The organism is Hylemonella sp. GW821-FHT10B10, assembly GCF_059415585.1.
Genome location: NZ_JBWKNN010000001.1, coordinates 942710 through 1168934 on the forward strand (window position 1 = coordinate 942710; position 226225 = coordinate 1168934).

The 226225-nt window shown below is 64.5% G+C and carries 214 protein-coding genes, 4 tRNA genes and 1 pseudogene (1 of these 219 only partly in view); 129 read left to right on the plus strand and 90 right to left on the minus strand.

Translation table 11 applies throughout. From position 1 onward, the window contains the following. Positions 1–22: the 3' portion of an HD-GYP domain-containing protein gene (locus AC07NT_RS04640; RefSeq protein ID WP_498597600.1), read on the plus strand. The gene continues 1217 nt to the left of window position 1, outside the view; only the last 22 of its 1239 coding nucleotides appear in the window; the start codon falls outside the window, past its left edge; the stop codon is at positions 20–22. A 7-nt stretch (positions 23–29) separates the two neighbouring features. Here the strand turns inward: AC07NT_RS04640 and AC07NT_RS04645 are convergent, their stop codons facing one another. The 6 genes from AC07NT_RS04645 to AC07NT_RS04670 form a co-directional block, all read right to left on the minus strand. Continuing rightward, on the minus strand, positions 30–722 hold the full coding sequence (locus tag AC07NT_RS04645) for a glutathione binding-like protein (RefSeq protein ID WP_498597599.1): 693 nt from the start codon (positions 720–722) through the stop codon (positions 30–32). Between the two features lie 57 nt (positions 723–779). Continuing rightward, positions 780–2054 (minus strand): acyl-CoA dehydrogenase family protein, encoded by a 1275-nt coding sequence (locus tag AC07NT_RS04650; protein WP_498597598.1) that lies wholly within the window; start codon positions 2052–2054, stop codon positions 780–782. A gap of 32 nt (positions 2055–2086) precedes the next feature. Then, a complete protein-coding gene (locus tag AC07NT_RS04655; RefSeq protein WP_498597597.1) occupies positions 2087–3193 on the minus strand; it encodes a phosphotransferase in 1107 nt (368 codons plus the stop codon). Positions 3194–3215: 22 nt separating this feature from the next. Next, positions 3216–3935 carry a Crp/Fnr family transcriptional regulator gene (locus AC07NT_RS04660; RefSeq protein WP_498597596.1) on the minus strand — a complete coding sequence of 240 codons (720 nt, stop codon included), beginning with the start codon at positions 3933–3935 and terminating at the stop codon, positions 3216–3218. A gap of 113 nt (positions 3936–4048) precedes the next feature. Beyond that, positions 4049–4828, minus strand: coding sequence for an oxepin-CoA hydrolase, alternative type (locus AC07NT_RS04665; protein ID WP_498597595.1), 780 nt, complete (start codon positions 4826–4828; stop codon positions 4049–4051). An 82-nt stretch (positions 4829–4910) separates the two neighbouring features. Then, on the minus strand, positions 4911–6431 hold the full coding sequence (locus AC07NT_RS04670; protein WP_498597594.1) for a 3-hydroxyacyl-CoA dehydrogenase: 1521 nt from the start codon (positions 6429–6431) through the stop codon (positions 4911–4913). A gap of 118 nt (positions 6432–6549) precedes the next feature. Here AC07NT_RS04670 and AC07NT_RS04675 point away from each other — a divergent pair, with 118 nt between their 5' ends. After that, positions 6550–7215, plus strand: coding sequence for a glutathione S-transferase (locus tag AC07NT_RS04675; RefSeq protein WP_498597593.1), 666 nt, complete (start codon positions 6550–6552; stop codon positions 7213–7215). A gap of 22 nt (positions 7216–7237) precedes the next feature. Here AC07NT_RS04675 and AC07NT_RS04680 read toward each other — a convergent pair whose 3' ends face one another. The 3 genes from AC07NT_RS04680 to lexA form a co-directional block, all read right to left on the minus strand. After that, positions 7238–8245 carry a D-2-hydroxyacid dehydrogenase family protein gene (locus AC07NT_RS04680; RefSeq protein ID WP_498597592.1) on the minus strand — a complete coding sequence of 336 codons (1008 nt, stop codon included), beginning with the start codon at positions 8243–8245 and terminating at the stop codon, positions 7238–7240. 70 nt (positions 8246–8315) lie between these two features. Further along, positions 8316–8603 carry a hypothetical protein gene (locus AC07NT_RS04685; RefSeq protein WP_498597591.1) on the minus strand — a complete coding sequence of 96 codons (288 nt, stop codon included), beginning with the start codon at positions 8601–8603 and terminating at the stop codon, positions 8316–8318. Between the two features lie 31 nt (positions 8604–8634). Next, positions 8635–9318, minus strand: a complete 684-nt coding sequence (lexA, locus tag AC07NT_RS04690) for a transcriptional repressor LexA (RefSeq protein ID WP_498597590.1) — start codon at positions 9316–9318, stop codon at positions 8635–8637. 106 nt (positions 9319–9424) lie between these two features. Between lexA and AC07NT_RS04695 the strand changes: the two genes are divergently transcribed. Then, positions 9425–10381, plus strand: coding sequence for an asparaginase (locus AC07NT_RS04695; RefSeq protein ID WP_498597589.1), 957 nt, complete (start codon positions 9425–9427; stop codon positions 10379–10381). A gap of 71 nt (positions 10382–10452) precedes the next feature. Here the strand turns inward: AC07NT_RS04695 and adk are convergent, their stop codons facing one another. The 6 genes from adk to AC07NT_RS04725 form a co-directional block, all read right to left on the minus strand. Next, positions 10453–11109 carry an adenylate kinase gene (adk, locus tag AC07NT_RS04700; protein WP_498597588.1) on the minus strand — a complete coding sequence of 219 codons (657 nt, stop codon included), beginning with the start codon at positions 11107–11109 and terminating at the stop codon, positions 10453–10455. Between the two features lie 149 nt (positions 11110–11258). Next, positions 11259–12020, minus strand: coding sequence for a 3-deoxy-manno-octulosonate cytidylyltransferase (gene kdsB, locus AC07NT_RS04705; RefSeq protein ID WP_498597587.1), 762 nt, complete (start codon positions 12018–12020; stop codon positions 11259–11261). Positions 12021–12024: 4 nt separating this feature from the next. Next, positions 12025–12207: a Trm112 family protein gene (locus tag AC07NT_RS04710; protein WP_498597586.1), complete on the minus strand. Its 183-nt coding sequence runs from the start codon at positions 12205–12207 to the stop codon at positions 12025–12027. Next, on the minus strand, positions 12188–13219 hold the full coding sequence (gene lpxK / locus AC07NT_RS04715) for a tetraacyldisaccharide 4'-kinase (protein ID WP_498597585.1): 1032 nt from the start codon (positions 13217–13219) through the stop codon (positions 12188–12190). Before lpxK ends, AC07NT_RS04710 begins: the two co-directional genes overlap by 20 nt. 5 nt (positions 13220–13224) lie before the next feature. Continuing rightward, positions 13225–13659: an ExbD/TolR family protein gene (locus AC07NT_RS04720; protein ID WP_498597584.1), complete on the minus strand. Its 435-nt coding sequence runs from the start codon at positions 13657–13659 to the stop codon at positions 13225–13227. Further along, positions 13656–14291: a MotA/TolQ/ExbB proton channel family protein gene (locus tag AC07NT_RS04725; protein WP_498597583.1), complete on the minus strand. Its 636-nt coding sequence runs from the start codon at positions 14289–14291 to the stop codon at positions 13656–13658. Before AC07NT_RS04725 ends, AC07NT_RS04720 begins: the two co-directional genes overlap by 4 nt. A gap of 350 nt (positions 14292–14641) precedes the next feature. On the opposite strand from AC07NT_RS04725, the gene xseA reads away from it, so the two are divergent. Continuing rightward, on the plus strand, positions 14642–15937 hold the full coding sequence (xseA, locus tag AC07NT_RS04730) for an exodeoxyribonuclease VII large subunit (RefSeq protein WP_498597582.1): 1296 nt from the start codon (positions 14642–14644) through the stop codon (positions 15935–15937). A gap of 63 nt (positions 15938–16000) precedes the next feature. On the opposite strand, the gene AC07NT_RS04735 is transcribed toward xseA, so the two are convergent. Together AC07NT_RS04735 and AC07NT_RS04740 are read right to left on the minus strand one after the other, a co-directional pair. Then, entirely contained in the window at positions 16001–16582 is a 582-nt protein-coding gene (locus AC07NT_RS04735) for a urate hydroxylase PuuD (protein WP_498597581.1), read from the minus strand. A 26-nt stretch (positions 16583–16608) separates the two neighbouring features. Beyond that, entirely contained in the window at positions 16609–16773 is a 165-nt protein-coding gene (locus AC07NT_RS04740; protein ID WP_498597580.1) for a hypothetical protein, read from the minus strand. Between AC07NT_RS04740 and AC07NT_RS04745 the strand changes: the two are divergent. Next, positions 16772–17352, plus strand: a pseudogene (locus AC07NT_RS04745) (superoxide dismutase). The gene AC07NT_RS04740 and the pseudogene AC07NT_RS04745 overlap by 2 nt on opposite strands. Positions 17353–17667: 315 nt before the next feature. Continuing rightward, complete coding sequence (locus AC07NT_RS04750) at positions 17668–19905, plus strand: NADP-dependent isocitrate dehydrogenase (protein WP_498597579.1); 2238 nt, start codon at positions 17668–17670, stop codon at positions 19903–19905. A 100-nt stretch (positions 19906–20005) separates the two neighbouring features. Here the strand turns inward: AC07NT_RS04750 and AC07NT_RS04755 are convergent, their stop codons facing one another. Further along, complete coding sequence (locus AC07NT_RS04755; protein ID WP_498597578.1) at positions 20006–20461, minus strand: DUF192 domain-containing protein; 456 nt, start codon at positions 20459–20461, stop codon at positions 20006–20008. A gap of 176 nt (positions 20462–20637) precedes the next feature. Here AC07NT_RS04755 and icd point away from each other — a divergent pair, with 176 nt between their 5' ends. From icd to clpA, 3 genes are all read left to right on the plus strand, one after another. Next, entirely contained in the window at positions 20638–21891 is a 1254-nt protein-coding gene (gene icd, locus AC07NT_RS04760; RefSeq protein ID WP_498597577.1) for an NADP-dependent isocitrate dehydrogenase, read from the plus strand. 175 nt (positions 21892–22066) lie between these two features. Further along, on the plus strand, positions 22067–22426 hold the full coding sequence (gene clpS, locus AC07NT_RS04765; protein ID WP_498597576.1) for an ATP-dependent Clp protease adapter ClpS: 360 nt from the start codon (positions 22067–22069) through the stop codon (positions 22424–22426). 117 nt (positions 22427–22543) lie between these two features. Next, the gene (gene clpA / locus AC07NT_RS04770) at positions 22544–24871 is read left to right on the plus strand and encodes an ATP-dependent Clp protease ATP-binding subunit ClpA (RefSeq protein WP_498597575.1); all 2328 of its coding nucleotides are present in this window, start codon (positions 22544–22546) and stop codon (positions 24869–24871) included. Between the two features lie 69 nt (positions 24872–24940). Here the strand turns inward: clpA and AC07NT_RS04775 are convergent, their stop codons facing one another. Further along, a complete protein-coding gene (locus AC07NT_RS04775) occupies positions 24941–25984 on the minus strand; it encodes an extracellular solute-binding protein (RefSeq protein ID WP_498597574.1) in 1044 nt (347 codons plus the stop codon). A gap of 40 nt (positions 25985–26024) precedes the next feature. On the opposite strand from AC07NT_RS04775, the gene AC07NT_RS04780 reads away from it, so the two are divergent. After that, positions 26025–26978, plus strand: coding sequence for a patatin-like phospholipase family protein (locus AC07NT_RS04780; RefSeq protein ID WP_498597573.1), 954 nt, complete (start codon positions 26025–26027; stop codon positions 26976–26978). A 199-nt stretch (positions 26979–27177) separates the two neighbouring features. On the opposite strand, the gene AC07NT_RS04785 is transcribed toward AC07NT_RS04780, so the two are convergent. Continuing rightward, positions 27178–27720: a phasin family protein gene (locus tag AC07NT_RS04785; RefSeq protein ID WP_498597572.1), complete on the minus strand. Its 543-nt coding sequence runs from the start codon at positions 27718–27720 to the stop codon at positions 27178–27180. Between the two features lie 228 nt (positions 27721–27948). Between AC07NT_RS04785 and AC07NT_RS04790 the strand changes: the two genes are divergently transcribed. The 4 genes from AC07NT_RS04790 to AC07NT_RS04805 are packed head-to-tail and all read left to right on the plus strand — an operon-like array spanning position 27949 to position 31404. Continuing rightward, on the plus strand, positions 27949–28392 hold the full coding sequence (locus tag AC07NT_RS04790; protein ID WP_498597571.1) for an acyl-CoA thioesterase: 444 nt from the start codon (positions 27949–27951) through the stop codon (positions 28390–28392). A 5-nt stretch (positions 28393–28397) separates the two neighbouring features. Continuing rightward, on the plus strand, positions 28398–29084 hold the full coding sequence (locus AC07NT_RS04795; RefSeq protein ID WP_498597570.1) for a nitroreductase: 687 nt from the start codon (positions 28398–28400) through the stop codon (positions 29082–29084). 10 nt (positions 29085–29094) lie between these two features. Further along, on the plus strand, positions 29095–30378 hold the full coding sequence (gene nhaD / locus AC07NT_RS04800) for a sodium:proton antiporter NhaD (RefSeq protein WP_498597569.1): 1284 nt from the start codon (positions 29095–29097) through the stop codon (positions 30376–30378). A 45-nt stretch (positions 30379–30423) separates the two neighbouring features. Continuing rightward, a complete protein-coding gene (locus AC07NT_RS04805; RefSeq protein ID WP_498597568.1) occupies positions 30424–31404 on the plus strand; it encodes a 2-hydroxyacid dehydrogenase in 981 nt (326 codons plus the stop codon). Here the strand turns inward: AC07NT_RS04805 and AC07NT_RS04810 are convergent. Genes AC07NT_RS04810 through AC07NT_RS04820 form a run of 3 tightly spaced genes read right to left on the minus strand, consistent with a single transcriptional unit; the run spans position 31394 to position 34384 of the window. Further along, positions 31394–32539: a YbdK family carboxylate-amine ligase gene (locus AC07NT_RS04810; RefSeq protein WP_498597567.1), complete on the minus strand. Its 1146-nt coding sequence runs from the start codon at positions 32537–32539 to the stop codon at positions 31394–31396. The genes AC07NT_RS04805 and AC07NT_RS04810 overlap by 11 nt on opposite strands. Next, the gene (locus tag AC07NT_RS04815; RefSeq protein WP_498597566.1) at positions 32529–33791 is read right to left on the minus strand and encodes a cation:proton antiporter domain-containing protein; all 1263 of its coding nucleotides are present in this window, start codon (positions 33789–33791) and stop codon (positions 32529–32531) included. The genes AC07NT_RS04810 and AC07NT_RS04815 overlap by 11 nt, the downstream gene beginning before the upstream one ends. Before the next feature lie 56 nt (positions 33792–33847). Further along, positions 33848–34384 carry a MarR family winged helix-turn-helix transcriptional regulator gene (locus AC07NT_RS04820; RefSeq protein ID WP_498597565.1) on the minus strand — a complete coding sequence of 179 codons (537 nt, stop codon included), beginning with the start codon at positions 34382–34384 and terminating at the stop codon, positions 33848–33850. A 108-nt stretch (positions 34385–34492) separates the two neighbouring features. On the opposite strand from AC07NT_RS04820, the gene AC07NT_RS04825 reads away from it, so the two are divergent. Together AC07NT_RS04825 and AC07NT_RS04830 are read left to right on the plus strand one after the other, a co-directional pair. After that, positions 34493–35815, plus strand: coding sequence for a DNA recombination protein RmuC (locus tag AC07NT_RS04825; RefSeq protein ID WP_498597564.1), 1323 nt, complete (start codon positions 34493–34495; stop codon positions 35813–35815). Continuing rightward, positions 35812–37026, plus strand: coding sequence for an MFS transporter (locus tag AC07NT_RS04830; protein WP_498597563.1), 1215 nt, complete (start codon positions 35812–35814; stop codon positions 37024–37026). The genes AC07NT_RS04825 and AC07NT_RS04830 overlap by 4 nt, the downstream gene beginning before the upstream one ends. Before the next feature lie 51 nt (positions 37027–37077). On the opposite strand, the gene AC07NT_RS04835 is transcribed toward AC07NT_RS04830, so the two are convergent. From AC07NT_RS04835 to earP, 5 genes are all read right to left on the minus strand, one after another. Beyond that, positions 37078–37959, minus strand: coding sequence for an LOG family protein (locus tag AC07NT_RS04835; protein ID WP_498597562.1), 882 nt, complete (start codon positions 37957–37959; stop codon positions 37078–37080). Between the two features lie 12 nt (positions 37960–37971). Continuing rightward, positions 37972–38847 (minus strand): ribose-phosphate diphosphokinase, encoded by an 876-nt coding sequence (locus AC07NT_RS04840; RefSeq protein WP_498597561.1) that lies wholly within the window; start codon positions 38845–38847, stop codon positions 37972–37974. Between the two features lie 2 nt (positions 38848–38849). Next, on the minus strand, positions 38850–40445 hold the full coding sequence (locus tag AC07NT_RS04845) for a thymidine phosphorylase family protein (RefSeq protein WP_498597560.1): 1596 nt from the start codon (positions 40443–40445) through the stop codon (positions 38850–38852). A gap of 77 nt (positions 40446–40522) precedes the next feature. Further along, positions 40523–41077: an elongation factor P gene (gene efp / locus AC07NT_RS04850; protein ID WP_460488742.1), complete on the minus strand. Its 555-nt coding sequence runs from the start codon at positions 41075–41077 to the stop codon at positions 40523–40525. Between the two features lie 147 nt (positions 41078–41224). Then, on the minus strand, positions 41225–42292 hold the full coding sequence (gene earP / locus AC07NT_RS04855) for an elongation factor P maturation arginine rhamnosyltransferase EarP (RefSeq protein ID WP_498597559.1): 1068 nt from the start codon (positions 42290–42292) through the stop codon (positions 41225–41227). A gap of 25 nt (positions 42293–42317) precedes the next feature. Here earP and uvrC point away from each other — a divergent pair, with 25 nt between their 5' ends. The 7 genes from uvrC to AC07NT_RS04890 all read left to right on the plus strand — a co-directional run bounded on the left by uvrC (position 42318) and on the right by AC07NT_RS04890 (position 48598). After that, a complete protein-coding gene (uvrC, locus tag AC07NT_RS04860) occupies positions 42318–44288 on the plus strand; it encodes an excinuclease ABC subunit UvrC (RefSeq protein ID WP_498597558.1) in 1971 nt (656 codons plus the stop codon). A gap of 50 nt (positions 44289–44338) precedes the next feature. Then, positions 44339–44905, plus strand: coding sequence for a CDP-diacylglycerol--glycerol-3-phosphate 3-phosphatidyltransferase (gene pgsA / locus AC07NT_RS04865; protein ID WP_498597557.1), 567 nt, complete (start codon positions 44339–44341; stop codon positions 44903–44905). Between the two features lie 13 nt (positions 44906–44918). Next, positions 44919–45821 (plus strand): DMT family transporter, encoded by a 903-nt coding sequence (locus AC07NT_RS04870; protein ID WP_498597556.1) that lies wholly within the window; start codon positions 44919–44921, stop codon positions 45819–45821. Positions 45822–46146: 325 nt separating this feature from the next. Beyond that, positions 46147–46419: an HU family DNA-binding protein gene (locus AC07NT_RS04875; RefSeq protein ID WP_057675617.1), complete on the plus strand. Its 273-nt coding sequence runs from the start codon at positions 46147–46149 to the stop codon at positions 46417–46419. Between the two features lie 16 nt (positions 46420–46435). Then, positions 46436–46511 (plus strand) — tRNA-Val (locus AC07NT_RS04880). A 59-nt stretch (positions 46512–46570) separates the two neighbouring features. Further along, positions 46571–48493: a SurA N-terminal domain-containing protein gene (locus AC07NT_RS04885; RefSeq protein WP_498597555.1), complete on the plus strand. Its 1923-nt coding sequence runs from the start codon at positions 46571–46573 to the stop codon at positions 48491–48493. Between the two features lie 29 nt (positions 48494–48522). Next, positions 48523–48598, plus strand: a tRNA-His gene (locus tag AC07NT_RS04890). Between the two features lie 43 nt (positions 48599–48641). Here AC07NT_RS04890 and AC07NT_RS04895 read toward each other — a convergent pair. Together AC07NT_RS04895 and AC07NT_RS04900 are read right to left on the minus strand one after the other, a co-directional pair. Further along, positions 48642–50171 (minus strand): MFS transporter, encoded by a 1530-nt coding sequence (locus AC07NT_RS04895; RefSeq protein ID WP_498597554.1) that lies wholly within the window; start codon positions 50169–50171, stop codon positions 48642–48644. 117 nt (positions 50172–50288) lie between these two features. Further along, on the minus strand, positions 50289–51263 hold the full coding sequence (locus tag AC07NT_RS04900; RefSeq protein WP_498597553.1) for an NADPH:quinone oxidoreductase family protein: 975 nt from the start codon (positions 51261–51263) through the stop codon (positions 50289–50291). Between the two features lie 134 nt (positions 51264–51397). On the opposite strand from AC07NT_RS04900, the gene surE reads away from it, so the two are divergent. From surE to AC07NT_RS04925, 5 genes are read left to right on the plus strand one after another with little or no spacing between them, the layout of a single operon-like run. Further along, positions 51398–52168, plus strand: coding sequence for a 5'/3'-nucleotidase SurE (gene surE / locus AC07NT_RS04905; protein ID WP_498597552.1), 771 nt, complete (start codon positions 51398–51400; stop codon positions 52166–52168). Beyond that, a complete protein-coding gene (locus AC07NT_RS04910; RefSeq protein ID WP_498597551.1) occupies positions 52165–52947 on the plus strand; it encodes a protein-L-isoaspartate(D-aspartate) O-methyltransferase in 783 nt (260 codons plus the stop codon). Before surE ends, AC07NT_RS04910 begins: the two co-directional genes overlap by 4 nt. An 11-nt stretch (positions 52948–52958) precedes the next feature. Continuing rightward, complete coding sequence (locus AC07NT_RS04915; protein WP_498597550.1) at positions 52959–53825, plus strand: peptidoglycan DD-metalloendopeptidase family protein; 867 nt, start codon at positions 52959–52961, stop codon at positions 53823–53825. Between the two features lie 27 nt (positions 53826–53852). Beyond that, positions 53853–54833, plus strand: coding sequence for a sigma-70 family RNA polymerase sigma factor (locus AC07NT_RS04920; RefSeq protein ID WP_498597549.1), 981 nt, complete (start codon positions 53853–53855; stop codon positions 54831–54833). Positions 54834–54859: 26 nt separating this feature from the next. After that, entirely contained in the window at positions 54860–55642 is a 783-nt protein-coding gene (locus AC07NT_RS04925; RefSeq protein ID WP_498598502.1) for a 3'-5' exonuclease, read from the plus strand. An 18-nt stretch (positions 55643–55660) separates the two neighbouring features. Here the strand turns inward: AC07NT_RS04925 and AC07NT_RS04930 are convergent, their stop codons facing one another. From AC07NT_RS04930 to AC07NT_RS04960, 7 genes are all read right to left on the minus strand, one after another. Continuing rightward, on the minus strand, positions 55661–56956 hold the full coding sequence (locus AC07NT_RS04930) for an HD-GYP domain-containing protein (protein ID WP_498597548.1): 1296 nt from the start codon (positions 56954–56956) through the stop codon (positions 55661–55663). 131 nt (positions 56957–57087) lie between these two features. Then, on the minus strand, positions 57088–58863 hold the full coding sequence (locus tag AC07NT_RS04935; RefSeq protein WP_498597547.1) for a methyl-accepting chemotaxis protein: 1776 nt from the start codon (positions 58861–58863) through the stop codon (positions 57088–57090). Next, on the minus strand, positions 58860–61409 hold the full coding sequence (locus AC07NT_RS04940) for a bifunctional diguanylate cyclase/phosphodiesterase (protein ID WP_498597546.1): 2550 nt from the start codon (positions 61407–61409) through the stop codon (positions 58860–58862). The genes AC07NT_RS04935 and AC07NT_RS04940 overlap by 4 nt, the downstream gene beginning before the upstream one ends. Positions 61410–61431: 22 nt before the next feature. Then, complete coding sequence (locus AC07NT_RS04945; RefSeq protein ID WP_498597545.1) at positions 61432–61626, minus strand: hypothetical protein; 195 nt, start codon at positions 61624–61626, stop codon at positions 61432–61434. 10 nt (positions 61627–61636) lie between these two features. Then, positions 61637–63169, minus strand: a complete 1533-nt coding sequence (locus AC07NT_RS04950) for a methyl-accepting chemotaxis protein (protein WP_498597544.1) — start codon at positions 63167–63169, stop codon at positions 61637–61639. A 192-nt stretch (positions 63170–63361) separates the two neighbouring features. Beyond that, entirely contained in the window at positions 63362–63910 is a 549-nt protein-coding gene (locus AC07NT_RS04955) for an ANTAR domain-containing response regulator (RefSeq protein ID WP_498597543.1), read from the minus strand. Next, positions 63900–66473, minus strand: coding sequence for a PAS domain S-box protein (locus AC07NT_RS04960; RefSeq protein WP_498597542.1), 2574 nt, complete (start codon positions 66471–66473; stop codon positions 63900–63902). Before AC07NT_RS04960 ends, AC07NT_RS04955 begins: the two co-directional genes overlap by 11 nt. A 202-nt stretch (positions 66474–66675) precedes the next feature. Between AC07NT_RS04960 and rlmD the strand changes: the two genes are divergently transcribed. Beyond that, positions 66676–68088 (plus strand): 23S rRNA (uracil(1939)-C(5))-methyltransferase RlmD, encoded by a 1413-nt coding sequence (gene rlmD / locus AC07NT_RS04965; RefSeq protein WP_498597541.1) that lies wholly within the window; start codon positions 66676–66678, stop codon positions 68086–68088. Between the two features lie 10 nt (positions 68089–68098). Here rlmD and AC07NT_RS04970 read toward each other — a convergent pair whose 3' ends face one another. Then, positions 68099–68476 (minus strand): hypothetical protein, encoded by a 378-nt coding sequence (locus AC07NT_RS04970; RefSeq protein ID WP_498597540.1) that lies wholly within the window; start codon positions 68474–68476, stop codon positions 68099–68101. A 115-nt stretch (positions 68477–68591) separates the two neighbouring features. Then, positions 68592–69290 (minus strand): Bax inhibitor-1/YccA family protein, encoded by a 699-nt coding sequence (locus AC07NT_RS04975; protein ID WP_498597539.1) that lies wholly within the window; start codon positions 69288–69290, stop codon positions 68592–68594. Between the two features lie 191 nt (positions 69291–69481). Between AC07NT_RS04975 and AC07NT_RS04980 the strand changes: the two genes are divergently transcribed. After that, on the plus strand, positions 69482–69889 hold the full coding sequence (locus tag AC07NT_RS04980; protein WP_498597538.1) for a GlcG/HbpS family heme-binding protein: 408 nt from the start codon (positions 69482–69484) through the stop codon (positions 69887–69889). A gap of 45 nt (positions 69890–69934) precedes the next feature. Here AC07NT_RS04980 and hemP read toward each other — a convergent pair whose 3' ends face one another. The 8 genes from hemP to ppsR form a co-directional block, all read right to left on the minus strand. After that, positions 69935–70150 (minus strand): hemin uptake protein HemP, encoded by a 216-nt coding sequence (gene hemP / locus AC07NT_RS04985; protein ID WP_498597537.1) that lies wholly within the window; start codon positions 70148–70150, stop codon positions 69935–69937. Between the two features lie 14 nt (positions 70151–70164). Continuing rightward, complete coding sequence (locus AC07NT_RS04990; protein ID WP_498597536.1) at positions 70165–70575, minus strand: ExbD/TolR family protein; 411 nt, start codon at positions 70573–70575, stop codon at positions 70165–70167. 4 nt (positions 70576–70579) lie between these two features. Continuing rightward, entirely contained in the window at positions 70580–71293 is a 714-nt protein-coding gene (locus AC07NT_RS04995; protein ID WP_498597535.1) for a MotA/TolQ/ExbB proton channel family protein, read from the minus strand. Between the two features lie 20 nt (positions 71294–71313). Next, the gene (locus AC07NT_RS05000) at positions 71314–71955 is read right to left on the minus strand and encodes an energy transducer TonB (protein ID WP_498597534.1); all 642 of its coding nucleotides are present in this window, start codon (positions 71953–71955) and stop codon (positions 71314–71316) included. 233 nt (positions 71956–72188) lie between these two features. Then, a complete protein-coding gene (locus tag AC07NT_RS05005; protein ID WP_498597533.1) occupies positions 72189–73325 on the minus strand; it encodes an alpha-hydroxy acid oxidase in 1137 nt (378 codons plus the stop codon). Further along, the gene (locus tag AC07NT_RS05010) at positions 73322–74005 is read right to left on the minus strand and encodes a Fe2+-dependent dioxygenase (protein WP_498598501.1); all 684 of its coding nucleotides are present in this window, start codon (positions 74003–74005) and stop codon (positions 73322–73324) included. The genes AC07NT_RS05005 and AC07NT_RS05010 overlap by 4 nt, the downstream gene beginning before the upstream one ends. Before the next feature lie 43 nt (positions 74006–74048). Then, the gene (locus tag AC07NT_RS05015; RefSeq protein WP_498597532.1) at positions 74049–76214 is read right to left on the minus strand and encodes a TonB-dependent receptor; all 2166 of its coding nucleotides are present in this window, start codon (positions 76212–76214) and stop codon (positions 74049–74051) included. Between the two features lie 319 nt (positions 76215–76533). Further along, positions 76534–77355 carry a posphoenolpyruvate synthetase regulatory kinase/phosphorylase PpsR gene (gene ppsR, locus AC07NT_RS05020; protein ID WP_498597531.1) on the minus strand — a complete coding sequence of 274 codons (822 nt, stop codon included), beginning with the start codon at positions 77353–77355 and terminating at the stop codon, positions 76534–76536. A 214-nt stretch (positions 77356–77569) separates the two neighbouring features. Here ppsR and ppsA point away from each other — a divergent pair, with 214 nt between their 5' ends. The 7 genes from ppsA (at position 77570) to dnaB (ending at position 85440) form a co-directional block, all read left to right on the plus strand. Continuing rightward, positions 77570–79963 (plus strand): phosphoenolpyruvate synthase, encoded by a 2394-nt coding sequence (gene ppsA / locus AC07NT_RS05025; protein ID WP_498597530.1) that lies wholly within the window; start codon positions 77570–77572, stop codon positions 79961–79963. Between the two features lie 43 nt (positions 79964–80006). Beyond that, the gene (locus AC07NT_RS05030) at positions 80007–82343 is read left to right on the plus strand and encodes a VC_2705 family sodium/solute symporter (RefSeq protein ID WP_498597529.1); all 2337 of its coding nucleotides are present in this window, start codon (positions 80007–80009) and stop codon (positions 82341–82343) included. Between the two features lie 67 nt (positions 82344–82410). Further along, complete coding sequence (gene rpsF, locus AC07NT_RS05035) at positions 82411–82776, plus strand: 30S ribosomal protein S6 (RefSeq protein ID WP_057675696.1); 366 nt, start codon at positions 82411–82413, stop codon at positions 82774–82776. 13 nt (positions 82777–82789) lie between these two features. After that, positions 82790–83089, plus strand: coding sequence for a primosomal replication protein N (gene priB / locus AC07NT_RS05040; RefSeq protein ID WP_498597528.1), 300 nt, complete (start codon positions 82790–82792; stop codon positions 83087–83089). Between the two features lie 12 nt (positions 83090–83101). Next, the gene (gene rpsR, locus AC07NT_RS05045; RefSeq protein ID WP_298420805.1) at positions 83102–83383 is read left to right on the plus strand and encodes a 30S ribosomal protein S18; all 282 of its coding nucleotides are present in this window, start codon (positions 83102–83104) and stop codon (positions 83381–83383) included. 11 nt (positions 83384–83394) lie between these two features. After that, positions 83395–83847, plus strand: coding sequence for a 50S ribosomal protein L9 (gene rplI, locus AC07NT_RS05050; protein ID WP_498597527.1), 453 nt, complete (start codon positions 83395–83397; stop codon positions 83845–83847). 180 nt (positions 83848–84027) lie between these two features. Beyond that, the gene (gene dnaB / locus AC07NT_RS05055; protein ID WP_498597526.1) at positions 84028–85440 is read left to right on the plus strand and encodes a replicative DNA helicase; all 1413 of its coding nucleotides are present in this window, start codon (positions 84028–84030) and stop codon (positions 85438–85440) included. 66 nt (positions 85441–85506) lie between these two features. On the opposite strand, the gene AC07NT_RS05060 is transcribed toward dnaB, so the two are convergent. The 3 genes from AC07NT_RS05060 to AC07NT_RS05070 all read right to left on the minus strand — a co-directional run bounded on the left by AC07NT_RS05060 (position 85507) and on the right by AC07NT_RS05070 (position 88367). After that, positions 85507–87189 carry a PhoH family protein gene (locus AC07NT_RS05060; protein ID WP_498597525.1) on the minus strand — a complete coding sequence of 561 codons (1683 nt, stop codon included), beginning with the start codon at positions 87187–87189 and terminating at the stop codon, positions 85507–85509. Positions 87190–87371: 182 nt separating this feature from the next. Beyond that, positions 87372–87863 (minus strand): peroxiredoxin, encoded by a 492-nt coding sequence (locus tag AC07NT_RS05065; RefSeq protein ID WP_498597524.1) that lies wholly within the window; start codon positions 87861–87863, stop codon positions 87372–87374. A 129-nt stretch (positions 87864–87992) separates the two neighbouring features. Continuing rightward, positions 87993–88367 carry an Mth938-like domain-containing protein gene (locus AC07NT_RS05070; RefSeq protein ID WP_498597523.1) on the minus strand — a complete coding sequence of 125 codons (375 nt, stop codon included), beginning with the start codon at positions 88365–88367 and terminating at the stop codon, positions 87993–87995. Between the two features lie 91 nt (positions 88368–88458). On the opposite strand from AC07NT_RS05070, the gene AC07NT_RS05075 reads away from it, so the two are divergent. The 10 genes from AC07NT_RS05075 to AC07NT_RS05120 all read left to right on the plus strand — a co-directional run bounded on the left by AC07NT_RS05075 (position 88459) and on the right by AC07NT_RS05120 (position 98501). Next, positions 88459–89688, plus strand: coding sequence for a pyridoxal phosphate-dependent aminotransferase (locus AC07NT_RS05075; RefSeq protein ID WP_498597522.1), 1230 nt, complete (start codon positions 88459–88461; stop codon positions 89686–89688). 43 nt (positions 89689–89731) lie between these two features. Then, positions 89732–91057, plus strand: coding sequence for a homoserine dehydrogenase (locus tag AC07NT_RS05080; protein ID WP_498597521.1), 1326 nt, complete (start codon positions 89732–89734; stop codon positions 91055–91057). Further along, complete coding sequence (gene thrC / locus AC07NT_RS05085) at positions 91054–92469, plus strand: threonine synthase (protein ID WP_498597520.1); 1416 nt, start codon at positions 91054–91056, stop codon at positions 92467–92469. Before AC07NT_RS05080 ends, thrC begins: the two co-directional genes overlap by 4 nt. 65 nt (positions 92470–92534) lie before the next feature. Further along, positions 92535–93071, plus strand: coding sequence for a molybdopterin-guanine dinucleotide biosynthesis protein B (gene mobB, locus AC07NT_RS05090; protein WP_498597519.1), 537 nt, complete (start codon positions 92535–92537; stop codon positions 93069–93071). Then, entirely contained in the window at positions 93068–94330 is a 1263-nt protein-coding gene (locus tag AC07NT_RS05095; protein ID WP_498597518.1) for a molybdopterin molybdotransferase MoeA, read from the plus strand. The genes mobB and AC07NT_RS05095 overlap by 4 nt, the downstream gene beginning before the upstream one ends. Continuing rightward, the gene (locus AC07NT_RS05100) at positions 94327–94578 is read left to right on the plus strand and encodes a MoaD/ThiS family protein (protein WP_498597517.1); all 252 of its coding nucleotides are present in this window, start codon (positions 94327–94329) and stop codon (positions 94576–94578) included. Before AC07NT_RS05095 ends, AC07NT_RS05100 begins: the two co-directional genes overlap by 4 nt. Before the next feature lies 1 nt (position 94579). Then, the gene (moaE, locus tag AC07NT_RS05105; protein ID WP_498597516.1) at positions 94580–95059 is read left to right on the plus strand and encodes a molybdopterin synthase catalytic subunit MoaE; all 480 of its coding nucleotides are present in this window, start codon (positions 94580–94582) and stop codon (positions 95057–95059) included. Between the two features lie 114 nt (positions 95060–95173). Continuing rightward, entirely contained in the window at positions 95174–96247 is a 1074-nt protein-coding gene (locus AC07NT_RS05110; RefSeq protein WP_498597515.1) for an amidohydrolase family protein, read from the plus strand. A gap of 33 nt (positions 96248–96280) precedes the next feature. Beyond that, positions 96281–97240, plus strand: coding sequence for a tripartite tricarboxylate transporter substrate binding protein (locus tag AC07NT_RS05115; protein ID WP_498597514.1), 960 nt, complete (start codon positions 96281–96283; stop codon positions 97238–97240). A gap of 4 nt (positions 97241–97244) precedes the next feature. Further along, a complete protein-coding gene (locus AC07NT_RS05120) occupies positions 97245–98501 on the plus strand; it encodes a flavin-dependent oxidoreductase (RefSeq protein ID WP_498597513.1) in 1257 nt (418 codons plus the stop codon). Positions 98502–98507: 6 nt separating this feature from the next. Here the strand turns inward: AC07NT_RS05120 and AC07NT_RS05125 are convergent, their stop codons facing one another. After that, the gene (locus tag AC07NT_RS05125; protein ID WP_498597512.1) at positions 98508–100886 is read right to left on the minus strand and encodes a putative bifunctional diguanylate cyclase/phosphodiesterase; all 2379 of its coding nucleotides are present in this window, start codon (positions 100884–100886) and stop codon (positions 98508–98510) included. Positions 100887–101066: 180 nt separating this feature from the next. On the opposite strand from AC07NT_RS05125, the gene clpB reads away from it, so the two are divergent. From clpB to AC07NT_RS05140, 3 genes are all read left to right on the plus strand, one after another. Further along, complete coding sequence (gene clpB, locus AC07NT_RS05130) at positions 101067–103661, plus strand: ATP-dependent chaperone ClpB (protein WP_498597511.1); 2595 nt, start codon at positions 101067–101069, stop codon at positions 103659–103661. A 184-nt stretch (positions 103662–103845) separates the two neighbouring features. Next, positions 103846–104202, plus strand: a complete 357-nt coding sequence (locus AC07NT_RS05135) for a hypothetical protein (protein WP_498597510.1) — start codon at positions 103846–103848, stop codon at positions 104200–104202. Positions 104203–104205: 3 nt separating this feature from the next. After that, positions 104206–105276 (plus strand): flavodoxin family protein, encoded by a 1071-nt coding sequence (locus AC07NT_RS05140; RefSeq protein ID WP_498597509.1) that lies wholly within the window; start codon positions 104206–104208, stop codon positions 105274–105276. Positions 105277–105321: 45 nt separating this feature from the next. Here the strand turns inward: AC07NT_RS05140 and AC07NT_RS05145 are convergent, their stop codons facing one another. The 3 genes from AC07NT_RS05145 to AC07NT_RS05155 are packed head-to-tail and all read right to left on the minus strand — an operon-like array spanning position 105322 to position 107850. Further along, entirely contained in the window at positions 105322–106143 is an 822-nt protein-coding gene (locus AC07NT_RS05145) for a response regulator (RefSeq protein WP_498597508.1), read from the minus strand. Next, a complete protein-coding gene (locus AC07NT_RS05150; RefSeq protein WP_498597507.1) occupies positions 106140–107087 on the minus strand; it encodes a sensor histidine kinase in 948 nt (315 codons plus the stop codon). The genes AC07NT_RS05145 and AC07NT_RS05150 overlap by 4 nt, the downstream gene beginning before the upstream one ends. 40 nt (positions 107088–107127) lie before the next feature. Continuing rightward, complete coding sequence (locus AC07NT_RS05155; RefSeq protein ID WP_498597506.1) at positions 107128–107850, minus strand: PAS domain S-box protein; 723 nt, start codon at positions 107848–107850, stop codon at positions 107128–107130. A gap of 259 nt (positions 107851–108109) precedes the next feature. Here AC07NT_RS05155 and AC07NT_RS05160 point away from each other — a divergent pair, with 259 nt between their 5' ends. The 6 genes from AC07NT_RS05160 to AC07NT_RS05185 all read left to right on the plus strand — a co-directional run bounded on the left by AC07NT_RS05160 (position 108110) and on the right by AC07NT_RS05185 (position 113983). Next, positions 108110–108628, plus strand: coding sequence for a MarR family winged helix-turn-helix transcriptional regulator (locus tag AC07NT_RS05160; RefSeq protein WP_498597505.1), 519 nt, complete (start codon positions 108110–108112; stop codon positions 108626–108628). Next, positions 108618–110075: an efflux transporter outer membrane subunit gene (locus AC07NT_RS05165; protein WP_498597504.1), complete on the plus strand. Its 1458-nt coding sequence runs from the start codon at positions 108618–108620 to the stop codon at positions 110073–110075. The genes AC07NT_RS05160 and AC07NT_RS05165 overlap by 11 nt, the downstream gene beginning before the upstream one ends. Before the next feature lie 50 nt (positions 110076–110125). Next, entirely contained in the window at positions 110126–111337 is a 1212-nt protein-coding gene (locus AC07NT_RS05170; protein ID WP_498597503.1) for an HlyD family secretion protein, read from the plus strand. A 25-nt stretch (positions 111338–111362) separates the two neighbouring features. After that, positions 111363–112907, plus strand: coding sequence for a DHA2 family efflux MFS transporter permease subunit (locus AC07NT_RS05175; protein WP_498598500.1), 1545 nt, complete (start codon positions 111363–111365; stop codon positions 112905–112907). A gap of 242 nt (positions 112908–113149) precedes the next feature. Beyond that, positions 113150–113509: a hypothetical protein gene (locus tag AC07NT_RS05180; RefSeq protein ID WP_498597502.1), complete on the plus strand. Its 360-nt coding sequence runs from the start codon at positions 113150–113152 to the stop codon at positions 113507–113509. Positions 113510–113758: 249 nt separating this feature from the next. Beyond that, complete coding sequence (locus tag AC07NT_RS05185) at positions 113759–113983, plus strand: hypothetical protein (protein WP_498597501.1); 225 nt, start codon at positions 113759–113761, stop codon at positions 113981–113983. A gap of 27 nt (positions 113984–114010) precedes the next feature. Here the strand turns inward: AC07NT_RS05185 and AC07NT_RS05190 are convergent, their stop codons facing one another. Next, a complete protein-coding gene (locus AC07NT_RS05190; RefSeq protein WP_498597500.1) occupies positions 114011–114841 on the minus strand; it encodes a hypothetical protein in 831 nt (276 codons plus the stop codon). A 215-nt stretch (positions 114842–115056) separates the two neighbouring features. On the opposite strand from AC07NT_RS05190, the gene AC07NT_RS05195 reads away from it, so the two are divergent. Continuing rightward, entirely contained in the window at positions 115057–115989 is a 933-nt protein-coding gene (locus AC07NT_RS05195) for a histone deacetylase family protein (protein ID WP_498597499.1), read from the plus strand. Between the two features lie 57 nt (positions 115990–116046). Then, entirely contained in the window at positions 116047–117168 is a 1122-nt protein-coding gene (locus AC07NT_RS05200) for an SMP-30/gluconolactonase/LRE family protein (protein ID WP_498597498.1), read from the plus strand. Positions 117169–117201: 33 nt separating this feature from the next. On the opposite strand, the gene AC07NT_RS05205 is transcribed toward AC07NT_RS05200, so the two are convergent. The 4 genes from AC07NT_RS05205 to AC07NT_RS05220 all read right to left on the minus strand — a co-directional run bounded on the left by AC07NT_RS05205 (position 117202) and on the right by AC07NT_RS05220 (position 119901). Next, the gene (locus AC07NT_RS05205) at positions 117202–117672 is read right to left on the minus strand and encodes a RidA family protein (RefSeq protein WP_498597497.1); all 471 of its coding nucleotides are present in this window, start codon (positions 117670–117672) and stop codon (positions 117202–117204) included. A gap of 13 nt (positions 117673–117685) precedes the next feature. Next, positions 117686–118390, minus strand: a complete 705-nt coding sequence (locus tag AC07NT_RS05210; RefSeq protein ID WP_498597496.1) for a glutathione S-transferase N-terminal domain-containing protein — start codon at positions 118388–118390, stop codon at positions 117686–117688. 79 nt (positions 118391–118469) lie between these two features. Continuing rightward, entirely contained in the window at positions 118470–119414 is a 945-nt protein-coding gene (locus AC07NT_RS05215; RefSeq protein WP_498597495.1) for a cation diffusion facilitator family transporter, read from the minus strand. A 49-nt stretch (positions 119415–119463) separates the two neighbouring features. Beyond that, positions 119464–119901 carry a hypothetical protein gene (locus AC07NT_RS05220; protein ID WP_498597494.1) on the minus strand — a complete coding sequence of 146 codons (438 nt, stop codon included), beginning with the start codon at positions 119899–119901 and terminating at the stop codon, positions 119464–119466. 193 nt (positions 119902–120094) lie between these two features. Here AC07NT_RS05220 and AC07NT_RS05225 point away from each other — a divergent pair, with 193 nt between their 5' ends. After that, positions 120095–121327, plus strand: a complete 1233-nt coding sequence (locus tag AC07NT_RS05225) for an MFS transporter (protein ID WP_498597493.1) — start codon at positions 120095–120097, stop codon at positions 121325–121327. Here AC07NT_RS05225 and AC07NT_RS05230 read toward each other — a convergent pair. From AC07NT_RS05230 to AC07NT_RS05275, 10 genes are all read right to left on the minus strand, one after another. After that, on the minus strand, positions 121324–122202 hold the full coding sequence (locus AC07NT_RS05230; RefSeq protein ID WP_498597492.1) for a sugar phosphate isomerase/epimerase family protein: 879 nt from the start codon (positions 122200–122202) through the stop codon (positions 121324–121326). The two genes, AC07NT_RS05225 and AC07NT_RS05230, sit on opposite strands and share 4 nt — an antisense overlap. Before the next feature lie 38 nt (positions 122203–122240). Beyond that, the gene (locus AC07NT_RS05235; RefSeq protein ID WP_498597491.1) at positions 122241–123122 is read right to left on the minus strand and encodes an NAD(P)-dependent oxidoreductase; all 882 of its coding nucleotides are present in this window, start codon (positions 123120–123122) and stop codon (positions 122241–122243) included. Between the two features lie 5 nt (positions 123123–123127). Then, complete coding sequence (locus tag AC07NT_RS05240; RefSeq protein ID WP_498597490.1) at positions 123128–123829, minus strand: SDR family NAD(P)-dependent oxidoreductase; 702 nt, start codon at positions 123827–123829, stop codon at positions 123128–123130. Positions 123830–123840: 11 nt separating this feature from the next. Beyond that, the gene (locus AC07NT_RS05245) at positions 123841–124800 is read right to left on the minus strand and encodes a Bug family tripartite tricarboxylate transporter substrate binding protein (RefSeq protein WP_498597489.1); all 960 of its coding nucleotides are present in this window, start codon (positions 124798–124800) and stop codon (positions 123841–123843) included. A gap of 24 nt (positions 124801–124824) precedes the next feature. Continuing rightward, positions 124825–125790: a Bug family tripartite tricarboxylate transporter substrate binding protein gene (locus tag AC07NT_RS05250; RefSeq protein WP_498597488.1), complete on the minus strand. Its 966-nt coding sequence runs from the start codon at positions 125788–125790 to the stop codon at positions 124825–124827. Positions 125791–125814: 24 nt separating this feature from the next. Further along, the gene (locus tag AC07NT_RS05255) at positions 125815–126831 is read right to left on the minus strand and encodes an amidohydrolase family protein (RefSeq protein ID WP_498597487.1); all 1017 of its coding nucleotides are present in this window, start codon (positions 126829–126831) and stop codon (positions 125815–125817) included. Between the two features lie 4 nt (positions 126832–126835). Beyond that, the gene (locus AC07NT_RS05260; protein ID WP_498597486.1) at positions 126836–128020 is read right to left on the minus strand and encodes a dihydrodipicolinate synthase family protein; all 1185 of its coding nucleotides are present in this window, start codon (positions 128018–128020) and stop codon (positions 126836–126838) included. Positions 128021–128079: 59 nt separating this feature from the next. Then, positions 128080–129243 (minus strand): Gfo/Idh/MocA family protein, encoded by a 1164-nt coding sequence (locus tag AC07NT_RS05265; protein ID WP_498597485.1) that lies wholly within the window; start codon positions 129241–129243, stop codon positions 128080–128082. A 21-nt stretch (positions 129244–129264) separates the two neighbouring features. Further along, positions 129265–130242, minus strand: coding sequence for a tripartite tricarboxylate transporter substrate binding protein (locus tag AC07NT_RS05270; RefSeq protein WP_498597484.1), 978 nt, complete (start codon positions 130240–130242; stop codon positions 129265–129267). A gap of 149 nt (positions 130243–130391) precedes the next feature. Further along, the gene (locus AC07NT_RS05275; protein ID WP_498597483.1) at positions 130392–131042 is read right to left on the minus strand and encodes a TetR family transcriptional regulator; all 651 of its coding nucleotides are present in this window, start codon (positions 131040–131042) and stop codon (positions 130392–130394) included. Between the two features lie 149 nt (positions 131043–131191). Here AC07NT_RS05275 and AC07NT_RS05280 point away from each other — a divergent pair, with 149 nt between their 5' ends. Beyond that, entirely contained in the window at positions 131192–132889 is a 1698-nt protein-coding gene (locus tag AC07NT_RS05280) for a thiamine pyrophosphate-binding protein (RefSeq protein WP_498597482.1), read from the plus strand. An 89-nt stretch (positions 132890–132978) separates the two neighbouring features. Here the strand turns inward: AC07NT_RS05280 and AC07NT_RS05285 are convergent, their stop codons facing one another. Continuing rightward, positions 132979–133458: an SWIB/MDM2 domain-containing protein gene (locus AC07NT_RS05285; RefSeq protein ID WP_460487985.1), complete on the minus strand. Its 480-nt coding sequence runs from the start codon at positions 133456–133458 to the stop codon at positions 132979–132981. A 452-nt stretch (positions 133459–133910) separates the two neighbouring features. On the opposite strand from AC07NT_RS05285, the gene AC07NT_RS05290 reads away from it, so the two are divergent. The 21 genes from AC07NT_RS05290 (at position 133911) to AC07NT_RS05390 (ending at position 158218) form a co-directional block, all read left to right on the plus strand. Continuing rightward, positions 133911–134300, plus strand: coding sequence for a gamma-glutamylcyclotransferase family protein (locus AC07NT_RS05290; RefSeq protein WP_498597481.1), 390 nt, complete (start codon positions 133911–133913; stop codon positions 134298–134300). 335 nt (positions 134301–134635) lie between these two features. Beyond that, a complete protein-coding gene (gene aceA, locus AC07NT_RS05295; RefSeq protein WP_498597480.1) occupies positions 134636–135955 on the plus strand; it encodes an isocitrate lyase in 1320 nt (439 codons plus the stop codon). A gap of 261 nt (positions 135956–136216) precedes the next feature. After that, complete coding sequence (locus AC07NT_RS05300; protein ID WP_498597479.1) at positions 136217–137314, plus strand: Rossmann-fold NAD(P)-binding domain-containing protein; 1098 nt, start codon at positions 136217–136219, stop codon at positions 137312–137314. Positions 137315–137364: 50 nt separating this feature from the next. Beyond that, complete coding sequence (locus AC07NT_RS05305; protein WP_498597478.1) at positions 137365–137634, plus strand: MoaD/ThiS family protein; 270 nt, start codon at positions 137365–137367, stop codon at positions 137632–137634. A gap of 24 nt (positions 137635–137658) precedes the next feature. Further along, positions 137659–138777 (plus strand): WD40/YVTN/BNR-like repeat-containing protein, encoded by a 1119-nt coding sequence (locus tag AC07NT_RS05310; protein WP_498597477.1) that lies wholly within the window; start codon positions 137659–137661, stop codon positions 138775–138777. A gap of 21 nt (positions 138778–138798) precedes the next feature. After that, on the plus strand, positions 138799–139413 hold the full coding sequence (locus AC07NT_RS05315) for a 2'-5' RNA ligase family protein (protein WP_498597476.1): 615 nt from the start codon (positions 138799–138801) through the stop codon (positions 139411–139413). 192 nt (positions 139414–139605) lie between these two features. Continuing rightward, complete coding sequence (gene thrS, locus AC07NT_RS05320; RefSeq protein WP_498597475.1) at positions 139606–141540, plus strand: threonine--tRNA ligase; 1935 nt, start codon at positions 139606–139608, stop codon at positions 141538–141540. An 80-nt stretch (positions 141541–141620) separates the two neighbouring features. Continuing rightward, positions 141621–142217, plus strand: a complete 597-nt coding sequence (gene infC, locus AC07NT_RS05325; RefSeq protein ID WP_498598499.1) for a translation initiation factor IF-3 — start codon at positions 141621–141623, stop codon at positions 142215–142217. Between the two features lie 218 nt (positions 142218–142435). Continuing rightward, entirely contained in the window at positions 142436–142639 is a 204-nt protein-coding gene (rpmI, locus tag AC07NT_RS05330) for a 50S ribosomal protein L35 (protein WP_057675808.1), read from the plus strand. 25 nt (positions 142640–142664) lie between these two features. Continuing rightward, positions 142665–143024 carry a 50S ribosomal protein L20 gene (gene rplT, locus AC07NT_RS05335; RefSeq protein ID WP_174252392.1) on the plus strand — a complete coding sequence of 120 codons (360 nt, stop codon included), beginning with the start codon at positions 142665–142667 and terminating at the stop codon, positions 143022–143024. Positions 143025–143188: 164 nt separating this feature from the next. Further along, positions 143189–144241, plus strand: a complete 1053-nt coding sequence (gene pheS, locus AC07NT_RS05340; protein WP_498597474.1) for a phenylalanine--tRNA ligase subunit alpha — start codon at positions 143189–143191, stop codon at positions 144239–144241. Between the two features lie 32 nt (positions 144242–144273). Beyond that, positions 144274–146706: a phenylalanine--tRNA ligase subunit beta gene (pheT, locus tag AC07NT_RS05345; RefSeq protein ID WP_498597473.1), complete on the plus strand. Its 2433-nt coding sequence runs from the start codon at positions 144274–144276 to the stop codon at positions 146704–146706. A gap of 47 nt (positions 146707–146753) precedes the next feature. Beyond that, a complete protein-coding gene (locus AC07NT_RS05350) occupies positions 146754–147098 on the plus strand; it encodes an integration host factor subunit alpha (protein ID WP_460487978.1) in 345 nt (114 codons plus the stop codon). A gap of 214 nt (positions 147099–147312) precedes the next feature. Next, positions 147313–147768, plus strand: coding sequence for a MerR family transcriptional regulator (locus AC07NT_RS05355; protein ID WP_498597472.1), 456 nt, complete (start codon positions 147313–147315; stop codon positions 147766–147768). Positions 147769–147819: 51 nt separating this feature from the next. Then, positions 147820–147896: transfer RNA gene (locus AC07NT_RS05360), tRNA-Pro, on the plus strand. Positions 147897–147997: 101 nt separating this feature from the next. Further along, positions 147998–151075: a type I restriction endonuclease subunit R gene (locus AC07NT_RS05365; protein ID WP_498597471.1), complete on the plus strand. Its 3078-nt coding sequence runs from the start codon at positions 147998–148000 to the stop codon at positions 151073–151075. After that, positions 151065–152387, plus strand: coding sequence for a restriction endonuclease subunit S (locus AC07NT_RS05370; RefSeq protein WP_498597470.1), 1323 nt, complete (start codon positions 151065–151067; stop codon positions 152385–152387). The genes AC07NT_RS05365 and AC07NT_RS05370 overlap by 11 nt, the downstream gene beginning before the upstream one ends. Then, positions 152384–153487 carry an AAA family ATPase gene (locus AC07NT_RS05375; protein WP_498597469.1) on the plus strand — a complete coding sequence of 368 codons (1104 nt, stop codon included), beginning with the start codon at positions 152384–152386 and terminating at the stop codon, positions 153485–153487. The genes AC07NT_RS05370 and AC07NT_RS05375 overlap by 4 nt, the downstream gene beginning before the upstream one ends. Next, positions 153484–155097: a type I restriction-modification system subunit M gene (locus AC07NT_RS05380; RefSeq protein WP_498597468.1), complete on the plus strand. Its 1614-nt coding sequence runs from the start codon at positions 153484–153486 to the stop codon at positions 155095–155097. The genes AC07NT_RS05375 and AC07NT_RS05380 overlap by 4 nt, the downstream gene beginning before the upstream one ends. Before the next feature lie 58 nt (positions 155098–155155). Further along, positions 155156–156070, plus strand: coding sequence for a restriction endonuclease (locus tag AC07NT_RS05385; protein ID WP_498597467.1), 915 nt, complete (start codon positions 155156–155158; stop codon positions 156068–156070). Positions 156071–156301: 231 nt separating this feature from the next. Further along, positions 156302–158218 (plus strand): FAD-dependent monooxygenase, encoded by a 1917-nt coding sequence (locus AC07NT_RS05390; RefSeq protein WP_498597466.1) that lies wholly within the window; start codon positions 156302–156304, stop codon positions 158216–158218. Between the two features lie 25 nt (positions 158219–158243). On the opposite strand, the gene AC07NT_RS05395 is transcribed toward AC07NT_RS05390, so the two are convergent. Next, positions 158244–158882: an ATPase gene (locus AC07NT_RS05395; protein WP_498597465.1), complete on the minus strand. Its 639-nt coding sequence runs from the start codon at positions 158880–158882 to the stop codon at positions 158244–158246. A 1-nt stretch (position 158883) separates the two neighbouring features. Further along, positions 158884–159264, minus strand: coding sequence for a TA system antitoxin ParD family protein (locus AC07NT_RS05400; RefSeq protein ID WP_498597464.1), 381 nt, complete (start codon positions 159262–159264; stop codon positions 158884–158886). A 203-nt stretch (positions 159265–159467) separates the two neighbouring features. On the opposite strand from AC07NT_RS05400, the gene AC07NT_RS05405 reads away from it, so the two are divergent. After that, the gene (locus AC07NT_RS05405) at positions 159468–160289 is read left to right on the plus strand and encodes an HDOD domain-containing protein (protein ID WP_498597463.1); all 822 of its coding nucleotides are present in this window, start codon (positions 159468–159470) and stop codon (positions 160287–160289) included. 65 nt (positions 160290–160354) lie between these two features. Beyond that, positions 160355–160431: transfer RNA gene (locus AC07NT_RS05410), tRNA-Arg, on the plus strand. 34 nt (positions 160432–160465) lie between these two features. Here AC07NT_RS05410 and AC07NT_RS05415 read toward each other — a convergent pair. The 3 genes from AC07NT_RS05415 to AC07NT_RS05425 form a co-directional block, all read right to left on the minus strand. Beyond that, the gene (locus tag AC07NT_RS05415; protein WP_498597462.1) at positions 160466–162199 is read right to left on the minus strand and encodes a methyl-accepting chemotaxis protein; all 1734 of its coding nucleotides are present in this window, start codon (positions 162197–162199) and stop codon (positions 160466–160468) included. Positions 162200–162446: 247 nt separating this feature from the next. Next, a complete protein-coding gene (locus AC07NT_RS05420) occupies positions 162447–162686 on the minus strand; it encodes a hypothetical protein (protein ID WP_498597461.1) in 240 nt (79 codons plus the stop codon). 389 nt (positions 162687–163075) lie between these two features. Beyond that, positions 163076–163648: an NUDIX hydrolase gene (locus AC07NT_RS05425; protein ID WP_498597460.1), complete on the minus strand. Its 573-nt coding sequence runs from the start codon at positions 163646–163648 to the stop codon at positions 163076–163078. Here AC07NT_RS05425 and AC07NT_RS05430 point away from each other — a divergent pair. From AC07NT_RS05430 to AC07NT_RS05465, 8 genes are all read left to right on the plus strand, one after another. Next, the gene (locus AC07NT_RS05430) at positions 163647–164108 is read left to right on the plus strand and encodes a DUF2784 domain-containing protein (protein ID WP_498597459.1); all 462 of its coding nucleotides are present in this window, start codon (positions 163647–163649) and stop codon (positions 164106–164108) included. The genes AC07NT_RS05425 and AC07NT_RS05430 overlap by 2 nt on opposite strands. 107 nt (positions 164109–164215) lie before the next feature. Continuing rightward, positions 164216–166123 (plus strand): propionate--CoA ligase, encoded by a 1908-nt coding sequence (locus AC07NT_RS05435; protein WP_498597458.1) that lies wholly within the window; start codon positions 164216–164218, stop codon positions 166121–166123. A 176-nt stretch (positions 166124–166299) separates the two neighbouring features. Next, positions 166300–169194, plus strand: coding sequence for a 2-oxoglutarate dehydrogenase E1 component (locus AC07NT_RS05440; protein WP_498597457.1), 2895 nt, complete (start codon positions 166300–166302; stop codon positions 169192–169194). A 75-nt stretch (positions 169195–169269) separates the two neighbouring features. Continuing rightward, on the plus strand, positions 169270–170529 hold the full coding sequence (gene odhB / locus AC07NT_RS05445) for a 2-oxoglutarate dehydrogenase complex dihydrolipoyllysine-residue succinyltransferase (RefSeq protein ID WP_498597456.1): 1260 nt from the start codon (positions 169270–169272) through the stop codon (positions 170527–170529). Between the two features lie 7 nt (positions 170530–170536). Continuing rightward, positions 170537–170854 carry a DMT family transporter gene (locus tag AC07NT_RS05450; protein ID WP_498597455.1) on the plus strand — a complete coding sequence of 106 codons (318 nt, stop codon included), beginning with the start codon at positions 170537–170539 and terminating at the stop codon, positions 170852–170854. A gap of 25 nt (positions 170855–170879) precedes the next feature. Then, on the plus strand, positions 170880–172307 hold the full coding sequence (gene lpdA / locus AC07NT_RS05455) for a dihydrolipoyl dehydrogenase (protein WP_498597454.1): 1428 nt from the start codon (positions 170880–170882) through the stop codon (positions 172305–172307). Positions 172308–172326: 19 nt separating this feature from the next. Continuing rightward, entirely contained in the window at positions 172327–173427 is a 1101-nt protein-coding gene (zapE, locus tag AC07NT_RS05460; RefSeq protein ID WP_498597453.1) for a cell division protein ZapE, read from the plus strand. Further along, positions 173424–174050: a hypothetical protein gene (locus AC07NT_RS05465; RefSeq protein ID WP_498597452.1), complete on the plus strand. Its 627-nt coding sequence runs from the start codon at positions 173424–173426 to the stop codon at positions 174048–174050. The genes zapE and AC07NT_RS05465 overlap by 4 nt, the downstream gene beginning before the upstream one ends. Positions 174051–174080: 30 nt before the next feature. Here AC07NT_RS05465 and AC07NT_RS05470 read toward each other — a convergent pair whose 3' ends face one another. Continuing rightward, positions 174081–174848 (minus strand): PP2C family protein-serine/threonine phosphatase, encoded by a 768-nt coding sequence (locus AC07NT_RS05470; RefSeq protein WP_498597451.1) that lies wholly within the window; start codon positions 174846–174848, stop codon positions 174081–174083. 125 nt (positions 174849–174973) lie between these two features. On the opposite strand from AC07NT_RS05470, the gene AC07NT_RS05475 reads away from it, so the two are divergent. After that, the gene (locus AC07NT_RS05475; RefSeq protein ID WP_498597450.1) at positions 174974–175177 is read left to right on the plus strand and encodes a YdcH family protein; all 204 of its coding nucleotides are present in this window, start codon (positions 174974–174976) and stop codon (positions 175175–175177) included. Further along, the gene (gene yoaA / locus AC07NT_RS05480) at positions 175164–177173 is read left to right on the plus strand and encodes a DNA repair helicase YoaA (protein WP_498597449.1); all 2010 of its coding nucleotides are present in this window, start codon (positions 175164–175166) and stop codon (positions 177171–177173) included. Before AC07NT_RS05475 ends, yoaA begins: the two co-directional genes overlap by 14 nt. Here yoaA and AC07NT_RS05485 read toward each other — a convergent pair. Then, the gene (locus AC07NT_RS05485) at positions 177142–177957 is read right to left on the minus strand and encodes an outer membrane protein assembly factor BamD (RefSeq protein ID WP_498597448.1); all 816 of its coding nucleotides are present in this window, start codon (positions 177955–177957) and stop codon (positions 177142–177144) included. The two genes, yoaA and AC07NT_RS05485, sit on opposite strands and share 32 nt — an antisense overlap. 14 nt (positions 177958–177971) lie before the next feature. Between AC07NT_RS05485 and AC07NT_RS05490 the strand changes: the two genes are divergently transcribed. The 27 genes from AC07NT_RS05490 (at position 177972) to AC07NT_RS05620 (ending at position 202892) form a co-directional block, all read left to right on the plus strand. Beyond that, the gene (locus tag AC07NT_RS05490; RefSeq protein WP_498597447.1) at positions 177972–178994 is read left to right on the plus strand and encodes an RluA family pseudouridine synthase; all 1023 of its coding nucleotides are present in this window, start codon (positions 177972–177974) and stop codon (positions 178992–178994) included. 130 nt (positions 178995–179124) lie between these two features. Continuing rightward, a complete protein-coding gene (gene scpB / locus AC07NT_RS05495) occupies positions 179125–179775 on the plus strand; it encodes an SMC-Scp complex subunit ScpB (protein ID WP_498597446.1) in 651 nt (216 codons plus the stop codon). Next, positions 179772–181139, plus strand: coding sequence for a pseudouridine synthase (locus AC07NT_RS05500; RefSeq protein ID WP_498597445.1), 1368 nt, complete (start codon positions 179772–179774; stop codon positions 181137–181139). The genes scpB and AC07NT_RS05500 overlap by 4 nt, the downstream gene beginning before the upstream one ends. A 135-nt stretch (positions 181140–181274) precedes the next feature. After that, entirely contained in the window at positions 181275–181700 is a 426-nt protein-coding gene (ndk, locus tag AC07NT_RS05505; protein ID WP_498597444.1) for a nucleoside-diphosphate kinase, read from the plus strand. 20 nt (positions 181701–181720) lie between these two features. Continuing rightward, the gene (gene rlmN / locus AC07NT_RS05510; protein WP_498597443.1) at positions 181721–182866 is read left to right on the plus strand and encodes a dual-specificity RNA methyltransferase RlmN; all 1146 of its coding nucleotides are present in this window, start codon (positions 181721–181723) and stop codon (positions 182864–182866) included. Between the two features lie 3 nt (positions 182867–182869). Continuing rightward, positions 182870–183688: a type IV pilus biogenesis/stability protein PilW gene (pilW, locus tag AC07NT_RS05515; RefSeq protein WP_498597442.1), complete on the plus strand. Its 819-nt coding sequence runs from the start codon at positions 182870–182872 to the stop codon at positions 183686–183688. Beyond that, positions 183681–184694: a helix-turn-helix domain-containing protein gene (locus tag AC07NT_RS05520; RefSeq protein ID WP_498597441.1), complete on the plus strand. Its 1014-nt coding sequence runs from the start codon at positions 183681–183683 to the stop codon at positions 184692–184694. Before pilW ends, AC07NT_RS05520 begins: the two co-directional genes overlap by 8 nt. Continuing rightward, a complete protein-coding gene (gene ispG, locus AC07NT_RS05525; RefSeq protein WP_498597440.1) occupies positions 184694–185974 on the plus strand; it encodes a flavodoxin-dependent (E)-4-hydroxy-3-methylbut-2-enyl-diphosphate synthase in 1281 nt (426 codons plus the stop codon). The genes AC07NT_RS05520 and ispG overlap by 1 nt, the downstream gene beginning before the upstream one ends. 23 nt (positions 185975–185997) lie before the next feature. Then, complete coding sequence (gene hisS / locus AC07NT_RS05530; RefSeq protein WP_498597439.1) at positions 185998–187296, plus strand: histidine--tRNA ligase; 1299 nt, start codon at positions 185998–186000, stop codon at positions 187294–187296. A 14-nt stretch (positions 187297–187310) separates the two neighbouring features. Then, positions 187311–187973 (plus strand): YfgM family protein, encoded by a 663-nt coding sequence (locus AC07NT_RS05535; RefSeq protein ID WP_498597438.1) that lies wholly within the window; start codon positions 187311–187313, stop codon positions 187971–187973. Beyond that, positions 187970–189112: an outer membrane protein assembly factor BamB gene (gene bamB / locus AC07NT_RS05540; protein ID WP_498597437.1), complete on the plus strand. Its 1143-nt coding sequence runs from the start codon at positions 187970–187972 to the stop codon at positions 189110–189112. Before AC07NT_RS05535 ends, bamB begins: the two co-directional genes overlap by 4 nt. Before the next feature lie 18 nt (positions 189113–189130). After that, on the plus strand, positions 189131–190474 hold the full coding sequence (gene der / locus AC07NT_RS05545; RefSeq protein ID WP_498597436.1) for a ribosome biogenesis GTPase Der: 1344 nt from the start codon (positions 189131–189133) through the stop codon (positions 190472–190474). 105 nt (positions 190475–190579) lie between these two features. After that, positions 190580–190831, plus strand: a complete 252-nt coding sequence (hfq, locus tag AC07NT_RS05550; protein WP_498597435.1) for an RNA chaperone Hfq — start codon at positions 190580–190582, stop codon at positions 190829–190831. A 73-nt stretch (positions 190832–190904) separates the two neighbouring features. Beyond that, positions 190905–192089, plus strand: coding sequence for a GTPase HflX (hflX, locus tag AC07NT_RS05555; RefSeq protein WP_498597434.1), 1185 nt, complete (start codon positions 190905–190907; stop codon positions 192087–192089). A gap of 56 nt (positions 192090–192145) precedes the next feature. Continuing rightward, on the plus strand, positions 192146–193501 hold the full coding sequence (gene hflK, locus AC07NT_RS05560) for an FtsH protease activity modulator HflK (RefSeq protein WP_498597433.1): 1356 nt from the start codon (positions 192146–192148) through the stop codon (positions 193499–193501). A gap of 12 nt (positions 193502–193513) precedes the next feature. Beyond that, positions 193514–194407, plus strand: coding sequence for a protease modulator HflC (gene hflC / locus AC07NT_RS05565; protein ID WP_498597432.1), 894 nt, complete (start codon positions 193514–193516; stop codon positions 194405–194407). Positions 194408–194471: 64 nt separating this feature from the next. Continuing rightward, complete coding sequence (locus AC07NT_RS05570) at positions 194472–194663, plus strand: DUF2065 domain-containing protein (RefSeq protein ID WP_498597431.1); 192 nt, start codon at positions 194472–194474, stop codon at positions 194661–194663. A gap of 74 nt (positions 194664–194737) precedes the next feature. Continuing rightward, positions 194738–195886 carry an ATP phosphoribosyltransferase regulatory subunit gene (locus AC07NT_RS05575; protein ID WP_498597430.1) on the plus strand — a complete coding sequence of 383 codons (1149 nt, stop codon included), beginning with the start codon at positions 194738–194740 and terminating at the stop codon, positions 195884–195886. Between the two features lie 37 nt (positions 195887–195923). Next, the gene (locus tag AC07NT_RS05580; RefSeq protein ID WP_498597429.1) at positions 195924–197297 is read left to right on the plus strand and encodes an adenylosuccinate synthase; all 1374 of its coding nucleotides are present in this window, start codon (positions 195924–195926) and stop codon (positions 197295–197297) included. Positions 197298–197334: 37 nt separating this feature from the next. Beyond that, the gene (locus AC07NT_RS05585) at positions 197335–197859 is read left to right on the plus strand and encodes a phosphoribosyltransferase (RefSeq protein WP_498597428.1); all 525 of its coding nucleotides are present in this window, start codon (positions 197335–197337) and stop codon (positions 197857–197859) included. Positions 197860–197886: 27 nt separating this feature from the next. Next, positions 197887–199080, plus strand: a complete 1194-nt coding sequence (locus tag AC07NT_RS05590; protein ID WP_498597427.1) for a PLP-dependent transferase — start codon at positions 197887–197889, stop codon at positions 199078–199080. Between the two features lie 65 nt (positions 199081–199145). After that, a complete protein-coding gene (locus tag AC07NT_RS05595) occupies positions 199146–199970 on the plus strand; it encodes a DUF2189 domain-containing protein (RefSeq protein WP_498597426.1) in 825 nt (274 codons plus the stop codon). Between the two features lie 47 nt (positions 199971–200017). Continuing rightward, positions 200018–200941, plus strand: coding sequence for an ATP-binding cassette domain-containing protein (locus tag AC07NT_RS05600; RefSeq protein WP_498597425.1), 924 nt, complete (start codon positions 200018–200020; stop codon positions 200939–200941). Beyond that, positions 200941–201714: an ABC transporter permease gene (locus AC07NT_RS05605; RefSeq protein ID WP_498597424.1), complete on the plus strand. Its 774-nt coding sequence runs from the start codon at positions 200941–200943 to the stop codon at positions 201712–201714. The genes AC07NT_RS05600 and AC07NT_RS05605 overlap by 1 nt, the downstream gene beginning before the upstream one ends. Positions 201715–201816: 102 nt before the next feature. Further along, entirely contained in the window at positions 201817–202008 is a 192-nt protein-coding gene (locus AC07NT_RS05610) for a hypothetical protein (RefSeq protein WP_498597423.1), read from the plus strand. Next, positions 202005–202628, plus strand: a complete 624-nt coding sequence (locus tag AC07NT_RS05615) for a hypothetical protein (protein WP_498597422.1) — start codon at positions 202005–202007, stop codon at positions 202626–202628. The genes AC07NT_RS05610 and AC07NT_RS05615 overlap by 4 nt, the downstream gene beginning before the upstream one ends. 6 nt (positions 202629–202634) lie before the next feature. After that, positions 202635–202892 (plus strand): YdeI/OmpD-associated family protein, encoded by a 258-nt coding sequence (locus AC07NT_RS05620; protein WP_498597421.1) that lies wholly within the window; start codon positions 202635–202637, stop codon positions 202890–202892. Positions 202893–202899: 7 nt separating this feature from the next. On the opposite strand, the gene mnmH is transcribed toward AC07NT_RS05620, so the two are convergent. Continuing rightward, complete coding sequence (gene mnmH / locus AC07NT_RS05625) at positions 202900–203961, minus strand: tRNA 2-selenouridine(34) synthase MnmH (RefSeq protein ID WP_498597420.1); 1062 nt, start codon at positions 203959–203961, stop codon at positions 202900–202902. Further along, positions 203961–204599 (minus strand): arylesterase, encoded by a 639-nt coding sequence (locus tag AC07NT_RS05630; protein WP_498597419.1) that lies wholly within the window; start codon positions 204597–204599, stop codon positions 203961–203963. The genes mnmH and AC07NT_RS05630 overlap by 1 nt, the downstream gene beginning before the upstream one ends. On the opposite strand from AC07NT_RS05630, the gene AC07NT_RS05635 reads away from it, so the two are divergent. Then, on the plus strand, positions 204598–205269 hold the full coding sequence (locus AC07NT_RS05635; RefSeq protein ID WP_498597418.1) for an ABC transporter ATP-binding protein: 672 nt from the start codon (positions 204598–204600) through the stop codon (positions 205267–205269). The two genes, AC07NT_RS05630 and AC07NT_RS05635, sit on opposite strands and share 2 nt — an antisense overlap. Positions 205270–205289: 20 nt before the next feature. On the opposite strand, the gene AC07NT_RS05640 is transcribed toward AC07NT_RS05635, so the two are convergent. Further along, positions 205290–205793 carry a DUF6623 family protein gene (locus AC07NT_RS05640; protein ID WP_498597417.1) on the minus strand — a complete coding sequence of 168 codons (504 nt, stop codon included), beginning with the start codon at positions 205791–205793 and terminating at the stop codon, positions 205290–205292. A 239-nt stretch (positions 205794–206032) separates the two neighbouring features. Between AC07NT_RS05640 and rlmB the strand changes: the two genes are divergently transcribed. Continuing rightward, complete coding sequence (rlmB, locus tag AC07NT_RS05645) at positions 206033–206767, plus strand: 23S rRNA (guanosine(2251)-2'-O)-methyltransferase RlmB (protein ID WP_498597416.1); 735 nt, start codon at positions 206033–206035, stop codon at positions 206765–206767. Between the two features lie 64 nt (positions 206768–206831). Here rlmB and AC07NT_RS05650 read toward each other — a convergent pair whose 3' ends face one another. Both AC07NT_RS05650 and AC07NT_RS05655 read right to left on the minus strand, forming a co-directional pair. Beyond that, positions 206832–207137 carry a hypothetical protein gene (locus AC07NT_RS05650; protein ID WP_498597415.1) on the minus strand — a complete coding sequence of 102 codons (306 nt, stop codon included), beginning with the start codon at positions 207135–207137 and terminating at the stop codon, positions 206832–206834. A gap of 10 nt (positions 207138–207147) precedes the next feature. Further along, positions 207148–207354, minus strand: coding sequence for a hypothetical protein (locus tag AC07NT_RS05655; RefSeq protein ID WP_498597414.1), 207 nt, complete (start codon positions 207352–207354; stop codon positions 207148–207150). Between the two features lie 134 nt (positions 207355–207488). Here AC07NT_RS05655 and AC07NT_RS05660 point away from each other — a divergent pair, with 134 nt between their 5' ends. Continuing rightward, on the plus strand, positions 207489–209072 hold the full coding sequence (locus AC07NT_RS05660; protein WP_498597413.1) for an alkaline phosphatase D family protein: 1584 nt from the start codon (positions 207489–207491) through the stop codon (positions 209070–209072). 12 nt (positions 209073–209084) lie between these two features. On the opposite strand, the gene serB is transcribed toward AC07NT_RS05660, so the two are convergent. The 4 genes from serB to mfd form a co-directional block, all read right to left on the minus strand. Further along, a complete protein-coding gene (gene serB / locus AC07NT_RS05665) occupies positions 209085–209795 on the minus strand; it encodes a phosphoserine phosphatase SerB (protein ID WP_498597412.1) in 711 nt (236 codons plus the stop codon). 40 nt (positions 209796–209835) lie between these two features. Next, the gene (locus AC07NT_RS05670) at positions 209836–210345 is read right to left on the minus strand and encodes a DUF4405 domain-containing protein (protein WP_498597411.1); all 510 of its coding nucleotides are present in this window, start codon (positions 210343–210345) and stop codon (positions 209836–209838) included. 108 nt (positions 210346–210453) lie between these two features. Beyond that, positions 210454–211068, minus strand: coding sequence for a hypothetical protein (locus tag AC07NT_RS05675; RefSeq protein ID WP_498597410.1), 615 nt, complete (start codon positions 211066–211068; stop codon positions 210454–210456). Between the two features lie 6 nt (positions 211069–211074). After that, a complete protein-coding gene (gene mfd, locus AC07NT_RS05680) occupies positions 211075–214584 on the minus strand; it encodes a transcription-repair coupling factor (RefSeq protein ID WP_498597409.1) in 3510 nt (1169 codons plus the stop codon). A gap of 102 nt (positions 214585–214686) precedes the next feature. On the opposite strand from mfd, the gene ispD reads away from it, so the two are divergent. Next, positions 214687–215397: a 2-C-methyl-D-erythritol 4-phosphate cytidylyltransferase gene (ispD, locus tag AC07NT_RS05685; RefSeq protein ID WP_498597408.1), complete on the plus strand. Its 711-nt coding sequence runs from the start codon at positions 214687–214689 to the stop codon at positions 215395–215397. Then, the gene (ispF, locus tag AC07NT_RS05690; protein WP_498597407.1) at positions 215394–215870 is read left to right on the plus strand and encodes a 2-C-methyl-D-erythritol 2,4-cyclodiphosphate synthase; all 477 of its coding nucleotides are present in this window, start codon (positions 215394–215396) and stop codon (positions 215868–215870) included. Before ispD ends, ispF begins: the two co-directional genes overlap by 4 nt. Before the next feature lie 15 nt (positions 215871–215885). Here the strand turns inward: ispF and AC07NT_RS05695 are convergent, their stop codons facing one another. Both AC07NT_RS05695 and ompR read right to left on the minus strand, forming a co-directional pair. Further along, on the minus strand, positions 215886–217217 hold the full coding sequence (locus AC07NT_RS05695; RefSeq protein WP_498598498.1) for a sensor histidine kinase: 1332 nt from the start codon (positions 217215–217217) through the stop codon (positions 215886–215888). Between the two features lie 134 nt (positions 217218–217351). Further along, positions 217352–218083 carry an osmolarity response regulator transcription factor OmpR gene (gene ompR, locus AC07NT_RS05700; protein ID WP_498597406.1) on the minus strand — a complete coding sequence of 244 codons (732 nt, stop codon included), beginning with the start codon at positions 218081–218083 and terminating at the stop codon, positions 217352–217354. Positions 218084–218245: 162 nt separating this feature from the next. On the opposite strand from ompR, the gene AC07NT_RS05705 reads away from it, so the two are divergent. Together AC07NT_RS05705 and AC07NT_RS05710 are read left to right on the plus strand one after the other, a co-directional pair. Then, positions 218246–218968 (plus strand): SIMPL domain-containing protein, encoded by a 723-nt coding sequence (locus AC07NT_RS05705; RefSeq protein WP_498597405.1) that lies wholly within the window; start codon positions 218246–218248, stop codon positions 218966–218968. 113 nt (positions 218969–219081) lie between these two features. Next, positions 219082–221574 carry a protein kinase domain-containing protein gene (locus AC07NT_RS05710; RefSeq protein ID WP_498597404.1) on the plus strand — a complete coding sequence of 831 codons (2493 nt, stop codon included), beginning with the start codon at positions 219082–219084 and terminating at the stop codon, positions 221572–221574. Positions 221575–221579: 5 nt separating this feature from the next. Here the strand turns inward: AC07NT_RS05710 and AC07NT_RS05715 are convergent, their stop codons facing one another. Then, positions 221580–222356, minus strand: coding sequence for a 3-hydroxybutyrate dehydrogenase (locus AC07NT_RS05715; protein ID WP_498597403.1), 777 nt, complete (start codon positions 222354–222356; stop codon positions 221580–221582). A gap of 86 nt (positions 222357–222442) precedes the next feature. Here AC07NT_RS05715 and AC07NT_RS05720 point away from each other — a divergent pair, with 86 nt between their 5' ends. Together AC07NT_RS05720 and AC07NT_RS05725 are read left to right on the plus strand one after the other, a co-directional pair. After that, positions 222443–223342, plus strand: a complete 900-nt coding sequence (locus AC07NT_RS05720; protein WP_498597402.1) for an alpha/beta fold hydrolase — start codon at positions 222443–222445, stop codon at positions 223340–223342. A gap of 7 nt (positions 223343–223349) precedes the next feature. Then, entirely contained in the window at positions 223350–225578 is a 2229-nt protein-coding gene (locus AC07NT_RS05725) for a RelA/SpoT family protein (RefSeq protein ID WP_498597401.1), read from the plus strand. Positions 225579–225628: 50 nt separating this feature from the next. Here the strand turns inward: AC07NT_RS05725 and AC07NT_RS05730 are convergent, their stop codons facing one another. After that, a complete protein-coding gene (locus AC07NT_RS05730; RefSeq protein ID WP_498642662.1) occupies positions 225629–226153 on the minus strand; it encodes a hypothetical protein in 525 nt (174 codons plus the stop codon). Positions 226154–226225: the final 72 nt, after the last annotated feature.

A 226225-nucleotide genomic window follows, 5' to 3' on the forward strand; every position in this document is an offset into this window, starting at 1 on the left:
CCTGACCGACAAGCCCTGGTAGTCTGGTTTCAACGGCGCTGGTATTGCGTGGCACCGAACATCATCTCGCGCGCCTTGTCGTCCACCAGGGGCTTGCGCTGGTCGGCCAGCACCTGCACGCCGCGGACCACGGCCGGGCGATCCGCGATGGCGTCGAACCACTGCTTCAAATGTGGATAGTCGGCCCAGTCTATGCCCTGGTTTTTCCAGCTGCGCAGCCAGGGAAAGATGGCGATGTCGGCAACACTGTATTCGTCCCCAGCGATGTAACGGTGCGAGGCAAGCTGCTTGTCCATCACGCCGTAGAGGCGCTTGGCCTCGTTGGTGTAACGGTTCACCGCGTAGTCGATCTTTTCTGGCGCGTAGATGCGAAAGTGATGGGTCTGACCGAGCATGGGGCCGACGCCGCCCATCTGGAACATCAGCCACTGCAGCACTTCGTACTTCTGCCGATCTGTCTTCGGGAGGAATTTGCCGGTCTTGGCCGCCAGGTAGAGCAGGATGGCACCCGACTCGAACAGCGAGATTGGCTGGCCATCCGGTCCCTCGGAGTCAACCAGGGCCGGGATCTTGTTGTTGGGACTGATCTTCAGGAACTCGGGTTTGAACTGGTCACCGGCACCGATATTGATGGGGTGTACGCGATAGGGCAGGCCGCATTCCTCCAGCATGATGTGGACTTTGTGGCCGTTGGGCGTTGCCCAGGAGTAGACGTCGATCATCTCTTGCTCCAATGAAAAGGGGCCGGCAAATGCCGGCCCCGCGATTGTCCGTGGTTTTCAGCAACCGCGTGTGATCGGCATCTCTACCGGCTTCGGGTTGACCGCGTACTTGCCGAGTTCCAGCTTGGCGATGGCGTTGCGGTGTACCTCGTCCGGGCCGTCGGCAAAACGCAGCGTGCGGGCGTGGGCGTAGGAGTAGGCCAGGGGAAAGTCCTGGCACATGCCGCCGCCACCGTGCACCTGCATGGCCCAGTCGATCACCTGGCAAGCCATGCTTGGCGCGACCACCTTGATCATGGCGATCTCGTTCTTGGCGAATTTGTTGCCGGCCACGTCCATCATCCAGGCGGCCTTGAGCGTGAGCAGGCGCGCCATGTCGATCTTGCAGCGGGCCTCGGCGATGCGCTCCTGCGTCACGGTCTGGGCGGCCACCGGTTTGCCGAAGGCCACGCGTGAGGAGGCGCGTTTGCACATGTACTCCAGCGCGCGTTCTGCCTGGCCGATCAGGCGCATGCAGTGATGGATGCGCCCCGGGCCCAGGCGACCCTGGGCGATCTCGAAGCCGCGGCCTTCGCCGAGCAGGATGTTGGAGGCCGGCACCCGGACGTTCTTGAAGTCCACTTCCATATGGCCGTGCGGCGCGTCGTCGTAACCCAGGACACTTAAAGGGCGCATGATCTTGACCCCCGGCGTATTGGCCGGCACCAGGATCATGCTTTGTTGTGAGTGGCGCGGCGCCTCCGGGTCGGTCTTGCCCATGAGGATGTAGATGGCGCAGCGCGGGTCGCCGGCGCCCGAGGTCCACCACTTGCGGCCGTTGATCACGTAGTCGTCGCCCTGGCGCTCGATGCGAGTGGCGATGTTGGTGGCGTCGCTGGACGCCACGTCGGGTTCGGTCATGGCAAAGGCCGAGCGGATCTTGCCGGCGAGCAGGGGCTGCAGCCATTCCTTGCGGTGCTGGTCGTTGCCGTAGCGCGCGATGGTCTCCATATTGCCGGTGTCGGGGGCCGAGCAGTTGAAGACCTCTGAAGCCCAGTACACGCGCCCCATGATCTCGGCCAGGGGCGCGTACTCCTGGTTGGTCAGGCCGGCCGCCTGGACCCCAGCAATCTCGGCGCTGTCTTTCGGCAGGAAAAGGTTCCACAGGCCCTGTTTTTGGGCTTCGATCTTGAGCTTCTCGATCAGCTGCAGCGGCGTCCAGCGCTTGCCGGCAGCTGTGTTGGCCTCCAGTTCATCGTGCATGGCCTGCTCATTGGGGTAGATGTGATCGTCCATGAACTTGAGCAGGCGGGCCTGGAAGTCCTTGGTTTTGGGCGAGTAGTCGAAGTCCATGCTGTGCTCCTGGGGTGATGCGTTGTGAGGGTTCAGGCCTGCAGAGCGAACTGCCAGGCCATGGCGGCCATGGGGCGTGCGCCTGCGGCGGATTTCTGCGCCTGGGCGCTGGAAGCGGTGCCGTTCTCGACCCGCTTGGCGATGCCTTGCAGGATGGCGGCAATGCGGAACATGTTGTAGGCCATGTAGAAGTTCCAGTCGGCTTTGAGCGTCTCGGGCGTGGCCAGGCCGGTGCGCTCGCAGTAGAGGCGGATGTACTCGTCTTCAGCAGGGATGCCGAGCGCAGCCAGGTCCAGGCCACCGATGCCGCGGAAGGCCCCGGGCGGGATGTGCCAGGCCATGCAGTGGTAGGCGAAGTCGGCCAGGGGGTGGCCCAGGGTGGAGAGCTCCCAGTCCAGCACGGCGATCACGCGCGGTTCACTGGCGTGGAACATCAGGTTGTCGAGTCGGTAGTCGCCATGCACGATGCTGACCAGGCTTTCGTCGCGCGCGCTGGCGGGCAGGTGGGCGGGCAGCCAGTCGAGCAGCTTTTCCATTTCCGCGATGGGTTGAGAGAGGGTACCGGCGCCGTCGGCCGAGGCCCGGTACTGCTTGCCCCAGCGGCCGATCTGACGTTCGACGTAGTTGCCAGGCTTGCCATAGTCGGCGAGGCCTTGCGCTGCGAAATTCACCTTGTGCAGGGCGGCGATGACCCGGTTCATCTCCAGGTACATGGCACGCCGTCCTGCCGGGTCGAAGTCCGGCAGGGACTGGTCCCACAGGATGCGCCCCGGCATAAACTCCATGATGTAGAAGGCGCGGCCGATCACGGATTCGTCCTCGCACAGGCTGTGCATCTGCGGCACAGGCACTGCCGTGCCGTGCAGGCCGTGCATCACGGCGTACTCGCGTTCGATGGCGTGGGCCGAGGGCAGCAGCTTGGCTACCGGCCCGGGCTTGGCGCGCATCACGTAGCTGCGCGTAGGCGTGATGAGCTTGTAGGTCGGATTGGACTGGCCGCCCTTGAATGCTTCCACACTCAACGGACCGGCAAAGCCGGGCAGGTTCTTCAGCAACCAGGTTTCAAGGGCAGCCACGTCGAAGGCGTGGGCGGCGGAGACGGGGCGGGTGCCCACGTATTGCTGTTCGAGTTCGCTCATGTTGTTGGGCTGGATGCCTTGTTCAATGGTCGGATTCGATGATGTGCATCAGTGCATCGCGGTTGCGCACCACCAGGCCACCCGGTTCGATGCGGATGACGTCCTCGCGCTCCATGGCCTTGAGCTCCTGGTTGACGCGCTGGCGCGAGGCGCCCAGCAGTTGGGCCAGTTCTTCCTGGGCCAGTTGCAAGCCGATGCGCACCTCGCGTCCATCGCTCAGCGAGGGCACGCCATAACTGCGCAAGAGGTGCAGCAGCTGCTTGGCCAGGCGCGCGCGCAGCGGCAGGGTGTTGAGGTCTTCCACCAGACCGTAGAGCTGGCGGATGCGACGCGCGTGCAGGCGCAGCAATGCCTCGTAGAGTTCGACGTGGCTGGCGAGGATCTTCTTGAAATCGGCCTTGGCCACGCACAGCGTGGTGGTGTCGCCATGGGCGTAGGCGTCGTGCGTGCGCCGGTCGCCGTCGAAGATGGCCACATCGCCGATCCAGACCCCGGGCTCCACATAGGTCAGCGTGACCTGCTTGCCCGAAATCGAGGTTGAGCTCACGCGGATCGCGCCCTTGGCGCAGGCGATCCACTCCTCGGGCGGCTCGCCGCGGGCCGCTAGGAGATCGCCGTCCTTGTATCGTCGTACGTAGGCACATCGCAGGATGTCGTGTCGCAGTGAGGGTGACAGGGTGGAAAACCAGCGCCCGGCGTTGATGGCCGTGCGTTCCTCGATGGTAAGAATGGGATCGTCCATGGGCTGTCTTGTGGGTGACGTGATCGTGTCTGATTGTCACCCCAGGGACGGACTGAACGCCAGGGGGTTGTCACCTGGGCGTCTGCCTGAAAGGGGCGGGGTGCCCCCACGGCTTATTCGTAGCGCGGCTTCTGCTTCGCCAGGAAGGCGGCGATACCGCTGCCGGCGTTCGGATGGTGCAGATTGTTCACGAAATGCTTGCGCTCCTGCGCCAGCTGCTGGGACAGGCTGGCCTGGGGGGCCTCGTTGAGCAGCTCCTTGATGCTGGCCAGCACATTGGGGGCGCGTGCATTCAGGTTCTCGGCCATGGCCAGGGCCTCGTTCATGGCCTGGCCCGGGTCGCAGACCCGGTTCACCAGGCCCAGCGCGTGCAGGCGTGCGGCTGTCGTGCGCTCGCCGCACATGAGCAGTTCGCTGACCAGCTGGCGTGGCAGGGCCTGGGCCAGGCTCCAGCTGGCGCCGCCGTCAGGTGAGAGGGCCACATTGCTGTAGGCCATCACGAACACGGCGTCGCTTGCAGCCACGATGAAATCACAGGCCAGCGCCAGCGAGAAACCGGCGCCGGCCGCCGCGCCTTCCACGGCGGCGATCACCGGCTTGGGGAAAGTGCGGATGGCCTCGATCCAGTTGTGCAGACCTTCGATGCTCTCGGCTTGCACGGCTGGATCGAGCTGGCGGCTGGCCTGCAGGCGGTGCAGGTCGCCACCGGCGCAGAAGAGCTCGCCTTCCCCGGTGATGAGCACGCTGCGCACTTCAGGATTGCTCTCGGCGACGCTCAAGGCCTCCACGCCGGCGGCATACATCTCGGGCCCCAGGGCGTTGTGGCGGCCCGGGTTGGAAAGGGTCAGCACCATGGTGCGGCCCTGGCTGGTGCTCAGCAGTTGTGCGCTCATATGAATTCGAAAGCCTCCGCGCCACGCGCTACGGTCATCGCCTTGGGAATGGCCCGGCGACGATGGAGTGTCTCACGAAGTTTCAATCTTCCTCGTGCAGCAGCGACAGGCCGATGGCACCGCGTCGGCGCAGCCAGGGGCTGGGGCGGTAGCGCGGGTCGCCGTAGACGGTCTGCAGATTGAACAGCACCTCCAGCACATTGGTCGGGCCATAGCGGTTGCCCATGGCCAGCGGACCCATGGGGTAGCCCAGGCCCAGGGTCACGGCGGTCTCCAGGTCGGCGGGCGAGCAGATGCGCTGCTGGCAGATGTCGGCTGCGATATTGACGATGTTGGCCACCACGCGCTGCGTGACAAAACCACCGCTGTCGCGGATCACGCTCACGGCCTTGCCATCGCGCGCGAACAGGGCGTGGGCGGCATCGCGCATGTCGGTGCGCGTGGCCGGGTTGGTGGCCAGCACACGACGTTTCGTCGCGACATCCTCGATCAGCAGGTCGATGCCCACCGTGCGCGCTGGGTCCAGGCGCTCTACCACGGCTACCGTGGTAACGTCAAAGCCCAACGGGGCCACGACGGTGAGTGCAGTGCCCGAGGGAGATTGTCCGGTTTCGATCTTCGCGCCCAGATCCTTGAGCAGTTGCAGCAGTTCGGCGCGACGTGCTGCGCGCGGCGAAACCCAGACCGGTGGGATATCGGTCACCTGTGGTGCCGGCAACTCGGGGGCGACCTGGGCCACGTTCTTCTCGTAGCGGTAAAAGCCTTCACCCGTCTTGCGACCCAGCACGCCACCGGCCAGGCGCTGCGCGGTGATGACGCTGGGGCGGTAACGCGGCTCTTCGAAGTACTGGTGGTAGATGGACTCCATCACAGGGTGCGAGACGTCCAGTGCGGTCAGGTCCATCAGTTCGAAGGGGCCGAGCTTGAAACCGGCCTGGTCACGCAGGATGCGGTCGATGGTGGCGTAGTCGGCCACGCCCTCGCTGACGATGCGCAACGCCTCGGTGCCATAACCGCGGCCGGCATGGTTGACGATGAAACCCGGTGTGTCCTGCGCGGTCACGGGGGTGTGGCCCATCTGGCGCGCGTATTCCGAGAGGGCGGCGCAGACCGTCGGATCGGTCTTCAGGCCGGCGATCACTTCGACCACCTTCATCACCGGCACCGGGTTGAAGAAGTGGTAACCGGCCACACGCTGCGGTGATTTCAGCTTGGCGGCAATGGCCGTGATCGAGAGCGAAGACGTGTTGCTGGCCAGAACGGCGTTGGCGCCGACGATGCCTTCGAGTTCGGCAAAGAGCGTGGCCTTCACGTCCAGGCGTTCCACGACGGCTTCCACCACCAGGTCACAACTGGCCAGGTCTTTGAGGTTGCTGGCGGCTTGCAGCCTGGTCTTGCAAGCGGAGGCGGCTGTTGCTTCCAGGCGGCCCTTTTCCACCATCTTGTCCCACTGTTCGCCCAGGGCCTGTTGCGCTGCGGCGATGGCAGCAGGTTGGCTGTCGTAAAGGGTGACGGTGCTGCCGGCCTGGGCGGCGATCTGGGCGATGCCGCGGCCCATGGCGCCGGTGCCGACGACGGCGATGTGTGCGTAAACGGGTTTCATGGCCGGAATTATGGCCCGGGCGTTTGGCCTTCCAGAGTCACCTGCCGGACTGCCTTTGTCCTTGTCCTCTGAGAGACTCCAAGTTCCGGATTCCCCAATCAAAACCCGAGGTGACACGATGACATTGAAGCTCTGCGGATTTGCCGCCAGCAATTATTTCAACAAGGTGAAGTTGCAGCTGCTTGAAAAGGATGTGCCCTATACGGAGGAGCGGGTCTGGACGGGCAATACCCATCCCCTGCTGATGGACCGGTCCCCCATGGGCAAGGTGCCCTTTCTGGACACACCGTCCGGTCCGATTTCCGAATCCAGTGCCTGTGCGGAATACATCGAGACGGTCTATCCGCAGCGTCCCCTGCTTCCCGCAGATCCCTATGCCGCGGCCAAGGTACGGGAGCTGATCATTTACATGGAATTGCATCTGGAACTGGTGGCGCGCGACCTCTACGCCGAAGCCTTTTTTGGGGGCAAGGTCAGCGATGGTCTCAAGGAGCGCACCCGCAAGTTGCTGCTCAAGGGCGTTCACGGATTTTCCAAGCTGGTGAAGTTTTCGCCCTACGTGGCGGGCGCGGAGTTCACGCTGGCGGATTGTGCGGCGGTGGCCCATCTGCCCCTGGTGACCAGCGCCAGCAAGATCATCTATGGCGAGGATGTGCTGGCGGGCCTGCCCGTGCGCGACTACCTCAAGGTCATGGGCGCGCGGCCCCATGTGCAGACGGTCAACGCGGACCGCAAGACCAGCACCGAGCAGATGCTGGCCAAACTCGGCGCGAAGCCGGCCTAAGAGACTGTGAACAGGCGCTCAGTCAGCGCGAGACCTTCAGTGCTTCCGGATTCGCGATATTGCTGGGCTGGCCTTTGATGAAATTCACCACGTTGTCGAAGGCCGTACCGAAGTAGAGCTCGTAGCTTTCCTGCTCAACGTAGCCGATGTGCGGTGTGCAGATGCAATTTTCCAGGCGCAGCAGGGCATGGCCCTGCAGGATGGGTTCGGATTCGAACACATCGATCGCCGCCATGCCGGGGCGGCCGTGGTTGAGCGCGAGGATCAGAGCCTCGGGTTCCAGTAGTTCTGCGCGCGAGGTGTTGACCAGCAGCGCGGTGGGTTTCATTTGTGCCAGATCGGTGGCCGTGACGATGCCGCGCGTGGTCTCGTTCAGGCGCAGGTGCAGGCTGAGCACATCGCTTTGCTGAAAGAATTCCTCACGGCTGGCTGCAGCCTCGTAACCGTCCTGCACGGCCTTTTCACGGGAGGGCTCACGGCCCCAGACCAGTACGCGCATGCCGAACACCCGGCCGTAGCCGGCCAGCAGCTGCCCGATCTTGCCGTAGCCCCAGATGCCCAAGGTCTTGCCGCGCAGCACCGTGCCCAGGCCGAAGTTGGGCGGCATGGCGGCCGACTTCAGGCCGGATTGCTGCCAGGCGCCGTGCTTGAGATTGCCGATGTACTGCGGCAGGCGGCGCATGGCAGCCATGATGAGGGCCCAGGTCAGTTCGGCCGGTGCCACCGGTGAGCCGGTGCCTTCGGCCACGGCTATGCCACGTTCGGTACAGGCAGCCAGGTCGATATGGCTGCCGATGCGGCCGGTCTGGGCAATCAGCTTGAGGCGCGGCAGCTTTTCGACCAGCTGGCGGGTGATGGGGGTGCGTTCCCGGATCAGCACCAGCACGTCGGCATCACGCAGGCGGACCGAGAGCTGGCCCAGGCCTTTGACGGTGTTGGTGAAGATCTTGGGGGGATAGTCGGCCAGTTTGGCCGCGCAGTCCAGCTTGCGTACGACGTCCTGATAGTCGTCCAGAATCACGATGTTCATGCCGCTATTGTGCCTCGGCCTTCCGTGCGGGCTAACCCGCATGGTGGCAGGGTGCGGCGACGGAAAGGGCTCAGTGGCGTGCGGCTTCGCAGGCGGCCAGACGGTCGAGTTCGGCGCAGACGTCGGCCATACGGCCGGAGATCACCATGCGACCGACCTGCGAGCGGGGTTGGCCGGCTTCCATGACGCGCACCACGCGCAGCGGGCGTTGCATGGGGCGGCTGCGTACGGCGGCCAGGGCCGGGTTGCGTACGGATGGCAGCGCAGGAGCCATCATGGCGGGCCGACCGGGCGTAGCGGGTGCCAGCCAGCGCAGCAGGCCTTGCAGGGGAGTCCAGAGGGCGTAGGCGGTGTTCATCGTTGACCTTTCGGGGCGGGACGCAGCGCGTTCACATGAGCATGGTGTTGCGGATCAGGCCGACGGCCAGACCCTCAATCTCAAAGGGGTCACCCGGCTCGACCACGATGGTCTGGTAGTCGGGATTTTCGGGCAGCAGTTCGATCAGGTGCTTGTTGCGGCGAAAGCGCTTGACCGTGACCTCGTCACCCAGGCGCGCCACGACGATCTGGCCATTCTTGGCGTCCTTGGTGGACTGCACGGCCAGCAGGTCGCCGTCCATGATGCCGGCGTCGCGCATGGACATGCCGCGCACCTTGAGCAGGTAGTCGGGCTTGCGCTGGAACAGCGAGCTCTCGACGTAATAGGTCTGGTCTACATGTTCCTGCGCGAGAATGGGCGAACCGGCAGCCACACGCCCGATCAGGGGCAGGGCCAGTTGGGACAGGTCCGGCATGGGCAGGGAGAATTGCTTGATGCGCGATTCATTGATGGAACGCAGCGCCTCGCCTTGCAGGCGGATGCCACGCGAGGTGCCGCTGACCAGTTCGATCACGCCCTTGCGCGCCAAGGCCTGCAGATGCTCTTCGGCGGCGTTGGCCGACTTGAAGCCCAGTTCGGTGGCGATTTCGGCGCGCGTGGGCGGGGCGCCGGTGCGCGCAATGGCGCTCTGGATCAGGTCCAGAATCTGCTGCTGGCGGGCGGTCAGCTTGATCGGGTACTGCGGCAGGTCCATCGTGGCGACTCCTGTGGGTTGGATGGCAAGACGGCACTGTCTCGATATCCAGTAACTGTATTTTTAACCAGTTTCTAGGGAATTGCAAGTGGGGCAAGGAAAAATCGTGGTTTTGGGCACGGGAGGCACCATCGCCGGCCTGGCCGCCAGCGCGGCCGACAGCCGTGACTACGTGGCTGCGCAGAAGCCGGTAGGAGAGCTGTTGGCCGGTTTTGCGGCACCCGGCGGTAGCGAGCTGCTGAGCGAGCAGGTGGCCCAGATCGACAGCAAAGACATGGACCTGGTCGTATGGCAGAAGTTGTTACAACGCTGTGTTCACTGGCTGGCCCAGGCCGACGTGCAGGGGCTGGTCATCACCCATGGCACCGACACGCTGGAGGAGACTGCCTTTCTGTTGCAGACCCTTCTGGCGCCGCGCAAGCCCGTGGTGCTGACCTGTGCCATGCGCCCGGCCAATGCCCCGGATACCGACGGCCCGCAGAACCTGCGGGATGCTCTGGCGGTGGCCGCCTGCGCTGGGGCCCAGGGCGTGCTGGTCGTCTGTGCAGGTCGCATCCTCGGCGCGCAGGATGTGCAGAAGGTGCACAGTTCTAGGCTTGATGCCTTCAGCGCGGGCGAGGCGGGTGACGTCGGGCGAGTGCATCAGGGGCGCGTCGAGCGCGTACGTGACTGGCCCCTGTCGCAGCTACCCCAGGAGACTTTGCTGGAAGCCGTTCTGGGAGCCCCGGCCATGCCGCGCGTCGAGATCCTGCTCAGCCATGCCGCGGCCTGTGGTGCCACGGTCGATGCCCTGGCTGATCCGACGGTTGCTGCCCGGTACGGCGCCCCCCCCCTGCACGGTCTGGTGCTGGCCGGCACAGGTGGCGGCACGGTGCATCGAGAACTGGAGGCCGCTCTGCGACGGGCGCAGGTGGCGGGAGTCCGGGTGCGGCGCAGCACGCGCTGCGCTGATGGTTTTCTGCAGCCCAGGCCTGCCGACGAGTTTCCCGTGGCGGTGGGCCTGAGCCCGGTCAAGGCGCGGCTGGCCCTGATGCTGGAGCTGTTGGCTGAAGGCGAAACTTAAAGTTAAAGGGGCGGCACAAAAAACAAACGCCCCGCGGCAGGTGCGGGGCGTAGGCTGGAAGCGGGAGTCTCCTATTTGGCCAGTGCCTGCAGCGCGCGTGCCGTGATGTCTTCCACACTGCCCATGCCGCTGATGGCGCGGTACTGGGGCGCGGCGGCCGGATCCTTCTTGGCCCAGCTGCTGTAGTAGTCCACCAGGGGGCGGGTCTGGGCGCTGTAGACGTCCAGACGCTTCTTGACGGTCTCTTCCTTGTCGTCCTCGCGCTGCACCAGCGGTTCGCCGGTCACGTCGTCCTTGCCAGCGACCTTGGGCGGGTTGAACTTCACATGATAGGTGCGGCCCGAAGCAGGGTGTGAACGGCGACCGCTCATGCGTTCGATGATGGCCTCGAAGGGCACGTCGATTTCCAGCACGTAGTCCAGCTTCACGCCGGCCGCCTTCATGGCATCGGCTTGCGGGATGGTCCGCGGGAAACCGTCGAACAGGAAGCCCTTGGCGCAATCGGGCTGGGCGATGCGTTCCTTGACCAGGTTGATGATCAGGTCGTCACTGACCAGCGCACCCGATTCCATGACCGCCTTGGCCTGCAGGCCCAAGGGGGTTCCGGCCTTCACGGCGGCGCGCAGCATGTCGCCGGTGGAGATTTGCGGGATGCCGTATTTCTGGCAGATATAGGCGGCTTGCGTGCCCTTGCCGGCGCCGGGTGCGCCCAACAGGATCAGTCTCATGGATACCTCGGATGTTTTGGTGTTTTTTGCCAGCGAAAGCACCATGGCGGTGCAGATCGGCTGCATGACTGCGTTGAGGATAGCATGCCGTAACCTGAATGAAACTTACAGCCGCCAGGGCTGTTTTCCCCGCAACCTGCGGGGGCGTTTCAGGCGGCAAACAGCCGGCGTACGCGAGCCAGGTCTTCGGGGGTGTCCACACCCGCGCCTGGGGCCTGCTGCGTCACGTGCACGGCGATGCGGTGGCCGTGCCACATGGCACGCAACTGCTCCAGCGCCTCGGTGACCTCGATGGGAGCCTGCGGCAGCCTGGGGAATTGGCGCAGAAAGCCGGCGCGGTAGCCATAGATGCCGATGTGGCGCAGGGGCGCCGGATCGGGCAGGGTCTTCACACCCTGGGCAAACCCGTCGCGCCACCAGGCGATGGGCGCACGGCTGAAATACAGCGCCAGATCGCGCGCATCGAGCACCACCTTGACCACGTTGGGGTTCACAAAATCGGCCACATCGTGGATGGGGTGGGCGGCCGTGCTCATGCTGGCCTCGGGGCGTAGGCGTAACAGCTCGGCCACGGCCGAGACCAGCGCGGGATCGATCAGCGGCTCGTCGCCCTGCACATTGACGACCAGGGCCTCGTCGGGCAGGCCCAGCAGATCACAGGCCTCGGCCAGGCGGTCGCTGCCGCTGGGATGGTCGACGCGTGTGAGCACGGCCTCAACGCCCTGCTGCTCGCAGGCCCGCAGGATGTCGGGGCTGTCGCCCGCGACCACCACCCGCGTGCCTGCCGGCATGCCGCTGCTGACGCGCTGGGCCACGCGCACGATCATGGGTAGGCCGGCGATATCGGCCAGCGGTTTGTTGGGCAGGCGGGTCGAGGCCAGCCGCGCCGGGATCAGGACGGTGAAGGACATGGCTTCAGAGTCCGAGTTCTTCGTCGCTCAGGGTGCGTGCCTCGTTTTCCAGCAGCACAGGGATGCCGTCGCGGATCGGGTAGGCCAGGCGGGCGCTGCGCGAGGTCAGTTCCTGCTTCTCACGGTTGTATTCGAGCGGGCCCTTGGTCACGGGGCAGACCAGCAGTTCAAGGAGTCGGGTGTCCATGTGGGGATGATAGCCGCGTCGCTTCGAGCAGGCGGTCCAGTGCGGCGTAAAAAGCGGGCTCGGGCGCGAAGTTCAGCGGCACTGCCAGCGCGTCGGGGTGGTGGGCCCAGAGCTTGAGGGCGTCCTTCTCGGTGCACAGCAGGGTGTAATCCCGGTCGAGCGGGCGTTGCCATCCGGCGTAGTCGTCGTGGTCGGGCCGGGCCGCGGTAAGCGACAGCGGCAGGCCCAGTGCCTGGAGCATGTCGAAGAAGGCCTGGGGCCGTGCTGTGCCGGCGACGGCGAGCAGGGGGCGCCCATCCCGTGCCAGGGCCACCAGGTCCACGCGGCTGCCGTCACTGCGCACCGCCTGCATGGCCAGCGCACGTTGTGCGGTGTAGCCGGTGAAGGCCGGCCTGCTGCCGGTGTGCAACACCAGGTCCACATAACGCGGCCAGGGCTCGCGCAGGGGGCCGGCCGGTAGCAGGAGGCCATTGCCAACGCCGCGGTCGTCGAAGACGCAGATCTCGATATCGCGCGCCAGCGCGTAGTGCTGCAGGCCATCGTCGCTGACCAGCACGTCGGTTTGCGGATAGGCCTGCAGCAGGGCGTGCGCGGCTTCGATGCGGCGTGTCGCCACAAAGACCGGTACGCCGGTGTTGCGGTGAATCAGGGCTGGCTCGTCGCCCACGTCGTGCACAGGACTGTCGGCGCGTACTTCGCGGCAGTCCAGGGTGCGACGACCATAACCACGCGAGACCACGCCAGGGTGCAGGCCGCGTGACTGCAGGTGTTTGACCAGGGCCATCACCACAGGTGTCTTGCCGGCGCCGCCGACCACGACATTGCCAACCACGATGACGGGCACCGGCAGCACGTGCCGGCGCAGGAAACCGCTGAGGTAGAGGCCTTGCCTCAGGCGCACCAGCAGGCCCATGAGCAGGGACAGCGGCCACAGGGCCCAGGCCAGCGGGCCACGCCGCTGCCAGCTGGCTATAAGGGTGCGTTGCCAGGCCGGCTGCGAGGGGCTGGCCATGACCTTCAGCGGCCGCCCGCCTGCGCCGAGGACTGGGTGGCGAAGGTGATCTGCGTCAGGCCGGCGCGCCGCGCCGCTTCCATCACGGTGATCACGGACTGGTGGCGGGCGCTGGCATCGGCGCTGATGATGACCACCGTGTCCTTGCCAGCCTTGGCGGCCTGAAGCAGGGCAGCGACAACGGACTCCACGCTGCGGCCTTCGACGGCCGCGCGGTTGACGACGTAGTTGCCCTCGCTGCTGACCGCCACGATGACTTCCTTGGGGTAGTCGCGCTGGGCATCGGTATCGGCCACCGGCAGGCGCAACTGCATCTCGGTGAACTTGCTGTAGGTGGTCGACAGCATCAGGAAGATCAGGATCACCAGCAGCACGTCGATGAAGGGGATCAGGTTGATCTCCGGTTCCTCGCGGCTGGGGCGGCGGAAATGCAGCTTCATGAGGGCGTGCGCAGCGTCGCCAGGTGCTGCAGCAGGCGCTCGCCGGCCTGCTCCAGCGTCAGCAGGTATTCGTCGACGCGGGCGCGGAAATAGCGCCAGAAGATCAGGGCCGGAATCGCGATGATCAGGCCGAAGGCGGTGTTGTACAGGGCGATCGAGATGCCGTGCGCCAACTGGGCCGGGTTGCCACCGGTGGCGCCACCCGCAGGGGCCTGCGAGCCGAAGATGTCGATCATGCCGATCACGGTGCCGAACAGGCCCATGAGCGGGGCCACGGAAGCAATGGTGGCCAGGGCGCTGAGGTAGCGCTCCAGGCGGTGGGTCACCACACGGCCGCTGCTTTCCAGCGCATTGCGCAATTCCTCGTCGCTGCTGGTCGGTTTGGTATGCAAGGCCTGCAGGCCGCTGGCCAGGATCTCCCCCAGGGCCGAGTTCTTCTCAAGCTGGGCGATGACTTCGGGTGTGGGCAGCGCGGTGCTGGAGGCCTTGAGTACCTCGTCCAGCAGTTGCGGGGGGGCGACCTTGGCGGTCTTGAGGCTCAGGAAGCGTTCGATGATCAGGGCCAATCCGAGGATGGAGCAAATGATCAGGGGCCAGATCGGCCAACCAGCGGCTTGTATGATGGAAAACAAAGGGATCCTCCACGCGAATGTGCGGTGCGATTATGACCGAGGCCGATGCACGCACCTCTGTCGGTGCATCGCGCATCCCGGTTCGGGCGTGCATGGGGCCAAAGCCGCCAGGTAGCCCACAGTTCATGTGGATAACTTTGTGTAGAACTGTTGGGTAGCTGCTCCGATGCACCTGTTCATGCGCGTTTGCGACAAAACGATGACAAAAAAGGCAGATAAAAAACCAATGAAATCAATGACTTGCACGGAAAAATCAGGCCCTGAGGTGGATATGGTCCGGTCCGGGCAGTTGCTGGGCCGTTGTGGAGTAGTCCCTGGTGGCCGCCCTCGCGCAAGCCGCATGGTTGCTTATGTCCGAGCCTGAAAACCCAATTGGCACGCCGCGTATCTGGCAGGTTGGCGCGCTGTGCCGCGCCATTGCTGATGCCTTGGAGTCGCGCTTCAATCCTGTCGCGGTGCGCGGCGAGATTTCAGGCTTCAATCGCGCGCCCAGCGGGCATTGTTACTTTGCGCTGAAGGACGAAAGCGGACAGATCCGCTGCGCCATGTTCCGCCGCGCGGCCGGTCTGCTGGACTTCACGCCGCGCGACGGTGAACTGGTAGAAGTGCGTGGCCGCCTGGGTGTCTATGAGCCGCGGGGTGATTTGCAGCTCATCGTCGAATCCATGTCCCGCGCCGGCCAGGGAGCCCTGTTCGAGCAGTTCCTGCGCCTCAAGGCCAAGCTGGAGGCCGACGGCCTGTTCGATGCCTCCCGCAAGCGCGAATTGCCTGCCATGCCCCGCGGCATCGGCCTGGTGACCTCGCTGGGGGCCGCTGCCCTGCACGACGTGGTCACGGCCCTGCAGCGGCGTGTGCCGCACATCCCGGTGTTCCTGGCGCCCGCTTCGGTGCAGGGGGCGGCGGCGCCGGCCGAGCTGGTGGCGGCCCTGCAGCAGCTGTATGTGCAGGCGCAGCAGGGCAGGGTGGATGTCATCCTGCTGGTGCGTGGTGGTGGCTCCATGGAAGACCTCTGGGCTTTCAACGACGAGCGGCTGGCCCGTACCCTGGTGCAAAGCCCGGTGCCGGTGGTCAGTGGCGTGGGCCACGAAACCGACTTCACGATCGCCGACTTCGTGGCCGATCTGCGGGCACCCACACCCACGGCGGCAGCCGAACTGGTGGCGGAGGCACGCAGTGTCGCGTTGGGGGCGCTGGAGCAGTTGCAGGAACGCCTGCAGGAGGCGCTGCAATGGCAGCTGGATCGCCAGAATCAGCGCTTGGACCTGGCCGTTGGCCGACTGGGTCGGCCTTCGGTCCTGGTGGCCCGACAGCAACTGGCACTCTCGGCTCAGGCCCAGCGTCTGCGTCACGCCGCCACCCACGTACTGAGTCAGCGTTCGCGCGACCTGCAGCAATGGCGCAAGGCATGGCCGCAGTCCGTGCAACGCGGGCTGCAGTCTCAACAGCAGAGGGTGGAACGCGCAGGCCTGCGCCTGCAATTGCTGGACCCCACACTGGTGTTACAGCGCGGATATGCATGGGTCAGCAATGAACGCCATGAGGCGGTGACCCGCGCGCGCGGGCTGCTGCCGGGGCAGGCCCTGCATTTGCATTTCGCCCAGGGTCAGGCGGATGTGAGCGTCACGGCCGTGCAGGACAAGGACTAGGCCGATCTCCCAATAAAAAAAGGGCCGCAGCTCGCGGCCCTTTTTGTCTGAGCGATCTGTGGATTACAGGCCGCCGTTTTGCTGGGCCACCATGCAGAACAGCATGGGGATAGAGAACATGGTGTTGAAGCGCGAGGTCAGCATGGCCAGACGGGCTGCCTTGGCCTTTTCAGCGGCTTCCACCGTGACGATGCCCAGCGCCTTCTTCTGGTTCGGCCAGATGATGAACCAGACGTTGAAGGCCATCACCAAGGCCAGCCACATGCCAATGCCGATGGCCGTGAAGGGCTTCTGCAGCATCAGCGCGGCGCCGATGTAGCCACTCATGGTGGCCAGCAGCAGGCCGGTGACCACGGTGGCCAGGGCGGACCAGCGGAACCAGAACAGGGCGGTCGGCGCGATCACCTTGCTCACGGCCGGCTTCTGCTCGTCCGGAATCTTGGGCATCGAGGGGATCTGCACGAAGTTGAAGTACCAGAGCAGGCCGATCCACATGACACCGCACAGGACGTGCAGCCAGCGCATCACGAAAGTGGCCCAGGCATGGCTGGGGCTGACGTTGCCGCCGGCCACCAGTACCAAGACCACCAGCAGTACCACACCGGCCAGCACGGTCCGGCCCAGCGATTGGAAAATAGCACCCATCTGTTGACTCCTTTTGTTGATTCAGGTCAAAAGGAATTATGGCTGAAGGATTGCCAGCGCGGATGGCCGCTGTGGCTTTCAGACCACCTTGTCATCGGCAAGGTTGCTTCGTCGGTCCTGCGCGGGCCGACGCGCTGCTTCTTACAATCGGCGCCTTCGGCCTTTTCATAACAACCCATCGAGGATTTCATGGAACACACCCTGCCCCCCTGCCTTATGCCATCGACGCCCTGGCCCCGCATTACTCCAAGGAGACGCTGGAGTTCCACCATGGCAAGCACCACAACGCCTATGTGGTGAACCTGAACAACCTGCAAAAGGGCACCGAATTCGAGAGCATGGACCTGGAGTCCATCGTCAAGAAGTCCAGCGGTGGTGTTTACAACAACTCTGCCCAGATCTGGAACCACACCTTCTTCTGGAACTGCATGAAGCCCAATGGCGGCGGTGAGCCCGCCGGCGCCCTGGCCAAGGCCATCATGGCCAAGTGGGGCAGCTATGCAGCCTTCAAGGAAGCTTTCGTGAAGTCCGCCGTGGGCAACTTCGGTTCCGGGTGGACCTGGTTGGTGAAGAAGGCTGACGGCTCGGTCGACATCGTCAACATGGGCGCTGCCGGCACCCCCCTGACCACGGCCGACAAGGCCCTGCTGACGGTGGACGTGTGGGAGCACGCCTACTACATCGACTATCGCAACCTGCGCCAGAAGTTCGTCGAGACCTTCCTCGACAAGCTGGTCAACTGGTCCTTCGCCGAAAAGAACTTCGGCTGATCGTCACGAGGTTCAGGCGGGGCTCGGAGGGCAACCTCCGGGCCCTTTTTGTTTGCGCTGGAGGCCGGGAACTGTCATGCTGGAAGTTGGTCCGGCGGCCGATCCGGAGGTGTTTGGTCTTCTATAAGACCTCTTCTATAAGACCTATGACAAATTATTTTGAGTTTTCTTGATACAAATTTCGTATTGTGAGATTTTGATTCAAAAAATGGGGTGTGGGTCAGCACACAGAAAGCAAAATCTCCCACCATCCGAAGCTAGTTTGTCGGCACATTCGGCCGATGCCTCGCCGGTACCGTTATCTGGAGATACGCAATGAGCAACCAGCAACCCACCATCATCTACACGCTGACCGACGAAGCCCCGCTGTTGGCGACCAGTTCCTTTCTGCCCATCATCCGCACCTTCACCGCGCCGGCGGGTGTGCATGTAGAGACCAGCGACATCTCGGTGGCCGGCCGCATCCTGGGCCAGTTCCCTGAATACCTGACCGAGGCCCAGCGCGTGCCCGATTCGCTGACCGAACTGGGCAAGCTCACGCTCAAGCCCGAGGCCAACATCATCAAGCTTCCCAACATCAGCGCCTCTGTGTCCCAGCTGATGGCCGCCATCAAGGAACTGCAGGCCCAGGGCTACAAGATCCCGGACTACCCGGAAAACCCCAAGACCGAAGAAGAGAAGTCGATCAAGGCGCGCTACTCCAAGTGCACGGGCAGTGCCGTGAACCCGGTGCTGCGCGAGGGCAATTCCGACCGCCGTGCCCCGGCTGCCGTGAAGAACTACGCTCGCAAGAATCCGCATTCGATGGCCGAGTGGAGCCAGGCTTCGCGCACCCATGTCTCGCACATGCACCACGGCGACTTCTATCACGGTGAGAAGTCGATGACGCTGGACAAGGCGCGCGACGTCAAGATGGAGCTGATCACCAAGAGCGGCAAGACCATCGTGCTCAAGCCCAAGGTGGCCCTGCTGGAGCGCGAGGTGATCGACAGCATGTTCATGAGCAAGAAGGCGCTGCTCGAGTTCTATGAAAAGGAGATCGAGGACGCGCACAAGACGGGTGTCATGTTCTCGCTGCACGTCAAGGCCACGATGATGAAGGTGTCGCACCCCATCGTGTTCGGCCACTGCGTCAAGATCTTCTACAAGGATGCCTTTGCCAAGCACGGCAAGCTGTTCGATGAACTGGGCGTGAACGTCAACAACGGCATGGTCGATCTCTACAACAAGATCGCCACACTGCCGCAGTCCAAGCAGGAAGAGATCAAGCGCGATCTGCACGCCTGCCATGAGCACCGCCCCGAGTTGGCCATGGTGGATTCCGCCAAGGGCATCACCAATTTCCACTCACCCAACGACGTGATCGTGGATGCCTCCATGCCGGCCATGATCCGCGCTGGCGGCAAGATGTACGGTGCCGACGGTCGCCTCAAGGATGCCAAGGCCGTGATGCCCGAGAGCACCTTTGCCCGCATCTACCAGGAGATCATCAACTTCTGCAAGTGGCATGGCAACTTCGATCCGCGCACCATGGGCACGGTGCCTAACGTAGGCCTGATGGCCCAGCAGGCCGAGGAATACGGCTCGCACGACAAGACCTTCGAGATTCCCGAGGACGGCATGGCCAACATCACCGATCTGGCTACCGGCGAGGTGCTGATGAGCCAGAATGTGGAGCAGGGCGATATCTGGCGCATGTGCCAGGTCAAGGACGCCGCGATCCGTGACTGGGTCAAGCTGGCTGTCACGCGCGCGCGCAACTCGGGCATGCCGGTGGTGTTCTGGCTCGACCAGTACCGCCCGCACGAGGCTCAGCTCATTACCAAGGTCAAGATGTACCTGCACGAGCACGATACCGCAGGTCTGGATATCCAGATCATGTCGCAGGTGCGTGCCATGCGCTATACCCTCGAGCGCGTGATCCGCGGCCTGGACACCATCTCGGCCACCGGCAACATTCTGCGCGACTACCTGACCGACCTGTTCCCCATCATGGAGCTGGGTACCAGCGCCAAGATGCTGTCCATTGTGCCGCTGATGGCAGGTGGGGGCATGTACGAAACGGGTGCGGGCGGTTCCGCCCCCAAACACGTGCAGCAGCTGGTGGAAGAAAACCACCTGCGTTGGGATTCGCTGGGCGAATTCCTGGCGTTGGCCGTGTCGCTGGAAGAGCTGGGCATCAAGACCGGCAACAACAAGGCCAAGATCCTGGCCAAGACCTTGGACGCGGCCACCGGTAAGCTGCTGGACAACAACAAGAACCCCTCGCCCAAGACGGGGCAGCTGGACAACCGCGGCAGCCAGTTCTACCTGGCCATGTACTGGGCCCAGGAACTGGCGGCGCAGAAGGAAGACGCGGCCCTGGCGGCCAAATTCGGCCCGCTGGCCAAGCAGCTGACCGACGGCGAGCAGACCATCGTGGCCGAACTGGCCGCGGTGCAAGGCAAACCGGCCGATATTGGCGGCTATTACAAGCCCGATTTCGCCAAGCTCGATACCGTGATGCGCCCGAGCAAGACGCTGAACGCCGCGCTGGCGTCGGTCAAGGCTTAAGTCAAGCCGGCCAATGGGCAAGCCGGAGGGTCGGCTGCGAAGAAGCGACCAGGAAGGCCATGCCGTCCTGGTCGCTTTTGTTTTGTAGCGTGGCCGTTGATCAGGGGCGGCGTTCGAAGGGCTGGCCGCCCAGCTTGCTCCCGGCCTTGATCCCGCGTTTGGCGAACCAGCCCTGGTTCATCTCCAGCACATACCGCACCGGTTGGGTGGAGCAGTGGGAGTTCGTGGTTTGCGGCTTCATGTCGGCGAGATTGACGATGGTGCCATCGTCAGCCACGAAGGCGGCGGTCAGCGGCAGCAGGGTATTTTTCATCCAGAAGCACTGGGGGGACGGCTGTTCAAAGATGAAGAGCATGCCTTCGCTGGTGGGCATCTCCTTGCGAAACATGAGACCGGTGGCGCGCTGCTCATTCGTAGCGGCCACCTGGACGTGGATCAGGTGCATGCCTGCCGAAAGCGTGACGCGCGGCAGATGGAGTTGAGGGCTCTCCTGCGGCCAGACCAGCCCCGGCAAGGCGAAGAACAGGAAGGACAGGCGTAGGACGAAACGGTTCATGGAGGGGCGTGAAAACTGTAGGCCAGGACATTGTCTGTCATTCTCCGGACGGAGATGCAGGTCAACGGCATGGAAATAGAGACTAGAATTTATTCACAAGTTCAATCCGACGTGCGCCTGCGTCAAGCCCGGGTCGGCACCGTCTGTCTATGCACCCCTCACGGAGTTCCGCTTCCATGTACCAGCACATCCAGGTGCCCAGCCTAGGCCAGAAAATCACCGTCAACGCCGACAAGTCGCTCCATGTGCCGGATGAGCCCATCATCCCGTATATCGAGGGGGACGGCACTGGGCTGGATATCACGCCGGTGATGCTGCGGGTGGTCAATGCTGCCGTCGAGAAAGCCTACGGCGGCCGGCGCAAGATCCACTGGATGGAGATGTACGCCGGCGAGAAGGCGACGCGGATCTACGGCCCCGATGTCTGGCTGCCCCAGGAGACCCTGGACGTGGCGCGCGAGTACGTGGTGTCCATCAAGGGCCCGCTGACCACCCCCGTGGGTGGCGGCATCCGCTCGCTCAACGTGGCCCTGCGCCAGGAGCTCGACCTCTACGTCTGCCTGCGTCCGGTGCAGTATTTCAAGGGCGTGCCTTCGCCTCTGAAGGAGCCTGAGAAGACGAATATGGTGATCTTCCGCGAGAACTCGGAAGACATCTACGCCGGCATCGAGTACGAGGCCGAGTCCGACCAGGCCAGGAAGCTGATCAAGTTCCTGGTGAACGAGATGGGCGTCAAGAAGATCCGTTTCCCCGATACTTCCGCAATCGGCGTCAAGCCCGTGTCCATCGAGGGCACCGAGCGCCTCATGCGCAAGGCCATCCAGTACGCCATCGACAACCACAAGCCCAATGTGACCATCGTGCACAAGGGCAACATCATGAAGTTCACCGAAGGGGGCTTCCGCGACTGGGCCTATGCCCTGGCCCAGAAGGAGTTCGGTGCGGAGCTGATCGACGGCGGGCCGTGGTGCAGGGTCCGGAACCCGAAATCCGGCAAGGACATTGTCATCAAGGATGTCATTGCCGATGCCTTCCTGCAGCAGATCCTGCTGCGCCCGGCGGAATACAGTGTGGTGGCCACGCTGAACCTCAATGGTGACTACGTTTCCGACGCCCTGGCGGCTCAGGTGGGCGGCATCGGCATTGCGCCCGGTGCCAACCTGTCCGATACCGTGGCCATGTTCGAAGCCACCCACGGGACGGCGCCGAAGTATGCCGGCAAGGACTACGTGAACCCGGGTTCAGAGATCCTGTCGGCCGAGATGATGCTGCGCCACATGGGTTGGAAGGAAGCCGCCGACCTGATCATCAGTTCCCTTGAAAAATCCATCCTGAGCAAGAAGGTCACCTACGACTTCGCTCGCCTCATGGAAGGTGCGACCCAGGTCAGCTGCTCCGGTTTTGGGCAGGTCATGATCGACCATATGTGATCTGCACTGTGATGGGGCGGCCGGCCCTGCCTGGGCGTAGTGACCGTCCACGGTTTGCAGGCTGCGGGCGGTTTTTTTCATGACGGACCGTCCAGCGGGCTTGAAGACCACAGGGATCGCCTCCAATTCAACCCCATGCAGGGCATGCCTGTGGTGTGCTCGATAGAATCAATCCATGGCAACGAAACCTCCAGCCAAAGCGCCGGTCCCACCCGTTCAGCAACCCAGCCGGGACGATGGAGGATCGGTGGTGCTCGAGCGACGCACCCAGAAAGTCAAGCCACCGCAGATGTACCAGGTGGTCATGCTCAACGATGATTACACCCCCATGGAATTCGTGGTGGTCGTGATCCAGGAGTTTTTCAGCAAGGATCTGGAGACTGCAACCCAGATCATGCTCAAGATCCATCTGGATGGCAAAGCCGTCTGCGGTGTCTATACCAAGGACGTGGCGGCGACCAAGGTGGACCAGGTGCTGGAGGCAGCGCATCGTGCAGGGCATCCCCTGCAGTGTCTGAGCGAGCCAGTCGAGTAAAAAAAGTAAAGATGTCAAGTAAGCAGGGAAAAGTTACTTTTCTTTGAAGCTGGAACTGTTGGACAGTCAGGCGAATCGGATTAAAGTAGATTTGTAAGCAAGGCAAAAGGAAGTCACATGATTGCCCAGGAATTGGAAGTCAGCCTCCACATGGCGTTTGTCGAGGCGCGTCAGCAACGCCATGAGTTCATCACCGTGGAGCATCTGCTGCTGGCCTTGCTCGACAACCCCAGTGCCGCCGAGGTCCTGCGCGCCTGCGCAGCCAACATCGACGACCTGCGCAAGTCGCTGGCCAACTTCATCAAGGACAACACCCCCCAGGTGGCCGGTAGCGACGATGTCGATACCCAGCCCACCCTGGGTTTCCAGCGCGTGATCCAGCGCGCCATCATGCACGTGCAGTCCACGGGCAGCGGCAAGAAGGAAGTCACCGGTGCCAACGTGCTGGTGGCCATCTTCGGCGAAAAGGATTCGCATGCGGTCTACTACCTGCACCAGCAGGGCGTGACGCGTCTTGACGTGGTCAACTTCATTGCCCACGGCATTAAGAAGAGCGACCCGCCCGAGACCGGCAAGGCCAGCGAAAGCTCGGGTGAAGCTGAAGAGGGCGCTGCCGCCGAAAAGGGCGACAGCAAGGCCTCGCCGCTCGAGCAGTACACCCAGAACCTGAACCAGGCCGCCAAGGATGGCAAGATCGACCCGCTGATCGGGCGCGAGTACGAGGTCGAGCGCGTGATCCAGATCCTGTGCCGCCGCCGCAAGAACAACCCCCTGCTGGTTGGGGAAGCCGGCGTGGGCAAGACCGCGATTGCAGAAGGCCTGGCCTGGCGCATCGTGCAGGGTGACGTGCCCGAGATCCTGGCCGAAGGCAATGTCTACTCGCTGGACATGGGCGCGTTGCTGGCCGGTACCAAATACCGTGGTGACTTCGAGCAACGCCTGAAAGGCGTGCTCAAGTCCCTCAAGGACAAGCCCAACGCCATCCTCTTCATCGACGAGATCCACACCCTGATCGGCGCTGGCGCCGCCTCGGGCGGTACGCTGGACGCGTCCAACCTGCTCAAGCCGGCGCTCTCCAGCGGCCAGCTCAAGTGCATCGGCGCGACCACTTTCACCGAGTACCGCGGCATCTTCGAGAAGGACGCGGCGCTGTCGCGCCGTTTCCAGAAGGTCGATGTGGTCGAGCCCAGCGTGCAGGAAACCATCGACATCCTCAAGGGCCTGAAGTCCCGTTTCGAGGAACACCACAACGTCAAGTACGCCACCGCGGCGCTGCAGGCGGCGGCTGAACTGTCGGCCAAGTACATCAACGACCGTCATCTGCCCGACAAGGCCATCGACGTCATTGACGAGGCCGGTGCTGCGCAGCGCATCCTCACGCCCTCCAAGCGCAAGAAGACCATCGGCAAGGCCGAGGTCGAGGAGATCGTGGCCAAGATCGCCCGCATCCCCCCGGCCAATGTGTCCAACGATGACCGCAGCAAGCTGCAGACCATCGAGCGCGACCTCAAGAGCGTGGTGTTCGGCCAGGACAAGGCCCTGGAAGTGCTGGCGGCCGCCGTGAAGATGGCGCGTTCCGGTCTGGGCCGGGCCGACAAGCCGATCGGCTCCTTCCTGTTCAGCGGCCCCACGGGCGTGGGCAAGACCGAGGCTGCCAAGCAGCTGGCCTACATCATGGGCATCGAGTTGATCCGTTTCGACATGTCGGAGTACATGGAGCGTCATGCGGTGAGCCGCCTGATCGGCGCGCCTCCGGGTTACGTCGGGTTCGACCAGGGCGGTCTGCTGACCGAGGCGGTTACCAAGAAGCCCCACGCGGTGCTGCTGCTGGACGAGATCGAGAAGGCGCATCCGGACATCTTCAACGTGCTGTTGCAGGTCATGGACCACGGCACACTGACCGACAACAACGGACGCAAGGCCGACTTCCGCAACGTCATCATCATCATGACGACGAATGCGGGCGCCGAGACCATGAACAAGTCGACCATCGGCTTCACGAATCCGCGCCAGGCCGGCGACGAGATGGGCGACATCAAGCGCCTGTTCACGCCGGAGTTCCGCAACCGCCTGGACGCCATGGTCAGCTTCAAGGCGCTGGACGAGAACATCATCCTGCGCGTGGTCGACAAGTTCCTGCTGCAGCTCGAGACCCAGCTGGCCGAGAAGAAGGTCGAAGTCACCTTCACCGACAAGCTGCGCAAGCACCTGGCCAAGAAGGGTTTCGATCCGCTCATGGGCGCGCGTCCCATGCAGCGGCTCATCCAGGACACGATCCGTCGCGCCTTGGCCGACGAGCTGCTCTTCGGTCGCCTGACCGAGGGTGGCCGCCTGACGGTGGACCTGGACGACAAGGACGAGAGCAAGACCGAGGTCACGCTCGACATCCAGCCTCTGCCCAAGAAGGAAGGCAAGGCCAAGCCTGAGGAAGCCACGGCCGATTGAGCGGTTTCTGGCTTCAAGGAAAAAGCCGGCCCATGGGCCGGCTTTTTCATGTGCGGGATACGCTGTTGATCAGCGGAAGCCTACGCGATCCAGTATCTGCTGCACCTTGACGGAGTTCTGTCCCACGACGCTGATCGGGATGGTCTCGCTCTTGAAGCTGTTGCCGCCCATGGCCTTGAGCGCGGGATTGTCCAGTTTCACACCGCGGGCGACCGGCCATTCGTTGTTGCCATTGGCGAAATGTTCCTGCGCCTGCGGGCTGGCCAGGTACTCCAGGAATTTCACGGCGTTGGCCTGGTTCTTGGCGTGCTTGGCCACCGCGCCGCCGGCGATGTTGACGTGGGTGCCCCAGCTGGACTGATTGGGGAAGACCACGCCGATGCGTTCCACCGCCGCCTGGTCCTCGGGCTTGTTCGAGCGCATCAGGCGCGCCAGATAGTAGGTGTTGGTCACGGCAATGGCGCACTCGCCCGAAGCCACGGCGCGAATCTGGTCGGTATCGCCGCCATTGGGCGCGCGCGCCATGTTGTCGACCATGCCCTTGAGCCAGGCTTCGGTCTTTTGCTCGCCCAGATGTTCGAACACCGAACCGAAGAGGGAGAGGTTGTAGGGGTGCGAACCGGAGCGTATGCACAAGCGGCCCTTGTTCTTGGCGTCGCCCAGTTCTTCATAGGTGTCGACGTCGTCGCGCTTGACCTTGATCTTGTCGTAGACGATGACGCGTGCGCGCGTAGAGAAGCCGTACCAGGAGGAAGCGCCGTCGGTACCTGCGGCACCACGCAGTTGCGAGGGAATGGCGGCGTCCAGGGCGGCAGACTTCACGGGCTGGAACAGGCCTTCGGCCTCGCCGCGCCACAGGCGGGCGGCGTCCACCAGCAGAATCACGTCGGCAGGGGAAGCCGCGCCCTCGGCGCGCAGTCGGGCCAGAATGCCGGCATCATCGGCGTCGACGCGATTGATCCGGATGCCGGTGTTGCGGGTGAACTGGCTGTAGAGGGCCTCGTCGCTCGGGTAGTGGCGGGCCGAATAGATGTTGACGACCTGATCCTGGGCCATGGTCTGGCCGGTGGTCAGCAGAGTAAAGAGGGAGAGGGTGAAAATTCGCTTGAGCATGGTCTCGCTGGCTTGAATTGGACATCAGATGATATACAAAATGAAAATCATTCTCAATAAAGCCCCCAATTTATGGGGCTGGTGGGGCCTGCTGGTCATGCTTTTGCTCACGCTGTCAGCCTGTTCGGTGAGTCCGCCCGCACAGGAGGCAGCGCCGCCGGGCGAGCCTCCAGCAGCGCTGACGCGCGTCCCGCGCATCGGATTGGCGCTGGGCGGCGGCGCGGCTAGGGGTTTTGCTCATGTGGGCGTGATCCAGGTGTTGGAGGAGGCCGGCATCAAGCCGGATCTGGTGACGGGCACCTCCGCTGGCAGCCTGGTGGCTGCGCTGCATGCCAGTGGGCGCACCGGTGCGCAGTTGCAGCGCATCGCCGAAACCATGGACGAGGCGACCTTTACCGACTGGACGCTACCGCTGTTCAGTCGTGGCATGCTGCGCGGTGACGCTCTGGCGCGATATATCCACCAGCAGGTCGGGGGCCGCCGCATCGAAGACCTGGCCATGCCCCTGGGCATCCTCGCCACGGATTTGCAAAGCGGACAGGGTGTGCTGTTCGAGCGTGGTGACATTGCTACGGCGGTACGGGCTTCAAGCGCCGTGCCGGGCCTGTTCCAGCCCGTGCTCATCAGCGGGCGTGAGTACGTGGACGGCGGCCTGGTAGCGCCGGTGCCGGTGCGCCAGGCACGGCAGATGGGGGCGGAGCTGGTCATTGCCGTCGACATCTCGCAGCAGCCCGAGGCCAATGCGCCGGGGGATGTCTTCCAGATCCTGTTGCAGACCTTTGCCATCATGGGCAAGAGCATCAACACCCTGGAGCTGAAAGGCCCCGATCTGGTTGTCGTGCGCCCTGCCCTGGGGCGCATCTCGGGGGCGGACTTTGCCGCGCGCAACCGCGCCATCCAGGCCGGGCGTGCTGCCATGCTGCAGGCCCTGCCGCAACTGCGGCAGGCGATCGAGTCGGGCATGCGCCCCCTGCCAGCAGCGGTAGCGAAATAGGCAAAAAAAAGCCCCATCCGAGGATGAGGCTTTGAAGGGATCCCTGAACCTGATGGTTACGAAAGGACCCGAGGAGACAACCAGTGGAAAAACAAAAACTGTTTTGTCTTTCGATGAGTGAATTATGTCAGGGTTTTCCCGGGGTGTAAAGGCCTTTTGAAAAAGGCCTTCAAGACCAAGGGCTCTCCTGACCGTGGCATCAGCGCTTCTTGGCGGCCGTCTTGCCGGCTTCGACGGTGCTGACGGTGGCAGCCTTGAAATTCGACTCGGCCAGGGCCGCAGCCTGCTTGGCCGACTTCTGGGCCGTTTCCAGCACATTGTTGGCGGCAGCGACGGCGCTCTTCATCAGGGCAACAGCGGTTTCGGAACCGGCCGGGGCGTTCTGAGCCGTGCTGTCGACGACGTCCAGGAATTTCTTCTGGGCTTCGGCGATCTGGGCTTCGAAAGTCTTGCCGAATTCGGCACCGGTCACGGTGGCGATGTCATAGACCTCGCGGCTGTAGCTGGCGGCTTTTTCGCTCAGCGGTTGCAGCAGGCCGGATTGCAGGGCCAGCAGTTCCTGAGCGTCCTTGACGCTCAGCACGGTCTGCACCTGGCTGGCGGATTCGGCCAGCAGGGCCTTGGAAGCGGCCAGATTCAGTTCAACCAGCTTTTCCACGCCTTCGAAGGCTTTGCCGGTCAGACCAAAGAGGGTTTCAACATTGGCTTTGTTGGTAGCCAGGACTTGTTCGACGGTCAGCATAGGGAACTCCTTGAAGGAAGGGTTGGGGAACCATGTTTGCTGCATTGCAGCATGAGGCGAATTTTAGGCCTCCCGTTTCCGATTGCAAGGGGTTTTTGTTGCATTGCAGCAATTTAGGGGCGACGCCCTAGAAAGCCGTTGCCGCCGGCACCGAGTCACCTGGGCGTACTGGCCGCGCCGGTACGGGCCAGAACCCGTGCAGACGGGCTGGCAGAATCAGGCTTGAGCATGAATACCAAGACCGACAAACCGGGACCCGAGCGGCGCAGTGCCTACAAGGCCTTTCGCACGATCAGTACGCGCTGGATGGACAACGACGCCTATGGGCACGTCAACAACGTCGTCTATTACAGCTGGTTCGACACCGCCGTCAACGCCTGGCTGATCGAGCAAGGCCTGCTGGATATCCATGGGGGCGACACCATCGGACTGGTGATCGAGACCCAGTGCAACTACTTCGTTTCCCTGTCCTTCCCGCAAACCATCGAGGCGGGCATCCGTGTTGCCCGCTTGGGGACGTCCAGCGTCCGTTACGAGGTGGGTTTGTACGCCCAGGGCGAGGAGCTGGCCGCTGCCCAGGGGCATTTTGTGCACGTCTATGTGGACCGCCAGACCCGCCGTCCGGTGCCGCTTCCCACGGCCCTGCGCACCGCTCTTGCAACTCTGAGTTGAAACCCATGACCGTCGACGAAGCCATCCAGACGCGCATGTCCGTGCGCGCCTTCACGCCGCAGGCCGTGGCAACCGAACACATCCAGGACATCCTGGCCCTTTCCAGCCGGGCGCCCTCGGGCACCAACACCCAGCCCTGGAAGGTCTATGTGCTGCGAGGCGCCAGCCGTGACAGCCTGGTGGAGAAGGTGTGTGCCGCGCACGAGGCGTTGCGCGCCGATCCGGCGCTGGTCGCCGAGTACCGCGAGGAATACGACTACTACCCGGAGAAATGGGTCAGCCCCTACATCGACCGCCGGCGCGAAAACGGTTGGGGCCTGTACGGCCTGCTTGGCATCACCAAGGGCGACAAGGACAAGATGCACGCCCAGCACCAGCGCAACTTCCGTTTCTTCGATGCGCCGGTCGGCCTGATGTTCACGCTGGATCGCGTCATGGGACGTGGTTCCCTGGTGGACTACGGCATGTTCCTCGAAAACATCATGCTGGCGGCGCGCGAACGCGGCCTGCACACCTGTCCACAGGCGGCATGGAACGGTTTTGCCAGGATCATCCTGCCGCACATCGGGGCTGGCACGGACGAGATGCTGGTGTGTGGCATGGCGCTGGGGTATGCCGACAGCTCTGCCCTCGTGAACACCTTCCACACACCGCGCGAACCGGCATCGGCCTTCACGCACTGGCTGGACTGAGCGCATCGGTATGCACACCCTGCTGGTCCTCGTTTTTGTGCTGGCCTATGCGGCCATCGCCCTGGAACATCCCATCAAGATCAACAAGTCGGCCTCGGCCCTGCTGGGGGCCGGCCTCTTGTGGACGATCTACGCCGTGACCACGGGCGATCCCGGCAAGGTGGGCGGAGAACTGGGCGAATCGCTCATGGGCACGGCCCAGATCGTGTTTTTCCTGATGGGTGCCATGACCATCGTCGAGGTGGTCGATGCGCACAACGGCTTCGAGGTCATCACCCGGCGCATCCAGACCCGCAAGCTTTCCACCCTGATGTGGATGGTTGGTTTTGTCAGTTTCTTCCTGAGTTCCATCCTGGACAATCTGACCACCACCATCGTCATGGTCTCGCTGATGAAGAAGTTGCTGGACCAGCGCGAGGATCGCCTGTTCTTCGCCGGCGTCATCATCATCGCCGCCAATGCCGGTGGCGCCTGGACGCCGATCGGTGACGTGACCACCACCATGCTGTGGATCGGCGGTCAGATCACGGCGCTGGAGATCATGAAGGGTCTGTTCATCCCCTCGATGGTCAATCTGCTGGTGCCCCTGGCTGTCACCAGCTTCGCACTCGGCGCGCGACCGGTGATTGCGCCACAAGCCGCCGATGCCGAGGGCGTCGAAACCACGGCTTTCGAACGCAACCTGATGTTCTTCTTGGGCCTGGGCATCCTGGTTGCGGTCCCGGTGTTCAAGACCCTGACGCAGCTGCCGCCGTTCATGGGCATCCTGTTTGGCCTGGGGCTCTTGTGGTTGGTCGGTGACCTGGTACACCGGGGCAAGGAAGACGACCTGGCCAGGCAGCGCCTGACCCTGGCGCGCGCGCTGACCCGCATCGACATGAGTTCCATCGTCTTCTTCATCGGCATCCTGCTGGCCGTGGCCGTGCTGGAGCACGCCCACATCCTGTCGTCCATCGCGCGGTGGCTGGACCACAGCGTGGGGCGTCAGGACGTCATCGTCATGCTGATCGGCCTGGTCAGCGCCGTGGTGGACAACGTGCCCCTCGTCGCCGCGTCCATGGGCATGTACAGCCTGCAGCAGTACCCGGCCGACAGCTTCCTCTGGGAGTTCCTGGCCTACTGCGCCGGCACCGGCGGTTCCATCCTCATCATCGGCTCGGCGGCCGGCGTGGCCGCCATGGGCCTGGAGAAGATCGACTTCTTCTGGTACGTGCGCAAGATCAGCGGCCTGGCCCTGGTCGGCTACTTTGCCGGCGCCCTGTTTTATGTTGCCCAGTACCACCTGTTGCGCTGAGCTGCGATCATTCCGTCCGTCTGCCTACTTACCGAGACCTGAAACATGAAACCGAAGATCCTTGTGACACGCGCCGTCTTCCCGGAAACCATCGCTTACCTGGCCCAGCATTTCGACGTTGAATCCAACCAGGCCGATGAGGCTTGGAGCAACGCCCAGTTGATCGAGCACCTGCGCGACAAGGATGGTGCCTTCACCACCGGCAGCGTGCGCATCGATGCCGAGGTGCTGGCCGCCTGTCCCAAACTCAAGATCTGCGCCAACATGGCTGTGGGCTACAACAATTTCGACATGGAGGCTCTGACGGCACGCGGTGTGCTGGGCACCAACACGCCCGACGTGCTGACCGAGACCACGGCCGATTTCGGTTTTGCCTTGATGATGGCCACGGCCCGTCGCATGACCGAGAGCGAACACTACCTGCGTGCCGGCAAGTGGACCAAGTGGAGCTACGACATGTTTGCCGGCTCCGACATCCATGGCGCCACGCTCGGTATCCTGGGCATGGGCCGCATCGGCCAGGGTATTGCCCGGCGCGGGGCGCTGGGTTTCGGCATGAACGTGATCTATCACAACCGTTCGCGCCTGGATGCCGCAACTGAGGCCGAATGCAAGGCCCGTTACGTCAGCAAGGAAGAGCTGCTGAAGAGCGCCGATCACCTGGTGCTGGTGTTGCCCTATTCGGCCGCTTCACACCATGCCATCGGCGCGGCCGAACTGGCCCAGATGAAACCCACGGCCACGCTGGTCAACATTGCGCGCGGCGGCATCGTCGACGACGCGGCCCTGGCGAAGGCGTTGCGTGACAAACGCATCGCCGCTGCCGGCCTGGATGTGTTCGAGGGCGAGCCCAAGGTGCATGCCGATCTGCTGACGGTGCCCAACGTGGTGCTCACGCCCCACATTGCCAGCTCGAGCGTGCCCACACGCAAGGCCATGGCCAAGCTCGCGGCTGACAACCTGATCGAGTTCTTCAGCAAGGGCAGGGGCCTGACACCCCTGAACCCCCAGGTGCTCAAGGCCTGATGGCGGTTTCGTACGTCCCGGTCTTGCGGAACTGCAGGCCGGCCTGGCGCGTGACCTCACCCAGCAGCTGCTCATTGGCCTGGGTTTCGCGCAACCAGCGCGCATCGTTCCATCCCCGTTCCGTGCTGCTACGCAGCAGCTCCAGCGCGGTGCCAGAGCCTGGTGTCGTGGCGTGGGGCTGCACGCGGTCCAGCGTGGCCAGGATGTGCTCTTTGAGCGGCAGGTGTGTGCCGCTGGCCGGGTCTACGTAGACTGCGTCGAGCCCGAAACGGCAGGCCTGGAAGCGGTTGTAGGTGTAGACGAGGTAGTCGTCCTCCACCGGTTCAAACGGTTGCTCCTTGAGAAACCAGTCGGCCAGAGCCTGCACATAACCCGCCAGCGCGGCGGCGCGTTCGATGCTGAGCGGCGTGTCGAACACCCGGATCTCGATGGTCCCGTACTCGGGCTTGGGGCGGATGTCCCAGTAGAAGTCCTTCATGCTCCTGACCACGCCGGTGCGTGTCATCTTGTCGAAGTAGGCGTTGAAGTCAGACCAGTTCAGCACAAAGGGGGCTCGCCCTGAGAGCGGAAAGGCGAACACCGAATTCAGCCGCGCCGAATCGAAGGCCGTGTCGTGTCCTTGCACGTAGGGGGATGAGGCTGAGAGTGCGATGAAGTGCGGGATGTAGCGCGACATGCGGTGCAGCATCAGCAGGGCACTGTCGGCGTCCGGACAGCCCACATGCACGTGCTGGCCAAAGATGGTGAACTGCTTGGACAGGTAGCCGTAGAGTTCGGACAGCTGCCGGAAACGTGGCTTGTCGTAGATGCGCCGCTCATGCCATTGCTGGAAGGGGTGGGTGCCGCCGCCGACCACAGCGATATTGAGCTTATCGGCGCACTGCACAAGTGCGTCCCGGATCTGGCCCAGCTCCTCCTGCACGTGTGACGGGGATCGGCATATGCCAGTGGAAATCTCGATCATGCTGGAGGTCATCTCCGGTACCACATTGCCGGGCAGCTTGCGCTTGGCCATCAGGCGCAGCATGTCGTCGGCGTAGGGAGCGAGGTCGTAGTCGTGCGTGTTCACGAGCTGGAGCTCGAGTTCCACGCCCAGGGTCAAGGCCTCGGAGCGATTGAAGGACTCAAGCGGCATCGGTGCTGTCTCCCTCGGTTTTGATGCGCCGGATGGCCGGCGGGCGACCGGCTTCGCCGGCACGCTGCAGGGCCAGCACGGCCATCAACGCGCCCAGCACTTCCATGAACAGGATCAGGGGCAGGGCAATCATGGCCACGGGCTGGCCGATGGCAGGTGCGAACTCGGCAAACTGCGAAACCAGCAGCAGGGCCACGGCCGACATGGGCCACAAGGCGTTGGCGGTCCATACCGCCTGCTTCAGGCTGGCACCGCTGCCCCAACCCGTCAGGGCGATGGCCCCCAGCTTGGCCAGCGCGCGTGCCAGTATCAAGGCGGCGATCAGGCTCCAGGCTTGCCAGTCCCACGCGGCCTGCGCGGCGGCCATGGAGACCAGCACGAACATCAAGATGGTCAGGATGGCGGCGGCCGTGCCGAACTGGCGAGGCCAGGTCCAGGGCCGCGGGTGCAGGGTCTTGAGCAGAATGCCGGCCAGCAGGGCGGCCAGGGGCGCCGAGCCGCCAAAGTGGGCCGCCAGGGCCGTGCCTGCGGCGATCAGCGAAAGCTGCAGCACGGCGGTGTTCTCGCTGGTCGGGCTCATGATCTCCAGAGCCTTGCGCAGGGCCAGGGCCAGCAGGGCGCCGACCAGGACCGAAGCCACCACCAGCAGGATCACCGGGTAGATGATGGCGTCCGTCAGGGCCGCGGGGGAACGTCCCAGCAGGCGTGCCATGACACCGCCCAGGGCCAGCACGTAGAACGTGTTGAGCGCCGCCAACGCGAGCACGCGGTCGGTCACTGGGCCGCTGGCGCGCAAGTCGCTGGCCACGCGCATCAACACGGCTGGGGACGTGGTCACCAGCAGCAGCGCCAGCGGCACCTGCAGGGCTTCGTCCACGCCGAAGAGCTGCAGCACCCACCAGGCGACAAGGTAGGTGACGACGGCCTCGCCCAGGCTTTGTGCGAGCAGCATGGGGTTGTGACGGAACCAGCGCAGCGAGATCCGCCCACCGGCTTCGAACAGCACAATCGACAGGCCCAGTTCCACCATGAAGCGGGCGATGCCGTCCAGCGGCCAGCTGGCCGTCGTGTAGCCGGAGAAGCCGGCCAACGCACCCACGGCCGTGTATCCCAGCACCTTGGGCAGGCCCAGGTAACGCTGCAACAGGTGCCCGGCTGCGGCAGCCAGGGCCAGCAGCAGAGCCCACTGCACGGTGGGCAGACCGGCCGAGGGTTTGATCCATTCGGACCAGTGCAGCATCAGATCGATCATCTACTCTCCTGGAGGGGGCCGGCTTGCGCGTGCAAACGCAAGACCGTGACCCGGAATCAGAGTGAGGCCAAGGGTGATTTGGCCGCCGCAGCGTCAGCCTGCATGGCGGCCAGCAGCAGGTCCAGATCGGCGTTCAGGCGCTTGAGCACCCGCGGGGGCAGGGTTTGCAGGGCCTGGGGCAGCACACCTTGGTAGTGCTGTCCCTGCAGGCGTTGCAGCACCTTTTCGCCAGCGGGCAAGAGACTCAGGTGCAGCACGCGGGCATCGGCGCCGTTGCGTGCGCTGCTGAGCAGCTTGCGCTCAACCAGTGTTTTGACCAGGTTGCTGGCCGTGGACTGGTGGACGTCCATGGCCTGCGCCAGCTCACTGATGCGCATGCCCGGATGCACACGCAACAGGCTCAAGGCGCGCAGCTGCGCGGCACCGGTGCCGGTGATCTGCTCCACCTGACGGAAATGCGTGCGTACGGCCGCAAAGACCTGCCGAAAGCGCCGCAGGGATTCAACGGCCGGATCCTGGCTGTCTTGCAGCAGTGGCCTGATGCGGGCGGCATTCGCGGCACGCGCAGGCGCGAGGGGGCGTACTGCCTTCATGCGGACAATTATATTTGTACAAATGTAATTAGCTGCTTGCCCCCTCCGCCGTCGGGGGATCAGGGCGCGCGCGCATCAATCACAATAGCGGGTCTGGAGGAGAATGGTTTGAACTCAGTCGTGTTCTGGGCCCTGCTGGTGCTGGGCGTCTTGAATCTGGTGCTGCTGCTGGCGCTCGTGTTGCGCCGCGAGGAAGGCAAGTCGGCGCTGGCCGCCGAGCAGCTGTCGCGCGGTTTGCGCCAGGAGATCAGCGAATCGGCCCGCGCTTCGCGCCAGGAGCTGACGCAGAACCTGGCGACCTTCCAGCAGACCCTGGTGCAGCAGGGGGCCGAGGCCACCCGCACGCAGAACACCCAGATCGATGCCTTCGGCCAGCAGCTGGCCCTGCTGCAGAAGACGCTGTCCGATACGCTGACGCTGCAGCTCTCCAACCTGAGCGAATCCAATGCCCGACGCATGTCCGAGGTACGTGCCACGCTGGAGGCCCAACTGGCCCAGCTGCAGCAGACCAATATCGCCAAGCTCGACGAGATGCGCGCCACCGTGGACGAGAAGCTGCAGACCACGTTGCACGCTCGTCTGGGCGAGAGCTTCAAACAGGTGGCTGAGCGCCTGGAACAGGTGCACAAGGGCCTGGGCGAGATGCAGACCCTGGCCGCCGGTGTCGGTGACCTCAAGCACCTGCTCACCAATGTGAAGACCCGTGGCATGTTCGGCGAGGCGCAACTGGCCTCCTTGCTGGAACAGGTTTTTGTGCCCGACCAGTACGCAGCCCAGATCGCCACACGCCCAGGCAGCAAGAACGTGGTGGATTTCGCCATCAAGCTGCCGGGCAAGTCGGACGACGGCTCGCCGCTGTGGCTGCCCATTGACGCCAAGTTCCCGAACGAGGATTACGAACGCCTGCTCGACGCACAGCAGCGTGCCGACGCCTTGGCGGCCGAGGCGGCGGCCAAGGCGCTGGAGGCGCGCATCAGGCTGGAAGCCAAGTCCATCGCCGAGAAGTATGTGGAGCCGCCGTACACGACGGACTTCGCCATCCTGTTCCTGCCGACCGAAGGCCTGTACGCCGAGGTGTTGCGTCGCCCGGGACTGATGGAGTCTCTGCAGCGCGAGCACCGCATCACCCTGGCCGGGCCCACCACCTTGCTGGCCATGCTCAGTTCCCTGCAGATGGGCTTTCGCACGCTGGCGCTGGAAAAGCGCTCCAGCGAGGTCTGGCAGGTGCTGGGCGCGGTCAAGACCGAGTTCGGTAAGTTTGGCGACGTGCTGGCCAAGGTCAAGTCGCAGACCGAGACCGTGCTCAACACCCTGCAGCAGGCCGAAACCCGCAGCAATGTCATGAAACGTGCGCTACGCCAGGTCGAGGCCCTGCCCGAGACGCAGGCGCAGGTTCTGCTGCCCGTGGACAAAGAGGCTGACGAGGGGTGAACAGCACGACGGCGACTCCGCGTTTCCAGCTGGCGCGCCTCATCGGCGGACACATCTGCCTGCACGCCTGCATGGCCGGCCTGCGCATGGCCGCTCCCTTGCTGGCGCTCAAGCAGGGCTACAGTGCCTGGGCCGTGGGCGTGCTGATGGCCCTGTTCGCGCTCACCCAAGTCTTCCTCGCTCTGCCGGCCGGCAGGTATGCCGACCGCCATGGCCTGCGCCGTCCGATTGCCTATGCCGTGGTCGCCGCCACAGCCGGTACCGCGCTGGCGGCCCTGTTCCCTGTCTTTCCGCTGCTGTGCCTGGCCGCCCTGCTCAGCGGTGGCGCCACGGGCGCCGCCTCCATATCCTTGCAGCGTCACGTGGGCCGGGCGGCGCGTGACGCCACCGAACTCAAGCAGGTGTTCAGCTGGCTGTCGATCGGGCCGGCCACCTCCAATTTCCTGGGGCCGCTGCTGGCTGGCCTGCTGATCGACCACGCCGGGGTGTGGCTGGGCGGCGAGGCGGCGGATCTCACCGGCTACCGCGTGGCTTTTCTGTTCCTGGCCTTGCTGCCTCTGCTGACCTGGTGGTGGGTGCGCGGCACGCCAGACCTGCCTTCGGCCGCCACAGCCGCCGAGCAGGGTAAACGCCGGGCCTGGGACCTGCTGCGCGATCCCATGATGCGCCGTCTGCTCCTGGTGAACTGGTTTCTCTCGTCCTGCTGGGATGTGCACACCTTCGTGTTGCCGGTGCTGGGTCATGAGCGCGGCTACAGCGCCTCGACCATCGGCGTGTTGCTCGGCTCCTTTGCGCTTGCAGCCACCCTGGTGCGTCTGCTCATGCCCTGGCTGGCCGAACACCTGCGCGAACGGGTGGTGATCAGCGGCGCCATGCTGGCCACGGCGGTGCTGTTTGGCATATACCCCCTCATGCCCAGTGCCCTGGGCATGGGCCTGTGTTCGGTGCTGCTGGGACTGGTGCTGGGCTCGGTGCAGCCCATGATCATGAGCACCTTGCACCAGATCACGCCAGCCGACCGTCATGGGGAGGCCCTGGGTCTGCGCCTGATGTCGCTGAACGGCTCCAGCGTGGCAATGCCGCTGCTCTTTGGCAGCATCGGTGCCGCGGTGGGGGTGTCCCTGGTGTTCTGGGTGGTCGGGGCGGTGGTGGGGCTGGGCAGCCCTGTCGCGTGGAAGCTCAGGGCCCCCACGCTTCCTCACGCTCTGTAGCCGCGGCCCTCCACGGGCGCTATGGCCTTGGGGTGGCCCGGCGGCGGTAATTCAGGGCCGCGCCGTGTCTTCCAGCCGATAAAACGATTGGATGGCTTCCCAGGCATCTTCAGGTGTGTCGACGACACTGAAGAGGCCGACATCCTGGGGCGAGATCACGCCTTCCTCGATCAGGAATTCGAAGTTGATCAGCTTTTTCCAGAAACTGCTGCCATAGAGCACCACGGGCACCGGCTCGGACTTGCCGGTCTGCACCAAGGTCAGGATCTCGAACAGCTCGTCCAGCGTACCGAAGCCCCCGGGGAAGGCTACGAGCGCCTTGGCACGCATCATGAAGTGCATCTTGCGCAGCGCGAAGTAGTGGAACTTGAAACACAGGCTGGGGGAGATGTAGGGGTTGCCCGACTGCTCGTGTGGCAGGGCGATGTTCAGGCCCACGTTGAGGGCGCCGGCTTCATGCGCGCCGCGGTTGGCGGCTTCCATGATGCCGGGGCCACCACCTGTGCAGATGTAGAGCCGCTCGTTTTGGGGCAGCTGCGCGCTGTGCTCGGCCACCAGGCGGCCGAAGCGTCGGGCCTGGTCGTAGTGCTGGGCGTTGCGCATGTCGCGCTCGGCAAGTTTCAGTGCGGCGGCATCGCCGCCGCGCCGCGCCGCATCCAGCCGGGCTTGCGCTGTCTCGGGCGAGGCGAAGCGGGCACTGCCGAACACCACGACGGTGTTGGTCACGCCCTGTTCCTGCTGCTCCAGGTCGGGCTTGAGCATTTCGAGCTGGAAACGGATGCCCCGTGTTTCCCGGCGCAGCAGGAATTCTGGGTCGGCAAACGCGAGGCGGTAGGCATCGGCCTGCAGGGGAATGCCGGCGTCGGCATGGGCTTTGAGATCGGCCCAGGCGTCGGCCAGGGTCCGGGTGCTGAGGTCGTGTGGTGTCTTCATGGCAGGTGTCTTTCAGTTCAGATGAGCCGCGATGGCCGGGGCCATGCTCACGGCGTTGCTTGGGTGGGCGATGCAGTCGGTGCTCCAGACATGGCGGATGCCGGCCTTCCAGAGCAGCTGACCGGCATCGCCGGCAAAAAGTGCGTGGGTCACGGCCACGTCGACCGAAGCCGCGCCGGCGGCCAGCAGGCCGCGCGCGGCCTGGGCCAGGGTGTGGCCGCTGCTGGCCACGTCGTCGAGCAGCACCACGGCACGGCCGCGCACGGTGGTTTCGGGCAGGGCGATCTCCACATGCTGGTCGCCGTGGCGCACCTTGCGGCAGACGGCGTGGTCGAAACCGTGGCGTGCGGCCGCCTGGGCGACCCACTGCAAGGCTTCCTCGTCGGGGCCGATCAGCAAAGCATCCGGACGGTGTCGTGCGATCAGGTCGGCCAGCAGGGGGGCACCGCTGAGCACCACGGTGCGCGGGACGGGGACGGCTTCTTCCAGCGTGGCGATGCGGTGCAGGTGGGGGTCCACGGTGACGACCGCATCGAACAGGCCAGCCAGAAAACGGCCCACGATGCGCTGGCTCACGGCCTCTCCTGGACTGAAAGCGATGTCCTGTCGCATATAGGCCAGGTAGGGCGCGACCAATGTGATCTGCGAGGCGCCCAGCGTTCGCGCGGTCTGTGCGGCCAGCAGCAGTTCGACCAGTTTTTCGTTGGGTTGTGCCAGCGAGCGCAGCAGCACGACGTGTGCGGGCAGCGCGGCCGGCAGGCGTAGCTTGAGCTCGCCATCGGGGAAACGGTGACGCGAGATGCAGGCCGCAGCGATGCCAGCGGCGGCGGCGATGCGCACGGCGCTGTCGGCCTCATCCTCGAAATGCAATAACAGGGAGGCGCGCATGTTCAGAATTCCACAAAGACGTGTGGCACGTCCTCGACACGGCCGAGGCGATAGCCGCTGGAGCGTGCGCAGGCCTGGCGCGCGAACTCCAGGTCGGCCGGGTAACTGGCGTGTACGCGATAGAGCACATCGCCGTCCTGCACTTCGTCTCCCAGTTTGCGCAGCAGGTCCACGCCGGCCTCCTTGACTTTGGGCGCCCCGGCAAAACGGGCGATGCGTGCCAGCTGCAGGTTGTCTATGCCGCTGACCACGCCCGCGCCGTGCGCACGGATCTCGAAGCTGAGCCGGCCCAGCCGGGGGTGGTTGGCGTCGAAGTGCCGGCTGCCCTGGGCTTCGATGATGTCGTTCATTTTCTTCAGGGCACGGCCCGAATCGAGGATGTCGCGGGCGATGGCAAAACCGTCACCACCGCGCACGTCGGCGTTGGCCTCCAGCATGCGCCCGGCCAGGCGCAGGGCCTTCTGGCGCAGGTCCATGGGGGCCCGCGGGTCGTTTTCCAGGACACGCATGACATCGCGCGCCTCCAGGACCGGGCCGATGCCGTAGCCGATGGGCTGGCGACCGTCGGTGATCACCACGTCGAGCGAGAGCTTCATGTGCCGTGCCACGTACTCGAACAGGCGACGCAGGCGTTGCGCCTCGGGCATGGAGCGCACCTTGGCCGTGGGGCCGATGGGGATGTCCAGTGTCAAATGGCTGGACCCTGCGGCGATCTTCTTGGACAGGATGGAGGCCACCATCTGGCCCGGTGAATCAAGCGCCAGGGGGCGTTCCACCGAAATCAGCACGTCGTCGGCCGGCGAAAGGTTGGCCGTGCCGCCCCAGGCCAGGCAACCACGGTGCTGACGCACGATGTCCTGCAGCTTTTCGATGGGCAGCTCCACATCGGCCAGTACCTCCATGGTGTCGGCCGTGCCGGCGGGCGAGGTGATGGCACGTGAGGATGTCTTGGGGCAGAGCATGCCGTGCGCGGCAACGATGGGTACCACGAGCATGGAGGTGCGGTTGCCCGGGATGCCGCCGATGCAGTGCTTGTCCACAACCAGCGGCTCCCGCCAGTCGAGCCGGCGGCCGACCTCGACCATGGCCTCGGTCAGGAAAAGTACCTCTTCGCGATCGAGCTCGTCACGGTTGGCGGCGACGACAAAGGCCGTGAGTTCGATCTTGGAGTAATGGTGCTCGCTGATGTCGCGCACGATGGCGCGGAAGTCGTCCAGCGACAGGCGCTCACCGGCAAGCTTGCGGTGCAGCGCGCCGATGGACTCAGGGGGCTCGGCCTGCGCCACCGTGACGGTATGGCCGTTTTCCACATTGAGCTGGTTGAAGGCTGATTTGGACAGGCCCAGTTCGCCACAGGCGACGATGGAAGCGTCGTCCACCACGTTCAGTGTGGCCAGGATGCTGCGGCCGTTGCTGCGGACTTCGATCTTGGACAGGGCCTTGAAGCCTTCGGCCCGGTAGACCTCGCAGTCGCGGTGCAGATAGGCCACGTTCTCGTGGTAGGTGTCGATCAGCACGCGGCGCAGGGCCAGACGCGATGGTCCGTTGTCATGACCCGCCGCTAACGGGGCAGGTGCGATGAGGCCTTTTTCACTCATGCAGGTAGCCTACACCGAATCGGCGGCCAAAAACAAAAGGCCCCCGCAGGGGCCTTTTAGCGACGTGCCTGAAACGCTCAGACGCGCTTGCGGTATTCGCCGGTGCGAGTGTCGATTTCGACCTTGTCGCCCTGGCTCACGAACAGCGGCACGGGCACTTCGAACCCGGTAGCGATCTTGGCGGGCTTGAGCACCTTGCCCGAAGTGTCGCCCTTGACGGCGGGTTCGGTCCAGGTGATCTCGCGTTCGACGCTGGTGGGCAGTTCCACCGAGATGGCCTTGCCGTCATAGAAGACCACTTCGACCGGCATGCCGTCTTCGAGGTAGTTCAGGGCGTCGCCCATGTTCTCGGCTTCGACTTCGTACTGGTTGTAGTCGGCGTCCATGCAGACGTACATGGGGTCGGCGAAATAGGAGTAGGTGCAGTCCTTCTTGTCCAGAATGACCTGGTCCATCTTGTCGTCGGCCTTGAACACCACTTCGGTACCGAAGTTGGCGATCAGACTCTTGAGCTTCATGCGCACGGTGGCCGAGTTGCGGCCGCCGCGGCTGTATTCGGTCTTGAGCACGACCATCGGGTCCTTGCCGTGCATGATCACGTTGCCGGCGCGAATTTCCTGAGCGATCTTCATAGTGTTTCCGTAATGCTGATTCGGTTGGCCGCTTTATGCCCCGAGTAAACCGGTGTTCGTGCGGCAGGTAAGGGGGAATTCCACAGGCCGGGCCGGTTGGGATTCCGCAAAGCCTTGAATTTTAACGTTTTTTGGGAGACAGGGGCATCAGTTGGGTGGGACGGCGACAAATTCAAGCAGGCGGCTGCCCAAATCGGTCTGCGCCAGCAGGCGCGCGCGGGCCAGCGCGATGGCGGTCGACCAGGCTGGCAAGTCCAGCGCTGGCAGGGGATGGGTGTCCAGGCCGTTCCAGGTCCGGGACAGGCTGCGCAGCGTTGCCGGGGCTTCGATCTGCGACAGAAAGGCCTCCAGCTTGGCGTGGTGGGCGTCATCGTGCTGGGGGTAGATCTGCCATACGAAGGGCCGTCCGGCCCAGAGGGCGCGCACCAGCGAGTCCTCGCCGCGCACGAAGTTCAGGTCGCAACTCCACAACAGATGGTCATAGCCGTCCTGCGTGAGGTGGGGCAGGTAGTGCAGCGCGAGCCCGGGCGGCTGGGGGCAGGCGCGTACCGCAGCTGCGGCGCGACCGGCGGTGACCAGCAGCAGGACCGGGCGGTCCTGCTGCGCCAGTTTTTGCAGCAGGGCGGGCAGCGCGGCGGGTTCGTAGCAGAACAAGGAGACGAGTTGCGTCTCGGGGTCGGGTGTGAGGCCCTGATGGCCCAGCCAGACCGTCCGGTCAAAGCCGGACTGGCGCTGCAGCAGATCAGGTTCGCGCAGAAGGCCGCCCGTGCAAGGGCTGAAGCCCGGGTAGAAAAAACGCTTGACCAGGCCGCGCCCGGGGCCTTGCATGAGGGGCGAGGGCAGGCCATGGCTGCGCTCCACATAGGGCTCGGCCGACAGATATTCAAGGTTGATCCAGGCCGGCGCCAGGCCATCGGCCTGGCGCCAGGCGACGTAGCGGGCCACGAACTCGCCAGGAATCTCGCAACCGAAGGCCTCGACCAGCACCTCCCCTGGGCGCAGGTTCTCCAGCGCGAGTGGCTGCGTCCACGGGAGCACCTCCACATCTGGACAACCCTGGGGCGCCATCCAGCGCAGGGCGCTGGCGTCGTCCACCCACAGCCGCACGGCCTGCCCACGGCCGGCGAGCTGGCGCGCCAGACGCCAGCACACGCCGATGTCGCCGTAGTTGTCGATGACCTTGCAGAAAATGTCCCAAAGACGCGGAGAACCCATGCCGGGATTGTCCACAATACAGGGCATGGCAAACGAGACGATCAAGGAAGAGGTCAACCCGGGCAGTGCACACAGTGCGGAGTTGCTGGCGCAGGTGGCGGCTTTGCCGTCGCTGCCCGGCGTCTACCGCTACTTCGATGCCGAAGGCGGCCTGCTCTATGTGGGCAAGGCGCGCAATCTGAAGAAGCGCGTGGCCAACTACTTCCAGAAGAGCCATGATGGCACCCGCATCGGCCACATGGTGGGCAAGATCGTGCGCCTGGAGACCACGGTGGTGCGCTCCGAGGCCGAGGCCCTGCTGCTGGAAAACAACCTGATCAAGACCCAGCACCCGCGCTACAACATCCTGTTCCGGGACGACAAAAGCTATCCCTATCTGAAGATCACCGTCGCCCAGCCAGCCGACAGCAAGGCTGCCACGGCCTGGCCGCGTGTAGCCTATTACCGTGGCGCGGTGGAGAAAAAGCACCACTACTTCGGCCCCTACCCGAGTGCCTGGGCTGTGAAGGAAGGCATCCTGCTGCTGCAGAAGGTGTTCCGTCTGCGCACCTGCGAGGACACGGTGTTTGCCAACCGCACGCGGCCCTGTCTGCTGTACCAGATCAAGCGTTGTTCCGGCCCCTGCGTGGGCCTGGTGACGCCCGAGGCCTATGCGCAGGATGTGGCGCATGCGGAAGGTTTTCTGCGTGGTGAGACGCAGCAGGTGCTGCAACAGCTCGAGGGGCGCATGCAGGTGCATTCGGAACAACTGGAGTTCGAGCAGGCCGCCGAGCTGCGTGACCAGATGGCCGCGCTGTCCAACGTATTGCACCAGCAGTCCATGGACAACGTGGACGACCGTGACGTGGACATCCTGGCTGTCAAGGTACAGGGCGGACGCGCCTGCGTGAACCTGGCCATGGTACGTGGCGGTCGTCATCTGGGTGATCGCGCCTATTTCCCGGTGCACGTGGAGGATGCCGCGGCCCTGCTGGGAGGCGAGGACGAATCCACCGCCGTACCAGTCGAGGTGCAGGTGCTGGAGGCCTTCATCGCCCAGCACTATGTGGAGGTGCCGGCCGTGCCCACGCTGATCACCAGCGAGCCGGTAGGCAAGTCGCTCATCGATGCCCTGTCCGAGCAGACCGGCATCAAGATCCGTGCCGTGCACCAGCCGCGCGAACTGCGCCGCAGCTGGCTGGAGATGGCGCAGACCAATGCGGCCCTGCAACTGGCCCGGTTGTTGGCCGAGGAAGGCTCGCAGCAGGCGCGTACGCGCGCGCTGGCCGAGGCCCTGGCCCTGCCGCAGGACCGGCTGGACGAATTGCGTATCGAGTGCTTCGACATCTCGCACACGGCGGGCGAGTCCACGCAGGCCTCCTGCGTCGTCTTTCACCACCACAAGATGCAGAACAGCGAGTACCGCCGTTACAAGATCGACGGCATCACGCCGGGTGACGACTACGCTGCCATGCGCCAGGTGCTGACGCGCCGTTACGCACGCCTGGCCCAGGCCTTGCGGGAAGGGGGCGAAGGCGAGGGGGGCATGGCCACCGAGGGGACGGACCGCCTGCCCGATCTGGTGCTGGTCGATGGCGGCAAGGGCCAGGTGGCGATGGCGCGCGAAGTCTTCGAGCAGCTGGGCCTGGACCTGGCGCTCATCGTCGGGGTGGAGAAGGGTGAAGGCCGCAAGGTCGGTCTGGAGGAACTGGTGTTCGCCGACGGGCGCGAGAAGGTCTACCTGGGCAAGGACTCGGCGGCCCTGATGCTGGTGGCACAGATCCGCGACGAGGCGCACCGTTTCGCCATCACCGGCATGCGCGCGGCCCGCGCCAAGGTGCGCACGGGGGGCAGCCGGATCGAGGAGATCCCCGGCGTGGGCCCCAAGCGGCGCGCCCGGCTATTGCAGCGTTTTGGCGGTGTGCGTGGAGTGGAGGCGGCCAGTGTCGAAGACCTGACCTCGGTGGACGGCATTTCGCACGAACTTGCCGAGGCCATCTACCGCGCGCTGCACTGAGCGCGCGGCCCGCGGCAGGCCGGTCCTGCGGACATGCCACAATCATGCAAATGTTCTTCACCATCCCCACCCTCATGACCTGGACGCGCATCGTCGCGATCCCTCTGATCGTTGGGGTGTTCTATCTGCCGCTGGAGCCCGTCACGCGCAACCTGATCGCCACCGTGATGTTCGTGGTGTTCGCCCTGACCGACTGGCTTGACGGTTATCTGGCACGCAAGCTCAACCAGATTTCCTCCTTCGGCGCCTTCCTCGATCCGGTGGCCGACAAGTTCCTGGTCTGTGCGAGCCTGCTGGTGCTGGTGCATCTGCAACGCGCTGATGTCTTCGTGGGGCTCATCATCATCGGCCGTGAGATCGCGATCTCGGCCCTGCGCGAATGGATGGCGCAGATCGGCGCCTCGCGCAGCGTGGCCGTGCACATGCTGGGCAAGGTCAAGACCACGGTGCAGATGGTGGCCATTCCTTTTCTGCTCTTCGACGGCATGCTGTTCGGCCTGATCGACACGCATCTATGGGGCACCGGCCTGATCTGGCTCGCAGCGGTGCTGACAGTGTGGTCCATGGTGTACTACCTGCAGAAGGCCCTGCCAGAAATCCGCGCCCGTGTGAAATGAAGTCGGCTGCGCGATGAGTCACCGTCGTGACAGTGAGGCCCTGTTGCGGGCCATGCCGCTGGTCTTCGTGCTGATCTGGAGCACAGGTTTCATCGTGGCGCGTTATGGCATGCCCCACGCGCCCCCGCTGGGTTTCCTGGCCTGGCGCTACGTGTTCTCCATCCTCTGTTTCCTGCCCTGGATCCTGGTGGCCCGTGTGGCCTGGCCGGCCACGCGCACACAATGGTTGCATCTATCGGTCACGGGTGTACTCATGCACGCGGGCTATCTCGGCGGCGTGTGGGCCGCAGTGAAAGCCGGCATGGGTTCGGGCCTGGTGGCCCTGATCGTCGGCCTGCAACCCGTGCTCACCGCCATCTGGCTGTCGGCGCGCGGCTCGGCCGTGACAAGACGGCAGTGGGTCGGCCTGTCCCTGGGCTTTGCCGGGTTGGCGCTGGTGGTGGCACGCAAGTTCGGCCAGGGCGGCGAAGCCGACCCGCTCAACCTGGCCCTCGCCCTGCTGGCTTTGCTGAGCATCACCATAGGCACGCTGTACCAGAAACACTTTGTTGCGCCTTGCGACGTACGCAGCGCCAATGCGGTGCAGCTCATCGCGGCGCTGGTGGTCACCCTGCCACTGGCCTTGTTTGAAAATGAAACCATGGGCTGGACGGCGCAGACGGGCGGCGTGAATTGGGAGCTGGTGGCGGCCATGGCCTGGTCGGTGCTGGGGCTCACGCTGGGGGGCAGTTCCCTGCTGTACCTGCTGATCCAGCGGGGCGCGGCCACCAGCGTGACCAGCCTGCTTTACATGGTGCCTCCCACCACGGCGCTGATGGCCTGGTTGCTGTTCTCCGAACCGATCACGCTGCTGACCATCACCGGTACGGTGCTGACGGCGGTGGGCGTGAGTCTGGTCGTGCGTTCTGCGCGCTGATGTGGTGCGCTGCGAGCGCCGGCACGAATGACGTCCGGTGCTAAACCATTTTCACAGCGGCGCCTAGTCGTGAATGACCGGGTCAGGAAGATTTATTTGTGAGCGGGTGATAACAGCCGCAGGAAAAATGCGTCTAGAATTCGCCCCCGCGCTGTTGTAATGCCGCATGCCATGTTGACACGGGTATCATCCGTGGCTCTAATCGCATGCAGCAGCACAAACTGCATGGCCCAGCCATCCGCGACCGGTTTGCCCAACCGGAGCGGCAAGCCAAATTTCTGACAAGACCAACTGACTAACGCAGTTTCCATACAAGGGGATCTTTGTGAACAAAACCGAACTGATCGAGCACATCGCCAAGCATGCCGACATTTCCAAGGCCGCCGCTACCCGCGCGCTGGAGTCCACCATCGGTGCCGTCAAGACCACGCTGAAAAAGGGTGGCTCTGTTTCCCTCGTGGGTTTCGGCACCTTTGCCGTGGGCAAACGTGCCGCCCGCACCGGTCGCAATCCCCGCACCGGCGCTGCGATTAAAATCAAGGCAGCCAAGGTGCCGAAGTTCCGTCCGGGCAAGGCTCTGAAGGACGCGCTGAACTGATGATCCTGTTTCGGTGGGGTGCTTAGCTCAGTTGGCAGAGCGGCTCCTTTACACGGAGTAGGTCGGCGGTTCGACCCCGTCAGCACCCACCACCCAGGCAAAGGCGAACGATGTGTTCGCCTTTTTTCTTTTTTTGCTGGAGAGCGTTCCCATGTTTGATTACGTACGCAAGCACAACAAGATCATGATGATCGTTCTGTTCCTGATCATCATCCCGTCTTTCGTGCTGGTCGGCATCGATGGCTACAACCGTTTCCTCGAGAAGGACCGGACGGTGGCCCGTGTCGGCAGCGCCGAGATCACGCGCGGTGAATGGGATGCGGCGCACCGTGAGGAAGTCGAGCGTGTGCGTCAGCTCATGCCTACGATCGATGCCAAGCTGCTCGATTCTGATCAGGCCCGCTACGCCACGCTCGAGCGCCTGGTGCGCGAGCGCGTGCTGGTGCAGGCCGCTCAGGCCGCGCACCTGGGCGCCAGCGATGCACGCCTGGCCCGCGAGTTGCAGTCCATCCCGGCCATCGCCGAACTGCGCCGGCCTGACGGCACGCTGGACATGGAGCGCTATCGCCAGCTGCTGGGTCGCCAGGGCATGAGCCCGGAGATGTTCGAGGCCCGCATGCGCAACGACCTGGCCGCACGTCAGGTGCAGGCCGGCGTGGCCCAGACCGCTTTCATCCCGGCCGTGCCGGCCGACCTGGCGCTGAACGCCTACTTCGAACGACGTGAAGTGCAGCTGGCGCGTTTTGCCACGGCGGAGTACGCGGCACGCGTCAAGCCCGAAGACAGCGAACTGGAAGCCTTCTACCAGGCCAACCAGGCCCTGTTCCAGGCCCCCGAGCAGGCCAGCATCGAGTACATCGTGCTGGACATCGATGCCGTGCGCAAGACGATCAAGCTCAACGAGCAGGACCTGCGCAGCTACTACGAGCAGAATGCCGCACGCCTGAGTGGCCCCGAGGAGCGCCGTGCCAGCCACATCCTGATCTCTGCGGCCAAGGACGCACCGGCTGCCGATCGCCAGAAAGCGCGTGAGCGCGCGCAGGAGCTGCTGGCCCAGGTGCGCAAGGCCCCCGACAGTTTTGCTCAGCTGGCACGCAAGCACTCGCAGGACCCCGGCTCGGCCCCCAATGGCGGCGATCTTGACTTCTTCCCGCGCGGCGCCATGGTCAAACCTTTCGAGGACGCTGCCTTTGCCCTGAAGAAGGGGGAAATCAGCGAGGTGGTCGAATCTGATTTCGGCTTCCACATCATCCGTGTGACCGACATCAAGGCTTCCAAGCAGAAGAGCTTTGCCGAACTGCGTGCCAGCCTGGAAGAAGACCTGCGCAACCAGCAGGCACGTGCGCGGTATGCCGAGGCCGCCGAACTCTTTACCAATGGTGTCTATGAGCAGTCTGACAGCCTCAAGCCCGTGGCCGACAAGCTCAAGCTCGAGATTCAGACGGCCAGTGGCCTGGGTCGCCAGCCATCACCGGCGGCCAAGGGCGTGCTGGCCAGCCAGAAACTGCTTGAAGCGGTTTTCTCTGCCGACAGCGTAAGCAACAAGCGCAATACCGAAGCGGTGGAGATTGCTCCCAGCCAACTGGCCGCAGCGCGCATCACGGCCTACACACCGGCGCGTACCCTGCCGCTGGCCGAAGTACGCGCCACGGTGCGCGAGCGTGTGGTGCTGGCGCGCGCCGCCGAATTGGCGCGCCAGGACGGCCAGCAGAAGCTTGCAGCCTGGAAGGCCAACCCGGCGGGCGCCGCCACGGGCGTCACGCAAGTGGTGTCGCGCGACCAGACGCAGAACCTACCGGCCGCCGTGGTCGACGCCGTGTTGCGCGCCGATACCGCCCAGCTGCCGCATTGGGTGGGTGTGGACCTCGGTGCCCAGGGTTATGTCGTGGCCCGTGTCATCAAGCGCGTGGAACGCGCAGCCCCTGCGGCCGATGCCCAGCGCCAGGAACGTGCCCAGTACGCCCAATGGTGGATGCAGGCCGAGGGCCAGGCCTATTACCAGTTGCTGCAAGAGCGGCTCAAGGTGCAGATCAAGGTGCCGCGCCCGGCGAATGCCCCGCGCAGCGCCTCGTGAACGACTGAGGTTATAATTTCGGCCTTACGGTGGCTGTAGCTCAGTTGGTAGAGTCCAGGATTGTGATTCCTGTCGTCGTGGGTTCGAGTCCCATCAGCCACCCCAACGCATCACATTGAATCAAGGCCCTTCGGGGCCTTGATTCGTTTCAGGGTGCCGTTCGCGGCGTCAGCATGCGCCGCACCAGCAGGGCGGCGATGATCAGCAAGGCGGCGCCGACGATGGCCGCGGCGTGCAGGGCATCGGTGAAGGCGAGGCGTGCGGCATCGCGCAGCAAGATGCCCAGTGGATCAGGCAGGGCCGAAGCAGCGGCCAACGCCCCGCCCAGGGTGGCGCCAGCGGCTGCTGCACTGTCGGCCGGCACATCGGCCGATACCATTGCCACCAGACGTTCGCGGTACAGCAAGGTGCCCAGGCTGCCAAAGATGGCGATACCGCAAGCCCCACTGAATTCAGACGCAGTTTCCGCCATGGCGGAGGCCGCGCCAGCGCGTTCGGGCGGTGCCGAGGTCACGACGATTTCCGTGCCGACGGTGAAGACCGGCGCCATGCCCAGGCTCATGACCACGGTGGCCGCGATCAGCACCGGGAGGGTGGCCAGGTCATGGGTGGCCAGCAGCAGAACAAAACCGAAGGCCGCCACCAGCAGCGCCGCTGCCAGCAACTGGTGCGGGGGCCAGCGCCGCGTCAGTCGGGGCGCCAGCATCGAACCCACGACGAAACCCAGGGCCCAGGGCACCGTGGCCAGGCCGGCGGCCAGCGGACTCAGCCCCAGCACGCCCTGCAGGTACTGCGTGATGAAGATGTAGACGCCGAACATGGCCAGGCAGGACAGGGCGTAGATGGTCAGCGCCGCGGCAAAGGCCGGGCGACGGAACAGGCCCAGGTCCAGCAGCGGGTAAGCCAGCCGGGACTGGCGCCGAACGAACACCAGTCCCATGGCTGCGCCGCAGGCCAGCGCCGCGAAGGCAGCCCGGTGCGGGCCGCTCTCGGCCCATTGCTTCAGGCCCCAGATCAGCGGCAGCACCGTGGCCAGTGAGAGGGCTACGCTGGGCAGGTCCAGCCGGCCGGCCTGCCGGTCACGGTACTCAGGCAGCAGGGACGGGCCCAGCAGCAGGAGCAGGAGCATCACCGGTACAGCGGCCAGGAAGACCGAGCCCCAGGGGAACCACTGCAGCAGCAGGCCCCCTGCCAGCGGCCCGATGGCGCTGCCGACCGAGAAGGCGGTGATCCAGATGCCGATGGCGAACTGGCGCTGCCGCTCGTCGTGGAACATGTTGCGGATCAGCGAGAGCGTGGAAGGTGCCAGCGTCGCACCGGCCACACCCAGCAGGGCGCGCAGGGCGATCAGGGCTTCGGCACTGTGCGCGAAGGCGGCCAGGGTGCTGGCCCCTGCAAACGCTGCGGCACCGATCAGCAACAACCGGCGGCGCCCGATGCGGTCACCCAGCGTGCCCATGGTGATGAGGAAGCCTGCTACCAGGAAGCCGTAGATGTCGACCATCCATAGCAGCTGCGAGGGGGTGGGGCGCAGGTCGGCGCTGATGGCGGGCAGGGCCAGGTTGAGCACCGTGAGGTCCATGGCGTAGACGGCACAGGGCAGTGTGATCAGCGCCAGGCCGATCCATTCGCGCCGGCCGGCCAGCGGTGGTGCCGCTTCAAGGGTGGGGGTTGTCATGTCCGTGGTCATGCGAGGATGGTTTGCATCAGAGTTCATGATGCACGACGAACCAAGCCCGTGATTCTCGACAAGGTATCCGGACGGCCGGGCCGCCCGATGGCTGCACTGGTGCGCTCAGTTGACGAGGACCAGCTTGCCCTTCACATCGCGCGCACCCATGCGCGCGTAGGCGGCCTTGAGCCCGGCCATGGGCAGGGTGCTGTCGATCACGGGCTTGATCTTGCCTTGGCCGTACCACTGGGCCAGCGCCATCATCATGGCGGCGTTGGCCTGGGGTTCACGGCGGGCGAACTCGCCCCAGAATACGCCGACGATGGACGCGCCCTTGAGCAACGGCAGGTTCAGGGGCAGCGCGGGGATGGGGCCGGCGGCAAAACCTACCACCAGGTAACGACCGCGCCAGGCGATGGAGCGCAGGGCCGGTTCGGCCAGGTCGCCACCCACGGGGTCATAGATCACGTCCGGGCCTTTGCCGCCGGTGAGGGCCTTGAGCTGCTCGCGCAGGTCCTGCGTGCTGTAGTTGATGGTGTCGTCGGCGCCGATGGTCTTGCACAGCGCACACTTGTCATCGCTGGAGGCTGCGGCGATCACCCGCGCGCCCAGGGCCTTGGCGATCTGGATGGCCGCCGTGCCCACCCCACCGGCCGCGCCCAGCACCAGCAGGGTCTCACCAGCCTTGAGCTGGGCCCGGTCCACCAGGGCGTGGTGCGAGGTAGCGTAGGTCATGATGAAGGCGGCTGCATCGGCAAAGGGGAAACCTGCCGGCAGGGGCAGGCACAGGGCGGCCGGTGCCAGGGTGTGGGTGCCGAAACCGCCGGTGCCCGAGAGGCAGGCCACGTGCTGGCCGAGTTTCAGATTCGTGACACCTTCGCCCAGGGCCTCGATCACCCCGGCGTACTCGGCGCCTGGCACAAAGGGCAGGGGCGGCTTGATCTGGTACTTGTTCTGCACGATCAGCAGGTCGGGGAAGTTCAGGCTGGCCGCCTTGATCGCCACCAGCACCTGGCCGGGACCGGGCTGCGGGGTAGGCTGTTCCGTCCATACCAGAGCGTCCACTCCCGTGGGATCCGTGCATAACCATGCGTGCATTCTGAGTCTCCTGTATCTGTGCCGTGGTGTGTCGGGCATGATACGTGCAACGCTGTTTGTTCTCTTGTCCCTCGCGTGACGCAGATCAAGACGGACGGGCCAGCCACCTACAATGAGCGCGTGACATCGTTACCATGAAAATCCTGATCTCCAACGACGACGGCTACCAGGCTCCCGGCATCGTGGCGCTGTATGAAGCCTTGCAGGATGTGGCCGAGGTCGAGGTGGTGGCGCCGGAGCACAACAACAGTGCCAAGTCCAATGCGCTCACCCTGCATTCCCCGCTGTACGTGCACCGCGCCGCCAACGGCTTTCGCTACGTCAACGGCACGCCGGCCGACTGCGTGCACATTGCGCTGACCGGTCTGCTGGGCTACCGGCCAGATCTGGTGGTCTCGGGCATCAACAACGGCGCCAACATGGGTGACGACACCATCTATTCCGGCACAGTCGGGGCGGCCATGGAGGGTTATCTCTTTGGCATACCCGCCATCGCCTTCTCTCAGACGGAGAAAGGTTGGAAGCACCTGGATGCTGCAGCGGCGCGTGCGCGTGAACTGGTGGTGCAGATGATGGCGCACCGCATGGTGGGTGCGCAGCCCTGGCTGCTCAACGTCAACATCCCCTGCCTGCCCCTGGAGCAGCTCAAACCCGCCAAGGTCTGTCGCCTGGGACGCCGCCACGCGGCCGAACCGGTCATCACCCAGACCAGCCCGCGCGGCGAGACCATGTACTGGATCGGCGCGGCCGGCCCGGCGATGGACGAGAGCGAAGGCACCGACTTCCATGCCACCTTGCAGGGCCATGTCTCGGTGACGCCGCTCAAGGTTGATCTTTCGGACCACGAACGCCTGGGTTACTGGGCGCAGTCCATGGCTCAGCTGGGTCGCAAGGAGCCCGCATGAGCGCAAGGCCGCGCCCCGGTTTCCCGGCGCGCCTGGACAGCCGGCCTGCCCGTGCTGCCGAACCAGCACGTCCCGGCGCGCCGGTTTCGCTTTCGCGTCCCGTGCAGGCGACGGCCACGCCGCAGGGCCTGGGGCTGGATTCCCAAGCGGTGCGCCTGGCCATGGTGAATAAGCTGGGGGCGCAGGGCATCAAGGATGCGCGCGTGCTCGAGGCCATGGGCCGCGTCGAGCGGCACCGTTTCGTCGACACAGCCTTGGCCACGCAGGCCTATGAAGACACCAGCCTGCCCATCGGCCTGGGACAGACCATTTCCAAGCCCAATGTGGTGGCGCGCATGATAGAGCTGCTGCTGGCCGGACGCACCGAGCCCATGGGGCGCGTGCTGGAGATTGGCACGGGTTGTGGCTACCAGGCGGCCGTACTGAGCCTGCTGGTGAAAGAAGTCTACAGCATCGAGCGTCTGCGCGGCCTGCACGACAAGGCGCGCGAGAACCTGCGCCCGCTGCGCCTGCCCAACGTGCATTTGCTGTTTGGCGACGGCATGGCGGGTTTTGCCCAAGGCGCACCCTACGCCGGTATCATCGCGGCCGCGGGGGGCGAGGCCGTGCCGCCGGCCTGGGTCGAGCAGCTCGCCGTCGGTGGGCGTCTGGTGGCGCCGGTGGCGCGGGCAGTCGGCGGCGCCCAGGCGCTGCTGGTGGTCGACAGGACCCCCGCAGGCCTGCAACACACCCTGCTTGAGGCGGTGCACTTTGTCCCTCTAAAATCGGGCATCGCATGAAGGAAACAGCTATGACGGTTTATTCGCGACGGGCAGGAATCTCGGGTTTGCTGCTGGTGGCCACGATGGTGCTGGCGGCCTGCGGCACGGGCCTGAGCAGCGCCCCGGTGGAAGACAGGCGCACCAGCGTCTCCCGTCCGGTCATGGACCCGAACACTACGCCCGTGAAGCAGCCCCCGGGCTTCGAGAACGCCGGCAAGGTCGGTTACTACACTGTCAAGCCCGGTGAGACGCTGATACGCATCGGGTTGGAGACTGGACAGAACTGGAAAGACATTGCGGTCTGGAACAACCTCGAGCAACCCAACCAGATCAGCGTGGGCCAGGTGCTGCGCGTGGCCCCGCCCGTCGCGGCGACGGCCGCCGATAGCAACGGTGTCGTGACCCGGCCCATTGGCTCCGGCAGCATCGCTTCCACCCAGGTGCAGCCAGGGCAGAACTCCAGCGCGGCGGCACGGCCAGCGGCCACGACGACGACCGAGCCAGCCGCAGCGGCCGCGGCAGCCGAATCCGGTCTGAGCTGGATCTGGCCGGTGCCCGGCCCCGTGCTGGCAGGTTTTGACGAGGTGAAGAACAAGGGCCTGGATCTGGGCGGCAACGCCGGCGAGCCGGTGCTGGCGGCGGCCGAGGGCAAGGTGGTGTATGTCGGGGCTGGCCTGCGGGGGTACGGCAACCTCATCATCCTCAAGCACGACAACACCTACCTGACAGCCTATGCGCACAACAAGACCCTGCTGGTCAAGGAAGATCAGGCAGTGCGCAAGGGCCAGAAGATTGCCGAGATGGGCAACAGCGACGCCGACCGTGTGAAGCTGCATTTCGAGGTGCGACGCCAGGGCAAACCGGTCGACCCGATCAAATACCTGCCGCCGCGCTAGCCTGCAGGACGACCGTGAGGAAACGCCATGCCCCGACGCTCCCCTCACGGCAAAAACGATACGCGTGCCGCACCCGCAGGCCCTGATGAAGGGGTGCCGCTGCCCGGTGTCATCGAGGCCGATATAGCGCCGACGGCGGTGGCCGAGCTGGTGTCGGATTCCGGCGACGCGCTGACCTCCTATCTGCGCCATATACGGCGCACCGAGCTTTTCACCCCTGCACAGGAGTACGAGACGGCCCTGCGCGCGCGCGCAGGCGACTTTGCCGCGCGCCAGAGCATGATCGAGCACAACCTGCGCCTGGTGGTCAGCATCGCCAAGCTCTACCTCGGGCGTGGAGTGCCATTGTCCGACCTGATCGAGGAGGGCAACCTCGGCCTGATGCACGCCATCGAGAAGTTCGAGCCCGAGCGGGGTTTCCGCTTCTCCACCTACGCGACCTGGTGGATACGCCAGGCGGTGGAACGGGCGCTGATGCAGCAGGGTCGGGTGATACGTCTGCCGGTGAATGTGGTGCGCGAGCTGCAGCAGGTGCTGCGTGCACGCCGCGAGCTTGAGAACGACGCGGTCTTCGTGGCGAGCCGGCCCGACGGCGTACGCGTCGAGGACGTGGCCCATTTCCTGGGCCGCGACATCCACGAGGTGGCCGAGTTGCTGGCGCTTGCCGAGACACCCAGGTCGCTTGACGCCACGCTGGATCGCACGGATGGTGAGCAGACCCTGGGTGAGACCGTGGTGGATGAACTGGCCGTCGATCCCAGCGGCATCACGCAGACGCACGAGGTGGAACGCCTGCTGGAAGACTGGCTGCAGAGCCTTTCGGAGCGGGAGCGCGAGGTATTGGAAGGGCGTTTCGGCCTGCATGACCGTGAACCCGAAACCCTGGACGTGCTGAGCCAGCGTCTGGGCCTGACGCGGGAGCGGGTGCGCCAGGTGCAGAACGAGGCCCTGTTCAAGCTCAAGCGCAACCTGGCCCGCCGCGGCATCACGCGCGAAGCCCTGCTGTGAATCTGCTCGGGTAACATCCCCGCATGATTTCTCCCGTTCTTGTCTTCGACATCGAATCCATACCCGACATCGCCGGCCTGCGCGCCTTGCGCGACATGCCCGCCGACAGCACGGACGAGCAGGTTTACGCCGCCTGGCTGGCCGAGCGCAAGGAGAAGGGGCAGAGCGATTTCATGCCCCTGCACCTGCAGCGCATCCTGGTCATCAGCGCCGTGTTCCGCAACGCCGAGGGCCTGCGCATCCACTCCTTCGTGGACCGCGATGGCAAAAGCGAGGGCAAAGTCATCCAGACCTTCTTCAACACGCTGGAAAAGCATGTGCCGCAACTGGTCAGCTGGAACGGCGGCGGCTTCGACCTGCCCGTGCTGCACTACCGTGGCCTGCAGCACGGCGTGGTGGCCGACAAGTACTGGGATCAGGGCGAGGACGACCGCGACTTCAAGTGGAACAACTACATCAGCCGTTACCACATGCGCCACCTGGACCTGATGGACCTGCTGGCCCTGTACCAACCCAAGAACAACGCGCCGCTGGACGCCATGGCCAAGCTCTGCGGCTTCCCCGGCAAGCTGGGCATGGACGGCTCCGCGGTCTACCCGGCCTATCTGGACGGCAAGCTGGAAGACATTCGCCGTTACTGCGAGACGGACGTAATGAACACCTACCTGCTGTACTGCCGTTTCCAGAAAATGCGCGGCGGCATGTTGGAGGCCGAGTACGACCGGGAAATCACGCTGGTCAAGGAGACGCTGGGCAATCTGGCGCCGGCCGAATCGCACTGGGACGAGTACCTCAAGGCCTGGGCCTAGCCGGGCCTGAGCGCTGGCTCAGGCATCGTCGGAGCTGTATTCCCGCGTCGTGAGCGCGATGGCTGTGTCCACGCTTGTCAGCCACTCGTAGAGTCTTTGCTCTGCGACATCGTCGGCCTCGGTGCGCCACTGCCGCCGGACACGGCGTGCTATGGCGCGGAGTTGCCAGGCGGCTTCGCTGGCCAGCAAGGTCAGTTCGGCCTGCAGATGTGGGTCCAGCGCATCCTTACCCAGTTGCTCCAGCTGTTCCTTTGTGGCCCCAACCCCCGCCAGGGTGCGATGGAGTTGCGCGGCCTGTGCGGCAATTGGCAGCAGAACTTTTTTCTGCTCGGCAGGCAGGTTGGACTCCGCAATCTTCTCTTCAGGCCAGGTGGTCAACACCTTTTCCATTTCCAGCAGACAGCTGATCGGGTCCCTCAGCAACGTGATGGAGGCCACCGATTCTTCTTGCGGTTTGAGCAGGCCGATGATCATTTCTGACAGCACGCTGTCGTAACGGTGCGTGTTCATGCGCAGAAGAATCGAAAGGCGCAATTCGGGGACTTCGCGTCCGGGCGCGAAAGCACCGGTCACCAGTTCGGTCAGGGCCATGAGCTTGCCGCAGGGACTGATCTGCGCACCCGGCAGATTGCGGGGATAACCCGAGCCGTCCAGGAATTCGTGATGTTCCATCACGGCCTGAACGACTTCCCGGGGGTATTCCTTGTGCCGCTCGATCAAGGTACTGGATACCAGGGGGTGGGAAACAAGCTGCCGGTGCTGATTGCGATCGATGCCGCTCCTGTATTCCAGCAGTAGCGGGTCGAGGTGCAGCATGCCCAGGTCGTGCAGCAGCCCGGCCGTGGCTGCCACCCTGAGGTGCAGGCGGGACATGTTGCTGACGATCGCAAGCCAGGCGGCCGTCAGCGTGGTGCTCAGCAGATGCTGGTACAGGCTGGGGCGTATCTCGTGGGCCATCGTCAGTTGGAAGGCGATGGGATCCGGCAGATGGAGGCGTTCGACGACGTCCAGCAGGACGTCGCGTATCTCCCGATCCTCCAGCATCCGTCCGAAGAAAGGTGTCTGGGCCGCCAGGTCTTCGATGCCCTTGCGCAGTGTGTGACCATTGACCGAAGGAAGACTCGAAACCGAGTCTTCGAGAGGCGCGGACAGCGTATGCGCCATCAGCCTTTCGTACAGGCCTGGGTTGATGGCCACGCCCCGCTCGATGATCTTGATGCCCTTGGCATTGAAGATGGGCTCTGTGGTCACGACAGGCCGAACGTTGCCAAATTCGGTGACGGCCTTGGTGAAATGTTGTGGATCGGTCTGCACGGCTTATTTCCGGAGTACGCACACATGGTAACGCCAGAACCAGAGAGCGGGCAGCAGGTCCGCAAGCCGTGCCCATTCGACTCAGAAAACGAGAAAATGGCAGACCTCGATGTGGGCCGCGTGTCAGTGTTTCAGAAGGACTCCCAGCTGTCCTGGCTTGGATGGGCGGACTTTTGAGTGAGCGCCCTGGTGGGGACGGCGGTCTCGCTTTTCATCGACCCGATCTTGGGCAAGATGATGGGGGAACTGACGGATGGCCGGGGTGTGTGCCGGCTGCTCGTTGCCCCGGCGTTGCCCAGTGCGGGTCTGGAGGTGGGGGCCGCCGGAGCTTGGGGTAGCAGGGCACTCTGGAGTGCCGCCGGCCCCTGTGCCAGCTTGAACACAGCGACGGTCTGCACCAGTTCCTGCGCTTGCCCCTTGAGGCTGCTGGCCGCTGCGGCCATCTCCTCTACCAGGGCCGCGTTCTGCTGCGTGGCCTGGTCCATCTGCATCACCGCTTCGCCGACCTGCGATACGCCAGCGCTCTGCTCCACACTGGCTGAGCTGATCTCGCCCATGATGTCGTTCACGCGACGGATGCTGTTGACCACTTCGGCCATGGTGGCGCCGGCTTCGTCCACCAGGGCGGTGCCCTGTTCCACCCGTTCTACGCTGTCGGTGATCAGGATGTTGATTTCCTTGGCCGCAGCGGCGGAGCGTCCGGCCAGACTGCGCACCTCGCTCGCCACTACGGCAAACCCCCGGCCCTGCTCGCCGGCACGGGCGGCTTCCACAGCAGCATTGAGGGCCAGGATGTTGGTCTGGAAAGCGATCCCGTCGATCACGCTGATGATGTCGGCGATCTTCTTGCTCGAATCGTTGATGCCTTTCATGGTGTTGACCACCTGGGCCACCACTTCGCCTCCCTTGACAGCCACAGTCGAGGCGCTCTGGGCCAGCTGGTTGGCCTGACGGGCGTTCTCCGCATTCTGTTTGACGGTGGAACCCAACTCCTCCATGGAGGCCGCCGTCTCTTCCAATGCACTGGCTTGGCCTTCGGTGCGCGCGCTCAGGTCCTGATTGCCCTGGGCGATCTGGGTGCTGGCCGAGGCAACAGACTCGCTACCCTGGCGTACCGTGCTAACAACCTTGACCAGACTGTCCTGCATGGCTGAGAGTGCCCGCAGCAACTTCGCCACTTCGTCCTTGCCTCGCACCTGGAAACGGTGGCTCAGGTCACCTTGCGCAACGGCATCGGCCGCCGTGATGGCCTCGTCCAGTGCGCGCGAGATGCCGCGCACGAGCGCCATGCCGAACAGCACGGAGAACAGGAGGCCGGCTGCGATGGCGGCAATCGACACCATGAGTATGGTGCTGAAACGAGCTTCGGCCGCTTCGTATTCCGCCTTGGCGGCGTCAAGCTGCTGCTTTTTCAAAGCCGCGATACCGGTTCCGACCGGCTCGTACAGGGGGCGAATCTTTTCGGTCACGATCCGCTTGACGCCTTCGATGTCGTTCGTACGCAGCGCGGCCACGGCCGGCCGTAGGCCTTCCTGCACGAATCGGCTGCGATCGCTGGCGAACTGTCTGGCGACTTTTTCTTCTTCGGCCGTCAGGGCTGTTGCCATATAGTCATCCCAGATCCTGGTGATGGTCGTGATATTGGCTTCGATTTCGGCCGTGTTTGGCTGGATGGTTTCGGGTGTCGGGGTCACGATCGAGACCGCAATGGCCAGCCGGTTGCGCAACAGCAGGCGCTCGATGTCAGCCACCTGCCCCAGCGGGATGGTGCGGTCTTCATACACCGTTTTGATGGCACGGTCTGCCTGCTTGATGCCGAACAGGCCCAGCAGTCCGATGCCAATCAATACGAGCGACATCAGGCCGATCAGCATGGTCAGTCGCGTCGATATCTTGAACTGGTTCATATCTTGGTCTCCTGTTGATTTGATGGTTCCGACGCCTGAAAACGCTGTTGCAGCAGAGCGTCGAACGCCTGCAACGGCATGGGACGGTGAAAGAGATAGCCCTGGCAAATGGCGCATCCGTAGAGGGACAGGCGGTCCCGCTGTGCTTCTGTTTCCACGCCTTCGGCTATCACGTCCAGGCCCAGGTTGCGCGCCATCCCGATGATGGTTTGCACGATGATGTCGTCGTTCGGGTCGTCGGTGATGTCCTGCACAAAGCCCTGGTCGATCTTGATTGCGCTGACAGGCAATGTCTTGAGATGAGCCAGCGACGAGTAGCCGGTGCCGAAGTCGTCCAGCGAGACACTGCAGCCCAGCGCGACAAGCGCGTTGAGTTGCTCCAGCGCCTGGCGCGGCTGCGTCATGGCCATGGATTCGGTGATCTCAAGTTCGAGCCAGCCCGCCCGCGCGCCGGTGCGCGTCAGCATCTGGTGCACTTTCTCTGCCAGTAGTCCCTGGTGCAACTGCTGGGCCGAGATATTGATGGCCAGGCGCATCGGTGTGCCTGCCTCCTGCCAGACGGCTATTTGCCTGCACGCGGTTTCCAGTACCCAGTCGGCCAGGGGCAGGATGAGCCCCGTGGCCTCTGCGATCGGAATGAAGCGGTCCGGCCTGACCTGACCCAGTACCGGATCGTGCCAGCGCAGCAGGGCTTCGGCACCGACGATGTGGCCGCTGTGCAACTCGACCTGGGGCTGGAAGTACAGTTCGAGCAGATGGTTGTCCAGGGCTGCTTTCAGACGGGAATGCAGCAGCATGTCCTCATGCGTCTGTCGGTCCAGTTCGGGGGAGTAACAGGCATACCGGCCCCGGCCTCCCTGCTTGGCCTGGTACATGGCCATGTCGGCATAACGCAGCAGGCTGTCGCTGTCGCGCGCGTCATCCGGGAAGTAGGCCAGGCCGATGCTTGCGCCGCTGTAGACCTGCTGGTGCGTCAGCTCAAAGGGTTCCTGCAGGCAGGCCAGGATCTTGATGGCGACGCTGACGGCCTCGTCGGCGTGGTTGAGATCCGGCAGCAGGATCGCGAACTCGTCCCCGCCCATGCGTGCCAATGTGTCGCTGCCTCGCAGCTGGCTGTGGATGCGCCGGCTGGCCTGGATCAGCAGGGCGTCCCCGGCGGCGTGGCCAAAAGTGTCATTGACCGTCTTGAAGTAGTCGAGGTCCAGGAAAAGCACGGTCACCCGCTGCCGGGTGCGTTCGGCTCGCAGCAACGCCTGCTTGAGCTGCAGCTGGAAAAGCCAGCGGTTGGGCAGACCGGTGAGTTCGTCGTGCGTGGCCTGGTGGCGCAGGGATTCTTCCAGTTTCTTGCGCTCGGTCAGGTCGCGCAGGTAGGCGATGGCGTGCGGCTCACCATCGACTTCCCAGTAGCCCAGGGAGATGTCCACGGGCTGCAGGCTGCCATCGCTGCGGTAGAGCTTCAGGTCCATCATGCCCATGGCGCGCTCCTCCGGCGAACGGAAGAAGTTGCGTATCGAGTCGGCATGGCGCTCGCGCAGATGCGGTGGCAGAAAGATGGAAACGTTCTGGCCCACTAGCTCGCCGGGGCTGTAACCGGTCAGGGTCTGCATGGCCGGGTTGGCCAGCGCAATGCTGCCTTGCTGGTTCACCCAGATCACGCCATCAGGCGCTGCGCTCAGCGTCGCTTTCTCGCGCTGATGCAACATCTCCAGTCGTTCCAGGGGGCGACGCAGGGCCTCGTTGAAGGTGGCATGGAAGAGAAAGAGATAGGACCCGACCTGGTAGACGTGAGCCACGGCGTGAGGAATGCTTTCCTGCACGCCCAGCGAGAAGCTGAAGAAGACACCTCCGACGGCGGACAAGGCCGCCGCGAAGATCAGGGCCATCAGGCACTCCTGCTCGAGCGCCTGACGACGCTGCCAGTAGATGACCAGAGTGACCAGAGTGACCAGATTTAATACGGGGATGCTGGCCTGCAAGACCCAGAACAGGGCCGTAGGACTGCCTTCCTCGCCGAGCAGCGTGGGCAGAAGTGCGGGGTAGGTCAGCACCAGATAGCCGGGGATGAGAACCCACGCCAGCATGACCCCTATGGCCAGTCGCTTGCGGAACCTAGGCACGTCCGGAACGGCGGGCATGGCCGCGTACATCATCAGGGCAACGGCTGCCAGCAGACGGGCACCCAGATTAAATCCGAGCGAAATCTGTTCGCCAGGCGGCTTCATGCCACCGCGTAGTTCTCCGTGAGTGACTAGGTGCAGGAAGCCCAGGACCCCGACGCCCAGGAAGGCGATGCCCAGCCAGACCACCGTCCCCTTGCGTGGTGAGAGGATAGCGCGGTAGCCGGTGATGAAGATCAGCATGGCCACCACCACCTTGACCAGATCGGCCCCGACCCGCCAATATGGCAGCCACATCCCGGCTGTTGCGTGCGAAAGATCACGCTGAAGCAAGGCCAGCATCAGTGGGATGGAAAGCAGCAGCAGCCCCACACCGATGCCGAACTGGTAGGGGTGACGGTGGGGGTGCAGGGCGTGGGATGTTGGCATCGCGGTATGCGCTGGCGACGGTTCAGTCGGGCTTGCAATGCCGGATCAGTGTCTCGGCGGCCCGGCGTGCCTGTTCGCGACTCGTGACGTCGGTCTCGTACAGGTGGTCGCGCAGCAGTAGCGAGACTTTCAGCAGGTCATCGCGTGCCGCTTCCATGGCACGCACGAACTCTTCCAGCGATTTGGGGGGGATTGATGGAGGCTGCGGTGTGTTCATGGCGGTCGGTTCAGACAGAAAAGACGCGTATGGCGTCCATCAGGCGCTGGGTCTGCTCGCGCATGCTGCCGGCCGCTGCGCTGCTTTGTTCCACCATCGCGGCGTTCTGCTGAGTCATCTCGTCGAGCTGGGACACCGCCTGGCCCACTTGCGCGATGCCGATGGCCTGCTCCTTCGAAGCGGCGGTGATCTCCGTGATCAGGTCGTTGACGCGCCGCACTTGGCCGACCACTTCGTTGATGGTCTGCCCGGCCTGGCTGACCAGCCGCGAACCGGCATCGACTTTGCCGACGGAGTCGGCGATCAGCGCCTTGATTTCCTTGGCCGCCTCGGCGCTTCGTTGTGCCAGCAAACGAACTTCGCCGGCGACCACGGCAAACCCCCGGCCCTGTTCGCCGGCCCGGGCGGCTTCCACGGCGGCGTTGAGCGCGAGGATATTGGTCTGGAAGGCAATGCCATCGATGGCACCAATGATGTCGGCGATGCGGCGGCTCGCGTCCGAGATCAGTTCCATGGTGGAGACCACGTTGGCTACGGCTTGTCCGCCACGGCTGGCGGCCTCGCTGGTGGCGCCGGCGAGCTGGCTGGCTTGCTGGGCGGTGTCGGAGTTCTGTCGCACGGTTGCGGTCTGCCGCTCCATGGCCGAAGCGGTCTGCTCCAGGCTGGAGGCGGTCTGCTCGGTACGGCTGGACAGGTTGTTGTTGGCGGTGGCGATTTCCTGGCTGGCCACATGCAGTCCGGAAACCTGCTCGCTGACGTCCGAGACCAGCGATTGCAGGTTCAGCCCCGCCTGGGTGATGGCGCGCGCTAGCAGACCGATGTCGTCGCAGCGGTTCAGGCTCAGGTCTTTGGCCGGCTCGCCGCTGGCGACCTGTTGTGCCGTGCCGCACACACGCGCCAGCGGTTGGGTCACCTGAATCTCGATAAACAGGTCCGCCAGCAGCAGGCCGATTGCCAGTCCGGCGCCCTGGGCGGCTTGCCCGGCTGTTACCAGCAGGGGCAGCAGGAGTGCGGCCAGTGTCAGCAGCGGCAGGCGCACACGCCAGGCTGTGGGCAGCAGTTGCAAGGCGCTGGTCCAGCGGAGCCAGCCGGTGTGCACCACCAGGCCGCGATGAAAGGCCCAGCCCGCGGCCTTGCCTTCGCGAAAGCGCCTGTACAACTCTTCCGCGCCCTGTATCTCTTCACGCCCCGGCTTGGTGCGCACGGAGAGGTAGCCCACGACCTCGCCGTTGCGGCGCATGGGCGCGGCATTTGCGCGTACCCAATAGTGGTCGCCGTTCTGGCGGCGGTTCTTGACCAAGGCTGTCCAAGATTGCCCTTCCTTGAGGGTGCGCCACATGTCGGCAAACGCCTCCACCGGCATGTCGGGGTGGCGTACCAGGTTGTGGGGCTGGCCGATCAGTTCATCGACGCGGTAGCCACTGGTGCGGATGAAAGCCGCATTGGCGTACTGTATGTGACTGGAAGTGTCGGTGGCTGACAGCAGTGTTTCACCGCTGGGGAATTCGTATTCCCGCTGGGTGATCGGCAGGTTCGTGCGCATGAGGCCCTCGAGCTGGTTCCTGGGAGTTGAAAACCCATCCCGCACAGAGCGCGGGATGCTGGTTCAACAAGGCAGGTTCAGGGCCTCATGAGTGGACTGCCGTCCACACGGACAGTCCTAGCAGCTTTTTATAGCACGATACCTTGATCGGTATCAATCGGAAACGGTGCTGGGAACCCCATTCCGTGCTTATTAACCACGGATGATCCCTGCCGCGAGTTCGGCGAGTTTGCGGCGCTGGCTGCGTGCGGTCTTGCGCAACAGCTCGAAGGCCTGCTGGCGCGTCAGCTGCTGCTGCACCATGGTGATGCCCACAGCCACGCTGATGTCGCGGTCGGCATCCAGTGCGGCCTGGAGCTGGCTGCGCATTTCCCGCAAACCCTGGAGCTCATTGGCACGGGACAGTGCCGCTTCAATGGCCGGCACGAGCTGAGGCGTGTCCAACGGCTTGACCAAGTAGCCCAGGGCACCGAATTCGCTGGCCTGTTCGATCATTCCGGGCTCGCTGTAGGCGCTCAGCATGAGGAAGGGGATATGGTCCAGTTCGCGCAGGCGGCGGGCCAAGTACAGGCCATCCTGTCCCGACATCCGAATGTCCACGATGGCCAGGTCCGGGCGCATGCCGCCGGAGAGCAGCATTTCGGCTTCTTCGACCGATTCGACGGTACTGATGTCGTAGCCCGCCTCCTGCAGACCACTGCCCAGCGTGGTCAGGACCAGGCGATCATCGTCAACCAGCAACAGTCTTGTCTTCTGTGTCACGGATGGATTCATCGGATGTATTCGTTGATTCCAGATGGATGACGGGGGGGTCAATGGTGAGCCAGACACGGATCATGCCGCGATCCTGTTCGCTCCGCCACTGGACACCCGAGCGGGGCAGCATGGCTTCGACCAGCTGCAGCCCGCTACGTATTGGCCCTGAGGTGGGGCCGAAATCAGGCACCTGCCAGACCCCGGTGTTGCTGATGCATATCAGGATCTGATCGTCCCGTTCTCCCTTGCGCAGGCGAACGTCGACACCGGGCGCCCGCCCATCCCCGTGTTTGACCGCATTGATGATGAGCTCGTTGAGCACCAGCGCCAGTGGAACAGCTTCCGCCTCTGTTACGACGCAGGGCGTCCATGGGCTGGGGATGTCGACACGCACCGGTGTCTGCCAGAGCGTCGTGATGTCCAAGGCGATTGCGCCCGTGAGCTCGCACAGGCGGACCATACGCTCGGAGCGGCGGCCCTGCAGGCCGTGGATGACAGCGATGCTGCGCACCTGGCTGATAGCCTGGTTGATGGGGTCGGAGATTTCCGGATGGGTCTGGGCGAACTGACGCAGCAGGCCGGTGATGCCTTGGAGATTGTTCTTGATGCGATGGTGCACTTCGCGCACCAGTGCGTCGCGTTGGGCCAGTTGGGCAGCCTGTCGCTCAGCCTCCTGCTGCTTGCGGTAGGAGATGTCGGTATGGGTGATCACGTAGTTCGTTATGTTGCCAGATTCGTTTTTGACCGCAGTGCACGTGACCCACTGGAGGAAGACCTTGCCATCCTTGTGCCTTGTCCAGACTTCGTCGCTCCAGATGCCCTGTTCTTGCGCAGCTTGCCAGGCGCTGGCATAGAAACCGAGAGGGTGGCGTTCGGAGTAGAGGAAATCGGTCGACTGGCCGGTTGATTCTTCGTTGCTATAGCCCATGATCCGGGAAAAACTCCGGTTGGTGCGCAGGATGCGTCGATGGGCGTCGGTGATGATCATCCCTTCCTGGCATTCGAAGGCGACCGCGGCGATGCGCTGCTCATCTTCGGCCTGTTTGATGGCGCTGATATCGGTGTGCGTGATGACTACCCCTTCTTGCTTCTCCTGGCCCAGTGGCATCACGTTCATCGTGAACCAGCGCTTCTGGCCTTGCGCATGACAGAAATATTCGGTGGAATAAGAGGGTTGCTTGCCGTCCAGAACGGCCTGGATGCCCTGGCAGGTCTCTTCGGCATGCTCAGCGGGAATGTTGCCGATGGCGCCTCGAGTCATGGCCAGGTAATCGACGCCGATCTGGTTATGGGATGCGGGTTGTCCCGATTCGCTTCCGTGTTCCAGCGCAAAGCGACGCCAAGGTTCGTTGACCGCCTGGATCACGCCCCTCTGATCCAGCACCGCGATGTGCGCCGCCATGGAGTTCAGGATGACGTCCTTGAAGCGTTCGCTTTTCTTGAGCGCTTCCTTGCGTTCCGTGAGCGCCACCAGCAGGCGGTTGAAACTGCCCAACAGCTGGCCGATTTCATCCTGTCGCGAAATGGGCAGGGCCTGTGGAGGATTGCCCGCTGCGACCGTGTAGGACGCCAGGGTCCTGGCCGCTGCCAGCATCGGTGCGAGCTGGCGCCGGATCATCCACCAGGTGAGGCCGCACGCCAGCAAAGTCAGAACGATGGTTGCCAGCAACATGCGCTGGTGCATGTCATGGATGGGGGCGTAGGCTTCCGCCGTCGGCAAGGCGGAAGCCAAATACCAGCCGGCCATGGGGATGGCTTTTGCAGAGGCCAGGACGTCCTGTCCCTGCGGGTTGCGCGCGACGCCCGAGCCTTCGTAACCCTGGATGAATCGGTCGACCAGAGTAATGCTGCCTGCGGGGGGCAGCTTTTCCATGATGCGCTGCCGGTTGGTCGCAGTGACAACCAGCCGGTATTTTGCGGCGACCAGCATGTAGCCGCCGGTTTTGGCATAGGTGTTTTTTGACACGTCGTCAAGGAAATTGGGTAATGCCAGATTGGTCAGGCCTGACACCGCCCCGATGATCTCGCCTTGCGCGTCGCGGATCGGCACGGTCATGCCGATGACCGGTGCCCGCAACACCTTGCCCATGATGGGCTCGCTGATGCTGGCCTCGCCTTTGCGGAGCGCGTTTACGACGCTCCCGATGTCCATGTAATTGACTCCGATCCGACCGGTCAAGTTCGGCGCCTCGGCGACGGCCGTCCCATCGAGCCGATGGACAAGCACGCCGCCGTTGAAGAGGGTCGGCAGCAGCAGGAGTTGATCCAGGCGTGCCTGAGTCGCTGCCGGTCCCTTGCGCATGGTTTGCGCCACCGTGCTGGCGACGCTTTCAAGAGACCTGAACCGGTTGTCCACGGCACTGTTGATCTGGGCCGCAACCACGGAGACTGCTGAAAACTGCTGTTCGCCCAGCAGGCGCTCCATGTCCTTGCGCAGCACCCCGCTGGCGAAATAGGACAGCGACCAAAGACTGGCCAGGGAAATGGCCAGCACTGAGAGCGTGACCCGCGCCTTGACCGAGCGCCACAACGGAACGGTTAGGGACATGCGGCTCCTTGTTGGCTGAATTGGGTTCCAAACTGGATCACGATTTTCGGGGCGGCTTGGGCCGGCCTCGGGACAGGGTCAAGTATAGGGAGCCACTGTGTCCGTGAGACGGGCTGTCCCGGCCAGATTTCATGGGGCTCTATGAAGTCCCGGGCGTTTCCTCGGGGACAATTGGGGGATGACAGAAGAAATTCGGAAAAACATGGATCTGCCAGCCGATAGGCTTGAGATCGAATCCCTCGACATCGAGGCCCAGGGCATCGCTCATCGGCCGGACGGCAAAGTTGTGTTCGTTGAAGGCGCACTGCCATTCGAGGTGGTCAGCGCCAAGGTCAACCGCAGCAAGAACAATTGGGAGCAGGCCACGGTCACGGCGATCCACCAGGAGTCGTCCCAGCGTGTGCGGCCAGGCTGCCCGCACTTTGGCCTGCACGCCGGAGCCTGTGGCGGCTGCAAGATGCAGCACCTCCACCCGGGCGCGCAGGTAGCGGTCAAACAGCGCGTGCTGGAGGACAACCTCTGGCACCTGGGCAAGGTGAAGGCGGAAACGGTTTTACGCCCGATTGAAGGCCCGGCCTGGGGTTATCGCTACCGTGCCCGCCTTTCGGTGAGGAACGTGCGCAAGAAGGGGACGGTGCTGGTGGGTTTCCACGAGCGCAAGAGTCGTTACGTGGCCGACATGGAGGTCTGCCCGGTGCTGCCGCCGCATGTGAGCGCCATGCTCATGCCCTTGCGCGCACTGATCGGTTCACTCGAGGCGATTGAAACCTGCCCGCAGATCGAATTGGCCTGCGGTGATGAGGTGACGGCGCTGGTGCTGCGGCACCTGGAGCCGCTGAGTGCCGGCGATATAACCAAGCTGCGTGCCTTTGCCACGGAACATCCCGATGTGCAGTGGTGGTTGCAGCCCAAGGGGCCGGACACCGTGCACCTGTTGGACGAGACCCCGGGCACGCCGCCGCTGAGCTACGCGCTGCCCGAGTTTGGCATCACCATGCCTTTCAAGCCGACTGACTTCACCCAGGTCAACCCGCACATCAACCGCGTGCTGGTGTCGCGTGCGCTGCGCCTGCTCGATGCGCAGAGGGATGAGCGCGTGATCGACTGGTTCTGCGGCCTGGGCAACTTCACCCTGCCCATTGCCACGCAGGCGCGTGAGGTGCTGGGCATCGAGGGCAGCGAGACCTTGGTGGCGCGCTCGCGCGAGAACCTGCGGCTCAACCAGGGTACGCGCGCCGATGGGCAGGCCCTGGCGCCGACGGACTTCGTGGCACGCAACCTGTTCGAGATGACCCCCGAACTGCTGGTCCAGGATGGCGCCTCAGACAAATGGCTGGTTGATCCGCCCCGTGAGGGGGCCTTCGCTCTGGCCAAGACCCTGGCCGACTTGCACCAGCAGAATGTGGACCCGGCCAACCATCCGGCCACGCCGGGAGCCCAGGGCTGGACGCCGCCGCAGCGCATTGTCTACGTGAGCTGCAACCCGGCCACGCTGGCGCGCGATGCCGGTCTCCTGGTGCACCAGGCGGGTTACCGCTGCACGGCGGCGGGGGTGGTGAACATGTTTCCGCACACCGCGCACGTCGAGAGCATGGCAGTGTTCGAACTGGCCTGATCGGCCGAAATCAGGAGGGTTTCTTGTCCGCCACGGCGGGCTTGACGGCCGTGGCCGGCTTTTCGGGCTTCTTCTCGGCCGAGGCGGCGGGCTTCTTCTCTTCAGCCATTTCCTTGCCTTCGGGTGAGGGCGTGGGCTGGCCTTCGATCTTGTTGTCCCGCATGTACTGGTCCATCTCGCGCCAGCCCTCGAAGACAGCGGTTTTCAGGGCCTTGGGATTGAGCTGGTAGCACTCTTCGATGCCGCGCAGGGCATACCGGCAGGCACCGCCTATGGCTTTGGCCTCGGCCTCGCGCTGGGCAATGCGCGGATCCGGGCCCATCCCGGGGATGTCGCAGGCAGCCAGCAGCAGGGCGAGGGCAGGGATAAGCAGAAGGCGCGGCGTCATGGCTTGTTCAGGAGGGCGTTACTGACCTTATCGGCAGTTGAGGCCGTGAGTTGAGTGTGGCATACCCTGGGGCATGAAAAAAGGCCCCGCAGGGCCTTTTTTTGGGGAGTGAACTTTATTCGCGCTCGCCGCCGAAGATGCCCAGCAGGGCCAGCAGGCTCTGGAACACGTTGACGATGTCCAAGTACAGGGCCAGGGTAGCGCTGATGTAGTTGGTCTCGCCGCCATCGATGATCTGCTTGATGTCGTAGAGCATGTAGGCACTGAAGATGCCGATGGCCAGCATGGAGATCACGATCATGCCGGTGCTGGAGCCAAGGAAGACGTTGATGATGCTGCCAACCATCAGCACGATGGCACCGACGAACAGCCACTTGCCCATGCCCGATAGGTCGCGCTTGATCACCGTGGCCAGGCTGGCCATGACGAAGAACACGCCTGCGGTGCCCGCAAAGGCGGTCATCACCAGATCGGCACCGTTCTTGAAACCCAGCACCATGGCGATCATGCGCGAGAGCATCAGGCCCATGAAGAAGGTGAAACCCAGCAGCACCGGCACACCGGCGGCAGAGTTCTTGGTCTTCTCGATGGCGTAGATGAAGCCGAAGGCCCCGCCCAGGAAGACGATCAGGCCCAGGAAACCGGTCAGGGAGGCGGTGATGCCGGTGGCGACGCCCAGCCATGCGCCGGCCACGGTGGGCAGCAGGCTCAGGGCCAGCAGCCAGTAGGTATTGCGCAGCACCTTGTTGCGCTCGGTGGCGGAGAGCACCTGGCCGTAACCGGCCTGCTCGTAGGTTTGAACTTGTTCGCTCATGTCTTCATCTCCTGGTCATACTGACAACAGCTGTTGCACAGTTGCGGCCATTCTAGGCGGATTCAAGATGCCCACTGCAATCCACCACACACCCTGTGTATTTGTCATGGCAGTTTTGCGACAGGGTGCGGCCGAAACCCCGGGTTCTGGGGCTATGCTTGCGGCTGTCATTCTTTTGCCACTTTTTCGCCATGCAAACCAAAGCCACCCTCCAGCTCTCCGATATCAAGAAGATCGCCGCCGCCGCCGAGGCCGAGGCGCTGAAGAACAACTGGGCCGTCAGCATCTCCATCGTCGACGATGGTGGTCACCTGCTGTGGCTGCAGCGCCTCGATGGTGCCGCCCCCATCTCCGCCCAGATTTCCCCGGCCAAGGCACACACCGCCGCCATGGGGCGCCGTGAAAGCCGCATTTACGAAGAGATGATCAACGGCGGCCGCGTGTCCTTCCTCAGCGCCCCGGGCCTGGACGGCCTGCTCGAGGGCGGCGTGCCCATCATGAAAGACGGACAGTGCCTGGGTGCCGTGGGCGTCAGCGGTGTGAAATCGACGGAAGACGCGCAGATCGCGCGCGCCGGTATCGCCGCCATCGGCCTCTGAGCCGCTCCCTTCCCCACGAAACTAGGGGCCCTGACGGGCCCCTAGTCATTTGGTCAGGATCAGCTTGCCCTGGCGCGTGGCCTGCAGGCGGTAGACCTCGCCGTTGTGGCGTATCGCGACCGCCTTGCCGCCTTGCAGGAGACTCGCGCTGTCCAGCGCCGTATCCGTTGACATCTGCGCAACGCCGCCGTGCCCCGTCCTGTCCGGTGCCGGGGTGGCGGGTGTTGGTGCAGGCAAGGTGCCGTTCGCTGCTGTTGTCATGCCGTGACCGGGGTTCAGCGCGTCGGCTCGGAAACGAAGCCGATCTTGCGCAGGCCCGCCTGGTGCGCCATGGCCATGGCCTGGGCCACGCGCTCGTAGCGCACGGCCTTGTCGCCGCTGATGTGCAGGTCGGGCTGGGGCGTGCGCGCACCTTCGGCCTGCAGCATGCCCGGCAGGTCGGTATCGCTGACCTGGTTGCCGTTGAGGTAGTAGGTGCCGCTGGCGTCGACCGAGAGGCGCAGCGTCTCGGGCTTGATCTCCTCGCGCTGGCTTGAGGCCTGGGGCAGGTCTACGTTGACGGCGTGCTTCATCACCGGCACGGTGATGATGAAGATGATGAGCAGCACCAGCATGACGTCGACCAGCGGCGTCATGTTGATCTCGTTCATCACCTCGTCGGTCTCGTCCTGGGTTCCGAAGGCCATGGCATCAGGCTTTCTTCATGGGCACGACCTTGGCATCGCCACCGCCGCCCACGCGGGCACCGGTGACGAAGTAGGCGTGCAGGTCATGGGCAAAGCTGTTGAGCTTGCCCAGGATGGATTTGTTTCCGCGCACCAGGGCGTTGTAGCCCAGCACGGCGGGAATGGCCACGGCCAGGCCCAGGGCCGTCATGATCAGCGCCTCACCGATCGGGCCGGCCACCTTGTCGATGGTGGCCTGACCGGCCACGCCGATGCTCAGCAGCGCGTGGTAGATGCCCCAGACGGTGCCGAACAGGCCGACGAAGGGGGCGGTGGAACCGACCGAGGCCAGCACCGCCAGGCCGGCCTGCAGGCGGGCCGTAGAGTTGTCGATGCTGTTGCGCAGGCAGCGCGTGACCCAGTCGCTGATGTCCAGGCTGTCGTGCAGGTGCGCCTTGGTGTTGCGGTGGTGCGCCGCGGCCTCACGGCCTTCTTCGGCGAGGTTGCGGAAAGGGTTGTCCTGCTGCGGGCCGAGTTTGGCCAGGCCTTCGGCGAAATCGGCGCTGTGCCAGAAGCCCTCGGCTTCCTGCGCCAGCTTCTTGTAGCGCACGATGTCCATGGCCTTGAAAAGGATCACCATCCACGAAGCCAGAGACATGCCCAGCAGCAGCAGGGCGACGCCGCGCGTGACCCAGTCACCCTGGGCCCAGACGTTGAACAGACCGAATTGCGATTCCATAAAAACTCCGGATAAGAAAATTATTCGAGCACGTAGACGATGGGCACCTCGAACCACATGGCTTCGGGGATGCCGTTGCGTTTGCCCGGCACGTAGCGCCAGCTGCGCACGGTGGCCAGGGCCGATTGGTCCAACCGCTCGTAACCGCTGGAGCGGCGGATTTCAACTTGCTCGGCCTTGCCGTCCACGCCGATCAGCACGCGTACCAGCACCTTGCCCTGCTCGCCCAGGCGGCGGCTCAGGGCCGGATAGGCCGGCTTGGGGTTGTTCAGATAGGCCGCGTCGCTGGAGGGGAGCTCGATGCGCGCCGGCGCAGGGGGCGCGGCCGGGGTGGCGGCCACGGTGCTGGCTTCGATGGCTGCGGGCGCAGCGGCAGCCGGCACAGCTTGCGCCACGATGGGCGAGGGCTCCGGCGCGAGGGTCTGCTGGGGCTGCACCGGCTGTGCCTGCGGCTTGGGTGGCTGCGGTTCGGGCTTGCGTGGTGGGGTCGGCGTCTGAGACTGCTGGGCTCGTTGTGGCGCCGGGGGGCTGATGATGTCGCTGAGGATTTCGCCCGGGATGATGACCTCGACAGCGCGGCGCATCAGACCCGATTGGAGTGCCCACAGCACGAAGACGTGCAGCACGACCACGCTGGTGGCAATGAGCAGGCGGCGGTTCATCACAGTAGCTTGGGCTGAAGGCAGGGTGGAATTCATATTGTCAGGTGTCGGCCGGGGCGGCCGCATGTCGCTACTTTCTGAAGATCCAGCAGGAGGCCAACGCCACAAGCGCCAGGCTACCGAGGAGGATCAAAGTCGGCATGATGAAGAAATTATAAATGAGAATTATTACTATTCAATGAGGCGAGTCAAACAGGGTCTCAAATTTTTACGCTTCACCTGGCCCGCGGTGATCAACTCACCGAGCCGCGTCGCTCTGTATCGAGCAGCGCCGGCGTGACGTCCTGCAGGGTACGGCAGCCGCACAGGGCCATGGCGATCTCGAGCTCATCGCGCAGCAGGCGCAGCACATGCGCCACGCCCACCGCGCCGGCATTGGCCAGGCCGTAGACATAGGGCCGGCCCAGCAGGACGGCGCTTGCACCGAGGGCCATGGCCTTGAGCACATCGGTGCCGCGGCGGATGCCGCCATCGACCAGCAGGGGCAGGGCGCCACCCAACGCGTCGGCGATGCGCGGCAGCACGGCGGCCGTGGCCGGCGTGGTGTCCAGTGTGCGTCCGCCATGGTTGGAGACCACCAGGCCGGCGATCTTCAGGCTCGCGGCCTGGTGCGCATCGTCGGGATGCAGCACGCCCTTGAGCAACACGGGCAGACGGGTCTGGGCTTGCAACCAGGCCACATCGTCCCAGGTGGGGGCATGACGCAGCAGGCCGTCGAAGAGCGAACTCCGGCCGGCATCGAGCCGGGGCGGAGGCGGCAAGGGCATGCCGTCCAGGTTGACCGCCCGGATGCCAGAAGGAAGGTGAAAGCCGGCGCGGCGCTCGCGGTCACGGGCGCCGCTGGTGGGCGCGTCGACCGTCAGCACCAGGGCTTCATACCCGGCGGCTTCGGCGCGCTGCACCAGTTCCCGGGTGAAACCCCGGTCCGGTTGCAGGTAGAGCTGGAACCACAGGGGGCCGCGATCGGCCTCGTTCAGTACGGCGCGGGCCACTTCTTCCAATGGCACGCTGGCCTGCGTGCTCAGCACCAGGCCAGCGCCCAGTGCGGCGGCGGCATGGGCCGTGGCCAGTTCGCCGTCGGGGTGGGCCAGCTTCTGATGGGCCACGGGGGCCAGCAGGATGGGGTGGGCCAGCGTTCGGCCCAGCAGTTCAACGCGGGTGTGACCACCCGCCAGCGGCCGCAGCACGCGTGGCAGCAAAACAAGCTGGTCCCAGGCGTTGCGGTTGGCACGCAGGGTCAGCTCGTCGGCGGCACCACCGCTGAAGTAGGCCCAGGCGTTTGCGTCCAGCCGCGTCCTCGCCTGGCTTTCATGGTCGGCCAGTGTGACCACACCCTCGGGTAGGCGCTCCAGCGCGGGGGGCTGTTTCATGTGTCGGCCCACATGCGCAGCAGGTTGTGGTACGTGCCGGTAAGCGCCGTGGTCTCGGCAGTTTCGCCGTGCTGCTGGCGCAGGCGAAGCAGGTTCATGTCGAGTTCGTAGAGCAGGCGGCGCTGCTCGTCGCTGCGGACCATGCTCTCGATCCAGAAAAAGCAGGCCAGGCGGTGGCCACGCGTAACGGGGCGCACCTGGTGCAGGCTGGTGCCGGGGTAGAGCACCATGTGGCCGGCCGGGAGCCTGATGGATTGCTCGCCATAGGTGTCGGCGATGCACAGCTCTCCGCCCTCGTATTCGTTGGGATCCGACAGGAACACTGTGCAGGAGATGTCGGTGCGCACGCGCTGGCCGCCATCGGGCAGCGCGCGGATGGCATTGTCGATATGGTTGCCGTAGGCGTTGTGGTCGCCGCCGTAACGGTTGATGCGCGGAGTGAACACCTTTTTGGGGAGGGCGGCAGAGAAGAATGGCGGGCAACGGTCCAGCCCGCGCAACACCATGGCGCGGATCTGGCGCGCCGCCTCGCAGTCGTGCGGCAGCTGTTCGTTGTTCTTGACCTGCGCCGCCTGCACTCCGGCGCTCTGTTTTCCGTCCGTCCAGGGCGCTTGCTTGAGAAGCTGCCGGGCGCGCTCGAGTTCGTCGGGATTCAGGATGTCGGGGATGCGCAGCAGCATGGAGGAAGGGGCCGAGCCGGTGAGGCTCGGCAATTTCAGGGGACTAGAGTTTGGCCGATAGCGTGACCTGGATCAGGCGACCGGCGCCGGGGATGTAGTGGCCATCATAGAGCTGGTCGGCATAGAGCGTGTTTGCGACGTTGCTGACATTGCCCTTGACCGTGTAGCGCTCGTTGATCTTGTATTCGGCCATCAAGTCCAACGTGGCAAAGGCGGGCACTTTCCAGCCGGGGTTGCGCAGGGGGGTCTGCTCGCCGCGGAAGTTGATGCCAGCGCCGATGCGGGTCGGCTGGGCGACCTGGTAGGTGTTCCAGATCGTGCCGGAATAGATGGGTGTGAGTGAGGGGCGCTGACCTTGGCCCTCGGCGCCCTGGGCTCCGACGTCGATCATGGCGTCGGGCAGCCACATGAAGGAGCCGAAGACCTCCCATTTCGGCACGGGGCGGCCGCTTACGTCGGCCTCGAAACCCGAGACATGGCGCCGGCCCGAGAGCACGGCGATGTTGAGCAGCGGGTCGGTATTGCGCTCGTTGAACTTGACCGACTGGAAGACGCCCAGGCGGGTGGTGTAACGCTTGTCGGCCGAGTCCAGCTTGGCGCCCAATTCGAGGTTGTAGCTTTGTTCGGGAGGCGTATCGACGTTTTGTGCACTCAAAGAGTAGGCGTCACCAGAGGTGTTGAACGAAGAGCCGGCCGAGAAGTGGTATGAGTCCAGCGCATTGGGCTGGAACAACGCACCGATGCGCTGGCTCCAGCCGGCTACAGTCATCTGGTAGCTGGTGTAGGTTTCGGGGCCAGGCGCGGCATTGGGGATGGCGATCAGGTCATAGTTGCCGACCATATGGTCGTAGCGCATGCCGCCCAGCAGTTTCCACTGGGGTGCCACCTGGACTAGATCCTGCACATAAGCGCCCCAGCCGGCCGAGTCGAACTGGTTGGTCTTGCGCAGCACGCGCAGGCTTTCATTGACGGCGGCCCCCTCGTCCGGCGTGCCTACGGTGGTCGTGGTCTTGGTCAGGTCTACGCCGCCCTGGGCCGCGCTGCGCGCGCCATAGACACTGCGGTTTTCCAGGGCGAGGTCCACGCCGGTGACCAGTTCGTGCTTGAAGCCCAGGGCCTTGAACTTGGTGCTGTAGTCGCTCTGCGCGTGCAGATTGTTCATGTCCTGGATCTTGTTTTGTGTGCCACGGGTCAGTACCGTGTTGTCACTCAGCGTGTCCAGGCTGGCAGCCACGCCACCGGGTTGCGCCGCCGCCGCGGCGAAGCGCACCGTGCTGGCGCGCTGATCGCGAGTGTAGGCCCCCTTGCGTACCTGGCTCTTGAGTTCGGCGCCGTCATCGAAACGGTGCAGGTGCGAGAGCGTGAGGTGGCTGGCCTGCCCCTTGTTGTAGTCGCTGGCCATGCCGTAGTAGGTGCTTGGGTCAACCGGCATGGTTGTGGTGGCAGGTGAGTTGTTGGCAGCGCCGGCCGGCCGGATCCACGGCATGCCGTAGTTGATGCCGTTGTTGTTGGTCAGTTGATAGAGAGCGACCGAGTACTCGTCACGCTCGCCTATGCCCCAGCGGTAGGTGCCCGCGATGCCGTACTTGTCGATGCTGCTGCCAGCACCGTTGTTGTCGGCCTTGGTGTCCATGACGTTCAGGCGCAGGGCCGCACTGTCACCTGTCTTGATATTGAAATCTCCCACCGTGCGGCGGTAGTTGTAGCTGCCCACGGTGACGTCGACCTGGTTCTCGTCAATCAGCCGGGGGGCTTTGCTGACCTGATTGACGGCGCCGCCGGTGGAGCCACGGCCGAAGAGCATGGAGGCCGAGCCGCGCAGCACTTCAAGCCGGTCGTAGTTGAAGGTGTCGCGATCGTAGAAGGCCGGATCGCGCAAGCCGTCGAGGAAGATGTCGCCGGTCGTCGCCAGCGAGAAGCCGCGCAGGCGGATGTCTTCCTCACCGCCCTCGGCCGCCTGGAAGCTGATTCCGGCGGTGTTCTTCAGGGCCTCCTTCAGGGTGTCGAGGTTGCGGTCATCGATCAGTTTCTCCGTCACCACCGTCACCGACTGCGGGATGTCGCGCAGTTTCTGCCGGCCTTTGCCGATGCCGGTTTCGGTAGCGCGGTAGGCGTCCTTGCCCTCGGGGGCTTCGGCCTGTTCCTTGACAACCACGGTGCCCAGGGTCTTGCTGCCCTCGGCTTCGGTGGTCTGTGCCAGTGCGCTCATCGACCCGGCCAGCAGCATGGCGCCCAGGGGCAGCAATGCAGTGGATGTGCGGGGCTGGGCGAGGGGGGGGTGTTTAAGGCCAGATGGGGGAGCGTTCTTCTTGCTATGTTGCCGTTTGGACATGGTGGTAGCGCCTTGATTTGAAATTGACGATGGCTGGCTACTACCGTCTCGAACCTGAGGGCTCAGCGGCGTGGCTTGCTGTGAAGATTTACAAAATTATACACAAATACAAATCATTCGCATTAAGTTTATACAAAGGGGCGCAAAAAAACCGGCCAGTTCGTACGCTGGCCGGTGAGCGGAGGGGGGGGCTGGCTTAGTAGCTCAGGCGCTCGGGCCGGATCTCCTGCAGGATGGTGGTGGCTATCTCCTCGATGGACTTGGTCGTGGTGGACAGCCAGCGTATGCCGGCGCGCCGCATCATGGCCTCCGCCGCGGCCACCTCCATGCGGCAGTTTTCCAGTGCGGCGTACTTGGAATTGGGGCGGCGTTCGTTACGGATCTCGCTCAGGCGATCCGGGTTGATGGTCAGGCCGAAGATCTTGGCCTTGTGCGGTACCAGCGCTGGCGGCAGCTGCTGACGTTCGAAATCCTCGGGGATCAAGGGGTAGTTGGAGGCTTTCAAGCCGTACTGCATGGCCAGGTAGAGCGAGGTGGGTGTCTTGCCGCTGCGGCTCACGCCGACCAGGATCACGTCCGAACTTTCCAGATCCTTGTTGGACTGGCCGTCGTCATGTGCCAGCGAAAAGTTGATGGCCTCGATGCGGTCGTGATAAGCCTGGCTCTTGCTCACGTCGCTGAAGCGGCCGATGCGGTGGTTGGACTTGATGCCCAACTCGTCCTCCAGCGGGTTCACGAAGGTGCCGAACATGTCCAGCATCATGCCCTGGCAGCCCTCGTTGATGATCTGGTGCACTTCCTCGTTGGCCAGGGTGGTGAAGACGATGGGCTTTTTGCCCTCCACCTCGGCTGTGTGGTTGATCTGGCGCACTGCCTGGTGTGCCTTGTCCATGGTGTCAATGAAGGGCAGGCGCACATGGCGGAACTGGACTTCGAACTGGGCCAGGATGGCGTTGCCGAAAGTTTCGGCTGTGATGCCGGTGCCATCGGAAATGAAGAAAACAGTGCGGTTGGGCATGGTGGACAGGCTCTCGTCAGGAAATTGTTATCGAGTTACATGCAAAAACAGCATGGTTTCCGCTGGAGGGGAATAAAATCGCTGATTAACCCATAGATTCTTCCATGCCCCGCACCGCCCCACCAGAAAAAGAGCAAAGGCTGGCCGTTGGCATGGGCGCAAGCGGCATCGCGCCGACTTGTGCACCCCGGTTTTTAAACTCTGGAGCTCTCCCATGTCTGCACTTTTCAGCCCGACCGCCTTGGTCGTACCGTTTGAAAACCTGAGGATGACCGATGTCGAGGCGGTAGGCGGCAAGAACGCCAGCCTCGGCGAAATGATCTCGCAGCTGCCCCAGGGTGTGCGCGTGCCCACGGGCTTCGCGACCACGGCCCATGCCTTCCGCGAATTTCTGAAACACGGCGGCCTGGCCGACCGTATCAACGCCAAGCTCGAAGCCCTGGACACCGAGGACGTGCGTGCACTGGCCACGGTGGGTGCCGAAATCCGCGCCATGGTCGAGGCCCAGCCTTTCCCGGCCGATCTGGAAAAGGCCATTCGCGAGGACTACGCCAAGCTGTCTGCCGGCAATGCCCAGGCCACCTTTGCGGTGCGCTCCTCCGCCACCGCCGAAGATCTGCCTGACGCCTCCTTTGCCGGTCAGCAGGAGACCTTCCTCAACGTGCACGGCATCGAGGAAGTGCTGCACAAGATGAAGGAGGTCTTCGCCTCCCTCTACAACGACCGCGCCATCAGCTACCGCGTGCACAAGGGGTTTGCCCATGCCGACGTGGCGCTTTCCGCCGGCGTGCAGCGCATGGTGCGCTCCGACCTGGGTGCGGCTGGCGTGATGTTCACCATCGACACCGAATCCGGCTTTGAGGACGTGGTCTTCATCACCTCCAGCTACGGCCTGGGCGAGACGGTGGTGCAGGGCGCGGTGAACCCTGACGAGTTCTATGTGCACAAGCCCATGCTCAAGGCCGGCAAGCGCGCCGTGGTGCGCCGCAACCTGGGCTCCAAGCTGATCCAGATGGTCTTCTCCACGCCCGAGGAGAAAAAAGCCGGCGGCAAGCTGGTCAAGACCGTTGATGTGCCCACCGAGCAGCGCAATCGCTATTCGCTCAGCGACGCCGATGTCGAGCAGCTCGCCAAATATGCGCTCGTGATCGAGCAGCACTACGGTCGCCCCATGGACATCGAATGGGGCAAGGACGGCACCGACGGCCTGCTCTACATCCTGCAGGCCCGCCCCGAGACCGTGAAGAGTCAGGCCGCCGGCGCCGCCGAGATGCGCTACAAGCTCAAGGGCCAGAGCGCCGTGCTGGCCGAAGGCCGTGCCATCGGCCAGAAGATCGGTACCGGCCCCGTGCGCCTGGTGCACAACATCAGCGAGATGGACAAGGTCCAGCCTGGCGACGTGCTGGTCACCGACATGACCGATCCGAACTGGGAGCCGGTGATGAAGCGCGCCAGCGCCATCGTGACCAACCGCGGTGGTCGTACCTGCCACGCGGCCATCATCGCGCGCGAACTGGGCATCCCGGCCGTGGTGGGTTGCGGTGATGCCACCGAGAAGCTCAAGGACGGCACCTTGGTGACGGTCAGCTGCGCCGAAGGCGACACCGGCCACATCTACGACGGCCTGCTCGAGATGGAGGTGACCGAGGTCCAGCGCGGCACCATGCCCAAGATCGACGTCAAGATCACGATGAACATCGGCAACCCGCAGCTGGCCTTCGACTTCGCCCAGCTGCCCAACGAGGGCGTGGGCCTGGCGCGCCTGGAGTTCATCATCAACAACAACATCGGCGTGCACCCGAAGGCCATCCTGGAGTACCCGAACATCGACGCCGACCTGAAGAAGGCGGTGGAGTCCGTGGCGCGTGGCCACGCCTCGCCGCGCGCCTTCTATGTGGACAAGGTCGCCGAAGGCGTGGCCACCATCGCCGCGGCCTTCTGGCCCAAGCCAGTGATCGTGCGGCTGTCCGACTTCAAGAGCAACGAGTACCGCAAGCTGATCGGTGGCAGCCGCTACGAGCCCGAGGAAGAGAACCCCATGCTGGGTTTCCGCGGCGCAGCGCGCTACCTGAGCGTCGACTTTGCTGGCGCCTTCGCCATGGAGTGCGAGGCGATGAAGCGCGTGCGCGAAGAGATGGGCCTGACCAACGTCGAGCTCATGGTGCCCTTCGTGCGTACCTTGGGCCAGGCCAAGAAGGTCATCGACCTGCTGGGCAAGCACGGCCTCAAGCGCGGCGAAAACGGTCTGAAGATCGTGATGATGTGTGAGGTGCCGAGCAACGCCATCCTGGCCGACGAGTTCCTTGAGTACTTCGATGGTTTCTCCATCGGCTCCAACGACCTGACCCAGCTCACCCTGGGCCTGGACCGCGACTCCGGCATGGAGCTGCTGGCCGCCGATTTCGACGAACGCGACCCCGCCGTGGAGGCCATGGTGGCGCGCGCCATCGCGGCCTGCCGCAAGCAGGGCAAGTACGTGGGCATCTGCGGCCAGGGTCCCAGCGACCACCCTGACTTCGCCAAGTGGCTGGTGGAGCAGGGCATCACCTCGCTCTCGCTGAACCCGGACTCGGTGGTTGAGACCTGGCAGAAACTGGCCGGCAAGTGAGATTCGGCATGGTGACCGGCATCAATGAGCTGATGACTGCACCATGCTGAACAGGATGCCGAACGAGGCGGGAACGCGGCGGCCGTGGTGGCCATCCCTGCGCAGCACGCTGTTGCTGCTCTGGTTCCTGACTTCCTTCGGCATCCTTTTTTTTGCGCGCGACCTGCAGCAGGTCGTGTTCGGCTGGCCCCTGAGCTACTGGTTTGCAGCCCAGGGTGCGGTGATGGTTTTTGTCGTGATCACCGCCGTCTTTGCAAAGCTGACAAACCGGCGTGACAGCCCTGGCCTGCCGTCCATGGATGCGCAAGCCTACGCAGCCTACAAAAAGCGCCTGCATCGCCTCTTCGCGATCTATGTGCTGGGCCTGCTGGTGTTCCTGGGCCTGCTGTCCCTCGCCGAATTCTGGGGCTTGTCCCGCAGCTGGGTTGGCGCGGTCTTCCTGTTCGTGACGGTGGCCTTGTACGCCGGTATCGGCATCTACAGCCGCACCACAGTGGCTTCAGAGTACTACGTGGCCGGGCGCAGGATCCCGGCGGTCTACAACGGCATGGCCACGGCAGCCGACTGGATGAGCGCGGCCTCTTTCATCAGTCTGGCCGGCGGTCTGTACCTGCAGGGTTTTTCGGGGACCGAAACGCAGCCGGGTGGCCTGGCCTATGTGCTGGGCTGGACCGGTGGCTTCTGTTTAGTGGCCCTGCTGGTCGCTCCCTATTTGCGGGAGCGTGGACTTTATACGATCCCGGACTTTTTCGAGCAGCGTTTTGGCGGGGCCTGGCCGCGGCGCATCGCTGCACTGGCTGCTGTGCTGTGCTCCTTCACCTATGTCGTGGCACAGATCTACGGCGTGGGTCTGATCACCTCGCGCCTGACCGGGGTGCACTTCGAGATCGGCATCATGCTGGGGCTGGGCGGGGTGCTTGTGTGTTCCTTTCTGGGAGGCATGCGGGCCGTGACCTGGACCCAGGTGACCCAGTATGTGGTCCTCATCCTGGCCTTTCTGATCCCGGTGTCCTGGCTGGCCTACAAGCAGCTAGGCAATCCCCTGGCCCCTCTGGTGTACCAGCAGCAGCTGGAGAAGATTTCTGCCATGGAGCAGGAGCTGATCGATTCGCCGGCCGAGCAGGAGGTTATCCAGGAATACCTGCGCCGGGCGCAGGAATACGAGCGCAAATTGCGCAATGTCGATGCCGCATTGCAGGCCGATCGAGCCCTGCTCAAGGAACAGTTGCAGCTTCTGATCGACTCGCGTGCCGACCACGATTCCATCACGGCCGTACGGCGCGAACTGGCCCTGCTGCCCAAAGATGCGCAGGTTGCCCGTGATGTGTGGACCCGTGCCATGCAGGACAACCTGGGCCGGGCCAAACCACTGGCGGGTATGCCGCCGCATGCGCGTCCCTTTGCCGGCGATCCTGAAGGCACGGCCCAGGAGCGTGAGGTCTTTGACAGCTCGCGTCTCAACTTCCTGGCGCTGATGTTCTGCCTCATGGTGGGAACCGCCGGCATGCCGCACCTGCTGACCCGTTACTACACCACACCATCGGTGGCTGAGACCCGCAGCTCCGTGGGCTGGTCCCTGTTCTTCATTTCGCTGCTGTACGTGGCAGCGCCGGCCCTGGCCGTGCTGGTCAAGTTCGAGGTCATGAGCGAGCTGGTAGGGCAGAACTTCGACGCCCTGCCAGCCTGGATCGTCCAGTGGGCCCGGGTTGACAGCTCTCTGCTGTCGATCAACGACATCAATCACGACAACCGGCTGCAGTTCTCCGAACTCAAGCTGGGCGCGGATATCGTGATGCTGGCGACACCGGAGATCGGTGGTCTGCCCTATGTGATTTCGGGCCTGGTGGCGGCCGGTGGCCTGGCTGCAGCCTTGTCCACGGCCGACGGATTGTTGCTGACCATAGGCAATGCCCTTTCGCATGACCTGTACCGTAACAAGGCGGGCAAGGACGCCAAGGTCAGCGAAATGCGCCGCGTGATGATGTCCAAGTTCACCCTGCTGGTCGTGGCCCTGGTGGCGGCTTATGTCGCCGCACTCAAGCCGGGCGACATTCTTTTCCTGGTGTCGGCTTCTTTCTCGCTGGCAGGCAGCGCCTTTGTACCCGTCATGGTGCTGGGCATCTTCTGGCGCCGGACCTCACGTCTGGCGGCCGTGGCCGGCATGCTGTCCGGGGTGGGGGTCACGGGTTACTACATGCTGATCAATTCGCCGCCCGTCCAGGCGGCTTTCGGGTTGGGCGGCAACAGCCTGTGGTTTGGCATCCAGCCCATCTCCGCTGGAGTTTTTGGCATTGCGGCGGGGGTCCTGATCACCGTCCTGCTCAGTCTGCTGTTCCGGTCCGGCCAGCTGACTACCGATCCGGGTGCAAATCAGCTATAATGCTCGGTTCCCACCTTGCTGCACCCCAGTCGACGCCGGGGGCGGCTTCCATCCACAAGGAGTATCAATGCGTCATTACGAAATCATCCTCATGATCCACCCGGATCAGAGCGAGCAGGTTCCCGCCATGCTCGAGCGCTACAAGGGCATGATCACCACCGGCGGTGGCAAGATCCACCGCGTTGAAGACTGGGGCCGTCGTCAGATGGTCTACATGATCAACAAGCTGGCCAAGGCCCACTACCTGTGCCTGAACATCGAGGCCGACCAGGCTGTGATGGCTGAACTGGAGCATGCCTTCAAGTTCAACGATGCCGTGCTGCGTCACCTGACGGTTCTGAAGAAGAAGGCCGATACCGGCCCGTCTTCCATGATGAAGACCGTCGAGCGTGAAGACGCCCGCAAGGCCCAGCAGGCTGAATTCCAGGCCTGATCGTTAGCGAGGAGTGAACCCCGGCGCCAACCAGCTGGACCTGAATGCTTCGATCGCAGAGCTGAGTGCCATGCGATACACCCCGGCCGGCGTGCCGGCCCTGGATCTGAGACTCGAACACGAGTCGGTGCGCCAGGAAGCAGGACAGGAACGGCAGGTGAAGGCCAGCGCCAAGGCAGTTGCCTTTGGTGCTCTGGCCGAGCGGCTTGCGAAGCAGGCTGTAGGCAGCAGCTGGAGGTTCCAAGGCTTTGTCGCCACTCCCCGCAACGGCAAGAACCTGGTATTTCACATCCAAGATTTCAGTCAAGATTAAACAGGAGGCCCCATGGCCACGTTCAAGAAATTCAACAAAGACAAGCGCCCGAAGCGCAACACCCAGTCGCTGCTGTTCAAGCGCAAGCGCTTCTGCCGCTTCACCGTCGCCGGCGTCGAGGAAATCGACTACAAGGACATCGACACGCTGCGTGACTTTGTCGCTGAAAACGGCAAGATCATCCCGGCTCGCCTGACCGGCACCCGCGCGATCTACCAGCGCCAGCTCAACACCGCTATCAAGCGCGCGCGTTTCCTCGCGCTGCTGCCTTACAGCGACCAGCACAAGATCTAAGGAGCCCGACCATGCAAATCATTCTGCTCGACAAGGTCGTGAACCTCGGCAACCTCGGTGAGATCGTCAAGGTCAAGGACGGCTACGCCCGTAACTTCCTGATCCCCTCGGGCCGCGCCCGCCGCGCCACCGAAGCCGCCAAGAAGGACTTCGAAGCCCGCCGCGCCGAACTGGAGAAGGCCGCTGCTGCCAAGCTGGCCGAATCCCAGGCTCTGGGCGAGAAGCTGGCCGGTACCACCATCAAGCTGACCCAGAAGGCCGGCGTGGACGGTCGCCTGTTCGGTTCTGTCACCAACTTCGATATCGCCGAAGAGCTGGTCAAGACCGGTTACCAGGTGAGCAAGGCCCAGGTGCGCATGCCCAACGGCCCGATCAAGATGGTGGGCGACAGCGCGGTCAGCGTGGCCCTGCACACCGACGTGGTCGTCGAGATCAACGTCTCGGTGTACGGCGAAACCGCCTGATCCAGCTGATCTCCTGAAAGCCGCCGGGCCCTGGCCCAGGCGGCTTTTTCTTTGGGTCAGCGACTTATCCTTGCAAGTGCACAGCCTGCCCACAGTTATTCAGTAGGTTGTCCACAGCATTTCACTCGACGCTGGGCGCGCCCCGTCGTAGGATAGAAAACCACAAGGAACACATACCGAATGTCAGCTGTTTTGACCGCCGTAGATGAGGGCTACAGCCCCGATCGCCAGATCGCGCAGCTGCGCGTCCCCCCGCACTCCATCGAGGCAGAATCCAGCGTGCTGGGCGGCCTGTTGCTCGACAACGCCGCCTGGGACCGTGTCAACGACCTGCTGGGCGACGGCGACTTCTACCGCTACGAACACCGCCTGATCTACGGCGCCATGGCTGCACTGATCAATGCCACCCGCCCGGCTGACGTGATCACTGTTTTCGAGCACCTGCAAAGCCAGGGCAAGGCCGAAGAAACCGGTGGCCTGGCCTATCTGAACGCGCTGGCTCAGTACGTGCCCAGCGCCGGCAATATCCGTCGTTACGCCGAGATCGTGCGTGAGCGCGCCATCCTGCGCAAACTGGTGGCCGCCAGCGACGAGATCGCCACCAACGCCTTCAATCCGCAGGGCCGGCCAGTGGCGCAGATCCTGGACGAGTCCGAGCAGAAGATCTTCAATATCGGCGAAGAAGGCTCGCGCATGAAGCGCGGTTTCCAGGCCATGGACACCCTGGTGGTGGACCTGCTGGACCGCGTGCAGGAGATGGCGGACAACCCGAATGACATCACGGGTGTGCCCACCGGCTTCTACGACCTGGACCGCATGACCTCCGGCCTGCAGCCGGGTGACATGATCGTGCTGGCCGCACGCCCTTCCATGGGCAAGACGGCTTTTGCCATCAACATCGCCGAGCACGTGGCGCTCAATGAACAGCTGCCCGTGGCGGTGTTCTCCATGGAAATGGGCGCGGCCCAGCTGGCGGTGCGTATCGTCGGTTCCATCGGCCGCATCGACCAGGGCCATTTGCGTACCGGCAAGTTGACGGACGAGGAGTGGCCGCGCCTGACCGAGGCCATCGAGAAGCTGCGCAATATTTCTTTGCACATCGACGAGACCGCCGGTCTGACGGCCAGCGAACTGCGCGCCAACGCGCGCCGCCTGGCCCGCCAGTGCGGTGGCAAGCTCGGCCTCATCGTGGTGGACTACCTTCAGCTCATGAGTGGCTCGTCCGGCAACGACGAAAACCGCGCCACCGAACTGGGCGAAATCTCGCGCGGCATGAAGATGCTGGCCAAGGAACTGGGCTGCCCCCTGATCGCACTTTCGCAGCTCAACCGCAGCGTGGAAACCCGCCCCGACAAGCGCCCCATGATGAGCGACCTGCGCGAATCCGGCGCGATCGAGCAGGACGCGGACATCATCATGTTCATCTACCGCGACGAGTACTACACCAAGGACGCCTGCAAGGAACCGGGCGTGGCCGAGATCATCATCGCCAAGCAGCGTAACGGCCCGACGGGCGTGGTCAAACTGGCCTTCCTCAAGAACCTGACACGTTTCGAAAGCCTGGCTGGGGGCTACGGCAACGGCGATTTCTGAGCCGTCGCGACAATGAAAAAAGGGGCCCGAGGGCCCCTTTTTCAATGGGTCATTGACCCGTGAGCTTCAGAGCACCTCGCTGGCGAAGTCTGCCAAGCGCGAGCGTTCGCCGCGCGCCAGCGTGATGTGGCCGCCGTGCGGCCAACCCTTGAATTTGTCAACCGCGAAGGTCAGGCCTGAGGAACCCTCGGTCAGGTAGGGCGTGTCGATCTGCGCCAGGTTGCCCATACAGATGATCTTGGTGCCGGGGCCGGCCCGTGTGATCAGTGTCTTCATCTGCTTGGGCGTCAGGTTTTGCGCCTCGTCGATGATCACGTACTTGCTCATGAAGGTGCGCCCGCGCATGAAGTTCATGCTCTTGATCTTGATGCGGCTGCGGATCAGTTCGCTGGTGGCCGCACGGCCCCATTCGCCGGCACCGGTGTCGGTCTTGGAGAGCACTTCCAGGTTGTCGTCGAGTGCGCCCATCCAGGGGCCCATCTTCTCCTCTTCGGTGCCGGGTAGGAAACCGATATCCTCGCCCACACTCACCGTGGCGCGGGTCACGATGATCTCGGTGTAGCGCCGGTCGTCCAGCACCTGGGTCAGGCCCGCAGCCAAGGCCATCAGGGTCTTGCCGGTGCCAGCCGTACCGGTCAGGGTGACGAAGTCCACCTCCGGGTCCATCAGCAGGTTCATGGCGAAATTCTGCTCACGGTTGCGGGTGGCGATGCCCCAGACGGCGTGCTTGAGGTGGGTGTAGTCCTTGAGGGTCTTGAGCACGGCACTCTTGCCGCGGATCTCGGTGACACGCGCGTAGAAGTTGGGTTCGCCCGGCGCTTCGAAGTAGACGAACTGGTTGATCATCAGGCTGGGTACCACGGGCCCGGTGATGCGGTAGAAGGTGTGCGGGCCCTGCTGCCAGCTCTCCACGCTCTGGCCCTCGGTGGTCCAGAAGTCGCTGGGTAGCGCCAGCGAACCGGAATAGAGCAGGTCGCCATCTTCCAGCGTCTTGTCGTTCTGGTAGTCGTCGGTGGCCAGGCTCAGTGCGCGGGCCTTGACGCGCATATTGATGTCCTTGGACACCAGCACCACCTCGCGCGGGGCGTACTGCACGCGCAGTGCCTCCACCACACCCAGGATCTGGTTGTCGGCCTTGCCCTGGGGCAGGCTGGTGGGTAGCTTGTAGTCCAGCGGCTGGGTCTGGAAGAAGAGCTTGCCACCGGCCTCACGGTGGCCCGTGGTGTCGAGCTTGAGCCCCGTGGCGATATCGGCGCCCTGGGCCCCTGCCAGCGCGTCCAGCGTGCGACTGGTCTGGCGGGCATTGCGTGCCACTTCGGTCATGCCCTTCTTGTGGCCGTCGAGCTCCTCCAGCACGATCATCGGCAGGAAGATGTCGTGTTCCTCGAAACGGAACAGGCACATGGGATCGTGCAGCAGCACATTGGTGTCGAGCACAAAGAGCTTGCTCGGGCCTGTGGGCGTGGTCCGTTTGGGTCGGGCCTTGGTCTGTGGCCGGTCGGACACCGCTGCCGGGCGGGCCGGCTGGCGCAGGCTGACCACGGGTGCGACCGGCGGGGCCAGGGCTTCCACCCCCAGGCCACCACCGTGTTCGAACATATCGCGGGCTTGTGCTTTGTCTGCAGGTTCCGGGCCATCGAAGGAGGCCGATGTCTTGCGACCGCTGCGTGGTTTGCCACGGGCCGGAGCTTCGAAGGCTTCAGGAGAGAGGAGGGCAGCGCGTTTGGTGGGGGCGGGGGGCAGGGGCATGTGGGTAGGTGCTGGAGGGGAGTGGGACAAATGCCGTGCGGAAAACAAAAAAGCCGCCCGGTAAACCTGGGCGGCTTTGTGTGGCGGAAGCGGTTGCAAACCTCAACGGCATGAATTCATTATGCATGAGCCGTCTGAAAGTAAACCCTGCTGTTGCTCAAAAGCATCAGCAGGACCGGAGCTCAGGCGGTTGCTGCTGCCGCGGCCTTTTTCAGTGCCTTGACGGCCTTGAGGACTTCGTCCACATGGCCGGGAACCTTGAGGCCGCGCCATTCCTGTTTGAGGATGCCATCAGCGCCGATCAGGAAGGTGCTGCGCTCGATGCCCTTGACCTTCTTGCCGTACATGATCTTGTTCTTGACCACGCCGAACATGTGGCACATCTTCTCTTCGGTGTCGGCAATCAGTTCGAAAGGCAGCTCCAGCTTGGACTTGAACTCGTCATGCGACTTCATGTTGTCGCGCGAGACGCCGAAGACGAGGGCGCCGGCCTTCACGAAATCCTTGTACTTGTCACGGAACTGCATGGCTTCCGTGGTGCAGCCAGGCGTGTTGTCCTTGGGGTAGAAGTACAGGACCAGCGTCTGTCCGAGATGGGTGGTGTTGGAAACCTTGATGCCACTGGTGGCATTGGCTTCGAATTCCGGAATGGGTTTGTTGACAACAATCGCCATATGACTCAAATCTTGTGTGACAGCAGCTGTCGTGTAGGGGTCGGGATGCTGGCCGTGACAGCGGGGCGTCGAGCCCGACTCAAGCTGGCAATTTTACCCTGAAAACCATGCCCTTGGAACTGTGACGGGCTAAGGAGTTTCCAGCAGTAGTGCCGCCACCACATGCCGGCCTTCGCCGGCCAGGATGTTGTAGGTGCGGCAGGCGGCTGCGGTGTCCATGGTTTCCAGGCCGATGCCCAGCGCTACCAGGGCCTGCAGCCATTCGGGGCGGGGGAAACGCAGGCGCGTGCCGCTACCGAAGAGCACCAGCTCCGGGCGCAGCTCGGCCAGGGGGGCGAAGTGCATGGGGGCGAGATCTTCGTAGCGGGCGCAGTCCCAGACCTGGCGTTCGCCACGCGAACCCAGCACAAGGCTGGTGCTGAATTTTTCAGCATCGACGGCGATCCAGCCGGGGCCGTAGCCGTTGATGGTCTGGACTGTGGGTCTATCAGGCTGGAGTTTCATGAAAGGACTTGGTTCTGTGGTCAAATTATAGGTTTCGCCTCGCAACAAGGATGGCCTTTTGCACGCCATCCTGCCGTACCCCGGAGGGATTTTGAAAACCATACGCAAATCGGACAAGCTGGCCAACGTCTGCTACGACATCCGCGGCCCCATCATGGAGCGCGCCAAGCAGATGGAGGAGGAGGGCCACAGCATCATCAAGCTCAACATCGGCAATCTGGCCGTGTTCGGCTTCGATTCGCCCGAAGAGATCCGTCAGGACATGATCCGCAACCTGCCGAATGCGGCAGCGTATTCCGACAGCAAGGGCATCTTTGTCGCGCGCAAGGCGGTGATGCAGTACACCCAGGAGCAGGGCATCAAAGGCGTGTCGCTGGACGACATCTACCTGGGCAATGGCGCCAGCGAACTGATTGTCATGGCCACCAATGGCCTGCTCAATGACGGCGACGAGATGCTGCTGCCGGCACCCGACTATCCCCTGTGGACGGCTGCGGTCAGCCTGTCGGGCGGTACGCCCGTGCACTATCTGTGCGACGAGGCCAACGGCTGGATGCCCAATCTCGCCGACATTCGCGCCAAGATCACGCCGCGCACCAAGGGCATCGTGGTCATCAACCCGAACAACCCGACCGGGGCGCTGTACTCCGACGAACTGCTCAAGGGCATCATCGAGATCGCCCGCGAGCACAACCTGGTCATCATGGCCGACGAGGTCTACGACAAGGTGCTGTACGACGGCGTCAAGCACACTGCGCTGGGCAGCCTGTCGGACGATGTGCTCACGCTGACCTTCAACTCCCTGTCCAAGAGCTACCGCTCCTGCGGCTACCGTGCGGGCTGGCTGGTGGTGTCTGGCGACAAGAAGTCTGCCAAAGACTACATCGAGGGGCTCAATATGCTGTCCTCGATGCGCCTGTGTGCCAACGTGCCGGGGCAGTCCGCCATCCAGACCGCGCTGGGCGGTTACCAGACCATCAACGACCTGGTGCACGAAGGCGGCCGCCTGCGCCGCCAGCGCGACATCGCCTACGAGCTGATCACCGCCATTCCCGGCGTCTCCTGCGTCAAACCGCAGGCCGCCTTGTACATGTTTCCCAGGCTCGACCCCAAGGTCTACCCGATCGAGGACGACAAGCAGTTCATCCTGGAACTGCTGGAGGAGACGCGCGTGTTGCTGGTGCAGGGTTCGGGCTTCAATTACCCGGACAACCAGCATTTCCGCATCGTCTTCCTGCCGCACGAGGACGATCTGCGCGAGGCCATAGCCCGTGTTGCCAGGTTCCTTGAAAGTTACCGCAAGCGCCTCGCGCACGCCTGAAGTTATGAATGAGAGGCCCATCCGGCCTCCGGACAGAGAAAAGATGAAAGCTATACAAGTAGGCCTGCTGGGCATCGGCACCGTCGGTTCGGGCACGTACAACGTGCTCAAACGCAACCAGGAAGAGATCAAGCGTCGCGCCGGCCGCGGCATCGAGATCACCATGGTGGCAGACCTGGACGTGGCGCGGGCGCAGTCCGTTGTGGGCCCGGACGTCAAGGTGGTGAACGACGCGCGCGCGGTGATTGCCAATCCAGAGATCGATATCGTCATCGAACTCATCGGTGGTTATGGCATTGCCAAACAGCTCGTGCTGGAGGCCATTGCCGCGGGCAAGCATGTGGTCACGGCCAACAAGGCCCTGCTGGCCGTACACGGCACCGAGATCTTCGCGGCGGCCTCCGCCAAGGGCGTGATGGTGGCGTTCGAGGCCGCCGTGGCCGGTGGCATTCCCATCATCAAGGCCCTGCGTGAGGGCCTCACGGCCAACCGTATCCAGTGGATCGCCGGCATCATCAACGGCACGACGAATTTCATCCTGTCCGAGATGCGCGACAAGGGCCTGGACTTCGACGTGGTGCTCAAGGAAGCGCAGCGCCTGGGTTACGCCGAGGCCGACCCCACCTTCGACATCGAAGGTGTGGACGCAGGCCACAAGGTCACTCTCATGTCGGCCATCGCCTACGGCATTCCCGTGCAGTTCGACAAGGCCCATGTGGAAGGCATCACCAGGCTGGGCGCGCAGGACATCAAGTACGCCGAACAGCTGGGCTACCGCATCAAGCTGCTGGGCATCACCAAGCGCACGGCCAAGGGCATCGAGCTGCGCGTGCACCCCAGCCTGGTGCCGAGCAAGCGCCTGCTGGCCAATGTGGAGGGCGCCATGAACGCCGTGGTGGTGAACGGCGATGCCGTGGGCACTACGCTGTATTACGGCAAGGGCGCCGGTTCCGAGCCCACTGCCAGCGCCGTGATCGCCGACCTGGTCGACATCGCCCGTCTGCACACGGCCGACCCGCTGCACCGCGTGCCGCACCTGGCTTTCCAGCCCGACGCTATGAGCAATCTGGTGGTCCTGCCCATGAGCGAGGTGGTGACCAGTTATTACCTGCGCCTGCGCGTGGCCGATCAGGCCGGCGTGCTGGCCAAGGTGACCGGTATCCTGGCCGAGGCGGGCATCAGCATCGACGCCGTGCTTCAGCGCGAGGCCGACGAAGTGGGCGGTGAAGGTTCCACCCAGACCGATGTCATCATCCTCACACACGATGCGCGCGAGGGCACCATGAACGATGCCCTGTCCAAGCTGCAGGCGCTCAAGACCGTGCTGGCTCCGATCGTGCGCATCCGCAAGGAAGAACTGGCCGGATGAAGTACCTCAGCACCCGCGGTCACGCCGATCGTAAGCGCTTCTGCGAAATCCTGCTCGAAGGCCTGGCGCCCGATGGCGGCCTGTACCTGCCCGAGTCCTACCCAAAGGTGGATACCGCCACACTGGCGAAGTGGCGTGGCCTGTCCTACGCCGACCTGGCCTTCGAGATCCTCTCGCTCTACATCGACGACATCCCGGCCGAGGACCTGCGCGCCATCTGCCGCAAAACGTATACCGAGGCGGTGTTCGGCAGCAAGGAGATCGTCCCGCTGAAGACGCTGGAAAACGGCGTCTACCTCGAAGCCCTGTCCAACGGCCCCACGCTGGCCTTCAAGGACATGGCCATGCAATTGCTGGGCAACCTGTTCGAGTACGAACTGGCCCGCCGCGGTGAGCAGCTCAACATCCTGGGCGCCACCAGTGGCGACACCGGCAGCGCAGCCGAGTACGCCATGCGCGGCAAGCGGGGTGTGCGTGTTTTCATGACCAGCCCGCACGGCCGCATGAGCCCCTTCCAGCAGGCTCAGATGTTCAGCCTGCAGGATGCCAACATCCACAACCTTGCCGTCAAAGGCGTGTTCGATGATTGCCAGGACATCGTCAAGGCCGTCTCCAACGACCTGGATTTCAAGCGTCAATACAAGATCGGTACCGTCAACTCCATCAACTGGGCCCGTCTGGTGGCGCAGGTGGTGTATTACTTCGCCGGTTATTTCCAGGCGACGAAGAGCAATGCCGAGAAGGTCAGCTTCACCGTGCCCTCGGGCAATTTCGGTAACGTCTGTGCTGGCCATGTGGCCCGCATGATGGGCCTGCCCATCGAGCGCCTGGTGGTCGCCACCAACGAGAACGATGTGCTCGACGAGTTCTTCCGCACCGGGGTCTACCGCGTGCGCGGCAGCGCCGACACGCACGAGACCTCCAGCCCGTCCATGGACATTTCCAAGGCCTCGAACTTCGAGCGCTTCGTGTTCGACCTGCTGGGTCGCGACGGCGCCAAGGTCAAGGCCCTGTTCGGCGAGCAGCTCTCCAAGGCCGGCAAGTTTGACCTGAGCGCAGATCCGGCGTTTGCACAGGCGCGCAGCCGGTATGGTTTTGTCAGCGGCAGGAGTACGCACGCCAACCGACTCGCTACCATCCGTGACACCTGGGAGCGTTTCGGCGTGATGATCGACACGCACACCGCAGATGGTGTCAAGGTGGCGCGCGAGCAACTGCAGAGCGGGGTGCCCATGATCGTGCTGGAGACGGCCTTGCCCATCAAGTTCGCCGCGACCATCGTCGAGGCGCTGGGGCGCGAGCCCGACCGTCCAGCCAAGTTCATCGGCATCGAGGCCTTGCCCAAGCGGGTGGTCGTGATCGCTGCCGATGTGCAGGTGGTCAAGGACCATATCGTCCGCCACTGCGCCTGAAGTTTTGCCGCGCTCCGAGGTTTCGTCGTGTGCTATCAAATTTGTAGCTTTGGAGTGATCGTTTCATGAAAGTGGTGGGTTTCGCCGGCTACTCCGGTTCGGGCAAGACCACCCTGGTCGAACAGCTCATCCCCGCGCTCAAGTTGCGCGGCCTGCGCGTGTCCGTGGTCAAGCACGCCCACCACAAGTTCGATATCGACCATCCTGGCAAGGACAGCCGCCGCCACCGCGAGGCCGGTGCCTTCGAGGTGGTGATCGCCTCCAACCGCCGTCTGGCCCTGATGCGAGAGTTCGAGCAGGAGCACGAGCCCAAGGTGCACGAGCTGATCGCCGAGCTCTACGAGGGAGTGGACTGGGTGCTGGTCGAAGGTTTCAAGAACAGCGACCTGCTCAAGGTCGAGGTCTGGCGCGCCGCCAACGGCAAGCCCGTGCGTTACCCCGACGACGACTTCATCGCCGCTGTCGCCACCGACGACGCCAGCGAGTTGCCCGTTCCCACGGGACTGGACCTGCTGGACCTCAACGATCCCGACGCCGTTGCTGGCTGGTTGGTGACCCACGGCGAGCGCTTCGAGTACAAGCCCGAGATGTACGTCGCATGACTGCGCCCCGTGCCCCTCTGAAGTCGCTGGACCAGGCGCTGGCTGAATTGCTGGCGCAGGCCCTGCCGCTGCCGGGCTCGGAAACGGTCAATACCTTTGACGCCGACGGTCGTGTGCTCGCGCAGGACCTGGTCTCGGCCTTGCACGTGCCGCCGCAAGACAACAGCTCCATGGACGGTTACGCCCTGCGTTGTGCTGACGCACCTGCGGCCGGTACCGTGCTGCGTGTCACGCAACGCATTCCGGCAGGACAGCGCGGCCAGCCGCTCATGGCTGGTGAAGCCGCTCGCATCTTCACGGGTGCACCCGTGCCACCTGGCGCCGACGCCATCGTCATGCAGGAAGACTGCGAGCTGGTGGCGGAAGGCAGCGTGCGCGTGAACACTGTTCCTGCCCCTGGCCAGTGGATACGCCGCGCCGGCGAGGACGTGACACGCGGTGCCGTGGTGCTGGCGCGTGGGCAGCGACTCTCTCCGGCTGCGTTGGGTATGGCCGCTGGCATCGGCCTGGCCCAACTCGCCGTGGTGCGTCGCCCGCGCGTGGCTCTGTTCTCCACCGGTGACGAACTGGTCATGCCCGGTGATGTACCGCCCGAGAAAATGCCGCCCGGCGCGATCTACAACTCCAACCGTTTTTTCCTGCGTGCCCTGTTGCAGCGTCTGGGTTGCGAGGTGACCGACTTCGGCATCGTGCCGGACCAGCGTGCTGCCACCCTGAGCGCGCTGCGGGGCGCCGCCCAGGGCCACGACCTGGTGCTGACCAGCGGTGGTGTTTCCGTGGGTGAGGAAGACCATATCAAGCCGGCTGTCGAGCAACTGGGTGAGCTCGATCTCTGGCAGATCTCCATGAAACCCGGCAAGCCCTTTGCCTACGGCAAACTTTACCGAGGTGAGGGCGCCGCGCGCGGTCCGCAGGACGCCTGTCACTTTGCCGGCCTGCCGGGTAACCCGGTGTCCAGCTATGTCACCTTCATGCTGCTGGTGAGGCCTTTCCTGCTCAAGCTGCAGGGGGTCACGCAGATCGAGCCCGTGCGCATGGCCCTGCCGGCGCATTTCGAGCTGAAGCGCGGCGACAAGCGCCGCGAGTTCCTGCGCGTGCGCCGCAACGCGGCAGGCGGCCTGGACCTGTTCCCCAACCAGAGCTCGGGTGTGCTGACCTCGGCCGTTTGGGGCGACGGCCTGGTGGACAACCCCGCCGGGCAGACCATCGCGAAAGGCGATATCGTTCAGTTTCTGGTTTTTGCGGAGCTCATGGGATGAAGGTCACCGTCAAATACTTCGCCTCGATCCGCGAGAGCCTGGGCACGGGTGGTGAAGCGCTGGAGACCCAGGCCGGCAACTTGGGCGCATTGCGCGACGAACTCATTGCCCGTGGCGGCGCCCATGCCCAAAGCCTGGCGCGTGGCCGTGCCGTGCGCGTGGCGCTGAACCAGGTCATGAGCGGTGAAGAAGCGGCCCTGACCGAAGGCTGCGAGGTTGCTTTCTTTCCACCGGTGACCGGAGGCTGACATGGGCGGGCGCGTCGTCATCCAGACCCAGGACTTCGACGTCGGTGCCGAAATCGCCGCCCTGCGCGCGCAGGACAAGCGTGTCGGCGCGGTCTGCACTTTCATCGGCACCGTGCGTGACCGCAATGATGGCCAGTCGGTCAGCGCAATGGAGCTCGAGCACTACCCCGGCATGACCGAGAAGTCGATCGAAAACATGATCGACGCAGCCCTCAGGCGTTTCGATATCTATGCCGCCCGTGTGATCCACCGTGTGGGTCCATTGCAGCCGCTGGACCAGATCGTGCTGGTGGTGGTCACCTCGGCGCACCGCGGCGAGAGCTTTCAGGCCTGCGAATTCCTGATGGACTACCTCAAGACCCAGGCACCGTTCTGGAAAAAGGAGCAGACGTCCGAAGGCGCGCGCTGGGTCGATGCCCGCGTCAGTGACGACCAGGCCCTGGCCAAATGGGGCATCGCTTCGGGCAACTCCGCGGCCTGATCCCGGAGACAGGCCCCGGGTTCCCGTGGCGCTATCGGTAGAAACCTCAGTGTCGGCGTCGCGCCTGCGGCCCTAGGATGGTAAGAGTTCTTATCAATTCCGAGGCCTGACCGCATGACGATCCAGCTCCCCAACCTGAGCAACCCTGCTCGCCCGCAGAAAGCGCCCTACCTGCGCATCGCCACCGAAGAGGCGTTTGCGACGCAGGAGATGATCGATCTCTACAAGAAGATCCTGAATCGGGGGGATGCCGACGCGGGCTTCCGTGGTCTCATGGGCTTTTACATGAGCAGCCCGAGCGAGCGGGCCCAGCACATCATGCGCGGCCTGCTGGACCTGGACCAGCTGCGTCTGCAGCACATGGACGCGGCGGGGGTGGACAAGGCCGTGCTGTCGCTGACATCGCCGGGCGCGCAGGTGATGGACAAGGCCACGGCTGTGTCCTTTGTGCAGACTGCCAACGACCAGCTCGCCGAGGCAGTGCGTCGCCACCCCACGCGCTTTGCCGGCATGATCGCCGTGGCTCCGCAGGACCCGACAGCCGCAGCGAAAGAGATTGAGCGCGGCGTCACCAGGCTGGGCATGCACTCGGTCATCATCAACTCGCACACCCAGGGCGAGTACCTGTCCGACCCCAAGTTCTGGGACATCTTCGCCGCCGCAGAGGCCCATGACGCACCCATCTACCTGCACCCCAATGCGCTACCACCCAAGATGCTGCAGCCCTTCCAGGAGTGCGGGCTGGACGGTGCCATCTATGGCTTTGGCGTGGAGACCGGCTTGCATGCCATGCGCATCATCACCGCCGGCGTGTTTGACCGGTTCCCGAAGCTGCGCATGATCCTGGGCCACATGGGCGAAGCCTTGCCCTTCTGGGCCTACCGGCTGGACTACATGCACCAGGCCACGGTGAAGTCCCAGCGCTACGAAAGCATCAAGCCCATCAGGAAGCGCCCCAGCGAATACCTGCGCGAGAACTTCTACATCACCAACAGCGGCGTGGCCTGGGAGCAGGCCGTCAAGTTCACGCAGGCCTTCATGGGCACGGACCGTGTCATGTACGCCATGGACTATCCCTACCAGTACGCGCCCGACGAGGTCAACATCCTTGACGCCATGGACATGCCGCTGGAGCACAAGCGTCAGTTCTTCCAGACCAATGCCGAAACGGTTTTCAAGATCCGTTGAGGCTCACCACAACGACACCACGAGGAGACCGAGATGAAAACGATCAAGCATCTGTTCGCACTGCTGGTTCTGGTGGCCGGCGTCGCCAGCGCGCAGACCTGGCCTGCCCAGTCCGTGCGCATCGTCGTGCCCTTCACGCCCGGTACCGGCATGGACACCATCGCCCGGACGGTGGCGCCCAAGCTGTCCGAGCGCCTGGGCCAGCCGGTGGTGGTGGCCAATGCGCCGGGCGCCAGCGGCAATATCGGTGCCGACCAGGTGGCCAAGAGCAGCCCCGACGGCTACACCGTGCTCATGGGCGCCAACACCATGCTCATGGCCTCGCAGCTCTACAAGAACGTGCCTTTCGATCCGGTGAAGGATTTTTCTCCGGTCTCCATGGCGGCCTGGGGCACGCTGATGCTGGTGGCCAATCCCAAGACCGGCATCAAGTCCCTGCAGGAACTGCTGGAAAAAGCCCGAGCACGCCCTGGCAGTATCAGCTACGGCTCGCCCGGCGTGGGCACGCCGCACCACATGGCCATGGAGCTCTTCAAGGTTCAGACCCAGACCTTCATGCTGCACGTCCCCTACCGCGGCACGGCAGGCTATACCACCGACCTGCTCGCGGGTGAACTCAATGTGGGCTTCCTGCCCGTGCACGTGGCCCAAGGCTTCGTCAACAGTGGCAAGCTCAACGCCCTGGCCGTGGGCAGCCCCAAGCGCCATCCGGTGGCGCCTAACGTGGCCACCTTCGAGGAGCTGGGTGCCAAGGGGGTGGACGTGGACCTCTGGTACGCCTTCTTCCTGCCCGCCAAGACACCTGCCGCCGTGCAGCAGCGACTGAACACGGAGATCGCCGCCATCTTGAAGTTGCCCGAGGTGCGCGAGGTGCTGGGCAAGGCCGGCCTCGACGCGGCCTCGTCCACGCCCGACGAGCTCATGGGCGTGGTGCAAAGGGACTACCCTCGCTGGGGTGCCGTGATCCGGCGCAACGACATCAAGGCGGAGTAAGTCCATGACCGAAACACACCACGGTACTCGCATCGTCGTGGTTGGCGGCGGTGTTGCCGGCCTGGGCCTGGCCCTGTCCCTGCACCAGCGTGGCATTGCCTGCGACGTGTACGAGGCTGTACCCGAGGTCAAGGAACTGGGCGTGGGCATCACCCTCTTGCCGCATGCCATGCGCGAACTCGCCGCCCTGGGTGTGCAGGCCAGGCTGGAGGCCGCGGGCATCGAGAACCTGGAGAGCGTGTTTTTCAATCGTTACGGCCAGTACATCTACAAGGAAGCGCGTGGTCGCCATGCGGGCTACCCCTATCCAGAGGTCGGCATTCACCGCGGCAAGCTGCACCGTATCCTGTTCGAAGAGGCGCTGGCCCAGCTCGGTCCCGCACGCATCCATACCGACCACCGCTGCACCGGCGTGACCCAGGACGAACTCGGCGCTACCGTGCACTTCGTCGACGCCCGGGGGAACAAGCGCGCCAGCGTGGCGGCCGATATCGTGATCGCTTGCGACGGCGTGAACTCCACCATCCGTCGCCAGTTCTACCCGGACGAGAAGGTCGCTTTCGCCGGTATCAACACTTGGCGCGGTGTCACGGTGCACAAACCCGTCCTCACAGGCAAGAGTTATATGCGCGTGGGTTCCATCCTGACCGGCAAGATGGTGATTTACCCCATCGTGGACAACGTGGACGGGCAGGGGAACCAGCTCATCAACTGGATGGCCGAGATCCAGGGGGAAGGCGAGTCCATGAACGACTGGAATCGCCCCGGCAACAAGGCCGATTTCGAGGCCATTTACGCCGACTGGAAGTTCGACTGGCTCGACGTGCCCTCCTTGATTGCCAATGCACAGCAGATCCTCGAGTACCCCATGGTGGACAAGGACCCCGTGTCGCGCTGGACGTTTGGCCGGGTCACCTTCATGGGCGATGCCGCCCACCCCATGTACCCGCGCGGCTCCAACGGCGCGGCCCAGGGTCTGATCGATGCGCGCACCCTGGCCGAGCTGCTTGCGGTCACGCCCGACCCGCAAGCCGCCCTGCAGATCTACGACCAGGCCCGCGTAGAGGCCACCGCACGGGTGGTGCGCACCAACCGCAGCACACCACCGGACTTCATCAACATCAAGGTCGATGAACTCTCGGGCGGCAAGCCCTTCCGCCACATCGACGACCTGATCAGCCAGGACGAACTGCGCCAGATATCGGAGAACTACAAACGTATCGCCGGTTTCTCGCAGGAAACAGTGAAGCCGGCCCGATAGCCGATCTCAGCCGCCCGCCTGCTGCTGGCACACGTACAAGACAAACTCTTCCGGCCCGCAGGGCCTGGCGTACAGATAACCCTGGTAGCAGTCGCAGCCCCGCTGCGCGAGGAAGGCCATCTGCTCCCGGGTCTCCACGCCCTCGGCCACCGTGCGCAGCCCCAGCTTGTGGGCCAGGGTGATGATGGCGTCCACCAGCACCTCGTCGCTGGCGTCCTTGCAGAGGTCCTGCACAAAGGATTTGTCGATCTTGAGCGTGCTCACGGGCAGGCGCTTGAGCCGGCTCAGGGACGAGTAGCCCGTGCCGAAATCGTCGATGGCCAGCTCGATGCCCATGGCATTGAGCCGGCGCATGGTTTCAGCGGCCTGGTCGATCTGGTTCATCAGCGTGCTCTCGGTGATCTCCAGATGCAGCAGGGCAGGGGGGCACTGGCAGGCTTCCAGCGCCTGGGTGATGGTCCGCTCCAGGTGCGGGTCGCTGAACTGCCGGGGTGAAAGATTGACGGCAATGGGCATGTCGCCCAGTCCTGCATCGCGCCACTGCCGGGCCTGGCGGCAGGCCTCTTGCAGCACCCAGGCACCGACGCGCATGATCAGGCCGGTCTCCTCGGCCAGGGGGATGAACTCCGCGGGCGAGACCAGGCCCTTGTCCGGATGGACCCAACGCACCAACGCCTCGGCCGAGATCACGCGGCCGCTGCGGGCATCCAGGATGGGTTGGTAGACCAGGCGCAGTTCGCCTTCGTCCAGGGCGCAGCGCAGGCCGGCTTCCATCTCCAGCCTGTCCATCATGAACTGGCGCATTTCCGGTGTGAAGAAGGCCAGGGCGTTGCCTCCCTGGTCCTTGGCACGGTACATGGCGGTGTCGGCGTACTGCAGCAGGGCGTCGGGTGTCTCGCCGTCGCGGGGGTAGACGGCGATGCCCAGGCTGGTGGTGATGGCCAGCATCTGCGGACCCAGCTCGACGGGACGGGCCAGCGCTGCCAGGATCTTCTGCGCCACCGCTGTGATGTCGGACACATCGCCCATGTCCGTCAGCACCACCACGAACTCGTCCCCGCCCAGGCGTGCCACCGTGTCGCCCTCGCGCACCGATTGCGTGAGCCGGATCGCGACCTCCTTCAGCAACTCGTCGCCCTGGCTGTGGCCCAGGCTGTCGTTGACGGTCTTGAAACGGTCCAGGTCCAGGATCAGCACGCCGGCAATGCGCTGGAATTTGCGCGCATGGTCCATGGCCTGCCAGAGCCGCTCCGTCAGCATGTGGCGGTTGGCCAGATGGGTCAGGGGGTCGATGCGGGCCTGCCGCTCCAGGGCTTCCGTGTTGCGAGCGATCTCGGTACGCTGGTGGTCCAGCGAGGCGGCCATGCGGTCGAGCGCCTGCATCACCATGCCCAGCTCACCTTTCGGGTAGGGCTGGCCCAGCGGCTCGCTGTAGTTGCCCGCATCCATGCGGGAAATCGCGCGCATGAGGCGCAACGCCTGGCGCCGCAGGGCCACTTCGCCCAGCAGTATCGCCAGGGCAATGATGAACACCACGCAAGCCAGCAGGCCCAGCATGGTCCGCTTGAACTGCAGGTCCACCTGTTCATACAGGTCCGTCTCCGGGACGCTCAGGGCCAGCCGCATGTCGGCGATGTTCAGGCGTGGCAGCACGGCCTTGACACCGAAACGGGCGTGCGGTCCCGTTCCCAGCGAGCCGCTGGCCTCGGGGTCCGCGGCCAGCATGAACTGGCGCAGGTCCGTGGCCACCGAAGTCTCGACCCTCTCGCCGCGCGGCGCGACCATCTGGAAGGAGCCGTCGTGGTTCCAGAGGTGCAGGTGCGTGCGTGGGTAGGGCTGCTTTTCGAGCGCCCGGTTGCCGTAGACGTCCAGGTCCAGCGAGGCGAGCAGAACGAATTTCAGCGCACCCTGTTCGTCGCGCACGGGATAGGCAATCTGCAGCACCGACCGGCCCGTCAGCCTCCCGATCGCCGGCTCGACCACCACGCCCTGCAGGCTGCGCGCCTGTTGGAAATAGGCGCGGTCCGTGAGGTTCAGCTGGCGTCCCGACTGCAATGAATCGCAGTGCAACTGGCCGTCGGGCTTGATGGTCAGGAAGCCTGTGTACTGAGGATGTTCCTTGAGGACTTCGGCCAGGAACCTGGAGCAGGCGACCTTGTCTCCGTTGCTCACCGCGGGGACCCTCCCGAGGCCGAACAGCAGCTGGGCGGTACCAGAGATCTTGTCGTCCAGATCGTGGGCGATGGTCTCTGCCCGCACCTTGAGCTGTTCACGTGTCTGCTCCAGCGTGGTCGCGCGCTGCTGCAGCAAAAGCCACAACATGAACAGCACCGGCAGCAGCGCAGCCACCAGAACCAGCAACAGGATGCGCAGGCGTAAGCTCATGCGGGTGGCGCAAGGGCGGATGCGCAGGTTGGATGCAGGGTCATCGACCGGCTTTGATGCACATCAAGTTCCTGCATTTTGGCATGATGGTCCTGTGCTGAAGAATGCGCCTGGCGGCCTTGAAATCCCGGGTCCCATCCTCATGTCCCTCTCAGCCCAATATATACCGGAAGTCCAGTCATGCGGATCGACAAACTCACTACCAAATTCCAGGAAGCTCTGGGCGAAGCACAGACGCTGGCCCTGGGCAATGACCACGCCTATATCGAACCGGCCCATCTGCTGGTGGCCATGCTGCGCCAGCAGGATGGTCCCAAGGCCCTGTTGCAGCGTGCCGGCGTCAACGTGGCCGGCCTGCTGGCTGGGGCCGAGGCCGCCGTCAAGAAACTGCCGCAGGTCGAAGGCCAGGAGCAGGTGCAGGTCGGGCGCGACCTGGTGTCTCTGTTGCAGGCGGCCGAGAAGGAGTCCATCAAGCGGGGTGACCAGTACGTTGCCAGCGAACTGTTCTTTCTGGCGGTCGCCGACAGCAAGGGCGACACCGGCCAGCTGGCCAAGGCCAACGGCCTGACGCGCAAGGCGCTGGAAACCGCAATCGATGCCGTGCGTGGTGGCCAGAGTGTGGACAACCCCGAAGCCGAAGGCCAGCGCGAAGCCCTCAAGAAATACACCCTGGACCTGACCGAGCGCGCCCGCCTGGGCAAGCTGGACCCTGTGATCGGCCGCGACGACGAGATCCGTCGCGCCATCCAGGTGCTGCAGCGTCGCAGCAAGAACAACCCCGTGCTGATCGGCGAGCCCGGCGTGGGCAAGACCGCCATCGTCGAAGGCCTGGCCCAGCGCATCGTCAACGGCGAGGTGCCCGAGACCCTGCGCGACAAACGTGTGCTGGTGCTGGACATGGCGGGCCTGCTGGCCGGCGCCAAGTACCGCGGCGAGTTCGAAGAGCGCCTGAAAGCCGTGCTCAAGGAAGTCTCGCAGGACGAAGGCCGCATCATTCTCTTCATCGACGAGCTGCACACCATGGTGGGCGCGGGCAAGGCCGAGGGCGCCATCGACGCCGGCAATATGCTCAAGCCTGCGCTCGCGCGCGGCGAGCTGCACTGCATAGGCGCCACCACGCTGGACGAATACCGCAAGTACATCGAGAAAGACGCCGCTCTGGAGCGCCGTTTCCAGAAGGTGCTGGTGGGGGAACCCACCGTGGAGCAGACCATCGCCATCCTGCGCGGCCTGCAAGAGAAATACGAGGTGCACCACGGCGTGGACATCACCGACCCGGCCATCGTGGCCGCCGCCGAGCTGAGCCACCGCTACATCACCGACCGCTTCCTGCCCGACAAGGCCATCGACCTGATCGATGAGGCCGCCGCCAAGATCAAGATCGAGATAGATTCCAAGCCCGAAGTCATGGACAAGCTCGACCGCCGGCTGATCCAGTTGCAGATCGAGCGCGAGGCCATGAAGAAGGAAAAGGACGAGGCCTCGCAAAAGCGCCTGGAACTGATCCAGGAAGAGATCGGCAAGCTGCAGAAGGAGATCGCCGACTACGAAGAAATCTGGAAGGCCGAGAAGGCCCAGGCCCAGGGCAGCCAGCACGTGCGTGAGGACATCGAGAAGCTCAAGACGCAGATCGCCGAGCTGACCCGCAAGGGCGATTTCGCCAAGGTCTCCGAACTGCAATATGGCAAGCTGCCCGAGCTGGAAAAGCTGCTCAAGGAAGCCCAGGCCCGCGAACAGGGCCAGGGCGAGGGCAGTGCGCCGCGCCTGCTGCGCACACAGGTGGGCGCGGAGGAGATCGCCGAGGTGGTGAGCCGTGCCACCGGTATCCCCGTGGCCAAGATGATGCAGGGCGAAAAAGACAAGCTGCTGCAGATGGAAACCAAGCTGCACGAACGTGTGGTGGGCCAGGACGAAGCCATCAGTGCCGTGGCCAACGCCATCCGCCGTTCACGCTCGGGTCTGTCCGACCCGAACCGTCCCACCGGTTCTTTCCTTTTCCTCGGCCCCACGGGCGTGGGCAAGACCGAACTGTGCAAGGCCCTGGCCGGTTTCCTCTTCGACAGCGTGGACCATCTGGTGCGCATCGACATGAGCGAGTTCATGGAGAAGCATTCCGTGGCCCGCCTGATCGGTGCGCCGCCAGGCTACGTGGGTTACGAGGAGGGCGGTTATCTGACCGAAGCCGTGCGCCGCAAGCCTTACAGCGTGCTGCTGCTCGACGAGGTGGAGAAGGCCCACCCTGACGTGTTCAATGTGCTGCTGCAGGTGCTGGACGACGGTCGCCTGACCGACGGCCAGGGCCGCACCGTGGACTTCAAGAACACCGTGATCGTGATGACGAGCAATATCGGCTCGCACCTGATCCAGAGCATGGTGGGCGAGTCCTATGAAGATGTGAAGGACGCGGTCTGGGGCGAGCTCAAGAACCACTTCAGACCCGAGTTCCTCAACCGCATCGACGAAACCGTGGTCTTCCACGCATTGGATGCCGCGCACATCACCAGCATCGCCAGCATCCAGCTGCAGGCCCTGCAGGACCGCCTCGGCAAGATGGAGCTGGCGCTCAAGGTGTCCGACAAGGCCCTGGCCGAGCTGGCCAAGGTGGGTTTCGATCCGGTGTTCGGTGCCCGGCCCCTGAAACGCGCCATCCAGCAGCGCATCGAGAACCCGCTCTCGAAGCTATTGCTTGAAGGTCGTTTCGTGGCCAAGGACGTGATCGCCGTGGACGTGGACCCCATCAAGAACCCGGGGCAGTTCAGTTTCGAGAAAGCCTGAGCCGCGGGCTACCAACCGATCTAGAAATGGACAACCCGCCTCCTGCGCAAGCAGAGGCGGGTTTTTTCTTGGGGTTTGCTGGTTCGGGCACCGCAATGTTGTCCAGCGCACAAACAAGTGCTCCGGGCGCCCGTACATTGATTTCAAACGGTCCGCACTCCACGGGCTGACATGAGAGCTGTCGATGGATCACCATTTCCCAACCTCCACGCGTTTCAACGGCAAGGCCGGCGGCGCTGTACCGTATCTGCATGACCTGCGGAGGGATGAACACCACCATTTGTCCCATGAAGGCCGATGGCCCGGCTGGCCCCTGATGATGGCCGTCGTGGTCCTCTTGGCCATGTTGCTGGTCTTTCACTACGTCGTGCGTGGTTCCTTGCAGCAAAGCGAGTTGCGGCACAAGGCCGCGGCGGTCCACGCCGAGGCCATCTGGCGCTGCAACAACCTGAAGGGCCGGGAGGTGAGTGGCCATTGCCTCCTGCAGGCCAGCGCCGAGGCGCGCAAGGTGGCTCTTTTGCAGGTCCACGAGGCTCCCTAGAGCATGATCGTCCTACGTAAAGGCCAAATTCCGGTCCCGATCGCGCGTGCGGAGTTCGGTCTGCGCTTCCGCATCGCCTATACCGACCCGGCCTTCCACGCCGAAGAAGCATCCATTGCGCGGCTGGAAGATATCGCCTGGGCTGCCTACAGCGAGGGCCGCAAGGCCCCGTTCACGCAGAAGGCCGGCCTGGGCTTTGCCGATCCGGATTACCAGCTGTCCACCGAGTGGGTCACGACCAGCCAGCGTATTCATGCGGCCCAGCGCCGCTGGGCCGACCCGGCCAGCCCCTCACGTGTGCTGCTCATTTGCGGCTCAGCCCGCAATGAGGGCAGCTGCCCCGGCGAAATGTCCAAAAGCTACCGCCTGCTGCAGATTGCCCTGGCGGCGCTCGAAGTGGGCGGCATCGAGGCCGACGTGCTGGACCTGAGCCTGATCACCTCCGACTACGGACGCAACATCCATCCTTGCAAGGGCTGCGCGTCCACCGCCATGCCTTTATGCCACTGGCCCTGCAGCTGTTACCCCAACCACGCCATGAACCAGGCCAGCGACTGGATGGCCGAAATCTATGAGCGCTGGGCCGCCGCCCACGGCGTGATCATCGTCACGCCGGTGTACTGGTACCAGAGCCCCAGCCCTCTCAAATTGATGATGGATCGTCTGGTGTGCGCCGATGGGGGTAACTCCGATCCCACCTCCACCTCGGGCAAGAATGCCGACAAGGCCAAGGCGCTGGAGCTGGCCGACTGGGACTACCCACAGCACCTGGCCGGACGTACCTACGGGCTGATCGTGCACGGTGATGTTGCGGGTGTCGACGACACCCGCCGTGCGTTGTCCGACTGGCTTGACTGGATGGGTTTCATCGATGCCGGGGCACAGGCGCGCCTGGGGCGATACATCGGCTATTACGAACCCTATGCCAGCAGCCACGAGGCGCTGGACAAGGACACGACCATGCAGGAAGAAGCTCGCCACGTGGCGCTCTCGGTAGGCATGGCTGTGGCGGAGTTGCGCGCGGGCCGCATGCAGGCCGCCTTGCCCAAGCTGCAACGCCCTCGGCTGAAGTAGCGTGTCGCACGCGGATCACAGCGCGGTCTGCGCATCCAGCACGCCCTAGGATCGGACCTCGACACCGATGCCACGGTAGCCGATCAGGTCGCAGCGCTTGTTGAACATGGGCGTGCCACTGACGCGGAACGTCTGGCGGCTTCCGTCCGGTCGGGTGCGTTCCAGCAGAAAATCGATGAAGGGCATGCACGATTCAATGCGCGCCAGCAAGGCCACGCGTCCCTCTTCGTGCCAGCCTTCATCACTGAACGACGTCGGTTGCGTGCGCCCCAGTTCCGCCACGCGCAGGCCCAGCATCTCAAGGACCGGACCCGATACCTTGGTGAAATTCCCAAGGTGGTCCTGTTCCCAATACCAGTCGGTGGCCAGTTCTGTCAAGGCGCGGTAACGTGCCTCACTCTCCTGCAACTCGGCGGTGCGGTACTGCACCTGCCGCTCGAGTTCCTGGTTCTGCTGCTGCAGCTGTGCGTAGAGCAGGCGGATTTCAATGAGATTGTGGATCCGCGCCTTGACTTCGACCATGTCGAATGGCTTGCTCACGAAGTCCTTGGCGCCCGCATGCAGGGCGCGCAGCTTGTGCCCGGGCTGGGCGGTGATCACGAGCACGGGCAAATAGCTGTCGGTGCTGTTAGCCTTGAGCCCCTCCATCACCTGGAAGCCGTCCATGCCGGGCAATTGCAGGTCCAGCAGGATCAGATCAAAAGGCGTGTCCCGGTGCATGCGGCACACGACCGTGGGGTCCAGCGTGGTGAAGACTTGCGTGTACCCGGCGGATGCAAGCATCTCCGCCAGCAGGCTCACGTTAGCCTGCTGATCGTCCACAACCAGAATGCGAGCGTTGAGGATGTCGGTTGCCGTAAGAGTCAAGGTGTTTCCTGTAGTGAAGGGAGGGGAGTGGCTGCGTTGGCCTGGATCAGTGCCAACTCGAGGGTCTTCATCAGTTCGGGCACCCGGATCGGTTTGGTGATGTAGGCGAAAAAGCCGGCCTGCAAGCCTTTCTGGATGTCGCGTGGCACCGCGTTGGCACTGAGCGCAATGATGGGAATGTGGGCCGTGAGCGGATCGGCATGCAATACCCGCATCGCCTCGATCCCGTTGATGCCGGGCAGGTTGATGTCCATCAGGATCACCTGCGGCAGATAGGTCCGGGCAAACTCGATGCCGGTATGGCCGTCTGCGGCACTCAGCATGCGAAGGTTGGGGTAGCGACCGATGATCTGTTCGACCAGCTCCAGATTGGCGGGGTTGTCTTCGACGTAGAGCAGGGTCTGGACAGGCAGGCCGGGTCGCAGGGATCCCTCGTAGACAGGAACCCGGTCGCTGCCAACATGGTCCACATGGTTGGCGGCCGCCTGCGTCAGATCGACCCAGAACATGCTGCCCACATCCGGAGTGCTTTCTGCCCCGATCTGTCCCCCCATCAGGTGGACCAGCCTTCGCGTGACGACCAGCCCTATGCCCGTGCCTTCCTCGACGCCGGCCTCTCGCCCAAGGCGATTGAAAGGCTGGAACAGCTTGCCAAGCTGCTCGGCAGACAAGCCATGGCCGGTGTCACGTACCGTGATGCGAATGGTATCGGGAGACAGCACCGTGCAGGTCAGGTCCACACGCCCTGGCCTGCGGTTGTACTTGACCGCGTTGTCGAGCAGGTTCACCAGGACCTGCTTGAGCCGCGTCCGGTCTCCCTTTACGTGCAGCGGTGAGTCCACGGGTGCGAAGTGCAGCGTCACCCCGCGCTGCACCGCCTGCGACTCGACCAGGGCGCGGCACTCGGCGAGCAGATCGACCAGCGCCACGGGCTCTTCCGACATGATGAGCTTGCCGGATTCGATGAGCGCAAGGTCCAGGATCTCATTGATCAGCTCGAGCAGATACCAGCCTCGCCTTGAGGATCTGGTCGATGCTGCGTTGCTGGCCTGGCGTCGGCACGGGCGTGCTCGACGCCACCAACTGGGCAAAACCAAGGATCGCATTGAGTGGCGTACGCAGCTCATGGCTCATGCTGGAGAGGAAATCGGTCTTGGCCAGATTGGCGCTTTCTGCGGCGATGACGGCTTCCTTGAGCAGCAGTTGTGCACGTTTGCGCGCCGAATTGTCGCTGCCGATCAACAGGTAGCCGATCAGATCGCCATAGGTGTCACGCAAGGCGGTGATCGACACGATCGCCGGGAATGAACTGCCGTCCTTGCACAGGTAGGTCAGCTCGTAGATGTCCTCGATACCGCGTGAGGCCTTGAAGGACAGGGCCTCGAACCCGGCAGCGATGGGGGTGCCGAGTTCCTCGCTCAGTGCTTCGGCCCTGGCACGCACCTCTTGCGGATCGTGCATGTCGCTGGGGCTCACGCGGTTGACCACCTCCAGCGCCTGGTAGCCCAGCATGCGCTCGGCCCCTACGTTGAACAGCTGGATGATGCCCTTGTCGTCGGTGGCGATGATCGAGAAATTGGTGCTGTTGAAGATGGCGTTCTGGAGCGCCCCGGCGGTCAGCAAAGCGCTGGAGCCGCTCGCTGATCTGAAAGGGAGCTGCAAGTCTTCAACGGCCTGATTCAGCGCCTCAATTTGTTTCTCTGACATCGCGGATCTTTGTTATTTGCAGGCGGGTTCCGACTGGCGAAATTCAAAATACCGGGTTGAGCGCAAGCCGTATGTGCGGTAGCACACATAAGAAGAGGCCTTTCCGGCGGTCCGGGGGCGCTTCCTGTGCCGTCTGGGCTTCCTGTGCGCCATCACAAGGACCCGGCGCTTACCGTGGAAGAGGGTTGCCTGCAAAACCCTGCCATCACCGGGGTTATGTTGCCTGGGCAATAATTGCCTAGGCAACTAATATTTCACCATGAGTACACGTCCTTCCTCCCGAGCAGGCAAGCGCCCCCCGGCAGATTTCTACTCGGCCCAGGCCTATGACCCGGAGCAAAGCGTCGGTTACCTGATGCGCCGTGTCCTGGGCAACTTCGTGCAGGAGATCGAGGCCGAGCTGGAGCCCAGCGGCCTGACCCATGCGCAGTGGATGCCTCTGTACAAGCTGTCGCGCCTGGACGTTGTCACCGCCGCAGAGTTGTCACGTGGCATGGGGCTGGACGCTGGCGCCACCACGCGCCTGCTCGACCGCCTGGAAGACAAGGGGCTGCTCCAGCGCGAGCGGTCCGAAGAGGATCGCCGGGTGGTCAACCTCAGCCTCACACGCGACGGCAAACAGGCGGCCAAGGCGATTCCCGAAGCGCTGAGTCGTGTGCACAACGGCGCCCTGGCCGACTTCACGCCTGAAGAGTGGGAAACCCTCAAGGGTCTGCTGCGCCGCATGCTTTCCAACCTCCAGGCCATGAGTGCCAGCAGGACTCCCGATGAAAACTGAACACAACCTCACCCTCAAGCTGGCGAGCATCGCCGCCGCATGCTTCGCCCTGGCCGGCTGCGCCAACTACTCGGGCATCAGTTCGCAGTCCCAGTTACGTGATGCCGCGTCGGTCGGCCTCGAAGCCCCGGCCGCGCAGCCCGCGACCGCTGTCAACGCCAAGTGGTGGCAAGCTTATGGCGACAGTCAGCTGGATCACCTGATCGAGCAGGCCGAGCAGGACAGCCCCTCGCTGCGCCTGGCACAGGCACGCCTGCGTCGCGCGCTGTCCGCCACCCAGCTTGCCGAGTCGGCGCAAGGCCCCCAGGTCAACGCCAGCCTGGACGCCACGCGCCAGCTCTATACCAAGACCGGCCTGATCCCCGCGCCCATCGCCGGCACCATCCAGGACACGGCCACGCTGCAACTCGGTGCCAGCTGGGAGTTGGACTTCTTCGGCAAGAACCGCTCCGCGCTCGACGCCGCCCTGGGTTATGCCCGCGCCGCCGAGGTGGACGCTGCCGCCGCGCGTGTGCTGCTCGAAAGCTCGGTGGCCCGCAGCTACCTGCGCCTGGTGGCGCTGACCAGCCAACTGGAAGTCGCGCAACGCACCCTGCAGCAGCGCGAGGAAACGCTGTCGCTCGTGAAGCAGCGCATCGAAGCCGGTCTGGATTCCCAGCTCGAACTGCGCCAGGCCGAAGCCGCTTTGCCCGAAGCGCGCCGCCAGATCGAAGCCGTGCAGGAGCAGGCCACGATCACGCGCCACGCCCTGGCCGCGCTGATCGGCCAGCCCCAGGCTGAACCGGTACCGTCTGCGCCTACTCTGGCCGGCCTGCGCCCGCTCGCCACGCCCGCCGTCATCCCGGCCGACCTGCTGGGCCGCCGCCCCGACGTGCTGGCCGCGCGCTGGCGCGTGGAGGCCGCCACGGGTGATGTGGCCAGTGCCAAAGCCCAGTTCTATCCCAATATCAACCTCGTTGCCTACACCGGCTTCTCCAGCATCGGTTTCGACCGCCTGTTGCAGTCCGACAGCCAGCAGTGGGGCGTGGGCCCGGCTGTGCGCCTGCCGCTGTTCGACGGTGGTCGCCTGCGCGCCAACCTGCGCGGCAAGACGGCCGACCTGGACCAGGCCATCGAGAACTACAACAGCACTGTCATCGATGCCGTCCGCGACGTGCTGGACCCCATCAGTTCGCTCCAGGCCATCAACCGTCAGCAGGAACAGCAGCAGCAGGCCCAGCAGGCCGCCGAGAGCGCCTACGCGCTGGCACGCCAGCGCTATGAAGCGGGCCTGGGCAACTACCTGCAAGTGCTCACCGCCGAAACCAGCGTACTGGAACAGCGCCGCCTGGCCGTGGACCTGCAGGCTCGCCTGCTCGACACGCAGGTCGCGCTGATCCGCGCGCTTGGCGGCGGCTACCGCCCCGACACCGCCCTGGCCGCCGCGCCGGCCCCCCAGGCGCAATAAGCCCACACCCTTCATCGCATTCGCACCGTCATCTCCGCAGGAACCTCATCATGTCCACCGCACGCACCATGAACCCCCAACGCCGCAAGGCCCTCACCCTCGTCGCCGCGGCCGTTGTCATTGCCGGCCTGTCCTGGGGCAGCTACGAATGGCTGGTGGCCAGCCACTACGAGTCCACCGACAACGCCTATGTGCAGGGCAACGTCATCCAGATCACGCCGCAGGTCGGTGGCACCGTGCAGTCCGTCCTGGTTGAAGAAACCGATTTTGTAAAGGCCGGCCAGCCCCTGGTGCAGCTCGACCCTGCCGACGCGCGTGTGGCCTTGGAGCAGGCCGAGGCCAACCTTGCGCAGACCGTGCGCCAGGTGCGCACTCTGTACAGCAACAATGGCAGCCTCTCTGCCCAGGTGGAGTTGCGCGAGGCCGATGTGGCGCGCGCCCAAAGCGACCTGGAGCGTGCCCAGCAGGACCTGGCCCGGCGCCAAACCGTGGCCGCCAATGGCGCCGTGTCCAAGGAAGAGCTGAGCCACGCGCAGGCCCAGGTGGCGGGCGCGCGCAGCGCGCTGGCCGCAGTCAAGGCCGCTGCCGTGGCAGCCCGTGAGCAATTGGCCAGCAACCGCGCCATGACCGACGGCACCAGCGTGGACCAGCATCCCAGCGTGCGGGTGGCCGCAGCCAAGGTGCGCGAAGCCTGGCTGGCCGACAAGCGTGGCTCTTTGCTCGCACCCACCGACGGTTATGTGGCGCGTCGTACCGTGCAGCTGGGCCAGCGCGTGGCCGCGGGCGCGCCGCTGATGTCCATCGTGCCGCTCAAGCAGGTCTGGGTGGACGCCAACTTCAAGGAAGTGCAGTTGCACAACATCCGCATCGGCCAGCCCGTTGAACTCACTGCCGACGTCTATGGCAAGAAGGTGGTCTACCACGGTACCGTGGCCGGCCTCGGTGCCGGCACCGGTTCGGCGTTTGCGCTGCTGCCGGCGCAGAACGCCACCGGCAACTGGATCAAGGTGGTGCAGCGCGTGCCCGTGCGCGTCGCGCTGGATGCCGCCGAGGTCGCCGAACATCCCCTGCGTGTGGGCCTCTCCATGGTCGCCACGGTGGACGTCAGCTCCAAGGACGGCAAGGAACTGGCCGACGCGCCGCGCCTTGCAGCCGTGGCGCCGGCCCAGGCCTACAGCCAGCTCGACCGCGATGGTGATGCCGAAGTGCGCCGCGTGATCGCGGCCAATAGCGGCTCGGGCAAGAAGACCAGCACGCACTGAAGGGTAGCCCGTGTCCTCTCCCGCCATGCAAGCCCATGCCCCGCTGGAGGGCTCGGCCCGGACCTGGGGCACCATCGCCCTGTCCGCGGCCACCTTCATGAATGTGCTGGACACGTCCATCGCCAACGTGTCCCTGCCCGCCATCGCGGGCGACCTGGGCGTCAGCCCCAACCAGGGCACCTGGGTTATCACCAGCTTCGCCGTGGCCAACGCCATCGCCGTGCCGCTCACGGGCTGGCTCTCGCAGCGTTTCGGCCAGGTGCGTCTGTTCGTCGCCAGTGTGGTGCTGTTTGTCATCGCGTCCTGGCTGTGCGGTCTGGCGACCAATATGGAGACGCTGATCGCCTTCCGTGCCCTGCAGGGCTTCGTGGCTGGCCCCATGATCCCGCTGTCGCAGTCACTGCTGCTGGCCAGTTATCCGCGCGCGCTGGCCGGTGTGGCCATGGCCATGTGGGGCATGACCACCCTGGTGGCGCCGGTGATGGGACCATTGCTGGGTGGCTGGATCACCGACAACATCTCCTGGCCCTGGATCTTCTACATCAACATCCCGGTGGGCATGGCTGCAGCCACGGCCGCCTGGGCCCTGTACCACAAGCGTGAGAGCACCATCCGCAAGTTGCCCATCGACACCGTGGGCCTGTCCCTATTGGTGATCTGGATCGCAGCCCTGCAGATGATGCTGGACCTGGGCAAGGAGCATGACTGGTTCCATTCGCCTCTGATCGTTGCGCTGGCCGTGATCGCCGCCGTCGGTTTTGTCGTTTTCGTGATCTGGGAGCTGACCGATGAGCACCCGGTGGTGGAACTGCGCCTGTTCGCGCGGCGCAACTTCTGGGCCGGCACACTGAGCACCTCGGTCGCCTATGGCCTGTTCTTCGGCAACGTCGTGCTGCTGCCGCTGTGGCTGCAACAGTTCATGGGCTACACCGCTACCGACGCGGGCATGGTCATGGCGCCGGTGGGTCTGCTGGCCATCGTGCTGTCGCCTGTGGTGGGGCGTACCGTGGGCAAGGTCGATCCACGCAAATACGCTACCTTTGCCTTCCTGGTGTTCGGTCTGGTGCTGTGGATGCGCTCGCATTTCAGCACCCAGGCTGATCTGGCCACCATCCTGGTGCCCACCCTGATCCAGGGCGTGGCCATGGCCTTCTTTTTCATCCCGTTGATGACCATCACCCTGTCCGGCCTGTCACCCGAGCAGATGCCGGGCGCCTCGGGCCTGAGCAACTTCGTGCGCATCACGGCCGGCGCCATGGGTACTTCGGTGTCCACCACTCTGTGGGAGAGTCGCGCCGCGTTGCATCACGCCCAGCTGGCCGATGCGGTGAACCCGACCAACCCCGCGGTGCAGGCCACGTTGACTGGTCTGCAGGCCTCGGGTCTGACGGCTGACCAGGCCCTGGCCCAGATCAACCGGCTGATCGACCAGCAGGCCTTCACGTTGGCGGCCAACGACATCTTCTACGCCTCGGCCATGGTCTTCATTGCATTGATCGCCATGGTCTGGTTGACCCGGCCACCGGCGCCAGGCCGCGGTGGCGCGGATGCCGCTGCCGGCGCGCACTGAGGTGACATCCCCTTGTGCGCAAATACCTCGGGGTCATTTCGCTTCGATGAAGTCGGCGTGATGGGCTGACAACCTGGAATTGGGAAGAGAAAGCCACCTCCTGCATGCGCAGAAGGCGGTTTATTTCCACTTAAGTCCGGTTTAGGCCTTGTAATCCTGCCGGGCACACACACAAGAGGGACTGGCCGCTGTACATTGGGCTCAAACGGTCCGCGCAACGCGGGCCGATACGAGAGTTGCCCATGGACCCCCATTTTTCTGATGCCACCGCGTCGAGCGTCAGAATCGCCGGTGCTGCCGCGCTGCGGCTCGAACTGCTGCAGGAGGCCGAGGAAGACCGCCTGGCCCTCAGGGACAGACCGCGGATCTGGCCTCTGATCGCGGGCATCCTGGCGCTGCTGACCCTGTTGCTGGTGTTTTACTATGTCGTCAACGGGTCCATGCAACAAAGCGGCTTGCGGCAGAAGGCAGAGGCCCAGCATGCCGAGGCCCTCTGGCGCTGCAACAGCCTGCAGGGGCGTGAATTGAGCGGCAGTTGCCAGCTGCGCGTCAACGCCGAGGCGCGCAGGGTGGCCCTCTTGCGCTTCCCCGATACACCTTGAGACGGCGGGCCCCGGCCTTGTCCGATGACTGAAGCGGCGACAGGACGCCCGCCTCTTGCGGGAGCGGGGACGTGCCTAGTCCCTGCTGCCAGTGGTCGTTTCATCCTGTGTCGGTACCGTTACAGGCGATAGCTATTGTTTCTGGGTCCTCGCTATCCATTGAGAGATGACAAGTTTTGTAAATAAGCTTGTCAAATGCCTGTGAGACGCTACCTTGTACAGGTGTGAACTGAGCAAGGAGAGGCAAACATGAACATCCCGGCCTACAAGATCGAAAGCACGGCCCCCATCGTGGCATCACTGCCTGGCGCAAAGGTTCGCAATGGCTCCCGGCTGGCGAATCGCGAGCTGGCCGTGTCCCTGGCCGCCAAGAGCATCACCGACCCGCCGGGGGGTGTTGTCCGTGTGGTCCATGTGCCTACTGGCGAGGTACTCTTCAGCAAGGTCAGCGGATGGGGTGACCTGGACGGTTGAATGAGCCGGCCTGCTGCGCCGGATCCGTCAGACGGGCTGCGGTGTGCCCGTGTGGTGTTTCAGGACTGGCGCATGCACCATCGCGATACTGAACCACACCGCCACGCTGAAGTACAGCGTCATCCAGGCTACCTCGCTTCTCCAGACCTGCCATTGGTGCGAAACGATCCAGCGTTCTGACGCATCAGCAAACCCCTGGCTCAGGCTCAGGTAGGCGCGCCCACTGGCCTCGTCCAGCACCCAGCGCTCCCAGTACATGGGTACATCAACCAGGAACATGAACAGCACGTAGCCCACGCCGATGAGGCAGACCGCACGCAAGAAGGGGCGCACCGACGGGGAGAGCCTGTCCCGGTTGAGAACCATGTTGGCAACCAGCAGGGCTGCGGTGAGGCCCCAGAGCGACTCTTCGATCACGTGGCCGAAGTTGGAAGTGCTCAGCACCGAATACCAGGAAAAGGTCTCGGCGATCGCGATCAGAGGAACGACGGCCATGGCAACCGCCTTTGCGGCCCGGCTGCCCGTGAGCTGTGCGAGTTCCCTTTGCAGAAGAGCCCACTGCGCCACAAAACACAGCTCGGCGATCGTGGCCACGGAGCGGCCCACGATGACGCTGGAGAACCAGCTGTCCACCAGGCAGATGCGCTGCACATCAAAGACTGGCAGGGCCGAGCGGTAGGCACACCCCAGCACGTAACCAGCGGAGAAGATCAGTTGCAGCCTGCGCGAGGCATACACCGGCCCCGGCAACGCACCCTGGCGCTGGCGCAACGCCCGCGCCGCCCAGGACCAGGCCAGCAGATTGACGCAGCTGACGCCGACGAGCAGCGTCCACCATAGATAGACCTCTTGTGACATGCCGGACCTCCATGCCGTCCACGGAACAGGGTTTCAATATAAACCGTATATACCGTTTTTCAATGGGGGGAACACGGATCAGGCCCTGGGTTGACCGTGCGCTGGTCGCCAGAACTGTCGCAGACCCGCAGGCGGTGGTTTTCGTGTCGTGCTAGATTCACCCGGAATGGACCTGAGTTCGCCCGCTCAGACTACTTGAGGAAGACCCTAACACCATGAACACCTTGATCTACACCCACGAAGCTTGTTTCAACCACAAGCCCGGCCCGCACCATCCTGAATCCCCCGAGCGTCTGGAGGCCGTGCTGGCCGCCCTGAAGACGCCGGAGTTTGCCAAGGTTGTCTGGCGCGACGCGCCCCTGGGCACGTTTGATCAGGTGCTGCATATCCACACGCCCGACTATGTGGAAGCCGTCAAGGAGATGTCGCCCGAGCAGGGCTATCGCGCTTTGGACGCAGGTGACACCATCATGTCTTCGGGCACGCTGGAGGCGGTGATGCGCTGTGTGGGCGCGGCCTGCGCGGGGGTGGACGATGTAGTGAAGAAGGAAGCCAGGAACGTCTTCTGCGCCACGCGCCCCTGCGGCCACCACGCTGAGGCGGATCACGCCATGGGCTTTTGTGTGTTCAACCAGGCCGCCATTGCAGCCGTGCACGCACGCGAGCAGCATGGTCTGAAGCGCGTGGCGGTGGTGGACTTCGATGTACACCACGGCAACGGCACGCAGAACTCCTTCTACGACGATCCGGACCTGTTCTACGGCTCCTGCCACCAGGGGCAGTTCTATCCGGGCACGGGTGCGCCCAATGAGACGGGTGTGGCCCACAACATCGTCAACGTGCCCTTTCCCCGCGGCACGGGTTCGGCCGCCTTCCGCAAGGCCATGACGGATGTGCTGTTGCCCGCGCTGCGCGACTTCTCACCCGAACTGCTCATCATCTCGGCCGGCTTCGATGCCCACCACCTGGACCCGCTGGGCGGCCTGAAATTCACCGACGAGGATTACCACTGGATCACACGTGAGCTCATGAAAGTGGCCGACGAAACGGCCCAGGGCCGTGTGGTGTCCGTGCTCGAGGGCGGCTACAGCCTGGAAGGCCTGGCCAGCGGCACGGCCGCACATGTGCAGGCGCTGATGGGCCGTTAAGCTGGCGGTGGCGGGGCGGTCTGGCGCCGCAAAAAATCAATACAAGAGGAGGAGCCCATGCGTACCAAACTCAAAAAGATCGGCCTGATCGTGGCCCTGCTGCTGGGGGCCCTGGTGCTCTACCTCGCAGCATGGCCGGTACCCATCCGGCCTGTGGCCTGGTTGCCGGCGGCCGAGCCGGGCTACGCGGGGCCGCACGCGGCCAATACCCGCTTGGCCAATTTGCAGATGATCGACCTCAAGGGCGAGGTTGGGCCCGAGCATGTGGTCATCGGTAAAGACGGCAAACTCTACACCACGGTGCTGAGCGGCAACATCCTGCGCATGGCCCCGGATGGCAGTGATCAACAGGTCTTCGCCAACACCGGTGGGCGTGTGCTGGGTTTTGATTTCGACGCCGCAGGCAACCTGATCGCGGCCGATGCGATGAAGGGTCTGCTGTCCATCGCGCCCGATGGCAAGGTCACGCTGCTCACGGACAAGGCAGGCGATACGCCCATCCTCTATGCCAACTCCGTCGTGGTGGCCAAGAGCGGCAAGATCTATCTCAGCGATGCTTCAGGGCGTTTCGCCCCGAAGGACTGGGGCGGCACCTTCGAGGCCAGCGTGCTCGACATCCTGGAGCAGGCGAGCACGGGCCGTGTGCTGGAGTACGACCCCGCCAGCAAAGTCACCCGGGTCGTGGCCCGGGGCCTGAGCTTTGCCAATGGCGTGGCGCTCAGCGCAGACGAGCGCACCCTGTTCGTGAACGAAACCGGCCAATACCGCATCTGGAAGGTATCGGTGGCGGCGAGCAATGTGGACCTGGCTGCGCTGGTGAAGACCGGCAACGCAGAGGCCAGTGTGCTGTTCGACAACCTGCCCGGTTATCCCGACAACCTGATGCGTGGGCGGGAGGGCCGGATCTGGGTGGGTCTGGTCAAGCCGCGCAATCCCAAGGTGGACCAGCTCGCGCAAAAGCCCTGGCTGCGCAGCCTGACGCTGCGCCTGCCGCGTGCGCTCTGGCCCATCCCCAAGGCCTACGGCCATGTGTTTGCCTTCAACGAGGCGGGGCAGGTGATGATGGATTTGCAGGACCCCAGCGGGGCCTATCCCGAGATCACGGCCATCACCGAAACCGAAACCCGCCTGTACGTGCAAAGTCTGCATGCGCACGGCTTGGGCTGGTTGGCACGGTGATCTGAAATTGCGTGGGCCTGCGGTGTCTTCCTGTTAATTCACGGCGGCGATCAGGTCCAGCTCCACAGCCGCGTTTTTGGGCAACTGCGCCACGCCCACCGAAGTCCGGGTGTGGACCCCGGCTTCGCCCAGCACGCGGAACAGCACATCAGAGGCACCGTCGGCCACCTCACTGAGTTGTGTGAACCCAGCAGCCGCCTGCACGAAGACCGTCACGCGCAGCACGCGGCTGATGGCGTCGAGCGAGCCCGGGGACTGACGCAGCAGGGCCAGGGCACGCATCACACAGACCTTGGCGGCCAGCTGGGCGCGTTCCAGCGTCACCTCGGCGCCCACGCGGCCTGTCACCACGATGTCGCTGCCCACGCGCGGCACCTGGCCGCTCACATAGGCCTGGCCGCCGTGCAGGACCACCGGGGTGTAGTTGCCGCCAATCTTGATTTCGCCGTTGAAGTCATAGCCCAACTCGCGGGCCACGGCCTGGAATTCGTTTTCGCGTGACATGCGCCGTTCCGTCTCAGTCGCGTTTGGGGATGTTCAAACCACGGATCACCGCGGGCCGCGCCACGAAGGTCGCCAGCACGCGCGTGACTTCGGGGTAGTCCTTGATGGCCACCAGGTCTGCCGCCTCGTAAAAGCCGACCAGATTGCGCACCCAGGGGAAGGTGGCGATGTCGGCGATGGAGTAGTCCTGACCCATGATCCAGTCACGGCCCTTGAGGTGCTGGTTGAGCACGCCCAGCAGGCGGCGCGTTTCGGCTACGTAGCGGTCGCGCGGACGCTTGTCTTCGTATTCGCGGCCGGCGAATTTGTGGAAGAAGCCGAGCTGGCCGAACATGGGGCCGATGCCGCCCATCTGGAACATCAGCCACTGCAGGACCTCGTACTTGCCCGCGTCGTCCCTGGGCATGAGCTGGCCGGTTTTGGCGGCAAGGTAGACCAGGATGGCGCCAGACTCGAACAGAGCCAGTGGTTTGCCGCCGGGACCGTTCGGGTCGATGATGGCCGGGATCTTGTTGTTGGGGTTCAGGCTCATGAACTCTGGCGAGAGCTGATCGTTGGTACCGAAGTTCACCAGATGCGGCTCGTAGGGCAGGCCGGTTTCTTCCAGCGCGATGGAGACTTTCACGCCATTGGGCGTGGGCAGGGAATACAGCTGCAGCCGCTCCGGGTGCTGGGCGGGCCATTTGCGGGTGATGGGGAAGTCGGCAAGGGTGTTCATGGGTCAGGCGGGAGGAAGGTAAAGAAAACGGAGCGCGTCCACTGTAGCCCAGCAGACGAATTCCTGCTGGCTAGGCGGTTCAGACGGGCAAGGCGCTGCACGAGGTGGAGAGCGCCTCGGTGGCGGTCTGCAGCGTCACGTGCTGGATGCCAAACTGTTCGCGCAGACCCTGGGCCGTCTCGCGCAGGAAGGCGTCGCCCGGGTGGCCCCGGGGCGTGAGCAGATGGGCCGTGAGGGCGATCTGCGTGGTGCTCATGGCCCAGACGTGCAGGTCGTCCACTCGGGCCACACCGGGGCGCTCGCTCAGCCAGGCCTGCACGGCGGGCAGATCGATCTGCTCGGGCACACCGTCGAAGAGCAGGCGCAGGGACTGGCGCAGCAGGCCCCAGGTGCCCGCCACGATGACGGCGGCGATGAGCAGGCTCATGACCGGGTCCAGCCAGACCCAGCCTTGCCAGAGGTACAGCGCCCCGGCGATCACCACGCCCAGTGAAACCAGGGCGTCGGCCGCCATGTGCAGGAAGGCGCCGCGCACGTTCAGGTCGTGTTCGCTGCCGCGCATGAAGAGCAGGGCGGTGGCGGTGTTGACCACGATGCCGATGGCCGCCACGGTGATGATGGTCCATCCCTGCGTGGGCTCGGGCGAGCCCAGGCGTTGCAGGGCCTCCCAGCCCAGCGAACCCATGGCCACCAGCAGCAGCACGGCATTGGCGAAAGCGGCGAGGATGGAGGCGCGGCGCCAGCCGTAGGTGTAGCGTGCATCCGCCTGCCGGCGCGCGGCCAGGGCGGCCACCCAGGCCAGCAGCAGGCCGGCGACGTCGCTCAGGTTGTGGCCGGCGTCAGCCAGCAGGGCCAGGGAGTTGACCTGCCAGCCGTACCAGGCCTCGACGGCGACGAAACCGGTGTTGAGCGCGATGCCGATCAGGAAGGCGCGGTTGAAGTCGGCGGGGGTGGGATGGTGATGGCCGGCATGGCCATGCGGGTGATCGTGCCCATCGTGGGCGTGCGGGTGGTCGTGCGCCATGCCCGCCAGTATGCACGCGCCGGGGAGGCCGGGACGCGCCCAGGGTGTTTCAGTACTGCGAGGCCAGGGCCTGGTGTGTGCTCAGCAGCGAGGAGTTCGGATCGATGGCCCGCATCAGCAGCGACGGCAGCTTGGGCCACTGGACGGGGCGCTGCAAGTGCGTGGCGCCGGCGAGGACGTCCTGGCCGTCCACCTGGACCACGGTCTTGCCCGCAAGCATGCTGGCTTTGGCGGCCCAGGCCATGATTTTCTTGTCGGCGCCATCGATCAGGATGACGTCGGCCGTGTCGGCGGCTTCGGAGCGGGCCAGTTCCAGTCGCAGCGGGCGGCGCTGTGACAGGGCCACGATGCCCTGGATCAGCTCCCGCTCGGCGGGCGAAAAGCCGTAGATGAGCACTTTCAGGGTGCTTTGCAGCGGGGCGGGGCGCGAGATCGGGGCCGCTGCGCGCTCAGGTTCTGAATCTGGGCCTATGGGCAGGATGATCATGATGGGCTCCGCTGACGTACTTCACGCGGCAAGGATGTGCGGCGTGAGTGAATTGTTCTTCCGGACCGCCGTTCTGGCGAGGGACAATTTCACAAATCGTTACGATTCGCAGGATGCCCGGGTAGGTATCCTCGTTTTGTGTGCACTAGTTCACACCCGGCGTACCGGCAAACGGCTGCATTACCATGGCGTCATGAGCACTGCGAGCCTCTCCTCCGCCCCCGTCCCCCTGCGCCAGGACGCCAGCCTGATCGGCCTGATCGGGCTGGCCCATCTCATGAGCCACTTCAGCCAGCTGCTGCTGCCGCCGCTGTTTCCCTGGCTGAAAGAGGCTTTCAACGCGAGTTATGCCGAGCTGGGTTTCGTCATGACGATCTTTTTTGTCGTCTCCTGTACGGTGCAGGCGCTGTCGGGTTTCTGGGTGGACCGCTACGGCCCGCGCCCGGTGCTCTACACGGGGCTGGCCCTGCTGGCGCTGGCGGCCTTCGGTTTTGCACTGAGCACCAGCTACCTGATGCTGATCGGGTTCGCCGTGGTGGCTGGCGCGGGCAATGGCGTCTTCCATCCGGTGGACTACACCCTGATCAATCGCAAGGTCAGCGCGCCGCGCCTGGGTCATGCCTACAGCGTGCATGGCATCAGCGGCAACCTGGGCTGGGCCGTGGCGCCGGCCCTGCTGGTGCCCCTGGCCCTGCTCTATTCCTGGCGCGTGTCCCTGGCCACGGCCGGGACCCTGGTGCTGGCTGTCCTGTTGCTGTGCTGGGTGCAGGGCCGCCGCCTGGCCTTGGCGCCCAGTGCGCCGGCACGCGCCGCGGCGGACGAGGCCGGCGCGGGCAAGCTGGACTTCCTGCGCATCCCCGCAGTGTGGATGTGCTTCGCCTTCTTTTTCATCTTCGCCGTGGCGCTCAGCGTGGTGCAGGCTTTCGCACCCGAGGCCGCGCGCCAGCTGCACGGTGTCCCGCTGTCCCTGGTGGCAGTTTGCCTCACGGCCTATATGGTGGCCAGCGCCAGCGGCATGCTGGTGGGCGGTTTCCTGGCCACGGACCCGGCGCGCAGCGAGCGGGTGGTGGGTGGCGGTTTTGCCGTGGCTGCGGCAGTTTCCCTGGTGCTGGGCCTGGGCAGCCTGCCGGCTTTGGTGGTGCCCGTGCTCTTTGCCCTCATGGGTTTTGCATCGGGTTTTGCCGGGCCTGCGCGTGACCTGTTGATCAAGCGCTCCACGCCGGAGAACGCCAGCGGGCGTGTCTACGGCGTGGTGTATTCGGGCCTGGACATCGGCCAGGCGATCTCGCCCCTGATCTTCGGGGTGCTGATGGACCACCAGGCCTGGCGCACCCTGTTCGTGGGACTGGCTGCCGTCCAGCTCGTGCTGGTGGTTACGGCCTTCCGTGTGCGGCGCACGCGCCGCACGGTGGCGATCGCGGCCTAGACCACGCTGCGGTGGCGGGCGATGCAGGTGTCGAGCACCTCGTCACCGCTACGCTTCCACCAGTCGAGCTCGGAGAAGATCTCGACCTCGCTGTAGCCCGCGTAGCCGGCCTGCTCGACCCAGCCGCGCAGCTTGCGCAGCTCGATCACGCCGTCACCCATCATGCCCCGGTCGCTGAGCAGGTCGCGCGTCGGGGTGAGCCAGTCGCAGACATGGTAGGCCAGCAGGCGCGCGCGGCCGGCACGTGCAATCTGCTGTTCGAGCTTCGGGTCCCACCAGCAGTGGTAGACGTCGAGCGCCACCCCCAGCACGCCGCTGGCCTGCGGGTCGAGTTCGTCGCAGAGGTCCAACGCCTGTTCCAGCGTGTTGACGCAAGCACGGTCGGCCGCCTGCATGGGGTGCAGTGGCTCGATGGCCAGCGGCATGCCGACCTCGCGCGCGTACTCGAGCGAGGCAGCGATGCCGTCACGCACCTCGGCGCGCGCGCGCCCCAGGTCCTTGTAGGCTGCCTTGCCTGCCAGCGCACCTGGCAGGGCACCGACCACGAGCACCAGGCAGGGTGCGTTGAGTGTCTTGGCCTCGTCAATGGCACGGCGGTTGTCGTCGAGCGCGGCGCGCAGACCGGCCGCATCAGGCGCCGGGAAAAAGCCGCCGCGGCAGTAACCCGACAGTGCCATGCCGTGGGCTTTGAGCTGGCTCGCTACCTTGTCCAGGCCGACGGCCGCGACCTGGTCACGCCAGGGGCTGATGGCCCGGATGCCGCGCTCGGCGCACTGGTCGATGATGCGCGACAGCGGCACCTCGGCGCCCAGCTGCTTGCGCACGGTAGCGGTGTTGATGGAGAGCCAGCGGTGGTCGGCGGAAAAGTCGCGCATGGAAGTCTGAATTCAGAATGAGGTTAGGTGGGCTGCGCTCAGGTCTTCTGGCGACGCAGTTCACGGATGATGGCGGCGTTGTCGAGCTCACCATCGCCGGCGGCGATGGCCGCGCGCATCAATGCCGCGTGGGTTTCGGACAGTGGCAGCTTTTGCCCGTGGGCAGCAGCGCTGGTCAGCATCAGGTCCACGTCTTTCAGGTGCTGGCGGATGCGGGACTGGGGCGTGAAGTCCCCTTCCACCATCATCTGCCCCTTGGCCTGTGCTGCACCCGAGGTGGCCGGGCTGGCGAGCACCAGGGAGAGGAATTTTTCGGGGGAAATGCCCAGTTGTTCGGCAAACACCATGCCTTCGGCCAGCACGGCCCGGTTCAGGCCCAGCACCAGATTGGTGGCCAGCTTGGCCCGCGCGCCCATGCCGGCGCCGCCAACGTGGATGCGTTGTTCGGAAATGGCGGTCAACACAGGCGCGCACCGCTCGATCGCCCGGGCTTCGCCGCCCAGCAGCAGTGTGGCCGCACCCGCCGCGATCTGCTGGCTGGAGCCGGACAGCGGTGCCTCGACGAAATCCACTCCCCGTGCCTGGAGGCGCGCGGCCAGGGCTTCGAGCGCCTCGGGTGTGCCAGTGGAGCAATCGACAATGCACCGCACGCCAGGGATGGAGAGCAGGCCGCCCGGGCCTTCGATCACGCCCAGCACGTCGTCGGTGTTGAAGACGGCCAGCACGACGCATGAGGCCACGGCTGCAACGTCGGCCAAGGTGGCGGCGGCCCGACCGCCGCTGTCGGCCAGGGCGGCGCGCGCTTCGGCGCGCAGGTCGAAGCCTGTGACGTGGAAGCCAGCTGCGAGGAGCCGCTGCGCCAGCGCGCTGCCGACCAGGCCGAGGCCGACGATGCCGATAGAGTTGTCAGCTGCTGCCATGGCACTCACATCGCCAGTGATGCGCCGCCGCAGACCTGGATCTCCTGGCCCGTGATGGCGGCGGCGTCAGTCGATAGCAGGAAGCAGGCGAGGGCGGCAATCTCGGTCGGGCGGATCAGCCGGCCCAGAGGCGGAAGCTTGGGTGCCGTGCTGGCGCGTGCCGGGTCGGCCAGCATGGCGGTTTCGGTCGCGGCCGGGGCGATGACGTTGACAGTGACGCCGCGGGCGGCGGTCTCGGCCGCCCAGCTGCGGGCCAGGGCCACCAGCGCCGCCTTGGTCGCGGCGTACTGGCTGCGCCCGGGCATGCCACCCGAGACGCGGCTGCCGATCAACACCACACGACCTGCGCCGGCCTTCGCCATCGCCGGAACGACCTGGTTGGCCAGGCGCGTGGCGGCGTCTACATGGAGCTTCCACATCAGCGTTGAATCTTCTTCTGTGAGTGTGCCAAGCCGACCCACGCGCAGCACGCCCGCGGCGTGGACCAGCGCCTGCACCTCGCCTACCGTGCGCACAGCTTGCGTCGTGGCGGCTGCGTCACACAGGTCGACCTGAAGCGAGGAAAACGCGGGATGTACCAGCTGAGGCGGCGCTAGGTCCAGGCCGGTCACCTGCCAATCCTGATCGAGCAGGGCCTGGGCAATGGCCAGGCCGATGCCCGAGCTGCTGCCCGTGACCAGTGCGTGCTTTTTTTCCTGAACGGCCATGGCTGGGGAGCTTATTCGAGGCGGATGTTGCCGTCGGTGATGATCTTCTGTGCGCGGGCCATGTCGGCATTCTGGAACTTGGCGAAATCCTCCGACGTGCCGGGCGTGAGCACCAGGCCCTGCTGCAGGAGCTTGTCGCGCATGTCCGAGGCGAGCGCCTTGTTGGTTTCGGCGTTGAGTTTTTGCGTGATGTCAGCCGGCAGCTTGGCCGGACCCCAGAGGCCGTACCAGCTGTAGAACTCGTAGCCAGGAATGGTCTCGGAGACGGTGGGCACGTCCGGCAGGTTGGGCGTGCGCTTGTCGCCCGTGGTGGCCACCACGCGCAGCAGGCCGGTCTTGTGGTACTGGAGCGAGCCGAGGATGGGGTCGATGAAACCGTCGATCTGCCCGCCGATCAGGTCCTGGAAAGCCGGTGCCGTGCCCTTGTAGGGCACCACGGTGTATTCGATGCCGCCGGCGCGCTTGAGCAACTCGGTAGACAGGTGGCCGGCCGAGCCGATGGAGCCCACCGCAAAGGTCATCTTGCCCGGGTTGGCCTTGCCGTAGGCGATCAGGGATTTGATGTCGGTGATCGGCAGGTTCTTGTTGATGGCGACCGACAGCGGGGCCTTGGCGACAAGTGCGATCGGCGTGAAGTCCTTGAGCACGCCGTAGGGCACGGACTTCATGGTCATCGGCGCCGTGGTGAACGTGGAGGCGTTGAATAGCAGGGTATAGCCGTCAGCCGGGGCCTGGGCTACGGCGGAACCACCGATGGTGCCGTTGCCGCCAGCTCGGTTCTCGACCACAAAGGGCTGACCCAGCTGATCAGCGAGTTTTTGCGCCAGCTGTCGGCCCACGGCGTCCAGCGTGCCGCCGGGGGGGAAGGGGATGATGACCTTGACCGGGCGCGTCGGGTAGCCTTGTGCGCATGCGGCCCAGGCGCTCAGGCCCAGCGAGAGTGAGAGCAAGAGTTTGGTGATGTTCTTCATGGTGCGTCTCCTGAGGTTGTTCTGTCAATCGATCTGGATATTGGCGTCACGAACAATCCGGGCATAGACCGCGATCTCTTTCGTGATGTAGTTGGAAAATTCGGCCGGGCCCGCGCCCGAGGTGATGAAGGCCTGCGGCCCGAGCCGCTCCGCCACCAGGGGCGAGCGCATGGCTTTGGCTGTCTCCTGCGCAAGGCGTTTCGTGATGGCATCGGGCAGCTTGCCCGGGCCCCAGAGCCCATACCAGGACACCAGCTCGAAGCCGGGGAAGCCGGATTCTGCAACTGTGGGCACATTGGGCAGGCTGGGAATGCGGGTCTTGGTCGTGACGGCGAGCGCCTTGAGCTTGCCGCTGCTGATGTGAGCGGACGAGGAGGGGATGGCATCGATGATGGCGCTTATCTGGCCGCCGAGCACGTCGTTGAGGGCGGCCCCTGTGCCGCGGTAGGCAATGATGGGGATTTCCAGCTTGGCGCCGTGCTTGATGGCCTCTTGTGCCACGTGCATGGGCGAGCCGATGGCAGAGGTCCCAAAGCTGATCTCTTTCGGCTTGGCGCGCGCCAGGTCCACGAACTGCTTGAGGTTGTCCGCAGGCACGCCGGGGTGCGCTGCCACCACCATGGGCACGGAGCCGAGCAAGGAGATCGGGGTGAAGTCCCTGATCACGTCGTACGGCACCTTCTTGACCATCAGCGGGTTGGCGATCAGGGTGGGCGATTGCACCAGCAGGGTGTAGCCATCGGCAGGCGCCTTGGCGACCGCATCACTGCCGATCGCGCCACTGGCACCCGCGCGGTTCTCGACGACGAAGGGCTGCCCCATCTGTTCGCTCAGGCGCTGCGCGAGCACCCGTGCGACGAGGTCGACCGTTCCTCCCGGTACGTAGGGGACGATGATGCGCACCGGCCGGTCCGGGTAGTTTTGCGCCTGTGTCGCCATGCTCGACATGGCAAGCAGGGCGATGGTCAGTACTCGAATCCAGGGGTTCATCTAGTCTCCTCGTGTTTGTTCTGGTCAGCAGCAGGGCATCTTCAAAAGCTTCAAGGCGTTGCGGAAGTAGATGCCTTCGCGGTCTTCCTCGGGAAGATCGAGCGAGTCGATGGCTTCCGGGATCGTGCGGATGAACATGGGGCCGCCCTCGGGGTCGAAGGGGCAGTCCGACGCGAACACCACCTGCTTGGCGCCAAAGAAGTCCAGGCCACAACGCAGGCCCGAGCGCCCGCCGGCCAGGGCCGTGTCGGCGTAGAACATGCGGAAGTAGTCGATGGGGCGCTTGGGCATGCTCTTGAGCAGGCCTTCATAGTCCTCGTCCGAGGTGCGGCTGCCGAACTGGTCCAGGCCGGGGCCGACGCGCCCATCGAAGAAGGGGATCATGGCGCCCATGTGGTGGGTGATCACGCGCAGGTTCGGCAGCTTGTCGAAGAAGCCCGAGAACACCATGCGGGTCATGGCGGCGCTGGTTTCATAGGGCCAGCCGAAGGTCCACCAGATCTCGAATTTCGACTTCTTCTCCGAGGCGTAGTCCGCCATGTTGGCGCCGCGTGCCGGGTGCATCCAGACCGGCACGTCGTAGGTCTTGGCCGCTGCTTCGAAGATCGGCCAGAAATCGGGCTCGTCCAGCGGGCGGCCGTTGACGTTGGTGAACACCTGGATGCCACGCGCGCCCAGGGTATTGATGGCGTAGTCCATCTCCTCGAGACAGGCTGCGGGGTTGTTCATGGGCAGCGAGGCCACGAAAGCCGGGAACTTGTCGGGATGCTGGTCGCGGATGGCCGCCATCTCCTCGTTCGCCAGGCGCGCCAGCGCAGGTGACTCGTCAGGTCCCGCGATCATTTCGATGGGCGGGTTGGAGAGCGTGAGGATCTGCTGGTAGTCCGGGAAGGACGCCATCATCTTGAGCCGGGCTTCCAGGTCGTAGAGGACCGGGATGGTCAGCCAGCGCTTGATCGCTCCCTTGTCCTTGGCCAGCTCCGCCATGCGCTCGAAGTACTTGCGCGGCAGGATGTGGGCGTAGCTGTCGATCTTGCGCATCAACTCACTCCACGCCGTGCAGGGCCAGCAGCGTCTTCATGCGGCGCACGGCCAGCTCGGGCTGTTCCAGCAAGTTGGCGGCATCGGCCAGGCGGAACAGTTCGGCGAAGTGCACCAGCGAACGCGTGCTCTGCTGGCCGCCGACCATGGTGAAGTGGCTCTGGTGGCCGTTGAGCCAGGCCATGAAGACCACGCCGGTCTTGTAGTAGCGCGTGGGCGCCGCGAAGATGTGGCGCGAGAGCGGCACGGTGGGTCCCAGGATGTCGTGGAAGCGCTGGGTGTTGCCCTTGGCCAGCTCGCCCAGGGCCGCGCTGGCGGCCGGTGCAATGGCGTCGAAGATGCCCAGCAGGGCATCGCTCTGGCCGTGCATCGCTTCCTTGCCCCAGCCGTCGCCAGCGATGAGCTCGGCGTAGTTGAAGTCGTCGCCCGTGTACATGCGCACGCCCTTGGGCAGGCGCCGGCGCATGGCGATTTCCTTGTCCTTGTCGAGCAGGGAGATCTTGATGCCGTCCACTTTGTCCGGGTGTGCGGCGATCACGGCCAGCGCCGTGTCCATCGCCTTGTCGGCATCCACATTGCCCCAGTAGCCCTTGAGCGCCGGGTCGAACATGTCGCCCAGCCAGTGCAGCACGACGGACTGTTTGGCTTGGCTCAGGATGCGATCGTAGACACGCTCGTAGTCTGCCGGGCTCTTGGCCACGCGGGCCAGCGCACGGCTGGCCATGACGATGAGCTTGCCGCCGAGTTTCTCGATGGCTTCCATCTGGGTCTCGTAGCCGCGGATGACTTCGTCCACGGTCTTCACGTCTTCGAGCACCAGGTGGTCGGTGCCGCAGCCCGAGGCCACAAGTGCGCCCGGCATGTCCTTGGCCGCATCCAGCGAGCGGCGGATCAGTTCGAGCGAGGTGGGCCAGTCCAGTCCCATGCCGCGCTGTGCGGTGTCCATGGCCTCGGCCACGCCCAGCCCTAAGGACCAGAGGCGGCGGCGGTAGGCTATGGTTGAATCCCAGTCCACGGCGCATTGCAACCAGGGGTCGATGGCGGCGCGCGGGTCGGCCACCACGTGGGCGGCCGAGTAGGCGATGCGATTGAAGGCGGGTTTGCCGGCGGGCTGCACCGGGGTGCTGCCGCTCAAGGTGTAGGACTGCAGGCAACCTTGAAGGTCGGGCAGTTGCAAGGTCAGGGCCATGGAGGGTTCCTTAGGGTCGGCAGAGTTACGGGCCGCTGTCAGTGGCGGCCCGTGTGCACTCAGACTTTCAGCGCGGGCACGTCGACCCAGCGGCGTTCTTTCCAGCTCTGCAGCGCGGCTTCCACCAGCTGCACGCCCTTGGCGCCTTCGGGCAGGGTCCAACGGTAGGGCTCGTTCTCCACCACGTGGCGGATGAAGTGTTCCCACTGGATCTTGAAGCCGTTGTCGTAGAACTGCGTGTCCGGTACTTCCTGCCACTGCTCGGTGAAGTTCATGGTCTGCTTTTCGTCCGGGTTCCAGACCGGGCGCGGCGTGTTGACGCGCGACTGGGCCTTGCAGGAACTCAGGCCGGCGACGGCCGAACCGTGTGTGCCGTCGACGTGGAAGGTGACCAGGTCTTCGCGGTTCACGCGGGTCGCCCAGGACATGTTCAGTTGCGCGATCACGGGCTCGCCGTTGTGGCCCGTGAGTTCTGCCGTCGCGTAGGCGGCATCGTCGGCGGTGGCCTTGTAGGGCTTGCCGGCTTCGTCCCAACGCTCGGGGATGTGCGTGGCGCCTATGCACGAGACGGACTTCACTTCGCCGAACAGGTTGTCCAGCACGTAGCGCCAGTGGCACATCATGTCCAGGATCATGCCGCCGCCGTCTTCCTGCCGATAGTTCCAGCTCGGGCGCTGGATGGGCTGCAGATCACCTTCGAACACCCAGTAGCCGAACTCCAGGCGCACGCTGAGCATGCGGCCGAAGAAGCCGGCGCGGCGCAGCATGTCGAGCTTGCGCAGGCCGGGCAGGAAGAGCTTGTCCTGCACGGCGCCGTGTTTGAGCCCGGACTTCTCGGCCAGGCGCGCGATCTCCACCGCCTCGTTGAGGTTGGTGGCGATGGGCTTTTCGCAGTAGACGTGCTTGCCGGCGCGGATGGCCTTGGCCAGCAGTTGCGGGCGCATCTGCGTGGTGCCGGCGTCGAAGAACACGGTGTCGTCCTTGTTGGCCAGCGCCTTGTCCAGGTCCGTGCCCCAGCGTTCGATCTTCCAGGTCTTGGCCAGGGCTTCCATCTTCTCGGCATTGCGGCCGATCAGGATGGGGTCGGGCATGACCTTGTCGCCGTTGGACAGGGTGACCCCGCCCTGGGCTCGGATGGCCACGATGGAGCGGATCAGGTGCTGGTTCATCCCCATGCGGCCGGTCACGCCGTGCATGATGATGCCGAGTTTTTGCGTAGGCATTCTTGCGTTCTCTCTTCAGGTTTACTGGGGTTCCAGGCCGGCGGCCTTGACAAGCTTGGCGTTGCTGGCGATCTCGTTCTTGATGTAGGCGTCGAAAGCTTCGGGCTTGAGCGTCCATGCGTCGGCACCGACCTTGACGAAGCGCTCCTTCACGTCGGGCGAGGCCAGGGCCTTGACCACCTCGTCGTGCAGGCGATTGACGATGTCACGCGGGGTCTTGGCCGGGGCCATCATGCCGATCCAGAAGTTGAACTCCGAGCCCGGCACACCGGCTTCGGCCGTGGTGGGCACATCGGGCAGGGAACTGGCACGGCTGGGCGAGCCCACGGCCAGGGCCTGCAGTTGGCCGCCCTTGATCTGGCCGATCACCGGGGCGATGGGCGAAAAGTAGTAGTCCACCCGCCCGGCCATCACCTCGGTCACGGCCTCGGCCGAGCCCTTGAAGGGGATGTTGGTGGCCTGGATGTTGGCGGCCATCTTGAACTTCTCGGCGTTCAGGTGCGTGGCGCTGCCCTGGCCGGCCGAGGCAAAGTTCAGGCTGCCGGGCTTGGCGCGTGCGGCGGCCAGCAGCTCGCCCAGGTTCTTGTAACCCTTGGACGGGGCGATCACCAGCACGTTCGAGAGTGAAGAGATGGGTGTGATGCCCGCGAAGTCGCCCACGGTGTCGAACGGCAGCTTGATGAAGGTGGAGGGGCTGACCGTGTGCGAGGACGAGTGGATCATGATGGTGTAGCCATCGGGCGCGGCCGTGGCCACGGCGGCCTGGCCGATGGTGCCGCTGGCGCCGCCGCGGTTGTCCACCACCAGGGGCTGGCCCAGGCTGGCGCTCATCTTGTCGGCGATGGCGCGCGCAATGATGTCGGTGGTGCTGCCGGCGGCGAAGGGCACGATCACACGGATGGGCTTGTTCGGGTACGCGCCCTGGGCGCTGGAGTGTGCGGGCAGCAGGGCCGCGCCGGTGAGAGCGGCAGCGAGTGCAAGACGGGCAAGTTTCTTCATGATGTCTCCTGGTATGGGCATGAACGGATGCGCACCACGGCAGTTCGGGGCGATGAGGTCGCACATCGGCTTGCCGGATTTAATTCACCAAAAGGTGAATAGAGGCATTCTAGAAACCCGACCGGGCTGGCGTCAAGCGCCGTCCGTCGTCAGTCCCTCAGTACATACCCTAGGATGACGTCGCTCATGTGCGACAGGCGCTCGTTAAGAGCCTTGGGCACCATCAGGTCGCGGCCGAAGATGGCCGAGAGCGTGTGCTTGTTGTTCAGGTAGAAATAGGCCATGCCGGCGATGGAGACGTAGAGCTGCATCGCATCGATGCCGCCACGGAAGACGCCATCGCGTCGCCCGCGCTCCAGGATCTCGGCCAGGGTTTCGATCAGCGGCAGGTTGGTCTTGCGCGCGCGAGATGAGTGCTCCAGGTGCCGCCCGTGCTCCAGGTTTTCGCTGTTCAGCAGAGTGAGAAATTCGGGGTGTTCGAGGTAATAGTTCCAGGTGAACTCGGTCAGCCGGCGGATGGCCTGGGGCGGCGGCATGTCGGTCAGGTGCAGTTGCTGCTCGGCCGCGCGGATGTCGGCGTAGGCGGCCTCGAGCACGGCCAGGAAGAGCTCGTCCTTGCTGGTGAAGTAGTAGTAGATCAGGCGCTTGTTGAGCCCGGCGCGTTCGGCAATGCGGTCCACGCGCGCGCCGGCCAGGCCGTACTGGGCGAACTCGTCGCGCGCAGCCAGCAGGATCACCTGTTGCGATCGGTCGGCGTCGCGCGAGCGCGGTTCTTCAGCGGCGGGGGTCTTGGCTGCCATGGGTTGAATTTAACTGATTGGTGAATTAAATCAAGCTTTCGAGGGGTTGGTATGGCGAGAGCCGTGGCGCCACGACACAACGTCTGCCGAGGCTACACGCATAATCGAACGCATCAGCCACACCCCCCAGAGCGATACGGGAACGATACATGAGACTACAAGCAGCAGGACACCTGATCGTGCAATGCCTGATCGAGCAGGGCGTGCAACATGCCTTCGGCGTGCCAGGTGAGAGTTTCCTGGCCGTGCTCGACGGTTTTTATGCCTACCGCGAGCAGATCCAGTTCGTCATCAACCGCCAGGAGGGTGGGGCCGCCTTCATGGCCGAGGCGCACGGCAAGCTCACCGGTCGCCCCGGTGTGTGTTTCGTCACCCGCGGTCCCGGCGCCACCAATGCCTCCATCGGCGTGCACACGGCTTTCCAGGATTCGACGCCCATGGTGCTTTTCGTGGGCGACGTGGCCAGCGACATGCGCGACCGTGAGGCCTTCCAGGAAGTCAACTACGAATCCTTCTTCGGTCCCAGCACCAAGGGTTTCGCCAAGCGTGTGGAGCGCATCGACGACGCGCGCCGTATCCCCGAGTACATCGCTCGCGCCTTCGCCACCGCCATGAACGGTCGCCCCGGCCCCGTGGTCTTGGTGCTGCCCGAGGACATGCTGGTGCAGATGGTCGATGTCGCACCGCTGCCGCGTGTGGAAGCCGTACAGGCCTGGAGCGATCCGGGTTCCCTGCGCAACCTGCGCGAGATGCTGTTGCAGGCGCAGCGCCCCCTGGTGGTGGCTGGCGGCGGCGGCTGGACACCACAGGCTGCGCAGGCACTGCAGCGTTTTGCCGAGAACTGGAAGCTGCCCGTGAGCAATGCCTTCCGCTTCCAGGACACCTTCGACAACCTGCACCCGCAGTACGCGGGCGATATGGGCATCGCGCCCAACCCCAAACTGGCCAAGCGCATCCTCGAGAGTGACCTCATCCTCGCCATCGGGCCGCGCCTGGGCGAGATGACCACCGGTGGTTACACCCTGCTCGAAGTGCCGAAACCGAAGCAGAAGCTGGTGCACATCCACAGCAGCGCCGAGGAGCTCAACCGCGTCTACCAGGCCGATCTCGCCATCCACGCCACCATGAACGCCGCCGCACGTTCGCTGGAGGTGCTGACCGCACCGCCGACCGTTGCCTGGGAGGCGTGGACCCAGGCCTGCCAGGCCGACTACCAGGCCAATCTGGTGCCGCAGGCCCTGCCGGGTGCGATCGACATGCCGGCCATCGTTTCCCTGGTGCAAAAGCACTTGCCGGCCGACACGGTGGTCACCAACGGCGCCGGGAACTTCGCGAGCTGGGTGCACCGTTTCTGGCGCTACCGCGGCCTGGCTCATGGCGACAAGACCCAGCTCGCGCCGACCAGTGGTGCCATGGGCTACGGCGTGCCCGCCGGCATCGCCGTGGCCATCACCCAGGGGCGCATGGCCTTCACCATTGCGGGCGACGGCGACTTCCTCATGAACGGGCAGGAGCTGGCCACGGCCGTGCAGTACGGCGCCAAGACGCTCATCGTGCTGCTCAACAACGGCATGTACGGCACCATCCGCATGCACCAGGAGCGCGAGTTCCCGCAGCATGTCAGCGGCTCGCAGTTGCAGAACCCGGACTTCGTGGCCCTGGCGCGGGCCTATGGGTATGCCGGCGCGCGCGTCACGCGCACGGACGAGTTCGAGGCGGAGCTCAAGGCCGCCGTGGCGCGGCCCGAGGGCACCTTGATCGAAGTCATGCTCGACCCAGAGGTGATCACCACACGCGGCACCCTGGGCGCCATCACCCAGGCGGCGCTGGCGCGTCAGAAGAAGTAGAGGCAGGGCACAGGCCGCGGCGGTCGCCGCGACCGGGCATAAAAAAAGCCGGCTTTGCAGCCGGCTTTTTCGTAAACGGGGTGAGCCGATTACTTGAGGTGCTTACCGATCAGGGCAGCCATCTCGAACATCGAGACTTGTGCCTTGCCGAAGATGGCCTTCAGCTTGTCGTCAGCGTTGATGTTGCGCTTGTTGACCTTGTCTTGCAGGCCGTTCTTCTTGATGTAAGCCCACAGCTTGCTCACGACTTCCGTACGCGGCAGGCCAGCGGAACCCACCACTGCGGCCAGGGCCGGGCTCGGGGTCAGGGGCTTCATGAAGGCCGCGTTGGGGGTGCGCTTCTTGGCCGGAGCCTTTTTCTTCGCAGCCTTTTTGGCGGGGGCCTTCTTGGCAGCGGCCTTCTTCGCCGGAGCCTTCTTCGCAGCCGGCTTCTTAGCCGGAGCCTTCTTGGCAGCGGCCTTCTTCGCCGGAGCCTTCTTCGCTACCGCCTTTTTAGCGGGAGCCTTTTTCGCAGCAGCCTTCTTGGCCGGAGCTTTCTTGGCCGGAGCCTTCTTCTTTGCAGTTGCCATGATTGAATTTCCTCTTCTAGAAGTTGATTAATCACCAGAGGGAACTGCTTCCTCTCCGGTATTGCGGATGCTATAGGAGAAAAAACGCATCTCCAAGCGAAAAGTGTGTTTTCTCCCTCTGAGATGTTGTTTTTTTCATCGCGATTTTCGGGCTGCTACGCTCTGCAAATCGCTTTTCTCCCTCTGGCGTCGCCTTCCGGAGGGGCTCGACACGCTCGGCGGCGAGAGGGAAAACATGCGCACACAGACCTGCTACTGCCCCAATTTCTCCTCTGGAGAAACGGTTTTTCCGCCTCTGTTGACTCGCTCACGCGGCGCGCCAACAGCGCTGCGGCGCCGTGGCTGCGCCGGGTTCCCGTCGTCGCGCACGCCTTCTGCGGCCAGTGTCGCCGCCTGAACAAGCCCGGCAAGCCGCTTCAAAGCCCCTAGGGGCCCGCCAAGGACACTTTCCCATGCCTCACCAGCCCGACCTCCATGTTTTCGTCTACGGCACCCTGCGCCGCGGCGAGATCAACGACATCAACCGCCTGCAGCCGGCGCCGCGCTATCTGGGGTTGGCCCGCCTGCGTGGCCTGCTCTACGACCTGGGGCCCTATCCCGGGCTGGTCCTGGGCGGCGAGGGCTGGGTGCAAGGCGAGGTCTATGCCATCGGGCCCGAACTCGAGCATGCGCTCGACCGCATCGAAGAGGTGGCACCCGTGCCCAGCGGCGAATACATGCGCCGCCATGTCGAGCTCGAGCTCGACGGCCAGCGCCTGCGCTGCCTGGTCTATGAGATCGATCCGCAACGCGTGCATGGCAGGCCGCGCATCCTTTCGGGGGATTGGCGGCGGCGCTGCTGAGCCATCGACCGGGCTGTGCCTGCCTCACTTGCTGCGCCGGGCGCGATCCCTCGGTGTACCTGGTGTCTGCATTTCAAAACGAACCCATCTCATTTCATGATTCGAAATTTGTTGCTGATGCATCGCAGCAAAATTTCTCAATACGAGATATGGAATTTCACATAGAGAATTTTTTATCGCAAGTGATTGATTTTTAATGAAATAAAATATGTCTTCTATAAGACACAAGAGGTTTTAAAAGTCTTATAGAAGACTTAAAGTAGAGCCATCGATCCAGGCCGCCATGCAGCTACAGGACCGACCGGTTTCATCCACCAAGCTCTAGGAGTTACACCATGCCGCAGACCCTGACCGAACAGCTCAGCCGTGAGCAACAAATCGCCGCCCTGGAAAAAGACTGGGCCACCAACCCCCGCTGGAAGGGCATCGAGCGCGGCTACAGCGCTGCCGACGTGGTGCGTCTGCGTGGCTCCTTCCCCATCGAGCACACCATCGCCCGTCGCACCTCCGAAAAGCTGTGGGACATGCTGCACAGCGAGCCCTACGTCAACTGCCTGGGTGCCCTGACCGGTGGCCAGGCCATGCAGCAGGTCAAGGCTGGCGTGAAGGCCATCTACCTGTCGGGCTGGCAGGTTGCCGCCGACAACAACACCTATTCGTCCATGTACCCGGACCAGTCCCTGTACCCGGTGGACTCGGTGCCCAAGGTCGTCGAGACCATCAACAACACCTTCCGCCGCGCTGACGAAATCCAGCACTCCAAGGGCATCGACGCCGGTCACAAGGACTACATCGACTACTTCGCCCCCATCGTGGCTGACGCTGAAGCCGGTTTCGGCGGCGTGCTCAACGCTTTTGAGCTGATGAAGGCCATGATCCGCGCCGGCGCCGGTGGCGTGCACTGGGAAGACCAGCTGGCTTCCGTCAAGAAGTGCGGCCACATGGGCGGCAAGGTGCTGCTGCCCACGCGCGAGTCCTGCCAAAAGCTGATCGCTGCGCGCATGGCTGCCGACGTGATGGGCGTGCCCACCCTGGTGATCGCCCGTACCGATGCCGAGGCCGCCGACCTGCTGACCTCCGACTACGACGAGATCGACAAGCCCTTCCTGACCGGTGAGCGCACCGCCGAAGGTTTCTACAAGACCCGCAAGGGCCTGGACCAGGCCGTGGCTCGCGCCAACGCCTATGCCCGCTACGCCGACCTGGTGTGGTGTGAGACCGGCACGCCCGACCTGGACTTCGCCAAGAAGTTCGCCGACGCCGTGCACAAGGTGCACCCGGGCAAGATGCTGGCCTACAACTGCTCGCCTTCCTTCAACTGGAAGAAGAACCTGGACGACGCCACCATCGCCAAGTTCCAGCGTGAACTCGGCGCCATGGGCTACAAGTACCAGTTCATCACCCTCGCTGGCATCCACTCCATGTGGTACAACATGTTCGACCTCTCGCAGGACTACGTGAAGCGCGGCATGACCGCCTACGTGGAGCGCGTGCAGGAGCCCGAATTTGCCGCCCGCGACCGTGGCTACACCTTCGTGTCCCACCAGCAGGAAGTCGGCACCGGCTACTTCGACGACGTCACCACCGTGATCCAGGGCGGCAAGTCCAGCGTCACGGCACTGACCGGTTCCACCGAAGAAGAGCAGTTCCACTGATCTGAAGCGGCGTTTTTGCAGCCCGCGGGAGCGCCCGCGGGCTTGCAAACAAAAGCGAAGCCGGGTCAGCAGGGGCATGCTGAATGTCAAACCCATAAGCTTTTCTTCTGCTTGCAAGTAGAAATATTTAATTTACCTTATTTATTTCGTTTCTTATATTCCCTACATGCCGAGTGCGGCCGGTTGCCACAACAGAACAACGATGTGACAGGCCCAGGGCAACGATTTCAAAAAACTGGAGTTCCGCAAGGAAACAATCAAATGGCCAAGAAGTACAAAGTCTTGATTCTGGGCGCCTCCTACGGCTCCCTGCTTGCCAGCAAGCTGCTCATGGGTGGCCACTCGGTGAGCCTGGTGTGCCGCAAGGACACGGCCGACCTGATCAACCGCGAAGGCACACGTGTGCGCATGCCGGTCCGGGGTCGTGAAGGCCTGGTCGAGATCGATTCGCGCCAGCTGCCCGGCACGCTGGACGCCGTTACGCCCGAGACCACGCAGCCCAGCCAGTACGACCTGGTCTGCCTGGCCATGCAGGAGCCGCAATACAGCGCCAAGGGCGTGCGCGAACTCATGCAGGCCATCGCCCTGGCCAAGGTGCCTTGCATGTCCATCATGAACATGCCGCCCCTGCCTTATCTGGCCCGTATCCCCGGCCTGGACGCCAGCGGCCTGCGCGCCTGTTATCACGACGCCACGGTCTGGGACCATTTCGAACCCGGCCTCATGACCCTGTGCAGCCCCGACCCCCAAGCCTTCCGCCCGCCGGAAGAGCAGCCCAATGTGCTGCAGGTCGGCCTGCCCACCAACTTCAAGGTGGCCCGCTTCGAGAACCCCGCCCACACCGCCATGCTCGAGCAGATGGAGGCCGACATTGCCGCCGCCCGCCTGATGGTCAATGGCGAGGCGCTGGACCTTCCCGTCAAGCTCAAGGTCTTCGACTCCATCTTCGTGCCGCTGGCCAAGTGGGCCATGCTGCTCACCGGCAACTACCGTTGCATCGGCGCCGAAGGCATGCGCTCCATCAAGGACGCCGTGCACGGTGACCTCGAGAAGTCGCGCGAAGTCTACGAGTGGGTGGTGGCCCTGTGCGTGATGCTCGGTGCCAAGCCTGACGACATGGTGCCCTTCGACAAATACGCCGCGGCCGGCACCGGCCTGCTCAAGCCGTCTTCTGCTGCCCGTGCCCTGGCGGCCGGTGCCACCGACATCGAGCGCATCGATCTGGTGGTCAAGCTGGTGGCAGAGCAAAAGGGTCTGTGCCACGAGTCCATTTCCAACACGGTCAAGGTCATCAACGGCTGGCTGGCCCGCAACCGCAAGCAGCAGGCCGAAGTGGCCCCCAAGGGCGTGCCCGCCTGACGATGCGCTGATCTGCAGCGTTCGCGCTGACCTGGCGGTATAGTTTTGCCATGGTCAGCGTCGAATTTGCGGCCTCTTTGCAGCGGCATAAAGCCTGCGCGCCTCAGCGCGTGCCGGCCGGGTCGCTGGCGGCCGTGCTGGCGCAGGCCTTTGAAGCCGAGCCAGGCCTGAGGCACTACGTGCTTGACGATCAGGGCCACATCCGCAAGCATGTGGCCGTTTTCATCAACGGCACGCTGCACCAGCTGCGCCAGCGCCTGGACCTGCCGGTGGCCGACAATGCCAAGGTGCTGGTCATCCAGTCTCTCACCGGTGGCTAGCGTCCGCACACGAGGAGGCCGCTTGTGAAATCCGCAAACACATTGCTCGTCGGCAGCCGTAAAGGCTTGTTCGTGATCGAGCAGCGCTCCGCAGGGCACTGGGGCATCGTTGCGCATCACTTTGCCGGTGAACCCGTCAGCCAGACCCTGGCCGACCCGCGCACCGGCATCTGGTACGCCGCCCTGCGTTTAGGGCATTTCGGCGTCAAGCTGCACAAAAGCGCCGACCGCGGAAAGACCTGGCAGGAGATCGCGTCTCCCGCGCTGCCCGTCAAACCCGATAGCCCGGCCTGGGCCGATGACCCTGTCCCGTGGAACGTCGAGATGATCTGGTCGCTGGCCGCCGGCGGCGTTAACCAGCCTGGGCGCTTGTGGGCCGGCTGCATGCCCGCGGCGCTGTTTCGCAGCGACGACGGCGGTGCCAGCTGGCAGCTGTGCCAGAGCCTCTGGCTCGACGAGCGGCGCAAGCAATGGATGGGCGGAGGCAACGACTACCCGGGCATGCACACCGTGTGTGTGGTCCCGCGTGATGCCAATCGCGTGACGGTGGCCATCTCCTGCGGTGGTGTCTGGATCACCCCTGACGCGGGTGCCACCTGGGAAATCGCCGGCAAGGGGCTGAAGGCACCCTACGTGCCGGCCGAACTGGCCGACGATCCCAACACCCAGGACCCGCACCGCGTCTCGGTCTGTGCCGCAGCGCCTGACGTGATGTGGTTGCAGCACCATGAAGGCCAATACCGTTCGGTCGATGCGGGCCGCAGTTGGACTCGGCTGCCGCGCAACGCCGCGGTGGGTGATTTTGGCTTTGCGGTGCTGGCCCATCCGCGCGATCCGAAGCGGGCCTGGTTCGTGCCCGCCGAGGCCGACGCCAAGCGCTATGCGCCCGATGCGCGCATGTGCGTGCTGCGCACAGACGATGGGGGTGCCACGGCGCAGGTCTATCGCAAGGGCCTGCCCACCGGCGCTGCCTACGATTTGATCTATCGCCACGGTCTGGCCGGCGCTGCGGACGGCCAGACGCTGGCCATGGCTTCCACCACCGGGGGCTTGTGGATCAGCGAGGACGCGGGTGAGAGCTGGCTATCGGCCAGCCAGAACCTGCCGCCGGTGGCTTCGGTGGGGTTTATTGGCGGCGAATGACAGGCGAAAGGAGAGCGTGACATGTTGGATGACCAGATGAACCTGTTTGGATCTGGTGGCGAACCGCCCAGCTCCTCACGCCCAAGCCCTGGGTCAGCGCGAGCACCACGCAAGCACCACCAGCTGTTCTTCGCTATCCGCCCTGATGCACAAGCAGCCCAGGAAATTGCCAAGCTGGGGGCCCGCCTGGACCAGCAGTACGGAATTGGCGGTCAGCCGCTGAAACCAGACCACCTGCACGTCACGCTGCATGCCATCGGCGCATACGACGAGATACCCGATGCTGTTCTGCTGGCGGCCAGACAGGCAGCCGACGCGGTGCGTGCGGATGCCTTCGACGTGGTGTTCGATCGTGCGATGACCTTTGCCGGCTCGCGGCCCTATGTCTTGTGCGGGGGCGAGGGCGTGGAGCCGGTGAAGGCCCTCTGGCTGAAGCTGGGGATGGAGTTGGCCAACGTGTTCCCATTCAAGAAAACGTCTTATACGCCCCATATGACCCTGTCTTACAAGGGGCGTCACATGGCTGAGCACCCCATCGAGCCCATCCGCTGGACCGCGCGCGAGTTTGTGCTGATCGACAGCCATTTGGGCAAGAACCGCCATGACCCCGTGGGGCACTGGCCTCTGCGGGTTTGACTGCGGTTAAAATCACGCACCAACTTCTGTAAGAGCGAGAAAGGCACCCTGGTTATGACACCGCGAACTACCACCGCCGGCGAGAGAGATCCCAGGGGTTGCTAGTCCGCGCGCCCTTGGGCGCAAGGTACTTTCCAGATTCAACGAGGCGCGGCATCCACCGCGCCTTTTTCATTTTCAGAGCGAGCACACATGGTTCAGATCACGCTACCCGACGGTTCCAAACGCGATTTCCCCGGCCCGGTCACGGTGGCCGAGGTGGCTGCCTCCATCGGCGCCGGCCTGGCCAAGGCCGCTTTGGCCGGCAAGATCAATGGCAAGGTCGTTGACACTAGCTACCAGATCACCGCCGACAGCCCGCTGTCCATCGTCACCGCCAAGGACGCCGATGGCTTGGAAGTCATCCGCCATTCCACGGCCCACCTGCTGGCCTACGCCGTCAAGGAGCTGTTCCCCGACGCGCAAGTCACCATCGGCCCGGTGATCGAGCACGGCTTCTATTACGACTTCTCCTACAAGCGTCCCTTCACCCCCGAAGACCTGGCCGCCATCGAAAAGAAGATGGGCGAGCTGGCCGCCAAGGACGAGCCCGTGGTGCGCCGCGTGCTGCCGCGCGATGAGGCCGTGGCCTATTTCAAGAGCCTGGGCGAGCACTACAAGGCCGAGATCATCGCCAGCATCCCGGCCAATGAAGACGTCAGCCTCTACCGTGAAGGCAAGTTCGAAGACCTGTGCCGCGGCCCCCACGTGCCCAGCACCGGCAAGCTCAAGCACTTCAAGCTCATGAAGGTGGCCGGCGCCTACTGGCGCGGCGACCACCGCAACGAGATGCTGCAACGCGTCTACGGCACGGCCTGGGCCAGCAAGGAAGAACTGCAGCAGCACCTAACCATGCTCGAAGAAGCCGAGAAGCGCGACCACCGCAAGCTCGGCCGCGAGCTCGACCTGTTCCACCTGGACGAGCATTCCCCCGGCACCGTGTTCTGGCACCCCAAGGGCTGGACGGTCTGGCAGGAGGTGGAGCAGTACATGCGCCGCGTCTACCGCGATAACGGCTACCAGGAGGTCAAGGGCCCGCAGATCCTGGACAAGGCCCTGTGGGAGAAGACCGGCCACTGGGACAAGTACCGCGAGAACATGTTCACCACCGAGAGTGAAAAGCGTGACTACGCCTTGAAGCCCATGAACTGCCCGGGCCACATCCTGATCTACAAGCAGGGCATCAAGAGCTACCGCGAACTGCCCCTGCGTTTCGGCGAATTCGGCGCCTGCCACCGCAACGAACCCACCGGTGGCCTGCACGGCATCATGCGCGTGCGCGGCTTCACGCAGGACGACGGCCACATCTTCTGCACCGAAGACCAGATCCAGGCCGAGGTCAAGGCCTTCACCACCCTGCTGCAGAAGGTCTACAAGGACTTCGGCTTCACCGACATCATCTACAAGCTCTCTACCCGGCCCGAAAAACGTATCGGCTCCGAGGAAAGCTGGGACCGCGCCGAGGCCGCCCTGGCCGCAGGCCTGAAGGCCTCGGGCTGCGAATTCGAGTACCTGCCGGGGGAGGGGGCCTTTTACGGCCCCAAGATCGAATACACCCTGAAAGACGCCCTGGGCCGCCCATGGCAGTGCGGCACCATCCAGGTGGACCCGAACATGCCCGAACGCCTGGACGCCGAGTTTGTGGGCGAGGACGGCAACCGCCACCGCCCCATCATGCTGCACCGGGCCATCCTGGGCAGCCTGGAGCGTTTCATCGGGATTTTGATCGAGGAACACGCCGGCGCGCTGCCCACCTGGCTGGCCCCGGTGCAGGTTTCGGTGCTCAATATCACCGACGCCCAGAGCGATTACTGCCTGGAAATCGCCCAAAAACTGAAGAAATCATTGCCAAATCAAGAACTTAGGGTTCAGACAGACCTGCGCAACGAGAAAATTACGTATAAAATACGGGAGCATTCGATGCAGAAGCTGCCTTACATCCTGGTCGCAGGCGACAAGGAAAAGGCAGCAGGCGCCGTCGCAGTGCGTGCCCGGGGTAACAAAGACCTCGGTGTGATGTCCCTCGAAGCCTTTGTGCAACTCATCGCGGACGACATCGCTCACAAATCAGTCGAGCAGGCCTCCTGAAGGGCCAGACGGCAGGTTTTTGGTGCGTACCAAGGCGGTCTCAGCCACCCATGGGTGGCAAAGTTTTAAGGAATTGAACCATCGCTACTGAATTTCGTGATCGTCGCCAGCGCGAAGAGCGCAAGCACCGCCTGAACCGTGAAATCATGGCCACCGAGGTCCGGATTTCCGGCCCCGAGAATGAGCCCATGGGGGTGGTGAGTCTGGCAGAGGCCCTGCGTTTGGCAGGCGAGATGGATGTGGACCTGATCGAAACAGTGGCCACCGCGAATCCTCCCGTCTGCCGCCTGATGGACTACGGCAAGTTCAAGTTCCAGGAGCAGAAGAAGGCCGCCGAGGCGAAATCGAAGCAGAAGGTCATCGAGGTCAAGGAAATCAAGTTCCGGCCCGGTACCGACGATGGTGACTACAACATCAAGTTGCGCAATATCAAGCGCTTCTTGGAAGAAGGTGACAAGTGCAAGATTACCTTGCGCTTCCGTGGTCGAGAGATCACGCACCAGGAGCTCGGTATGGCCATGCTCGACCGCATGCGTGCCGATCTGGCGGATCTGATCGTTGTCGAGCAGTATCCCAAGCTGGAAGGCCGGCAGATGATCATGATGATCGCGCCGGGCAAGAAAAAGGCCGGTGGTGCTGCGGCACCCAAGCCTGCTGCAGAAGCAGCGCAAGGTTAAGTTTTTTCCTGCGGGTTGCAGAACCGGCGGGAAATGCCGGGAAGGCGAAAGCTTTCCCGAAACGCGGCGGGGTAACACCCGCAGCGAGGGTGGTGGGGTCAAACCCACCGCTGCAGTGACAGGTGTCAAAGCCGGTCACTCAACAAGTGGCTCGGGGCCTACAAGGCTGGAAAAGGTTTCCAGACGCCTCGCGAGCACAAGGTAATAGGAGCATTTACATGCCCAAGATGAAGACCAAGAGCGCAGCGAAGAAACGCTTCCGCGTTCGTCCCGGTGGTACCGTCAAGCGCGGCCAAGCCTTCAAGCGTCACATTCTGACCAAGAAGACCACCAAGAACAAACGCCACCTGCGGGGTTCCACCGCTGTGCATGCGACCAATATGGGTCACATGGCACAGATGTTGCCCGGCCAAGGCATTTAATTAACGACGAACAAGGAGTAATCACATGCCTCGCGTCAAACGTGGTGTAACGGCTCGCGCCCGCCATAAAAAAGTTCTCGCCCTTGCCAAGGGCTTCCGCGGTCGCCGCGGTAACGTCTTCCGCATCGCCAAAGAAGCGGTGATGAAGGCTGGGCAATATGCCTACCGTGACCGCCGTACCAAGAAGCGTGTCTTCCGTCAGCTGTGGATTGCCCGTATCAACGCGGCAGCCCGTCAGTGCGGCATGACCTACAGCCAGTTCGCCAACGGCCTGAAGAAGGCCCAGATCGAGATCGATCGCAAGGTGCTGGCTGACATCGCTGTGCACGACATGACGGCTTTTGCCGGCATCGTGGAGAAAGTCAAGGCCAAGCTGGCTGCTTGATCTTCACGCCAGGAAGGCGGCCGTCAGGCCGGCCTTCCCTGCACAAGAAACAAGGGCTGGAGCTTGAACAAAGCTTTGGCCCTTTTTCATTGCGCCGGGCGATCCGGAGAGCGCAGACCACTCTGCGCTGCCCCGATCACTTTGCAGCTCACGGACAAGAACACATGAACGAGTTGGACGCCATCGTCAGCAGCGCACAGAGCGCCTTTGCCCAGGCTGTGACCCCGGCCGACCTGGAAAACGCCAAGGCGCGTTTCCTGGGCAAGACCGGCAGCATCACCGAGCTGATGAAGGGCATGGCCGCCCTCAGCGTCGAAGAAAAGAAGAGCCGCGGCGCGGCCATCAACGTGGCCAAACAAGCCGTTGAAGCTGCCCTCAACGCCCGTCGCCAGGCTCTGGCCGATGCCGAGCTCAACAAGCAGTTGCAGGCCGAGGCGCTCGACGTGTCGCTGCCCGGCCGCGCGCGCGGCACCGGTGGCCTGCACCCCGTGAGCCTGACCATGGAGCGCATCGAGGCCATCTTCGGCTCCATGGGTTTTGAAGTGGCCCAGGGTCCTGAGATCGAAGCCGACTGGTACAACTTCACCGCGCTCAACACGCCCGAAGACCACCCCGCGCGCTCCATGCACGACACCTTCTACGTGGAAGGCGGCAGCGCCAAGGCGCCCAACCTGCTGCGCACGCACACCAGCCCGGTGCAGGTGCGCCATGCGCTGCAGCACGTGGCCGCCCACAAGGCCCTGATCGACGCCGGCCAGCCCATGCCGGAAATTCGCGTGATCTGCCCGGGCCGCACCTACCGCGTGGACAGCGACGCCACCCACTCGCCCATGTTCCACCAGTGCGAAGGCCTGTGGATCGGCGAGAACGTGAGCTTCAAGGACCTCAAGTACCTCTTCACCGAGTTCTGCCGCACCTTCTTCGAGAGCGACGATCTGGTGCTGCGTTTCCGTCCCAGCTTCTTCCCCTTTACCGAGCCCAGCGCTGAGATCGACATCCAGTTCCAGAGCGGCCCCTTGGCCGGTCGCTGGCTGGAAGTGGCCGGCTCCGGCCAGGTGCACCCGAACGTGGTGCGCAATATGGGACTGGACCCCGAGAAGTACATAGGCTTCGCCTTCGGCATGGGCATGGACCGTTTCACCATGCTGCGCTACGGCGTCAACGACCTGCGCCTGTTCTTCGACGGCGATCTGCGTTTCCTCTCGCAATTCCGTTGAACCCAGCCTGACCTGACAAGAAGACCAACACCATGCAATTCCCCGAGTCCTGGCTGCGCGAATTCTGCAACCCGCCGCTCTCCACTCAGCAACTGGCCGACACGCTCACCATGGCCGGCCTGGAGGTGGAAGAACTGCGCCCCGTGGCCCCGCCTTTCACCAAGATCGTCGTCGGTGAAATCAAGGAGGCCGTGCAACACCCCAATGCCGACCGTTTGCGCGTGTGCCAGGTGGACGTGGGGCAGGGCGCTCTGCTCAATATCGTCTGCGGTGCGCCCAATGCGCGCGTGGGCATCAAGGTTCCCTGTGCTTTGGTCGGTGCTGAATTGCCGCCCGGTGAAGACGGGAAGCCTTTCCTGATCAAGCTTGGCAAGCTGCGAGGCGTGGAAAGCCAGGGCATGCTGTGCTCGGCCCGCGAGCTCAAGCTGTCCGAAGACCACGGCGGCCTGCTGGAGCTGGCCGCTGATGCATCCATCGGCAAGGACATCCGCCAGGTGCTGAACCTGGACGACACGCTCTTCACCCTCAAGCTCACGCCCAACCTCGCGCACTGCCTGTCCGTCTACGGCGTGGCGCGTGAAGTGGCCGCGCTGACCGGCGCGCCCCTCAAGGCCTCGAGCTTCCCGCCCGTGGCCACCAAGATAACCGACAAACAGGCCGTGAAGATCAGCGCGCCCGAGCTCTGCGGCCGTTTCTCTGGCCGCATCGTGCGCAACGTGAATACGAAAGCCGCTACGCCCCAGTGGATGGTGGACCGCCTGGCCCGCTGCGGCCAGCGCAGCGTGACCGCGCTGGTGGACATCTCCAACTACGTGATGTTCGAGTTCGGCCGCCCGAGCCACATCTTCGACCTGGACAAGATCCACGGCACGCTGGACGTGCGCTGGGGCAAGCCGGGCGAACAGCTCAAGCTGCTCAACGGCAACACCGTCACCGTCGATGGTGAAGTGGGCGTGATCGCCGATGACAAGGCGCTGGAGTCGCTGGCCGGCATCATGGGCGGCGACGCCACCGCCGTGTCGGATGACACCCAGCACGTCTACGTGGAAGCCGCCTTCTGGTGGCCCAAGGCGATTGCCGGCCGTTCACGCCGCTACAACTTCGCCACCGACGCCGGCCACCGCTTCGAGCGCGGTGTGGACCCCGAGTTGACCGTGGAGCACATCGAGCGCATCACCCAACTCATCGTGGACATCTGCGGCACGCCCACTACGGCCTGCGGCCCCGTGGACGACCAGCAGGTCAAACTCCCCACGGCCCTGCCCGTGACGCTGCGCGTGGCACGCGCGGCCAAGGTCATCGGCATGCCGCTGACGCAGGCGCAATGCGCCGACGCGCTCAAGCGCCTGGGTCTGCCGCTGGTGGAGAGCGAAGGCAAGATCACCGTCACCCCGCCGCTGTATCGCTTTGACCTGCAGATCGAGGAAGACCTCATCGAAGAGGTGGCGCGCCTGGTGGGCTACGAACAGCTGCCGCACACCCCGCCGCTGGCACCCGTGGTGCCCAAGAGCCGTCTGGAAGCGCAGCGCAGCCCCTTTGCCGTGCGCCGCCAGCTGGCTGCCCTGGGTTACCAGGAAACCATCAACTACAGCTTTGTGGACGAGCGCTGGGAGCATGAGCTGGCGGGCAACGCCCAGCCCATCAAGCTCATGAACCCCATCGCCAGCCAGATGGGCGTGATGCGCTCCTCGCTGCTAGGCTCGCTGCTGCAGGTGCTCAAGTTCAACCTGGACCGCAAGACCGAACGCGTGCGCATCTTTGAGGTGGGCCGTGTCTTTTTGCGTGATGCCTCGGTGCCCGATAGCGTGAGCAGCGTGCAGGGGTTTGCCCAACCCATGCGCGTGGCCGGCCTGGCCGTGGGCGGTGTGGACACCATGCAGTGGGGCGCCAAGGAACGCGCCGTGGACTTCTACGACGCCAAGGGCGATGTGGAAGCCTTGCTGGCCCCGCGCCAGCCCGCTTTTGAAGCCGCCGAACACCCGGCCATGCACCCCGGCCGCTGCGCCCGTGTGCTGCTGGATGGCAAGGCCATTGGCTATGTGGGCGAGCTGCACCCGCGCTGGCGCCAGGGCTACGAGCTGGCCCAGACCCCGGTGATGTTCGAGCTGGAGCTCGACGCCGTGCTCGCCCGCGACGTGCCGGCCCTCAAGGCCATGAGCAAGTTCCAGGCGGTGGAGCGGGATTTGGCCGTCATCGTCGCCGAGGCCGTGAGCCACGCCGCGCTCATGCAAGCCATCTGGGCCGCGCCCACGGCCGGCCTGCTGCGCCATGCGATACTGTTCGACGTCTACCGCGCCAAGCCGGGGGCAGCCTCGGCCGGTCTGGCCGAGGGCGAGAAAAGCCTGGCCGTGCGCCTCACGCTCAACAGCGACGAGGCCACGCTGACCGAGGAGCAGATCGAAACCAGCGTGCAGGCCGTGCTGGCCACGCTGCAGAAGCAGGTGGGCGCGCGGCTGCGGGCCTGAACGGGATACGCGAGAACACGAACAACAATCGAGACGGCGGAATCATCATGGAAATCACGGTCGAAAGTCTGGAAACCCCCGCGCTGACCAAGGCGCAGCTGGCTGAACTGCTGTTTGAGCAGATCGGGCTGAACAAGCGCGAGTCCAAGGACATGATCGACGCCTTCTTCGACCTGATCGCCGACAGCCTGGTCAACGGCAACGACGTGAAGATCTCGGGCTTCGGCAACTTCCAGATCCGCACCAAGGCCCCGCGCCCCGGCCGCAACCCGCGCACCGGCGAGGCCATCCCCATCGAAGCGCGCCGTGTGGTCACCTTCCACGCCAGCCACAAGCTCAAAGAACAGATCCAGGAAGAGGGCGGTCGCCCGGCTTCTCGCATCGCCGCCTGATCTCCCCGCCCGGCCCGCCGCAGGCCGGTGCATTCCCATCCCTTTTCAGGCCGTTTCTCGGCCATCCGGCCCCATTTCGGGGCCCGGTCTGTGGCTGCCCGTCACCCCGATCCCGGGAAAAACCCGGCTTTTCGAGATTCCGTGCAAACAGGCTTTGCATCCACCCCTGACTTAGAGTAACCTAGAAGCTTTCCCTCGTATCACATTGATTTCAATGGAGAATGCGCTCCCTCCCATCCCCGCGAAACGCTACTTCACCATCGGTGAGGTCGGCGACCTGTGTGGCGTCAAGCCTCACGTGCTACGGTATTGGGAGCAGGAGTTCACCCAGCTGCGGCCCATGAAGCGGCGCGGCAACCGCCGCTATTACCAGCACCACGAGGTGCTGATGATCCGCCGCATCCGCGACCTGCTCTACGACCAGGGTTTCACCATCAGCGGCGCCCGCAACAAAATGCAGGAGATCCTGTCCGCCGAGCGCGACAAGAAGCGCGCCGGTGAGGTCATGCTAGACGGGGTGGAAGTGCTGGAGATGAACGAACCGTCCGACCTGGACGACTTCAGCGAGAGCCAGCTGGTGGAAGACGACTTGCCCGCCACCATCGACAAGCTGCACCTGGTCAAACGCGAACTCACCGAAATCCGCGACCTGCTCGCCGGCAGCTTCTGATCGGCCCACCCGGGAAACGACGTTTTCTCCGGGTATAATTCAAGGCTCGATCGGTGTGTGGCGCAGCCTGGTAGCGCACTTGCATGGGGTGCAAGGGGTCGAAGGTTCGAATCCTTTCACACCGACCAATCGATAAATGACAAACGCCGCTAGTGGAAACACTGGCGGCGTTTTTCTTTTCCCCGTAGTGGTGCCTCATAGAATACGTCACGGGAGAGAGGGTTTATTGATGACCACCGCTGAAAGCCAGATTGAACTAGCGCTTATCGCCAAGCTGGATGAGCTCAAATACGTCTACAGGCCTGATATCCGCGATCGCGCAGCCCTGGAAGCGAATTTCCGCGAGAAGTTCGAGGCCCTCAACCGAGTCAAGCTGACCGAAGCGGAGTTCGCCAAGCTGTTGGATGAAATCGTCACCCCCGATGCCTACACTGCGGCCAAGACACTGCGCGGCATCAATGCCTTCACCCGCGATGACGGCACGCCGCTGAACTACACGCTGGTGAACATCAAGGACTGGTGCAAGAACCACTTCGAGGTCATCCACCAGCTGCGCATCAACACCGACTATAGCCACCACCGCTACGACGTCATCTTGCTCATCAACGGCGTGCCCTGTGTGCAGATCGAGCTGAAGACCCTCGGCGTGAATCCACGCCGGGCCATGGAGCAGATTGTCGAATACAAGCACGACCCCGGCAACGGCTACACCAAGACGCTGCTCTGTTTCATGCAGCTCTTCATCGTCAGCAACCGCGACCGTACTTACTACTTCGCCAATAACAACGCCCGCCACTTCGCATTCAATGCTGACGAGCGCTTTCTGCCTATCTATGAGTTCGCGAACGAAGCGAACGAAAAAATCACCCACCTCGACGAATTCGCCGAGCGCTTTCTGAAAAAGTGCGACCTCGGCCAGACCATCAGCCGCTACATGGTGTTGCTCGCCGGTGAGCAAAAACTCATGATCATGCGGCCCTACCAGGTCTATGCCGTGCAGCACATCGTTAAGTGCATCGATGAAGACAACGGCAATGGCTACATCTGGCACACCACGGGCAGCGGCAAGACGCTCACCTCCTTCAAAGCCTCCACGCTGCTGAAGGAAAACGACCACATCCACAAGTGTGTGTTCGTTGTAGACCGCAAAGACCTCGACCGCCAGACGCGGGAGGAATTCAATCGGTTCCAGGAAGGCTGCGTCGAAGAGAACACCAACACTGCGGCCCTGGTGCGACGCTTGCTGTCAGAGGACTATTCCGACAAGGTCATCGTCACCACCATCCAGAAGCTGGGCCTCGCGCTGGACGAAAACAGCACGCGCAACAAGCAGCGCACCAAGAACGGCCAGGCCACCTACAAGGAACAGCTCGAAGCGCTGAAGGAAAAACGCATCGTCTTCATCTTTGACGAATGCCACCGTTCGCAGTTTGGTGACAACCACAAGGCAATCAAATCCTTCTTCCCCAAGTCGCAGCTCTTTGGCTTCACCGGTACGCCTATCTTCGAGGCCAATGCCTCCTTGCAGAAGATCGAGGACACCCAGGCCTCTATGCGAACCACGGCGGACCTGTTCCAAAAGCGGCTTCATGCCTACACCATCACCAACGCCATCGAAGACGGAAATGTCCTGCGTTTTCACATCGACTACTTCAAGCCGAAGCCCAACAGCAAGGAAGAGTCGAAGGGAGTTGGCAAGGGGGCGCCTAAAGACGATGCACCAAAACCTCCTTTTCCTAAACCGGCCATCGTCAGCGAAATTCTGTCGAAGCACGACGCCGCCACGGGTGGGCGCCGCTTCAACGCCATCCTGGCCACCGCGTCCATCAACGACGCCATCGAATACCACACGCTGTTCAAGACCATGCAGGCGGACAAACAGGCCGCCGACCCTGACTTCAAGCCGCTGAACATCGCCTGCGTCTTCTCGCCGCCCGCCGAGCTCGCGGAAAACGAGGCGGCCAAGAAGGACATCAACCAGCTGTCCGGCGACCTTCTGCAGGAGCAGGAGGACAACAAGGTGGAGCCGGAGAAGAAGAAGCAGGCGCTTGAATCCATCGTTGCCGACTACAACGCCCGCTACGGTACAAACCACCGCTTGAGCGAGTTCGACCTCTACTACCAGGATGTGCAAAAGCGCATCAAGGATCAGCAGTGGCCCAATAGCGATTACCCGGCCGCGCAGAAGATCGACATCACCATCGTGGTGGACATGCTGCTCACTGGCTTTGATTCCAAGTTCCTGAACACGCTCTACGTGGACAAGAACCTCAAGCACCACGGCTTGATCCAGGCCTTCTCGCGCACCAACCGCGTGCTCAACGGCACCAAGCCTTACGGCAACATCCTCGACTTCCGCCAGCAACAAGATTCCGTCGACGTTGCCATCGCTCTTTTCTCCGGCGAGAAAACTGGCGAGCAGGCGCGGGAAATTTGGCTGGTGGACAAGGCGCCGGTGGTCATCCAGAAGCTGGAGTCAGCCGTGCAGAAGCTGGACAACTTCATGAAGTCCCAGGGCCTGGCCTGCACGCCCTCCGCCGTGGTTAACCTGAAGGGCGACGCCGCCCGCGCCGCCTTCATTACCCACTTCAAGGAAGTTCAGCGGCTCAAGACCCAGTTGGATCAATACACCGATCTCACGGTGGAAAACAAGGCCGCCATCGAGCAGGTGCTTCCCGATGAAAACCTGCGAGGTTTCAAAGGCCAGTATCTGGAAACCGCCAAACGGCTCAGATCGCAGCAGGGCAAGGACGGCAAGAATGGTGACGGGCCCGGTTCAGACGACCCCGTAGACCAGCTCGACTTCGAGTTCGTCCTCTTCGCCTCCGCCGTCATCGACTACGACTACATCATGGGCCTCATCGCCAAGTTCTCGGCCAAGGCGCCGGGCAAGACCAAGATGACCCGCGAGGAACTCATTGGCCTCGTCAGCGCCGATGCCAAGTTCATGAACGAGCGCGACGACATTGCCGAATACATCGGCACGCTCAAGGCGGGCGAGGGCCTCTCTGAGGCCGCCATCCGCGACGGCTACACCCGCTTTAAGGTCGAAAAGAACGCCAAGGAACTCGCCGATATTGCCGCTAAGCACGGCCTCGCCACTCCTGCCCTGCAAGCCTTCGTGGACGGCATCCTCGACCGTTTGATTTTCGATGGCGAGCAGCTCAGCGACCTGATGGCCCCGCTGGACCTCGGCTGGAAGGCCCGAAGCCAGGTTGAACTCGCCCTGATGAAAGACCTCCACCCCCTCCTTACCAAACGCGCCGGTGGCCGTGACATTTCAGGACTCAGTGCGTATGAGCAATAACAGGAAAGCCACTGATACGACGGAAGGGGCAGGGCCTGCGCTGTTGCCGAAGCTGAGGTTTCCGGAGTTTCGAGGGGCGGAGGCATGGAAGCCCGTAACGCTCCAACAAGCATCTACGCCAGTAACAGAGCGCGTCGGGGCAAGGAAACTGACGCCTGTAAGCATCTCCGCTGGCATTGGCTTTGTTCCACAGGCCGAGAAGTTCGGGCGGGACATTTCCGGCAACCAGTATCAGCTCTACACCTTGGTCAAAGACGGCGACTTCGTTTACAACAAAGGCAACTCGCTCAAGTTCCCGCAAGGCTGTGTTTACCAGTTGCGGGGCTGGGGCCGAGTCGCCGCGCCTAATGTCTTCATCTGCTTCCGGCTCAAGGACGGCTACTCGAATGTGTTCTTTCAGAACTGCTTCGAGCAGAACATGCACGGCAAGCAGCTCAAGAAGCACATCACGAGCGGCGCTCGTAGCAATGGCTTGCTGAACATCAGCAAAGAAAATTTCTTTGGCGTCGAAATCCCCACTCCAAGCCCTGCCGAACAACAAAAAATCGCCGAGTGCCTGAGTTCAGTGGACGAGCTGATCGCCGCGCAAGCGCGGAAAGTGGACGCGCTCAAGACCCATAAAAAGGGGCTGATGCAGCAGCTTTTCCCCCGCGAAGGCGAAACCCAACCCCGCCTCCGCTTTCCTGAATTCAAAACTGCCGGGGAATGGGAGAAGAAGCCTTTCTCCGAACTCTGCAACATCAAACATGGCTACGCCTTTGAGGGAGAGTTCTTCAGCAACGAAGGCGATTATGTGCTGCTCACTCCCGGTAACTTCTTCGAGCAAGGAGGCTACCGCGACCAAGCTGAGAAACAAAAATACTACATTGGCGATATTCCCCGCGACTATGTGCTCAATAGCGGAGACTTGCTCGTAGCGATGACCGAGCAGGCAGCCGGTTTGCTCGGTAGTCCCATTCTCGTCCCGGAGACCGACAAGTTCCTGCACAACCAGCGACTCGGGCTTGTAACGATGAAGCCCGGAGTCGCCTGGGAAAACGAGTTCTTCTTCCATGTATTCAACACTCATCCCATTCGGAAATCGATTCATGCCACCGCGTCCGGCGCGAAGGTGCGCCATACATCGCCCACAAAGATTGGCGAAGTCACCGTCTCCGTTCCCACCACATTGCAGGAACAACAACGCATCGCCTCGTGCTTGAGCAGTCTCGACGCCCTGATCACCTCGGAGACCCAAAAGCTCGAAACCCTCAAGACCCACAAAAAAGGGCTGATGCAGCAGCTATTCCCATCCCTGGAGAACGATTCATGACCCACCAAGAAATCGCCGAGCAGATCAAGGGCGCCAAAGAGAATATTCTTCTGATCTATGCCTTCAACGCCACAGGTAAAACACGGCTTTCCGTCGCTTACAAGGACGCCACGAAAGGCCAAGATGGGAAACACGCGGGTGTTTATTACAACGCATACAGCGAAGACATCTTTGTTTGGGACAACGACACTGCAAATGGCGAAGCGAGCATTCGTCTGCTTGTAACTGAAAGCAGTCTAAATCGCTTTCATGGGGACATCAAAGAACCTGATATTCGCAAGAAGTTGGAACCCTACAAACCAAAATACGATTTCTTTTTCAACCCGTATGCTGACCCTGAAAAGGGGATCGAATACATCACCTTCTACATTCAAGGGGATGAGGCGAAGCCGATCAAGATTTCACGAGGTGAAGAGCGAATATTCGTGTGGTGCTTTTTTCTCGCACTATTTGAGGCAGAAGGATGGGCGGATACGCAAGATCAGCATTTTTTTATCGATGATCCAGTATCAAGTTTAGACGACCACAACATCTTCATCACGGCCGCAACAATCCTCGACTTGATCGATAAGCACTTCGCGAAACGAAAGCTAATCATCACCACCCACCACATCGGGCTATTCTCAATACTTTTTGATTGGCTTAAGAAAGGAGAGAAGGCTGGAACCTACAGCAAAGCAACCAAGGCTTGGATCCTATCTTTGAACGGTGATCAACTGAGTCTCAAGAGTCACGATAAGGAAGTATTCCTCTATCACCTTCACTTGCTGCAAATGTTGAAAGAAGCGCGGACATCTGAGATTCAGGCTTTTCACTTCGCCCTGTTGCGGCAGGTCCTCGAAAACATTGCATCGTTCCTCGGGGTGGGGCGAGTTGGCTACGTTTTAGAACAGCTAGGTTTTAAGCCGGAGGAGCGAGTCCTGGAGATTGTTAACTTCCTCTCCCACAAAAATGTCTACCGATATGAGAGCGCTGTCCTTGTGCCTGACAATGAGAAGCTATTCGAGGAGATCTTTGATGGCCTGATGGACAAATACAAATTTGTCCTGCACGCGCCGGCAGCAGCAGTTCCAGCAATACCCGCAGCGCCCCAACCATGACCGACGCCAATCAAAAACAACTCGGCAACACCCTCTGGAGCATCGCCGACCAACTGCGAGGAGCAATGGATGCGGACGACTTCCGCGACTACATGCTGTCTTTCCTCTTCCTGCGCTACCTCTCCGACAATTACGAGACGGCGGCGAAAAAGGAACTGGGACGGGACTACCCAGATGTGGGCACAGACACCCGAAAGGTGCCGCTGGCACTCTGGTATGCGAATAACGTGGATGACATCCCCGCCTTCGAGAAGCAGATGCGCCGCAAGGTGCACTACGTCATCCAGCCCGCGCACCTGTGGAACAGCATTGCCAACATGGCACGCACCCAGAACGCGGAGCTGCTGAACACGCTACAAGCGGGCTTCAAATACATCGAGACGGAGTCTTTCGAGAGCACCTTCCAGGGCCTGTTCTCCGAGATTGACCTGAGTTCCCCAAAGCTTGGCAAGACCTACGCTGACCGGAACGCCAAGCTCTGCGCCATCATCCAGAAGATCGCCGAAGGGCTGGCGGAGTTCTCCACGGACATTGACGCGCTGGGCGATGCCTATGAATACCTGATCGGTCAATTTGCCGCTGGGTCCGGCAAGAAGGCGGGGGAGTTCTACACTCCGCAGCAGATTTCCGACATCCTTTCCGCCATCGTCACGCTGGATAGCCAGGAACCGAAAACCGGCACCAAGAAGCGGCTGGAAGGCGTGCTGGACTTTGCCTGCGGCTCGGGCTCCCTGCTGCTCAACGTGCGCAAGAAGGTGGCCAAGGCGGGCGGCACCATCGGCAAAATCTTCGGCCAGGAAAAGAACATCACGACCTACAACCTCGCTCGCATGAACATGCTGCTGCATGGGGTGAAGGATACGGAGTTTGAGATTTTCCACGGCGACACGCTGCTCAACGAGTGGGACATGATGCGTGAGCAGAACCCGGCCAAGAAGCCAAGCTTCGACGCCATCGTCGCCAACCCGCCCTTCAGCTACCGCTGGGAACCGACGGACGCGCTGGCCGACGATGTGCGCTTCAAGAGCCATGGCCTCGCGCCCAAGTCCGCTGCGGACTTCGCCTTCCTGCTGCACGGCTTCCACTACCTCAAAGACGAAGGCGTAATGGCCATCATCCTGCCGCACGGCGTGCTTTTCCGGGGCGGTGCGGAAGAACGCATCCGCACAAAGCTGCTGAAGGACGGGCACGTCGACACGGTGATCGGCCTGCCCGCGAATCTGTTCTATTCCACCGGCATACCTGTGTGCATCCTAGTGCTGAAAAAGTGCAAGAAGCCGGACGACGTGCTGTTCATTAACGCTGCGGAGCACTTTGACAAGGGCAAGCGCCAGAACCAACTGAGCAAGAAGCACATCGACAAGATCATCAAGACCTACCAGTTCCGTGACGAAGAGCCGCGCTACTCACGCAAGGTTGAGATGGCGGAGATCGAGAAGAACGATTTCAACCTGAACATCTCGCGCTACATAAGCACGGCGGAGGCACAGGAAGAAGTCGATCTGGCGGCGGTGCATCAGCAACTGGTCGACATGGAGAATCAGGTATTGAAGGCTAAAGAAAGGCACAACACGTTCCTTCGGGAACTTGGGTTGCCCTTGTTGCCTTGATGATGCGGAGCCCTAGACAATCAGGGTTGCGCGTCGGTATCTAGTGAAAGGATGAGTCATGGCTGAAGTCACACGGCGGCGTACCGGCGAATTCCTCCGGGAGTTGTTTTCCATTCTGATGGCGGCTCCAGATGGGTTGCGTGCGAGTGAAGCACTGGCCCTTCTTGCTGGTCGATTCAAACTCACACCCTATGAGGCTGGAACCTACGAATCAGGTTCGCGACGCTTCGAAAAGATTGTGCGATTTGCTTCCGTTGACTGCGTCAAGGCTGGATGGCTCGTCAAGGACAAGGGGATTTGGTCGATTACCGATGACGGCCGCAAGGCGCACGCAGCGCTAACGGATCCGGAAGCCTTTTATCGCCGTGCGTGCAAACTCTATGCCGAATGGAAAGCCTCGCAGCCTGACGCTGAGATTGCATCAACTCTCGATGGTGCCGCGCCAGGCGCACCAAATGAGGCGGAGACCCAAGCCAAAGCCGTCAGTGTTACGTTTGAGGAGGCCGAAGAGCAGGCTTGGGTAGAGATCTCGCAGTATCTGCGCGGGATGAATCCGTACGAATTTCAATACCTCGTGGCGGACCTGCTCCGTGCCATGTCGTACCACGTGACTTGGGTGTCGCCGCCGGGTAAGGACGGCGGTATCGACATATTGGCGGCGCCTGATGCTCTTGGCGCACAGTTGCCGCGTATCAAAGTCCAGGTGAAGCGTCAACAGCAGGCGGTGACTGTTGATGGCCTTCGCTCCTTTATGGCGTTGCTTGGGGATGACGACGTCGGATTGTTTGTTTGTACTGGCGGATTTACGAGGGATGCAGAGAACGAAGCCAGAACCCAGGACCGACGTCACGTCACGCTGATTGGATTGGAGCGGCTTTTTGATCTTTGGGATGAACACTACGACAAGCTGACAGATCAAGCGAGGCGGCGGTTGCCGTTGCGGTCTATCCGGTTCCTATCGCCTGGCGGTTAAGCTGTCCATCAGTGCGTCCGTAGTGCGCTAGACGCCCCCACTCATGGGGGCGTTTTCTATTCTTCGTTGCATCCGTCCCGGGGTAAACCCTCATTCTTGTCCGTTCGATCGCCGGTTGACGTTCGTCAATATAATATGCATACTTATCAATATTGAATTCGGCGGCTCGTTTTGAGCCGGCCGCACGCAAACCGAGCCGTCGGTGCTGTTGTTCAGTCTTTGGAGATAACGATGCAGTTTTACAAGAATGGCTTCAGGGGCGGCAACCCCGACGTCAAGCAAGCAGCGCCGAACCGGCGTAACCGGGGCATCAACGAGCCGCTGCCGGAAAAGGTGGACGTGCTGATTGCCGGCACCGGCCCGGCGGGCCTGTGCCTGGCGGCGCAGCTGGCGCAGTTCCCGGAGATCGAGACGATGATTGTGGAGCGCATGCCCAGCAACATCATCAAGGGCAAGGCGGATGGCATCAACACGCGCTCCATGGAGATGTTCCAGGCCTTTGGCTTTGCCGACAAGGTCAAGCGCGAGACCTACTGGGTTAACCAGACCAATTTCTGGATGCCCGACCCCAAGAACCCAGCTCACATCAAGCGCGCGGGCCGGGTGCAAGACGTGGCCGACGACAGCTCGGAGATGCCGCACATCCTGATCAACCAGGCGCGGCTGCATGAGCTGTTCCTGGAGGTCATGCGCAATTCACCTTCGCGGCTGGAGCCGGACTACAGCTGGGAAATCGTGGGCCTGACGGTGGACAGCACGACCGACGACCACCCCGTCACCGTGACGCTGAAAGACGCCAGCGGCTTGAACTGGGGGGTGACGCGTACCGTGCGGGCCAACTACGTGGTGGGCTGCGACGGCGCGCATTCGGCCGTGCGCAAGGCGATCGGTGGGGAGCTCAAGGGCGATGCCGCGCACCAGGCCTGGGGTGTGATGGACATCCTGGCCAACACCGATTTCCCGGACGTGCGGCAGAAGTGCCTGATCTCTTCCGCCAATGAAGGCAATCTGCTGATCCTGCCGCGAGAAGGCGGCTACCTGTTCCGCATGTATGTGGAGATGGACAAGCTGCGCCCCGACGAAAAGGCCGCGCAGCGCAAGCTCACGCAGCACGACATGATTGCGGCGGCCAACCGCATCATCAAGCCCTACAGCATCGACGTGAAGGACGTGGTCTGGTGGTCCATCTACGACATCGGGCATGCCATCACCGACAAGTTCGACGACGTGCCCGCGGGCGTGGACCGCAACCCGCGCGTGTTCACCGCGGGGGATGCCTGCCATACCCATTCGCCCAAGGCGGGGCAGGGCATGAACGTCTCGATGCAGGACACCTTCAACCTGGGCTGGAAGCTGGTGCACGTGCTCCAGGGCCGGGCCGATGCCAGCCTGCTGCGCAGCTATTCCCGCGAGCGGCTGACCGAGGCCAAGCGCCTGGTGGAGACGGACCACAAATGGGCGCGCATCATGTCGGCCCCCACCACGCAGGCCGAGCGGGAGGGGCTGGAAGAGCCGCGCATCATCCACCACTTCAAGCAGAACCTGGAGTTCACGGGCGGTCTGGCCGTCCACTACGACCCGTCTGCGCTCATCGGCCCGGCGACCTGGCAGGCGCTGGCGACGGGCGAGACTATCGGCCGGCGCTTCCATTCCGCGCCCGTGGTGCGTGTGTCGGACGCCAAGCAGATGCAGCTGGGCCATGTGGCCGAGGCCGATGCGCGCTGGCGCATCTACGCCTTCGCCGGCAAGGCCGATGGCACGGATTCAGTCTCGGCCATCCACAAGCTGGCGGACTGGCTGGAAACCGGCGCAGACTCCCCGGTCGTCAGGCACACGCGCAAGGGGGAAGACATCGACGCGGTGATTGATTTGCGCGCCGTGTTCCAGCAGACCTTCGACCAGCTGGCCTACGAGAAGATGCCCTCGCTGCTCAAGCCCAGGACCGGCAAGCTGGGCCTGCAAGACCATGAGAAAGCCTTCTGCGTGGACCACAAGGGCGTGGGCGATATCTTCGACATGCGTGGCATCAGCCGCGACAAAGGCTGCATGGTGGTGGTGCGCCCCGACCAATACGTGGCCCACGTGCTGCCGCTGGACGCGCGCCAGGAGCTGGCGGCCTTCTTCGCGGGCGTCTTGCTGCCGGCCTGAAGCCAACGGAGCAGGGGGGGACAGGTTAGTCCCGCCCCCACAGCACGCGCTGCGCCCAGGCGGGCAGGGGCTGCACCAGCTCCTGCGTCCAGGCCTTTTTGCACAGGGCCACGGCGGTGTGTGTGCCGGGCGTGACGTCCTGCGTGTCGTAGAGGATGGCGGCGTTGGCCAGGCGCACGGCGCGGGTCAGGTGGGTGAGGGTACGCGGGTAACGCGCGAGGATGCGTTCGGGCGGCACAGCGTGACCGCCTTCGCGCACGCGCTGGGCCACACGGGCCAGCAACTGCTGCGAGTCTTCGAGCGCCACCACCAGCAGCATCACGAAAAAGCCCTGGGCCTGCGCCTGTGCGATCAGCTCCAGCTTGGATTCGTGCGAGAACACGGTTTCGCTGACCAAGGAGGTGCCGGCCTGCAGCAACTCAGCGCGGCGGGTTTCGGCCCAGCGCTGCGCGGCCCGGGAGCGGGCTTGTGCATCCTTGATGTGCTGCAGGTGTTCCGCCTCTTGCAGGTCGGCGTTGACGAACTCGACTTCAGCGGGGATGACGCCGGCCAACACCAGCGCGCGGTACAGGGTGGTCTTGCCGGCGCCGTTGGGGCCGGCCAGCAGGTAGAAAACGGGTTTGTGCTTGCTGCGCCCAGGGCTGCTGGCGCGGGCCTGCGCCATCTCAGTGGCGCAGCTTGGTGGCCTTGCGGCGGTTGCCGGCCACCACCTCGCGCACGCGCTGGGCCAGGCTGCCGTCGTCTTCCACGCTCATGAACTGGGCGAGCAGGGCGTCGGCCTGGCTGCCGGCGGGCTTGGCCTTCTTGGTCGTGGCCTTGGCGGCCGTGCGCGGCTGGCTGCTGTGCAGCGTGGCTTCGTACTGGGCGATGGCGGCCTGGGCTTCTTGCGCGGTCAGGCCGCTGTCTTCGACGATGCGGCCCAGTGTGGCCCAGTATTCCACCTGCCCGGCCACGGAGCGGCGCAGCGGCTGCGCGGCATTGCGCGCCTGTTCCACCAGGGCGGTGGGCAGTTTGACAGAGGCAAAACCGTTGGGCGAGGTGGGCATGGCGGGGCTCCTGATTGGCGCATTATGCGCCATTTTGGCTTTTGGTGCCCGGGGCCGTGAATCGGGGGTACCAGGGGCCGGCAGAGAGGCCGCGGGGCAGGGTGGGTTCACAGGCCGTGGCACGCCCCGATGTCAGGTTGCGGCGGATAATGCGGGCTTCGCGTGCCGGGTGACCGGTGCGCCTTCTGCCTACTGCGTCTGCCATGGAACTCCTGCAACTCATCCAGTCCCCCGGGGCCCTGCCCAGCATCCCGCGCGTGATCGCGCTGGTGATGAGTGAGCTTGATTCCGACGAGCCCGATCTGCGCAAGATCGGCATGCAGCTCAAGGAAGACCCGATCATGACGGCGCGGCTGCTAGCCGTTGCCAATTCGGCGCGTTTCAACCTGAGCCGCGGGGTGACCAGCGTGGCCGAGGCGCTGCCCCTGCTGGGCCTGAACGAGTTGCGCGACATGACCTACGCCGCTGCCTTTGCCAGCGCCTTTCGCCAGGTGGGCGGGGTGAACATGCCGCAGTTCTGGCGCTACAGCCTCAACGTGGCCAAGCTGGCGCGCCGGATGGCCATGGACACGCCCCAGGTGTCGGCCGCCTTCACGGCCGGCCTGGTGCACGCGGCGGGGGAGCTGGTGCTGCACCGCGCGCTACCGGAGCAGATGGCCGAGCTGGACGAGGCGGTGCCGGTGTTCGACCTGCAGCGCGCGGCGGCCGAGAAGAAATTGTTGGGCTATTCCTACGCCCAGGTGGGCGCGGCCTTTGCCAGCGCCTGGAGCCTGCCCACGGTGCTGGTGAATGTGCTGGCCTACCACGTGGACCCGACCGTGCCCGAGTGCAGAGAGCCGCTGGCGGCTGTGGTGCACCTGGCCGCCTGGCGCGCTCGCGCGCACGAGGTGCACCTGGGTCTGGATGCACTGATGGCCACCTACCCGGAAACCATCGCCTCAGTCCTGGGCGTGAACAGCGAGCAGGTGCTGGACGAGCAGGTGATCGACTGGACCTCGGTGCAGGAAGTTTCAGGCTATCTCTGAGCGCGGGGCACACTGCGCCGAACGTGACGGGGCGGTATGATCCCCGCCACCCGTATTCATCTTGTCAGCCCGTAGCTCAGTTGGATAGAGCAACAGCCTTCTAAGCTGTGGGTCGGGGGTTCGATCCCCTCCGGGCTGACCAATTCCTCACTGCTTCATCGCCCTCCGGTGGCGCCTCAGAAGCTTTCCCAGTCGCCATCATTGCCCTTGGGCGTCGCTGCTACCTTCACGGGGGCGGGTGGCGCAGCCTTGGGCGGGCTGGCCAGCGCCGGTGCCACTTTGCGGGCGGGAGCGGGCGCAGGTTTGCTCGCGGCGCGGGTGGCTGGTGCGGCATTGCTGACCGCGGGCGCACCTGGGCTGGTTTCGCTCTGGTTCAACTTGAAGACGGCGACGGTCTGCACCAGGTCCTGGGCCTGGCCGCGCAGGCTGCTGGCGGCGGCGGCCATTTCTTCCACCAGGGCCGCATTCTGCTGCGTGGCCTGGTCCATCTGTTGCACGGCTTCGCCGATCTGCGCCACACCTTGGCTCTGCTCGGTGCTGGCCGCGCTGATCTCGCCCATGATGTCGGTCACTCGGCGGATGCTGCTGACCACCTCGTTCATGGTCTTGCCGGCCTGGTCCACCTGGGCTGTGCCCTGGTCCACCCGGCCCACGCTGTCGGTGATCAGGGTCTTGATCTCCTTGGCGGCCTCGGCCGAGCGGCTGGCCAGGTTACGCACCTCGCTGGCCACCACGGCAAAACCCCGGCCCTGTTCACCGGCGCGTGCCGCTTCCACGGCGGCGTTCAGCGCCAGGATATTGGTCTGGAAGGCGATGCCATCGATGACGGTGATGATGTCGGCGATCTTCTTGCTGGACTCGCTGATGCCCTTCATGGTGTCCACCACCTGGGTCACCACCTCGCCGCCCTGCACGGCCACGGTGCTGGCGCTCTGGGCCAGCTGATTGGCCTGTTTGGCGTTGTCGGCGTTTTGCTTGACGGTGGAAGAGAGTTCTTCCATGGACGCGGCGGTTTCTTCGAGCGCGCTGGCCTGGCTTTCGGTGCGGGCGCTGAGGTCCTGGTTGCCCTGGGCGATTTCGGCCGATGCGGTGGAGACGGATTCGGAGCCCTGGCGCACGCGGGACACCACTTGCACCAGCGATTCCTGCATGTCGGCCAGGGCCTTGAGCAGTTGCCCGACTTCATCCTTGCTGTTGACGTTGATGCGGTGGGTCAGGTCACCGCGCGCCACGGCTTCGGCCGAGCTCACCGCTTCGCGGATGGCGGAGACGATGCTACGGATGATGGACTGGCCGAGGAGGATGGCGATGAGCACCCCCACCACGATGGAACCGATGGACAGGGCGCGGATGGATTCATAGCGTTTGACCGCCGAAGTGAACTCGTCTTCCGCCACGTCGACCTGGATCTTGATCAGCGCATCCAGCGCCTGGGCCACGGGGGCGTTCAGGGTGCGCACCTTGTCCAGCATGGCCTGCTTGTTGGCCTCGACATCGCCGCGGCGCGCCGCTTCCATGGCGGGGCGTATGCCCTCGGCCAGCAGGCGCGCGTAGGCGTCTTCGAACTGCTTGGAGATCTTTTCTTCTTCTTCAGTGGCCTTGGTGGACCGGTAGGCTTTCCACTGCTTGTCGATGATGACCAGGTTGCCGTCGATCTGGTCCAGGTTCTTCTTGACCTCGTCCGCGCGGGGGTCCATGACGCTGTAGGCCAGCGCCACGCGGTTGCGCAGGTTCTGGCGGTTGACCATGGCCAGCTGGGTGACGGGCACCATGCGGTCTTCGTAAACCGTCTTGAGCGCGTCATTGGTGCTGCTGATGCCGTTGAGGCCGATGATGCCGATGACGATCAGCAGGACCGACAGCAGGGCGATGAGAAGATTGAGCTTGACTGATATTTTCAAGTTTTTCATGAGAGATCTTTCTCCTCAGTGGTACCGGCGGACATCGCAGGCTTACCTGTTCACCAAAATGCCACAGCGCGTCCGCGGTGTACAGACGGAGATACACCCGGAAGATGTCTATTTCGTCGAAGGATGTGAAAAGAGTCTCGGACGAGACCCATGCCGTGTGGGCACGGCACTTCATGCTGCGTTGCACCAGATGCGCGGGCCTGTGTGGCCTGATGCGGCTTGAAGTGCCGGGCTGACCGGCGTGCACTCAGTGGCGCTGCAGCACCAGGCGCGTGGGGGTGACTTGCAGTTTTTCGGCGTCCACCGAACTGCCCAGTTCCTGCAGGTAGACCAGCAGCTGGCTGCGGTTGATCACCACGTGGCCCACGGTGTATTCACGGCCCTGGTAGCCCACGCGCGAGCCCGCGCGGTACAGGGGGAGGTTCACTGTGGTGGGTTCAGCGGGAAGATCCTGCGCGGCTTGCAGGAAGTCGGACTCGTTTTTCACTTGGGGCACTCTGCACGGCTGACAGGGGCAGCGCCATGCAAGTGTCAGGGCGCCGCCGCCTTGGGGTTACCAGGAGATACGGGGGAAGCCTGCAAGATACCACAGCACAAAGATGGAGATCAGCACGGGCAGGCCGATACCGATGAAAGTCAGCAAAGTGAGGAAAAAAGTCCAGAGTTGGCTCAGCCATTCCCTGAAGACCTCGCGGAGGTCTACGTTCCAAAAATGCTGATTCCGCTCTTGCCGCTTCATTTTGGGTTTGTCTCTGTGTGGTGGCCTTGCTTGGACGCGGGCCTAGCCTGTTCACAATTTACCCCGAATCCGGAGGGGCGGATAGCGCGATAAGCGGGGAAATGTAAGGGTATATGTCGCGTGTCGGCGCCGCAGCGTCAGACCAGGTCGACGTCGTGCACCTGGAAATGGCCGGCCTTGCGGTCGGCAAAGTAGCGCTCCAGCGTTTCCTTGACGGTGCGAAAGGCGATCTCGTCCCAGGGAATCTCGTGCTCGGCGTAGAGCTGGGCTTCCATGGTTTCCTGGCCCGGCATGAACTGGTCGCTGAGCAGCCTGGCGCGGTAGAACAGATGCACCTGGCCGACACGGGCCACGCTGATGATGGTGAACAGGCCTTCCATCTCGATCTGGGCGCCGGCTTCTTCGTCCGTCTCGCGGGCTGCGCCCTGGGCCGTGCTTTCGCCCAGCTCCAGGAAGCCGGCGGGCAGGGTCCACTTGCCTTTGCGCGGTTCGATATTGCGCTTGCACAGCAGCACCTTGTCGCCCCAATGGGGCACGGTGCCCACCACATTGAGCGGGTTTTCGTAGTGGATGGTACTGCAGGCGGGGCAGACCGCGCGTTCGCGGGTGTCGCCGTCGTCGGGGATGCGGTAGACCACGGCCACGCCGCAGTTCTTGCAGTGTTTGATGGGGCTGTGCAGCATGCCAGCGAGTGTAGGGGAAACCGGCATGCGGTCGCGCCGGGCCGCCCTCTATCATCCGGCCATCATGGAGACCCTGCAGCTCTGGCAGATGCTGGCCGACGCGGTGCTCACCCTGCATGTCGCGGTGGTGGCTTTTGTGCTGGGAGGGGCGTTGGTGGTGGTGCCGGGCGGCTGGCTGGGCTGGCGCTGGGTGCGGGCGCCGCTGTTTCGTTGGGCGCATCTGGGGGCCATCGGTTTTGTGGTGTTGCAGGCTTGGCTGGGCGCGACCTGCCCGCTGACCCAACTGGAAAACCATTTGCGCCGCCAGGCCAGACTGGCCGGTTACGAGCGCAGCTTCATCGAAGACTGGTTGCAGCGCCTGCTGTATTACGACTTGCCGCCCTGGGCTTTCGGGCTGGCCTACACCCTGTTTGGTCTGTTTGTCTTGTGGCTGTGGCGACGTTGGCCGCCGCGGCCGTGGTGGCGGGCCTCAAGGCAGAAAGCTTGACTTAGGTCATTTTGCGGGCCTGGAATGGGTGGGCCGCGTCAGTTTGCCGCAAGATGCGTCCTCATAATTATGAATTCAGTTCAAAACAAGACCCGAGGAGAGCCTGGATGAGCCGCTACGCCGAGTTTTACCGCCGTTCCATCACCGACCGTGAGGCCTTCTGGGCCGAGCAGGCCCAGCTGATCGACTGGCAACAGGCGCCGCAGCAGATCTGCGACTACAGCAATCCGCCTTTTGCGCGCTGGTATGTGGGTGGCACCACCAACTTGTGCCACAACGCGGTGGACCGGCACCTGAAGGATCGCGCCGACCAGGCTGCGCTGATCTATGTCAGCACCGAGACCGGGCAGGAAAAGACCTACAGCTTCCGCGAACTGCACACCGAAGTGCAGCGCATGGCCGCCAGCCTGCGCGCCCTGGGGGTGGAGCAGGGCGACCGCGTGCTGATCTACATGCCCATGATCGCCGAGGCGGCCTTTGCCATGCTGGCCTGCGCGCGCATCGGGGCCATTCACTCGGTGGTGTTCGGAGGTTTCGCATCGGGTTCCCTGGCTTCGCGCATCGAGGATGCCGAGCCCAAGGTGGTGGTCAGCGCGGATGCCGGTTCGCGAGGCGGCAAGGTGGTGGCCTACAAGCCGCTGCTGGACGAGGCCATCCGCCTGTCCAAGCACAAGCCGCAGTCGGTACTGCTGGTGGACCGCCAGCTGGCTCCCATGGACCTGACGGCCGGGCGCGACCATCTGTGGGGCAAGCTGCGCGAGCAGCACCTGAACACCGTGGTGCCCTGCGTGTGGCTGGACGCGACGCACATCAGCTACACGCTCTACACATCGGGCACCACCGGGAAGCCCAAGGGTGTGCAGCGCGACACGGGGGGCTACGCCGTGGCCCTGGCCGCGAGCATGAAGTACATCTTCGAAAGCCGGCCCGGCGAGACCTATTTCTCCACCAGTGACATCGGCTGGGTGGTGGGGCACAGCTACATCGTCTACGGCCCGCTGATCGCCGGCATGGCGACCATCATGTACGAGGGCCTGCCCATCCGGCCCGATGCCGGCATCTGGTGGCAGCTGGTGGAGAAGTACAAGGTCACGCGCATGTTCTCCGCGCCCACGGCCGTGCGTGTGCTGAAAAAACAGGACCCGGCCTTCCTCAAGAAATACGACCTCTCCAGCCTCAAGGCGCTTTACCTGGCGGGCGAGCCGCTGGACGAGCCCACGGCGCAGTGGATCAGCCAGGGCCTGGGTGTGCCCATCATCGACAACTACTGGCAGACCGAGACGGGCTGGCCCATCCTGACCATCGCCAACGGCGTGGAGCGCGCGCCCAGCAAGTTCGGCAGCCCGGGTGTGCCCATGTACGGTTTTGACGTGAAGCTCATCAGCGAGGCCACGGGCCAGGAGCTGGTCGGCCCGGACCAGAAGGGTGTGGTGGCCATCGAGGGCCCGCTGCCGCCGGGTTGCATGCAGACCGTGTGGCGCGACGACGCGCGTTTTGTGAACACCTACTGGAAGAGCATCCCGGGCAAGCTGGTCTACAGCACCTTCGACTGGGGCATACGCGACAAGGACGGTTATTTCTTCATCCTGGGCCGTACCGACGACGTGATCAACGTGGCCGGGCACCGCCTGGGCACGCGCGAGATCGAGGAATGCATCGCCAGCCATCCCAATGTGGCCGAGGTGGCCGTGGTGGGGGTGGCCGACCAGCTCAAGGGCCAGGTGGCCATGGCTTTTGCCGTGGCACGCGACGCCAGCGCCCTGGGCGACCCGGCTGCGCGCCTGAAGCTCGAGGGCGAGGTGATGAAGGTGGTGGACAGCCAGCTGGGTGCGGTGGCCCGGCCTTCCCGCGTGTTTTTCGTGAACCTGCTGCCCAAGACCCGCAGCGGCAAGCTGTTGCGCCGGGCCTTGCAGGCCGTGGCCGAGGGCCGCGACCCGGGCGACCTGACCACGCTGGATGATCCGAGCGCCCTGCAGCAGGTGCGGGAGCTGGTGGGCGCCGTCACGAAATCATAAGAATCAGCATGCAAATGCATAAGCAGCTTTGCGTCACCGGGGAATCGGTGGCACAATCTGGCCTGTACTAAGGCTCCTTCCTGCCACAGTCGCATCCGCCAACCGGTCCAGCCGTGCCGCGGAAGGTTTTTCCAACCAGTCAAAGTTTCCTTCAGGGAAACGGAGGTCAGCGCAATATGAGCGAATCCCAATCTCAGGGTTCCAAGTCCGCGTCCGTCTATCAGACGTACAGCGACAACACCTATCTGTTCGGGGGCAATGCTCCGTACGTCGAAGAGATGTACGAGAACTACCTCGCCAACCCCGGCAGCGTCCCCGACAACTGGCGCGATTACTTCGACGCCCTGCAGCACGTGCCCGCTGTCGACGGCACGAACGCCAAGGACATTCCCCACCTGCCCGTCATCAATGCCTTTGCCGAGCGTGCCAAGGCCGGTGTGACCCAGGTGGTCATGGCCACGGGTGCCGACTCCGAGATGGGCCGCAAGCGCACCGCCGTGCAGCAGCTGATTGCCGCCTACCGCAACGTGGGCCAGCGCTGGGCCGACCTGGACCCGCTCAAGCGCACCGAGCGCCCCGCCATTCCCGAGCTGGAGCCCTCCTTCTACGGCTTCAGCGACGCTGACCAAGAGACGGTGTTCAACATCAGCAACACCTTCTTCGGCCGTGACTCCATGTCGCTGCGCGAGATGCTCAACGCGCTGCGCGAGACCTACTGCGGCACCCTCGGTGCCGAGTTCATGCACACCACCGACCAGGCGCAGAAGCGCTGGTGGCAGCAGAAGCTGGAAAGCATCCGCAGCAAGCCGAACTACGGCGCTGAAAAGAAAAAACAGATCCTGGACCGCCTGACCGCGGCCGAGGGCCTGGAGCGATTCCTGCATACCAAGTACGTTGGCCAGAAGCGCTTCTCGCTCGAAGGCGGCGAGAGCTTCATTGCCGCCATGGACGAGCTGATCCAGCTCGCCGGTGTCAAGGGCGTGCAGGAGATCGTGATCGGCATGGCCCACCGCGGCCGCCTGAACGTGCTGGTGAACTCCATGGGCAAGATGCCCGCGGACCTGTTCGCCGAGTTCGACCACACCGCGCCGGAAGACCTGCCGGCTGGTGACGTGAAATACCACCAGGGCTTCAGCTCCGACGTCACCACCCCCGGCGGCCCGGTGCACCTGAGCCTGGCCTTCAACCCCTCGCACCTGGAGATCGTGAACCCGGTGGTCGAGGGCTCGGTGCGCGCCCGCATGGACCGCCGCGGCGACCCCAAGGGCAAGCAGGTGCTGCCGGTGCTGGTGCACGGTGACGCTGCCTTCGGCGGCCAGGGTGTGAACCAGGAAACCCTGGCGCTGGCCCAGACCCGTGGTTACTCCACGGGCGGCACGGTGCATATCATCATCAACAACCAGATCGGTTTCACCACCTCCGACCCGCGCGACATGCGCTCCACCGTGTATTGCACCGACATCGTCAAGATGGTCGAGGCGCCGGTGCTGCACGTCAACGGCGATGACCCGGAAGCCGTGGTGCTGGCCACTCAGCTGGCGCTCGAGTTCCGTATGGAATTCGCCCAGGACGTGGTGGTAGACATCACCTGTTTCCGCAAGCTGGGCCACAACGAGCAGGACACCCCCAGCCTGACCCAGCCGCTGATGTACAAGAAGATCGCGGCCCACCCTGGCACGCGCAAGCTCTACGGTGACAAGCTGGTCACCCAGGGCGTGCTGACGGCCTCCGGCCCGGACGAGATGGTCAAGGCCTACCGCGCCGCCATGGACGCCGGCCGCCACACGGTGGACCCGGTGCTGACGAACTTCAAGAGCAAGTTCGCGGTGGACTGGTCGCCCTACCTGAGCAAGAAGTGGACGGATGCCGCCGAGACCGCCATTCCGCTGACCGAGTGGAAGCGTCTGGCCGAAAAGATCACGACCATCCCCGCGACGGTCACGCCGCACCAGCTGGTGAAGAAGGTCTATGACGACCGCGCCGCCATGGGTCGTGGCGAGATCCCGGTGGACTGGGGCATGGGCGAGCACATGGCCCTGGCCTCCCTGGTGGCCAGCGGCTACCCGGTGCGCCTGTCGGGCGAGGACTGCGGCCGCGGTACTTTCACGCACCGCCACGCCGTCATTCATGACCAGAATCGTGAGAAGTGGGACGTGGGCACCTATGTGCCGCTGGAGAACGTCAGCGAGGGCCAGGCGCCCTTCGTCGTGATCGACTCCATCCTGTCGGAAGAGGCAGTGCTGGGCTTCGAGTATGGCTATGCCTCCAACGACCCCAACACCCTGGTGATCTGGGAAGCCCAGTTCGGCGACTTCGCCAACGGCGCCCAGGTGGTGATCGACCAGTTCATCGCCTCCGGTGAAGTGAAGTGGGGCCGTGTGAACGGCATCACGCTGATGCTGCCGCACGGTTACGAAGGCCAGGGCCCCGAGCACAGCTCGGCCCGTCTGGAGCGCTTCATGCAGCTGGCCGCCGACACGAACATGCAGATCGTGCAGCCGACCACGGCCAGCCAGATCTTCCACGTGTTGCGTCGCCAGCAGATCCGTGATCTGCGCAAGCCGCTGATCATCATGACGCCCAAGTCTCTGCTGCGTAACAAGGACGCGACCTCGCCGCTGTCCGAGTTCACCAAGGGCGGCTTCCAGACCGTCATCGGCGAGCAGAAGGACATCAAGGCCGACAAGGTCAAGCGCGTGATCGCCTGCTCCGGCAAGGTCTATTACGACCTGGTCAAGAAGCGCGAGGAGAAGGGCCTGGACGACGTGGCCATCATCCGCGTCGAGCAGCTCTATCCCTTTCCGCACAAGGTCTTCGCCGCCGAGCTCAAGAAGTACCCGAACGCCACCGACATCGTGTGGTGCCAGGACGAGCCGCAGAACCAGGGCGCCTGGTTCTTCGTGCAGCACTACATCCACGAGAACATGCTCGAGGGCCAGAAGCTGGGTTATGCCGGTCGTGCGGCCTCGGCCTCGCCGGCGGTGGGTTACGCCCACCTGCACCAGGAGCAGCAGAAGGCCCTGGTGGAAGCCGCCTTCGCCAAGCTCAAGGGCTTCGTGCTGACCAAATAAGGATCAACGTTTTCTGAATCGGTGGAGGACAGGCGCTGACTGCCTGTCCCGCAAGCTAACAAAGAGAGAATTCACATGGCTATCGTAGAAGTCAAGGTCCCGCAGCTGTCCGAATCGGTGGCAGAAGCCACCATGCTGCAATGGAAGAAGAAGGTCGGCGAGCTGGTGGCTGCCGACGAGATCCTGATCGACATCGAGACCGACAAGGTCGTGCTGGAAGTGCCGGCCCCGTCGGCTGGCGTGCTGGCCGAGATCCTGGTCGGTGATGGCGGCACCGTGGTGGCCGACCAGCTGATCGCCCGCATCGATACCGACGGCAAGGCCAGCGCGGGTGCTCCCGCGGCCGCCGCTGCGCCCGCGGCTGCAGCGGCTCCCGCCGCCGCTTCGGCTGCCGCTGCCGTGTCGGCCTCCAAGGCCGGTGTGGCCATGCCCGCTGCCGCCAAGATCATGGCCGACAACAATCTGGCGCCGGGCTCCGTGCCGGGCACCGGCAAGGACGGCCGCGTGACCAAGGGTGACGTGCTGGCCACCGTGGCCGGTGGCGGCGCCAAGCCGGCTCCCGCTGCCATCCCCACCGGCGTGCCGACCAAGGCCCTGCCGCAGGTGTCCGCGCCGAGCGCGCTGCACCTGGGCGAGCGCCCCGAACAGCGCGTGCCCATGAGCCGCCTGCGCGCGCGCGTGGCCGAGCGTCTGCTGCAGTCGCAGTCGAGCAACGCCATCCTGACCACCTTCAACGAGGTCAACATGGCCCCGGTGATGGAGATGCGCAAGCGCTTCCAGGAGAAGTTCGAGAAGGAACACGGCGTCAAGATCGGCTTCATGTCCTTCTTCGTGAAGGCTGCCGTGCACGCCCTGAAGAAGTACCCGGTGCTCAACGCCTCGGTGGACGGCAACGACATCGTCTACCACGGCTACTTCGACATCGGTATCGCCGTGGGTTCGCCGCGCGGTCTGGTGGTGCCCATCCTGCGCAACGCCGACCAGATGAGCTTTGCCGACATCGAGAAGAAGATCGCCGAGTACGGCGCCAAGGCGCGTGACGGCAAGCTGGGCATCGAAGAGATGACCGGTGGCACCTTCTCCATCTCCAACGGCGGCGTGTTCGGCTCCATGCTGTCCACCCCCATCATCAACCCGCCGCAGTCGGCCATCCTGGGCGTGCACGCCACCAAAGACCGCGCCGTGGTGGAGAACGGGCAGATCGTGGTCCGTCCGATCAACTACCTGGCCATGAGCTACGACCACCGCATCATCGACGGCCGCGAAGCCGTGCTGGGCCTGGTGGCCATGAAGGAAGCGCTGGAAGACCCGGCCCGCCTGCTGTTCGACATCTGAGCCTCGCATGGCCTGGGTCTACCTGCTGCTGGCAGGCCTGTTCGAGATCGGCTGGCCCCTGGGCTTCAAGCTGTCGCAACAGGCCGAGTACCGCGTGAGCGGTATCGTCGGCGCGGTAGGTTCGATGGCAGTGAGCGGCTGGTTGTTGTGGTTGGCGCAACGCGAGATCCCGATCGGCACTGCCTACGCGGTGTGGACCGGGATCGGCGGCGCCGGAACTTTTTTGATCGGGGTGATGTTCTTCGGCGATGCCGCCACGCTGGCCAGGTTCCTGGGCGTGGCGCTGATCGTTGGCGGGGTCGTCACCCTCAAGCTTGCGCACTGATCACGGTGCGCGCAGGAGTAGATACATGAGCAAGCAATTCGACGTGGTTGTCATCGGTGGCGGTCCCGGCGGTTACATCGCCGCCATCCGCGCCGCCCAGCTGGGCATGAACGTGGCGTGCATCGACGAATGGAAGAACGACAAGGGCGGCCCGGCCCCCGGTGGTACCTGCACCAACGTGGGTTGCATCCCGTCCAAGGCGCTGCTGCAGTCGTCCGAGCATTTCGAGCATGCCAACAAGCACTTTGCCGATCACGGCATCACGGCCAGCGACGTCAAGATGGACGTGGCCAAGATGCTGGGCCGCAAGGACAGCGTGGTCAAGCAGAACAACGACGGCATCCTCTACCTGTTCAAGAAGAACAAGGTGGCCTTCTTCCATGGCCGCGGCTCCTTCGTGAAGGCCGTGGATGGCGGCTACGAGCTCAAGGTGGCCGGTGCCGCCGAAGAGACCCTGGTGGCCAAGCAGGTCATCGTGGCGACCGGCTCCAATGCCCGCGCCTTGCCGGGCACGCCGTTTGACGAGGTCAATGTCCTGTCCAACGACGGGGCGCTGCGTATCGGCGCGGTTCCGAAGAAGCTGGGCCTGATCGGCTCGGGCGTGATCGGCCTGGAGATGGGCTCGGTCTGGCGCCGCCTGGGCGCCGAGGTGACCGTGCTGGAAGCCCTGCCCACCTTCCTGGGCGCGGTGGACGAGCAGATCGCCAAGGAAGCCAAGAAGGCTTTCGACAAGCAGGGCCTGAAGATCGAGCTGGGCGTGAAGGTTGGCGAGATCAAGAACGGCAAGAAAGGCGTGAGCGTGGCCTGGACCAATGCCAAGGGCGAGGCCCAGACGCTGGACGTGGACAAACTCATCGTGTCCATCGGCCGTGTGCCCAACACCATCGGCCTGAACACCGAAGCCGTGGGCCTGAAGCTGGACGAGCGCGGCGCCATCGTGGTTGATGGCGATTGCAAGACCAATCTGCCCGGCGTGTGGGCCGTGGGTGACGTGGTGCGCGGCCCGATGCTGGCGCACAAGGCGGAAGAAGAAGGCGTGGCCGTGGCCGAGCGTATTGCCGGCCAGCACGGGCACGTGAACTTCAACACCATTCCCTGGGTCATCTACACCAGCCCCGAGATCGCCTGGGTCGGTCGTACCGAGCAGCAGCTCAAGGCGGACGGCGTGGCCTACAAGGCCGGCACCTTCCCCTTCCTGGCCAACGGCCGCGCGCGCGCGCTGGGCGACACGACCGGTATGGTCAAGTTTCTGGCCGATGCCAAGACCGACGAGATCCTGGGCGTGCACATCGTGGGCCCCATGGCCAGCGAGCTGATCTCCGAGGCCGTGGTGGCCATGGAGTTCAAGGCCAGCGCCGAGGACATCGCCCGCATCTGCCACGCGCACCCGTCCCTCAGCGAGGCGACCAAGGAAGCCGCGCTGGCCGTGGACAAGCGCACGCTGAACTTCTGAAGCACGCGGGTACCACGGCTTGGCATCGGTACGCGAGGCCTATGAGGCAGAGCTGAAAACGCGGGGTTACGCCAGTGACCCCGCGCAGCTGCGCGCCGTCGAGGCGCTGGAGCATTGCGCTGTCGAATGGGCCGAATACAAGGTCAAGCGCTCCAACGCGATCAAGAAGCTGCTCAACCATCCGGACATCCCCAAGGGGGTGTACCTGTACGGCGGGGTGGGGCGCGGCAAGAGCTTCCTGATGGACTGCTTCTTCAACGCCGTGCCCCTGGTGCGCAAGACGCGCCTGCACTTCCACGAGTTCATGCGCGAAGTGCACCGCGAGCTGGCCGAGTTGCAGGGCACGGTCAACCCGCTCGATGCCCTGGCCGAGCGCATGGCCGACAAGTACAAGCTGATCTGCTTCGACGAGTTCCACGTCGCGGACATCACCGATGCCATGATCCTGCACCGGCTGTTGTCGGCCTTGTCCAAGAACGGCGTGGGTCTGGTGGCGACGTCCAACTTCAAGCCGGACGACCTCTACCCCAACGGCCTGCACCGCGAGCGCATCCTGCCGGCCATCGCCCTGCTGAACCAGACCATGGAGCTGGTCAACGTGGACAACGGCACCGACTATCGCCGCCGCACCATGGAGCAGGTGCAGATGTACCACACCCCTCTGGGGCCCGAGGCCGATACCGCGATGTCGCAGGCCTTCGACCGCCTGGCCGAGGCGCATGACGAGGACCCGGTGCTGCACATCGAGGCGCGCCAGATCCACGCGCGGCGCAAGGCCGGTGGCGTGGTCTGGTTTGACTTCCGCACCCTGTGCGGCGGCCCGCGCTCGCAGAACGATTACCTGGAAATCGCCACCCAGTTCCACACCGTGTTCCTGAGTGATGTGCCCTACATGCCGGTGCGCATGGCCTCCGAGGCGCGGCGTTTCACCTGGCTGGTGGACGTGCTCTACGACCGGCGCGTCAAGCTCATCATGTCGGCCGCCGTGCCGCCCGAGGCGCTCTACACCGAGGGGCCCCTGGTGCACGAATTTCCGCGTACAGTGTCACGACTCAATGAAATGCAGTCGCGCGAGTTCCTTGAATCGGAACGTCGTGTGGTCGACACCCGCCTGACATGAAACGTTTTCTGATTCTGCTGGCTGGCCTGGGCACCGTGGCCCTCGCCTGGGCGCAGCAGCCGGCTTCCTACGACCCGGAGTTGGCCGCGCGCGAACGTGTGCGCATCGCGTCCGAACGCCGCCAGACCCTGGAGCGCTATGGCCAGGAAGAGGCAGACTGCTACCAGCGTTTTGCGGTGAACGACTGCCTCAGCGAGGTGCGCAAGCGCCGCCGCGTGAGCCTGGAGGAATTGCGCCGCCAGGAGATCATCCTCAATGACGAACGCCGGGCCGCGGTGGCGGCCGAGCAGGTGCGCCGTACGGAAGAGCGTGCCGCCCAGCGCGCCAGCGAGCAGGCTGCTGAGGAACGCGCGGCTGCGCAGAAGGAGTTCGAGGAGCGGCAACGGCGCGCGCGGCAGAAGCAGGCGACCCAGGTCGCGCCCGCGCCCGCAACATCGGCCTCCGCGCCGGCCCGCCCGGCTTCGGCCCCCGGCAGCGCCGCAGCAGCGGCGGCCGAACGTGCGCGGCTGCAGCAGGTCTACGAGGAGAAGCAGCAGCGCGCCAACGAACGCAGGCAGGAGCGCGAACGTGCGCAGTCGGAGAAACCGCGTTCCACGAGCCGACCGCTGCCGGTACCGCCGTAAGAGACCGTGTCTCTTGATCGGCGTTGAGGCTCAGCGCTTGTCGTTCAGCGGTTCGAGCTTGACGATGACCAGCGACAGGTTGTCGCCACCACCACCGGCGCGTGAGCGCGCCTTCTCGATCAGGAACTCCGAGGCCTCGCGCGCCGACAGGCTGGAGAGCACCGAGCCCAGTTCCTCATTGCTGAAATAGTGCCAGACGCCGTCGCTGCAGGCCATGAGCGTGTCGCCCGGCTTGAGCTGCGGAATGAAATGGGTTTCCTGGGGCGGATCGCTTTCGGTGCCCAGGCAGCCCATGAGGATGTTGGACTGCGGGTGCACGGCGGCTTCCTCTTCCGTCAGTTCCCCGCGGTTGACCAGGGTCTGCACATAGGAGTGGTCCAGGGTACGGCGCACGATCTGGTTGGCGTGGAAGTGGTAGATGCGCGAGTCGCCGGCATGGATCCAATGGCAGTCGCCCGCCGGGTTGATCAGGAAGGCCGCCAGGGTGCTGTGCGGCTCCTGCTCGGCGGAGATGGCCGTGAGTTTGATGACGATGTGGGCTTCCTGCACCATCTGGGACAACATGGCCGCTGCGTCGTCGGTCTCGGGGGCGTAGCGCTCGAACAGCTGCTTGGCGGTCAGCATGACCTGATCGGAGGCCTTGCGCCCGCCGCTGCGCCCGCCCATGCCGTCGGCCACCACGGCCAGCATGCAACCGACGTGGCGCGGATGCGTGAATACCGCCACCTGGTCCTGCTGGTATTCGCGGTCGCCCTTGTGGATGCCGGTGGCGGCGGTGAGTCGGTAGCCTTTGCTCATGGTTCTGTTTGTCCCTTGGATCCGTACCCCGGGTGGGTGGATTGAAAGTCGTATTATCAAACCATCCGCCAGAGCATAGCTGACAAGTATTCCCGCTTTGGTCGTTTTCCTACCGGGCCTGATTTTTGGATTCCAATCTGCATTCGCCGCAGCGCCGCCTGATTGAGCTGCGCATGGAGCACGCCGACCTCGACGCGGCGATCGACCGCATGAGCCATGCGCCCGAGCATGACGAACTGCTGATGCGGCGTCTCAAGAAGCGGCGTCTGGCCCTGCGCGACGAGATCTCCCGCCTCGAACACCAGCTCACGCCCGATGAACCTGCATGATGCCGTGCGCGCGGCTTTCGCGCCCGAGGGCGTGCTGGCGCGCACCGTCGACGAATTCCACCCCCGCAGCGGCCAGACCGACATGGCGTTGGCCGTGGCCGAGGCCATTGCCGAGCGCAGCGTGCTGGTGGCCGAAGCCGGCACCGGCGTGGGCAAAACCTACGCCTATCTGGTGCCGGCCCTGCTCAGCGGCGAGCGCGTGCTGCTCTCCACCGCCACCAAGACCCTGCAGGACCAGCTGTACGGCCGCGACCTGCCGCGCCTGATCGAGGCCCTGGGACTGCCCCTGCGCACGGCCCTGCTCAAGGGGCGCGGGAGCTACCTCTGCCTGCACCGCATGGAGCTGGCCCGGCAGGAGGGTGCCGTGGCCGCGCCCCAGGCCGCCTATGCCCTGGCCCGTGTGGAGCGCTGGGCCCAGCAGACCCGCAGCGGCGACCTGGCCGAACTGCCGGGGCTGGACGAACGCTCACCGGTGATACCTTTGGTCACATCCACACGCGACAATTGCCTGGGCAGCAATTGCCCACGTTACCGCGACTGCCACGTCAACCTGGCGCGGCGCGAGGCCCTGGCGGCGGATGTGGTGGTGATCAACCACCATCTGTTCTTCGCCGACCTCGCGGTGCGCGAATCGGGCATGGCCGAACTGCTGCCCAGCGTGAGCACGGTGATCTTCGACGAGGCCCACACGCTCAACGAGACCGGGGTGCAGTTCCTGGGCCGCCAGCTTTCCACGGCCCAGGTGCTGGATTTCTGTCGTGACCTGCTGGCTTGTGGCCTGCAACAGGCGCGGGGCCTGGCCGACTGGCAGCAGCTGACCGGGGCGGTGGAGCGCGCCACGCGGGACCTGCGCCTGTGCGCCGGCCGGGCACCGGCCGGTGGCAGCCGCCACGCCTGGGACGGCGTCGCGCCCGAGCGCATCGACGCCGACGCCTGGGGTCTGGCCCTGGGCGCGCTGCAGCGCGCATGCGGTGAGGCGCGCGCCGCCCTGGAGCATATGGACGAACTCGGGCCGGATTTCATGCGTCTGGCCGAGCGGGCCCGGGGCCTGGTGGCTCTGGCGGATTTTTTCCAGGCCGAGCGCGCGCCCGAGGCGGTACGCTGGCTCGAAGTCAGTCAGCAGCTGCGTCTGGTGGAGTCGCCGCTGGACATCGCCGAGGCGGTGCAGACACGCCTGCTGGCGCCGCGCGAGGGCGAGACTTCCTCACGCAGCTGGATCTTCACGTCCGCCACGCTGGGCGATGACGAGCGTCTGAGCTGGTTCACCGAACCCTGTGGCCTGGGTGAAGCCCGCGTATTGCGCGTGGACAGCCCCTTTGACTATGCGCGCCAGGCCGCTGTCTACGTGCCGCGCCAGCTGTCCAAGCCCAACGACGCGCGGCACAGCGATGAAGTGGCCGCCCTGGTGGCGCGCCTGGCCCCGGTGCTGGGCGGGCGCACCCTGGTGCTGACCACGACGCTGCGGGCTTTGCGCAGCATCAGCGAGCGCCTGCCACAGTTGTTGCCGCCCGAGAGCAATTTGCAGGTGCTGAGCCAGGGGCAGTTGCCCAAGCGCGAGCTGCTGGACCGTTTTCGCGAGGGCGTGCTGCCCGGCCAGCCGGGTTGCGTGCTGGTGGCCTCGGCTTCCTTCTGGGAGGGAGTGGACATCCCGGGGGAGGCACTGCAGCTGGTGGTGATCGACAAGCTGCCTTTTCCGCCGCCCGGTGATCCGCTGGTGCAGGCGCGCAGCCGGCGCCTGGAGGCGGCCGGGCGCAGTCCCTTCAACGATTACCACGTGCCCGAGGCGGCAGTGGCGCTCAAGCAGGGGGCGGGGCGGCTGATCCGGCGCATCTCGGACCAGGGGGTGCTGCTGATCTGCGACACGCGCCTGGTCAGCATGGGGTATGGACGCCGCCTGATGGCGGCACTGCCGCCGATGCGGCGGCTGGCCACGGAGGCCGAGCTCGATCAGCGCTTGCTGGAGCTCACCACAGCTTCCACCACGGACCCGGCTTGACCGTGGCGGTGGTGGTATCGGCGCTGCTGATGTAGCGGCTTTGCGGGTAGTTGGTCTGCAGCACGCGACGCGCGTCGTCGCGCAACTGGGGCAGTTGCAGGGCGTCATAGCACTGCACCAGGAGGTAGAGGGCGTCCTCCAGCGCGGGCGCATCACGGTAGTCGGCAATGGCCTGTTGGGCGCGGTTGATGGCCGCCAGGTAGGCGCCGCGGCTGTGGTAATAACGCGCCACGTGCACTTCGTACTTGGCCAGCGAGTTGACGATGTGGATCATGCGCGCGCGCGCATCGGGTGTGTAACGCGAATCCGGGAAGCGTGTGACCAGCTCCTTGAAGGAGGCGAAGGATTCCTTGGCGGCCTGCTGGTCGCGCTCTGCCAGGTCCTGGCGCGTGATCGAGGAGAACAGGCCCAGGTTCTCGTTGAAGTTGACCACGCCCCTGAAGTAGAGCGCATAGTCCAGGGCCGGACTGGCCGGGTGCAGGCGCATGAAGCGGTCCAGCGTGGCGATGGCCTGGGCCGGCTCCTCGTTCTTGTAGTGGGCGTAGGCCTTTTCGAGCTGGGCCTGTTGCGCCAGTGGTGTGCCGGCGGCGCGGCCTTCGAGTTTCTCGAAGAGCCCGATGGCCTTGCCGTACTGCAGGTTGAAGACTTCCTCGCGCGCTTCCGCAAGGATTTCTTCCGGCGTCATCTTGGCCGTCGGATCGATCGGTTTGGTGGAGCAGCCGGCCAGCAGCGCAGCGGCGGCCAGGAGCAGGGCGGAGACGACCGATAATTTGGCGCTGGGCATCAGAGGCGTACTCGTTGAAACATCAAGAACCAATTATATCGACCGACCCCGTCAGCGACGACCTGGACGAGGCGAGCGAAGGGGCTTCGGAGGTCGAGCTGCGGCCCTGGACGATCGGGGTGGACCAGCACGGACTGCGCTTGGACCGGGCTTTGAGTGAGCTGGTGCCGGAGTTCTCGCGCAGCTACCTGCAGCAGCTGATCGAGGCGGGCGCCGTGACCCAGGGCGAGCTCACCCTGCGCAAGCCGGCGCACAAGGTGCGTGCGGGAGAGCAGGGCCAGATCGAATTGCGTCCCACGCCCCAGAGCCAGGCCTTTTTGCCCGAGCCCATGGCACTGGATATCGTGCACGAGGACGAGCACCTGCTGGTGCTCAACAAGCCCGCCGGCCTGGTGGTGCACCCGGCGCCGGGAAACTGGCGCGGCACTCTGCTCAACGGCCTGCTGGCGCACGACGCCAAGGCGGCGCAGTTGCCGCGCGCGGGCATCGTGCACCGCCTGGACAAGGACACCAGTGGCCTGATGGTGGTGGCGCGCACGCGGACCACCATGGATGCGCTGGTCAAGCTGATCGCGGAGCGGGCTGTCAGCCGCCAGTACCTGGCGCTGGCCCACCAGCCCTGGAGTGGCCCGGCCCGGCGTGAGGTGGAGGCTGCCATCGGGCGGGACCCGCGCAACCGCTTGCGCATGGCTGTGGTGGACCTGCTGCGCCAGCCGGGCAAGCCTGCCAAGACCACCTTCGAGCTCCTGCACAACGCCGAACAGGGCTGCTGGCTGCGCTGCACCCTGCACACCGGGCGCACGCACCAGATCCGCGTGCATGCGGCCTCCATCGGGCATCCGCTGCTGGCCGACACCCTGTACGGCGGGACGCCGGCGGCCGGGATGTCGCGCCAGGCCCTGCATGCCTGGCGCCTGGCTTTCAAACACCCCGTCAGCGGACAGGAACTGGTGTTCCAGGCCCTGCCGCCGGAGGATTTCCGTCAGGGCTTGGTGGCCTGGGGCGTGGGCTACAATGCCCAGCAGGACGTTCTGTGAAGAACGTGCCCCGGCCCCGACCGAGTTGCGGGTGCCCATGGTCCGGGATCGTGATGATCCGCAGGCCGACTCTCCTACAGACCCCTCTCATCCTGCATCGGTTAGATGCATAGCCCGGATTCGAAGAGACATGAATACAACGGAAGCCAAGCGTGTACTGGAAACGGCGCTGATCTGCGCGCAGCAACCGCTGCAGGTGCGCGACATGCGCGTGCTGTTCGACGACAGCCTGGGCGTGGACACGATCAAACAGTTGCTGGAAGAACTGCAGCAGGAGTGGACCGGGCGCGGCGTCGAGCTGGTCTGCGTGGCCACCGGCTGGCGTTTCCAGAGCCGCCCCGAGATGCGCGAGTACCTGGACCGCCTGCACCCCGAGAAGCCGCCGCGTTATTCGCGCGCCACGCTCGAGACCCTGGCCATCATTGCCTACCGCCAGCCGGTCACGCGTGGCGACATGGAAGACATCCGTGGCGTCACCATCAGCTCGCTGATCATCAAGCAGCTCGAAGACCGCGGATGGATCGAGGTGATCGGCCACCGCGAGGCGCCGGGTCGCCCGGGCCTGTACGCCACCACCAAGCACTTCCTCGACGACCTGGGCCTGGCCTCGCTCGACCAGCTGCCGCTCATGGAAGGCCCGGCCCAGCAGGCGGGTCTGCTCGAGGTGCTCAACGAATTGCCCCTGTCCCCCGATGCCGATAGGCCCGAGCTGCCCTTGGCCGAGCCCCTGGCCGAGTCGGGCAGCGACACCCCCTTTGCCCTGACCGGAAGTCAACCATGACCGAACCGACGCCTGGCGTGACGCCGCCCAAGCCCGACAGCGACACGCAAGCGCCTGTACCTGTTCAATTGGTACAGACTGTCGACTCAGACGAGGATGATGACGGCGACGACGCGCCCGCCAAGCCGGCGGCGCGCCAACCCCATCAGCCCCCCCAGGCCGTCGATTTTGCGGCCGTGGTCTCCGGTGAGTTCGATGCCGAGGAAGAGGCGCCCGAAGCCGATGTGTCGACCAAGCGCGTGCTTGCGCCGCAGGCCGAAACCCCCAAGCTGCACAAGGTGCTGGCCCAGGCTGGCATGGGCTCACGCCTGGAGATGGAGCAGCTCATCATGGAGGGGCGCATCTCGGTTAACAACGAGCCGGCTCACATCGGCCAGCGCATCCAGTTCGGCGACCAGATCAAGGTCAATGGCAAGGCCATCCGCGTGCGCGTCGACCCGCCGCCACCGCGTGTCATTGCTTACCACAAGCCGGTCGGTGAGGTCGTCACTCATGACGACCCGCAGAACCGTCCCACGGTGTTCCGCAAGCTGCCCAAGCTGCACCAGGGCAAGTGGCAGTCGGTGGGTCGCCTCGATCTCAACACCGAAGGCCTGCTGCTGTTCACCAGCTCCGGCGACCTGGCCAACAAGCTCATGCACCCGCGTTTCGGCCTGGAGCGTGAGTACGCGGTGCGCGTGCTGGGAGCCCTGAGCAGCGAGGAAAAGAAGCGCCTGCTCGAGGGCGTGCAGCTGGACGACGGTGTGGCCCAGTTCGGCAGCATTGAAGAGGGCGGTGGCGAAGGCAGCAACTGCTGGTACCGCGTGACGATTTCCGAAGGCCGCAACCGCGAGGTGCGTCGCATGCTCGAAGCCGTGGGCCATGCGGTCAGCCGCCTGATCCGCATCCGTTACGGCGCCATGGTGCTGCCGCGCGGCCTCAAACGTGGCGCCTGGATGGAGCTGGACGAAGGCGATATCCGCGGCCTGATGCGGGTTGCCGATCGCCGCCCGGGTGAGGGTGCGGCGGGCGAGGGGGGCGAACGCCCCCCGGCCCAGGGCAAACCCGGCGGCGGACGCAACAGGCGCCGTGGCGGCGGTGGCCAGCAGGGCCAGGGCCCGCGTGGTTCCGGTGGCCCCATGAGCGACAAGTCCGGCGGTGGACAGCGCAAGGGGGGTGGCCAGGGCCAGCAGCAGGGGCGCAACAAGGACCGCAATGCACGCCAGAGCGGCGGCGGTGACGGCCAGCCCGATCCGATGAAAACCTCCTTTGGTTACATCGGTGCCGACAGCTTCACGCGCCAGCGTCAGGAGCCGCGCCGCGGTAACGGCGGCGGCGGTGGCAACGGCGGGCCGCGTCGTGGTGGACGGGGCGGCGGGCGCTGAAAGCGACCCGGCCGGCTTCTCCCGGGCGGGGCGGACGGCCCTGGCCCCCAAAGTGTCACTGACACCGGTTAAAATACCAGGCTTTGCCCATGGTGGGGCAGAAACCCATTTTCATAAACAGACTCAGGAATTCACATGGCCATCCAGCGCACCTTCTCCATCATCAAGCCCGACGCCGTTGCCAAGAACGTCATCGGCCAGATCTACGCCCGCTTCGAAGGCGCCGGCCTGAAGATCGTCGCTTCCCGGATGGCCCACCTGTCGCGCGCTGAAGCCGAGGCTTTTTACGCCGTGCACAAGGCCCGTCCCTTCTTCAAGGACCTGGTCGAGTTCATGATCTCCGGCCCGGTGATGCTCCAGGTGCTGGAAGGCGAGAACGCCATCCAGAAGAACCGTGACCTGATGGGCGCCACCGACCCCAAGAAGGCCGACAAGGGCACCATCCGCGCCGACTTCGCCGACAGCATCGACGCCAATGCCGTGCACGGCTCCGACGCTCCCGAAACCGCCGCCGTGGAGATCGCCTTCTTCTTCGCCGGCATGAACATCCACAGCCGCTGAAAGGCGGATGTAACGATGCAATGACGGCCAACCTGCTCGACTTCGACCTCGACGGTTTGGCCGCCTTTTGCGAGCGGCTGGGTGAAAAGCGTTTTCGCGCCACCCAGCTGTTCCGCTGGATCCACCAGAAGGGTGCCTCCGGCTTCGACCAGATGAGCGATCTGGCCAAGTCCCTGCGTGAAAAGCTCGCCACCACGGCGCGCATCCAGGGGCTGGAAGTCATCTCCCAGCAGATCTCCGCCGACGGCACCATCAAGTGGCTGTTCGACGTCGGTGACGGCAATGCGGTCGAATCGGTCTATATCCCCGAAGACGACCGTGGCACCCTGTGTGTGTCCTCCCAGGCCGGTTGCGCCGTGGGTTGTCGTTTCTGCTCCACGGGCCACCAGGGTTTCAGCCGTAACCTCAGCACTGGCGAGATCGTCGCCCAACTCTGGTTTGCCGAGCACTTCCTGCGCAAGCACCTGAACCGCAGCGACCGTGTCATCACCAATGTGGTGATGATGGGCATGGGCGAGCCGCTGCAGAACTACAACGAGCTGATCCCCGCGCTGCGGGTGATGCTGGACGACCATGGCTACGGCCTGTCGCGCCGCCGCCTCACGGTGTCCACCTCGGGCGTGGTGCCCATGATCGACCGTCTGGCGCAGGACTGCCCGGTGGCCCTGGCGGTCTCCCTGCACGCACCCAACGACGAATTGCGCGACAACCTGGTGCCGCTGAATCGCAAGTACCCCATCGCCGAGCTGATGGACGCCTGCAACCGCTACCTGAGCCACGCGCCGCGCGACTTCATCACCTACGAATACTGCATGCTCGACGGTGTCAACGACCAGCCCGAGCACGCACGCCAGCTGGTCGAACTGGTGCGCAAGCACGCCACCGGCGGCGTCTGGTGCAAGTTCAACCTGATTCCCTTCAATCCCTTCCCGGCCTCCGGGCTCAAGCGCTCGCCGAATGAACGCGTGCAGGCCTTCGCCAAAATCCTCCTGGATGCTGGTATCGTCACGACTGTGCGCAAGACGCGCGGCGACGATATCGACGCCGCCTGCGGCCAGTTGGCCGGCGACGTCAAGGACCGCACCGGGGTAGAGGAGCGCATGGCACGTCAGCGCAAGCTGCTGCAACCCATGCAGTCCCTGCAGAGTCAATCCAAGGAGGTTTGAGGCATGAATGTGACTGATGCGATGTGCGGCCCTGGCCGTCGGTGGCTGCTCGCAGCCTGCCTGGCGCTGGTCGCGCTGACCGGCCTGCCCGGCTGCGCTGGGGGACCTGTGGCCAACCAGGACATCGTCACCGATTCCGACGAGCCGGCGATCCGCAAGCGCGCCCGCACCCGCCTGCAGCTGGCCAGCGGCTATTTCGAGCAGGGCCAGACCACGGTGGCGCTGGACGAGGTCAAGCAGTCGCTCCTGATCGATCCCGATTTCCCCGACGCCTACAACCTGCGCGGCCTGATCTACCTGCGTCTCAACGACATGCGCCTGGCCGAAGAGAGTTTCCGTCGCGCCCTGGCCATCAGCCCGAACGACGCCAACGTGCTGCACAACTACGGCTGGATGCAGTGCCAGCAGGGCAAGTACACCGAGGCGGTGCAGACCTACACGCAGGCCCTGGCCAACCCGACCTATGGCGGCCGGGCCAAGACCTGGCTGACCAAGGGCCTGTGCCAGATGCAGGCCCGTCAGTTCAACGATGCCGAGTTCAGCCTGAACAAGTCCTACGAGCTCGATGCTGGCAACCCGGTGACGGGCTACAACCTGGCACTGCTGCTGTACCAGCGTGGCGACGCGGCGCGCGCCCAGTTCTACATCCGGCGCATCAACAACAGCGAGCTGGCCAATGCCGAGACCCTCTGGCTTGGCATCAAGGTCGAGCAGCGCATCGGCAACCGTGTGGCACGTGACCAGCTGGTGACCCAGCTGCGCAGCCGATATCCGAGATCGCGTGAACTGAGTTCTTTTGAGCGGGGAGCATTCAATGAGTGACGAGGCAGCCATCAGCAGCGCGCCTGTGCAGGATACGTCCGTGGCCGAGCCGGCCGCTGCGGTGCCCAAGACCACGGCCGGCCAGTTGCTGCGCGAGGCACGTGAAGCCGCCAACGTCGAGCTGCCCGCGCTGGCGCTGGCGCTCAAGGTCTCGGTCAAGAAGCTGGAGTCCCTGGAGGCCGACCGTCTGGACCTGCTGCCCGACGCGGTGTTCGTGCGGGCCCTGGCCTCCAGCGTCTGCCGTGCGCTCAAGATCGATGCGGCACCCGTGCTGGCCCAGTTGCCGCAGTCCAAGGTACCTCGCCTGGATTACGACGAACCCGGCCTGAACACGCCTTTCCATACGCCGGGTGACGTGGCCAAGACGCCGTTCCTGGACCGCCTCTCGCGCCCCATGGTGCTGGCCGCGCTGGCCGTGCTGCTGGGCGCCCTGGTCCTGATCTTCTTTCCCTCGACCGAACAGCGTGCCGAGATCGGCGCCATTGTGACCCGTGCCCCGGCGCCGGCCACCGAGACCACGGAACCGGTGCCCGCGCCAGTGCCGGTGGCTGCCGCGCCGGCCCCGGTCAAGGCCGCTGCGCCGGTGGTGCGCGAAGCCGTCGCCCCGGCCGCGCCGCCGGTGGTTCAGCCCGCCGCCGCGCCGGTCAAGGTCGTCAAGGCGGCCGAGGTCCCTCCTGCGCCTGCGCGCACCGAGGCAGCACCGGCGGTGACGCCTGCGCCGGCGGCGGTGACCCCCGAGGTGCAGGCCGTGCGCAAGCGACTCGCGAGTTCCGGTCTCGTGATCTTCAAGACCAGCGGTCCGTCCTGGATCGAGGTCACCGACGGCAAGGGCGCCATCCAGCTCAGCCGCCTGGTGGAGCCGGGCGAGCCCGTGGGCGCCTCCGGCCCGCTGCCGCTCAACGTGACCATCGGTCGCGCCGATGTGACCGAGGTGCTGGTGCGCGGCAAACCTTTCCCGCTGGACGAAGTCACCCGCGGCGGGGTGGCCCGATTCGAGGTGAAATAGTGCAGCAAACGGGTCCCATCGATCAGTCCGCGCCGCGTGTGCGGCGTTCGCGTCAGGCCCGCGTGGCCTGGGGCGACAACATCGTCACCGTGGGCGGTGACGCGCCGGTGCGCGTGCAATCCATGACCAACACCGACACGGTGGACGTCATCGGCACTGCCATCCAGGTCAAGGAACTGGCCCAGGCCGGCTCCGAACTGGTGCGCATCACGGTCAACACGCCCGAGGCTGCGCAGGCTGTGCCCCACATCCGCGAGCAGCTCGACCGCATGGGCATCGCCGTGCCCCTGATAGGCGACTTCCATTACAACGGCCACACGCTGCTCAGCCAGTACCCGGCCTGCGCCGAGACCCTGTCCAAGTACCGCATCAATCCCGGCAATGTGGGCAAGGGCGACAAGCGCGACCGCCAGTTCGGCCAGATGATCGAAGCTGCGCTCAAGTGGAACAAGCCCGTGCGCATCGGCGTGAACTGGGGCAGCCTGGACCAGGAACTGCTGGCCGGCCTGATGGACGAGAACAGCCGCCGCCCCCAACCCTGGGATGCCAAGGCCGTGATGTACGAGGCGCTCATCACCTCGGCCATCGACTCCGCGCGTTTTGCGCAGGAGCTGGGCATGCCACCCGAGCAGATCCTGCTGTCGTGCAAGGTCAGTGGCGTGCAGGACCTGATTTCCGTCTACCGCGAACTCGCCCAGCGTTGTGATTACCCCCTGCACCTGGGCCTGACCGAGGCCGGCATGGGTACCAAGGGCACGGTGGCCTCCACCACGGCCCTGTCCATCCTGCTGCAGGAGGGCATAGGCGACACCATCCGTGTCTCGCTGACGCCGCAGCCCGGCGAATCGCGCACGCAGGAAGTGGTGATCGCCTCCGAGATCCTGCAGGCCCTCGGCCTGCGCATCTTCGTGCCCAGCGTCACGGCCTGCCCGGGCTGCGGCCGTACCACCAGCACCACCTTCCAGGAACTGGCCAAGCAGATCGACGATTTCCTGCGCATGCAGATGCCTGTCTGGCGCAAGCAGTACCCGGGTGTGGAAGCCATGAAAGTGGCCGTGATGGGCTGCATCGTCAACGGCCCGGGCGAGAGCAAGCATGCCGACATCGGTATCAGCCTGCCAGGCACGGGCGAGGCGCCGGCCGCACCGGTCTTCATCGACGGCGAGAAGCGCCTGACCCTGCGCGGTGAGGGCATCGCCCAGGAATTCCAGAAGATCGTCGAGAACTACATCGAAGCCCGCTTCGGCGCGCACAAGAAGTCCGTCGTCGAGACGGTCTGAACCACATCAAGAGTGAGAAGAACATGGCCTCCAAGCCAGAGAAACTGCTTGCCGTCAAAGGCATGAACGACATCCTGCCGCCGGATTCGGCGCGCTGGGAGTGGTTCGAGGAACAGGTGCGCGCACTGATGGCGCGTTACGCCTACCGCAACATCCGTACGCCCATCGTCGAACCCACGCCGCTGTTCGTACGCGGCCTGGGCGAGGTGACCGACATCGTCGAGAAAGAGATGTACTCCTTCGAGGACCGCTTGAACGGCGAGCAACTGACCCTGCGCCCCGAGAGCACGGCCGGTGTGGTGCGTGCCGTGGTCGAGCACAACCTGCTGTACGAAGGCGGCAAGCGCCTGTACTACATGGGGCCCATGTTCCGCCACGAGCGTCCGCAGCGCGGTCGTTACCGCCAGTTCCATCAGATAGGCGCCGAGGCCCTGGGTTTTGCCGGTGCCGAGGTCGATGCCGAGATGATCCTGCTGGCCGATGCGCTGTGGAAGGTGCTGGGCCTGGCCGATGTGCGCCTGGAACTCAACAGCCTGGGCCAGCCCGAGGAACGCAAGCAACACCGTGCCGCGCTGATCGCCTATTTCGAGCAACATGTCGAACAACTGGACGAAGACGCCAAACGCCGCCTGCACAGCAACCCGCTGCGCATCCTGGACACCAAGAACCCGGCCATGCAGGGTCTGGTGGAAGCCGCGCCCAAGCTGATCGACTTCCTGGGCGAGGCTTCGCTGGCCCATTTCAACCAGGTGCGCTCCATCCTGGACGCGAGCGGCGTGGCCTACAGCATCAACCCGCGCCTGGTGCGCGGCATGGATTACTACAACCTCACGGTCTTCGAGTTCATCACCACGCGCCTGGGTTCGCAGGGCACCATCTGCGGCGGCGGTCGTTACGACTACCTGATCGAGCAGATCGGCGGCAAGCCCGCACCGGCCGTGGGCTGGGCCCTGGGGGTGGAGCGCGTGCTGGAACTGCTGAAAGAGCAGGGCGCCGAGTCGCCCCAGCCCGTGCCCGATGCCTACGCCATCATTCCGGATGCTGCGGCCCTGCCGCAGGCCATGCCTGTGCTGCAGGCCCTGCGCGCGGCCGGCCTCAAGGTGCAGATGCACGCAGGTACGGGCGAGGGCATGGGCAGCATGAAATCGCAGTTCAAGAAGGCCGACACCAGCGGCGCGTCTTACGCGCTGATCTTCGGTGCCGACGAACTGGCCCGCGGCGAAGTCACCGTCAAGTCGCTGCGCGACGGCGCCGGCGCGCAAGCCAGCCATCCCCTGGCGCAGGCGGCCGAATGGGCCCCCCGCCTACAATCCCGCACCTGATCTGAAGAAACCACATGGCACACCTTGACCTCGAAGAACAAGAGCAGCTTGACCAGCTCAAGCAATTCTGGAAACAGTACGGCGGCCTCATCAGCTGGGGGCTGATCGTGCTGCTGGCGGTCTACGCCGGCTGGAACGGCTGGCAGTACTGGCAGCGCAAGCAGGCTGTGCAGGCCACCGCCCTGTATGAAGAGGTGGAGCGCATCGCCGCCAGCGGCGACGCCACCCGCCTGGACCGCGCCCTGGCTGACATGAAAGACAAGTTTGCCGGCACCGCGCAGGCGCAGCAGGCCGCGCTGCTGGCCGCAGCCGTGCATGCCTCGGCGGGTCGCAATGATGCCGCCCGCGCCGCGCTGGCCTGGGTGAGCGAACAGTCCGGGGACGAAGGCTACAAGGCCGTGGCGCGCCTGCGCCTGGCCGGCCTGTTGCTCGACGCCAAGTCCTATGACGAAGCCCTCAAGCAGCTCTCCGCCAGTTTCCCGGCCGAGTTCAACGCCCTGGCGGCCGACCGCCGCGGTGACGTTTACCTGGCCCAGGGCAAAAAAGCCGAGGCCGGTGTCGAATACCAGAAGGCCTGGGCCGGTCTGGAAACCGGTAGCAGCTACCGCAATGTGGTCGACGTCAAACTGGCCTCCCTGGGCCTGACGCCTGCTGCCGCGGCCGGGGAGAAGAAGTGATCCTGCGCCTTCCGGTCCTGCTGCGCGCATGGCGCGGCGCGGTGGCCCTGGCCCTGACGACCTTGCTGCTGGCCTGCTCCAGTGCGCCCAACCGTCCTGAACCGCTACCGCTACAGCCCGATCCCAAGCTGCTGGGCATGCGCCAGGCCTGGGCCGCCGATATCGGCCGGGTTGATTTTCCGCTGTTGCTCCAGGTGGCTGGCAATACGGTGGGCGTGGCGTCCACCGAAGGCCGGGTCAGCCTGCTCGATGCCCGTACCGGTGAGCCGGTGTGGACGTTCGAGGTGGGCACGCCGCTGAATGCCGGCGTCGGTCATGATGGCCGCAATGCAGCCGTGGTCACGACCGAGAATGAACTGGTGGCCTTGCAGGATGGCAAGGAGCTCTGGCGCCAACGCCTGTCGGCGCCGTCCTATACCCCACCCCTGGTCGCCGGGGCCCGTGTTTTCGTGCTGGGCGCGGACCGCAGCATCGCCGCCTACGACGGCCAGAGCGGCCGGCGCCTGTGGCACCAGACGCGCACGGGTGAAGCCCTGGTGCTGCGTCAGCCCGGTGTGCTGATTCCTGTGGGCGACACCCTGGTGGTGGGGCTGTCGGGCCGCCTGGCGGGCCTGAACCCGCTCAACGGCACGCCCCGCTGGGAAGTGCCCATTGCAACCCCGCGTGGCACCAATGACGTGGAGCGCCTGGTCGACCTGGTGGCTGGCGTGGCACGACAGGGGGCGGTGGTCTGCACGCGAGCTTTCCAGTCCGCGCTGGGCTGCGTTGACGCGGCGCGTGGTGCGCTGGTCTGGAGCAAACCCGCGGCCGGCGCTTCCGGCCTGAGCGGGGATGCCGCCCTCCTGCTGGGGGTGGAGTTCGACGGCACCGTGGTGGCCTGGCGGCCCAGGGACGGTGAACGCGCCTGGAGCACGAACCAGCTGCGTTACCGCAAGCTGACCTCGCCGCTGCTGCTGGGGCCGGCCCTGGTGGTGGGCGATGACGCAGGTCAGCTGCACTTCCTGTCCCGCCAGGACGGCGCCCTGCAGACCCGTATCGAAACCGATGGCACGCCCATCGCTGCGACGCCAGTGCTGGTGGGCAGCACCGTGGTCGTGGTCACACGCGCTGGTCGCGTGTTGGGCCTGCGCCCTGAATAATCAACAAGAAAGCCCGCCATGAAACCCGTCCTGGCCCTGGTGGGCCGCCCCAATGTCGGCAAGTCCACGTTGTTCAACCGGCTGACCAAGTCGCGCGACGCCATCGTGGCCGACTTCGCCGGCCTCACGCGCGACCGCCACTACGGCAACGGCAAGCAGGGCAAGCACGAGTACATCGTCATCGACACCGGCGGCTTCGAGCCCACGGCCGAGGACGGCATCTACAAGGAAATGGCCAAGCAGACACGCCAGGCCGTGGCCGAGGCTGATGTGGTGATCTTCGTGGTCGATGCGCGCGGCGGCCTGTCGGCGCAGGACCATGACATCGCAAATTACCTGCGCCGCCTGGGCAAGCCCTGCGTGCTGGTGGCCAACAAGGCCGAAGGCATGACCGATGCCACCCGGCTGGGTGAGTTCTACGAGCTGGGCCTGGGCGAGGTGTACCCGGTGTCGGCCGCCCACGGGCAGGGCATCCGTTCCCTGGTCGACCTCGCACTGGAACCGCTGAACCTGAGCGACGAGGACGAGGCCGACGCGGAAGAGGTACCCGGCGTCATCAAGCTGGCCGTGGCCGGCCGCCCCAATGTGGGCAAGTCCACCCTGATCAACACCTGGCTGGGCGAGGAACGCCTGGTGGCCTTCGACCTGCCGGGCACCACGCGCGACGCGATCAGTGTGCCGTTCGAGCGCAACGGCCAGAAGTTCGAACTGATCGACACCGCCGGCCTGCGCCGCAAGGGCAAGGTCTTCGAGGCGATCGAGAAATTCTCGGTGGTCAAGACCCTGCAGGCCATCGAGTCCGCCAATGTCGTGCTGCTGCTGCTCGACGCGACCCAGGGCGTGACCGACCAGGACGCCCATATCGCCGGCTACATCCTGGAGAGCGGCCGCGCCGTGGTGCTGGCGGTCAACAAATGGGATGCAACCGACGACTACCAGCGCCAGACCCTGCAGCGCTCCATCGAGACGCGGCTGGCCTTCCTGAAATTCGCCAACATGCACTTCATCTCGGCCAAGAAGCGCCAGGGTCTGGGTCCGCTGTGGACATCGATCACCCAGGCCTACAAGGCTGCGAGCTGCAAGATGTCCACGCCGGTGCTCACGCGCCTGCTGCAGCAGGCCGTGCAGTTCCAGAGCCCCCAGCGCGCCGGCATGTTCCGGCCCAAGATGCGTTATGCGCACCAGGGCGGCATGAACCCACCGGTGATCGTGATCCACGGCAACTCGCTGGAGCACGTGCCCGACTCCTACAAGCGTTTCCTCGAAGGCTGGTTCCGCAAGGAGTTCGACCTGGTGGGCACGCCCATGCGCATCGAGTTCAAGACCTCGAGCAATCCCTACGCCGACAAGGACGAGGGCTAGAGTCCGGACGCTTTACCGGGGGTTAACCCCGCTTGTCAAGCGGGCACCAGGCTGCTGTGGTATGGTGACGACTTCCTTACTACTCTTTTGAACACGGAGAATATCGTGAGCAATAACAAAGGTCAGCTTCTGCAAGACCCCTTCCTCAACGCTCTGCGCCGCGAGCATGTGCCGGTCTCCATCTACCTGGTCAACGGCATCAAGCTGCAGGGCCAGATCGAGTCCTTCGATCAGTACGTGGTCCTGCTGCGCAACACCGTGACCCAGATGGTCTACAAGCACGCCATCTCGACCATCGTCCCGGGCCGCGCTGTGAATTTCGCGGTCGGCGAGGGCGAAACCCCCAGCGCTTCCTGATGTTCAGAGGGGGCGGTTGCCCGGGCCGCAGGCCTGTGGCATCTCCATCGTTTTCTTTCCGGCAGCCTCCTCTTTGACCGCTTTGTCAGACCAGACCCCCGCATTGACCATCCTGGTCGGGGTCGACTTCGGCCTGCCGCATTTCGACGGTGAGCTCGAGGAGCTCGGCCTGCTGGCCGAAACCGCCGGCCTCAAGCCGGTCGGACGCATCACTTGCAAGCGCAAGGCGCCCGACGCGGCGCTGTTCGTGGGCAGCGGCAAGGCCGAAGAAATCAAGCTGCTGGCCCAGCAGCTCGGTGCCAGCGAAATCCTGTTCGACCAGAGCCTGAGTCCGGCCCAGCAGCGCAACCTGGAGCGAACGCTGGAACTGCCGGTGAACGACCGCACCCTTCTGATCCTGGAAATCTTTGCCCAGCGCGCGCGCAGCCACGAGGGCAAGCTGCAGGTCGAACTGGCCCGCCTGCAGTACCTGAGCACCCGTCTGGTGCGTCGCTGGTCCCACCTGGAGCGTCAGACTGGTGGCGCAGGTGTGCGTGGCGGACCGGGCGAAAAGCAGATCGAGCTGGACCGCCGCATGATCGCCGAGTCCATCAAGCGCACCAAGGAGCGCCTGCACAAGGTCAAGCGCCAGCGGCAGACCCAGCGCCGCCAGCGCGAGCGGCGCGACGCCTACAACATTTCCCTGGTCGGTTACACCAACGCCGGCAAGTCCACGCTGTTCAATGCCCTGGTCAAGGCCCGCGCCTACGCGGCCGACCAGCTCTTTGCCACGCTGGACACCACCACGCGCCAGCTCTACCTGGGCGAGGCGGGACGTTCCGTATCCCTGTCCGATACCGTGGGTTTCATCCGCGACCTGCCGCACGGCCTGATCGACGCTTTCCAGGCCACCTTGCAGGAGGCGGTGGACGCCGACCTGCTGCTGCACGTGGTCGATGCCGCCAATCCCAATTTCCCCGAGCAGATCGCCGAGGTGCAGCGTGTGCTGGCCGAGATCGGCGCGGAGCACATCCCGCAGGTGCTGGTCTTCAACAAGCTCGATGCCCTGGGCCCGGAGCGCCGGCCGGCACGGGTTCAGGACAGCTACGAACTCGACGGCCAGGCTGTCCCGCGCATCTTCGTCAGTGCCCAGGACGGGGAGGGCCTGCCTGCCTTGCGGCAACTGTTGGCCCAGCGCGTCATGGACACCGTCCCCGAGGCCCCTGAAACGGCCGAAATAGAGGCTGATTTCCCGGACAATGGTGCAAGCCCATTCTGATTGGGCACAATGATGGCGTACCGGTCCATGAGCCGAGATCACAGAGAGATCCAAGAATGAAAATCCATGCACCAGCCTTCCGCTGGGCCGCACGATGGCCCGGCCGCCTGCGCGGCATGTTCAATCTGAACGACCCGCGCTGGGGCCGTGGCGACGACAAGCCCGCCGAGGGCAAGCCCGAGCAGCCGACACGCCCCGAATCCGACGTGCCGCCGCCCCAGGGCAACAGCCGCGGCGCGCGCCCCGGCAACACCCAGGGTCCGCCCGATCTGGACGAACTCTGGCGCGATTTCAACCGCAAGCTCTCCGGCCTGTTCGGCGGTGGGCGTGGCGGTGGTGGCAACAGCGGCGGCAAGCAACCCGACATGAAGGGGGCGAGCTTCGGCATCGGCCTGATCCTGGCCATCGTGGTCCTGATCTGGCTGGGCACCGGTTTCTTCATCGTGCAGGAAGGCCAGCAGGCCGTCATCACCCAGTTCGGCAAGTACAAGTCCACCGTGGGGGCCGGTTTCAACTGGCGCCTGCCATACCCGATCCAGCGCCATGAGCTGATCTTCGTGACCCAGATTCGCTCGGTCGATGTCGGCCGCGACGTGGTCATCAAGGCCACGGGCCTGCGCGAGTCGGCCATGCTGACCGCGGACGAAAACATCGTCGAGATCAAGTTCGCCGTGCAGTACCGCCTGAACGACGCGCGCGCCTACCTGTTCGAGAGCCGCGACCCGGCCAGCGCCGTGGTGCAGGCCGCCGAGACCGCCGTGCGTGAGGTGGTGGGCAAGATGAAGATGGACTCGGCCCTGTCCGAGGAACGCGACCAGATCGGTCCGCGCGTGCGCAAACTCATGCAGGACATCCTGGACCGCTATAAGGTCGGCATCGAGATCGTCGGCATCAACCTGCAGCAGGGCGGCGTGCGTCCGCCCGAGCAGGTGCAGGCCGCTTTCGACGACGTGCTCAAGGCCGGCCAGGAGCGCGAGCGCCTGAAGAACGAGGCCCAGGCCTACGCCAACGACGTGGTGCCGCGCGCCATCGGCACCGCCTCGCGACTGAAGGAAGAAGCCGAGGGCTACAAGTCGCGCATCGTGGCCCAGGCCCAGGGTGACGGGCAGCGCTTCCGCTCGGTGCTGACCGAGTACCAGAAGGCGCCGCAGGTCACGCGTGACCGCCTCTACTTGGAATCCATGCAGCAGATCTACAGCAACGTGACCAAGGTGCTGGTGGACTCCAAGCAGGGCTCCAACCTGCTCTACCTGCCGCTGGACAAGATCTTGCAGCTCGGCGACGACGCCGCGGCACCCGTCATGCAGGGCCCGGCACCGACCGCCGCGCCACCGCAGACGACGCCGTCTTCGGCCGCCGCCGATGCGCGCTCGCGCCAGAACCTGCGTTCGCGTGAACGCGAAGTCCGATAGGAGCACCAGAACATGAACCGTATCGGCTTCATCCTTTCCTCTCTGCTGGTAGTGCTGGCCCTGGCCAGTTCCATGCTGTTCGTGGTCGATCAGCGCCAGTTCGGCGTGGTCTACGCCCTGGGCCAGATCAAGGAAGTCATCACCGAGCCCGGCCTCAACATCAAGTTGCCGCCGCCTTTCCAGAACGTGACCTACATCGACAAGCGCCTGCTCACGCTGGACAGCCCGGACAACGAGCCCATGCTGACCGCCGAGAAGCAGCGCGTGGTGATCGACTGGTATGTGCGCTGGCGCATCAGCGACCCCACCGAGTACATCCGCAACGTGGGCCTGAACGAGGCCGCCGGCACCAGCCAGCTCAACCGAGTGGTGCGCAACGCCTTCCAGGAAGAGATCAACAAGCGCACGGTCAAGGAGCTGCTCTCGCTCAAGCGCGAGGCGCTGATGGAAGACGTCAAGGACGAAGTGCTCAAGGCCGTGCGGGGCGAGAAGCCCTGGGGCATCGACGTGGTGGACGTGCGCATCACGCGCGTGGACTATGTGGAGTCCATCACCGAATCGGTCTACGGCCGCATGACGGCCGAGCGCAAGCGCGTGGCCAACGAACTGCGTTCCACCGGTGCGGCCGAGGGCGAGAAGATCCGGGCCGACGCCGACCGCCAGCGCGAGGTGACGGTGGCCAATGCCTACCGCGACGCGCAGAAGATCAAGGGCCAGGGTGACGCCGAGGCTGCACGCATCTATGCCGAGTCCTTCGGCCGTGATCCCTCCTTCGCCCAGTTCTACCGCAGCCTGGAGGCCTACAAGGCCAGCTTCGCCAGCAAGAACGACGTGATGGTGCTCGACCCGAGCGGCTCGGAGTTCTTCAAGGTCTTCCGTGGCCAGGGCGCAGCGCCCAAGAAATAAGGCTTGAGCGTGCACGGCCGTTCCGAAACGCTCATCCCCCGGCGCGCAGCGCTCGGGTAGCCTGATGCTCAGCGACGCCTTCTGGCTGGCCATGGCCCTCGTTCTGGTGATCGAGGGCCTTTTTCCGTTGATCTCGCCGGGGGGCTGGCGCCGCATGTTCGCCCAGATCCTGCAGCTGGGGGACGGCCAGATCCGCTTCTTCGGCCTGTGCAGCATCCTGGCCGGTCTGGCCTGGCTCTGGTGGCAGTTGCCCTGAAATTCGCTCAGGGGCGCCGCCGGGGCGCCGTTTCAACCCGGTAAAATCACGTTTTTAACAGCTCCCCCTTTCCCATGTCCGCCTGGCTCCTGCCGGATCACATTGCCGATGTCCTGCCTTCCGAGGCCCGTCACATCGAGGAACTGCGCCGCGACCTGCTCGACATGGCGCGCTGCTACGGCTATGAACTGGTCATGCCGCCGCTGCTCGAGCACCTCGAGTCGCTGCTGACCGGTACTGGCCAGGCGCTCAAGCTGCAGACCTTCACCCTGGTGGACCAGCTCTCGGGCCGTGCCATGGGCCTGCGCCCCGACACCACGCCCCAGGTTGCCCGCATCGACGCCCACCTGCTCAACCGCCGCGGCGTGGCCCGCCTGTGCTACTGCGGCCCCGTGGTGCACACGCGCCCGGCCAGCCCGCATGCCACGCGCGAGCCCCTGCAGTTCGGTGCCGAGATCTATGGCCACGCCGGCCTGGAGGCCGACCTGGAAGCTCTGCTGCTGGCGCTCGATTGCCTGAAGGCGAGCAAGCTCCAGTCCTACACCCTGGACCTGGCCGATGTGCGTATCGTCAGCGCGCTGCTGCAAGGTGTGCCGGCCGACGCCGCCACCCTGGACGCCGTGCGCGCCGCGCTGGCCGCCAAGGACGTCCCTGGCCTGACCCAGCTCACGCGTGACTTCCCCGCCGCCTCGCGCCAGGGCCTGCTGGCCCTGCCGCGCCTCTACGGTGACGCCGCCGTGCTGGCCGAGGCCGCCAAGGTGCTGCCGGCCCTTCCGGCCGTGCGCGAGGCGCTGGACAGCCTTCAATGGCTGGCCAGCCACCTGGAGGGCACGACCCTGGGTTTCGACCTGGCCGACCTGCGCGGTTATGCCTATTACAGCGGCGTGCGCTTTGCCGTCTACGCCGAAGGCGCCAGCGACGCGCTGCTGCGTGGCGGTCGCTACGACGAGGTCGGCGCCGTGTTCGGACGCAAGCGCCCGGCGGTAGGCTTCAGCCTGGATCTCAAGACACTGGTAGGCGCCGTGCCAGCCCGCTCCCTGCGTGCGGCCATCCGTGCCCCCTGGAGCGAATCGGCCTCGCTGCGCGCGGCCATTGCCCGTCTGCGCGGGCAGGGCGAGACCGTGGTCTGCGTGCTGCCCGGCCATGAGAGCGAGATCGACGAATTCCATTGCGACCGCGAGCTGACCGAGGTGTCGGGTCAGTGGGTCGTCAGCGCCATCTGAGCGCGTCCCTTCCATTCAAGCTTCGAGTACATCTGAAATGAATACAACCAAAGGTCGTAACGTCGTCGTCGTGGGCACCCAGTGGGGTGACGAGGGCAAGGGCAAGCTGGTCGACTGGCTCACCGAGTTCTCCCAGGGTGTGGTGCGCTTCCAGGGCGGCCACAACGCCGGCCACACGCTGGTCATCAACGGCGTGAAAACCGCGCTGCACCTCATTCCCAGCGGCATCATGCGCCCCGGCGTCAAGTGCTACATCGGCAACGGCGTGGTGCTCTCGGCGGCCAAGCTGTTCGAGGAGATCGCCGGCCTGGAAAAAGCGGGTGTCGAGGTGCGTTCGCGCCTGCGCGTCAGCGAGGCCTGTCCGCTGATCCTGCCTTTCCACGTGGCGCTGGACGTGGCCCGTGAAGCCGCGCGCGAGCAGGGCGGCTCGGAGAAGATCGGCACCACCGGGCGCGGCATCGGCCCGGCCTACGAGGACAAGATCGCCCGCCGCGCCCTGCGTGTGCAGGACCTGAAATACCCCGATCGTTTTGCCGCCAAGCTCAAGGAGCTGCTGGCCTTGCACAACCACGTGCTGAGCACCTTTCTGGGCTCGAAGAAATTCACCTTCGGTGACGCGCTCCAGCCCTATATGAAGGACGGCGTAGTGCAGTTCGAGCCGGTCTACGCGGAGGCCATGCGCCACGCCGAACTGCTCAAGCCCATGATGGCCGACGTCTCGCGCGAACTCAACGATGCCAACTGCAATGGCGCCAACCTGCTGTTCGAAGGCGCGCAGGGCACGCTGCTCGATGTGGACCACGGCACCTACCCCTATGTCACCTCCAGCAACTGCGTGGCCGGCAACGCCGCCGCAGGCGCCGGCGTGGGCCCGGGCATGCTGCACTACATCCTGGGCATCACCAAGGCCTACTGCACCCGCGTGGGCGGTGGCCCTTTCCCGACCGAGCTGGACTGGGAAACCCCCGGCACCCCCGGTTACCACATGAGCACCGTGGGCGCCGAGAAGGGCGTGACCACCGGCCGCTCACGCCGTTGTGGCTGGTTCGATGCCGCGCTGCTCAAGCGCTCGGCCCAGGTCAACGGCCTGACCGGCATGTGCCTGACCAAGCTGGACGTGCTCGACGGCCTGAAGGAGCTGCAGCTGTGCACGGGCTACGAACTCGATGGAGAGACCATCGATATCCTGCCCATGGGCGCCGACGAGATCGCGCGCTGCAAGCCCATCTACGAAACCCTGCCCGGCTGGACCGAGAGCACCGTGGGCGTCACAAAGTACGACAAGCTGCCGATCAACGCGCGCCTGTACCTGCAGCGCATCGAGCAGGTTACCGGTGTGCCCATCCACATCATCTCGACCAGCCCGGACCGCGATCACACGATCATGATGCGCCACCCCTACGTCGCTTGAAACCAGCACTAATAGCTATCAAAAGAGGAGCAACCGGATGTTGACCGAAGACGGCAAGCACCTGTACGTGAGCTACGGCGAGTACCACAACCTGGTCGAGAAGCTGGCCATCAAGATCCACCAGTCGGGCTGGGAGTTCGACACCATCCTGTGCCTGGCGCGCGGCGGCATGCGCCCCGGCGACATCCTCTCGCGCATCTTCGAGAAGCCCCTGGCCATCATGTCCACCAGCTCTTACCGGGCCAACGCCGGCACCGAGCAGGGCCACCTGGACATCGCCAAGTACATTACCACGCCCCAGGGCGAGATCGCCGGCCGTGTGCTGCTGGTGGATGACCTGGCCGATTCCGGACATACCTTGCAGGCCGTGGTGCGCATGCTGCGCGACAACTACCCGCCCATCACCGATCTGCGCACGGCCGTGATCTGGACCAAGGGTGTGTCGAGCTTCCAGCCCGATTATTCGGTGGATTACCTGCCCACCAACCCCTGGATCCACCAGCCTTTTGAGGTCTACGACCGCATGCACATCGCCGATGTGCTGACGAAATGGAAAGTCTGACGGCCACGGCCTGAGCAGGAGCGGATCATGCAGGACAAACGCACCGGTCTGATCCACCACCCCTACGTGCCTCCCGAGGGCTTTGCAGCGCCGCAGCCCGGCGTGTTCAAGGCGTCGACCGTCTTCTTCCCCAATGTGGCGGCCATGCGCAGCCGCGAGTGGAAGGACAAGACCGGCTACACCTACGGCCTGCACGGAACCCCCACCAGCTACCTGCTGGAAGAGCGCCTGGCCACGCTGGAAGGCGGCGCACAATGCCTGCTGGTGCCCAGCGGCCTGGCGGCCATTGCCACCGTGGCGCTCTCGCTGCTGAAGAGCGGGGACGAGGTGCTGATCCCCGACAACGCCTACGGTCCCAACAAGGCCCTTGCCCAGGGCGAGCTCAGGGACTGGGGCATCACGCACCAGTACTACGACCCGATGGACACGAAGGATCTGGCGCGACGCATCGGCTCGAAGACCAAGCTGGTCTGGCTCGAAGCTGCGGGCTCGGTCACGCTGGAGTTTCCCGACCTGCGCGAGCAGTTGCGTGTGTGTCGCCGTGCCGGTGTGCTCAGTGCGCTCGACAACACCTGGGGCGCCGGTCTGGCCTTCAATGCCTTTGACCTCGGCGAGGGGGAGGGGGTCGACCTCACGATCCATGCGCTCACGAAATACCCCAGCGGCGGCGGCGACGTGCTCATGGGCTCCATCGTCACGCGCGACCCCGGCCTGCACATCCGCCTCAAGCTCACCCATATGCGTCTGGGTCTGGGCGTGGGCATGAACGACGTCGAGGCGGTGCTGCGCTCCCTGCCCAGCCTGGCCCTGCGCTATCGGGAGCACGACCGCACAGCCCGTGCGCTGGCGCGCTGGTGCCAGGGGCGTGCCGAGTTTGCCCAAGTGCTGCACCCGGCCTTGCCCGGGTCGCCGGGCCACGCGCACTGGGAGGCCTTGTGTGGAAGCGAGAAGGGCCAGGCCGCGGGCCTCTTCAGCGTGATCCTCGACGCGCGCTACAGCCCCGCGCAGGCGGATGCCTTCTGCGATGCCTTGCGCCTTTTCAGGCTGGGCTACAGCTGGGGCGGGCCCATCAGCCTGGTCGTGCCTTACGAGCTGGACAGCATGCGCCAGCCCCGGCCGGCCCATCTGGCCCCCGGCACGCTGGTGCGCTTTTCCGCCGGGCTGGAGGCGGCGGCGGATCTGCAGGCCGATCTGGAGCAGGCGCTGCGTGCCCTGTGCTGAAAGCCCGCCTTCTCGGTGTTTTCCTGACTAGGCGGTGACCGGGGCAGGGGCTAGCCTAGGCCCTCATGAACCAGACACCCGCACCTGGCGCAGGCAGTGAGCTGCCCGTCAACCCTGACCCCTATGTGCCACCGCCTCCGGTGGGGCCCCGGCGCGACATCGTGGCCCTGGGGTTTGCCGACCCCTTCCGCTGGCTGGCCCGTGGCTGGCAGGACATGCGGGCCGAGCTGGGCATCGCGCTGTTCTACGGCCTGTGCTTCTGGGGCATGGCCCTGACCCTGGGCGCGGTGTTCCGCCATCTGCCCGAATACACCATGTCCCTGCTCTCGGGCTGCCTGCTGGTCGGCCCCTTCCTGGCCCTGGGCCTGTACGAAGTGAGCCGGCGGCGCGAGCGGGGCCTGGCGCCCGACCTGGCCAGCTCCCTGACCTGCTGGGACGCGCACATTGGCAGCATGGGCCTGCTGGTGCTGGTGCTCGTCGTGCTGGAGCTGCTCTGGGGGCGTGCCTCCCTGGTGGTGTTCGCGGTCTTCTTCAACACCGGCATGCCCTCCACGGCCGGTGTGCTGCAGGCCATCTTCAACCCCGAGAACTGGGAGTTTGTCGCGGTCTACCTGCTGGTGGGGGGCGCCTTCGCCGGCCTGGTCTTCGCCAGCTCGGTCGTCTCCATCCCCATGATCCTGGACCGTGACACCGATGCCATCTCGGCCGCGCTGACCAGCCTGCAGGTCTTCTTCGGCAACCTGCCGGTGCTGCTGCTGTGGGGCGCGCTCATCACCACCCTGGTGCTGGTGGCCTTCATCCCCTGGGGACTGGGCCTGCTGATCGTCGGTCCCTGGCTGGGGCACGCCAGCTGGCATGCCTACCGTGGGTCCGTGCGTTGGCTGGACTGAAACCCCAGGAAGCCTGGGTGACACAGGGTCATGCCAGAATGGTCGCCATGTCGGAAGCCTTTCTGAGTTGTCACCACCTCGTCAAACGCTACGGGACCAGCACCGTCGTCGACGACCTGAGTTTCTCCATCCATCCTGGTGAATGCCTCGGTGTCATCGGCCCCAACGGTGCCGGCAAGACCACCACCCTGCGCATGTGCCTGGGCCTGAGCACACCCGACAGCGGCCATGTCGAAGCCTTCGGCCTGCGCATGCCCGGCGATGCCCATGCCATCAAGGCCCAGGTGGGCGTGGTGACCCAGTTCGATTCGCTGGACCCCGATTTCAGCTGCGCCGAGAACCTGCTGGTCTTCGGCCGGTACTTCGGCATGAAGACGGCGGACATTCGCGCACGCATCCCCGGCCTGCTGGAGTTCGCCGCGCTCTCGCACAAGGCCGATGCCAAACCCGGCCAGCTCTCGGGCGGCATGCGCCGCCGGCTCAGCCTGGCGCGTGCGCTGGTGAACGACCCGCGCCTGCTGCTGCTGGACGAGCCCACCACCGGCCTGGACCCGCAGGCGCGCCACCTGATGTGGGAGCGCCTGCAACAGCTCATGCAGCAGGGCAAGTCCATCCTGCTGACCACCCATTTCATGGACGAGGCTGAACGCCTGTGCGACCGCCTGCTGGTCATCGACCACGGCCGCAAGATCGCCGAGGGCACGCCGCGGGACCTGATCGCCCAGCACCTGGAACCCGATGTGGTCGAAGTCTATGGCGGTGATGCCCAGGCCCTGAGCAACGGCCCGCTGCGTGCCCTGGCGAGCCGGGTCGAGGTCAGCGGCGAGACCGTGTTCTTCTACACGCAGGACGCCGCTCCCCTGATGCAGGCCCTGGCGCACGACCACGGTGTGCGCAGCCTGCACCGCCCGGCCAATCTGGAAGACCTCTTCCTGAAATTGACCGGCCGCCAGATCCGGGAGGACGCGTGATGAACAACATGATGCGTTGGTGGCCCGTTTTCCTGCGCAATCTGCTGGTCTGGCGCAAGCTGGCCATTCCCAGCCTGGTGGGCAATATCGCCGAGCCGCTGATGTGGCTGGTGGCCTTCGGCTACGGCCTGGGCGCGCTGGTGGGCAGCGTGCCCCTGGGGGAGGCTCAGGTGCCCTACATCCTCTTCCTGGCCAGCGGATCGATCTGCATGAGCGCCATGAATGCGGCTTCTTTCGAGGCCCTGTACTCGGCCTTCTCGCGCATGCATGTGCAGAAGACCTGGGACAGCATCATGAACGCGCCCGTGGCCCTGCGCGACGTGCTGCTGGCCGAGATGCTCTGGGCCGGGTTCAAGTCGCTGTTCTCCGTGACGGCCATCCTGGGCGTGATGCTGGCGCTGGACATCAGCCGCAGCCCCATGCTGATCCTGGCCTGGCCCATCCTGCTGCTGGTGGGCATCGTCTTCAGCTGCCTGGCCCTGATCTTCAACGCCCTGGCCAAGGGTTACGATTTCTTCACCTACTACTTCACGCTTTTCCTCACGCCCATGATGTTCCTCAGCGGCGTGTTCTTCCCGCGCGACAACCTGCCGTCCCTGCTGCAGCACATCTCCGCCTGGCTGCCGCTGACCCAGGCTGTGGAGCTGGTGCGACCGCTGTTCATGGGGCAATGGCCGGCCGATGTGCTGCTGCACCTGGGCGTGCTGCTGCTGTACGCGGTGGTGGCCTGGCGTATCGCCCTGGCACTCACGAAACGACGTTTCCGCAGCTGACGCCCCGGTCCTGCGGCGCGGGAAGACCGAATTTAGCGCTCGGGCAATGGAGCAAAGGCCCGCGAACTGCTAGAGTGGCTGCTAACGACTGGAAGGAAAAACGTGGTCACACCCAATTACGGATACGAGAAACGACAGAAAGAGCTGGCCAAAAAGCGCAAGAAGGAAGAAAAGCTCAAGGAAAAGGCGCAGCGCAAGCTCGGCGGGCCCGTGGGTGAGGAGGGCGCGCCTGAAGAAGGGGGCGACACGCCCGCGACGGATGCCTCCACGACCGGGGACGCCTCGCAGCCATGAAGCGGCTGCCGGTCACGGCCGGGCTGCTGGCCCTGCTCTGCGGCTGTGCCGCGCCTGGCGGCGCCCCTGTCGACGGAGCGCCGAGCATGACAGTGGAGAGCGCCACGGCCGATGCCACCAGCAAAGTCGGCAGCATGGCCAAGGACTCCGGCAGCAGCCTGATGCAGAAAGCGAGCCAGCCGCTGAACGACCTCAATCTGCTGGAAAGCCGCATTCCCACCGTATTGACGGCCGCCGCCCAAAAGGGCGCCTATGCCGTGCCCACCGATGTCTCCTGTGCGGCCTTGCGGGCCGAGCTGGGGGAACTGGACGCCGCCCTGGGGCCCGACATCGATGCCCCGGTGGTTCCCGGCAGCGATCCGAACCTGGTGGTGCAGGCCGTGGGTTATGTGGGCCAGAAGGCCGTGGACACGGTATCGAGCACAGTGAACACGATGGTCGACGGTGTACTGCCTTTGCGCAGCTGGGTGCGCAAGCTCAGCGGCGCCGAACGTTATTCCAGCGAGGTGGCTGCGGCAGTCTCTGCCGGCCGGATCCGGCGGCCTTTTCTCAAGGGCTGGGCCGCTGCGGCAGGCTGTGCACCGGCGACGGTGCAGGAAGCCGGCAAGACTGCTCCGTGAGTGCTGATGGCTGTCGACGCCTCCCGCCTCAAGCGCCCCGTGCAGCCCATGCCGGCCTTCGTGCGCGAGGCACTGCAGGCGCGGGGCCTGATGCCGGCCTACCGTGAACGACCGCCTTACCAGCAGAACGACTACCTGGGCTGGATTGCCCGCGCCAAACTCGAAGCCACGCAGCACAAGCGCCTGGACCAGATGCTCGATGAGCTGGAGGGTGGGCGGCTCTACATGAAGATGGCCTGGCGGCCAGGCGCTTCGCGCGGCTGAGCGCCGCTCAATCGGCCGTCTGGATCAATTGCGCGGCCAGCGCCTGCATGGCCGCCAGCGAGCGGTCCCGGGGCTGGATATCCTGAGCCTGGCTGAACTGTTTGAAGTTGCGCACCATGGATTGGCGGTAGACCGGGTCGTAGTGGCTCAGCAACAGGTCGCGCACCACGTTTTCGGTCTGGCCGCCGCGCGCCTGGTCCTTCCATGCCTCGACCACCTTCTTGCTCTTGAGCTCGGTCAGTGCATCCAGCCGTTCGCAGAAGGCCTCGCTGTCCGTGACGAAGAAGTCATAGTCCTCCAGCAGCAGGGCCACACGCTCCTCGTCGGGCAGCACCAGGTTCAGACAGGGTGCCGCGCGCATGGCATCGATCAGCGCGGCGGGCACAGCCACATTGCCGACCTTCTTGCTTTCGCTCTCCACGTAGACCGGCCGTGCGGGGTCGAAGCGGCGCAGCGCATCCCAGATGCGGGTGTCGAATTCTTTCTGGGTGGGTTGGGCCACGCCGGGAATGGCGCCCAGCACTGAACTGCGGTGGTTGGCCAGGGCCTCCAGGTCCAGCACCTGGGCGCCGGCGGCGGCCAGGGCCTGCAGCAGCCGCGTCTTGCCCGAGCCCGTGGTGCCGCAGACCACGCGCCAGTCATAGAGCGGTGCCAGGCGCGGTATGTCGGCCAGCAGGGCGGCGCGAAAAGCCTTGTAGCCGCCTTCGATGATGGTCACGCGAAAGCCGATCTCGCTGAGGATCAGACTCAGTGAGCCGCTGCGCTTGCCGCCACGCCAGCAGTAGGTCAGGGGTTTCCAGTCCTTGGGCTTCTCGATCACCTCGCGCTCGATGTGTGCGGCGATGTTGCGCGCGGCCAGGGCTCCGCCGCGCTTCTTGGCCTCGAAGGCGTTGACCTGCTTGTAGATCGTGCCGATCTCGTGGCGCTGCTGGTTATTCAGCGTGGGCCAGTTCACGGCCCCGGGCAGGTGGTCTTCAGCGTATTCGTTCTCGCTGCGCGCGTCGATGACGGTATCGAAGCTGTCGAGCTGGCGCAGGGCGTCCTCGGCTGCAATGGGAAAGAGTGGCATCAGAGGATTTTTTTCAGTTCGGGCCAGACGTTGTTCAGCATCATGGGCTGGGCCTCGGCCGTGGGGTGGATGCGGTCGCTCTGGAACAGGCGCAGGGCGTCGGGGCCATCGGCCACACCCTTGAGGAAAAAGGGCACCAGCGCGGTCTTCTCGCTGCGTGCGACCTGCTGGTAGAGCCCGGCAAAACGGCGCCCGTAGTCGGCGCCGTAATTGGGCGGCATTTGCATGCCGACCAGCAGCACGCGGGCCCCGGCTTTCTTGGCTTGCTGGGTCATCCACTCCAGGTTGGCGCGCGTGGCGTCCAGGGCCAGGCCGCGCAGCGCGTCGTTGCCGCCGAGTTCAATGATCACGTGGGTGGGCTGGTGCTGGGCCAGCAGGGCGGCCAGGCGCGCCCGACCGCCAAAGGTGGTCTCGCCGCTGATGCTGGCGTTGACCACACGCACTGCCGGCTTTTCGCCGGCCAGTCGCTGCTCCAGCAAGGTGACCCAGCCACTGCCGCGCGCCAGGCCGTATTCGGCGCTGAGCGAATCACCGAGTACCAGCAGGGTACGCTGCGGGGTCTGGGCCTGGGATAACCCCAGAAAACTACCCAGCAGGGCGGCCAAGATACAGTAGCGACGCAAGAAAGAAAAACTCATGTCCGAACCCATCATTTCCGTGGAGCACGTGCTCAAGTCGGTCACCGACTCAACCGGCACGCTCGACATTTTGCGCGATATCCACTTCAGCGTCCCGCCACGCCAGACTCTGGCCATCGTCGGCGCCTCGGGTTCGGGCAAAAGCACCCTGCTGTCCATCATGGCCGGGCTGGACACCCCCAGCAGCGGCACGGTGCGCCTGGACGGGCAGGACATGTTCGCTCTGAATGAAGACGAACGCGCTGCGCTGCGTGCGCAGAAGCTGGGTTTCGTGTTCCAGAGCTTCCAGCTGCTGGGACATCTGACCGCGTTGGAAAACGTGATGCTGCCGCTGGAACTGGCTGGCCGCAAAGATGCCCGCAAGGCCGCCACCGAGATGCTGGGCCGTGTGGGCCTGGGCCAGCGTCTGGGGCATTACCCCAAAGTCCTTTCAGGCGGAGAACAGCAGCGCGTGGCCCTGGCCCGGGCCTTCGTGGTGCAGCCCGCCGTGCTGCTGGCCGACGAGCCCACTGGCAGCCTGGACTACGCGACAGGTGAGACCGTGATGGAACTGATGTTCACGCTGAACCGCGAGCAGGGAACGACCCTGGTGCTGGTGACGCATGACACGGGCATCGCCCAGCGCTGTGAACGGCGGATCACGATCGAAGCGGGGCGGGCCAGTGGCTGATCTGGCCGGAGGCGCGCAGGCTAGACAAAGTCTGCACCCGCAGTGGTGATCAGCAGCTTCCCTTCAGGATCGGCCCGGCCCAGCGACGTCGTGAGTGCCACAGGCCGAAAAGTGAAGGAAATTGAAACCCCGAACGAAATTTCGACTGGCGTTGGCAGTGTGAAGGTGTTCTGACCGTCGATCGCCTGCATGTGGTTACCGGTGCGGCGTGCCGATGAATTACTCCCCGGGACAATATCCTGCATGAAGATGCGCCGCGGGCCATCAAAGATGTGGAGGTTGTCGATCGCCGCATGTTGCCCGGTTTGAAACAGAAGGAAAACCTTCTGCAATTTCAACCGCACGTCGTTCACGATGACAGGGCTTGGAATGGCGATGTGGCACCAGGTACCAGGTGGTGATATGCCCGGCGCCAATGGATTGAACTGCATTTCCGTTCCCATGCCCACTCTTTTGACGAGGATGCCGTTCGGGTCCTCCAGCTGAACGGCGTTTCCGTGGATCCAAGATGCGTACTTCAGCATGTCCGACTCCTTCAGTCACATTTGACAAGTGGGGCGAGATGGAAACATCGAGGAGATTCTCGATATTGCCCAGGCCCCTCGGGCTGCTGCGACATGATTCGACCGAATCGTGCCAAACCATGCCGCAGTTCATCGGGGACTGTAGGGGCGTGTCGTGACATGCGCCATCCCCAAATCATGGGATAGGCGGCAAGAGGGTTCTGGCAGCGGCTTTCTTTGATCCGGGATAATTGCGCCCCATGTCCTCCCCCAAAGTCCTGTTCGGCTTCCACGCCGTGGGCGTGCGCCTGAAGACGGCGCCGCAATCCATCATCGAGATCTATTTCGAGCCGACCCGGCGCGACGCGCGCATGCGCCAGTTCCTGGAAAAGGCCAAGGAAGCCAATGTGCGGCTGATCGAGGCCGACGGCCTGCGCTTGGCCAAGCTGGCTGGCAGCCATGGCCACCAGGGCGTGGCGGCGCGTGTGGAGCCCCTGGCCCAGCAGAATTCCCTGGACGATCTGCTCGACGCGCTGAGCGAGCCGCCCCTGCTGCTGGTGCTGGACGGTGTGACCGACCCGCACAACCTGGGCGCCTGCCTGCGTGTGGCCGACGGGGCCGGGGCGCATGCGGTGATCGCGCCCAAGGACCATGCGGTGGGCGTCAACGCCACCGTGGCCAAGGTGGCCAGCGGCGCGGCCGAGACCGTGCCCTATTTCATGGTGACCAACCTGGCGCGCACGCTGGGCGAGCTCAAGGAACGCAATATCTGGTGCATAGGTACCAGCGACGACGCGCCCAAGACCATCTACCAGGTGGACCTCAAGGGCCCCACGGCCCTGGTACTGGGAGCCGAAGGCGAGGGCATGCGGCAACTCACGCGCAAGACCTGTGACGAGCTGGTGGGCATACCGATGAAGGGCGCGGTGGAGAGTCTGAACGTCTCGGTGGCCAGCGGGGTCTGCCTCTATGAGGCGCTGCGGCAGCGCGGCTGAGCAAGAGACTTTTTCCAAATAACAAGGGCCCTCATCAGGGCCCTTGTTGCGTGTGGGGTGGGGCTCAGGCCACGGTATCGAGCAGGGTGCCGCTGAGCATGCTCAGGCTGTTGATGGCGCGGCGTGTGGGGCGGTCGTCCTGTGCCTTGCTGTCCGTGTTACGGGGAGGATTGCCTTCGATGCCGCGTACCCGCTCATCGGCCTGCACCGATTCCTGGCGCGCCACCGCCGCCTGCTGCTCCAGGCGTGCCACGCGGTCAGCCGCCCGGGAGGCATCCTGCCGTGCCTGCTGTAGCTGGGCCTGGTACTGGCTCAGCTGGGCCCGCGCACTGGGCGTGCTGCCGTTGAGGGCTTGCAGGGCCGTGGCCACAACCGTCTCCTCAGGCCTTTTCGTTCAGGATGCGGCCGGTGGTCTGGCCCTGGGTGTTGACCACGGGCTCCTTGGGCTTGTTGCTGGCTTCCTGGCGCTGGACGCGTTGCTGCTGCTGATCCTGCTCGGCGCGGAATTCTGCAGCGCGGTTGCGCTCGGGCGCCCGCGGTTTCGGGGGAGCGGTAACGCTGCTGGTGGAGGAAGTGACTTCGGCCATGGGGAACTCCGGGGAACAAGTGCCTAAATCTTAGTCACATCCCCGGTGCTGTCAACCGCGCTCCGCCGGGCGGTCAGGCCTGTCATGGGGGCATGGCATGATGGCCGCCAACCTGTTTTCCCCACGGCCTACCCATGCACCAGGAATCTCCCGACCGCCGCCAGCTGCTGCGCCTGGCCGCCGCGACCGCCACTACCCTCTGGCTGCCCCGCAGCGCCTGGAGCCGTACGCTGCGGCTCACGCAGGACCCTTTCGGGCTGGGCGTGGCCAGCGGGGCGCCGACGCCCGAGGGCGTGGTGATCTGGACGCGCCTGCATTTCAGCCTGAAACAGCGCGACGACATCACCCTGCGCTGGGAAGTGGCCCACGATGAGGGTTTCAAGCGCATTGCGCGCAGCGGCCAGGTGCAGGCCGTGCCCGCCCTGGGCCATGCCGTGCATGTCGAGGTGGAGGGCCTGGAGCCGGACCGCTGGTATTACTACCGTTTCATGCTGGGCGAGGCCGTGAGCCCGGTGGGGCGCACGCGCACCTTTCCCCGGCCCGATGCCAGCCCGAAGAGCCTGCGCCTGGGTTATGCCTCCTGCCAGCGCTGGGAGCACGGGCACTATGCAGCCTGGCGCCATATGCGCGAGGAAAAGCTCGACGCCGTGCTCTTCCTGGGTGACTACATCTACGAATACCCTGGCGCGTCGAACGCGGTGCGCGCCGTCAGCGGCGGCTGGGTGCGCACGCTGGACGAGTACCGCGACCGTTACGCCCTGCACAAGAGCGATGCCGAGCTGCAGGCCATGCATGCGGCCTGCCCCTGGCTGCCGACCTGGGACGACCACGAGGTGCAGAACGACTACGCCGGTGTGCACGAGGGCACGGGTGTGCCGGTGCTGGGCACGGTGGAGAACTTCATGGAGCGCCGAGCTGCCGCCTACCAGGCCTGGTACGAGCACATGCCCGTGCGCAGCACGGTGCTCACCAGGGCCCTGGCCGGGCTGGCGCAGGGCGCCGAGATGCGCATCTACCAGCAGTTGCCCTACGGCCGGCTGGCCACCTTGCACATGCTCGACGGCCGCCAGTACCGCGACCGCCAGGCCTGCCTGAAGGACGGCAAACCCGGTAGCCACCTGGTGGACCCGGCCAAGTGCGAGGAATGGACCGATGCCAGGCGCAGTTACCTGGGCGCGGCGCAGGAGCAATGGCTGGACGGGGCGCTGGCACGGTCGGCGGGGCGCTGGAACGTGATCGGGCAGCCCACGCTCTTTGGCATGCGCGATGGCAAGCCCGGCCCCGGCCAGCGCCTATGGAACGATGGCTGGGACGGCTACACCCCCACCCGCACGCGCGTGACGGATGCGCTGCAGCGGCACAAGGTGTCCAACCCGGTCTTCCTGGGCGGGGACGTGCACGAGAACTGGGTGGGCCACGTCAAGGCCGACTACGACCGTGCCGACAGCGCGACCGTGGGCGTGGAGTTCTGTGGCACCAGCATCAGCTCACGCTCCAGTGCGAGCGCCGTGGAGAAAACACCCGAGCGCCTGGCCGAGAACCCGCATTTTGTGTTCGGTGATGCCGAGTACCGCGGTTACGGCGTGGCCGAGTTCACGCCAGGCCGCTTGAGGACCACGCTGCGTGCCGTGAAGGACGTGACGAAGGCGGATTCCGCGGCGTTCACGCTGGCAAGTTTCGAGGTGGCCGACGGCCAGCGGAAGGTCGAACGCGCCTGAGAGCGAAAGACCTTAGCGCAGGATGTCCAGCAGGCGGTCCAGGCCGCCGCTGTGGATGGCCACCATGGCCTGCTCGCGTACCTTGGGCTTGGCGTGGTAGGCCACGGACAAACCTGCCGCGCCCATCATGGGCAGGTCGTTGGCGCCATCACCCATGGCGATGGCCTGCTGCGGTCGGATGCCCAGCCGTTCGCAGGTCTGCAGCAGCGTGCGCTGTTTCTCGGCGCCGTCGCAGATGTCGCCCCAAGCCTGGTTCACCAGGCGGCCGGTGAGCACACCGTGCTCGATTTCCAGCACATTGGAGCGGGTGTAGTCGATGCCCAGCAGCTCTTGCACGTGGTCGGCGAAGAAGGTGAAGCCGCCACTGACCAGCAGCACCTTCATTCCAGCGCGTTTGCAAGCGGCCACCAGTTCAGCCGCGCCCGGGTTCAGGCGCAGGCGCTCGCGCTTGACGGCTTCGAGGTCGGCCACGGTCACGCCCTTGAGCAGGGCCACACGGCGGCGCAGGCTGTCCTTGAAGTCGGTGATCTCGCCGCGCATGGCGGCTTCCGTGATGGCGGCCACCTCGGCCTTGCGGCCCACAGCGTCGGCGATCTCGTCCACGCACTCGATGTTGATCAGCGTGGAGTCCATGTCGAAGGCGATGAGCTTGTAGTCGCTCAGCTTCAGGGGCGGCGTGACGCCTTGCAGCGTCAGGCCGGGGGCAAATTCGGTCGCGGTCATGCCCCGATTATTGCGGATCGCCCGCGGGTGGGGCCGGGGCTCAGGGCTGGGCTGCCGGCAGGATATGCCGCAGCACGCCCATCTGCGCGCGCAGTTCGGGGCCGACCAGGTCCTGCAGTGACTGGCGCTCGTCCTGGGGATTGAGACCCGCCGCGCCGAGACGGCGCTGCAACTCATCGGTCGACAGGCCCGCCACCTGGGCCAGCAGGGGCAGCGGGGCCTGGGCGAGCGCATGCACGACGGGGGCGAAGGCGGGCTCGGGCTTGCGGCTCTTGCCGGGTACCGAGAAGAAGCTCAGCGCCAGCACGACGACGGCCACTAGCAGGATCCAGCGCGCCGTGGGTTGCTTGAAATAGCGCTTGAAGGCGGGCAGGTTCAGCAGAACGTGCAGGACGATGGCCGCGAGCAGGAGCCAGCTCAACCACTCGTGCGCCAGCTTGTTCAGGCCGCTGTCGAGGTGGAAGAACATCAGGGTGCCGGTGACGGCCGAGAGCAGGAAGGCGCCGAATACGAGAGGTGTGATCCAGGGGCGATGGGGATTGAGGTTCATGGGACAGGGTAGCGATGGAGCAGCTTCCCAGTGTGGCCAAGCAGAATGAAGAAGTACGGCGGGGGTGTGAACCCGGGGTAAATCCCCGAGGTTTCGTGCGCCGCGGCTTCAGCTGTGCTCGAGGTACAGGCGGTCGGACCAGGTGGCCAGCCACTGGGGCCGGTAGGCGACGAAGACGGCGGTGAGCAGGCCGGTGACGACCGCATCGCCCCAGGCCATGAGCCAGTGGGCTACCCAGGCCAGTTCGTCGCCGACGCCGGGCAGGGTGTGGCCGGCCCAGTGCGCAAGCAGGTTGCTGAGGAACAGACAGAGCGCGGTACCCAGGAAGGCGCGGCCCAGCACGTACACAAAGGGTTGGTGGGGCGCATAACGGCGCAGCAGGCCGCCCAGTCCCAGCGCGAGCGTGGCCGGCAGCAGGCCCTGCCAGAAGGTCAGGCCGATCACGACATCGGCCGGGACCGAGGCGACCAGCCAGGTCAGCAGGCCGACCAGCACCAGCGTGGGAACCGCCAGTGGCCAGCCCAGGCACAGCACCGCCAGGCACGCGCCAGACCACTGGAGTTGCAGGCTCACATGCTGGCGCAGCGGCAGGGACCACAGCGCGGGCAGGATCACCAGGGTCGCCAGCCAGGGGGTGAGCAGGCCCGGGCGCGTGAGCATGCGCCAGGGCTGCAGCCACAGTGCGGGCGCCAGAATCAGCAGCAGGAGCAGCAACTCCAGCATGTGGGATCAGGCCTTGAGGGGCTGGGCAGCGTCGGCGCGCGGGGTGCCCAGGCTGCGCAGCACGTCACGCACCAGATGGGCGCGCGACTTCGGGTCGGGCAGCTCGCGTTCGATACGCAGTTTCTCGTTGCCGGCCAGCTTGATGTGCTTGTTCTTCTGCACCAGTTCGATCACCTTCATGCCGTCCACCGGTGCATCCTTCTTGAACGTGATGGTGATCAGGTGGGGCGCGGCGTCAACCTTGACCACGCCATAAGGCTGGCTGATGACACGCAGGCGGTGCACGTCGATCAGCGTTTGGGCCTGGGGTGGCAGCTTGCCGAAGCGGTCGACGATCTCTTCCATGAGCGCGTCGATCTGTTCGGTTTTCTTCGCGGTGGCCAGCTTCTTGTAGAAGGACAGGCGCATGTGCACGTCGCCGCAATAGTCGTCGGGCAGGAGCGCCGGCGCGTGCAGATTGATGTCGGTGGTGACGCTCATGGGCGAGAGCAAGTCCGGCTCCTTGCCTTCCCGGAGGCTCTTTACCGCCTCGCTGAGCATCTCGTTGTAGAGCTGGAAACCCACCTCCAGCATATTGCCGCTCTGGTTTTCACCGAGCACCTCGCCGGCACCGCGGATCTCGAGGTCGTGCATGGCGAGGTAGAAGCCTGAGCCCAGCTCTTCCATGGCCTGGATAGCGTCCAGGCGCTGGCTGGCCTGCTTGGTCAGGCTTTCCTTGTCGGGCACCATGAGGTAGGCATAGGCCTGGTGGTGGCTGCGGCCCACGCGGCCGCGCAGCTGGTGCAGCTGGGCCAGGCCGAACTTGTCGGCGCGGCTGATGACGATGGTGTTGGCCGAGGGCACGTCGATGCCGGTCTCGATGATGGTCGAGCACAGCAGCAGGTTGGTGCGCTGGGCCACGAAGTCGCGCATCACGGCTTCGAGCTGGCGCTCGGGCATCTGGCCGTGGGCCACGCCGATGCGAGCTTCGGGTAGCAGTTCCTCGAGCCGCGCGCGGCGGTTCTCGATGGTCTCGACCTCGTTGTGCAGGAAATAGACCTGGCCGCCGCGCTTGAGCTCACGCAATACGGCTTCGCGGATCACGCCCTTGTCCTCGTTGCGTACAAAGGTCTTGATGGCCAGACGGCGTTGCGGCGCAGTGGCGATCACGGACAGGTCGCGCAGGCCTTCGAGCGCCATGCCCAGGGTGCGCGGGATGGGGGTGGCCGTCAGCGTGAGCACGTCGACCTCGGCACGCAGGGCCTTGACGGCTTCCTTGTGGCGCACGCCGAAACGGTGCTCCTCGTCGATGATGAGCAGGCCCAGGTTCTTGAACTTGGTGTCCTGGCTCAGCAACTTGTGTGTACCGACCACGATGTCCACGCTGCCGTCGGCGATGCCCTTGAGCGCGGCCGTGATCTCCTTGCCCGAGCGGAAGCGGCTCATCTCGGCCACCTTCACAGGCCATTTGGCGAAACGGTCCACCAGGGTCTGGTAGTGCTGTTCGGCCAGCAGCGTCGTGGGTGCGAGGAAGGCCACCTGGCGACCACCTGTGACGGCGACGAAGGCGGCACGCAGCGCGACCTCGGTCTTGCCGAAACCCACGTCGCCGCAGACCAGGCGGTCCATGGGACGGGGGCTCACCATGTCCTGCACCACGGCGTGGATGGCGGCACGCTGGTCGGCGGTTTCCTCGAAGCCGAAGTCGTTGGCGAACTGCTCGTAGTCGCGCGGCGAGAAGCGGAAGGCGTGACCTTCGCGCGCGGCGCGGCGGGCGTAGATGTTGAGCAGCTCGGCCGCCGCATCGCGGATCTGCTGGGCCGCGCGGCGCTTGGCCTTGTCCCATTGACCCGAGCCCAGGCGGTGCAGTGGGGCCTCGTCGGCACTGACGCCGGTGTAGCGGCTGATGAGCTGCAGCTGGCTGACGGGCACGTAGAGCACGGCGTTGTCGGCGTATTCGAGGTGCAGGAATTCCTGCATCTCGGGGGTGCCGTCGTCCTGCAGCTGGCCACCCACGTTCATATTGACCAGCCCGCGGTAACGGCCGATGCCATGGCTGGCGTGCACCACGGGGTCGCCCACCTTGAGCTCGGACAGGTCCTTGATCAGCGATTCGACATCGCTGACCTGTTCCTGTTTCTTGCGCCGGCGTGTGCTGGGGCCGGCGGCGAAGAGCTCGGTCTCGGTGACGAAATCCAGGCCTTCGTCGGTCCAGGCAAAACCGACATTCACGGCGGCTGTGGCGATGCCCAGTTTCTCGTCGCTGGCCTTGAACTCTTCGAGGGAGTCGAAAGCGGGCGGAATGACGCTGCTGGCGCGCAGGAAATCGAGCAGGCTTTCGCGGCGGCCATCGCTTTCGGCCAGCAGCAGCACTCGGTGCTGGGTGTTGCGGACATGGTCCTTGAGCTTGGCCAGCGGGTCCTCGGCGCCGCGCACCACGGTGAGCTCGGGCAGGGGATCGAACTCGGCCACGCCCTCGGCGTTACCGGGGCGGATGGCCAGTTGGGCATGGGCGTTGGCCAGGCTGAAGAACTGCTCGATGCCGAGAAAGAGGGCCTCGGGTGGCAGCGGGGGGCGCTCGGGCTCACCCTGGGCCAGGCGATAGCGTTCCTTGGTGTCCTGCCAGAAACGTTGCAACGCGGGCTCCAGATCGCCATGCAGCACCACGGTGGCGGCCTGTTCCGTGCCGCTGCCAAGGTAGTCGAAGACGCTGGCGGTCTGCTCGAAGAACAGTGGCAGGTAGTACTCGATGCCGGCGGTGGCGACGCCGTTGCCGATGTCCTTGTAGATGCGGCTCTTGGTCGGATCGCCTTCGAGCAGTTCGCGCCAGCGGCGGCGGAACAGGGCGCGGGAATCCTCGTCCATGGGGAATTCGCGCCCGGGCAGCAGGCGCACCTCGGGCACGGGGTAGAGGCTGCGCTGGCTGTCCGGATCGAAGGTGCGGATGGAATCGACTTCGTTGTCGAACAGGTCCACCCGGAAAGGCACCGGCGAGCCCATGGGGAAGAGGTCGATCAGGCCGCCGCGCACGGCGTACTCGCCGGGGCTCACGACCTGTGTCACGTGGTTGTAGCCGGCCAGGGTGAGTTGGCTGCGGAACTGGGCTTCGTCCAGTTTCTGATTGGCCTTGAAGGAGAAGGTATGGGCGGCCAGGAAACCGGGGGGTGCCAGGCGGTACAGGGCCGTGGTGGCCGGGATCAGCACGATGTCGGTCGTGTCTTCGGGCTTGCCCTTGCCGTGGTTGTACAGGCGCCATAGCGTGGCCAGGCGTTCGCTGATCAGGTCCTGGTGCGGCGAGAAGGTGTCATAGGGTAGGGTTTCCCAGTCGGGAAACATGGCACAGCGCAGGTCCGGGTTGAAGAAGGCGATTTCGTCGATCAGGCGCTGGGCGTCGGTGGCATCGCCGCAGACGATGGCGAGCAGACGGCCGGCCGCCTGCTCGCGCACGGCGAGGCGGGCCAGCAGCAAGGCGTCGGACGAGCCCGTGGGGCGGGGCAGGGTGTAGCGCTTGCCGGTCTGGAGTTTGGGAAGGTCCATCAGGAGTCAGGTACGAAAACGCAAAAACCCCCTGCGCGGATTGCGGGGGGTGTGTGAGACGTATTTTAGTGGAGTTGTGCCATCTAGAATGGCAACTCTCCCATGCGCGACACATCTTCTCACCCCGCGGCCCGTTACTGGGCCCTGATCCCCTGCGCCGGCACCGGTTCACGCGCGGGTGGCCCCGGCCCCAAGCAGTACCAACCCGTGGCGGGCCAGCCCATGGTGCGGCACACTCTGGCGGCCTTTGCCGCCGTGCCACAACTGCAGCGTACGCTGGTGGTGGTGGCACCGGATGACCGCTTTCTTGAACCTGAGGCCAGCGCTACCTACACGCTGGCTGATTGCGGCGGCGCCACGCGCGCAGCCACCGTGGCGAATGGCCTGGCGGCGCTGCGCAGCCTGGGAGCGGGCGAAGGCGACTGGGTGCTGGTGCACGACGCGGCACGCTGCCTGGTTACGCCGGAACAGATCACGCAACTGATAGAGGCTTGTGCGCAGGACGACGTGGGCGGCCTGCTGGCGCTGAAACTGCCCGACACGCTCAAGCAGGAGCGGGACGGGCGCGTGGCGAGCACGCTGGCGCGCAGCGACAAATGGCTGGCGCAGACGCCGCAGATGTTCCGCCTGGGCCTGTTGCAGCGCGCTTTGCAGCAGAACGGCGCGGAAGTCACCGACGAATCCTCGGCCATCGAGGCGCTGGGCCTGGCGCCGCGCCTGGTGAGCGGCAGCGCCCAGAATTTCAAGGTGACCTATCCGGAGGACTTTGCCCTGGCCGAGGCGGTCCTCAATGCGCGCAGGAGCAAGACATGAATTTCCGCATCGGTGAGGGCTGGGATGTGCATGCTCTGGTCGAGGGGCGCAAGCTCATCCTCGGCGGCATCGAGATTCCCTACGAGAAGGGCCTGCTGGGCCATTCGGATGCCGATGCCCTGCTGCACGCCATCACCGACGCGCTTTTCGGTGCGGCGGGCCTGGGTGACATCGGGCGTCATTTCCCCGACACCGATGCGACCTTCAAGGGGGCTGATTCGGGCGTGCTGCTGGCCGAGGCCGCGGCACGCGTGCGGGCCCAGGGCTGGTTGATCGGGAATATCGACAGCACCATCATCGCCCAGGCGCCCAAGATGGCGCCCCACATCCCGGCCATGCGCGAGCGCATTGCAGCCCTGCTGGGTCTGTCCGCTGATCGGGTCAATGTGAAGGCCAAGACGGCGGAAAAGTTGGGCCCCGTGGGCGAGGGACTGAGCATCGAGGCCAGGGCCGTCGTGCTGCTGACACGCTAGTTCGGGTGCCTGCGTTCAGGCGCGAGGCTGCTTGAGCTGGATGCGGACGGTGAAACCGCCCGTGCTGCTGTTGCCCAGGCCGAACTTGCCGCCCATGCGACGCACGGTCTTGTCCACGATGGACAGCCCCAGGCCCGCGCCCGTGGCCGCGGTGCGCGCCTCGTCGCCACGGTAGAAGGGTTTGGTCAGGTTGGGCAGGTGTTCGGGCGCCACGCCCAGGCCATGGTCGCGAACGCGGATCTGCACCAGCTGGTCGCGCGCGCGCGTGGTGATGTCCACGGTGGTGATGCCGGACTCCGGGTCCTTGCCGTAACGGCGCGCGTTTTCCACCAGGTTGGAGATAACGCGACCGAGTTCCACCGTATCGGCGAGCACCGTGACGTTGTCCTGCAGGTCCAGGTTGAACAGCATGTCCGGGCGGTCCTTGAAGGCGAACAGGCTGGCGCGGATGACTTCGTTGAGGTTGACCGGGCTCAGGCGTACATGGTCGGGGCGCGCGTAGTCGAGAAACTTGTCGATGATGGCGTCAAGCTGTTCCAGGTCGTCCACCATGTGGGCCTGGGCGTCCGGATCGGTGACACTCATCTCGGTTTCCAGGCGCAGGCGCGAGAGCGGCGTGCGCAGGTCGTGCGAGATGCCAGCCAGCATGACGGCACGGTCCTGCTCGATCTTGGCCAGGCGTTGGGCCATGCGGTTGAAGCCGATGTTGACCTGGCGGATTTCGGTGGTCTGTACGCGCTCGTTGAGGCGGCTGGCGGCGAAATCACCTTCGCGGATGCGGCTGGCGGCAAAGGAGAGCTGCTTGAGCGGGCGGTTGATCAGGCGCGCGATGATGGCCGCGCCGGCCAGCGAGAGCAGGGCGCCCGTGCTCAGCCAGATCAGCCAGGTCTTGTTGGCGGTCTGGTTAAAGCGTTCGCGGTCGGTCTGCAGCCAGTAGTTGTCTCGGTCGATCACAAAACCCACCCACAGACCGGGTTTGCCGTTGACGCTGTTGGCCACCACCGTGCCAGGTCCCAGTCGCGCCGTCAGTTCCTGGTTGATGCGCCGGTTCACGCTGTCGGTATCGAAAGGCTCATAGCGGTCGGTGGGCTCGCGCGGCACCACCCGCACCCCCTCTTTCTCGGTGATGGTCTTGATCAGCGAGACGCGCATGATGGCGTCGGAGTGCACCAGTGCGGCGCGGCTGAGGTTGACCAGGGAGGCGATCTGTTGCGCTGTCTGGATGGCGCGCGGTTCGAACTCCAGCGCACGCAAGGTCTGCAGCCAGGCCAGGATGCTGCCGAAGAGCAGCAGGGCGAGCAGGAAGAAGGTGCGCCAGAAGAGGCTCAGGCCGCTGTGATCGCGCAGTTCACCGTCGAGTTCGGCCGGTGAGCTCTCCGGTGGCGAGCCGCCCTGCTGCTCCTCGGTCAGCCCGGATTGCCAGCGCGAGGGATCCAGCAGCGAAGGGTGCAGCAGGGTGGGGGAGCGGCGACTGCGGAAGATCAACCTGCACCGTCCGGTACGAAGACGTAGCCCACGCCCCAGACCGTCTGGATGTAGCGCGGTACGGCCGGGTCGATCTCGATGAGCTTGCGCAGGCGCGAGACCTGCACGTCCAGGCTGCGGTCGAAGGGCTCGAACTCGCGCCCGCGTGCCTGCTGGGCCAGCTTTTCACGCGACATGGGCTGGCGAGGGTGGCGCACCAGCGCCTTGAGCATGGCGAATTCGCCGGTGGTCAGGGGCAGTTCCTCGCCATCCTTGCGCAGGGTGCGCGCGCCCATGTCGAAGGTATAGGGACCGAAGACAACGACCTCCTGGTCACCTGAAGGTGCACCAGGGGCCTCCAGCGTCGGGCGGCGGCGCAACACGGCGTTGATGCGCGCCAGCAGCTCGCGCGGATTGAAGGGCTTGCCCAGGTAGTCGTCGGCGCCGACTTCCAGGCCGACGATGCGGTCCACGTCCTCGACCTTGGCGGTCAGCATGATGATGGGGGTCTTGTCGTTGGCCGCGCGCAGGCGGCGGCAGATGGACAGGCCGTCCTCGCCGGGCATCATGAGGTCCAGCACGATGAGGTCCACGGTTTCGCGCAGCAGGATGCGCGTGAGGGACTTGCCGTCCTCGGCCTGGAAGACCTCGAAGCCCTCCTGCGTCAGGTAACGGCGCAGCAGATCGCGTATGCGTGCGTCGTCGTCGACCACGAGGATCTTGTCAGTACGGCTTGAAGTGGACGTCATGTTCTATGCTCAGCCTTGGACGGTTTACGTGCTGTGAATTCTGCCGGTCGCCGCAGGCTCTCTGCCTCGCAGAGGCCTGACTTTGACATACTGTTACAAATCTTGGCGCGATGCGCAAGTGCGTGGACGCAAGAATGCCCAATTCATCTAGGAGTCTCCCTCATGACAGCCGTTTCTGCTTCTCTTCGTGCCCTGCTGCTGGGTGTCAGCCTGGGGGCGGCCTTGGTGCCTGCCGCCCAGGCCCAGCTGGGCCCTACGCCGCGCGATGTCGTTCAGTTCACGGCCACGGCCACCCTGGAAGCGCGTCAGGACCAGCTCAGCGTGACCTTGCGCGCCACGCGCGAGGGGGGCGACCCCACGGTGGTGCAGCAACAACTCAAGACGGTGCTGGATGTGGCCCTGGCCGAAGCGCGTCCCGCCGCCCAACCCGGGAGCCTGGAGGTGCGCAGCGGCAATTTCAGCCTCTACCCCCGTACCAACCGGGACGGCCGCATCAGCACCTGGCTGGGCACGGCCGAACTGGTGCTGTCCGGCAGTGATCTCGAGCGTATTGCGGCCCTGGCTGGTCGCATCCAGGGCATGGTGGTGGTGCAGACGGTCTTCGGCCTGAGCCGTGAACAGCGGGAAAAGCTCGAGCAGCAGGCCCAGGCCCAGGCCATCGAGCGCTTCCGCGCCCGCGCGGGGGAGATCGCGCGTGGTTTCGGCTTCAGCACCTACAGCCTGCGTGAGATCAACATCAACAGCCAGGAGCTGGGCGCGCAGATCCGCCCGCGGTTCATGGCCATGGAGGCCAAGGCCAGCGTGGCCTCGGATGCGCCCTTGCCGGTGGAGGCGGGGCAGGCCCAGGTGCAGGTTACCGTCAGCGGGGCGGTGCAGTTGAAGTAAGCAGGTAAGCAAGTACCAAACTAGGGAAGGCCCGGGGCTTGCGCGGTGCCTTGGCGGGCCTACACTGGCGGGGGGGAGGTCTGCATAACATCCACTTCACAGCCCAGGCCAACATGTTGCCCCTGCCCACCTTCCAGAACCCGAAGCGTCCCGTCGTGGCATTGCCTGAGCCCAAGGTGGGCGACAGCATCGGGCGCTTCCAGCTGCGGCGACTGATTGGCCAGGGCGGGCAGGCGACGGTCTGGCTGGCCTTCGACCCCCGCCTGGAGCGTGAGGTGGCCATCAAGCTGCTGCGGCCTGAGCAAGGGGCAGACGCCGCGCTGGTGCACCAATGGTTGCAGGAAGCGCGCAGTGTCAGCCGCCTGAACCATCCCAATATCATCCCGGTCTTCGAAGCCGATGTGCAGGAGCAGCAGCCCTACCTGGTCTTCGAATACGTGCCCGGCCAGACCCTGGCGACCATCCTGCACCAGCGCGGGGCCCTGCCACCGGCTGAAGCGGTGGGCCTGATGGTCGAGGTGCTGGAGGCGCTGGCGGCCGCCCATGCGGCCGGCATCGTGCACCGCGACCTCAAGCCCTCCAATGTGCTCGTCGACGCCGCCGGCCGCGCGCGGGTCATGGATTTCGGCATCGCAGTGCGTGTGCAGGAGAGTGATGCGCAGGGGGCACCATCTGGCCAGGCTACCGGTGGCACGCCGGGTTATATGTCGCCCGAGGCCACCACCGGGGCACCCGCCACGCCTGCCATGGATCTTTTTTCCGCCGCCGTGGTCCTGGTCGAGATGCTCAGCGGGCGACGACTGATCGACGAGCGCGATCCCTGGCGCGCCATGCAGCGCGTGGCCCTGGAGGACCTGCAGTTGCCCCCCGATCTGGGCAGCGATGCTGACGATGCGTTGCGTGCCATCCTGCTGCGCGGCCTGATGCGTGACCCGCGCCAACGCCATCCCTCGGCCCAGGTGTTTCGCGACGAGCTCAAGAAATGGCTGCGTCCGGTGACAACACCATTAAGTGACGCCAAGGACAAGGGCAGCAGCGGAACGGTCGAGTTCCTGCTGCGGCGCATGCGCCACAAGAGCGATTTCCCGGCCATGTCGGGCTCCATCGTGCGCATCCAGAGCATTTCCAGCTCGGACCGCGAGAGTCTGGCGACCCTGACCAACGAGATCCTCAAGGATGTGGCCCTGACCAACAAGCTGCTGCGTGTGGTCAACACCGCGCAATACGCGCGAGGCGGGCCCATCAGCACGGTGTCGCGCGCGGTCACGCTGGTGGGGTTCAACAACATCCGCAATATGGCGCTCAGCCTGGTGCTGCTGGAACACATGCAGGACAAGGCGCACGCCAACCTGCTCAAGGAGGAGTTTCTGCGCTCGCTGATGGCCGGTGCGATTGCGGTCGAACTCAGCCCCGTGCGCAGCGAAGGGGAAGAAGCCTTTCTGGGCGCCATGTTCCAGAACCTGGGGCGGCTGTTGACCGAGTACTACTTTCCCGAGGAGGGGCGCGCCGTGCGTGCCCTGATGTCGGGCAAGGAGCCCCTTTCCGAAGACAGCGCCGCCATCACCGTGCTGGGCATCACCTACGAAGAACTGGGGGTGGGCATCAGCAAGGCCTGGAACCTGCCCGAGAGCATCCAGCACTGCATACGCAAACCGTCCGGCCCACCGCCGTCGACACCCCCGAAGGAGCTCGAGGACCGGCTGCGCTGGATTGCGCTGGCTTCGAACGAAATGGCGGATGCTCTCCTGCACACGGAAACCAAGTCTGTACAGGCCAAGGTGACGCTGGTGGGCCAGCGCTATGCGCGCGGCATCGGCATCGACAACAAAAGCGTGGAGTTCGCGACCCAGCGCGCACGTGACAAGCTGGCCGAACTGGCCCGGGCCATGGAGTTCAAGGTGGCGCCTGATTCCCCGGCGGCCCGTCTGTTGAACACAGGATCCAACGGCGCTGCCGCAACGCCGCAACCCGCGACCCTGTACGAAGCGGGCGGGGGAGACGCCTTTCACGACTCCGTGGGTTCCTTTGAGTTGCACGCCACCCAACCCGTGACGCCCGAGCAGATCGCGGCCCTGGCCCAGGAATCACAGCGTGTGGCCGAGATGCTGGCCGCGGGTATCCAGGACATCACCAACGCCATGGTCGAGGACTTCAAGCTCAGCGACATCCTGCGCATGATCCTGGAGACCATGTTCCGCGCCATGGGCTTTCGCCAGATCGTGTTTTGCATGCGCGATGCCAAGCAGGACGCACTGACCGGGCGCTTTGGCCTGGGGCCTGGCGTGGAGCGCATCGTCAAGTCCTTCCATATCCCGCTGAACCCCCAGAAGAGCGACCTGTTCTCTGCGGTCTGCAGCAAGGGGGTCGACACCATGATCAGCGACGCCAGTGCCGCACGCGTGGCCGAGCGCCTGCCGGGCTGGTACCGCGAAGCGGTGCACGCATCGTCGTTCCTGCTGTTGCCTTTGACGCTCAAGGGTGCCCCCTTCGGTCTGATCTATGCCGACAAGGGCGAGCAGGGCGAACTGCAGCTGGGGGAAAAGGAACTGGCGCTGTTGCGGACCTTGCGCAACCAGGCGGTGATGGCGTTCAGGCAGTCGAGCTGAGCGCTCTATTGCGCCACCCAACCCCCATCCATATTCCAAGCCACCCCCCGCACATTGTTGCCCGCAGGTGAGCAGAAGAATACGGCGAGCTCGCCCAGTTCGTCCGGCGTGGTGAACTGCATCGAGGGTTCTTTTTCGCCCAGCAGCAGTTTCTTGGCCTCCTCATTGGAGATCTTCAGGGCTGCGGCCTTGGCGTCGACCTGTTTCTGCACCAGCGGGGTCAGCACCCAGCCCGGGCAGATGGCGTTGCAGGTCACTCCCGTGGTGGCGTTCTCCAGCGCGGTCACCTTGGTCAGGCCCACGACACCGTGCTTGGCCGCGACATAGGCCGATTTCTCGGCCGAGGCCACCAGGCCATGCACGGAAGCCACGTTGATGATGCGGCCCCAGTTGGCCGCGCGCATGGCCGGCAGGGCCAGGCGGGTGGCGTGAAAGGCGCTGGTCAGGTTGATGGCGATGATGGCGTCCCAGCGCTCGGTGGGAAAGTCCTCGATACGTGCCACGTGCTGGATGCCGGCGTTGTTGACCAGGATGTCTACGCGCTTACGGCCGAACTGGCTGGCCGCGAATGTCATCATGTCCTCGATCTCGGCAGGCTTGCTCATGTCGGCGCCGTGGTAGTTCACCTTGACCCCCAGGGCAGCGATCTCGGCCTTGGGACTTTCGACATCACCGAAACCGTTGAGCACGATGTCGGCGCCCTGGCGGGCCAGGGCCTTGGCGACGCCCAGACCGATGCCGCTGGTGGAGCCGGTGACGAGAGCGGTTTTACCTTTGAGCATGCTGATATCTCCGATGCAGTTGAGGACTGTACGTTTGAATTAGGATGATGCCAAGAGCATCCGATGATTTGTGATCTGATTTCACCATGTCCGAACCTACGCTGAACTACGTAAGCTGCCCCGACGCCTCCGGCGGGCACCGCATGGCCTACTGGCAATGGGGCCGCCCTGAAGCGGGGCATGTGGTGGTCTGCGTGCACGGCCTGTCGCGCCAGGGGCGCGATTTCGATACGCTGGCCAGGGCCCTGTGCGAGCGCAGTGGCGGTGCCATTCGCGTGGTCTGCCCCGACGTGGTGGGCCGTGGCCGCAGCGACTGGCTCAAGGATCCCGCCGGCTACCAGATTCCGGCCTACGCGGCCGACATGGGCCTGCTGCTGGCGCAGCTGCAGGCGACCACGCTGGACTGGGTGGGCACCAGCATGGGGGGGCTGATCGGCATGGTGCTGGCCGGCCAGCCGAAGCTGCCTTTTCATCTGCGCAAACTCGTGCTCAATGACGTGGGCCCGATCATCTCCTGGCAGGCCATCCAGCGCATCGGCGAGTACCTGGGTGCGCCCATCCGTTTCACCTCCGTCGAGCAGGCGGCCGATGCGCTGCGCCTGATCTCTGCGGGATTCGGGCCGCACACGCGCGAGCAGTGGCTGGCGCTGACCCAGCCCATGCTGAAGCCCGCCACCGATGGCGCGGGCGGTTTTGTGCTGCATTACGACCCGGCCATCGCCGTGCCTTTCCGCGCCCTCACGCCCGAATCCTCGGCCCAGGGTGAAGCCGTGCTGTGGCAGCTCTATGACGCCATCCGCGCCGACACGCTGCTGCTGCGTGGCGTCGATTCCGACATGTTCGCTCGCGAGACGGCCCTGGCCATGACGCAACGCGGCCCGCGCGGGCGTCTGGTCGAGTTCCCCGGCGTCGGCCATGCCCCCACCCTGGTGGCCGCAGACCAGGTGCAGGTTGTCTGCGACTTCCTGCTCGGTACCGGCAACTGAGTTCTCCATGAAAAGCCATGCCTCCGAACTGCCGGGCAGCGAGCCGGTTTCTCCGCTGATCGCCGCCACCGCTCACAGCCTGCCGGAACAGGCCCATGCCCTGGCGCGCGCGCGCGCCTTCGCCGAACCCCTGCTGGCCAGCGAGGTGCTGGACACGGGCGAGAATACCCTGGCGCATGCCGATGCCGTGGCCGTCGTCCTCAGGTCCATCGGTGGGTCCGAGGCCATGCAGGCCGCCTGCTACCTGGTCTATGCCTGCGCCCACCTGAACAAGCCGCAGGAAACCATCGCCAAGGCCTTCGGCGAGAGTTATGCCGAACTGGCCGTGGAGACCACCAAGCTGGTGCAGGTGCAGCGTCAGGCGCGCGCCGCCCAGCTGGCGGCCGAACGCAGCGGCACACCGGTGCCCATGGCGCAGACCAGCGCCATGCAGACCGAAAACGTGCGCAAGATGCTATTGGCCTTCTCGCGCGACCTGCGCGTGGTACTGCTGCGCCTGGCCTCGCGCCTGCAGACCCTGCGCTATTTCGCTGCCACCAAGCAGGCGGTGCCGCCGGGCCTGGCCGCCGAGTCGCTCCATGTCTTCGCGCCGCTGGCCAACCGCCTCGGCATCTGGGAGATCAAGTGGGAGATGGAAGACCTGTCCTTCCGCTTCCTGGAGCCCGGCACCTACAAACAGATCGCCGGACTGCTGGATGAAAAACGCATCGAGCGCGAGGACTATGTGACCCGGTTGCGCGAGCGCCTCGAAACCGAATTGCGCGGCCAGGGCATCGCGGCCCAGGTGCAGGGCCGGCCCAAGCACATCTACAGCATCGTCAAGAAGATGCGCGGCAAGTCGCTGGACTTCGACCACGTCTACGATGTGCGCGCGCTGCGCATCATCGTGGGCTCCGTGCCCGACTGTTACGCCGCGCTGAGCTGGGTGCACAGCCAGTTCACCCCCGTGACCGAGGAGTTCGACGACTACATCGCGCGACCGAAGGCCAACGGTTACCAGTCCCTGCACACCATCGTGCGGGATCGGGAAGGTCGTCCGATCGAGATCCAGATCCGGACCCAGGCCATGCACGAACACGCCGAGCACGGCGTGGCCGCGCACTGGGCCTACAAGGAAGCCGGCAGCAAGGGTTATGCGGGCGTGACGGCCGATAGCGCCTACGACGCCAAGATCGCCGTGCTGCGCCAGTTGCTGGCCTGGGAACGCGACCTCTCGGGGCCGCAACAGGCCCAGGGTGTGTTCGAGGACCGCATCTACGTGCTCACGCCCGATGCCGCCATCGTCGAGTTGCCCCAGGGGGCCACGGCGGTGGACTTTGCCTATAGCGTGCACACCAACCTAGGCCACCGCTGTCGCGGCGCGCGGGTGGACGGCGCCATGGTGCCGCTGAACACGCCGCTAAAAAACGGTCAGACGGTGGAGATCGTCACGGCCAAGGAGGGCGGCCCCTCACGCGACTGGCTCAATGCCGAACTCGGCTTCTTGGTCAGCCCGCGTGCGCGCAGCAAGGTGCGCGCCTGGTTCAACGCCCAGGCCACGCACGAGACCATCGCGCGCGGACGCGAGGCCGTGGAAAAGCTGTTGCAGCGCGAAGGCAAAACGGCCACCAAACTGGATGACCTGGCAAGCCAGCTGGGCTTCAATTCGGCCGACGCCCTGTTCGAGGTGGTGGGCAAGGACGAGTTTTCCCTGCGCAGCATCGAGGCGGTGCTGCGCCCGGCCGAGCCACTGCTGCCCCCGGATGAACACGCGCTGCTCAAGAAGATCCGCACGGGAAGCAGCAGCCGCGGCGGTGTGCTGGTTGTGGGGGTCGATTCCCTGCTGACGCAACTGGCCAAGTGCTGCAAGCCGGCGCCGCCCGACGAGATCCGGGGCTTTGTTACCCGTGGCAAGGGTGTCAGCGTGCACCGCGCCGATTGCAGCAATCTGCAGCAGCTGGTGACCCGGCATGGCGAACGCGTGATCGAGGTGGAATGGGGGGTACCCAAGGGCGGCGAGACCCCGCTCTATCCGGTGGACGTGTCGATTGAAGCTTCCGACCGGCAAGGCCTGCTGCGCGACATCCTGGAGATCTTTGCCAAGGAGAAATTCAACGTGATCGGCGCCCAGACCCAGACCATCAAGGGCGTGGCGTGGATGACGCTGACGGTGGAAATCTCGGACTCTGGGCGGCTGGAGAAGGTGCTGGCGACTGTGGCAACCTTGTCCGGGGTGCGGACAGCACGCAGACGCTGAGCCTTTCCCGACGGGGCTGGCGTGACCCTGCCGCGTGGTCTGGCCAGGGGTCAAATCGCGCGGTTCAGGTCCACGTCCAATCCGGCCTGTTTCATCGCACGGGCCAGCAGCAGATGCCACAAGCCCGCGCCGTCCATGGGTACGCTCGCGACCCCGTCCCAAGGCAGGGGTTTGGCCGCAGGGCCGGGCACCAGGAAAAAGACCCGATCTTTGCCCACGGTTCCCAGCAGGAAACCAAGCTCCATCAGCAGCCCGGGCGACAGGGCCTTGAGCCCGCCGGCCGCCGTGTCCAGGGCCTCGGCCGGCAGGAGAACGATGGCGTAGTGCAGATCGACCAGATGTTCGAGCCGGTTGAAGAAGGCGCCGCCACTCGGATTCGAGAGCTCCGGCAGGAAGGCGGGCTGCAATCCCAGTTGCTTGATGAGGGTCAATGTGGCATCGCGGACCTGTGCATCGTGGACGACGACCGTGACGCGGATGTTGGCCGGGGAGGCTGAGACAGCGGGTCGGGAGGTGACCGCAGGCTGTGGTGTCGGCGCCTTGATGGGCGCCGGCGCGGGAGCGGGTGTAGGCATGGGGACAGGCTCTGGTGCAGCTTGGGGCTTGGGGGTGGGGGGCACAGGAGCAGGAGCAGGAGCTACTGGTGT

Excerpts from the sequence above, each read along its gene's own strand:
- AC07NT_RS04645 (WP_498597599.1), bottom strand. The coding sequence starts at position 722 with ATGATCGACGTCTACTCCTGGGCAACGCCCAACGGCCACAAAGTCCAC.
- AC07NT_RS04650 (WP_498597598.1), bottom strand. The coding sequence starts at position 2,054 with ATGGACTTCGACTACTCGCCCAAAACCAAGGACTTCCAGGCCCGCCTG.
- AC07NT_RS04655 (WP_498597597.1), bottom strand. The coding sequence starts at position 3,193 with ATGAGCGAACTCGAACAGCAATACGTGGGCACCCGCCCCGTCTCCGCC.
- AC07NT_RS04660 (WP_498597596.1), bottom strand. The coding sequence starts at position 3,935 with ATGGACGATCCCATTCTTACCATCGAGGAACGCACGGCCATCAACGCC.
- AC07NT_RS04665 (WP_498597595.1), bottom strand. The coding sequence starts at position 4,828 with ATGAGCGCACAACTGCTGAGCACCAGCCAGGGCCGCACCATGGTGCTG.
- AC07NT_RS04670 (WP_498597594.1), bottom strand. The coding sequence starts at position 6,431 with ATGAAACCCGTTTACGCACACATCGCCGTCGTCGGCACCGGCGCCATG.
- AC07NT_RS04675 (WP_498597593.1), top strand. The coding sequence starts at position 6,550 with ATGACATTGAAGCTCTGCGGATTTGCCGCCAGCAATTATTTCAACAAG.
- AC07NT_RS04680 (WP_498597592.1), bottom strand. The coding sequence starts at position 8,245 with ATGAACATCGTGATTCTGGACGACTATCAGGACGTCGTACGCAAGCTG.
- AC07NT_RS04685 (WP_498597591.1), bottom strand. The coding sequence starts at position 8,603 with ATGAACACCGCCTACGCCCTCTGGACTCCCCTGCAAGGCCTGCTGCGC.
- lexA (WP_498597590.1), bottom strand. The coding sequence starts at position 9,318 with ATGGACCTGCCGCAGTACCCGATCAAGCTGACCGCCCGCCAGCAGCAG.
- adk (WP_498597588.1), bottom strand. The coding sequence starts at position 11,109 with ATGAGACTGATCCTGTTGGGCGCACCCGGCGCCGGCAAGGGCACGCAA.
- kdsB (WP_498597587.1), bottom strand. The coding sequence starts at position 12,020 with ATGTCCTTCACCGTCCTGATCCCGGCGCGGCTGGCCTCGACCCGCCTG.
- AC07NT_RS04710 (WP_498597586.1), bottom strand. The coding sequence starts at position 12,207 with ATGGACACCCGACTCCTTGAACTGCTGGTCTGCCCCGTGACCAAGGGC.
- lpxK (WP_498597585.1), bottom strand. The coding sequence starts at position 13,219 with ATGGCCAGCCCCTCGCAGCCGGCCTGGCAACGCACCCTTATAGCCAGC.
- AC07NT_RS04720 (WP_498597584.1), bottom strand. The coding sequence starts at position 13,659 with ATGAAGCTGCATTTCCGCCGCCCCAGCCGCGAGGAACCGGAGATCAAC.
- xseA (WP_498597582.1), top strand. The coding sequence starts at position 14,642 with ATGTCCGAGCCTGAAAACCCAATTGGCACGCCGCGTATCTGGCAGGTT.
- AC07NT_RS04735 (WP_498597581.1), bottom strand. The coding sequence starts at position 16,582 with ATGGGTGCTATTTTCCAATCGCTGGGCCGGACCGTGCTGGCCGGTGTG.
- AC07NT_RS04740 (WP_498597580.1), bottom strand. The coding sequence starts at position 16,773 with ATGAAATCCTCGATGGGTTGTTATGAAAAGGCCGAAGGCGCCGATTGT.
- AC07NT_RS04750 (WP_498597579.1), top strand. The coding sequence starts at position 17,668 with ATGAGCAACCAGCAACCCACCATCATCTACACGCTGACCGACGAAGCC.
- AC07NT_RS04755 (WP_498597578.1), bottom strand. The coding sequence starts at position 20,461 with ATGAACCGTTTCGTCCTACGCCTGTCCTTCCTGTTCTTCGCCTTGCCG.
- icd (WP_498597577.1), top strand. The coding sequence starts at position 20,638 with ATGTACCAGCACATCCAGGTGCCCAGCCTAGGCCAGAAAATCACCGTC.
- clpS (WP_498597576.1), top strand. The coding sequence starts at position 22,067 with ATGGCAACGAAACCTCCAGCCAAAGCGCCGGTCCCACCCGTTCAGCAA.
- clpA (WP_498597575.1), top strand. The coding sequence starts at position 22,544 with ATGATTGCCCAGGAATTGGAAGTCAGCCTCCACATGGCGTTTGTCGAG.
- AC07NT_RS04775 (WP_498597574.1), bottom strand. The coding sequence starts at position 25,984 with ATGCTCAAGCGAATTTTCACCCTCTCCCTCTTTACTCTGCTGACCACC.
- AC07NT_RS04780 (WP_498597573.1), top strand. The coding sequence starts at position 26,025 with ATGAAAATCATTCTCAATAAAGCCCCCAATTTATGGGGCTGGTGGGGC.
- AC07NT_RS04785 (WP_498597572.1), bottom strand. The coding sequence starts at position 27,720 with ATGCTGACCGTCGAACAAGTCCTGGCTACCAACAAAGCCAATGTTGAA.
- AC07NT_RS04790 (WP_498597571.1), top strand. The coding sequence starts at position 27,949 with ATGAATACCAAGACCGACAAACCGGGACCCGAGCGGCGCAGTGCCTAC.
- AC07NT_RS04795 (WP_498597570.1), top strand. The coding sequence starts at position 28,398 with ATGACCGTCGACGAAGCCATCCAGACGCGCATGTCCGTGCGCGCCTTC.
- nhaD (WP_498597569.1), top strand. The coding sequence starts at position 29,095 with ATGCACACCCTGCTGGTCCTCGTTTTTGTGCTGGCCTATGCGGCCATC.
- AC07NT_RS04805 (WP_498597568.1), top strand. The coding sequence starts at position 30,424 with ATGAAACCGAAGATCCTTGTGACACGCGCCGTCTTCCCGGAAACCATC.
- AC07NT_RS04810 (WP_498597567.1), bottom strand. The coding sequence starts at position 32,539 with ATGCCGCTTGAGTCCTTCAATCGCTCCGAGGCCTTGACCCTGGGCGTG.
- AC07NT_RS04815 (WP_498597566.1), bottom strand. The coding sequence starts at position 33,791 with ATGATCGATCTGATGCTGCACTGGTCCGAATGGATCAAACCCTCGGCC.
- AC07NT_RS04820 (WP_498597565.1), bottom strand. The coding sequence starts at position 34,384 with ATGAAGGCAGTACGCCCCCTCGCGCCTGCGCGTGCCGCGAATGCCGCC.
- AC07NT_RS04835 (WP_498597562.1), bottom strand. The coding sequence starts at position 37,959 with ATGAAGACACCACACGACCTCAGCACCCGGACCCTGGCCGACGCCTGG.
- AC07NT_RS04840 (WP_498597561.1), bottom strand. The coding sequence starts at position 38,847 with ATGCGCGCCTCCCTGTTATTGCATTTCGAGGATGAGGCCGACAGCGCC.
- AC07NT_RS04845 (WP_498597560.1), bottom strand. The coding sequence starts at position 40,445 with ATGAGTGAAAAAGGCCTCATCGCACCTGCCCCGTTAGCGGCGGGTCAT.
- efp (WP_460488742.1), bottom strand. The coding sequence starts at position 41,077 with ATGAAGATCGCTCAGGAAATTCGCGCCGGCAACGTGATCATGCACGGC.
- earP (WP_498597559.1), bottom strand. The coding sequence starts at position 42,292 with ATGGGTTCTCCGCGTCTTTGGGACATTTTCTGCAAGGTCATCGACAAC.
- uvrC (WP_498597558.1), top strand. The coding sequence starts at position 42,318 with ATGGCAAACGAGACGATCAAGGAAGAGGTCAACCCGGGCAGTGCACAC.
- pgsA (WP_498597557.1), top strand. The coding sequence starts at position 44,339 with ATGTTCTTCACCATCCCCACCCTCATGACCTGGACGCGCATCGTCGCG.
- AC07NT_RS04870 (WP_498597556.1), top strand. The coding sequence starts at position 44,919 with ATGAGTCACCGTCGTGACAGTGAGGCCCTGTTGCGGGCCATGCCGCTG.
- AC07NT_RS04885 (WP_498597555.1), top strand. The coding sequence starts at position 46,571 with ATGTTTGATTACGTACGCAAGCACAACAAGATCATGATGATCGTTCTG.
- AC07NT_RS04895 (WP_498597554.1), bottom strand. The coding sequence starts at position 50,171 with ATGACAACCCCCACCCTTGAAGCGGCACCACCGCTGGCCGGCCGGCGC.
- AC07NT_RS04900 (WP_498597553.1), bottom strand. The coding sequence starts at position 51,263 with ATGCACGCATGGTTATGCACGGATCCCACGGGAGTGGACGCTCTGGTA.
- surE (WP_498597552.1), top strand. The coding sequence starts at position 51,398 with ATGAAAATCCTGATCTCCAACGACGACGGCTACCAGGCTCCCGGCATC.
- AC07NT_RS04910 (WP_498597551.1), top strand. The coding sequence starts at position 52,165 with ATGAGCGCAAGGCCGCGCCCCGGTTTCCCGGCGCGCCTGGACAGCCGG.
- AC07NT_RS04915 (WP_498597550.1), top strand. The coding sequence starts at position 52,959 with ATGACGGTTTATTCGCGACGGGCAGGAATCTCGGGTTTGCTGCTGGTG.
- AC07NT_RS04920 (WP_498597549.1), top strand. The coding sequence starts at position 53,853 with ATGCCCCGACGCTCCCCTCACGGCAAAAACGATACGCGTGCCGCACCC.
- AC07NT_RS04935 (WP_498597547.1), bottom strand. The coding sequence starts at position 58,863 with ATGAACCAGTTCAAGATATCGACGCGACTGACCATGCTGATCGGCCTG.
- AC07NT_RS04940 (WP_498597546.1), bottom strand. The coding sequence starts at position 61,409 with ATGCCAACATCCCACGCCCTGCACCCCCACCGTCACCCCTACCAGTTC.
- AC07NT_RS04945 (WP_498597545.1), bottom strand. The coding sequence starts at position 61,626 with ATGAACACACCGCAGCCTCCATCAATCCCCCCCAAATCGCTGGAAGAG.
- AC07NT_RS04950 (WP_498597544.1), bottom strand. The coding sequence starts at position 63,169 with ATGCGCACGAACCTGCCGATCACCCAGCGGGAATACGAATTCCCCAGC.
- AC07NT_RS04960 (WP_498597542.1), bottom strand. The coding sequence starts at position 66,473 with ATGTCCCTAACCGTTCCGTTGTGGCGCTCGGTCAAGGCGCGGGTCACG.
- rlmD (WP_498597541.1), top strand. The coding sequence starts at position 66,676 with ATGGATCTGCCAGCCGATAGGCTTGAGATCGAATCCCTCGACATCGAG.
- AC07NT_RS04970 (WP_498597540.1), bottom strand. The coding sequence starts at position 68,476 with ATGACGCCGCGCCTTCTGCTTATCCCTGCCCTCGCCCTGCTGCTGGCT.
- AC07NT_RS04975 (WP_498597539.1), bottom strand. The coding sequence starts at position 69,290 with ATGAGCGAACAAGTTCAAACCTACGAGCAGGCCGGTTACGGCCAGGTG.
- AC07NT_RS04980 (WP_498597538.1), top strand. The coding sequence starts at position 69,482 with ATGCAAACCAAAGCCACCCTCCAGCTCTCCGATATCAAGAAGATCGCC.
- hemP (WP_498597537.1), bottom strand. The coding sequence starts at position 70,150 with ATGACAACAGCAGCGAACGGCACCTTGCCTGCACCAACACCCGCCACC.
- AC07NT_RS04990 (WP_498597536.1), bottom strand. The coding sequence starts at position 70,575 with ATGGCCTTCGGAACCCAGGACGAGACCGACGAGGTGATGAACGAGATC.
- AC07NT_RS04995 (WP_498597535.1), bottom strand. The coding sequence starts at position 71,293 with ATGGAATCGCAATTCGGTCTGTTCAACGTCTGGGCCCAGGGTGACTGG.
- AC07NT_RS05000 (WP_498597534.1), bottom strand. The coding sequence starts at position 71,955 with ATGAACCGCCGCCTGCTCATTGCCACCAGCGTGGTCGTGCTGCACGTC.
- AC07NT_RS05005 (WP_498597533.1), bottom strand. The coding sequence starts at position 73,325 with ATGAAACAGCCCCCCGCGCTGGAGCGCCTACCCGAGGGTGTGGTCACA.
- AC07NT_RS05010 (WP_498598501.1), bottom strand. The coding sequence starts at position 74,005 with ATGCTGCTGCGCATCCCCGACATCCTGAATCCCGACGAACTCGAGCGC.
- AC07NT_RS05015 (WP_498597532.1), bottom strand. The coding sequence starts at position 76,214 with ATGAGCGCACTGGCACAGACCACCGAAGCCGAGGGCAGCAAGACCCTG.
- ppsR (WP_498597531.1), bottom strand. The coding sequence starts at position 77,355 with ATGCCCAACCGCACTGTTTTCTTCATTTCCGATGGCACCGGCATCACA.
- ppsA (WP_498597530.1), top strand. The coding sequence starts at position 77,570 with ATGTCTGCACTTTTCAGCCCGACCGCCTTGGTCGTACCGTTTGAAAAC.
- AC07NT_RS05030 (WP_498597529.1), top strand. The coding sequence starts at position 80,007 with ATGCTGAACAGGATGCCGAACGAGGCGGGAACGCGGCGGCCGTGGTGG.
- rpsF (WP_057675696.1), top strand. The coding sequence starts at position 82,411 with ATGCGTCATTACGAAATCATCCTCATGATCCACCCGGATCAGAGCGAG.
- rpsR (WP_298420805.1), top strand. The coding sequence starts at position 83,102 with ATGGCCACGTTCAAGAAATTCAACAAAGACAAGCGCCCGAAGCGCAAC.
- rplI (WP_498597527.1), top strand. The coding sequence starts at position 83,395 with ATGCAAATCATTCTGCTCGACAAGGTCGTGAACCTCGGCAACCTCGGT.
- dnaB (WP_498597526.1), top strand. The coding sequence starts at position 84,028 with ATGTCAGCTGTTTTGACCGCCGTAGATGAGGGCTACAGCCCCGATCGC.
- AC07NT_RS05060 (WP_498597525.1), bottom strand. The coding sequence starts at position 87,189 with ATGCCCCTGCCCCCCGCCCCCACCAAACGCGCTGCCCTCCTCTCTCCT.
- AC07NT_RS05065 (WP_498597524.1), bottom strand. The coding sequence starts at position 87,863 with ATGGCGATTGTTGTCAACAAACCCATTCCGGAATTCGAAGCCAATGCC.
- AC07NT_RS05070 (WP_498597523.1), bottom strand. The coding sequence starts at position 88,367 with ATGAAACTCCAGCCTGATAGACCCACAGTCCAGACCATCAACGGCTAC.
- AC07NT_RS05080 (WP_498597521.1), top strand. The coding sequence starts at position 89,732 with ATGAAAGCTATACAAGTAGGCCTGCTGGGCATCGGCACCGTCGGTTCG.
- thrC (WP_498597520.1), top strand. The coding sequence starts at position 91,054 with ATGAAGTACCTCAGCACCCGCGGTCACGCCGATCGTAAGCGCTTCTGC.
- mobB (WP_498597519.1), top strand. The coding sequence starts at position 92,535 with ATGAAAGTGGTGGGTTTCGCCGGCTACTCCGGTTCGGGCAAGACCACC.
- AC07NT_RS05095 (WP_498597518.1), top strand. The coding sequence starts at position 93,068 with ATGACTGCGCCCCGTGCCCCTCTGAAGTCGCTGGACCAGGCGCTGGCT.
- AC07NT_RS05100 (WP_498597517.1), top strand. The coding sequence starts at position 94,327 with ATGAAGGTCACCGTCAAATACTTCGCCTCGATCCGCGAGAGCCTGGGC.
- moaE (WP_498597516.1), top strand. The coding sequence starts at position 94,580 with ATGGGCGGGCGCGTCGTCATCCAGACCCAGGACTTCGACGTCGGTGCC.
- AC07NT_RS05110 (WP_498597515.1), top strand. The coding sequence starts at position 95,174 with ATGACGATCCAGCTCCCCAACCTGAGCAACCCTGCTCGCCCGCAGAAA.
- AC07NT_RS05115 (WP_498597514.1), top strand. The coding sequence starts at position 96,281 with ATGAAAACGATCAAGCATCTGTTCGCACTGCTGGTTCTGGTGGCCGGC.
- AC07NT_RS05120 (WP_498597513.1), top strand. The coding sequence starts at position 97,245 with ATGACCGAAACACACCACGGTACTCGCATCGTCGTGGTTGGCGGCGGT.
- AC07NT_RS05125 (WP_498597512.1), bottom strand. The coding sequence starts at position 100,886 with ATGAGCTTACGCCTGCGCATCCTGTTGCTGGTTCTGGTGGCTGCGCTG.
- clpB (WP_498597511.1), top strand. The coding sequence starts at position 101,067 with ATGCGGATCGACAAACTCACTACCAAATTCCAGGAAGCTCTGGGCGAA.
- AC07NT_RS05135 (WP_498597510.1), top strand. The coding sequence starts at position 103,846 with ATGGATCACCATTTCCCAACCTCCACGCGTTTCAACGGCAAGGCCGGC.
- AC07NT_RS05140 (WP_498597509.1), top strand. The coding sequence starts at position 104,206 with ATGATCGTCCTACGTAAAGGCCAAATTCCGGTCCCGATCGCGCGTGCG.
- AC07NT_RS05150 (WP_498597507.1), bottom strand. The coding sequence starts at position 107,087 with ATGTCGGAAGAGCCCGTGGCGCTGGTCGATCTGCTCGCCGAGTGCCGC.
- AC07NT_RS05155 (WP_498597506.1), bottom strand. The coding sequence starts at position 107,850 with ATGTCAGAGAAACAAATTGAGGCGCTGAATCAGGCCGTTGAAGACTTG.
- AC07NT_RS05160 (WP_498597505.1), top strand. The coding sequence starts at position 108,110 with ATGAGTACACGTCCTTCCTCCCGAGCAGGCAAGCGCCCCCCGGCAGAT.
- AC07NT_RS05165 (WP_498597504.1), top strand. The coding sequence starts at position 108,618 with ATGAAAACTGAACACAACCTCACCCTCAAGCTGGCGAGCATCGCCGCC.
- AC07NT_RS05170 (WP_498597503.1), top strand. The coding sequence starts at position 110,126 with ATGTCCACCGCACGCACCATGAACCCCCAACGCCGCAAGGCCCTCACC.
- AC07NT_RS05175 (WP_498598500.1), top strand. The coding sequence starts at position 111,363 with ATGCAAGCCCATGCCCCGCTGGAGGGCTCGGCCCGGACCTGGGGCACC.
- AC07NT_RS05180 (WP_498597502.1), top strand. The coding sequence starts at position 113,150 with ATGGACCCCCATTTTTCTGATGCCACCGCGTCGAGCGTCAGAATCGCC.
- AC07NT_RS05185 (WP_498597501.1), top strand. The coding sequence starts at position 113,759 with ATGAACATCCCGGCCTACAAGATCGAAAGCACGGCCCCCATCGTGGCA.
- AC07NT_RS05190 (WP_498597500.1), bottom strand. The coding sequence starts at position 114,841 with ATGTCACAAGAGGTCTATCTATGGTGGACGCTGCTCGTCGGCGTCAGC.
- AC07NT_RS05195 (WP_498597499.1), top strand. The coding sequence starts at position 115,057 with ATGAACACCTTGATCTACACCCACGAAGCTTGTTTCAACCACAAGCCC.
- AC07NT_RS05200 (WP_498597498.1), top strand. The coding sequence starts at position 116,047 with ATGCGTACCAAACTCAAAAAGATCGGCCTGATCGTGGCCCTGCTGCTG.
- AC07NT_RS05205 (WP_498597497.1), bottom strand. The coding sequence starts at position 117,672 with ATGTCACGCGAAAACGAATTCCAGGCCGTGGCCCGCGAGTTGGGCTAT.
- AC07NT_RS05210 (WP_498597496.1), bottom strand. The coding sequence starts at position 118,390 with ATGAACACCCTTGCCGACTTCCCCATCACCCGCAAATGGCCCGCCCAG.
- AC07NT_RS05215 (WP_498597495.1), bottom strand. The coding sequence starts at position 119,414 with ATGGCGCACGACCACCCGCACGCCCACGATGGGCACGATCACCCGCAT.
- AC07NT_RS05220 (WP_498597494.1), bottom strand. The coding sequence starts at position 119,901 with ATGATCATCCTGCCCATAGGCCCAGATTCAGAACCTGAGCGCGCAGCG.
- AC07NT_RS05225 (WP_498597493.1), top strand. The coding sequence starts at position 120,095 with ATGAGCACTGCGAGCCTCTCCTCCGCCCCCGTCCCCCTGCGCCAGGAC.
- AC07NT_RS05230 (WP_498597492.1), bottom strand. The coding sequence starts at position 122,202 with ATGCGCGACTTTTCCGCCGACCACCGCTGGCTCTCCATCAACACCGCT.
- AC07NT_RS05235 (WP_498597491.1), bottom strand. The coding sequence starts at position 123,122 with ATGGCAGCAGCTGACAACTCTATCGGCATCGTCGGCCTCGGCCTGGTC.
- AC07NT_RS05240 (WP_498597490.1), bottom strand. The coding sequence starts at position 123,829 with ATGGCCGTTCAGGAAAAAAAGCACGCACTGGTCACGGGCAGCAGCTCG.
- AC07NT_RS05245 (WP_498597489.1), bottom strand. The coding sequence starts at position 124,800 with ATGAAGAACATCACCAAACTCTTGCTCTCACTCTCGCTGGGCCTGAGC.
- AC07NT_RS05250 (WP_498597488.1), bottom strand. The coding sequence starts at position 125,790 with ATGAACCCCTGGATTCGAGTACTGACCATCGCCCTGCTTGCCATGTCG.
- AC07NT_RS05255 (WP_498597487.1), bottom strand. The coding sequence starts at position 126,831 with ATGCGCAAGATCGACAGCTACGCCCACATCCTGCCGCGCAAGTACTTC.
- AC07NT_RS05260 (WP_498597486.1), bottom strand. The coding sequence starts at position 128,020 with ATGGCCCTGACCTTGCAACTGCCCGACCTTCAAGGTTGCCTGCAGTCC.
- AC07NT_RS05265 (WP_498597485.1), bottom strand. The coding sequence starts at position 129,243 with ATGCCTACGCAAAAACTCGGCATCATCATGCACGGCGTGACCGGCCGC.
- AC07NT_RS05270 (WP_498597484.1), bottom strand. The coding sequence starts at position 130,242 with ATGAAGAAACTTGCCCGTCTTGCACTCGCTGCCGCTCTCACCGGCGCG.
- AC07NT_RS05275 (WP_498597483.1), bottom strand. The coding sequence starts at position 131,042 with ATGGCAGCCAAGACCCCCGCCGCTGAAGAACCGCGCTCGCGCGACGCC.
- AC07NT_RS05280 (WP_498597482.1), top strand. The coding sequence starts at position 131,192 with ATGAGACTACAAGCAGCAGGACACCTGATCGTGCAATGCCTGATCGAG.
- AC07NT_RS05285 (WP_460487985.1), bottom strand. The coding sequence starts at position 133,458 with ATGGCAACTGCAAAGAAGAAGGCTCCGGCCAAGAAAGCTCCGGCCAAG.
- AC07NT_RS05290 (WP_498597481.1), top strand. The coding sequence starts at position 133,911 with ATGCCTCACCAGCCCGACCTCCATGTTTTCGTCTACGGCACCCTGCGC.
- aceA (WP_498597480.1), top strand. The coding sequence starts at position 134,636 with ATGCCGCAGACCCTGACCGAACAGCTCAGCCGTGAGCAACAAATCGCC.
- AC07NT_RS05300 (WP_498597479.1), top strand. The coding sequence starts at position 136,217 with ATGGCCAAGAAGTACAAAGTCTTGATTCTGGGCGCCTCCTACGGCTCC.
- AC07NT_RS05305 (WP_498597478.1), top strand. The coding sequence starts at position 137,365 with ATGGTCAGCGTCGAATTTGCGGCCTCTTTGCAGCGGCATAAAGCCTGC.
- AC07NT_RS05315 (WP_498597476.1), top strand. The coding sequence starts at position 138,799 with ATGTTGGATGACCAGATGAACCTGTTTGGATCTGGTGGCGAACCGCCC.
- thrS (WP_498597475.1), top strand. The coding sequence starts at position 139,606 with ATGGTTCAGATCACGCTACCCGACGGTTCCAAACGCGATTTCCCCGGC.
- rpmI (WP_057675808.1), top strand. The coding sequence starts at position 142,436 with ATGCCCAAGATGAAGACCAAGAGCGCAGCGAAGAAACGCTTCCGCGTT.
- rplT (WP_174252392.1), top strand. The coding sequence starts at position 142,665 with ATGCCTCGCGTCAAACGTGGTGTAACGGCTCGCGCCCGCCATAAAAAA.
- pheS (WP_498597474.1), top strand. The coding sequence starts at position 143,189 with ATGAACGAGTTGGACGCCATCGTCAGCAGCGCACAGAGCGCCTTTGCC.
- pheT (WP_498597473.1), top strand. The coding sequence starts at position 144,274 with ATGCAATTCCCCGAGTCCTGGCTGCGCGAATTCTGCAACCCGCCGCTC.
- AC07NT_RS05350 (WP_460487978.1), top strand. The coding sequence starts at position 146,754 with ATGGAAATCACGGTCGAAAGTCTGGAAACCCCCGCGCTGACCAAGGCG.
- AC07NT_RS05355 (WP_498597472.1), top strand. The coding sequence starts at position 147,313 with ATGGAGAATGCGCTCCCTCCCATCCCCGCGAAACGCTACTTCACCATC.
- AC07NT_RS05365 (WP_498597471.1), top strand. The coding sequence starts at position 147,998 with ATGACCACCGCTGAAAGCCAGATTGAACTAGCGCTTATCGCCAAGCTG.
- AC07NT_RS05370 (WP_498597470.1), top strand. The coding sequence starts at position 151,065 with ATGAGCAATAACAGGAAAGCCACTGATACGACGGAAGGGGCAGGGCCT.
- AC07NT_RS05375 (WP_498597469.1), top strand. The coding sequence starts at position 152,384 with ATGACCCACCAAGAAATCGCCGAGCAGATCAAGGGCGCCAAAGAGAAT.
- AC07NT_RS05380 (WP_498597468.1), top strand. The coding sequence starts at position 153,484 with ATGACCGACGCCAATCAAAAACAACTCGGCAACACCCTCTGGAGCATC.
- AC07NT_RS05385 (WP_498597467.1), top strand. The coding sequence starts at position 155,156 with ATGGCTGAAGTCACACGGCGGCGTACCGGCGAATTCCTCCGGGAGTTG.
- AC07NT_RS05390 (WP_498597466.1), top strand. The coding sequence starts at position 156,302 with ATGCAGTTTTACAAGAATGGCTTCAGGGGCGGCAACCCCGACGTCAAG.
- AC07NT_RS05395 (WP_498597465.1), bottom strand. The coding sequence starts at position 158,882 with ATGGCGCAGGCCCGCGCCAGCAGCCCTGGGCGCAGCAAGCACAAACCC.
- AC07NT_RS05400 (WP_498597464.1), bottom strand. The coding sequence starts at position 159,264 with ATGCCCACCTCGCCCAACGGTTTTGCCTCTGTCAAACTGCCCACCGCC.
- AC07NT_RS05405 (WP_498597463.1), top strand. The coding sequence starts at position 159,468 with ATGGAACTCCTGCAACTCATCCAGTCCCCCGGGGCCCTGCCCAGCATC.
- AC07NT_RS05415 (WP_498597462.1), bottom strand. The coding sequence starts at position 162,199 with ATGAAAAACTTGAAAATATCAGTCAAGCTCAATCTTCTCATCGCCCTG.
- AC07NT_RS05430 (WP_498597459.1), top strand. The coding sequence starts at position 163,647 with ATGCGGTCGCGCCGGGCCGCCCTCTATCATCCGGCCATCATGGAGACC.
- AC07NT_RS05425 (WP_498597460.1), bottom strand. The coding sequence starts at position 163,648 with ATGCCGGTTTCCCCTACACTCGCTGGCATGCTGCACAGCCCCATCAAA.
- AC07NT_RS05435 (WP_498597458.1), top strand. The coding sequence starts at position 164,216 with ATGAGCCGCTACGCCGAGTTTTACCGCCGTTCCATCACCGACCGTGAG.
- AC07NT_RS05440 (WP_498597457.1), top strand. The coding sequence starts at position 166,300 with ATGAGCGAATCCCAATCTCAGGGTTCCAAGTCCGCGTCCGTCTATCAG.
- odhB (WP_498597456.1), top strand. The coding sequence starts at position 169,270 with ATGGCTATCGTAGAAGTCAAGGTCCCGCAGCTGTCCGAATCGGTGGCA.
- AC07NT_RS05450 (WP_498597455.1), top strand. The coding sequence starts at position 170,537 with ATGGCCTGGGTCTACCTGCTGCTGGCAGGCCTGTTCGAGATCGGCTGG.
- lpdA (WP_498597454.1), top strand. The coding sequence starts at position 170,880 with ATGAGCAAGCAATTCGACGTGGTTGTCATCGGTGGCGGTCCCGGCGGT.
- AC07NT_RS05465 (WP_498597452.1), top strand. The coding sequence starts at position 173,424 with ATGAAACGTTTTCTGATTCTGCTGGCTGGCCTGGGCACCGTGGCCCTC.
- AC07NT_RS05470 (WP_498597451.1), bottom strand. The coding sequence starts at position 174,848 with ATGAGCAAAGGCTACCGACTCACCGCCGCCACCGGCATCCACAAGGGC.
- yoaA (WP_498597449.1), top strand. The coding sequence starts at position 175,164 with ATGAACCTGCATGATGCCGTGCGCGCGGCTTTCGCGCCCGAGGGCGTG.
- AC07NT_RS05485 (WP_498597448.1), bottom strand. The coding sequence starts at position 177,957 with ATGCCCAGCGCCAAATTATCGGTCGTCTCCGCCCTGCTCCTGGCCGCC.
- scpB (WP_498597446.1), top strand. The coding sequence starts at position 179,125 with ATGAATACAACGGAAGCCAAGCGTGTACTGGAAACGGCGCTGATCTGC.
- AC07NT_RS05500 (WP_498597445.1), top strand. The coding sequence starts at position 179,772 with ATGACCGAACCGACGCCTGGCGTGACGCCGCCCAAGCCCGACAGCGAC.
- ndk (WP_498597444.1), top strand. The coding sequence starts at position 181,275 with ATGGCCATCCAGCGCACCTTCTCCATCATCAAGCCCGACGCCGTTGCC.
- rlmN (WP_498597443.1), top strand. The coding sequence starts at position 181,721 with ATGACGGCCAACCTGCTCGACTTCGACCTCGACGGTTTGGCCGCCTTT.
- pilW (WP_498597442.1), top strand. The coding sequence starts at position 182,870 with ATGAATGTGACTGATGCGATGTGCGGCCCTGGCCGTCGGTGGCTGCTC.
- AC07NT_RS05520 (WP_498597441.1), top strand. The coding sequence starts at position 183,681 with ATGAGTGACGAGGCAGCCATCAGCAGCGCGCCTGTGCAGGATACGTCC.
- hisS (WP_498597439.1), top strand. The coding sequence starts at position 185,998 with ATGGCCTCCAAGCCAGAGAAACTGCTTGCCGTCAAAGGCATGAACGAC.
- AC07NT_RS05535 (WP_498597438.1), top strand. The coding sequence starts at position 187,311 with ATGGCACACCTTGACCTCGAAGAACAAGAGCAGCTTGACCAGCTCAAG.
- der (WP_498597436.1), top strand. The coding sequence starts at position 189,131 with ATGAAACCCGTCCTGGCCCTGGTGGGCCGCCCCAATGTCGGCAAGTCC.
- hflK (WP_498597433.1), top strand. The coding sequence starts at position 192,146 with ATGAAAATCCATGCACCAGCCTTCCGCTGGGCCGCACGATGGCCCGGC.
- hflC (WP_498597432.1), top strand. The coding sequence starts at position 193,514 with ATGAACCGTATCGGCTTCATCCTTTCCTCTCTGCTGGTAGTGCTGGCC.
- AC07NT_RS05570 (WP_498597431.1), top strand. The coding sequence starts at position 194,472 with ATGCTCAGCGACGCCTTCTGGCTGGCCATGGCCCTCGTTCTGGTGATC.
- AC07NT_RS05575 (WP_498597430.1), top strand. The coding sequence starts at position 194,738 with ATGTCCGCCTGGCTCCTGCCGGATCACATTGCCGATGTCCTGCCTTCC.
- AC07NT_RS05580 (WP_498597429.1), top strand. The coding sequence starts at position 195,924 with ATGAATACAACCAAAGGTCGTAACGTCGTCGTCGTGGGCACCCAGTGG.
- AC07NT_RS05585 (WP_498597428.1), top strand. The coding sequence starts at position 197,335 with ATGTTGACCGAAGACGGCAAGCACCTGTACGTGAGCTACGGCGAGTAC.
- AC07NT_RS05590 (WP_498597427.1), top strand. The coding sequence starts at position 197,887 with ATGCAGGACAAACGCACCGGTCTGATCCACCACCCCTACGTGCCTCCC.
- AC07NT_RS05595 (WP_498597426.1), top strand. The coding sequence starts at position 199,146 with ATGAACCAGACACCCGCACCTGGCGCAGGCAGTGAGCTGCCCGTCAAC.
- AC07NT_RS05600 (WP_498597425.1), top strand. The coding sequence starts at position 200,018 with ATGTCGGAAGCCTTTCTGAGTTGTCACCACCTCGTCAAACGCTACGGG.
- AC07NT_RS05605 (WP_498597424.1), top strand. The coding sequence starts at position 200,941 with ATGAACAACATGATGCGTTGGTGGCCCGTTTTCCTGCGCAATCTGCTG.
- AC07NT_RS05615 (WP_498597422.1), top strand. The coding sequence starts at position 202,005 with ATGAAGCGGCTGCCGGTCACGGCCGGGCTGCTGGCCCTGCTCTGCGGC.
- AC07NT_RS05620 (WP_498597421.1), top strand. The coding sequence starts at position 202,635 with ATGGCTGTCGACGCCTCCCGCCTCAAGCGCCCCGTGCAGCCCATGCCG.
- mnmH (WP_498597420.1), bottom strand. The coding sequence starts at position 203,961 with ATGCCACTCTTTCCCATTGCAGCCGAGGACGCCCTGCGCCAGCTCGAC.
- AC07NT_RS05635 (WP_498597418.1), top strand. The coding sequence starts at position 204,598 with ATGTCCGAACCCATCATTTCCGTGGAGCACGTGCTCAAGTCGGTCACC.
- AC07NT_RS05630 (WP_498597419.1), bottom strand. The coding sequence starts at position 204,599 with ATGAGTTTTTCTTTCTTGCGTCGCTACTGTATCTTGGCCGCCCTGCTG.
- AC07NT_RS05640 (WP_498597417.1), bottom strand. The coding sequence starts at position 205,793 with ATGCTGAAGTACGCATCTTGGATCCACGGAAACGCCGTTCAGCTGGAG.
- rlmB (WP_498597416.1), top strand. The coding sequence starts at position 206,033 with ATGTCCTCCCCCAAAGTCCTGTTCGGCTTCCACGCCGTGGGCGTGCGC.
- AC07NT_RS05655 (WP_498597414.1), bottom strand. The coding sequence starts at position 207,354 with ATGGCCGAAGTCACTTCCTCCACCAGCAGCGTTACCGCTCCCCCGAAA.
- AC07NT_RS05660 (WP_498597413.1), top strand. The coding sequence starts at position 207,489 with ATGCACCAGGAATCTCCCGACCGCCGCCAGCTGCTGCGCCTGGCCGCC.
- serB (WP_498597412.1), bottom strand. The coding sequence starts at position 209,795 with ATGACCGCGACCGAATTTGCCCCCGGCCTGACGCTGCAAGGCGTCACG.
- AC07NT_RS05670 (WP_498597411.1), bottom strand. The coding sequence starts at position 210,345 with ATGAACCTCAATCCCCATCGCCCCTGGATCACACCTCTCGTATTCGGC.
- AC07NT_RS05675 (WP_498597410.1), bottom strand. The coding sequence starts at position 211,068 with ATGCTGGAGTTGCTGCTCCTGCTGCTGATTCTGGCGCCCGCACTGTGG.
- mfd (WP_498597409.1), bottom strand. The coding sequence starts at position 214,584 with ATGGACCTTCCCAAACTCCAGACCGGCAAGCGCTACACCCTGCCCCGC.
- ispD (WP_498597408.1), top strand. The coding sequence starts at position 214,687 with ATGCGCGACACATCTTCTCACCCCGCGGCCCGTTACTGGGCCCTGATC.
- ispF (WP_498597407.1), top strand. The coding sequence starts at position 215,394 with ATGAATTTCCGCATCGGTGAGGGCTGGGATGTGCATGCTCTGGTCGAG.
- ompR (WP_498597406.1), bottom strand. The coding sequence starts at position 218,083 with ATGACGTCCACTTCAAGCCGTACTGACAAGATCCTCGTGGTCGACGAC.
- AC07NT_RS05705 (WP_498597405.1), top strand. The coding sequence starts at position 218,246 with ATGACAGCCGTTTCTGCTTCTCTTCGTGCCCTGCTGCTGGGTGTCAGC.
- AC07NT_RS05710 (WP_498597404.1), top strand. The coding sequence starts at position 219,082 with ATGTTGCCCCTGCCCACCTTCCAGAACCCGAAGCGTCCCGTCGTGGCA.
- AC07NT_RS05715 (WP_498597403.1), bottom strand. The coding sequence starts at position 222,356 with ATGCTCAAAGGTAAAACCGCTCTCGTCACCGGCTCCACCAGCGGCATC.
- AC07NT_RS05720 (WP_498597402.1), top strand. The coding sequence starts at position 222,443 with ATGTCCGAACCTACGCTGAACTACGTAAGCTGCCCCGACGCCTCCGGC.
- AC07NT_RS05725 (WP_498597401.1), top strand. The coding sequence starts at position 223,350 with ATGAAAAGCCATGCCTCCGAACTGCCGGGCAGCGAGCCGGTTTCTCCG.
- AC07NT_RS05730 (WP_498642662.1), bottom strand. The coding sequence starts at position 226,153 with ATGCCTACACCCGCTCCCGCGCCGGCGCCCATCAAGGCGCCGACACCA.